Annotated in this window: 189 protein-coding genes and 4 pseudogenes (2 of these 193 only partly in view); 113 read left to right on the top strand and 80 right to left on the bottom strand. The window is 63.4% G+C overall.

Going from position 1 to position 230,686, the window contains the following annotated elements:
* The 3 genes from PCO31010_RS20270 to PCO31010_RS20260 form a co-directional block, all read right to left on the bottom strand.
* Positions 1–1,036 carry the 5' portion of a class I adenylate-forming enzyme family protein gene (locus PCO31010_RS20270; protein ID WP_150665854.1) on the bottom strand. 473 nt of this gene lie to the left of the window's left edge, so 1,036 of the gene's 1,509 nt are visible here — the first part of the coding sequence; the start codon lies at positions 1,034–1,036; its stop codon lies off the left edge, out of view.
* Entirely contained in the window at positions 1,033–2,421 is a 1,389-nt protein-coding gene (locus tag PCO31010_RS20265; RefSeq protein WP_150665853.1) for an MFS transporter, read from the bottom strand. The genes PCO31010_RS20270 and PCO31010_RS20265 overlap by 4 nt, the downstream gene beginning before the upstream one ends.
* Before the next feature lie 115 nt (positions 2,422–2,536).
* Positions 2,537–3,334: a class II aldolase/adducin family protein gene (locus PCO31010_RS20260; RefSeq protein WP_150665852.1), complete on the bottom strand. Its 798-nt coding sequence runs from the start codon at positions 3,332–3,334 to the stop codon at positions 2,537–2,539.
* A 112-nt stretch (positions 3,335–3,446) separates the two neighbouring features.
* On the opposite strand from PCO31010_RS20260, the gene PCO31010_RS20255 reads away from it, so the two are divergent.
* The 6 genes from PCO31010_RS20255 to PCO31010_RS20230 all read left to right on the top strand — a co-directional run bounded on the left by PCO31010_RS20255 (position 3,447) and on the right by PCO31010_RS20230 (position 9,899).
* Positions 3,447–4,145 carry a TetR/AcrR family transcriptional regulator gene (locus PCO31010_RS20255; protein WP_150665851.1) on the top strand — a complete coding sequence of 233 codons (699 nt, stop codon included), beginning with the start codon at positions 3,447–3,449 and terminating at the stop codon, positions 4,143–4,145.
* A gap of 81 nt (positions 4,146–4,226) precedes the next feature.
* Positions 4,227–5,060: an SDR family NAD(P)-dependent oxidoreductase gene (locus PCO31010_RS20250; protein WP_150665850.1), complete on the top strand. Its 834-nt coding sequence runs from the start codon at positions 4,227–4,229 to the stop codon at positions 5,058–5,060.
* Positions 5,061–5,660: 600 nt separating this feature from the next.
* Positions 5,661–7,286, top strand: a complete 1,626-nt coding sequence (locus PCO31010_RS20245) for a flavin monoamine oxidase family protein (RefSeq protein ID WP_246184696.1) — start codon at positions 5,661–5,663, stop codon at positions 7,284–7,286.
* A 61-nt stretch (positions 7,287–7,347) separates the two neighbouring features.
* Entirely contained in the window at positions 7,348–7,734 is a 387-nt protein-coding gene (locus PCO31010_RS20240) for a c-type cytochrome (RefSeq protein ID WP_150665849.1), read from the top strand.
* 149 nt (positions 7,735–7,883) lie between these two features.
* The gene (locus tag PCO31010_RS20235; protein WP_217426182.1) at positions 7,884–8,378 is read left to right on the top strand and encodes a RidA family protein; all 495 of its coding nucleotides are present in this window, start codon (positions 7,884–7,886) and stop codon (positions 8,376–8,378) included.
* Between the two features lie 450 nt (positions 8,379–8,828).
* Positions 8,829–9,899: a porin gene (locus PCO31010_RS20230; protein ID WP_150665848.1), complete on the top strand. Its 1,071-nt coding sequence runs from the start codon at positions 8,829–8,831 to the stop codon at positions 9,897–9,899.
* 174 nt (positions 9,900–10,073) lie between these two features.
* Here the strand turns inward: PCO31010_RS20230 and PCO31010_RS20225 are convergent, their stop codons facing one another.
* Positions 10,074–11,483 carry an MFS transporter gene (locus PCO31010_RS20225; RefSeq protein ID WP_150665847.1) on the bottom strand — a complete coding sequence of 470 codons (1,410 nt, stop codon included), beginning with the start codon at positions 11,481–11,483 and terminating at the stop codon, positions 10,074–10,076.
* Between the two features lie 228 nt (positions 11,484–11,711).
* Between PCO31010_RS20225 and PCO31010_RS20220 the strand changes: the two genes are divergently transcribed.
* From PCO31010_RS20220 to PCO31010_RS20205, 4 genes are all read left to right on the top strand, one after another.
* Positions 11,712–12,737 (top strand): DODA-type extradiol aromatic ring-opening family dioxygenase, encoded by a 1,026-nt coding sequence (locus PCO31010_RS20220; RefSeq protein WP_174984976.1) that lies wholly within the window; start codon positions 11,712–11,714, stop codon positions 12,735–12,737.
* Positions 12,738–12,805: 68 nt separating this feature from the next.
* Entirely contained in the window at positions 12,806–13,486 is a 681-nt protein-coding gene (locus PCO31010_RS20215) for an RraA family protein (RefSeq protein ID WP_150665845.1), read from the top strand.
* Positions 13,487–13,541: 55 nt separating this feature from the next.
* On the top strand, positions 13,542–14,201 hold the full coding sequence (locus PCO31010_RS20210) for an RraA family protein (RefSeq protein ID WP_150665844.1): 660 nt from the start codon (positions 13,542–13,544) through the stop codon (positions 14,199–14,201).
* Positions 14,202–14,212: 11 nt separating this feature from the next.
* Complete coding sequence (locus tag PCO31010_RS20205; protein ID WP_150665843.1) at positions 14,213–14,914, top strand: 4-carboxy-4-hydroxy-2-oxoadipate aldolase/oxaloacetate decarboxylase; 702 nt, start codon at positions 14,213–14,215, stop codon at positions 14,912–14,914.
* A gap of 159 nt (positions 14,915–15,073) precedes the next feature.
* On the opposite strand, the gene PCO31010_RS20200 is transcribed toward PCO31010_RS20205, so the two are convergent.
* Positions 15,074–15,823 carry a FadR/GntR family transcriptional regulator gene (locus PCO31010_RS20200; protein ID WP_150665842.1) on the bottom strand — a complete coding sequence of 250 codons (750 nt, stop codon included), beginning with the start codon at positions 15,821–15,823 and terminating at the stop codon, positions 15,074–15,076.
* A gap of 49 nt (positions 15,824–15,872) precedes the next feature.
* The gene (locus tag PCO31010_RS20195; protein ID WP_174984973.1) at positions 15,873–17,069 is read right to left on the bottom strand and encodes a CobW family GTP-binding protein; all 1,197 of its coding nucleotides are present in this window, start codon (positions 17,067–17,069) and stop codon (positions 15,873–15,875) included.
* A 309-nt stretch (positions 17,070–17,378) separates the two neighbouring features.
* Between PCO31010_RS20195 and PCO31010_RS20190 the strand changes: the two genes are divergently transcribed.
* The 7 genes from PCO31010_RS20190 to PCO31010_RS20160 all read left to right on the top strand — a co-directional run bounded on the left by PCO31010_RS20190 (position 17,379) and on the right by PCO31010_RS20160 (position 25,505).
* Positions 17,379–18,689, top strand: a complete 1,311-nt coding sequence (locus PCO31010_RS20190; protein WP_150665840.1) for an aromatic ring-hydroxylating oxygenase subunit alpha — start codon at positions 17,379–17,381, stop codon at positions 18,687–18,689.
* Positions 18,682–19,704 carry a DODA-type extradiol aromatic ring-opening family dioxygenase gene (locus PCO31010_RS20185; protein WP_174984970.1) on the top strand — a complete coding sequence of 341 codons (1,023 nt, stop codon included), beginning with the start codon at positions 18,682–18,684 and terminating at the stop codon, positions 19,702–19,704. The genes PCO31010_RS20190 and PCO31010_RS20185 overlap by 8 nt, the downstream gene beginning before the upstream one ends.
* A 63-nt stretch (positions 19,705–19,767) precedes the next feature.
* The gene (locus PCO31010_RS20180) at positions 19,768–21,045 is read left to right on the top strand and encodes a Rieske 2Fe-2S domain-containing protein (protein ID WP_150665838.1); all 1,278 of its coding nucleotides are present in this window, start codon (positions 19,768–19,770) and stop codon (positions 21,043–21,045) included.
* A 72-nt stretch (positions 21,046–21,117) separates the two neighbouring features.
* A complete protein-coding gene (locus PCO31010_RS20175; RefSeq protein ID WP_150665837.1) occupies positions 21,118–22,134 on the top strand; it encodes an amidohydrolase family protein in 1,017 nt (338 codons plus the stop codon).
* Positions 22,135–22,179: 45 nt separating this feature from the next.
* Entirely contained in the window at positions 22,180–23,157 is a 978-nt protein-coding gene (locus PCO31010_RS20170; RefSeq protein WP_150665836.1) for a PDR/VanB family oxidoreductase, read from the top strand.
* Between the two features lie 61 nt (positions 23,158–23,218).
* A complete protein-coding gene (locus PCO31010_RS20165; protein WP_150665835.1) occupies positions 23,219–24,670 on the top strand; it encodes an aldehyde dehydrogenase family protein in 1,452 nt (483 codons plus the stop codon).
* A 46-nt stretch (positions 24,671–24,716) separates the two neighbouring features.
* Complete coding sequence (locus tag PCO31010_RS20160) at positions 24,717–25,505, top strand: HD domain-containing protein (RefSeq protein ID WP_217426181.1); 789 nt, start codon at positions 24,717–24,719, stop codon at positions 25,503–25,505.
* Positions 25,506–25,545: 40 nt separating this feature from the next.
* Here PCO31010_RS20160 and PCO31010_RS20155 read toward each other — a convergent pair whose 3' ends face one another.
* Complete coding sequence (locus PCO31010_RS20155; RefSeq protein WP_150665834.1) at positions 25,546–26,211, bottom strand: helix-turn-helix domain-containing protein; 666 nt, start codon at positions 26,209–26,211, stop codon at positions 25,546–25,548.
* A gap of 188 nt (positions 26,212–26,399) precedes the next feature.
* On the opposite strand from PCO31010_RS20155, the gene PCO31010_RS20150 reads away from it, so the two are divergent.
* Together PCO31010_RS20150 and PCO31010_RS20145 are read left to right on the top strand one after the other, a co-directional pair.
* On the top strand, positions 26,400–26,753 hold the full coding sequence (locus PCO31010_RS20150) for a RidA family protein (RefSeq protein ID WP_150665833.1): 354 nt from the start codon (positions 26,400–26,402) through the stop codon (positions 26,751–26,753).
* A complete protein-coding gene (locus tag PCO31010_RS20145; protein WP_150665832.1) occupies positions 26,750–27,982 on the top strand; it encodes an NAD(P)/FAD-dependent oxidoreductase in 1,233 nt (410 codons plus the stop codon). Before PCO31010_RS20150 ends, PCO31010_RS20145 begins: the two co-directional genes overlap by 4 nt.
* A 133-nt stretch (positions 27,983–28,115) precedes the next feature.
* Here the strand turns inward: PCO31010_RS20145 and PCO31010_RS20140 are convergent, their stop codons facing one another.
* Positions 28,116–29,573, bottom strand: a complete 1,458-nt coding sequence (locus tag PCO31010_RS20140) for a M81 family metallopeptidase (protein WP_150665831.1) — start codon at positions 29,571–29,573, stop codon at positions 28,116–28,118.
* A gap of 126 nt (positions 29,574–29,699) precedes the next feature.
* Positions 29,700–30,731, bottom strand: coding sequence for an ATP-binding protein (locus PCO31010_RS20135; RefSeq protein WP_150665830.1), 1,032 nt, complete (start codon positions 30,729–30,731; stop codon positions 29,700–29,702).
* A 288-nt stretch (positions 30,732–31,019) separates the two neighbouring features.
* Here PCO31010_RS20135 and PCO31010_RS20130 point away from each other — a divergent pair, with 288 nt between their 5' ends.
* Together PCO31010_RS20130 and PCO31010_RS20125 are read left to right on the top strand one after the other, a co-directional pair.
* The gene (locus PCO31010_RS20130; RefSeq protein ID WP_246184695.1) at positions 31,020–33,413 is read left to right on the top strand and encodes a TonB-dependent receptor; all 2,394 of its coding nucleotides are present in this window, start codon (positions 31,020–31,022) and stop codon (positions 33,411–33,413) included.
* 17 nt (positions 33,414–33,430) lie between these two features.
* Positions 33,431–35,065, top strand: a complete 1,635-nt coding sequence (locus PCO31010_RS20125) for a serine hydrolase domain-containing protein (RefSeq protein ID WP_150665829.1) — start codon at positions 33,431–33,433, stop codon at positions 35,063–35,065.
* A gap of 40 nt (positions 35,066–35,105) precedes the next feature.
* Here PCO31010_RS20125 and PCO31010_RS20120 read toward each other — a convergent pair whose 3' ends face one another.
* The 7 genes from PCO31010_RS20120 to PCO31010_RS20090 form a co-directional block, all read right to left on the bottom strand.
* Positions 35,106–36,785: a serine hydrolase domain-containing protein gene (locus tag PCO31010_RS20120; RefSeq protein WP_174984967.1), complete on the bottom strand. Its 1,680-nt coding sequence runs from the start codon at positions 36,783–36,785 to the stop codon at positions 35,106–35,108.
* 15 nt (positions 36,786–36,800) lie between these two features.
* Positions 36,801–37,817 carry a dipeptide epimerase gene (locus PCO31010_RS20115; RefSeq protein ID WP_150665827.1) on the bottom strand — a complete coding sequence of 339 codons (1,017 nt, stop codon included), beginning with the start codon at positions 37,815–37,817 and terminating at the stop codon, positions 36,801–36,803.
* A gap of 28 nt (positions 37,818–37,845) precedes the next feature.
* The gene (locus PCO31010_RS20110) at positions 37,846–39,216 is read right to left on the bottom strand and encodes an MFS transporter (RefSeq protein WP_150665826.1); all 1,371 of its coding nucleotides are present in this window, start codon (positions 39,214–39,216) and stop codon (positions 37,846–37,848) included.
* 74 nt (positions 39,217–39,290) lie between these two features.
* Positions 39,291–39,719 carry an ExbD/TolR family protein gene (locus tag PCO31010_RS20105; RefSeq protein ID WP_150665825.1) on the bottom strand — a complete coding sequence of 143 codons (429 nt, stop codon included), beginning with the start codon at positions 39,717–39,719 and terminating at the stop codon, positions 39,291–39,293.
* Positions 39,720–39,750: 31 nt separating this feature from the next.
* Complete coding sequence (locus tag PCO31010_RS20100) at positions 39,751–40,185, bottom strand: ExbD/TolR family protein (RefSeq protein ID WP_150665824.1); 435 nt, start codon at positions 40,183–40,185, stop codon at positions 39,751–39,753.
* 4 nt (positions 40,186–40,189) lie between these two features.
* Positions 40,190–41,011, bottom strand: a complete 822-nt coding sequence (locus PCO31010_RS20095; protein WP_150665823.1) for a MotA/TolQ/ExbB proton channel family protein — start codon at positions 41,009–41,011, stop codon at positions 40,190–40,192.
* Between the two features lie 52 nt (positions 41,012–41,063).
* Positions 41,064–41,702 (bottom strand): energy transducer TonB, encoded by a 639-nt coding sequence (locus tag PCO31010_RS20090; RefSeq protein ID WP_150665822.1) that lies wholly within the window; start codon positions 41,700–41,702, stop codon positions 41,064–41,066.
* A gap of 296 nt (positions 41,703–41,998) precedes the next feature.
* Between PCO31010_RS20090 and PCO31010_RS20085 the strand changes: the two genes are divergently transcribed.
* Entirely contained in the window at positions 41,999–42,712 is a 714-nt protein-coding gene (locus PCO31010_RS20085) for a response regulator (RefSeq protein ID WP_150665821.1), read from the top strand.
* On the opposite strand, the gene PCO31010_RS20080 is transcribed toward PCO31010_RS20085, so the two are convergent.
* Both PCO31010_RS20080 and PCO31010_RS20075 read right to left on the bottom strand, forming a co-directional pair.
* Positions 42,709–44,199, bottom strand: a complete 1,491-nt coding sequence (locus PCO31010_RS20080; protein WP_217426180.1) for an MFS transporter — start codon at positions 44,197–44,199, stop codon at positions 42,709–42,711. The genes PCO31010_RS20085 and PCO31010_RS20080 overlap by 4 nt on opposite strands.
* A gap of 93 nt (positions 44,200–44,292) precedes the next feature.
* Entirely contained in the window at positions 44,293–45,690 is a 1,398-nt protein-coding gene (locus PCO31010_RS20075; protein ID WP_217426179.1) for a dihydroorotase, read from the bottom strand.
* Between the two features lie 116 nt (positions 45,691–45,806).
* Between PCO31010_RS20075 and PCO31010_RS20070 the strand changes: the two genes are divergently transcribed.
* From PCO31010_RS20070 to PCO31010_RS20060, 3 genes are read left to right on the top strand one after another with little or no spacing between them, the layout of a single operon-like run.
* Positions 45,807–46,580, top strand: coding sequence for a GntR family transcriptional regulator (locus tag PCO31010_RS20070; protein ID WP_150665819.1), 774 nt, complete (start codon positions 45,807–45,809; stop codon positions 46,578–46,580).
* A 1-nt stretch (position 46,581) separates the two neighbouring features.
* Positions 46,582–46,929, top strand: a complete 348-nt coding sequence (locus tag PCO31010_RS20065; RefSeq protein ID WP_150660264.1) for a hypothetical protein — start codon at positions 46,582–46,584, stop codon at positions 46,927–46,929.
* Positions 46,899–47,900, top strand: a complete 1,002-nt coding sequence (locus PCO31010_RS20060) for a CobW family GTP-binding protein (protein ID WP_150665818.1) — start codon at positions 46,899–46,901, stop codon at positions 47,898–47,900. The genes PCO31010_RS20065 and PCO31010_RS20060 overlap by 31 nt, the downstream gene beginning before the upstream one ends.
* Before the next feature lie 69 nt (positions 47,901–47,969).
* On the opposite strand, the gene PCO31010_RS20055 is transcribed toward PCO31010_RS20060, so the two are convergent.
* Positions 47,970–49,004, bottom strand: coding sequence for a LacI family DNA-binding transcriptional regulator (locus PCO31010_RS20055; protein ID WP_246184694.1), 1,035 nt, complete (start codon positions 49,002–49,004; stop codon positions 47,970–47,972).
* Positions 49,005–49,203: 199 nt separating this feature from the next.
* On the opposite strand from PCO31010_RS20055, the gene PCO31010_RS20050 reads away from it, so the two are divergent.
* The 8 genes from PCO31010_RS20050 to PCO31010_RS20015 all read left to right on the top strand — a co-directional run bounded on the left by PCO31010_RS20050 (position 49,204) and on the right by PCO31010_RS20015 (position 57,750).
* Positions 49,204–50,019 carry an SDR family NAD(P)-dependent oxidoreductase gene (locus tag PCO31010_RS20050; protein ID WP_150665816.1) on the top strand — a complete coding sequence of 272 codons (816 nt, stop codon included), beginning with the start codon at positions 49,204–49,206 and terminating at the stop codon, positions 50,017–50,019.
* A 58-nt stretch (positions 50,020–50,077) separates the two neighbouring features.
* Positions 50,078–51,130: a TRAP transporter substrate-binding protein gene (locus tag PCO31010_RS20045; protein WP_150665815.1), complete on the top strand. Its 1,053-nt coding sequence runs from the start codon at positions 50,078–50,080 to the stop codon at positions 51,128–51,130.
* Between the two features lies 1 nt (position 51,131).
* Positions 51,132–53,036 carry a TRAP transporter large permease gene (locus PCO31010_RS20040; RefSeq protein WP_150665814.1) on the top strand — a complete coding sequence of 635 codons (1,905 nt, stop codon included), beginning with the start codon at positions 51,132–51,134 and terminating at the stop codon, positions 53,034–53,036.
* Positions 53,037–53,183: 147 nt separating this feature from the next.
* The gene (locus PCO31010_RS20035; RefSeq protein ID WP_150665813.1) at positions 53,184–53,738 is read left to right on the top strand and encodes a VOC family protein; all 555 of its coding nucleotides are present in this window, start codon (positions 53,184–53,186) and stop codon (positions 53,736–53,738) included.
* Positions 53,735–55,009: a ribulose-bisphosphate carboxylase large subunit family protein gene (locus PCO31010_RS20030; RefSeq protein ID WP_150665812.1), complete on the top strand. Its 1,275-nt coding sequence runs from the start codon at positions 53,735–53,737 to the stop codon at positions 55,007–55,009. The genes PCO31010_RS20035 and PCO31010_RS20030 overlap by 4 nt, the downstream gene beginning before the upstream one ends.
* Before the next feature lie 13 nt (positions 55,010–55,022).
* Positions 55,023–56,357 carry a four-carbon acid sugar kinase family protein gene (locus PCO31010_RS20025; protein WP_150665811.1) on the top strand — a complete coding sequence of 445 codons (1,335 nt, stop codon included), beginning with the start codon at positions 55,023–55,025 and terminating at the stop codon, positions 56,355–56,357.
* 188 nt (positions 56,358–56,545) lie between these two features.
* Entirely contained in the window at positions 56,546–57,133 is a 588-nt protein-coding gene (locus PCO31010_RS20020) for a TetR/AcrR family transcriptional regulator (protein ID WP_150665810.1), read from the top strand.
* A gap of 122 nt (positions 57,134–57,255) precedes the next feature.
* Positions 57,256–57,750, top strand: coding sequence for a hypothetical protein (locus PCO31010_RS20015; protein ID WP_150665809.1), 495 nt, complete (start codon positions 57,256–57,258; stop codon positions 57,748–57,750).
* Between the two features lie 64 nt (positions 57,751–57,814).
* On the opposite strand, the gene PCO31010_RS20010 is transcribed toward PCO31010_RS20015, so the two are convergent.
* Positions 57,815–58,516 (bottom strand): aspartate/glutamate racemase family protein, encoded by a 702-nt coding sequence (locus tag PCO31010_RS20010; RefSeq protein WP_150665808.1) that lies wholly within the window; start codon positions 58,514–58,516, stop codon positions 57,815–57,817.
* 44 nt (positions 58,517–58,560) lie between these two features.
* Positions 58,561–59,127, bottom strand: a complete 567-nt coding sequence (locus PCO31010_RS20005; RefSeq protein ID WP_046291224.1) for a helix-turn-helix domain-containing protein — start codon at positions 59,125–59,127, stop codon at positions 58,561–58,563.
* Between the two features lie 185 nt (positions 59,128–59,312).
* Here PCO31010_RS20005 and PCO31010_RS20000 point away from each other — a divergent pair, with 185 nt between their 5' ends.
* From PCO31010_RS20000 to PCO31010_RS19950, 11 genes are all read left to right on the top strand, one after another.
* The gene (locus tag PCO31010_RS20000) at positions 59,313–60,677 is read left to right on the top strand and encodes an LLM class flavin-dependent oxidoreductase (RefSeq protein ID WP_150665807.1); all 1,365 of its coding nucleotides are present in this window, start codon (positions 59,313–59,315) and stop codon (positions 60,675–60,677) included.
* Between the two features lie 55 nt (positions 60,678–60,732).
* The gene (locus PCO31010_RS19995; RefSeq protein WP_150665806.1) at positions 60,733–61,248 is read left to right on the top strand and encodes a flavin reductase; all 516 of its coding nucleotides are present in this window, start codon (positions 60,733–60,735) and stop codon (positions 61,246–61,248) included.
* A gap of 13 nt (positions 61,249–61,261) precedes the next feature.
* Positions 61,262–62,509, top strand: coding sequence for an MFS transporter (locus PCO31010_RS19990; protein ID WP_150665805.1), 1,248 nt, complete (start codon positions 61,262–61,264; stop codon positions 62,507–62,509).
* A gap of 64 nt (positions 62,510–62,573) precedes the next feature.
* Entirely contained in the window at positions 62,574–64,007 is a 1,434-nt protein-coding gene (locus PCO31010_RS19985; protein WP_150665804.1) for an NAD-dependent succinate-semialdehyde dehydrogenase, read from the top strand.
* Between the two features lie 150 nt (positions 64,008–64,157).
* The gene (locus PCO31010_RS19980; protein ID WP_150577397.1) at positions 64,158–64,373 is read left to right on the top strand and encodes a DUF3311 domain-containing protein; all 216 of its coding nucleotides are present in this window, start codon (positions 64,158–64,160) and stop codon (positions 64,371–64,373) included.
* A gap of 2 nt (positions 64,374–64,375) precedes the next feature.
* Entirely contained in the window at positions 64,376–65,851 is a 1,476-nt protein-coding gene (locus PCO31010_RS19975; protein WP_150665803.1) for a sodium:solute symporter family protein, read from the top strand.
* Positions 65,852–65,927: 76 nt separating this feature from the next.
* A complete protein-coding gene (locus PCO31010_RS19970; protein ID WP_150665802.1) occupies positions 65,928–66,458 on the top strand; it encodes a 6,7-dimethyl-8-ribityllumazine synthase in 531 nt (176 codons plus the stop codon).
* Positions 66,455–67,648 carry a M20 aminoacylase family protein gene (locus PCO31010_RS19965; RefSeq protein WP_150665801.1) on the top strand — a complete coding sequence of 398 codons (1,194 nt, stop codon included), beginning with the start codon at positions 66,455–66,457 and terminating at the stop codon, positions 67,646–67,648. The genes PCO31010_RS19970 and PCO31010_RS19965 overlap by 4 nt, the downstream gene beginning before the upstream one ends.
* Before the next feature lie 354 nt (positions 67,649–68,002).
* Positions 68,003–68,182, top strand: coding sequence for a DUF3311 domain-containing protein (locus tag PCO31010_RS19960; RefSeq protein ID WP_039399840.1), 180 nt, complete (start codon positions 68,003–68,005; stop codon positions 68,180–68,182).
* Entirely contained in the window at positions 68,183–69,679 is a 1,497-nt protein-coding gene (gene mctP / locus PCO31010_RS19955) for a monocarboxylate uptake permease MctP (RefSeq protein WP_150665800.1), read from the top strand.
* A gap of 137 nt (positions 69,680–69,816) precedes the next feature.
* On the top strand, positions 69,817–70,653 hold the full coding sequence (locus tag PCO31010_RS19950) for an intradiol ring-cleavage dioxygenase (protein WP_150665799.1): 837 nt from the start codon (positions 69,817–69,819) through the stop codon (positions 70,651–70,653).
* A gap of 3 nt (positions 70,654–70,656) precedes the next feature.
* Here the strand turns inward: PCO31010_RS19950 and PCO31010_RS19945 are convergent, their stop codons facing one another.
* Positions 70,657–71,541 (bottom strand): LysR family transcriptional regulator, encoded by an 885-nt coding sequence (locus tag PCO31010_RS19945; RefSeq protein WP_150665798.1) that lies wholly within the window; start codon positions 71,539–71,541, stop codon positions 70,657–70,659.
* Positions 71,542–71,679: 138 nt separating this feature from the next.
* Here PCO31010_RS19945 and argC point away from each other — a divergent pair, with 138 nt between their 5' ends.
* Complete coding sequence (gene argC, locus PCO31010_RS19940) at positions 71,680–72,606, top strand: N-acetyl-gamma-glutamyl-phosphate reductase (RefSeq protein WP_150665797.1); 927 nt, start codon at positions 71,680–71,682, stop codon at positions 72,604–72,606.
* A 126-nt stretch (positions 72,607–72,732) separates the two neighbouring features.
* Positions 72,733–73,191, top strand: a complete 459-nt coding sequence (locus tag PCO31010_RS19935; RefSeq protein ID WP_150665796.1) for an MEKHLA domain-containing protein — start codon at positions 72,733–72,735, stop codon at positions 73,189–73,191.
* 53 nt (positions 73,192–73,244) lie between these two features.
* Here PCO31010_RS19935 and PCO31010_RS19930 read toward each other — a convergent pair whose 3' ends face one another.
* Complete coding sequence (locus tag PCO31010_RS19930; protein ID WP_150665795.1) at positions 73,245–74,012, bottom strand: DeoR/GlpR family DNA-binding transcription regulator; 768 nt, start codon at positions 74,010–74,012, stop codon at positions 73,245–73,247.
* Between PCO31010_RS19930 and PCO31010_RS19925 the strand changes: the two genes are divergently transcribed.
* The 4 genes from PCO31010_RS19925 to pdxA all read left to right on the top strand — a co-directional run bounded on the left by PCO31010_RS19925 (position 74,011) and on the right by pdxA (position 77,729).
* Positions 74,011–74,253: a hypothetical protein gene (locus PCO31010_RS19925; RefSeq protein ID WP_150665794.1), complete on the top strand. Its 243-nt coding sequence runs from the start codon at positions 74,011–74,013 to the stop codon at positions 74,251–74,253. The two genes, PCO31010_RS19930 and PCO31010_RS19925, sit on opposite strands and share 2 nt — an antisense overlap.
* A gap of 113 nt (positions 74,254–74,366) precedes the next feature.
* The gene (locus PCO31010_RS19920; RefSeq protein WP_150665793.1) at positions 74,367–75,365 is read left to right on the top strand and encodes a 2-keto-3-deoxygluconate permease; all 999 of its coding nucleotides are present in this window, start codon (positions 74,367–74,369) and stop codon (positions 75,363–75,365) included.
* Complete coding sequence (locus tag PCO31010_RS19915; RefSeq protein WP_150665792.1) at positions 75,362–76,633, top strand: four-carbon acid sugar kinase family protein; 1,272 nt, start codon at positions 75,362–75,364, stop codon at positions 76,631–76,633. Before PCO31010_RS19920 ends, PCO31010_RS19915 begins: the two co-directional genes overlap by 4 nt.
* 94 nt (positions 76,634–76,727) lie before the next feature.
* Positions 76,728–77,729, top strand: coding sequence for a 4-hydroxythreonine-4-phosphate dehydrogenase PdxA (gene pdxA, locus PCO31010_RS19910; protein WP_150665791.1), 1,002 nt, complete (start codon positions 76,728–76,730; stop codon positions 77,727–77,729).
* A gap of 52 nt (positions 77,730–77,781) precedes the next feature.
* On the opposite strand, the gene PCO31010_RS19905 is transcribed toward pdxA, so the two are convergent.
* Positions 77,782–78,708 carry a LysR family transcriptional regulator gene (locus PCO31010_RS19905; RefSeq protein WP_150665790.1) on the bottom strand — a complete coding sequence of 309 codons (927 nt, stop codon included), beginning with the start codon at positions 78,706–78,708 and terminating at the stop codon, positions 77,782–77,784.
* A gap of 99 nt (positions 78,709–78,807) precedes the next feature.
* Here PCO31010_RS19905 and PCO31010_RS19900 point away from each other — a divergent pair, with 99 nt between their 5' ends.
* The 3 genes from PCO31010_RS19900 to PCO31010_RS19890 all read left to right on the top strand — a co-directional run bounded on the left by PCO31010_RS19900 (position 78,808) and on the right by PCO31010_RS19890 (position 84,777).
* Positions 78,808–82,269: a molybdopterin-dependent oxidoreductase gene (locus PCO31010_RS19900; protein WP_150665789.1), complete on the top strand. Its 3,462-nt coding sequence runs from the start codon at positions 78,808–78,810 to the stop codon at positions 82,267–82,269.
* Positions 82,270–82,341: 72 nt separating this feature from the next.
* A complete protein-coding gene (gene lhpI, locus PCO31010_RS19895; RefSeq protein WP_150665788.1) occupies positions 82,342–83,286 on the top strand; it encodes a bifunctional Delta(1)-pyrroline-2-carboxylate/Delta(1)-piperideine-2-carboxylate reductase in 945 nt (314 codons plus the stop codon).
* 42 nt (positions 83,287–83,328) lie between these two features.
* Positions 83,329–84,777, top strand: coding sequence for a short-chain fatty acid transporter (locus tag PCO31010_RS19890; protein ID WP_150665787.1), 1,449 nt, complete (start codon positions 83,329–83,331; stop codon positions 84,775–84,777).
* Between the two features lie 93 nt (positions 84,778–84,870).
* Here PCO31010_RS19890 and PCO31010_RS19885 read toward each other — a convergent pair whose 3' ends face one another.
* A complete protein-coding gene (locus PCO31010_RS19885; protein ID WP_150665786.1) occupies positions 84,871–85,407 on the bottom strand; it encodes a carboxymuconolactone decarboxylase family protein in 537 nt (178 codons plus the stop codon).
* Positions 85,408–85,552: 145 nt separating this feature from the next.
* Here PCO31010_RS19885 and PCO31010_RS19880 point away from each other — a divergent pair, with 145 nt between their 5' ends.
* Positions 85,553–86,545: a cupin domain-containing protein gene (locus PCO31010_RS19880; RefSeq protein ID WP_150665785.1), complete on the top strand. Its 993-nt coding sequence runs from the start codon at positions 85,553–85,555 to the stop codon at positions 86,543–86,545.
* Here PCO31010_RS19880 and PCO31010_RS19875 read toward each other — a convergent pair.
* The 3 genes from PCO31010_RS19875 to PCO31010_RS19865 are packed head-to-tail and all read right to left on the bottom strand — an operon-like array spanning position 86,518 to position 89,713.
* On the bottom strand, positions 86,518–87,279 hold the full coding sequence (locus PCO31010_RS19875) for a class II aldolase/adducin family protein (RefSeq protein WP_150665784.1): 762 nt from the start codon (positions 87,277–87,279) through the stop codon (positions 86,518–86,520). The two genes, PCO31010_RS19880 and PCO31010_RS19875, sit on opposite strands and share 28 nt — an antisense overlap.
* A 59-nt stretch (positions 87,280–87,338) precedes the next feature.
* A complete protein-coding gene (locus PCO31010_RS19870; protein WP_150665783.1) occupies positions 87,339–88,328 on the bottom strand; it encodes a substrate-binding domain-containing protein in 990 nt (329 codons plus the stop codon).
* Between the two features lie 20 nt (positions 88,329–88,348).
* Positions 88,349–89,713, bottom strand: a complete 1,365-nt coding sequence (locus PCO31010_RS19865) for an MFS transporter (RefSeq protein WP_150665782.1) — start codon at positions 89,711–89,713, stop codon at positions 88,349–88,351.
* Between the two features lie 202 nt (positions 89,714–89,915).
* Here PCO31010_RS19865 and PCO31010_RS19860 point away from each other — a divergent pair, with 202 nt between their 5' ends.
* Both PCO31010_RS19860 and PCO31010_RS19855 read left to right on the top strand, forming a co-directional pair.
* Positions 89,916–91,229 carry a citrate synthase gene (locus tag PCO31010_RS19860; protein ID WP_246184693.1) on the top strand — a complete coding sequence of 438 codons (1,314 nt, stop codon included), beginning with the start codon at positions 89,916–89,918 and terminating at the stop codon, positions 91,227–91,229.
* Positions 91,230–91,392: 163 nt separating this feature from the next.
* Positions 91,393–92,031, top strand: coding sequence for an RNA polymerase sigma factor (locus PCO31010_RS19855; protein WP_150665781.1), 639 nt, complete (start codon positions 91,393–91,395; stop codon positions 92,029–92,031).
* Between the two features lie 48 nt (positions 92,032–92,079).
* On the opposite strand, the gene PCO31010_RS19850 is transcribed toward PCO31010_RS19855, so the two are convergent.
* Positions 92,080–92,715 carry a trimeric intracellular cation channel family protein gene (locus tag PCO31010_RS19850; protein ID WP_039399799.1) on the bottom strand — a complete coding sequence of 212 codons (636 nt, stop codon included), beginning with the start codon at positions 92,713–92,715 and terminating at the stop codon, positions 92,080–92,082.
* A 357-nt stretch (positions 92,716–93,072) separates the two neighbouring features.
* Here PCO31010_RS19850 and macA point away from each other — a divergent pair, with 357 nt between their 5' ends.
* The 5 genes and pseudogenes from macA (at position 93,073) to PCO31010_RS19830 (ending at position 98,781) form a co-directional block, all read left to right on the top strand.
* The gene (gene macA / locus PCO31010_RS19845; protein ID WP_150665780.1) at positions 93,073–94,278 is read left to right on the top strand and encodes a macrolide transporter subunit MacA; all 1,206 of its coding nucleotides are present in this window, start codon (positions 93,073–93,075) and stop codon (positions 94,276–94,278) included.
* Between the two features lie 96 nt (positions 94,279–94,374).
* A pseudogene (locus PCO31010_RS27220) lies at positions 94,375–95,047 on the top strand (ATP-binding cassette domain-containing protein); the annotation flags it as partial.
* A gap of 68 nt (positions 95,048–95,115) precedes the next feature.
* Positions 95,116–96,390 (top strand): annotated as a pseudogene (locus PCO31010_RS27215) (ABC transporter permease); the annotation flags it as partial.
* A gap of 68 nt (positions 96,391–96,458) precedes the next feature.
* Complete coding sequence (locus tag PCO31010_RS19835) at positions 96,459–97,880, top strand: efflux transporter outer membrane subunit (protein ID WP_484549328.1); 1,422 nt, start codon at positions 96,459–96,461, stop codon at positions 97,878–97,880.
* A gap of 73 nt (positions 97,881–97,953) precedes the next feature.
* A complete protein-coding gene (locus PCO31010_RS19830) occupies positions 97,954–98,781 on the top strand; it encodes an AraC family transcriptional regulator (protein ID WP_150665778.1) in 828 nt (275 codons plus the stop codon).
* Between the two features lie 265 nt (positions 98,782–99,046).
* On the opposite strand, the gene PCO31010_RS19820 is transcribed toward PCO31010_RS19830, so the two are convergent.
* Positions 99,047–99,976 carry a LysR family transcriptional regulator gene (locus PCO31010_RS19820; protein ID WP_150665777.1) on the bottom strand — a complete coding sequence of 310 codons (930 nt, stop codon included), beginning with the start codon at positions 99,974–99,976 and terminating at the stop codon, positions 99,047–99,049.
* 98 nt (positions 99,977–100,074) lie between these two features.
* Here PCO31010_RS19820 and PCO31010_RS19815 point away from each other — a divergent pair, with 98 nt between their 5' ends.
* The 3 genes from PCO31010_RS19815 to PCO31010_RS19805 all read left to right on the top strand — a co-directional run bounded on the left by PCO31010_RS19815 (position 100,075) and on the right by PCO31010_RS19805 (position 102,773).
* Positions 100,075–101,376: an MFS transporter gene (locus tag PCO31010_RS19815; RefSeq protein WP_150665776.1), complete on the top strand. Its 1,302-nt coding sequence runs from the start codon at positions 100,075–100,077 to the stop codon at positions 101,374–101,376.
* 305 nt (positions 101,377–101,681) lie between these two features.
* Positions 101,682–102,107: a cupin domain-containing protein gene (locus PCO31010_RS19810; RefSeq protein WP_150665775.1), complete on the top strand. Its 426-nt coding sequence runs from the start codon at positions 101,682–101,684 to the stop codon at positions 102,105–102,107.
* A 99-nt stretch (positions 102,108–102,206) separates the two neighbouring features.
* Positions 102,207–102,773: a YdeI/OmpD-associated family protein gene (locus PCO31010_RS19805; RefSeq protein ID WP_150665774.1), complete on the top strand. Its 567-nt coding sequence runs from the start codon at positions 102,207–102,209 to the stop codon at positions 102,771–102,773.
* Between the two features lie 121 nt (positions 102,774–102,894).
* Here PCO31010_RS19805 and PCO31010_RS19800 read toward each other — a convergent pair whose 3' ends face one another.
* Together PCO31010_RS19800 and PCO31010_RS19795 are read right to left on the bottom strand one after the other, a co-directional pair.
* Positions 102,895–103,785 carry a serine hydrolase domain-containing protein gene (locus PCO31010_RS19800; protein ID WP_150665773.1) on the bottom strand — a complete coding sequence of 297 codons (891 nt, stop codon included), beginning with the start codon at positions 103,783–103,785 and terminating at the stop codon, positions 102,895–102,897.
* A 143-nt stretch (positions 103,786–103,928) separates the two neighbouring features.
* Positions 103,929–104,555, bottom strand: a complete 627-nt coding sequence (locus PCO31010_RS19795; RefSeq protein ID WP_150665772.1) for a tyrosine-type recombinase/integrase — start codon at positions 104,553–104,555, stop codon at positions 103,929–103,931.
* Positions 104,556–104,821: 266 nt separating this feature from the next.
* On the opposite strand from PCO31010_RS19795, the gene PCO31010_RS19790 reads away from it, so the two are divergent.
* Entirely contained in the window at positions 104,822–104,935 is a 114-nt protein-coding gene (locus PCO31010_RS19790; protein WP_246184692.1) for a DUF2514 family protein, read from the top strand.
* Between the two features lie 116 nt (positions 104,936–105,051).
* Here the strand turns inward: PCO31010_RS19790 and PCO31010_RS19785 are convergent, their stop codons facing one another.
* From PCO31010_RS19785 to PCO31010_RS19765, 5 genes are all read right to left on the bottom strand, one after another.
* On the bottom strand, positions 105,052–105,249 hold the full coding sequence (locus PCO31010_RS19785; RefSeq protein ID WP_150665771.1) for a hypothetical protein: 198 nt from the start codon (positions 105,247–105,249) through the stop codon (positions 105,052–105,054).
* A 608-nt stretch (positions 105,250–105,857) separates the two neighbouring features.
* Positions 105,858–106,070: a cold-shock protein gene (locus tag PCO31010_RS19780; RefSeq protein WP_150665770.1), complete on the bottom strand. Its 213-nt coding sequence runs from the start codon at positions 106,068–106,070 to the stop codon at positions 105,858–105,860.
* A 463-nt stretch (positions 106,071–106,533) separates the two neighbouring features.
* Positions 106,534–106,764, bottom strand: coding sequence for a hypothetical protein (locus PCO31010_RS19775; RefSeq protein ID WP_150665769.1), 231 nt, complete (start codon positions 106,762–106,764; stop codon positions 106,534–106,536).
* Positions 106,765–106,958: 194 nt separating this feature from the next.
* The gene (locus PCO31010_RS19770; protein ID WP_107338538.1) at positions 106,959–107,162 is read right to left on the bottom strand and encodes a cold-shock protein; all 204 of its coding nucleotides are present in this window, start codon (positions 107,160–107,162) and stop codon (positions 106,959–106,961) included.
* 250 nt (positions 107,163–107,412) lie between these two features.
* Positions 107,413–107,685, bottom strand: coding sequence for a hypothetical protein (locus PCO31010_RS19765; RefSeq protein WP_150665768.1), 273 nt, complete (start codon positions 107,683–107,685; stop codon positions 107,413–107,415).
* 249 nt (positions 107,686–107,934) lie between these two features.
* On the opposite strand from PCO31010_RS19765, the gene PCO31010_RS19760 reads away from it, so the two are divergent.
* A complete protein-coding gene (locus PCO31010_RS19760; RefSeq protein ID WP_150665767.1) occupies positions 107,935–108,372 on the top strand; it encodes a GNAT family N-acetyltransferase in 438 nt (145 codons plus the stop codon).
* 58 nt (positions 108,373–108,430) lie between these two features.
* Here the strand turns inward: PCO31010_RS19760 and PCO31010_RS19755 are convergent, their stop codons facing one another.
* Positions 108,431–110,092: an ABC-F family ATP-binding cassette domain-containing protein gene (locus PCO31010_RS19755; protein WP_150665766.1), complete on the bottom strand. Its 1,662-nt coding sequence runs from the start codon at positions 110,090–110,092 to the stop codon at positions 108,431–108,433.
* Positions 110,093–110,363: 271 nt separating this feature from the next.
* On the opposite strand from PCO31010_RS19755, the gene PCO31010_RS19750 reads away from it, so the two are divergent.
* The 8 genes from PCO31010_RS19750 (at position 110,364) to PCO31010_RS19715 (ending at position 121,141) form a co-directional block, all read left to right on the top strand.
* Positions 110,364–113,096, top strand: coding sequence for an ATP-dependent Clp protease ATP-binding subunit (locus tag PCO31010_RS19750; RefSeq protein ID WP_150665765.1), 2,733 nt, complete (start codon positions 110,364–110,366; stop codon positions 113,094–113,096).
* Between the two features lie 146 nt (positions 113,097–113,242).
* Positions 113,243–115,537, top strand: a complete 2,295-nt coding sequence (locus PCO31010_RS19745; protein ID WP_150665764.1) for an FdhF/YdeP family oxidoreductase — start codon at positions 113,243–113,245, stop codon at positions 115,535–115,537.
* Between the two features lie 160 nt (positions 115,538–115,697).
* A complete protein-coding gene (locus PCO31010_RS19740) occupies positions 115,698–117,098 on the top strand; it encodes a cytochrome ubiquinol oxidase subunit I (RefSeq protein WP_150665763.1) in 1,401 nt (466 codons plus the stop codon).
* A gap of 4 nt (positions 117,099–117,102) precedes the next feature.
* Positions 117,103–118,110 carry a cytochrome d ubiquinol oxidase subunit II gene (gene cydB / locus PCO31010_RS19735; protein WP_150665762.1) on the top strand — a complete coding sequence of 336 codons (1,008 nt, stop codon included), beginning with the start codon at positions 117,103–117,105 and terminating at the stop codon, positions 118,108–118,110.
* Between the two features lie 15 nt (positions 118,111–118,125).
* A complete protein-coding gene (locus tag PCO31010_RS19730) occupies positions 118,126–119,037 on the top strand; it encodes a bestrophin family protein (protein WP_150665761.1) in 912 nt (303 codons plus the stop codon).
* Between the two features lie 85 nt (positions 119,038–119,122).
* Positions 119,123–120,271 (top strand): GTP 3',8-cyclase MoaA, encoded by a 1,149-nt coding sequence (gene moaA / locus PCO31010_RS19725; RefSeq protein ID WP_150665760.1) that lies wholly within the window; start codon positions 119,123–119,125, stop codon positions 120,269–120,271.
* A 61-nt stretch (positions 120,272–120,332) separates the two neighbouring features.
* Positions 120,333–120,854: a molybdenum cofactor biosynthesis protein MoaE gene (locus tag PCO31010_RS19720; protein WP_150665759.1), complete on the top strand. Its 522-nt coding sequence runs from the start codon at positions 120,333–120,335 to the stop codon at positions 120,852–120,854.
* Between the two features lie 29 nt (positions 120,855–120,883).
* Positions 120,884–121,141 (top strand): MoaD/ThiS family protein, encoded by a 258-nt coding sequence (locus tag PCO31010_RS19715; protein ID WP_150665758.1) that lies wholly within the window; start codon positions 120,884–120,886, stop codon positions 121,139–121,141.
* Positions 121,142–121,189: 48 nt separating this feature from the next.
* Here the strand turns inward: PCO31010_RS19715 and PCO31010_RS19710 are convergent, their stop codons facing one another.
* Positions 121,190–122,611 (bottom strand): aminotransferase-like domain-containing protein, encoded by a 1,422-nt coding sequence (locus PCO31010_RS19710; protein ID WP_150665757.1) that lies wholly within the window; start codon positions 122,609–122,611, stop codon positions 121,190–121,192.
* A 253-nt stretch (positions 122,612–122,864) separates the two neighbouring features.
* Here PCO31010_RS19710 and PCO31010_RS19705 point away from each other — a divergent pair, with 253 nt between their 5' ends.
* Positions 122,865–123,797 (top strand): LysR family transcriptional regulator, encoded by a 933-nt coding sequence (locus PCO31010_RS19705; RefSeq protein ID WP_150665756.1) that lies wholly within the window; start codon positions 122,865–122,867, stop codon positions 123,795–123,797.
* Positions 123,798–124,053: 256 nt separating this feature from the next.
* Positions 124,054–124,692 carry a LysE family translocator gene (locus PCO31010_RS19700; RefSeq protein WP_150665755.1) on the top strand — a complete coding sequence of 213 codons (639 nt, stop codon included), beginning with the start codon at positions 124,054–124,056 and terminating at the stop codon, positions 124,690–124,692.
* A gap of 16 nt (positions 124,693–124,708) precedes the next feature.
* On the opposite strand, the gene PCO31010_RS19695 is transcribed toward PCO31010_RS19700, so the two are convergent.
* Both PCO31010_RS19695 and PCO31010_RS19690 read right to left on the bottom strand, forming a co-directional pair.
* Positions 124,709–126,292 carry a sensor histidine kinase gene (locus PCO31010_RS19695; protein ID WP_150665754.1) on the bottom strand — a complete coding sequence of 528 codons (1,584 nt, stop codon included), beginning with the start codon at positions 126,290–126,292 and terminating at the stop codon, positions 124,709–124,711.
* 47 nt (positions 126,293–126,339) lie between these two features.
* A complete protein-coding gene (locus PCO31010_RS19690; protein WP_150665753.1) occupies positions 126,340–126,942 on the bottom strand; it encodes a response regulator transcription factor in 603 nt (200 codons plus the stop codon).
* A gap of 839 nt (positions 126,943–127,781) precedes the next feature.
* Between PCO31010_RS19690 and PCO31010_RS19685 the strand changes: the two genes are divergently transcribed.
* From PCO31010_RS19685 to PCO31010_RS19655, 7 genes are all read left to right on the top strand, one after another.
* Entirely contained in the window at positions 127,782–131,141 is a 3,360-nt protein-coding gene (locus tag PCO31010_RS19685; protein ID WP_150665752.1) for an autotransporter outer membrane beta-barrel domain-containing protein, read from the top strand.
* A 359-nt stretch (positions 131,142–131,500) separates the two neighbouring features.
* Entirely contained in the window at positions 131,501–132,460 is a 960-nt protein-coding gene (cyoA, locus tag PCO31010_RS19680; RefSeq protein ID WP_425495025.1) for a ubiquinol oxidase subunit II, read from the top strand.
* Positions 132,461–132,463: 3 nt separating this feature from the next.
* Complete coding sequence (gene cyoB, locus PCO31010_RS19675; protein WP_150577355.1) at positions 132,464–134,470, top strand: cytochrome o ubiquinol oxidase subunit I; 2,007 nt, start codon at positions 132,464–132,466, stop codon at positions 134,468–134,470.
* The gene (cyoC, locus tag PCO31010_RS19670) at positions 134,470–135,105 is read left to right on the top strand and encodes a cytochrome o ubiquinol oxidase subunit III (RefSeq protein WP_150660309.1); all 636 of its coding nucleotides are present in this window, start codon (positions 134,470–134,472) and stop codon (positions 135,103–135,105) included. The genes cyoB and cyoC overlap by 1 nt, the downstream gene beginning before the upstream one ends.
* Entirely contained in the window at positions 135,102–135,473 is a 372-nt protein-coding gene (cyoD, locus tag PCO31010_RS19665; protein WP_150665751.1) for a cytochrome o ubiquinol oxidase subunit IV, read from the top strand. The genes cyoC and cyoD overlap by 4 nt, the downstream gene beginning before the upstream one ends.
* A gap of 2 nt (positions 135,474–135,475) precedes the next feature.
* Positions 135,476–136,402, top strand: a complete 927-nt coding sequence (locus PCO31010_RS19660; protein WP_150665750.1) for a LysR family transcriptional regulator — start codon at positions 135,476–135,478, stop codon at positions 136,400–136,402.
* A gap of 152 nt (positions 136,403–136,554) precedes the next feature.
* Positions 136,555–137,136 (top strand): hypothetical protein, encoded by a 582-nt coding sequence (locus PCO31010_RS19655; RefSeq protein WP_150665749.1) that lies wholly within the window; start codon positions 136,555–136,557, stop codon positions 137,134–137,136.
* A 69-nt stretch (positions 137,137–137,205) separates the two neighbouring features.
* On the opposite strand, the gene PCO31010_RS19650 is transcribed toward PCO31010_RS19655, so the two are convergent.
* Both PCO31010_RS19650 and pdxR read right to left on the bottom strand, forming a co-directional pair.
* Positions 137,206–138,003: an IclR family transcriptional regulator gene (locus tag PCO31010_RS19650; protein ID WP_217426178.1), complete on the bottom strand. Its 798-nt coding sequence runs from the start codon at positions 138,001–138,003 to the stop codon at positions 137,206–137,208.
* Positions 138,004–138,057: 54 nt separating this feature from the next.
* The gene (gene pdxR / locus PCO31010_RS19645; protein ID WP_150665748.1) at positions 138,058–139,524 is read right to left on the bottom strand and encodes a MocR-like pyridoxine biosynthesis transcription factor PdxR; all 1,467 of its coding nucleotides are present in this window, start codon (positions 139,522–139,524) and stop codon (positions 138,058–138,060) included.
* A 302-nt stretch (positions 139,525–139,826) separates the two neighbouring features.
* On the opposite strand from pdxR, the gene PCO31010_RS19640 reads away from it, so the two are divergent.
* From PCO31010_RS19640 to PCO31010_RS19620, 5 genes are all read left to right on the top strand, one after another.
* Entirely contained in the window at positions 139,827–140,894 is a 1,068-nt protein-coding gene (locus PCO31010_RS19640) for an ABC transporter substrate-binding protein (RefSeq protein ID WP_150665747.1), read from the top strand.
* A 14-nt stretch (positions 140,895–140,908) separates the two neighbouring features.
* Complete coding sequence (locus PCO31010_RS19635) at positions 140,909–141,736, top strand: ABC transporter permease (RefSeq protein ID WP_150665746.1); 828 nt, start codon at positions 140,909–140,911, stop codon at positions 141,734–141,736.
* Positions 141,733–142,548 (top strand): ABC transporter permease, encoded by an 816-nt coding sequence (locus PCO31010_RS19630; protein ID WP_150665745.1) that lies wholly within the window; start codon positions 141,733–141,735, stop codon positions 142,546–142,548. Before PCO31010_RS19635 ends, PCO31010_RS19630 begins: the two co-directional genes overlap by 4 nt.
* Before the next feature lie 34 nt (positions 142,549–142,582).
* Complete coding sequence (locus PCO31010_RS19625) at positions 142,583–143,725, top strand: ABC transporter ATP-binding protein (protein WP_150665744.1); 1,143 nt, start codon at positions 142,583–142,585, stop codon at positions 143,723–143,725.
* 262 nt (positions 143,726–143,987) lie between these two features.
* On the top strand, positions 143,988–145,100 hold the full coding sequence (locus PCO31010_RS19620; RefSeq protein ID WP_150665743.1) for a porin: 1,113 nt from the start codon (positions 143,988–143,990) through the stop codon (positions 145,098–145,100).
* A 193-nt stretch (positions 145,101–145,293) separates the two neighbouring features.
* Here PCO31010_RS19620 and PCO31010_RS19615 read toward each other — a convergent pair whose 3' ends face one another.
* From PCO31010_RS19615 to PCO31010_RS19595, 5 genes are all read right to left on the bottom strand, one after another.
* The gene (locus PCO31010_RS19615; RefSeq protein ID WP_150665742.1) at positions 145,294–146,853 is read right to left on the bottom strand and encodes an acetolactate synthase large subunit; all 1,560 of its coding nucleotides are present in this window, start codon (positions 146,851–146,853) and stop codon (positions 145,294–145,296) included.
* Positions 146,854–147,039: 186 nt separating this feature from the next.
* Positions 147,040–148,008: a membrane dipeptidase gene (locus PCO31010_RS19610; protein ID WP_150665741.1), complete on the bottom strand. Its 969-nt coding sequence runs from the start codon at positions 148,006–148,008 to the stop codon at positions 147,040–147,042.
* A gap of 93 nt (positions 148,009–148,101) precedes the next feature.
* The gene (locus PCO31010_RS19605) at positions 148,102–148,902 is read right to left on the bottom strand and encodes a hypothetical protein (RefSeq protein WP_150665740.1); all 801 of its coding nucleotides are present in this window, start codon (positions 148,900–148,902) and stop codon (positions 148,102–148,104) included.
* Entirely contained in the window at positions 148,899–150,626 is a 1,728-nt protein-coding gene (locus PCO31010_RS19600) for a hypothetical protein (protein ID WP_217426177.1), read from the bottom strand. The genes PCO31010_RS19605 and PCO31010_RS19600 overlap by 4 nt, the downstream gene beginning before the upstream one ends.
* A 323-nt stretch (positions 150,627–150,949) precedes the next feature.
* Complete coding sequence (locus tag PCO31010_RS19595; RefSeq protein WP_217426176.1) at positions 150,950–151,663, bottom strand: helix-turn-helix domain-containing protein; 714 nt, start codon at positions 151,661–151,663, stop codon at positions 150,950–150,952.
* A 270-nt stretch (positions 151,664–151,933) separates the two neighbouring features.
* Between PCO31010_RS19595 and gabT the strand changes: the two genes are divergently transcribed.
* Together gabT and PCO31010_RS19585 are read left to right on the top strand one after the other, a co-directional pair.
* Positions 151,934–153,226: a 4-aminobutyrate--2-oxoglutarate transaminase gene (gene gabT, locus PCO31010_RS19590; protein WP_150665739.1), complete on the top strand. Its 1,293-nt coding sequence runs from the start codon at positions 151,934–151,936 to the stop codon at positions 153,224–153,226.
* 11 nt (positions 153,227–153,237) lie between these two features.
* On the top strand, positions 153,238–154,668 hold the full coding sequence (locus PCO31010_RS19585) for an aldehyde dehydrogenase family protein (RefSeq protein WP_150665738.1): 1,431 nt from the start codon (positions 153,238–153,240) through the stop codon (positions 154,666–154,668).
* Between the two features lie 49 nt (positions 154,669–154,717).
* On the opposite strand, the gene PCO31010_RS19580 is transcribed toward PCO31010_RS19585, so the two are convergent.
* From PCO31010_RS19580 to hpnC, 3 genes are all read right to left on the bottom strand, one after another.
* Positions 154,718–155,902, bottom strand: a complete 1,185-nt coding sequence (locus tag PCO31010_RS19580; RefSeq protein WP_150665737.1) for an NAD(P)H-dependent flavin oxidoreductase — start codon at positions 155,900–155,902, stop codon at positions 154,718–154,720.
* Between the two features lie 114 nt (positions 155,903–156,016).
* Positions 156,017–156,967, bottom strand: coding sequence for a DMT family transporter (locus PCO31010_RS19575; protein ID WP_246184691.1), 951 nt, complete (start codon positions 156,965–156,967; stop codon positions 156,017–156,019).
* 177 nt (positions 156,968–157,144) lie between these two features.
* Positions 157,145–157,999, bottom strand: coding sequence for a squalene synthase HpnC (gene hpnC, locus PCO31010_RS19570; protein ID WP_150665736.1), 855 nt, complete (start codon positions 157,997–157,999; stop codon positions 157,145–157,147).
* Positions 158,000–158,228: 229 nt separating this feature from the next.
* Between hpnC and hpnD the strand changes: the two genes are divergently transcribed.
* The 6 genes from hpnD to PCO31010_RS19540 all read left to right on the top strand — a co-directional run bounded on the left by hpnD (position 158,229) and on the right by PCO31010_RS19540 (position 164,306).
* Positions 158,229–159,077, top strand: coding sequence for a presqualene diphosphate synthase HpnD (hpnD, locus tag PCO31010_RS19565; RefSeq protein ID WP_150577348.1), 849 nt, complete (start codon positions 158,229–158,231; stop codon positions 159,075–159,077).
* Complete coding sequence (hpnE, locus tag PCO31010_RS19560) at positions 159,077–160,330, top strand: hydroxysqualene dehydroxylase HpnE (protein ID WP_150665735.1); 1,254 nt, start codon at positions 159,077–159,079, stop codon at positions 160,328–160,330. Before hpnD ends, hpnE begins: the two co-directional genes overlap by 1 nt.
* Before the next feature lie 205 nt (positions 160,331–160,535).
* Complete coding sequence (shc, locus tag PCO31010_RS19555) at positions 160,536–162,500, top strand: squalene--hopene cyclase (RefSeq protein ID WP_150665874.1); 1,965 nt, start codon at positions 160,536–160,538, stop codon at positions 162,498–162,500.
* A 115-nt stretch (positions 162,501–162,615) separates the two neighbouring features.
* Complete coding sequence (locus tag PCO31010_RS19550; RefSeq protein WP_150665734.1) at positions 162,616–163,311, top strand: phosphorylase; 696 nt, start codon at positions 162,616–162,618, stop codon at positions 163,309–163,311.
* A gap of 128 nt (positions 163,312–163,439) precedes the next feature.
* The gene (locus tag PCO31010_RS19545) at positions 163,440–163,760 is read left to right on the top strand and encodes an IPT/TIG domain-containing protein (protein WP_150665733.1); all 321 of its coding nucleotides are present in this window, start codon (positions 163,440–163,442) and stop codon (positions 163,758–163,760) included.
* A gap of 159 nt (positions 163,761–163,919) precedes the next feature.
* On the top strand, positions 163,920–164,306 hold the full coding sequence (locus PCO31010_RS19540) for an IPT/TIG domain-containing protein (RefSeq protein ID WP_150665732.1): 387 nt from the start codon (positions 163,920–163,922) through the stop codon (positions 164,304–164,306).
* Between the two features lie 106 nt (positions 164,307–164,412).
* Here PCO31010_RS19540 and PCO31010_RS19535 read toward each other — a convergent pair whose 3' ends face one another.
* From PCO31010_RS19535 to PCO31010_RS19515, 5 genes are all read right to left on the bottom strand, one after another.
* Complete coding sequence (locus PCO31010_RS19535; protein WP_150665731.1) at positions 164,413–165,615, bottom strand: glycosyltransferase; 1,203 nt, start codon at positions 165,613–165,615, stop codon at positions 164,413–164,415.
* The gene (gene hpnA / locus PCO31010_RS19530) at positions 165,612–166,607 is read right to left on the bottom strand and encodes a hopanoid-associated sugar epimerase (protein WP_150665730.1); all 996 of its coding nucleotides are present in this window, start codon (positions 166,605–166,607) and stop codon (positions 165,612–165,614) included. The genes PCO31010_RS19535 and hpnA overlap by 4 nt, the downstream gene beginning before the upstream one ends.
* Complete coding sequence (gene hpnH, locus PCO31010_RS19525) at positions 166,608–167,729, bottom strand: adenosyl-hopene transferase HpnH (protein ID WP_150665729.1); 1,122 nt, start codon at positions 167,727–167,729, stop codon at positions 166,608–166,610. It abuts the gene before it with no gap.
* A 23-nt stretch (positions 167,730–167,752) separates the two neighbouring features.
* Complete coding sequence (ispH, locus tag PCO31010_RS19520; protein WP_150665728.1) at positions 167,753–168,712, bottom strand: 4-hydroxy-3-methylbut-2-enyl diphosphate reductase; 960 nt, start codon at positions 168,710–168,712, stop codon at positions 167,753–167,755.
* A gap of 348 nt (positions 168,713–169,060) precedes the next feature.
* Positions 169,061–169,711, bottom strand: a complete 651-nt coding sequence (locus tag PCO31010_RS19515; protein WP_150665727.1) for an MlaC/ttg2D family ABC transporter substrate-binding protein — start codon at positions 169,709–169,711, stop codon at positions 169,061–169,063.
* Between the two features lie 257 nt (positions 169,712–169,968).
* On the opposite strand from PCO31010_RS19515, the gene hpnN reads away from it, so the two are divergent.
* Positions 169,969–172,605, top strand: a complete 2,637-nt coding sequence (gene hpnN / locus PCO31010_RS19510; RefSeq protein WP_150665726.1) for a hopanoid transporter HpnN — start codon at positions 169,969–169,971, stop codon at positions 172,603–172,605.
* A 105-nt stretch (positions 172,606–172,710) separates the two neighbouring features.
* On the opposite strand, the gene dxs is transcribed toward hpnN, so the two are convergent.
* From dxs to PCO31010_RS27135, 8 genes and pseudogenes are all read right to left on the bottom strand, one after another.
* Complete coding sequence (dxs, locus tag PCO31010_RS19505) at positions 172,711–174,615, bottom strand: 1-deoxy-D-xylulose-5-phosphate synthase (RefSeq protein WP_150665725.1); 1,905 nt, start codon at positions 174,613–174,615, stop codon at positions 172,711–172,713.
* A 21-nt stretch (positions 174,616–174,636) separates the two neighbouring features.
* Positions 174,637–175,710, bottom strand: a complete 1,074-nt coding sequence (locus tag PCO31010_RS19500) for a 2-aminoethylphosphonate aminotransferase (RefSeq protein WP_150665724.1) — start codon at positions 175,708–175,710, stop codon at positions 174,637–174,639.
* A gap of 39 nt (positions 175,711–175,749) precedes the next feature.
* Positions 175,750–176,937: a phosphonopyruvate decarboxylase gene (aepY, locus tag PCO31010_RS19495; RefSeq protein ID WP_039399731.1), complete on the bottom strand. Its 1,188-nt coding sequence runs from the start codon at positions 176,935–176,937 to the stop codon at positions 175,750–175,752.
* Positions 176,930–178,639, bottom strand: a complete 1,710-nt coding sequence (aepX, locus tag PCO31010_RS19490) for a phosphoenolpyruvate mutase (protein ID WP_150665723.1) — start codon at positions 178,637–178,639, stop codon at positions 176,930–176,932. The genes aepY and aepX overlap by 8 nt, the downstream gene beginning before the upstream one ends.
* Entirely contained in the window at positions 178,636–179,400 is a 765-nt protein-coding gene (locus tag PCO31010_RS19485; RefSeq protein WP_039399729.1) for a phosphocholine cytidylyltransferase family protein, read from the bottom strand. Before PCO31010_RS19485 ends, aepX begins: the two co-directional genes overlap by 4 nt.
* 15 nt (positions 179,401–179,415) lie before the next feature.
* Complete coding sequence (locus PCO31010_RS19480; RefSeq protein WP_150665722.1) at positions 179,416–180,438, bottom strand: flippase-like domain-containing protein; 1,023 nt, start codon at positions 180,436–180,438, stop codon at positions 179,416–179,418.
* On the bottom strand, positions 180,439–181,281 hold the full coding sequence (locus PCO31010_RS26990; RefSeq protein WP_425495024.1) for a HalD/BesD family halogenase: 843 nt from the start codon (positions 181,279–181,281) through the stop codon (positions 180,439–180,441).
* A pseudogene (locus PCO31010_RS27135) lies at positions 181,261–181,848 on the bottom strand (CDP-alcohol phosphatidyltransferase family protein); the annotation flags it as partial. The pseudogene PCO31010_RS27135 and the gene PCO31010_RS26990, both read right to left, overlap by 21 nt.
* Before the next feature lie 504 nt (positions 181,849–182,352).
* Here PCO31010_RS27135 and PCO31010_RS19470 point away from each other — a divergent pair.
* Entirely contained in the window at positions 182,353–183,108 is a 756-nt protein-coding gene (locus PCO31010_RS19470) for an SDR family oxidoreductase (RefSeq protein WP_150665721.1), read from the top strand.
* 89 nt (positions 183,109–183,197) lie between these two features.
* Here the strand turns inward: PCO31010_RS19470 and PCO31010_RS19465 are convergent, their stop codons facing one another.
* The 6 genes from PCO31010_RS19465 to PCO31010_RS19440 all read right to left on the bottom strand — a co-directional run bounded on the left by PCO31010_RS19465 (position 183,198) and on the right by PCO31010_RS19440 (position 188,672).
* Positions 183,198–183,545 carry a hypothetical protein gene (locus tag PCO31010_RS19465; RefSeq protein WP_150665720.1) on the bottom strand — a complete coding sequence of 116 codons (348 nt, stop codon included), beginning with the start codon at positions 183,543–183,545 and terminating at the stop codon, positions 183,198–183,200.
* A gap of 201 nt (positions 183,546–183,746) precedes the next feature.
* Positions 183,747–184,586 carry a siderophore-interacting protein gene (locus PCO31010_RS19460; protein ID WP_150665719.1) on the bottom strand — a complete coding sequence of 280 codons (840 nt, stop codon included), beginning with the start codon at positions 184,584–184,586 and terminating at the stop codon, positions 183,747–183,749.
* On the bottom strand, positions 184,586–185,191 hold the full coding sequence (locus PCO31010_RS19455) for a PadR family transcriptional regulator (RefSeq protein WP_246184690.1): 606 nt from the start codon (positions 185,189–185,191) through the stop codon (positions 184,586–184,588). The genes PCO31010_RS19460 and PCO31010_RS19455 overlap by 1 nt, the downstream gene beginning before the upstream one ends.
* 327 nt (positions 185,192–185,518) lie before the next feature.
* Positions 185,519–186,316: a transporter substrate-binding domain-containing protein gene (locus PCO31010_RS19450; RefSeq protein ID WP_150665872.1), complete on the bottom strand. Its 798-nt coding sequence runs from the start codon at positions 186,314–186,316 to the stop codon at positions 185,519–185,521.
* A gap of 465 nt (positions 186,317–186,781) precedes the next feature.
* The gene (locus PCO31010_RS19445; RefSeq protein WP_150577330.1) at positions 186,782–187,240 is read right to left on the bottom strand and encodes an HU family DNA-binding protein; all 459 of its coding nucleotides are present in this window, start codon (positions 187,238–187,240) and stop codon (positions 186,782–186,784) included.
* 346 nt (positions 187,241–187,586) lie between these two features.
* Positions 187,587–188,672, bottom strand: a complete 1,086-nt coding sequence (locus tag PCO31010_RS19440; RefSeq protein WP_150665717.1) for a hypothetical protein — start codon at positions 188,670–188,672, stop codon at positions 187,587–187,589.
* A 427-nt stretch (positions 188,673–189,099) separates the two neighbouring features.
* Between PCO31010_RS19440 and PCO31010_RS19435 the strand changes: the two genes are divergently transcribed.
* Entirely contained in the window at positions 189,100–190,356 is a 1,257-nt protein-coding gene (locus tag PCO31010_RS19435; RefSeq protein ID WP_150665716.1) for a sugar MFS transporter, read from the top strand.
* On the opposite strand, the gene pagP is transcribed toward PCO31010_RS19435, so the two are convergent.
* On the bottom strand, positions 190,332–190,898 hold the full coding sequence (gene pagP / locus PCO31010_RS19430) for a lipid IV(A) palmitoyltransferase PagP (protein ID WP_174984961.1): 567 nt from the start codon (positions 190,896–190,898) through the stop codon (positions 190,332–190,334). The genes PCO31010_RS19435 and pagP overlap by 25 nt on opposite strands.
* A gap of 956 nt (positions 190,899–191,854) precedes the next feature.
* Here pagP and PCO31010_RS19425 point away from each other — a divergent pair.
* Positions 191,855–192,799: an acetaldehyde dehydrogenase (acetylating) gene (locus tag PCO31010_RS19425; protein WP_039403844.1), complete on the top strand. Its 945-nt coding sequence runs from the start codon at positions 191,855–191,857 to the stop codon at positions 192,797–192,799.
* A gap of 34 nt (positions 192,800–192,833) precedes the next feature.
* Positions 192,834–193,853, top strand: a complete 1,020-nt coding sequence (dmpG, locus tag PCO31010_RS19420) for a 4-hydroxy-2-oxovalerate aldolase (RefSeq protein ID WP_150665714.1) — start codon at positions 192,834–192,836, stop codon at positions 193,851–193,853.
* Positions 193,854–193,934: 81 nt separating this feature from the next.
* On the opposite strand, the gene PCO31010_RS19415 is transcribed toward dmpG, so the two are convergent.
* Together PCO31010_RS19415 and PCO31010_RS19410 are read right to left on the bottom strand one after the other, a co-directional pair.
* A complete protein-coding gene (locus tag PCO31010_RS19415) occupies positions 193,935–194,729 on the bottom strand; it encodes an IclR family transcriptional regulator (protein WP_150665713.1) in 795 nt (264 codons plus the stop codon).
* Entirely contained in the window at positions 194,729–195,733 is a 1,005-nt protein-coding gene (locus PCO31010_RS19410; protein ID WP_150665712.1) for a flagellar brake protein, read from the bottom strand. The genes PCO31010_RS19415 and PCO31010_RS19410 overlap by 1 nt, the downstream gene beginning before the upstream one ends.
* 363 nt (positions 195,734–196,096) lie before the next feature.
* Between PCO31010_RS19410 and PCO31010_RS19405 the strand changes: the two genes are divergently transcribed.
* Positions 196,097–197,653, top strand: coding sequence for a hypothetical protein (locus PCO31010_RS19405; RefSeq protein WP_150665711.1), 1,557 nt, complete (start codon positions 196,097–196,099; stop codon positions 197,651–197,653).
* 59 nt (positions 197,654–197,712) lie between these two features.
* Here PCO31010_RS19405 and PCO31010_RS19400 read toward each other — a convergent pair whose 3' ends face one another.
* From PCO31010_RS19400 to PCO31010_RS19385, 4 genes are all read right to left on the bottom strand, one after another.
* Positions 197,713–198,675: a Csu type fimbrial protein gene (locus tag PCO31010_RS19400; RefSeq protein WP_174984958.1), complete on the bottom strand. Its 963-nt coding sequence runs from the start codon at positions 198,673–198,675 to the stop codon at positions 197,713–197,715.
* Positions 198,672–200,978 (bottom strand): fimbria/pilus outer membrane usher protein, encoded by a 2,307-nt coding sequence (locus PCO31010_RS19395; protein ID WP_174984955.1) that lies wholly within the window; start codon positions 200,976–200,978, stop codon positions 198,672–198,674. Before PCO31010_RS19395 ends, PCO31010_RS19400 begins: the two co-directional genes overlap by 4 nt.
* A gap of 127 nt (positions 200,979–201,105) precedes the next feature.
* Entirely contained in the window at positions 201,106–201,900 is a 795-nt protein-coding gene (locus PCO31010_RS19390; protein WP_246184689.1) for a fimbrial biogenesis chaperone, read from the bottom strand.
* 13 nt (positions 201,901–201,913) lie between these two features.
* The gene (locus PCO31010_RS19385) at positions 201,914–202,441 is read right to left on the bottom strand and encodes a Csu type fimbrial protein (protein ID WP_150665708.1); all 528 of its coding nucleotides are present in this window, start codon (positions 202,439–202,441) and stop codon (positions 201,914–201,916) included.
* A 366-nt stretch (positions 202,442–202,807) separates the two neighbouring features.
* On the opposite strand from PCO31010_RS19385, the gene PCO31010_RS19380 reads away from it, so the two are divergent.
* The 4 genes from PCO31010_RS19380 to PCO31010_RS19365 all read left to right on the top strand — a co-directional run bounded on the left by PCO31010_RS19380 (position 202,808) and on the right by PCO31010_RS19365 (position 219,240).
* Positions 202,808–203,509 (top strand): STN domain-containing protein, encoded by a 702-nt coding sequence (locus tag PCO31010_RS19380; RefSeq protein WP_150665707.1) that lies wholly within the window; start codon positions 202,808–202,810, stop codon positions 203,507–203,509.
* A 2-nt stretch (positions 203,510–203,511) separates the two neighbouring features.
* A complete protein-coding gene (locus tag PCO31010_RS19375) occupies positions 203,512–204,087 on the top strand; it encodes an RNA polymerase sigma factor (protein ID WP_150665706.1) in 576 nt (191 codons plus the stop codon).
* A 198-nt stretch (positions 204,088–204,285) separates the two neighbouring features.
* On the top strand, positions 204,286–205,293 hold the full coding sequence (locus tag PCO31010_RS19370) for a FecR family protein (protein WP_150665705.1): 1,008 nt from the start codon (positions 204,286–204,288) through the stop codon (positions 205,291–205,293).
* Positions 205,294–205,551: 258 nt separating this feature from the next.
* On the top strand, positions 205,552–219,240 hold the full coding sequence (locus tag PCO31010_RS19365) for a filamentous haemagglutinin family protein (protein ID WP_174984952.1): 13,689 nt from the start codon (positions 205,552–205,554) through the stop codon (positions 219,238–219,240).
* 89 nt (positions 219,241–219,329) lie between these two features.
* Here the strand turns inward: PCO31010_RS19365 and PCO31010_RS19360 are convergent, their stop codons facing one another.
* Positions 219,330–219,650: an ATP-binding protein gene (locus tag PCO31010_RS19360; protein WP_150665703.1), complete on the bottom strand. Its 321-nt coding sequence runs from the start codon at positions 219,648–219,650 to the stop codon at positions 219,330–219,332.
* Positions 219,557–220,159, bottom strand: coding sequence for a response regulator (locus tag PCO31010_RS19355; RefSeq protein WP_150665702.1), 603 nt, complete (start codon positions 220,157–220,159; stop codon positions 219,557–219,559). Before PCO31010_RS19355 ends, PCO31010_RS19360 begins: the two co-directional genes overlap by 94 nt.
* Positions 220,160–220,363: 204 nt before the next feature.
* Between PCO31010_RS19355 and PCO31010_RS19350 the strand changes: the two genes are divergently transcribed.
* The 3 genes and pseudogenes from PCO31010_RS19350 (at position 220,364) to PCO31010_RS19340 (ending at position 225,912) form a co-directional block, all read left to right on the top strand.
* Positions 220,364–221,767 (top strand): TolC family protein, encoded by a 1,404-nt coding sequence (locus tag PCO31010_RS19350; protein WP_246184688.1) that lies wholly within the window; start codon positions 220,364–220,366, stop codon positions 221,765–221,767.
* Positions 221,754–222,866 carry an efflux RND transporter periplasmic adaptor subunit gene (locus tag PCO31010_RS19345; protein WP_150665701.1) on the top strand — a complete coding sequence of 371 codons (1,113 nt, stop codon included), beginning with the start codon at positions 221,754–221,756 and terminating at the stop codon, positions 222,864–222,866. The genes PCO31010_RS19350 and PCO31010_RS19345 overlap by 14 nt, the downstream gene beginning before the upstream one ends.
* A pseudogene (locus PCO31010_RS19340) lies at positions 222,866–225,912 on the top strand (efflux RND transporter permease subunit). The gene PCO31010_RS19345 and the pseudogene PCO31010_RS19340 overlap by 1 nt, the downstream one beginning before the upstream one ends.
* 160 nt (positions 225,913–226,072) lie before the next feature.
* On the opposite strand, the gene PCO31010_RS19335 reads toward PCO31010_RS19340, so the two are convergent.
* A complete protein-coding gene (locus PCO31010_RS19335) occupies positions 226,073–227,275 on the bottom strand; it encodes an ammonium transporter (RefSeq protein WP_150665700.1) in 1,203 nt (400 codons plus the stop codon).
* A 294-nt stretch (positions 227,276–227,569) separates the two neighbouring features.
* Between PCO31010_RS19335 and PCO31010_RS19330 the strand changes: the two genes are divergently transcribed.
* The 4 genes from PCO31010_RS19330 to PCO31010_RS19315 all read left to right on the top strand — a co-directional run.
* Positions 227,570–227,869 carry an antibiotic biosynthesis monooxygenase family protein gene (locus PCO31010_RS19330; RefSeq protein WP_039399708.1) on the top strand — a complete coding sequence of 100 codons (300 nt, stop codon included), beginning with the start codon at positions 227,570–227,572 and terminating at the stop codon, positions 227,867–227,869.
* A 175-nt stretch (positions 227,870–228,044) separates the two neighbouring features.
* Positions 228,045–228,776 (top strand): FadR/GntR family transcriptional regulator, encoded by a 732-nt coding sequence (locus PCO31010_RS19325; protein ID WP_150665699.1) that lies wholly within the window; start codon positions 228,045–228,047, stop codon positions 228,774–228,776.
* A gap of 65 nt (positions 228,777–228,841) precedes the next feature.
* Positions 228,842–230,254, top strand: coding sequence for an FAD-binding oxidoreductase (locus PCO31010_RS19320; RefSeq protein WP_150665698.1), 1,413 nt, complete (start codon positions 228,842–228,844; stop codon positions 230,252–230,254).
* A 64-nt stretch (positions 230,255–230,318) separates the two neighbouring features.
* Positions 230,319–230,686: the start of an amidohydrolase family protein gene (locus tag PCO31010_RS19315; protein WP_150665697.1), read on the top strand. 523 nt of this gene lie beyond the right edge of the window; the window shows 368 of its 891 coding nt (coding positions 1–368); it begins with the start codon at positions 230,319–230,321; the stop codon falls past the right edge of the window.

Here is a 230,686-nt window from a genome sequence, read left to right as displayed (position 1 = left end):
CGCCGTCGTCATCGACCACCGCCACCTCCACCATGGCGTGGGCATGGCCGACCGATGCCAGTCGTTGCGACCATCGAGGGTGTGCCGTCGCCGCGATTTCGTCGCGTGGCAACACCGTGATCGTCATCGGTGACTCCCCCTGCCCGTAGATCTGCACGAACCGCGAACCCATTACCGACAACGCGCGCTCGATGTCGGCCGAATACATCGGCCCGCCGCCATAGACGAGGGTCTTGAATCCCGTGGAAGAAGCGCCTGAGGCCTGCGCATGCCGCACCAGACGATTGACCATCGTCGGCGCGGCGAAGCAGGAGACATTGCCAAGCGTCTCGGCCAGCGCAAACATTTCCTCCGCATCGAAGCCGCCCGACGCGGGGAAGATATGCCCCGCCGCCTGCATCATGAACACGACGCTGTAGAGTCCGGCGCCGTGCGACATGGGGGCGGCATATAGCGTGCGGTCGTCGCGCCCGACGGCGTCGACGTCAGTCATATAGCAGGCCGCCATCGACCAGAGATTGCGATGCGAGAGCATCACTCCCTTCGGACGTCCCGTCGTCCCCGACGTATAGAAGATCCACGCCAGATCGGTATTCTCGCGGGACGCCACCCCGCCGCTCGCATCGCTTGCCAGCCAACGGGCAATCTGCGCGTCCTCCGGCGCAAAGCCGGTCACCTGACTGCCGATATGGTCTCGAATCGCTAGCAGGTCTTCCGCCTCCGCAAGCAATACCGTAGCCTCGGCGTCATTGACGATGAAAGCGGCCTCGCGCGGATGCAGTTTCGCGTTGATGGGCACGGCCACCAGCCCGGCCCACCAGATCGCATAGAGCCATTCGAGATACTCGGGACGGTTGCGCATCCAGAGCGCGACGCGTGCGCCGTCGGGCAGACCCATCGAGCGGAACCCGGCCGCGATGGCCGCACACCGTCTCGCGAGTGTCGCGTAGTCGTGCTGCGGTGCGTCGCCTACATAGGTAGCAACATGCCCGGGGTGTCGCTGCGCCGCGCGGGCGAGCGTACTGGCAATATTCATGACGACCTCGCAATACCCGTGGTGCCCGCATCGACGCTATCTACACGCCGTGCGCTCACGGTAAGGAAAACGAACAGCAGTACGCCGTAGGCCAGCACCATCGCACCGAGCGTGGTCATGCTCGCGCCGTATCCGCCAAAGGTGTCCTTGGCCCAACCCGTCAGATACGGGCCGACGAAACCGCCGAGGTTGCCCACGGAGTTCACCAACCCGATCCCGGCGGCGGCGGCTGCACCCGTCAGGAACATCGGCACCATCGGCCAGAACAGAATGTTCGACGCCAGAATCCCAGCCGCCGCGATGCACAATCCGAGAATCCCGACGTAGGGCGACGCGGCATTCCCCGCCATCACCAACCCGATGGCGCCGATGGCCGCCGGTAGCAGAATGTGCCAGCGGCGCTCGCCCGTCTTGTCAGAGTGCCGCGCGTTCACGACCATCGCCACACCCGCACACACATACGGCACGGCGCTCAGCAAGCCGGCCCGCGTGTTGTCCAGTCCGCCAATGCCCTTGATGATCTGCGGCATCCACAGCGTGATACCGAACAGTGCCGTGATATTGCAGAAGATGGCGAATGCCAGCAGCAGCACCTTGCCCGAGAGCAGCGTCTCCATCACACCATACTGGCGCGCGCGTTCTTTGGCTGCTTTCTCCTGCGCCAGCGTGCGAACGAGCCACTCACGTTGCGACTCGTTGAGCCACGTCGCCTTGTCCGGGGCATTGCCCAGCACGAAGTAAGCCACAACGCCTACCACCACGGCGAGCCCGCCTTCGAGCAGGAACATCCATTGCCAGCCGCGCAGCCCGGCAAATTCATGGAACGATGTGAGAATCCACGTCGAGAGCGGGGCGCCAATCAGCACGGCCAGCGGCAACCCGAGAATGAAGATCGCCGTGGCGCGCGCCATCGCGCGTCCGGGGAACCAGAGGCTGAGATACAGCACGATGCCGGGGAAGAAACCCGCTTCGGCAACGCCGAGCAGGAAGCGCATGACATAGAAGGACATCTCGCCTGAGACGAACGCGAAGCCCGCCGAGACGACGCCCCACGTCACCATGATCCGCGCAATCCAGATGCGCGCGCCCACGCGGTGGAGGATCAGGTTGCTCGGCACCTCGAAGACGAAGTAGCCGATGGAGAAGATGCCCGCACCAAAGCCGTAGACGGTGGCGGTGAACCCGAGGTCGCCGTTCATGTGCAACGCCGCGAAGCCGACGTTTACACGATCGAGGAAGGCCACGATATAGCAGAGAATCAGGAAGGGCAGGATGCGGCGAAATAGCTGGCCGATGGTTTCCTGCGCGATGCGCGAGTCCAGTGCGGCAGCGTTATCGCTGCCCGCCACGGGTTGACTCGCCGTTGATGCGATGGTCGGGTTCAAGGGGTGTCTCCGTCATAGTTCTGTTTTTGAGTGCTGATGACTACCAACTGCCTGATACGTACTACTTGACGCCACTTCGCAAAGCTATCCCGCTGCTGTCGGTGCTACCGGGGAATCACTGTTTGTAATCGTGCCCGTCGCGGGCCAGTTGGCGCAGCAGCGACGGCCACTCACGATCGCCCGAGCCGCGCATATCCGTCACCCACTGCTGTGCGGTCAGCACAGCCACGTGATGCGGCGGAATCCGCAATCGCGCTCCGGTACTCTGCGCCAGCAATTGCGCGCGTGCGGCCTTCTCCAGATAGAACATCTCCACGAAGGCATGCCCCACCGAGCGGCCGACCGTCAGCGTGCCGTGATTGCGCAGGATAAGGGCCGCATGATTGCCAAGGTCGGCGAGCAGGCGATCCCTTTCGTCGATGGTGAGTGCGATGCCCTCGTAATCGTGGTATCCGAGCCGTCCGACGAAGCGCATGGCGTGCTGCGTGATCGGCAGCAGTCCGTCTTCGAGCGCGGACAACGCCATGCCCGCTTCAGTGTGCAAGTGCATCACGCAGGCGGCGTCTTCACGTGCCGCATGAATGCACCCGTGAATCACGAAGCCCGCCGCATTGGGGCGGTATGGTGATTGCCCCACGACACGCCCGTCCAGATCGATCTTCACCAGGTTCGACGCGGTGATCTCGTGAAACGACAGACCAAGCGGGTTGACGAGAAAGTGATGCGACGGGCCGGGCACCCTAGCCGACAGATGCGTGTAGACGAGATCGTCCCATCCGTTGATCGCACACAGTCGGTACGCCGCTGCGAGATCCTCGCGCACGCGTTGTTCGTCCGGCGTGATGCCGGTGTCGGCAATCGTCTCGCCGACAGGCAGGTCAAAGGAAGAAAAAACTGTGTCAGACTTCAGCATTCCGTTCTCCGATCCGACGCACCGTTGGCAGAGTCGTCTGCCAGTGTGTTTCAATACGGTGTCGTTATTTATAAACTAAACGTTCAGTTTAGTATTTGTCCGGACACAACGAATGTCAAGTCAGTCGAATCCCGAATCTCCCACGCCAGGCCGACGCGGTCGCAAGCGCAGTGTCGAGGCCGAGCGCGCCGTGCTCGACGCCGCCTACCGTCTTCTGCTCGAACAAGGACTGCACGCCACGACGATGGAATCCATCGCCACGGCGGCGGGGGTGAGCAAGGCCACGATCTACAAGTGGTGGCCGAATCGCGCCTCCGTGATCATGACGGCGTTCCTGCGCGAAGCGGGGCAAGCGCTGCCGTATCCGGAGGAGTTGCAGCTCGACAGCATCTTCTCGCGTCTGCTCAAAATGGCAGAGGAGTTCTGCGGCCCGATGGGCACGATGATCAGCGCGCTGATTGCCGAGGGGCAGTCCGACCCGGAGATCGCGCAAGCGTTTCGCGACGGCTATGTCTCCGCGCGACGCGAGCAGGGCGTCGAGATCGTACGCGATGCGATCGCTCGGGGCCTCATCAAGCCGGGCGATCCCGATGTCGTTCTCGACATACTCTACGCGCCGCTGTATTACCGATTGCTCGTCGGTCACAAGCCGCTGACCCGGGCGTTCGTGCGCGAGCACGTCGACCTGGTCATGCAAGGTCTGCTCGGCCCCAACGGAACGGTGCCCGCACTGACCCGATCGCGCTCGGGCGGTGTGACATCCGGTGCAAACAAAACGACACGCGCGAGGGCGTTGGCAAAAAAAGCTTGACGCTGCCGATAGGGTTGTGGATAAACTAAACGAATAGTTTAGAAAATAAAACGACAACACAATCCGACGGAGACGCCCTGAATGAACACATCCCTCCACCGCGCGAAGCGTCTCTCATTGAATGCGTTACGCGACGCAGGCAAGGCTGTCGTAGTGACCGGTGCTAGCGGTGGTATCGGATTGGCGGTGACCAATCGTCTTCATGACGACGGTTGGCATGTCGTGGCCACGGACCTGGACTTGACGCAACTGCGGAGTGTTTTCGGCGAGCGTGCGGACGATACGCGAATGCAGCTGGCAGCGCTCGACGTGACAGACCACGCGGCGGTGAATGCGTTGGCGGCATCGCTGCGCAATCCGGGTGTGGCTGGTCTGGTGAACGTGGCGGGCGTGTTGCAGGATGTGATGCCGATGCTCGACATGACCGACGACATGCAGCGTCGCGTTTGGGAAGTGAACTACTTTGGCGCGCAGCATTGCCTGCGCGCTTTCACACCGCTCATGACCGAGGCCGGCGCCGGTGCGGTCGTGAACATTACGTCGATCAATGAGCTGCGCCCATTGCCGCTGCACGCCTATTCCCCGGCGAAAGTGGCGTTGGGCGCGCTCACCCAACTCGCCGCCGGTGAACTCGGCGCGTCGGGCATTCGGGTGAATTCGGTCGCGCCCGGCTTTACGCTCACACCAATTTTCGAAGACAAACTCGCCACCGGAAAGCGCAGCGCGACGGCCATCGAATCGCACTCGGCGCTCGGGCGTCTCGTCGGGACGGACGAAATTGCGGCGGCCGTGAGCTTCCTGATGAGCGACGAATCGAGCGCGATCACCGGGGTGAGCCTGCCGGTCGATGCGGGCTGGCTCGTCAGTTCCCACTGGATGAATTTTCGCGAACTCGCGCACGCCAGCAACGCCTGAGTGATTCGCTCGCGGCGCAGCGTCATCGGCCCATTGGCCCATTCGCCGGTAGGCTGCTGTCTGAAAAGCGCCGCGCATGTCGCGGCGCTCACACCTGCGCACCCCCGCGCCTCTCCAACACCTCGTCAAATACGCACGCTAAGTAGTAACGCTAATACTCGAACCCATAACACGCATATAGTATGGTCGTTATGGTGGCGGGCAAACCTATCGGTACAGGCGAGCAAGCATACCCGATTCCCCTGAGCAGGATTTGGCTCCGCAGTGCAGTACCGGCGCGCTATGTATATGACCGGACGCACCTCCCCCCGGAGCACGTTGTCGGTCCGCTCGGAGGGTGACGTTTCACGAGAAGACAAGAACCCGGCATCACGACGGCGCAAGACTGTCGCACTGCCCCGGAATTCGCGCTTAAGGAGACATCATGCGGTCCTCTGGCCACTCGCCCTGAGCCTTCTCACATCCCCCGTATTCGTTCGCTGAAGCGCTACATGCGCTCAAGGGTTGCGCTCGTCCGCAAGGCCGGGTCACACCCTTGCACATTGCGCGCACGGCGTTGGCATTCGCGACACGTTTCATCATTCAAGAGTGAGGAGAGTCATGTCAGACGTGCAACACACCACGGGCAAGTCATTGGGTTCTTTGGATTCTGCGGGCGTCGGGGGCGGACTGCGCCGCCGCGATTTCCTGATGCGCACACTCGCCATCGGCGGTAGCGGTCTCATGTTGGCGACGATGAAGGCCTGGGGCGTGGATCTCGCCTCGGTGCGTACCTCGCCGCCGCGCCTCTCAGGCAGCGGCCGCGGTAAGCGTGTGGTCATTCTCGGCGCAGGGCTGGCTGGTATGACGGCAGCCTACGAGCTGTCGAAACTCGGCTACGCGTGCGAAATCATCGAGGCACGCAGTTTCGCGGGCGGCCGTTGTCAGACCGCGCGGCGCGGCTTCGAGCTGACTGAGTTGGGTGGCGAGCGCCAGGTCTGCAACTTCGACGAAGGCCAGTACATCAACCACGGCCCGTGGCGCATTCCGTTCTGCCAGCAGTCCACGCTGCATTACACGCGCGAATTCGGCGTGCCGCTCGAACTCTTCAACAACGATAACGACGCGGCCTACGTCTACAAGGAAAACATCGACGGTCCGCTCGCGGGCAAACGGCTGCGCCAGTTCGAGATCAAGGCCGACATGCGCGGCTACACCGACGAACTGTTCGCCAAGACACTGCGCGCGGGCAAGCTCAACGACCAACTGAGCGAAGGCGACCGGGCATTGTTGCTCGACTACCTCGTGCATGAGGGCTACCTGAACAAAAAGGACCTCGACTACAAGGGCACGACGGCGCGCGGCTACAAGACCTATCCCGGCGTGCAGTCGGGCGTGCAGACCGATCCGCTGCAATTCGGCGATCTGCTCAAGTCGAAGCTCGGCAACATCTATCGCTCGACGAACGACATCGAACAGCAGAAGACGATGTTGCAAGCCGTGGGCGGCATGGATCACGTGGCGAAGGCCTTCGAGCGTCGCACCAAGAAGATGATCCGCTACAACACCGAAGTCGTGAGCCTGCGCAATACCGATAGCGGTGTGGTGCTGCAATGCAAGGACACGCGCACCGGCGCCGGTCGCACGGTCAAGGGCGACTTCTGCCTGTGCACGATCCCGCTGTCGGTACTCAAGCAGATCGACACCGACTTCTCCGACGATTTCAAGGATGCGATGCAGGTCGCCTACGAGCCGGTCGGCAAGCTCGGTGTACAGATGAAGCGCCGCTTCTGGGAAGAAGATCATTTTATCTATGGCGGTCACATCCAGACCGATATCAAAGGCGCCACGCTGATCTCGCTGCCGTCGACCAACTGGCAAGGGCAGAAGGGCACGCTGCTGTCCTATTACAACTTCGGCGCGATGGCCGCGCAGGTAAGCGCGATGTCGCTCAAAGAGCGCACTGACTTCGGCCTCGCCGCTGGCGAAAAGGTGTTTCCGGGGCATTATCGCGATTCGGCCGAGTCGTCGTTCTCGGTGGCGTGGCACCGCGTGAAGTACAACCTCGGCGGTTGGGCCGACTGGAGCGAAGCGGGACGCCGCACGGCGTATCCGCGTCTGCTCAAGGGCGAGGGCCGCACGTTGCTCGCTGGTGAGCACATGAGCCATCTCAACGGCTGGCAGGCCGGAGCCATCGAATCGGCCTGGCATCAGATCGAGCAGCTTCATGCGCGCCTGAGTGCGTGAGCCCCACGAAATTCAGCACCATCGTCAGTCGCAGTCAGTAGAACGGTAGAGGAGTAAAGCAATGAAAAAGTTGTGGTCGATCGCGTTGCTCGGTTTGGTGGCCAGTGTCTCGCACGCGCAGACGCCTTCGGGCAAAACCATCTTTGGCAACAACTGCGCAGCGTGTCACCAGGCAGGCGGGCAGGGCATTCCCGGCGCGTTTCCTGCGCTCAAGGGCGACAAGTTCGTGCTGGGGGACGCCGCCAAGGTCGTTGAAACGGTGATCGGTGGGCGTGGCGGCATGCCAACGTTCAATTCATCACTCAACGACAAGCAGATCGCGGATGTCGTGACCTTCATTCGTGCTGAATGGGGTAACAACGCCGCGCCGGTGACGACCGAGCAGGTCGCGTCGATTCGCAAGACGATCGCCGCGAAGGAAAACGAGGGCGGCACCAAGGGCAACTGACCGCGACGGGCGCGTCGCTGCGGAGAAATGCCGCGCAGCGCGTCCGGTAGGGGCCGCCCCTCAAAGCAGAAACGACAGTCACGCGTCGGCAAGACCGGCGCGCGTGGGCACGCGCGCGCCTCGATTTCAACAACCTTCAGGAAAACGAGATGACGAAGTCAACGAAAGGATGGTGGAAACTCGCAGCCCTCAGCGCAGCCATGTGCTTCGCGCATGCCGCCGGGGCACAGGAAGTGGTGCGCCATCTGCCGAAGCAACCGGGTCCGCTGGCCCTTGCCGTCGAAGTGCCTGCCAGCGCCACGACCGTCTATCTGAGCGGGCAGGTGCCGGAGAAGCTCGAAGGCGGTGGCTACGGCAATACCGAGCAGCAGACGGTGAGCGTACTCAAGCGTATCCAGGCGCTGCTCGCCACGATGAATCTCACCATGAAGGACGTGGTGAAGATGCAGGTGTTTCTCGTAGGCGATCCGGCGAAAAACAACGTCATGGACTTCGGCGGCTTCATGAACGGCTACTACCAGTTCTTCGATAAGAACGGTCCGAACCTGCCCGCACGCTCGGTGCTGCAGGCGGCACGTCTGGTCGACCCGGGCTGGATGGTGGAAATCGAAGTGATTGCCGTCAAACCGGCGGGCGCCAAGTAAGCGCTCGAGTCTGCCAGGCAGCAAAGGTGAGAGGGATGCGTACTGCGCTTCTCACTTCGCGAGAGTTCGGGAAAATGCGGCGCTCCGTCCAGGGAGCGCCGCGCCTCCGGACAACTTCAACGGCGTGCGAGACGCTTTGCCATTCGGGAGGGGACTGCGACGAAAATAATACATCAAAATAGTTAGGTATACAAATTTCTAGTCGCGACACGGGAGACCGTCGGCGCGCTGTAGCGCCGCGTGGTTTGGAGAGCGTCATCGTCCGTCAGTGGCTTCGCCAACGCTTGGAGGCAGGGCGAGGAAGAGGTGTGTCCGCAAATTCATGTTAATTGATTAGTTATCCTAAATACATGATTAGAATTTGCGGAATGAGCGGCGGTGACGTGCGTCGCGGCGGTGCTATCATGGCCGGCCGCTGCAGGGCGGTTGGCGCATTGGGGAAGGCATTAAATGAAGACATGGGCATTTCCTCTGGCCGCCGGGGCGCTGATCGCCTCGCCGGCGTTCGCGCAATCGAGCGTGACGATGTTTGGCGTGGCGGATGCGAGCCTTCGCTATCTGTCCGGCGCTACCAGTGACAACAAGAGTTCCTTCGCACTCACCGACGGCGCCATTTCGCAGAGCCGTTGGGGCATCTACGGCAAGGAAGATCTCGGGCAGGGCATGAAGGCAATCTTCATGCTTGAAGGTGGTTATCACCTGAACAACGGCACGTCGCAGCGTAGCGGCAAGATCTTCAACCGCAAGGCCTACGTCGGTCTCGACGGCGATTACGGCAAGCTCACCATCGGCACGCAGGATAACCCCGCGTGGGAGCTGCTGATCGAAGGCTGGGATCCGCTCACTGTCGGCAACTACGACCAGAACGAGTGGATGCCGGTCGTGTTCGGCACCAACGGCCCGAACGGTGCCAACAACGCCGTGAAGTACATGAAGCGGTATCAGGACGTACAAGTCGGCCTCGAGTACATTGTTGGCGGCGTGGCAGGCAGCACGGCGCGCAACTCGGGGTATGTGCTGTCGGTGGCCTACGTGGGCAAGCCGTTCGGTGTGATGGCCAACGTGCTCCAGAACCGCGACATCAACGCCAATACCCAGATGATCTACAACCTGGGCGTCAAGTACGAGTGGGGTCCGGTGACGGCAACGCTCGGCTACTACAACAGCAACGACAAGACCGGTTTCGTGGACGGCTTCCTTTCAGGGCGCGGTGTGACGGGGGGCGCGAATCCGCGTAAGGACAATGCGTTCTATGGCGGTGTGGCGTATCAGGTGTCGAAACCGCTGACGATCACCGCAGCTGTGTACTACGACCGCGCGAGCAATGTGAACGGTGTGTCGGGCGATGCAGGCGACGGGTCGCGCGAGACCTATGTGCTGCTCGCTGAGTACGGTTTCTCACGCCGCACCACGCTTTACGGCACGGTCGATTACAGCGTCGGTCACGGCGCGCAACGTGCCGAGTTTCCGAACGGTCGCGACCAGACCGGTGTCGGTATCGGCTTGCGGCACAGGTTCTGACAGTATCCCCTGAAGGCTTCATGCGTCGTACTTTGACCACCGCGAACGTTGCGGTGGTTTTTTTATGGGCGCTCGGTGGGCGCTCGGTTGATGCCCGCGCAAAAGCAAACGCGCCGCGAGCCCGAAGGCTTACGGCGCGTGACGAAGCGGGGGAGACCGAATCGGGTGGGGCGCTTACTCGAAGTTGCGGCGTCGCACCTGTGCGGCGACCAGCCCGTACATGACGGCAGCAATGGCGGTGCAGACGCAGAACGTCGTCACGATGGCGTATCCCATCGCCATCGGGCCGCTATAGAACACGTGGGCGATCGTGGCTGCCACCGTGGGTCCAAGCGCCAGACCGAGCAGGTTTTGCACGAGGAAGAACAGCGACGAGAGCTTGCCCATCATGCGCCCCGGCGTGATCTGCGCCATCGTTGCGCCAGCGGACGACGGAATCGGACTCGCGAAGAACGTGTGGCAGACATACAGCACGACGGCCAGCGCGTGATTGTCCGTGAACGCCAGCAGGAACGTCGCCAGACAGGACACGAAGGTCGACACCATCGCCACTTCCAGCGGTGCCGCACGGCGTCCGCGACGCGAGAGCCGGTCCATGACCGCACCCAGAATCACGAGACCGGCGGGCACCGACGCCATCATCAATGGCCCGAGCATGCGGCCGATGCTCGGCAACGGCAGATCCCAGGCGCGTGAGATGACGGTCGGGAGCCACGCGTTGAAACCGGAGATCGCCATCGCGTAGAGGGTCGCGGCGATCCACAGCGGCACGTAGAGCTTCCATTCGCTACGGATGAAGCGCAGCGCGTCGCGATAGCCGGGCGCGTCGGCACTCTTCTGCTTGGCCGCGCGCTTCGGTTCGCGCAGCGTCAGCATCAGCAAGGCGAGTGGAATGCCGACGAGCCCCGGCACGACGATCACGAACTGCCAGGGCTTGAGCGTACCGAGAATCGGCCAGTGCGCGACATCGCCGCTCTGCGAGAGACTAAGCAGCGTGCCCCCGACGAACAGGGAGAAACCTACGCCGAGCATGGGTCCCATGTGATAGATGCCGAACGCCCGTCCGCGCCGGTCGGGCGGAAAGGTATCGCGGATCATCGAGTACGCGGCCGGTTGCAGCGCGCCTTCACCGATCCCGATGCCGGTCCGTCCGAGAAAGAGCTGGATGTAGTTGGTGGCGAAGCCGCAGAGCACCGTCATCGACGACCAGACGAACACGGCCCAGCCGATGATGCCGCGTCGGCTGAAGCGGTCGGCCAGATAACCGGCCGGAATGCTGAAGGTGCTGTAGAGCACCACGAACGAGAGACCGAGCAGCAGGCTCATCTGGAAGTCGCTGACGCCCAACTCCTTCTTGAGCGGCACGACCACGAGCGAGAGCGACGAGCGGTCGATGAACGACAACACGAAGATTGCCGTGAGCACGATCAACATGTACCAGTCGCGAAGGCCAACGCGACGCGTCTCGTTCGCGGCTGCGAGTGTCTCAGAGGCGGATGCCTCAGGTGAAGCAGCCGGACTGTCCGGTGCGGGGTTGTGCGGGGGCGCGTTCGCCGGTCGGGCGTCCATCGCGTGTTGGGTCATGCCTGCCTCCAGTATCGTTATCGTAAGAGTGTTACGCGCGACATGCGGCTCGTGAACTGGTGCCTGCCCGCAGAACAGCGCGTCATAACACGCATACTATATGTCTGTTATGACGAGTGTCAAACACGACGAAAAAAATGCGGCGAGTCGTTGACAACCGAAATGCATCGCGCCTATTCTTCGTCAAAACACGCATACAGTAATACTGAATATTCGGAGGAGACGCTGATGGCGCGAATCGTTTTCGCGATGGGCTGTTCGCACGGGCCGATGCTCGCGACGCCGCCCCAGATGTGGCATTTGCGCGCTGGCGCAGATCGCAAGAATCCGCAGCATTGGTTCCGTGGCGAGGCCATGGCCTTCGACGCGTTGCTGGCGGCACGTGCCGACGAGTCGCCGCGTTTCGCCGAGGCCATCGCGCCCGAGGCCATGCAGCAACGCTTTGACGCTTGCCAGCGTGCGCTCGACACGTTGGCCGAGCGCTTTAACGAGGCGCGTGCCGATGTGGTGATCCTGCTTGGCAACGATCAGCGCGAAGTCTTCAAGGAAGATCTCACGCCGTCGATCACCGTCTACACGGGCGAGCGCATCGAGAACATTCCGCTCACCGAAGCACAGGTCGCACGTCTTCCGCCCGGCGTCGCCATCGCGGAGGAAGGGCATTGCCCGCCCGACGGCGCGACGTATCCCGGCGCACCCGACGTGGCCGATGCGCTCGTCAGGTCTCTGTGCGACCGGCATTTCGATGTGGCGAGATCGGTCCGTCTGCCCGGTGGTGAAGACCGTCAGCACGGCATACCGCACGCCTTTGGCTTTCTGTATCGCCGGATCATGCGCGACGCACCGCCGCCGAGCGTTCCCATCTTCCTCAACGTTGGTGTGGCACCCAACCAGCCGCGAGCGGCGAGATGCCTGGCGTTCGGCCATGCCTTGCGCGCTGCGATCGAACAGTTGCCAAGCGATTTGCGCGTGGCGGTGCTGGCGTCCGGCGGCATGACGCATTTCGTCATCGACGAGGCGCTCGACCGGCACGTGCTGAATGCCTTCGCCGAACACGACGAGGCGGCACTGGCCGATATTCCGGAGCCGTACTTCAATGGGAACACTGCGGAGATCAAGAGCTGGTATCCGCTCGCCGCCGCGATGCACGACATCGACTGGCGCATGACGCTCGTGGACTACGTGCCGTGCTATCGCACCGAAGCAGGAACAGGTAACGCGATGGCGTTCGCCTACTGGACCCCCGCGAAATAACGCGCAATAGCGGGCATTCAACGACTCGCGCATTGCTGCATCACACATCACTCTGCAAGGGACTTGCTATGAACGCTTCTGCCGACGCCGTCTCCCGACTGCGAAAACTCGATGCCTGCGCCGTATCGGATGCCCTCGACAAACTCGGTCTGCCCAGTACCGTCTGTCATCTGCCGCAACGCTCGGGCGCACGCCGCATTGCCGGGCGCGCGGTGACGGTGAAGCTGGTGGCGGTTGCCGATGCACCGCCGACGACCGGCGCGCCGCGCCACCTGGGCACGACGGCGGTCATGCAGGCGGGCACGGACAACATCATCGTCGTGGAGCAACGCACCGGACTCGATGCGGGGAGTTGGGGCGGCATTCTCTCGCTGGCGGCCGTGCAGCGCGGCGTGGCCGGTGTGGTCGCCGATGGTCCGGTGCGCGACATCGACGAGGCGCGCGACTACGACCTGCCGGTGTTCTGTCGGGCACTGACGGCACGCACTGCGCGCGCTCGCGTTGCCGAGGCGGGGACCAATGTGCCCATTTGCGTGGATGGCGTGGATGTCCGTCCGGGCGACTACGTGATCGCCGACAACAGTGCCGTCGTCTTCGTGGCGGCGAGCGACATCGAGCGCGTGCTGGCGGCTGCCGAACAAATCGCCGCACGCGAGGCCGCGATGGCGAAAGCACTGCTCGCCGGGCAGCCCGTGACCGATGTCATGGGGGCGAGCTACGAACACATGTTGCACGACGGCGCGGCATAAGCGGCACAGGCGCGCCACGACGACCCTCAACAATCCATTCATCAGGAGACACGTCATGACACAACAAGATAAGAACGTCGAACGCGCGGCTGCGCTCGACACCGCCACACTCAGCGATGCCCTCGACCGTCTCGGCATCGCCGGGCAATGCCATCTCGTCAAGCCGCGCGACAGCGCATACCGCATGGCCGGACGTGCCTACACCTTGCAGTATGGGCCTGCAAGCACGCCGCCCGGCACGGTCGGCGACTACATCGACGACATTCCTCCGGGCACGGTACTCGTACTCGATAACGGTGGCCGCGAAGACTGCACGGTGTGGGGCGACATCCTTACGGAAATCGCTCATCGCCGAGGTATCGCAGGTACGGTGATCGACGGCATCTGCCGCGACGTTTCGCTAGCCCTCGAACTGGGCTATCCGCTCTTCAGCCGAGGTAACTGGATGCGCACCGGCAAGGACCGGGTGCAGGTCGAGTCGGTGGGCGTGCCGGTCAACATCGGCAATGCACGCGTGAATCCCGGCGACATTCTGCGCGGCGACGCCGACGGCGTGATCGTGATTCCCGCAGAACACGAAGCGGCGGTGCTCGATGCTGCCGAAGCGATCGATGCTGCCGAGCGCCACATCCGCGAGGCGGTGCGTGGTGGCAAACGCCTCGACGACGCGCGCAAGGATCTGGGCTATCACCAGTTGCAGACGCGCACGCGATAAGGAGCCGAGTCATGGACGCCACTTCCCGTAACGCATCGCTAGCAACGCAGTTTCCATTCGCCGGTTTGCCGACGGTCGACGTCGACTTCGCGCGGCCGGACCCTGCGCTCATCGCACGCGTAGCCGAACTGCCCGTGGCAACGCTGCACGAGGCTGCAGGCAAGATCGGCGCGCTACCCGCAGCGATCAAGCCTATGGCACCGTCCTTCCGCATCTGCGGGCCTGCGCTGACGGTCGACGCGCCCCCGGCCGATAACCTCTGGCTGCATCGGGCGCTGGCACTTGCGCGCCCGGGCGACGTGCTGGTGGTCCGCGTCGCAGAGCATTACGACGCCGGTTACTGGGGCGAAGTGATGTCGACGATGGGCCGCGCACGCAAGCTGGGCGGTCTGGTGATCGACGGCTGCGTGCGCGACGGCGCCATTCTGGAGCGCTTCGGCTTTCCGGTATTCGCGCGAGGGCTGTGCATTCGCGGCACCGGCAAGGACTTCGCGGCGCGCGGGTGGATCGGCTATCCGGTGCGCATCGAGGACATCGTCGTTCAACCGGGCGACGTGATCGTCGGCGATGCCGATGGCGTCGTGGCGCTGCCGCAGGCGTCGCTCGACGCGGTTGTGGGTGCCGCCCATGAACGTGAAGCCAAGGAGGCGGACATCATCCGTCGTCTGGAAGCGGGCGAAGCCTCGCTAGACATTTACGGCTGGAATCGCTGAGGGGATTGTGCGCGTCGTCAGGTTCGACGACGCGCTATCGAATCGGGTGCGCCGCCACCGCACCTGATGTAAGGCAGTGCCGGTCCGCTTGGGGGTGGGCTGGCTTTTGCGAACCGCGTCGGGGGACGCGGTTCTTTTTTTTGTGCGCCGCGTAGTGCCTTAACGCTTGGTGGCGGCCTTGGCGGCGGCGTCGCGTGCGGCCAGATACTTCTCGCGAAGCACATTGAGGTTTTGCGACACGACCTGGCGTGCGGCCTCGTCGTTGCGCGCGCGAATGGCGTTGAGCAGTTCGCGGTGACGCTTGATCACGCCCTTGGCGACGGTCTCCGTCGTGTACGGCGTGAGCGAGCGATACAACACGTGCACGATCGCTTGCATCATCGCTTCGAGGAAATGGTTGTGCGACGCGTGCGCCACGGCATTGCGGAACGCCATCGACGCCTGCGTGAATTCATGCTGCGTGCCGACCAGCGCCTGCGCGTTCTCGAGTGCGACTTCCAGCGTCTCGATGTCCTCGGCGGTCGCGGCTTGCGCGGCCAGTCCGGCGACGGCGACTTCTATCGTGTACTGCGCGTCGAAGATCTCTTCGGCGGACATCCCCACCAGCTTGAGCTGAATGGCGAGCGCCTCCGAGAAGAGCGAAGGATTGCCTTGGGCGATGCGCGCGCCGCCACCGGCGCCCGTGCGAATGTCGACGACCCCCAGCGCCTGCAGACGCCCCAACGCTTCGCGAATCGGCAGACGGCTCACGCCGAATTGCGTGGCGAGGTCGTTCTCCGAGCCGAGGAAATCACCCGGGGCGAAGTGCCCGTCGAGCAATGCCTCCTTGATCTGACGTTCGACGCGCATGGCGGTCGATTCGGCGCGGCCGAGTTTCCAGACGGGTGTTTCTGCTTTTTCGCGTGACATGGGAATCCTGGTCGTTTAATCGGCAACAAGATACTACATTGCGCATAGCCTATGTGGGTACGCGCTGCGCTTCATGAAGGTGCGCGAGCAAAGCGTCGCGGGGCACGTTGCGCATGATGAAGACGAAGCGTGAGCATCGTTCGGGATGGGCGTCGGCCGCTTGCGCAGGCCATGACGAAAGCGTCTCGGGCGGGTGCAGCCGGTGCTGCACGCCGTGAATGACCACCGGGCCGGATTCCCCGGTAACGTCCACCAGCGCCTTTAGTCGCAGCAGATCGTCGCCGTGATGGAACGTCACCGCGCCGAGCCAACTGCTCAGGACATCCCATTCGAGCGGCGCCTCTAAAGTGATGCAATGCGCGATGACATCGCTGCGGTGAGCGGCTTCATGGCCGGGCAGTAACGTGAGTGGTCCGCAGTCCACGCAACCTTGCGCCCCGTGCGTGGTGCAGATCGGTCGGTACTTGCGCGGTGTTCGCGTCGGGTGGTCCGGGGGCGGTGCATCGGCGTCGTGCCAGCGCAGCGTCACATCCGCGACGTTCTGTGCTGCGTGCATGCCGAGCCCGAACACTTCCGCTGGCGAGATGCGGCCGTGATCGCACGTGTGCTGCGTCGCCGCTGGGTTACGTGCGGCGAGCGCCACGCGCAAGCCGTCGAGGGCGGCCTCGTCCACAAGGTCAGCCTTGGTGATCAACAGCCGATCCGCCAGCATCACCTGACGCTGCGCCTCGGGCTGCTGTGCGAGCTGCAACGGCGCATGGGCGGCGTCGACCGTCACGATGACAGCGTCCAGTGTGAATCGCGCGCAGAGCGCCGGATCGCGCAGCAACGTCGCGACAACCGCACTCGGATCGGCTAGGCCACTGGTCTCGATCACCACGCGAGAGAACGGCGCGATCGTACCCGCGCGAAGCTGTGCTTGCAGCGACAGCAGGGTCTCGCTCAATTCGTCGCGCACCGCACAACACACGCAGCCACTTTCGAGCAGCACGGTGTGCGCATCGAGCGTCTGCACCAGCAGATGGTCGAGACCGACTTCCCCAAACTCATTGACGATCACTGCCGTATCGCTCATGCCCGGATGCGCGAGCAGCGCGCGCAACAGCGTGGTCTTGCCGCTCCCGAGAAATCCTGTGAGGAGCGTAATCGGTAGGCGATGGGGCAGGCGAGGCGGCGGCGCTGTCATGGCGGGCTGGTCGGATTCGGTACGCGAGGTGTCGGGAAGAAAGTCGGACGTTCGGAACATGGTCGTCGCAGCGTAGGGCACGCGCTGTCGGCCGACCTTGACGCTGATCAAGCGACGCACGCATCGTAGTAGAATGCGCATACAGTATGTTTGTAAGCGTGTCCCGTCAATAGGCGAAAGTGCTTAAATTTCCGCGATTCCCTTGGTGGGTGGGGCTTTGACGGTGATTTAAGAATGAGCGGGGTTGGGTGAATACACCATCGATTGCCCAATAAAGGGCGTTGACACGCAAAATAAACACGCATACAGTATGCGCAAATGCACTGTCGAATGCAGTGCGCATTCCACAAGAAACGGACGGAGACATCCATGCTCAGCGAGGCAAAGAACCAGTTGTTGACGCAGGTCGGACCAGGCACGCCGATGGGGGAATTGCTGCGGCGCTATTGGCATCCGATCGGTGCCGAGAGCGAGTTCGACGAGATCTCGGTGCGACCGGCGCGCCTGTTCGGCGAAGACCTGGTGCTTTACAAGGATCTGTCCGGCAACTACGGGTTGGTGGATCGTCAATGTCCGCACCGTCGTGCCGATCTCGCGTATGGCTTCGTGGAGAAGTGCGGACTGCGCTGCAACTATCACGGCTGGCTCTACGACGAGAAAGGGCAATGCACCGAGCAGCCGTATGAGGACATCGCGAACCCGCAGGTACGCCTGAAGGACCGGATCAAGATCAAGTCGTATCCGGTACAGGCCAAGGCGGGCATGCTCTGGGCCTACATGGGTCCGTTGCCTGCGCCGCTCGTGCCGACATGGGAGCCGTTCACGTGGGCGAACGGTTTCCGTCAGGTCGTCATCTCGGAAGTACCGTGCAACTGGTTCCAGTGTCAGGAGAATTCCATCGATCCGGTGCACTTCGAGTGGATGCACTCGAACTGGAGTGTGCGCTTGCGCGGCGACACCGGCCCCTACGCGCCCACGCATACGAAGCTCGGCTTCGAGGAATTCGAGTACGGGCTGATCTACAAGCGCGTGCGTGAAGACACCGACGAGAAGCATCCGCTGTGGGCCGTCGGCCGTCTCGCCCTGTGGCCGAACGTGTTCTGTCTCGGCGATCACTTCGAATGGCGCGTGCCTATCGACGACGAGAACACGCTCTCGATCACGTGGGCATTCAACCGTGTTCCGCGCGAGCGCGAGCCGTACGTGCAGGAGACGATTCCTGCCTGGTATGGCCCGGTCAAGGACGAGGCGACTGGGCAATGGATCTCCAGCCACGTGATGAATCAGGACTTCGTCGCGTGGGTTGGGCAGGGGCGCATCGCCGATCGCACCCAGGAGAATCTGGGCGCGAGCGATCGCGGTATTGCCATGCTACGTCGTCATTTCTTCGACGAACTCGATGCCGTTGCACAGGGCCGCGATCCGAAGGGGCTTGTGCGTGAAGAAGCCAAGAACGACTGCATCGATTTGCCTGTCGCCGCCCGGCGTCTCTTTGTCGACGGTTTGACGCGAGAGGAACTCAAAGCGCATCCGATCATCGGGAAGCATCTCAAGGAATACGCGTTCCAGTACGGGCAACCGGAAGCGGTGAAGCGTGCGTTCCACGACGCGATGGGGGTGCAGATCGACGAGCACGGCAACGTGGTAGATGCGCCGCTCGGGAGCACACAGCATGGCTGAGATCGTGCTGTGCATGGGAACCTCACACGGGCCGATGCTCTCGACGCCGCCCGCCGACTGGGATCTGCGCGTACGCGCGGACCGTGCCGAACCGGCGCATCCGTATCGCGGTGCGACTTACAGTTTCGACGAACTGATGACGTTGCGCGCCGCCGAAGACATCGAAGCGAAAGTGACGTTGCCCGCGCGTGAGGCGCATGCCGCGCGCTGTGCGGCGGCGCTCGGCGTGATGTCGAAGGCGCTCGCCGACGCGGCGCCGGACGTCGTCGTGATCGTCGGCAACGATCAGCGCGAAGTGTTCGGCCCTGCAATCACACCGGCCCTGTGGCTGTTCGGCGGCGAGACAGTGTTCGACGAACCGGTCAGCGCCGCGCGACTCGCGAAGATGCCGCCTGGTATCTCGATCTCGTCGGCCGCGATCAAGCCGGGGGCGCGCACGGAGTACCCGGCGCACGCGCCGCTTGCACGCCATCTGGCGACGGCGTTCACCGGCAGCGGGCACGACATCACGATCTCGACGGAAGTCCCGCAGCGCGGCAACGACGGTCCGACCGGCATGCCGCACGCGTTCGGCTTCGTCTACCAGCGGCTCATGCACGGCAACGTGCCGCCGCATGTGCCGATCATGCTCAACACGTTCTATCCGCCCAACCAGCCACGTGCGACGCGTTGCGTCGATCTCGGGCTGGCGCTGCGCGACGCCCTCGTGGCTTGGCCAGACGACGTGCGCGTCGCCGTGATCGCCTCGGGCGGATTGAGCCACTTCGTCATCGACGAGGCGTTCGACCATGCGCTGCTCGACGCCATGACGCGTCGCGACACCGCGTACCTGCGCGAGATCGACGAAGCGCTGCTGCAATCGGGCACCTCGGAAGTGAAGAACTGGCTGCCCGTCATTGCGGCGGCCAACGCCGGACAGATGACCATGCAGTTGGTCGATTACGTGCCGTGCTACCGCTCGGCGGCGGGCACGGGCAACGCCATGGGCTTCGTACTCTGGCATCCGGCGAATTAAGGCCACCGGCCGCGCAAGTCTCGTAGAGGACGACGCGCCGGCCCCACCTGCAAGGAGGCAGGCATGCTTTCCAGGCAAGACAACGAAACACTCACGCGCGTTGGACCGGGCACGCCCATGGGCGACCTGTTCCGTCGCTTCTGGTTGCCCGCGCTGCTCTCGGAGGAGATCGCCGAGCGTGACGGTGCACCGGTCAGGCTGCGCTTGCTATGCGAAGACCTCGTCGCGTTTCGCGATACGCAAGGACGCGTCGGCATCGTGGACGCCTACTGCGCGCATCGTCGGGCCGGGCTCTTCTTCGGACGCAATGAGGAATGCGGCTTGCGCTGCGTCTATCACGGCTGGAAGTTCGACGTGAACGGCCAGTGTGTGGAGATGCCGTCCGAGCCGCACGAGAATCCGCAGACGCATAACGTGCGCATCAAGGCCTATCTCACCGCCGAGCGCAACGGCGTCGTGTGGGTCTACATGGGGCCGCGCGAATCGGTGCCCGCGTTGCCCGACTTCGAATGGTCGCGGCTGCCCGAGCGTCAGCACACGGCGACCAAGCGACTGCAATCGTGCAACTGGGCGCAGGCGGTCGAGGGCGGCATCGATTCGAGCCACATCTCATTTCTTCACAGCCGCACGGAGCCGGTCGCCGGTGCGCCGAGCAATCCGTATCACGCGTCAGATCGTCATCCCGTATTCGAGGTGAGTGATGCGGATTACGGTCTGGTGATCGCCGCGCGGCGTCATGCCAGACCGGGCACGTATTACTGGCGTGTCACGCAGTTTCTGCTGCCGTGCTACACGATGATTCCGCCCGTTGGAAATTTCGACGAATCGAGTCAGGAGCCCTACGACGGTCACGCGTGGGTGCCTATCGACGACGAGACCACGTGGACATGGTCTTTCAGCGCGAGTCCTGCGCGCACGTATCGCGACGAAGAGATCGCGTTCCGTGGCGGACGCAAGGGCTTCTGGGGGCCGGTGGACGAGGGCTATCAGCCGCTGCTGCATCGTGACAACGACTACGGCATCGACCGCGCACGTCAGCGCACCTCCAACTTCACAGGCATCGAAGGCATTCCGAATCAGGACGCCGCCGTGCAGGAAAGCATGGGGCCGCTCGTCGACCGCTCGCAGGAGCGTCTGGGCGCTTCGGATCGCGGCATCGTGCGCTTTCGTCGGCTGATGCTCAAGCTCGCCCGCGATCTGGCGCAGGGGCAGGCGCCTGCCTGTGCGAACGATGCGGCGCTCTACAACGTGCGTCCCGTCTCGATGCTGCTGCCGCAAGACACGCCGGTGCTCGACGGCGCGGCGGCGCTGCTACGCGGCGCATCGGCACCCAGACACTGATACCGCAGCAAAGCCACACATGTCTTCATCTCATTTCATCAAACCCGAATCAACCTGAAACCGGAGTCCAGCATGATCATCGATTGCCATGCCCACGTGAGTGCACCGACCGAACTGTGGGCCTATAAGGCCAGCCTGCTGGCCAGCCGTGGCTCGCACGGGCGCGGACGCATCAACGTGTCCGACGACGAAATCCGCGCCGCCGCCAATCGCGCCGAAACGTGGCCCAAGGGGCACCTCGACTACATTCGCGACCACGGCACCGACCTGCAACTGGTCTCGCCGCGTCCTTTCCAACTGATGCAGTCGGAAAAGCCGTCGAAACTGGTGCATTGGTTCACGGAAGAGTGCAACAACATCATCTATCGCCAGACGCAGCTTTTCCCCGAGACGTTCGCGGGTGTCGCGGGTCTGCCGCAAACCGCTGGCGACCCGATCGAGCAGGCGCTGCCGGAACTTGAGCGCTGCATTAACGAGCTGGGCTTCTCGGGCTGCCTGCTCAACCCGGACCCGTTCGAGAACGGTGTGGCCGAGGCGCCGCCGCTGGGCGATCGCTACTGGTATCCGCTCTACGAAAAGCTGTGCGAGCTCGACGTGCCAGCGCACATTCACGGCACGGGTTCGCGCTCGGAGCGCGTGCCGTACTCGCTGCACTTTATCAACGAAGAAACCATCGCCGTGTTCGGCCTCGTGAACTCGGACGTCTTCAAGGACTTCCCGGACCTGAAGATCGTGGTGAGCCACGGCGGTGGGGCAATTCCGTATCAGATCGGCCGCTTCGACGCCCCGTCGCTGCGTCGTCCGAACGGCCAGCGCTTCTCCGATCGCCTGCGCAATCTGTACTTCGATACGGTGCTCTACACCGAAGAGGCGCTGTCGCTGCTCATTAAGACGGTCGGCGTGGATCGCTGCCTGTTCGGCACCGAGTGCCCGGGCGTGGGCTCGGCGGTGAATCCGAAGACGGGGCGCTCGATGGATGATGTACGTTCGCTCATCGACAACCTCGACTGGCTGAGCGCGCAGGACCGCCAGAAGATCTTCGAAGACAACGCGCGTCATGTCTTCCGTCTGCCCGCCAAGGCGGCATAAGTGACGGCCCGGCCGGTCCACCTGACTGTGTGACGACTCATGAACATGTCCGATTTCACCGATACGCTGCTCGTCAACGTTGCGCGGCGTGAGCAGCAGACCGAGACGATTGCCGTCTTCGAGCTGCGCGCGCCCGACGACAGCCCGTTGCCGCCCTTCACCGCGGGTGCCCACGTCGAGCTGTATCTGCGCGACGGCCTGTCACGCTGCTATTCGTTGCTCAACGATCCGGCCGAGCGGCATCGCTATGTCGTCGGCGTGCAACGCGATGCGGCGAGTCGCGGCGGATCGGCCTTCGTTCACGAGCATCTCACCGAGGGCTCGGCGCTTAAGATCAGCGCGCCGCGCAATCACTTCGCGCTCGACGAGGGCGCGGCGCGCACCGGACACACGGTGCTCGTCGCGGGCGGTATCGGCATCACGCCGTTACTGTCGATGGCGGCGCGCCTCGAAACGCTGGGCTGCCCGTGGACGCTGCACTACTGCGCCCGCAGCGCCCAGACGGCGGCGTTCGCCAATCGCCTCGATGCGGCGACTTTCTCGCACGGCCGCGTGCAGTGGCATTTCGACAGCGCGCCGGGGCGTGGCTCGCTCGACCTCATGCGCCTCATCGATGACGCCGCGCCCGGCACGCACCTCTATTGCTGCGGACCGGCGCCGATGTTGCAGGCGTTCGAAGCGGCGGTGGCGCGCCGCGTCGATTGCCACGGACATGTGGAGTATTTCAGCGGGGCGGGCACGCACCAGAGTTCCACGGGGCAATACGACGTGGTCCTCGCACGCAGTGGCAAGACGGTCCATGTGGCGGCCGGGCAGACGATGCTCGACGCATTGCTCGACGTTGGCGTGGACGCCCCGTATTCTTGTCGCGAAGGTGTGTGCGGCACGTGCGAAGTCGCAGTACTCGACGGCACGCCGGAGCATCGCGACCTCGTGTTGAGTCAGGACGAGCGGGCCAGTGGCCGCACCGTCATGATCTGCTGCTCCGGCTGTCGCGGCGACCGGCTGGTGCTCGATCTCTAGTCACGTGCATCACGCCCAAACACTATCAATGCGCTCGGCACAGAGCGCTGGAGGAGACGACATGCAACAAAGCGGTTTCACCCACACCATCGACGGTCGCGGCGAGTCCAGCGATGCCTCGTTCGACGTCATCAACCCGGGCACGGGCGCACCGTTCGCCGTTTGCCCGGACGCCTCGCAAGATCAGCTCGATCGCGCCGTGGCGGCTGCCCGTCGTGCATTCGCGGTCTGGCGCGAGACGACCCCGGCGCATCGCCGCGAGCGGCTGCGCAGCTTTGCAGAAGCACTGAAAGCGCGCAGCAAGGAAATCGCCACGCTGCTCACGCGTGAGCAGGGCAAGCCGTTCGCCCGCGCACAGGACGAACTCAACCGGGCGTTCGCCAACCTCGAAGGCCTGCTGGCCATCGAGCTGAAGCCTGAACTCCTGCGCGATAACGAGCGCGGGTACGTCGAGCTGCAATATCACCCGCTGGGCGTCGTGGGCGCGATTACGCCCTGGAACGTGCCGGTACTGCTCGCGCTGCCGAAGATCACCCAGTCGCTGTACACGGGCAATACCATCGTGCTCAAGCCGTCGCCCTATACGCCGCTGACGACGCTGCTCATCGGCGAAATCGCACGCGAGCACTTCCCGCCCGGCGTGGTGAACGTCGTCGCAGGCGGCAACGATCTCGGTGCGTGGATGACCAACCATCCCGGCATCGACAAGATCTCGTTTACCGGCTCGGTCGCCACGGGCAAGCGGGTGATGGCCAGTGCGGCCAGCACGCTCAAGCGTGTGACGCTCGAACTCGGCGGCAACGATGCGGCCATCGTGCTCGACGACATCGACGTGAAGGCCCTCGCGCCGCGTCTGTTCTGGGCGTGCTTCGGCAACAGCGGTCAGATCTGCATGGCGATCAAGCGTCTGTATGTGCATGAGAAGGTCTACGACGCGCTGTGCGATGCGCTTGTCGAGATCGCGAACAAGGTCAAGGTCGGCGAGGGCTTCGAGGAGGGCGTACTGATGGGGCCGGTGCAGAACCGCATGCAATACGAGCGGGTGCTGGAACTCATCGAGGATACGCGTGGCCAGAACGCACGCATTCTGTGTGGCGGCGAAGCACTCCCGCGTCCGGGATATTTCATCGCGCCGACCATCGTGGCCGATATCGCGGAAGGGACGCGTCTCGTCGACGAAGAGCCGTTCGGGCCGGTGCTGCCGGTAATTCGCTTCAGCGATGTGGACGACGCGGTGCGTCGCGCTAACGACAGCCGCTTCGGACTGTCGGGATCGGTGTGGAGCGCCGACCCGGTGCGGGCCCGCGAGATCGCACAGCGGCTCGAAGTCGGCACCGCCTGGATCAATCATCACGTGGGCGTGGAGTACGACGTGCCGTTTGGCGGCACGAAGGAGTCCGGTATCGGACGCGAGTATGGCGCGCAGGGGCTGAAGCACTACACGGAGATTCGCGCCGTGAGCGTGCCGGTGTTGCCACCGATGGCACCACCGACCGGTGCGGCGAAGCGCTGAGTCGCACGTCGCTTCCAATCCCTACGAATCGTTTCGGAGAGACGCCATGTCCACCACGAAAACACAGGAAATGCCGGGGCACGCCGGTATGAGTCTGTCGGCGCGCGCCGACGCGCTCGAACATCAGATGATCGAGGCGCTTGACCGCAAGATCGTGCGTTCGGTGCTGTTCACGTCGGGCGATCGCGACCCGACGGCGCCGATCATGCCGCCGCCGGGCGGCAAGCCCGATCCGCGTCACTTCCTCATGGGCGACGATCCGCGCCTGCAGAAGATGCCGGAGCGCCCGACGCTGCTCGACTTTTTCAAGCACCGGTTCGCGCCCGCGAACCATTTGCTGCAAAGCGCCACGCATGCGCTCAAGGCGGGCCATGACGAGAAGACGATTCTTGCGTGCCTGTTGCACGACATCAGCGTGTCGGGCTTCATTCGCGCCGATCATGGCTACTGGGGTGCGCAACTGCTTGCCCCATACGTCGACGAAGAGGTGAGCTGGGCCATTCGCTACCACCAGGCGCTGCGCTTCTTCCCGGATGCCTCCGTTGGTTACGACTATCCCGAAGCGTACATCCGCTACTTCGGTGGAGATTACGAGCCTGAGCCTTACGTCAAGGCCGATTGGGAATACGCACGTAATCACAAGTGGTACATGACGAGCCGTCTCATCACGCTCAACGACATCTACTCGTTCGATCCGAACGCGCAGGTGAGCTGGGATCCCTTCATCGACATCATCGGACGCCATTTCAAACAGCCGAAGGAGGGCCTGGGTTTCGACGGTTCACCCTCGGCGCATATGTGGCGCACCATCATCTGGCCGACGAAGTTTCTGTAAGTCAGGCGGCGGGCGATCGCCGCAAGGCGGTCGCCTGCTGTTACAACACCGGATGCGCTACGTTCATGTCCACACAGCAGACGACAGCGTCGACGCCGTCCTCGTGCTCACTCAGATACACATGCCCCACGCCGCTGTCGAAGTAGAGGCTGTCGCCAGGTGCCAGCCGGAACGCCGTCCCGTTCTCGAACTGCAACAGCAAGTTGCCCGATAAGACAAAAACAAACTCCTCACCGGCGTGACGGATGTAGTCGGGAAAATCCTCCAGCTTTCGCGCGCGGATGTGCGCGCGCATCGGCACCATGCGCTTGTCGTGCAGATCGGAGGCGATCATGCCGTAGCGATAGTTCGGCGTCTCGTAGATCGCCTGCTGTCCGGCTGCGGTGAACGACGGAGCCATCGCGCCGCCGGGTGCTGCCTCTTCGTCGCCGAAGATCGCCGAGTAGTCCAGATTCAGCGCGCGCGCCAGCGCACCGAATTTGTCGTACGTCAGCGCGATATCGCCGCGCTCCGCCTTCGAGATGGTTGAGACCGCCACGCCTGAGCGCTCGCTCAGTGCCTTGAGCGTCAGTCCAAGGGCGCTGCGTGCATTGCGCAGCCGTGCGCCCACTGTCTGATGGCTGATCTGGCTGACCTGTCCGCTCTCGCTCCGGACCTGCTTCCGCTTAGCCGACGTCGGCGTCTTCTTTCGTGTAGGTGGCGTCATAGCACTTCACTGACCATGTCCCGTTCATATCCTCCGAACAAAACACGGCGTCGTTGATCTCGTTACGGCGTCGGTGTTTTCTCGTATACGAGAATAATAATTCTCATATATGATAATTCACTCCGCCGCGAATCCGTCGAGTCTACGTTAGCGGCCGTTCATTCACTTCTCTTTTTCGAGTTCGCACCATGAAGAAAGACATCACGCGCATGCAAACCAACGGCCGCATGAGTCAGGTAGTCGTAGCCAACGGGGTTGTATATCTTGCCGGCCAGGTACCGGACACGGCGGGCGCGACGATTACCGATCAGACCATCGAAGTGCTCAAGCATATCGACGCGCTGCTGGCCGAGGCAGGGATCGAAAAGACGCGTCTTCTGACCGCGAACATCTGGCTGTCCGACGCGCGTCATTTCGACGAATTCAATCGCGTGTGGGACGTCTGGGTGCCGGATGGGCACGCCCCCACGCGCGCGTGCGTTCAATCGCTGCTGATGCGCGCCGGTTTCGACGTGGAAATTGCCGTGACGGCGCTGGCATGACAGTCGACGTACTTGTGCTCGGTGCTGGCATTGTCGGCACCTCCACCGCGATCCATCTCCAGCGCCGGGGCCTCAACACGGTGCTCGTCGATCGTGCCGCGCCCGGACGCGAGACGTCCTACGGGAACGCCGGACTGATACAGCGCGAAGGCGTGTATCCGTATGCGTTCGCCAGAGACATCGGAACGCTGCTTCGTTATGCGCGCAATCGATCCACCGACGTGCGCTATCACCTGACGGCACTGCCGGGCATCGCGCCATTTCTCGCGCGCTACTGGCACCACTCCGCGCCGCAGCGTCACGCGCAGATCGCCCGTCATTACAGCACCCTCATCGAGCATTGTCTGACGGAACATAACGCGCTGATCGAACGTGCGGGCGCGCAGGATCTGCTGCGTGAAGGCGGCTGGCTGAAGATCTTCCACACCGCAGACGCGTTCGACGCCGCATACCGCGAAGCCGAGCGCTGGCGAAGCGAGTACGACGTACCGTTCGAACCGCTCGACGCCGCGCAGCTTCAACGCGACGAACCGTCGCTCGCGACAACGCTGGCAGGCGCGATTCGCTACACGGCCTCCGGCTCGGTACGCGATCCCGGCGAACTGGTGAGTCGCTATGCGCAACACTTCGCGTCGCTCGGCGGACGCATCGTCCGGGGAGACGCCACCACGCTGCAGCCTCACTGGCGCGTGCAAACGGAAGACGGCGAGATCGAAGGTCGGCACGCGGTCGTTGCGATGGGGCCGTGGTCCGGTACCGTCACGAACGCGCTGGGCTACCGGCTGCCGTTAATCGCCAAGCGCGGCTATCACAGGCATTTCCGCCCCGAGAACGGTGCAACGTTGAACCAAACCGTGTTGGATGCGGAGCGTGGTTTCGTGATGGCGCCGATGAATCAGGGTATTCGTCTGACGACTGGCGTTGAACTTGCGTTGCGCGACGCCCCTCGCACACCGGTCCAACTCGCGGCGGTGGAGCCGTTGGCCAGAAGCGTGTTCCCACTCGGCACGCCCGTCGAAGCGCAACCGTGGATGGGCAGCCGTCCTTGCACGCCCGATATGTTGCCGATCATCGGCCCGGCGCTGCGGCATCGCGATCTATGGTTCGCGTTCGGTCACGCGCATCACGGTCTGACGCTCGGACCGGTTACGGGCCGTCTGATCGCGGAAATGATCTCGGGTGAGCGGACGCTGGTCGACCCCACGCCATTTCGTGCCGACAGGTTCTAAAAAAATGCCCTTCGCGAGGAAGGGCAAAAATTTGCCGGAGTTTTGGCGAAGCCCGGCAAATCGTCAGACTGGCCCGCCGATGGCGGGCGAAATTCCGATCAAGCGCGTTCGGTCGAGCGCGAGATGCCGAGAATCAAACAAACGGATTCTCGACGCGAGGCCAGTATTTGAGGCTGCGGTGTCGATAGGGAAGTGCCGCGAAGTCAGGCGTCAGTGCGCCCGGTGCCGCAAGATGCACGACGGCCTTCGCGCGAGGCGCAAATTCCGCCTGAAAGTGCTGCGTCGATTTCACGATGACCAGACGCTTGGCGTCCAACGCGATACCGAGACCGGTGAACGCGTCGACGCCAATGACTTGTGTTCGTATGGAAACGAGCACGATGTCCAGACCGTTCGCGCCTTCCACCCAGACCGAACGTCCCAAGGGAATCGACATGCCGCGAATGCTCTGCGAGTGCGTATCGTGCACGGCGCGTACTGTGACCCGCAGATCGATGGGATCGCCCGAGGCGGTGCCGCACTTCCCGCCGATCCGAAGATCTAGCGTGGCACCGACACCGGCGTCTGCACAGATCTGAATGGCGCCAAGATCCCAGAAGCAACCCAGTGCGACGTTGGGGATGTCCCGCTCGACAATCCGTCGAAGGATGAAGGTGCTGTCACCCGGTGCGCCCCCGCCCGGGTTGTCCGCCACATCCGCCACGACCACCGGACCGGTGCCGACGCCGAGTGCCACGTCGAGTCCATGATCGAGATCGAGCCATTTGGGCTGCACCTCGTGGCGCAACGCCCAGAACTCGTTGCCCAACTGATGTGCGAGTGCGGCGGCACGCTGCGGGTCGCCGTCAGCAACGACCCAGAGCTTCGCACCGGCTTCTGGCACATCGCCCCACGGAAAACCATGACCCAACGAGACGGACAGAATGCCGTCGTGTCCCTCGAACGACTTCATCCGGCGAACGAAGCCCGCCATCGGTTCCGTCGTGGTGTGCCACGCACCGACCATCCGGCAATCGTGCACGGCGGTGACCGGCGCGACTTTTCGCTCGGCGGCCTGCGTCACGAGTCGATAGACTTCATGCAGCCGGTCGATGCCGTCAGTGTGCGGATACTCTTTGTAGGCGATGAGAATATTGGACGCGTACTGCATCAGCTCAGTGAAGTGGCAGTGCGGGTCGAGTGTCGCGGCAATGGGGACATTCGGTCCGACCACTTCGCGAATGCAAGCGAACAGATCGCCTTCGCAATCGTCGTAGTTTTGCGCGACCATTGCGCCGTGCAGCATGAGGACGACAGCGTCGAGCGGCAAGGCGGCGCGCACGCCAGCGACGATTTCGTCGCGCAACGTTTCGTAGACTTCCCGAATCACCGGGCCGGACGGTTGCGCCTCTGCGCTCAGCCCTTCGGCCAGTTCGTGACCGTCCGCTTCGGCGAGACGACGAAGCTCGGCCATCATGTAGCCCACGCTATCGGACGCGCGGATGCTGGCGTCGCCCCGGTAGATCCCGTTCTCCTGAAATCCACCCCATCCCGTGGGGCACGGCGCGAATGTGTTTGTTTCGGTAGAAAGGTTTGCCGCGAAAATCTTCATTGCGAGTCCAGAGGTGTGAAGAAGGTCGTTTCACACACTCTATGAGGACCGCGTTGCCGGATTGTGAGCAGTGTGTATCGACATTGACACACACGCCGGATCACGCGCTCGCGCGACCGACGACAGCTAGCGTCTGGGCAACACCACGCGGGCGATCAGCCCGCCATCTCTGGCGTTGAGCAACGTCAGAGATCCTGCGTGACGTTTCACCACATCGCTGGCTATGGCCAGCCCGAGGCCGGTGCCCCCGGTGTCGCGATTGCGGGAGCGCTCAAGCCGGAAGAACGGTTCCAGCACCCGTTCGAGTTCTGGCTCCGGGATACCCGGCCCGCGATCCACGATATCGATCTGCACTTCCTCTTCGCCGTCGATCAGCTCGATGCGCGCCTCGCCGCCATAGCGAATGGCATTCGCGACCAGATTGGTCAGGCAACGTTTCAACGCCAGCGGTTGCGCGAGGAGTGGCGCGATGGCGCCGTGCACCGAGACTTTCTGACCGCTTTCCAGCGCATCTTCCGCAATGGCGTCCATCAGCGCATCGATATCGATAGGGCTGAATTCTTCGGTGACGGCCTCGTTACGAAGAAACGACAGCGTCGCGTCGAGCAGCTGCGTCATCTCGTCGATGTCGGCAATCATCCGGTCGTTGAACTCCGAGCCTTCGAGCGTGCGCACTCGCAGACGCATACGCGTGAGCGGTGTGCGCAAGTCGTGCGACACCGCCGCCAGAAAGCGATTGCGGTCGTTGACCTGACGACGGATGGCGGCCTGCATCGAGTTGAAGACGCGCGCCGCCTGACGCGCTTCGATCGGCCCCGCTTCGGGAATCGGCGGCGCGTCCATATTGCGCGACAACTCTGCTGCGCCGGCCGCGAGCGACCGGAACGGCACCGACAGCATGCGTGCACCGACCCAGGAGGAGAAAAGCAGCGGCACGATCTGAACCGTGGCGGCCAGCCCCAATTGGAGTCCGGTCGACATGCCGGGAGGCGCTCTGAAGGCGGCAGACGAATAGAACGTGTAAAGCAGCAACGCGGTACCGGCTTGCGTCAACGCCACCATCACGAGCATGACGAACAGCAGCCGATAGAACGCGGAATCGAACGATGGCTTTTGCATGAGCGGTGTGGCCGACGCGGTAGATGAGGATTCGAACATGCGCGCCATTATCCCGCGCGCATGTAGCGGCTTCGTCAACAGATTGTTTCAGGACGGAAACATCCGGGAGCACGCACCGTCCGTCTGAATCCCGCATGGGCGGGGCGCTGCACTCAGGGGATCTATGTTTCACGCGCGATACAAAGTCCACATGAACCAGAAATATCGCACAAATAACGTTCATGCCAGAGCTAAGACTCTGATGAGCGTGGGCACACCGCGCAACACGATCCATACCGCGAAGGCATCGGCGATGACCGAAGCGCGGAAATCCCGGAGGAGACGACAGTGGCAAGCAGACAGCATCGCAGGCAGACCGCAGGCACTTTGCACCGATTCAGACTTCGACCCAACGGCGGCACCTGGCTGGTCGGTTCACTGCTGGGGCTGGCATCGGCCTGTGGCCATGCGCAGTCCGTGACGCCACCCGGTGCTGCGTCGGCGGTCAGTGCTGAAGCGGAGAGCGCGACCGTTGCGGCCAACCCATCGGCCAACCCGTCGGCCAACCCGTCGGCCGACGCGAATGCCGTGGCGCCTGGCGCAGCGCAAACCGTGACCCCGGCCACGGCAAAGGACGGCGCGACGCTCAATACCGTCGTGGTGACGGCAACGCGTCGCCGCGAACCGGCACGCGAAGTGCCGATGCAGATCAACGTCATCTCCGCCGAAGAGTTGCAAAAGAGCGGTGCAAAGACGATGTCGGATTACCTCTCGTCGGAGCCGGGTGTCGACCTCAATACGCAGGGCGGCAGCGGTTCGGGACAGATCAGCATGCGCGGCGTGACGACCGGAGAGCAAACGGGTCCGACCGTCGGCGTCTATGTCGATGACGTCGCCTTCGGCGGTAGCACGCTGTTCTCGCAAGGCGCGACGTTCGCGCTGGACATGAGTCTGCTGGACCTGAACCACATCGAAGTGTTGCGCGGGCCGCAGGGCACGCTCTACGGCGCGGGCGCGATGGGCGGGTTGCTGAAGTACGTCACCAACGAGCCGGATACCAACACGTTCTCGGGGCAGGCGAGCGCGGGTTTGTCGACGACCAAGCACGGCGGCATCGGCAATACCGCCAGCGCAGTCCTCAACATCCCCATCAAGAACGATGTGGCGGCAGTACGCGTGTCGGCGTTCAGTCAGCACGATGCCGGTTATATCGACGCCGTCGGGCCGCAGGCAGGCACGCGGGTCGACCGGGGAGACACGTACGGCGCGCGCGCCTCGCTGCTCCTCACACCCACGAGCCAGTTCACCGTGCGTCTGAGCGCGATTACCCAGAACATCAACCGAAATGCGCCGAACTACGTCGCCTACGACAACAGCGGCAAACCTGTCGATGGCGATCTGACCACGCGCATCTATGCGCCCGAGCCGTTCCATCAGAACGTGCAGCTTTACTCGCTCGGCCTGGAGTATGACTTCGGATGGTCGCGCTTGAACTCGATCACGTCGTATCAGTCGGTGAAGACGAATGCGCCGCAGGATCTGTCGGTCGTCTACGTGCCTGCGCTGGCCGCACAGGGCCTGAATCTGAATTCGGTCGTGGCGGCGAACATCGCGTCGACGAACAAGGTGACGCAAGAGTTTCGTCTGACGTCGCCTGGGAACCGCCAACTTGAATGGATCGCCGGACTCTTCTTCACGCGTGAGCGTAGCGAGTCGGATCAGGGGATTGTTGGGGCGTTTCCCGACGGATCTTCCGGATACCTTTCATCGCTCACGGCACCGAGCACCTACACCGAATACGCGGCGTATGGCGATCTGACGTACCACGTGACGTCGCGACTGGCGCTCACAGGCGGCATGCGGATTGCTCACAACAACCAGAACTTCAGCCAGACGACCGGCGGTCTGCTGGGTGGACCGGTACAAACGATTTCCGCCCCCTCGTCGGACACCAGCAAGACCTACATGCTGACGGCGAGCTACGGTCTCACCGAGAACAGCAACGTCTACGTTCGTGCGGCCAGCGGTTATCGCCCGGGCGGACCGAACGCGCAACTCGTCAGCCCGATCACGGGGTTGCCCGGTAACGGCAATGCCACGTTCCAGCCCGACACGCTCTGGACGTACGAAGCTGGCTACAAGGCCGACCTGTTCGATAAGCGTCTGTCGCTGTCGGCCACGGTCTACGACATCGAGTGGAAGAACATCCAGCAGCTCGGCGCTATCGAGGGTGTCAATCAGGTGCTCAATGCCGGTAACGCGCGCGTCAAGGGCTTTGAGCTGGCGAGCAGCTTCCGTCCCGACCGGCACTGGAATTTCGGCGTCGGCTTCTCGTACATCGACGCCAAGCTGACACAGGGCAACGCGTCGACCGGCACCCAGTCGGGTGACCCGCTGCCGAACTCGGCGAAGTTCTCCGCGACGCTGACAGGGACGTATCACTTCTCGCTCGGCTCGTATGCCTCGTATGTCGGTATTGCGGAACGCTTCGTCGGCCGTCGCCATTCGGGCTTCAGCAATAGCAGTGGCCGCCCCGATTACCAGCTTCCGGGCTACGCCGTTACCGACCTGCTGGCGGGGATCGACTTCGGCAAGGCGAGCCTGAACTTCTATTTGCGCAACCTGTTCGACCGTCGCGCGTTGCTGGCCGCAGGCACTGCACTGATGCCGATGGGTGGCCCGGCGCTGGTCAGCGTGGAGCGTCCGCGCACGTTCGGCGCCGTGCTGACGGTGCCGTTCTAATCTTTGGAGGTTTTCCAATGACTTTGCAACAACAAGACCTGCACGCCAGGCTCGACGCGCATTTCGCGCGATTCAACCGAAGCGATGCGCCGGGGCTCGTAGTCGGCGTCGCCCGTGACGGACGCACGCTCTACCGCAAGGGGTTCGGCATGACGAGCCTCGAACACGGTGTGGCCAACACGCCGGCCACACGCATGCGAATCGGCTCGACCAGCAAACACTTTGCCTGTCTTGCCGCGCTGCTGCTCGCGCAGGAGGGCAAGCTGGATATCGACGCGGGCGTTCGCACCTATCTGCCGGAAGTCCCTGTGCCCGCAGGCGAACCGACGCTGCGTCAACTGATGACGCACACCAGCGGCTATCGCTGCTATCTGGATTTGTCCGTCATTACGCAGGGCATATCACCGATCGGGCGAGGCATGCCGCTGGAAATCGAGCTGCGTCAGCAAGACGTCAATTTCCCGCCCGGCGAGCGCATGATGTATTGCAACGGCGGATACCACTTACTGTCGCAGATCATCGCGCGCGTCGGTGGCATGCCGTTCGAGCAATTTCTCGATGAACGCATCTTCCGCGTGATGGGGATGAGCGACACGGAGTCCGTCAGCGACGACCTGCGCATTCGCCCTCGCATGGCCACGCAGCATGTGCCCGATGGCGAAGGTGGATATTTGCGCGGGCTGTTCCCGAGTCTCGATGTGCTGGGGGAGGGTGGCATCGTCTCGACCATCGACGACATGTTGAGATGGGCTGCGCATTTGCGTCATCCGAGCCGACTGGGAAGCGCCGATACGTGGCGCGAAATGCTGACCATGCCGACTTATTCGAGCGGCGAGACCGGCATATACGCGCTGGGCTTGATGCGCACGAAGTATCGCAATGTCGAAACCGTTCATCATGCGGGCGGCGTCTTCGGCGGCACGTGCCAGATGCTCACGGTGCCGTCGCACGCACTGGATATCGTTCTGATGAGCAACGGGGCGCCCATCGATCCCGCCGCGCTGGCGACCGAGATCGTGGATATCGTTTTAGGCGACGAAGTGCTTGGGCCACCGCGACAGGCGGCGGAGCCGACGTCGGAAAATCCGGGGCTTCTCGGTAAGTACCTGAGCGCCGATCCGGTTCAGCTCTTGGAGATCGTGGAACGGGACGGCGGATTTTACGCGGCGACGAACAACGCGATACACCCTGCGCAACCGCTGATCGCAGACGAGCGCGGGTACCGCATCGAAGATGGCGCGGGCGCACGGATACGCGTCATACCGCAGGAGCGTGCAGCGTCGGGTGACGTGCCTGCCATCGATTTCATCGAAAACGGCCACGTCGTCACGCTCCGGCGTTACGAAGGCACGCCATCGGCCGAGGTGTTGCAGCAGGAGGGGGTCTGCGGTCGATACTTCAGCCACGATGCCGACGCCCACGCGCTGATTTCTAAGGAAGACGGCGTTCTGGTGCTGTCTATTCGTGGCGCGACGGGTAGCGCACGTTATCACCTCGACGCGCTCACCCGTGACGTCTGGACGTTCCGTCCTGCCGATGCATCGGCGCTTAGCGCCGGTGTCGTGCTTGTCGAGCGTGGTGAGGACAAGGCCACGCGGTTTTCGCTGTACACGTCCCGCACGCGAGGGCTGGCGTTCTCCCGGATCGGGTGATGAAGAAGCCGGGAGGGGACTTAGGTTCCCTCCCTTCCCGTCAGGACTTTGCGAACCGGAGGTTTCGGGTCCGGGTAGTGTTGACAGAAATGCCCTCCACAAGCCCGGTGTCCGGGTGCCTGACGATAGCCAGCGTTCCCGTAAGCATTGCGCCCGGACCGTCCGGTGAAAAGCGAAACAGATCGCTTTCGACCTGAAAGACGTCGTAGCAGCATTCCCCTGCGTTGCCCGCCATCACCAGCGACATGACGGGGCGGCCGTCGCCCTGCGGCTGTGCCTGCCCGAGCGGGCGCAACGAGGCGCGAGCGTCCGCTTCTTCGCTGAAATAATCGCCGCTCAGGCTGTCGATGGTTTCTTCGTCTGGCGATGCCAGCGGCACCGTGCGGCGAAAGTTTGCCGGGTGACCGCAATGCACGATGCGCAGATGTCCGGTGTCGTCCGGATCAATGTCGGTTCCCCATTGCAATCGGAATGTGCCGTCGCCGCTCGACTCTGACGCAAATTCGCGTGTGCCGCCTTCGGGCGCATCGCGTTCATAGAGCGTTGGGATACCGGGTTCGAGCGGCCCGCTAAGCGTCATACCTCCATCGCGCCCGACGACGTCGTAGACGACATCGCCGTTTACGTCGCGATAGGTGCCGGTGTAGGCAGAGGAGGAGGGCGTTGGCGCGGGCGTTGGCATCGGATATGCCTGCATCCGGTCCGCAAGCAGGATGTCGAGCATGCGCAGCGAAAGTGCGGCGGGTGCCGGGATGGCACCGTTACTCAACAGCACGATGTCGACGCCGTGCGCCGGGACGCACAACATCTGACACGTCCCTCCCACGACACCCCCCGCATGGTGAATCAGCTCACACCCGCGATAGTGAGTGCGCTTCAGACCCATCATGTAATCGCTGCGCATTCCGCTGGAGAATGTCGGCGACGAGAACATCGCATCCCACGTGGCGCGACTGCCGACGGTCTTCTCGCCGCGTAGATGGGCGCACCATTGCAGCATATCGTCCACGCAGGAGACGACGCAGCCTTCACCGAGTATTTCGCGCGAAGGGAACAGACCTCGCTCGTAAGCCCCGTCGCTACGCTTCACATGGCATGCGGCCATGCGGTTTCGAATCTGGAAATCGTCGGACATGCAGAACGTGTCGCTCATCCCCAACGGTTCGAAGATTTCGGACGTCAGGAACGACGCGAACGATTGTCCACTGACACGTTCGATGGCGAGCGACACCAGGTGATAGCCGCCGTTGCAGTACATCATCCGCTCCCCGGCCGGGAAGTTGACATGCAGTTGTCGGCGTTGAATGTCGAGCAAATATCCCGCCTGCGGGACCGCCAATCCGTTGGTAAGTAGCGAGATGTCGAGCGCGCAGCGCTGGCCGCTGGTGTGGTGCATGAGCGAGCGCAGCGTCGGCTCACCCGCGACGCCTGTCAGTTCTGGCAAATACCGACGGATGGGCGCATCGATATCCAGCGCGCCTGCCTCCTGAAGCAGCAGGGCGGCAAGACAGGCCATGTGCTTCGTCGTCGAACCGATGCGCAGTCGGGTCCGCGCATCGAGGGCGATGCCGGGTCCGACGTTCGCCATCCCGAAGGCGCGACGCAGTACGACCTTCCCGTCGATCGCTGCGCCGACGACGACACCGGGCGCGTCGCTTCGATTGAAGGGATCAAAAAGCGCAATGAGCGCATCGTCGTCAAATGGTACCGGTGCTGACACGACAATCCTCCTGAGTCACGTTGCGATTCGTTCGGCATCGTCTACGCCCCACAGGCTGTCAGGCCCGAGTACATAACCGTTCCGATATTGGAACGAGGGAGACCGATCCTCGGCCAGAAAGCAGGGGCCGTCGAGATCGACGCGGTCGCACACCTGTCCGAGGAGATAGGCCGGTGCCAGACCGAGCGAGGTGCAGGGCATGCATCCGACCATGACCGACAGACCGAGATCGCGAATCGGCGCGACGAGCGACAGCGCTCGGGTCAGGCCGCCGCATTTGTCGAGCTTGATGTTGACGACGTCGTACCGGCGGGCGACGTCGGTGAGGTCGTCCAGATCTTGAAACGATTCGTCGGCCGCGAGGCGAATCGGGTACGACATCGATTCGAGGCATGTGTCCTCGCCCACGGGCAAGGGCTGTTCGAGCAGATCGACGCCGACTTGTTGCAAGACCGGTAGCATCCGGTGCATGTGGTCCTGCGTCCAGCCCTGATTGGCGTCCACAGCCAGTGCGACGCCGGGGCAAGCCTTGCGAATCGCAACGAGGCGCTCAGCGTCGAGTGCGTTCCCGTCCAGCTTGATCTTCAACGTCGTCGCGCCCACATAGCGGCGGGCCGCATCGGCCATCGCTTCAGCCGTGTCGACACCGACCGTGAGCGAGGTGCGCAGCGGGCGCAGGCGTGCGCGTCCGGACAGTCGTGCGACGGTCATGCCGCACCGCTGGGCGGCCAGCGACCACAGCGCGGCATCGACGGCATTTCTCGCGCCACCGGCAGGTAATAACGAGATGAGGTCTTCGCGAGAGATACCGCGCTCGATGTCGGCACGCACGGTGGCAATCTGTTCGGCCATGCTCTCCGGCGTCTCGCGCCGGTAGTAGACGCCAGCGGCTTCGCCCCGGCCACGGCACTGTCCCGACCTCAGTGAGACGACCAGGACTTCGGCCGCATCGACCGTGTGACCCGAGATGTGAAAGGGCGTGGCCAGCGGCCACCGTTCGATGCGAACCGAGAGGGTGCAGGGAATCGTCATAGGCGTTCGGGCTCAACGCATGAATAGCTCATGCATAACGTTCGATGGCGAGGCGCACGGCGTTGGCCGCGTTGCGCATCAGAAGACAGGCGACGATGAAACCGGATAGCGACACGGCAACAATGGCCCAGATCAGACCGGTGGCGGTGCCATGCAGGTGATCCGACATCAGGCCGATAGCGACGGGACTGCCGGACTGCATCAGCACCGTCGTCAGCACGCCGATGGCCGCCACGCGGGAGCGCAGATACGGCGGACAGATGCTCTGCATCAGACCCGGGAACATGATCATCCCGGCCACGACGCACATGAACTGCGCGCCGAAGAGGAGGTAGACGTACGACACGGACGGCGCAATCAGATAGCCGAGGCTGACGACGCAGGCCCCGAGCGCGCCCCATTCACACACGCGCAGCGGCGCGAGCACACCGAGTCGGGCGGTGAGTCGGCGTGCCACGAGCCAGCCGAGCACGCACCCGATCACGCTGCCCACCATCGCTGCGCTGCCGAGGCCGGCACCGGCGGTCGCGGGTGTGTCACCGAAGAAGCGCACGGCGACGACCGGCATCCAGCTCGTCACACCGGCGAACGCCATATTGATCAGCGCGATGGCCCCGAAGAAGCGAAGCATCATCGGCATTTCGCGGCGGAAGTAATCACCGGCGGCGAACCCGGGCGCTGCTGCTTCTCCTGTCGGGGACGGGACGTCCGAATGCGCGTAGCGCGGACGAATCATCGCGACGATCAGCACCAGCAGCGGCGCAGGCACAGCAACGGCGAAGAACGCAATCCGCCACGCGGATGTGGCCGCCAGCCCGAAGGGCAGCGCGCCATGCAGCGTATCGATCCCCTGAATTAGGAGCCCACCGAGCGCCATACCCGCGCCTGCGCTCAACAGGTTGACCATCGCAAAGACGGAGTTGGCGAGGATGCGCTGGCGCGCAGGGAACAGGTCGGGCAGCAGGCCGTAGATGATCGGCATAAGTCCCGCTTCGCCGATGCCCAGACCGATGGAGGCGATGAAGAGCGTCCAGAAGCCGGTCGCCAGACCGCACGCGGCGGTTGCCGCGCTCCAGAGCAGGATGCAAAGCGCCAGCACGACACGTCGGTCCATGCGGTCCGCCAGCCACCCGATGGGGATGGCGGCTGCACCGGCGAAGAGCGCGATACCGGCCCCTTGCAGCAGCCCGACCTGAATGTCGGCAAGGCCGAATTCGGCGCGGATGAGTTCGGCCAGAAGCACCAGCATCTGGCGGTCCACGTTGGCGAAGAAGGTCACGACGACGAGGGCGAGAAGCCCGAGCCACGCGCCGACCCCCGCGTAGTGCGCGCGGCGCGCGCGGGCGGCATACCCCGCCTTCCCCGGCTTCCCCGGTGTATCGGTGTTCGTTTCCAGCATGTGTAGTCCAGTAGTAGGGCGAGTGGGGCGTCTGACGCGTCAGCGCGCGAGGCGGCTGGCTGACGGTCGTGCGGTCATTGTGCGAACCGCTCGTTGCCGACGAGGCCGATGCGTGTCACGCCCAGCTTTTGCGCGGACGCCATGACCATCGCAACCGCCCGGTAGGGGGCCTGTGCGTCCGCCCGCAAGTGGAGTTCGGTAGGCGGTGTGGACGTTGCAGCTTCGATGAGGTGGGTTTCCAGTTGCGCGCGATCGGCAAGCGGTGAGCCGTCCCACGCCACTACACCGCTTGCGTCGACGTCGACCTGCACGACGACCGGCGGCGCTGGCGGCGCGGCGTTGGATGGCGTGGGCATGTCGAGTTTGACGGCATGCGTCTGGATCGGGATGGTGAGGATCAGCATGATCAGCAGCACCAACATGACGTCGATGAGCGGCGTCGTGTTGATCTCCACCATGATGTCGCTGTTCTCGCCAGCGCCCGATGGCATGGTCATGGCCATGGCAGTCTCCTGAGGTGGTGCGCGCGGCGCGCTATTGACGCGGCGGCGCTTCGGTAATGAAGTCGACCTTGGCGATGCCTGCGCGCTGGCACGCCAGGACAACGCGTCCGATCGCGGCGTAACGCGCATCGAGGTCGCCGCGAATATGGACTTCGGGCTGTGGGGTCAGCACGGCGACCGCCTTGAGTTTGTCCAGCAGCGTCGCGGCGTCGGGAATACGTCGCTCGTCCCAGTACACCTCGCCATCGTGGGTGACGGCGAGGACAACGTTCTGGGGCGTGGTCTGCAGCGGTTGAACCGCTTCCTTCGGCAGCGTCACGGGTACGGTGTGCGACACCACGGGAATGGTGATGAGGAAGATGATGAGCAACACCAGCATCACGTCGACGAGGGGCGTCGTGTTGATCGTCGCCATGACCTCGTCGTGCTCTGCGCCACCCTCCCCACTGGATACGGTCATCGCCATGGCATCACCCCACGCGAGCGACTTGCGAGGTGCGCGTCGCCACGATGGCCGACGCGGTCGTCTTGCCCGTGAGCAGCACGTTGTGCAGTTCGCTGCCGAACTCGCGCACGCGCTCCATCACGGCCTTGTTGCGACGCACGAGCCAGTTGTAGCCGAGCACCGCAGGCACAGCCACGGCCAGACCGATGGCCGTCATGATCAGCGCTTCGCCGACCGGCCCCGCCACCTTGTCGATGGATGCCTGACCGGCAATGCCGATGGCGGTGAGCGCGTGATAGATGCCCCACACCGTGCCGAAGAGGCCGACGAACGGTGCGGTCGAGCCGACCGTGCCCAGGAACGACAGCCCGTCCTGGAGGCGATTCGAGACGCCTGTCATCGAACGTTCGATGGCGGTGGCGACCCAGGTATTCAGATCGACCTGTTCGAGCAGCGCGCCGTGGTGATGGTCGCGGGCCGACAAGCCGGTCTCGGCGATGAAGCGGAACGGGCTGCCCTCATCGAGCGAGCGCACGCCTTCGGAGAGCGACGACGCACTCCAGAACTTCTGCTCCGCCGCACGCGCCCGGCGCAGCACCTTGGCCTGTTCGAGCAGCTTGGCAACGATGATGTACCAGCTCCCCATCGACATGATCACGAGGATCAGCAGGGTCCCGCGAGCGATCATGTCGCCGCCTTCCCAGAGGGCCTCCAGACCGTAGGGGTTCGTCACCGTCGTGGCGGCATGGGCGCTGAGCGACGCAAACGCCGTCGTCATCGATACCAGGGCCATCGGGACCGCGAGACCGCGTGCACGGGCCGTGACGCGAGATTGGAACTGAAACATGGTTGTCTCCTCGACGTAAATCAGGGTGGAAGATGGGCTGTTGAGCACAGCCTCAATTGAGTTGGAAATCGAACGGGACTTGCACGCGGACCTCCTGTCCTTGTGCAACGCACTGGAACTGGCGCACGGCGTTCTCGGCAGCGCGGTCCAGCACAGGCGCTGCGGAACGGGCGACGCGAAGCTGTTTGATCTGTCCATCGGTGCCGACCACGAACTCGACGAGCACGCTGCCCGTGATGTTGTCGCGCTGGGCTTCTCGCGGATAACGGATAGCGGCGCGCACTTGGGCCGAGTTCGGGCAGACGACGCCAACGTTGGCAGGCACGGGCTTGCTTACGGGCGGTGCGGGCGGCGCAACCGGGGCGGTGTCGACGGGCTTGTCGGCCTGCGCCGCGATAGCGTTCGGTTGCGGCGCGCTCTGCACCGGCACTTCGGGCGGCGGCACGTAAGCCTTGGGCTGGACGACGGGGCGTGGCGCGGGTGCGATCTTCTTCACCGGCGGTGGCGGGGGCGGCGGAGGAGGCGGTTTGATCTCCTCGATGATTCGTGTCTCAATGGGCGCCTGGATGATCGTCGCGACCCGGGTGGCGAGGCCACTGAGCAAGGCGTACAGAATCAGGGCGTGCAGCAGCAGTGCAACACCGATACCGAGCAGTCTCCGGGCGGGCGGTTTGGGTTGGGCGTAATTCATGGACTACGTGTCTCCTGCCTGCTTATGTCTTGTGTGGAGTCACGTTACGGCGCGGGTATTTCTGGTTCATCTCGACTTTGTATCGGGTTTGATACATAGCGCGGACGAGGCGAAGGCGACGCGTAGTCGATGAATGGGCCTGCCCACCAAATGTTTCAGGACTGCAACAATGCCGCAAGAATGCCTGCACGTTCCTCGCGGATAATCGGGGACGTGAGGGCATAAAGACGCCGGGCGTGGGGAAGGGACGCAGAAGAACGCCCCGACGTGTCGGAGACTAGAAAAGGAAAATCATCATGGCAACGCACGTACTTGTCGTCGACGACGATGCGCAAATCCGCAGTCTGCTTTGCGATTGCCTTGCCGACTTCGGCATGACCTGCATGCAGGCGGCCAACGGCGAGGAGATGCACCGGGTGCTGGAGCACAGCGACATCGACATCGTCGTGCTCGACCTGATGCTGCCGGACAGCGATGGGCTCACGCTATGCAGGGAGCTGCGCACGACGTCGGACATCCCGATCATCATGCTCACGGCGCGCGGCGAGATGACCGACCGGATCGTGGGGCTTGAACTCGGCGCAGACGACTATGTCGTGAAGCCTTTCGAGCCGCGCGAACTGGTGGCGCGAATCCAGACGATTCTGCGTCGCACGAAAGCGCAGGCGAAATCGGTGACCGAGCAGAAGGACGAGCGGAAATTTGCGGGATGGCGTCTGAGTCTGATCGGCCGCCATCTCATTGCCCCGGACAACACCGTCATCCCGCTCTCGAATGCGGAGTTCCGGCTGCTCAATGCGTTTCTTTCCGCACCGGGGCGTGTGCTCAGCCGCGAGTACCTGATGGATACGGCACGGGGGAAGTCCATCGATGCGTTCGACCGCAGCATCGATGTCCAGATATCGAGGCTGCGGCACAAACTGCGCGAAGACATCAAGGAGCCGCGCTTGCTGCGCACGATTCGCGGCGAAGGTTATATGCTCGACGTGCGCGCACAAACGGAGAGTTAGTCCGACCCGCCCGTGGAGGCGTCTTCGAGCGACCTGCCTTTGGTCGACGGGCCGAAAAGCGCGATGCAAATCGCAGCGACCAGCAGAATTACGTCGCTGATCACGAACACGAACAGCTTGCCTTTGAGCACGGCGAAGACGCCGAAGACCAGAAGCAACAGGATCGCGCCTGCGCGCCCCCATGCCGATGCGAGGCCCATCCCCGTCGCGCGAATCTCCGTCGGATACAGTTCGGGCGTGTAGCTGTAAATGGCGGTGGAGCCGAGCGCCAGACAGAACGACGTCAGTCCGCCGAACGCCATGAGCGTGGTGGATGTTGTCGACATGCCGAACAACGTGCCGAAAATGGCGGTGCCGATGAAGGCGAGGATGGCCGTCGGCTTGCGGTCGAGCCAGTCGACCACGTAGCCGCCGAACACATACCCCGGAATGACCGACGCGTAAATCGCAATCGAGAACTCGAACGACTTGACGATGCTGAAGCCCTCCATCGCAAGCAGCGTCGGCACGAACGTCATGAATGTGTAGAGCACGCCGTACTCGGCAAACCAAGTGGCCCACAGCATCAGCGTCACCTTGCGAAAGCGCGGGCTGAGCAGGTCGCGTGCGGTCCAAGTCTTCGCGGGCTTGGCATCGACTACGGAGGCTGTCGTCGCAGCGCCAGGCACAACGGCCTCGTCCGGCAGGCGACGTCCCACGCGCTGTTCGATCGACGCCAGCACGGCTTCCGCTTCGGCCGCACGCCCGCGACGCAGCAGCCAGCGCGGCGACTCGGGCAGGCCCGAACGCATCAGTCCGACGACGATGGCGAAAGGCAACGTCAGGAAGAGCGCGGCACGCCAGCCCCAGTGCGGGATGATGTTCAGCGCCCAGATCGGCGACACGGCAATCCCCAGCGCGAAGAAGCCCATCATCCAGCCCCCCAGCTTGCCACGTACGCGCGTCGGCCAGAGTTCTGCCAGGTAGGGCGGAACAATCGAGCTCTCCGCGCCCACGAACAGCCACGTGAAGAAGTTCAATGCGGCAAACGACCATACGTCACTGACCAGTCCGCGCGACGCGGAAAACAGCGAATACAGCACCAGCGTGAGCATGATCATTTTCTTGCGGCCGTATCGGTCGGCGGCAAATCCGGCGAGCGCGGACCCTACAAGATAGCCGCCCAGACCGATGGCCGAGATCACACCGATGGTGGCCGCATCGAATCCCCATAGCGGTCGCAAGGTCGCCAGGACGAAGCCGGTAATGACCGTGTCGAGCGTATCGAAGAACAGCGAGAGCGCCGCGACGACCAGCACCGTCAGGTGAAAGCGCGAAACCGGCAGACGGTCGAGCCGCCGGGCAATGTCCTGCTGGGTGAGCGTCGAAGTCCGCAGGGCGTCACGGGCGCCGGACGCCGAGGCTGTCGAGGTCGCGGACGTCGCGTTGCCACCGGACATCCGGCCAGCATCGCCGCCCGGGCGAGAGTCGAATCGAGAGGTCGTCATGTTCTGGTCTGTCAGTGAGGGCCGGACGCAGTGCCGGCACCGGTGTCATGAGAAATCGTTGCGTTTCGCTTTGTTTCGTTGCGTCGGTGCGTGTCAGGCGGAAGCGCCGATGCCCGGATGGAACTGGCCGTGTCCCGGTGTGCCGACGATCTTGCCGTGGTCCATGACCGTCTCACCGCGCACGATGGTGTAGACCGGCATACCCGTCGTATGGATGCCTTCCCAGGCGGTGTAGCCCGCCTTCGTATGCATGTCGGCAACGGTAAAGGTCTGTTCCTGCAACATGTCGACGATGGTGAAGTCGGCGTCGGCGCCACACTGGATGCGCCCCTTCTTCGGATATTGGCCGAAGCGTTTGGCAGGGGCCTCCGCGCAAAGGCGTGCAACGTCCTGAAGTGTCAACTTTCCCGCATTCACGGCGTTGAGCACCAGCGGAATAAATTCCTGTGCGCCCGTAATGCCCAACGGCACGGAGAAGTTGTCTTTCCAACCCGGCGTGATTTCTTCAAGCGTATGCGGTGCATGTTCCCCCACCAGCATGTCGGCCGTGCCGTCGTGTACCGCCTCCCAATGGCGCTCCGGGGCATACGCCCACGCATAGGCACCGGGTCCGACCTTCTCCGCCTGAGCGCGCGTCATGAACAAAGTCGCGGATTCCATCTCGCCGGAGATGTCCTGTCCTTGCGCCTTGGCTTGTCGCACCAGCTCGTTGGCACCCGGCGGCATGACGCCCATGTGCAGGACATGCAGGCGCACACCCGTCAGTCGCGCGTAGTAAATCGACGCCGCCAGCCCCGCCGCCATCCCGTGGCCGTACATGTAACCGCGCTCGTACGCCTCCATGTAGTCGCGATTGCTGGTCTTGCCCGGGTTGATGTAATCGCGAAACGTCAGTCGTTTGCACCATTCGCTATCGTCGTGGTGCACCGCGCAGAGCAGCCCCTTGTCGGCGACCGCTTCGTATAGCTCGTGCAGGATGCCGTGGTCGACCACGCCCAATTCGGAGATGTACGGATACACCTCCTTCACGTGCCGCGTGTTGAACACTTTGATGCCGATGGCGCCCGCTTCGGCGAGCGCTTCCACGGTTTTCGGGTATAGCCCACCGCCGTAAAGCGCATAGTCGACCAGCGCTTTCGGCGCGATGGTTTCCCGCTTGAGCATGAACGATTCGAGGGTCGTCGGATGGGGATCGTTGTTCGTCATGTCGATGCAGAACGTAATGCCCCCAGCAGCGGCGGCCGTGGTGCCCGACGTGAAATCCTCCTTGTAGGTGTGTCCCGGCTCGCGGAAGTGACAGTGCACGTGCCAAAGCCCCGGCAGTACGTCCAGACCGCCAGCGTCGATGGTCCGCAGCGCCGGCGGCGTGTTCGCGTCGTCCGTCAGCGCCACGATTTTTCCGCCTCGTACGCCGATGTTCAGCGTCGAAAACCCTTCAGGGGTATGCACCCGACCGCGCGTTATCAAGAGATCCAGCGGTTCCTGATTCATCTTATTCTCCAAAAATACACAATAAATACACGACAAATTGTTTGTGTATAAAATTATTGTGTCAAGTGGGGAATGTTCGCTACACTGGCTGCCAATCGATCACTTCACGTCTCACCATGCGCAAGAAAGCAGAGGTCGCTCAGGACGCGGCGACCAAACACGTCAAGGGTTCCGGGGCTTCGAAGGCCTACCAGTTGTTGCGCGATCGCATCGTCTCGCTGGAGATGCACCCGGGCGACGACATCGACGAGCAGGCGCTTGTCGACGAACTGGGCATTTCGCGCACGCCGCTACGCGAAGCCATGATTCGTCTGGCCGCGGAAGGGCTGATTTCGATCCTGCCGAACCGGGGCGCGCGGGTGTCGTCGATGGATATCCCGCAGTTGCAGGAGCATCTGGAGGCATTCGAGTTGACACAGCGCGCGACGACGCGTCTGGCGGCGCTGCGACGCACGCAGGCGGATCTGGCGCGCATCGAGACGCTGGTGGTGGCCTTCGAGACGGCGCATGAGAAGGAGGACGTCAACGGCATGATCGACGGCAACTGGGAACTGCATCTGGCCATCGGCAATGCCTGCGGCAATCGCGTGCTCGCCAAGATCTACGCGAATCTGCTGACGGAAAACCTGCGGATCGCGCGATTGGCGATGAGCTACGAAACCTTCCCGACGCAGGCGGCGCGACAGGCACATCTGAACAACATCCTGCGCGAGCACCGCGAAATTCTGGAGGCCATTCGCACGCGCGACGCCGAGCGCGCAGACGAGCTGGCGGCCTCGCATACCAATCTCGCACGCAAACGCGTGACCGAGTACATCTCGCTCAGTGCGCTCGGCAGCATGACCGTCGGCGCGCAGGCGAACGTGCCGGGGTTTTCCGGAGGATCTTGAGATGTGTGAAGTCTGTGCCGTCTTTGGCGTGAGTGAACACTGGACGGACGCCGCCGACCCGATGGGTCAGCATTCCGTGGCCGCTGGCATTCTGGAGAATCGCAGCGAACGCGCACGTCGGCTGCGGCTCATCAACCGCATTCTGCGCCCGCACGGTCTGACAGCCGAAGACTGGGACGGCGAATCGTACAGCGTGGAAGACACGAGCGGGCGTCGTCAACTCGCGTCCGATCTGTCGTCGCTCTGGCGCGTTGCCGAGCATCTTGGTCACACCTTTATCGATCCGCTGGAGAGCGACTTCACGGTCGCGCAATCGCTATGGTCAGACTCGTACCGCGTCTCGAACTGAATATCGTCACCGGCTTTCTCGGCAGCGGTAAAACTACGCTGCTCAAGCGTTATCTGGCGCAGCGGCCGCCAGCGTCGACACTGGTCATCATCAACGAGTTCGGGCGCGAATCGATTGACGATCGCCTGACGTTGCACCTGAATTCGGAGATTGCGACCATCGCCAATGGGTGCCTGTGCTGCACGGTACTCGATGATCTGCGTGAGACATTGCTGGACATCCTGACCCGTCGCGCGCGCGGTGAGTTGCCGGAACTGGAGCGCATCATCATCGAGACCAGCGGTCTGGCCGACCCCGGTCCGATACTGGGCACCGTGCTGTCCGACGAAAATCTCGACGAATACCTTCGCGTGGGCGCATGTGTCACGACGTTCGACGCGCTGGAAGGCATCGCGTCGCTCGCGCGCTATCCGGAGGCGGCAGCACAACTCGCGGCGGCCGATCGTGTGGCCATCACCAAGACCGATCTGTTGGACGAGAGTCGTCTGAGCGCACTCGTCGATGCGGTTCGCGCCGTGAATCCTGCGTGCGCCATCATGACCAGCGAAGTGCCCGAGGCGCTCTTCGCACCGGGCGAGGCTTCGGTCATCGGTGACGTCTCGTCACGTCAGACAGGCGCGCATGTCCATACGAGTTCGGTGCAGAGCTTTTCCACCGCGCTCGACACGTCGCTCGACTGGGCGACGTTCTCCGTCTGGCTCACCGCGCTGCTCAATCGTCACGGCGACCGCATTCTGCGCTTCAAGTCGGTTCTGTCGATACGCTCGACGCCGGGGCAACTCGTGGTGCAGGGCGTGCGTCACCGCGTCTATCCGCCCAGCCATCTGCCGCAAATCGAAGGGGAGGCGTCGACGTCGCGGCTGGTGTTCATTACCGACGGGCTGGAGAAATCGCGCATTCTCGAATCTCTTCACCGGTTCGCCAATGCCGGGATGATCGACGCCGGTTTCAGTCGACTGACGATGCAGTAACGACAACGATATCGAGTGCGCAAGGCCGACAACCCGTCGAATTGCGCGCTCGACATCGTCGCGCGACTTCTACGGCAAGTTCTCTCGAAAGATCACCTGACTGCGGCTGGCTTCCACGCCGGCGGACAGGTCGCGCTTTTCGCGCAGGTTCGCGAAGATGCGCACGCAGTTCATGATGGCGCTCTGCGGGCTTTGGGTGATGACGGCGTCCATCGTGCCGTCGATCAGCATGGCCCGGGTATCCGGCGTGAGACCGTGGCCGATGAACACCACCTTGTGTTCCTTGCTCACTTCCTTGAGCGCGCGTCCCACGCCTTCCGATCCGCCGCCGATGTTGTAGATGGCGGAGAGATCGGGATGTTGTTCGAGTAGCGCGCGCGTCTGGCGGTAGTTGACCAGCTCGTCGTCGTAGCCCTCGCGCAGCCCGACGACCTGCATCTGCGGGTACTGCTCGGAAAACAACTGCAAGAACCCGGCCTCGCGCTCCACGTGTGCCTTGTAGCTGAGCGACCCGGCAATCAGCGCCACTTTTGCGTGTCGCTTCTGACCGACGAACCGGGCAATCAGATACGCCGCGGTGCGTCCCGCCGAACCGTTATCGAGTCCCACATACGCGATGCGCCGCGAATGCGACAGATCGGAGACCAGCGTGACGGCCGCGACGCCTTCGTCAGCCAGCGTGTCGACGGCTTCGCGCACCTTCGGGTGTTCGAGCGGCATGAACGCCACGCCGTCGCAGCCGCGTCCACGCCCCAGCAATGCTGATGCCATCGCATCCGGATCGAACCCCTGAATGAACTGCACCCGGCAGTTGACGTTGTACGGTGCCCATTGCGTTTGCGAGCATTGCACCCACTCGCCGAGCATGCGCAGAAACTTGCTGCTCCGGTCGGGCAGCACGAACAGCAACTGCGTCGGCGGAGACAGGCGTACTGCCTCCAGATCCTGCTCGGGCAAATACTTCAGTTCGCTCGCGGCGAGCAATACGCGCTGAACCGTCGTCTGACGCACGCCTTCCCGGCGATGCAGCACCCGGTCGACCGTGGCGGTCGAGACGCCCGCCATTCGGGCGATGTCCGCGAGATTGGGCATGTTTCGTCGCATGGAAGTGAGTCCGCTGAGTGTTTCGATGATCGTGACAAACGCAGCATACTTCATCAAAGCACATCAAATCGCATCATGAAATCGGGTTGGTCGATTGCCGGTTTGCCCCCTATCGTACGACTTCATAGCGCATTGAAACGCATCGAAACGCATCGCAGGATCGGTGCGAAAAGAACAGGAAAGGAACAGGAGACGAGTGATGGCAGGAGCAGAGGTGTCGACGTCGCGTCGGCTGGAGGGCCGCGTGGCGTTGGTATTCGGTGCCGGTTCGGTCGGCGACGGCTGGGGCAACGGCAAGGCCGCCGCAGTGGCTTATGCGCGACAGGGCGCGAGGGTGGTCGCCATCGATCGCGAGGCGCAGGCGGCCGATATCACGCGCGACGTCATCGCCGGTGAAGGCCACGACGCCATCGCCGTGGCCGCCGACGTCACTCGCTGGACCGACGTCCAGCAAGCGGTCGCCGCCGCCATCGAAACCTACGGACGCATCGACATTCTTCACAACAACGTGGGCATCACGTCGCAGGGCGGCCCGGTGGAAACCACCGAAGAGGTCTGGGACCGCGTGATGGCGGTCAACGTCAAGAGCATGTTCCTGACGTGCAAGGCCGTGCTGCCGACGATGGAAGCGCAGGGGAGCGGCGCCATCGTCAACATCGGTGCGCTCGGTGGCGTCCGCTGGACGGGGTATGCCTATTGCGCCTATGCGGCGTCTAAAGGCGCGGTCAATTCGCTCACGCAGAGCGTGGCGCTGCAATACGCCGCTCGCGGTATTCGCGCCAACTGCATCCTGCCCGGCGTGATGGACACGCCGCACATTTATCAGCAGATTTCCGGCTTCTACGACAACACGCAGGCGATGGTCGAGGCGCGCAATCGCCTCTCGCCGACCGGGCGCATGGGCGACGGCTGGGATGTCGCGAACGCCGCCGTGTTCCTGGCGTCGGACGAGGCGCGCTACATCAACGGCGTAGAGCTGCTGGTCGACGGCGGCATGCACGTACGATGCAATTGACTGCGGTGCAATCGACAATAGTGACGAGACGAAAACCACAATATCAGGAGACAACCGGATGACCAGTTCAACTTCACAAGGCCGTCGCAACGTACTGCGCGCGCTGTCTGCGCTGCCCGCATTGGGCGTGGCCGGTGTTGCCGGTGTGACGGGTGTGCTCCCGCGCACCGCACGCGCTGCTACGCCGCAATACGTGTTCAAGTACGGCAACAATCTGCCCGTCAGCCATCCGCTGAACGTGCGCGCGCAGGAAGTCGCGGCGCGCATCGCCGCTGAGAGCAAGGGACGGATGGAACTGCGCGTGTTTCCCAACAACCAGTTGGGCGGCGACACGGACATGCTCGCTCAGGTGCGCAACGGCGGGATCGACATCTTCAACGCGGGCACGATGGTGATTGCAACGCTCGCGCCGATCAGCGCGATCACGGCCGTCGGCTTTGCGTTCTCCAACTACGACCAGGTGTGGCATGCCGTTGACGGCAAGCTCGGCGACACCATCCGCGCGGCCTTTGCGAAGACCGGTCTCTACACCTTCGAGAAGATGTGGGACAACGGCTTCCGTCAGATCACGAGCGGCAACAAGCCGATCACGAAAGCCAACGACCTTTCCGGCATGAAGATCCGTGTGCCGGTCAGCCCGATGGGCATCTCGCTGTTCAAATCGCTGCAAGCCTCGCCGACGAGTCTGCAATTCAGCGAGGTCTACTCCGCGCTGCAAACGCGCGTGGTGGACGCACAGGAAAATCCGCTCGCCATCGTCCAGACGGCGAAGCTCTATGAGGTGCAGAAGTTCTGCTCCATCACGAATCACAGCTGGGACGGCTATCACCTCGTCGTCAACGGCCGGTCTTGGAAAAACCTGCCTGACGATCTGAAGACCATCGTCGCACGCGCGTTCAACGAAGCCGCCATCAAGCAGCGCGAAGATGTCTACGCGCTCAACACCGGCCTGCAAAACGAACTGGCGAGCAAGGGGCTGGCTTTCAATTCGGCGTCTCCGGAAACGTTCCGCGCGCAGTTGCAGAAGTCGGGGTACTACGCCGAATGGCAGAAGAAGTTCGGCGCAGAAGCCTGGGCGTTGCTCGAAGCGACCGCAGGCAAGGTGGCCTGATATGACGCCGCGTCCTGCGCATCCGTCTGCCGCGTCAGGGCTCCATGCCGCTGACGTCGATACCCCAGCACACGGCTGGCGCGCGTTTGTGTCGGGTCTCGATCGCGCCATCGGCTGGCTGACGGAGATCCCAGCGGCATTGCTCGTGCTGGCGGACATCGTCGTCATGCTCGCGGGGGTGATCGCGCGCTACGTGTTCCATGCACCGCTCGTCTGGGGCGACGAACTCGCAGGCATCCTTTTTCTCTGGATGTCGATGCTCGGCGCGGTTGTGGCGTTGCGGCGCGGCGAACACATGCGCATGACGGCGTTCGTCGGCAAGGCGTCGCCGGGGACGCGCGCGTTTCTCGACATGCTGGCGGTTGCCGCCGCGATGGCTTTCCTGCTGCTGATCGTGCATCCGGCGTACGAATACGCGTCGGAGGAAGCGTTCGTCGTTACACCGGCCATGGAAATCAGCAACGCGTGGCGCGCCGCCGCCTTGCCAGTGGGCATGGCGCTGATGTTGCTCGTGAGCGTGCTGCGACTGCTGCGCGCAGCGCCTGCGTGGCGCACGGTGCAGGCGATGGTGGTCGTCGCTGTCGTGTGTGCGGGCTTCTGGCTGCTGGGGCCATCGCTCGAACCGCTCGGTCGCTGGAATCTGGTGATCTTCTTCGCGGGCGTCGTCGGGGCATGCGTATTTGCTGGCGTGCCGATTGCCTTCTCCTTCGCACTGGCGACGTTCGGGTTCCTTGCACTCACCACGACCACGCCTCTGGTCGTGCTCGTCGGTCGCATGGACGAGGGGATGTCGCATCTGATCCTGCTGGCCGTGCCGCTCTTCGTCTTCCTCGGGCTGTTGATCGAGATGACCGGCATGGCGCGTGCGATGGTGCAGTTCCTCGCGAGCATGCTCGGCCACGTGCGCGGCGGGCTGAGCTATGTGCTGATCGGCGGGATGTATCTGGTCTCGGGCATCTCCGGGTCGAAGGCTGCCGACATGGCCGCCATCGCGCCGGTGTTGTTCCCGGAGATGAAAAAACGTGGCGCAGATCCGGGCGATCTCGTGGCGTTGCTCTCGACCACGGGCGCACAGACCGAAACCATTCCGCCGTCGATTGTGCTGATTACCATCGGTTCGGTGACGGGCGTGTCGATCTCGGCGTTGTTCACGGGCGGCCTGTTGCCGGGTGTCGTACTGGGCGTGGCGCTGTGCTGCGTGGTCTGGTGGCGCTATCGCCATGAGGATCTGTCCGGTGTCGAGAAGGCGAAGAAGGGTGCGGTGATGAAGGCCTTCGTCTACGCACTGCCTGCCGTGGCGTTGCCGTTCGTGATTCGAGCGGCGGTGGTCGAAGGCGTGGCGACGGCCACCGAAGTGTCGACCATCGGCATTGCCTACTCGGTGCTGGCGGGATTGTTCGTCTACCGACAGTTCGACGCGCGGCGTCTGTTGCCGATGCTGATCGAAACGGCGGCGCTCTCGGGGGCCATCATCTTCATCATCGGGGCGGCGACGGGCATGGCGTGGGGGCTGACGCAATCGGGCTTCGCGCAGGATCTCGCGTCGGCGATGGAGCGCATGCCGGGTGGCGCAGCAGGCTTTATCGCCGTGTCGGTGGTCGCGTTCATCGTGCTGGGCAGCGTGCTCGAAGGGATTCCGGCCATCGTGTTGTTCGGGCCGCTGATGTTCCCGATTGCGCGCGCCGTCGGCGTGCACGAGGTGCACTACGCCATGGTGGTCGTGCTGTCGATGGGCCTGGGGCTGTTCGCACCGCCGTTCGGTGTCGGGTACTACGCGGCGTGTGCCATCGGCAAGGTCGATCCGGCAAAGGGCATGCGCGCGATCTGGGGCTACCTCGTCGCGCTCGTCATCGGGTTGATCTGCGTCGCAGCGATTCCGTGGATCTCGACGGGCTTCCTGCGCTGAGCAGCAGCACACAAAGGAACGCAGCCCACTCGGCTGTCACACAAAAACACATTCAACACAATCGCGAATCCGGTGAGCGAGGAAGGTCCTCGCACGCGCGGTGACGCACGCAACACGAACGTCACAGCAAAGAACAAGGGACGACCCATGAGCAGATTCTTCGGCGAGATTCGTCAGGTGGCATACCTCGTGCCCGATATCGAGGCGGCAATGACCTACTGGTCCGACGTTCTCGGTGTCGGCCCCTGGTACTACAACCCCAAGGTGCCGATCCGTAACTACACCTATCGCGGCGAGTCGTTCGAACCACACAATTCGGTCGCGCTCGCCAATGCGGGCGGCCTCCAGATCGAGCTGCTGCAAATTCGCAACGACGTACCGTCGATGTATCGCGACTTCCTCAGCGCCGGGCGCACCGGCGCGCAGCACGTGGCGTACTGGACGGACAACTTCGACGAGGATCTGGCGCGCGCGCAGGCGGCAGGCTTCAAGGTCTGCATGAGCGGCGAAGTGGGCGAGAACGGACGCTTCGTCTACTTCGAAGATCGCGACGCGGACCCGGGGTGTCATCCGGGAACGACCATCGAGCTGTCGGAAGTGGCTGGCCCGAAGGGCACACTCTTTCGCATGATTCGCGAGGCGGCTGCCGATTGGGATGGCCGTGACCCGGTGCGTGTCTTTCCTGATCTGTCGAAGCTATGAGTCCGATGCTGAATGCGACCTATCTGATTGAGACGCCACTCGATCCGCGCGCGGTTGCCGAAGTGATGGCAGGCGAGCAGTCGTGCGGCACGTTCACGCGAGTGGAGGGCGAGACCGATGCGCTGCGCGAGCGCGCGCGCGCCATCGTCGAGTCGGTCGAGACGGTGGGCGAGGTCGCGACGGCGTCGCTGCCCAACGCCTATCTCGAACGCAAGGGCATTCGCGGCCCGTGGCACCGTGCGCGTGTGCGCATCGCATTCCCGACGGATAACGTCGGCGCGAACCTGCCGACGCTGGCGGCCACGCTCGCGGGTAATCTTTACGATTTGGGCGAAGTCACCGGCATGCGGCTGGAGCGCGTTTCGCTGCCTGCAGCGTATCGCGAGCAGTTCGAATACCCGCGCTATGGCATCGCAGGCACGCGTGCGGCAACGGGCGTGTCGAGCGGCGCGCTGGTCGGCACGATTCTCAAGCCGAACGTCGGCATGAGCGCCGAGGATACGGCCGCGCTGGTGGCGCGCCTGTGCGCGGCAGGCGTCGATTTCATCAAGGACGACGAGGTCTGCGCCGACCCGGTGCATGCGCCGCTCGCCAAGCGCGTACCGGCGGTAATGGCTGCTGTGCGCGAACATCGTGAGCGCACCGGCAAACAGGTCATGGTGGCGTTCAACATCACCGACGAGACGGATGCGATGCGTCGCCACGCCGATCTCGTGAAGCGAGAGGGCGGCAACTGCGTGATGGTGAGCCTGAACTGGTGCGGCTTTTCCGCGGTGCAGACGTTGCGGCGTCACACCGACCTCGCGATCCACGCACATCGCAACGGCTACGGCGCGATGTCGCGCGACCCGCTGCTCGGCATCGGCTTTCAGGCGTACCAGACGCTCTGGCGACTCGCGGGCGTCGATCACATGCACGTGCACGGTCTGCAAGGCAAGTTTGCGCAAGCCGACGAGGAGGTCATCGAGTCGGCGCACGACTGCTACCGGCCGTTGGCCGAGGGCAACGCCGCTGGTGAGGCGGACATCGTTATGCCCGCGTTTTCCTCGGGGCAGTGGGCGGGCACCGTCCCGGCGACCTGGCGCGCGGTGGGGCGCGACGATCTGTTGTTCATGGCGGGCGGCGGCATTCTGGCGCACCCGGAAGGTCCTGCGGCGGGCGTGCAAAGCCTGCGCGATGCATGGCGAGCCGTTCGCGAGGGGCACAGCCTTGAGGACGCCGCGAAGCAGTCGTCGCCGCTCGCGTCGGCGTTGCGCTTCTTCGGTCGCTGATCGGTAGGACGACATGGTCATCGAATCGAAAGCGACCGAACGGCATCGTCCGCATCTGCTCTATTACGGCGACGATTTCACCGGTGCGACGGACACGCTCGCGACCGCTGCGCAAGCGGGATTGCGCAGCATGTTGTTGCTCGCGCCGCCGACCGAGGCGCGTCTGGCCTCGCTGGGCGAGATCGACTGTCTGGGCATCGCGGGCATCGCACGCTCGCTGGCGCCGATGCAAATGCGCGACGAACTCGCGCCGGTGGCCGACCTCGCGCGACGCCTTCAACCGCGCGTGCTGCACTACAAGACCTGTTCGACGTTCGACAGCGCGCCGGACGTCGGCAGCATTGGAGAGGCCGTGCGGCTGCTGTCTGCGGCAATGCCCAGCCCGTGGGTGGCGATCGTCGGCGGTCAGCCGAACCTGCAACGCTTCTGTCTGTTCGGCAATCTCTTTGCAGCGGCTGGCGCGGGTGGCGACGTATTCCGCATCGACCGGCATCCGACGATGAGTCGCCACCCGGTCACCCCGATGAGCGAAGCGGATTTGCGGCGGCATCTTGCGGGGCAGGGACTGGAAGGCATCGGGCTGATTCCGTGGACGAGCTATGACGCCGATGCCACGCACGCGTCGTCCGCGCGCTTGCTCGCGTTGCGCGAAGCAGGCGTGAGACACGTGCTGTGGGATGTCGCGCGACAAAGCGACTTGGGTGAAATCGGGGCGCAGCTTTGGACGGCGGCCGAACACGCGCCGCTACTGGCCGTCGGCCCGAGCAGCGTAACGCAGGCGCTAGCGAGCGCCATGCCGCAACGCGCGACGGTGACGTCGACGGGTGTCGCGGCGGCTTGCGGGCCGGTGCTGGTGTTGGCGGGGAGTCTTTCGCCCGTGACCGCAGCACAAGTGGCCGCAGCAAAGTCGTTCGAGATCGTGCGTCTCGATGCCGTGCGATTGACGCAAGCGGATGGGCAATACTGCGCGTCGGCGGCCTCAGCGCTCGTGAAACATCTCCGAGCTGGGCGTCATACGCTGGCGTGCACCGTCCCTTCTCAGGGGGCGACGGCGAACGAGGGCACGATCAACGCGCTACGGCTCGCGCAAGCCGGAGGACGATTGCTCGCACAAGTGCTGCGCGAAGTGCCGGTGTCGCGCATGGGCATTGCGGGAGGAGATACGTCCAGCCACGGCATGCGGGCGCTCGATGCCTGGGGACTGACGCATGCCGGGGCACTCGCGCCGGGTGCGCCGCTGTGTCGTCTGAAAAGCGATGTGCCGTCGTTCGACGGCATGGAGATTCTGCTCAAGGGCGGGCAGATGGGCGGGGAGGATCTCTTCGAGCGGCTGGTATATGGCGCGTGAGTTTAGCCGCATGATTCAGGCACCATGAGTCAAGCAAGCCGCACAACGTATGGCGACGCACGATCGGGGGGGCACTTGACGCGCAACCAACCAACTAGTAGATTGGCTGCCATTGGACGCCGTCACCGGCGTCAAACCCGCGCGTGAGGCACGGCTTCACGCCATTTCGTCTAATCGAGTTAAGGACTATGAGCGTCGAGCTGTCTCCCCGGGCGACCGAAATCGCAGAGCACACGAAGCAACTGCTGGCGGCGGGCGGTTATCACGGGTTTAGCTACGCCGATCTGTCCGAGCGGGTGAATATCGGCAAGGCCAGCATTCACCACCACTTCCCCAGCAAAGCAGATCTGGTGCTGACGGTGGTCAAGCGGCATCGCGAGCAGGCGCGCGACGGGCTGGCGGCGCTCGATCGGCATGTGGCCGATCCGACGGCGCGTCTCACTGCCTACACGAATTACTGGGCGGAGTGCATTCGCGACGGTTCGATGCCCATGTGCATCTGCGCCATGCTGGCGGCGGAATTGCCGATGATCCCGACGGAGATCGCCGACGAGGTGCGTCGCTATTTCGACGATCTGACGGCATGGCTTGCATCGGTGCTTGAAGCCGGTGTGGAGAAGGGGCAGTTCCGGTTGAACGGCAGCGCGCTGGTCGAGGCGCAGGCGTTCATGTCCACGGTGCACGGCGCGATGTTGACGGCGCGGGCATTGGGAAGCGCGGATTCGTTTCAGGCGATTGCACAAGTGGCGATCAGTCGCTTGAGTTCGAAGAAGTGAGTTTGAAGAAATGACGCCGACCGACTGAACATCGTTCGGACGAGCATGCAGATAAGGGCGCAATTGCGCCCACTTTTTGAAGTGTCAAACCAACCAACTAGTCGGTCGAAGGAGTCCCCTCCATGCCTCATCCTATTTCCACCTTGGGCGCGGTGCATACCGCCATCAGTGTCGTGACGTTCGCAGCGGGCATCTCCAGCTTCGTTCGCTATCGAAAGATCGATCCGGCCAATCGCTCCGGCCAGCTTTATCTCGTCGGAATGTTGATCTCGGTGCTCACGTCGTTCGGGCTATCGAGCACGGGTGGATTCAACGTCGGCCATGCGCTGGGCATTCTGGCGTTGCTCGCGACGCTGGGTGGTTTGCTCATCCCGAAGATCGATTTTCTGGGACGTGTGCGCCCGTACTTCTCCCAGTTCGCTTTCGGGTTCAGCTTCTTTTTGCTGCTGGTGCCGGGGATCAATGAGACGCTGACGAGACTGCCTGCGAGCCATCCGCTCGCGAGCGGTCCGGAGTCGCCGCTCGTGCGCGGCGCACTCGGCGCTTGGCTGGGCATCTTCGTGCTCGGCTCGATCGTGCAATTCCTGTGGCTTCGTTCGCAACGTAGCCGCGCGTAAGCGACAACGTGACGGAACGCGTGGGAGGGCGTCGACATCGATTCGACGCTCTCCCGTTGCAATGTCAGGCGACGGCGTCGAGCGCGAAGTCGACCGCTGCCATCGCGTGTAATTCGGTGGTGTCGAACAGCAGCAGGTCGGTGTGTTCCGGCTTCACTAGCAGCGAAATCTCGGTGCAGCCGAGGATGATGGCTTGTGCGCCGCGTGCGGCGAGCCGTTGCATCACGTCCAGATAGACGGCGCGCGACGCGTCGCTGACGATGCCCACGCAAAGTTCGTCGTAGATCACACGATGCACGGCGGCGCGGTCGTCGCTGTCCGGCACCAGCACGTCGAGTCCGAACTTCTGCTGCAGCCGTGACTTGATGAAATCCTGCTCCATCGTGAACGCGGTCCCTAGCAGGCCGACGCAGGTAATCTCACGTGCCTTTGCGGCATGTCCGACTGGATCGGCCACGTGGATGAGCGGGATCGAGACCGCGTCTTCGATGTAGTTCGCCAGCTTGTGCATCGTGTTCGTGCACAGCACCACACAGTCCGCGCCGCCTGCTTCCAGACGCATCGCCGCGTCGCGCAACATCACACCGGCGTCATCCCAGCGTCCCTCATGCTGGGCACGCTCAATCGGACCGAAATCCACGCTGAACATCAGTGTCTGCGCTGAGCGCAGCGGGCCGAGCCTCGCCTGCACCGCCTCGTTGACGATGCGGTAGTACTCCACGCTGGATTGCCAGCTCATGCCGCCGATCAAGCCGATAGTGCGCATGAATATTCCTTGTTCGGTTAAGACGATGTCCGCTGAGTGTGGGCTTAACGACGCACCAGTGCCACAACGTAGACGCAAGGTTGTTTGCCTGCGTTGAGGAACGTGCACGGTGCGGGCGGCCCGAGCTGAAGGCAGTCGCCTTCCTTGAGTTCATACGTCAACTCGCCTTCCTCGAACGTGAGCGTTCCCTTGCGCACCCAGATCTGCTGATGCTGAAACGTGAAGGCCGACGACGGATACGACACGTTCACGCCCGGCGGCAACGTCACTTCCAGCAACTCCAGCATGCCGCCATTGCGCGGTGACACGGCGCGGCGCAGATAGCCCGTCTCCGGGTCCTGCCAGACCAGTTGCTCGGCTTCGCGGCTCAAACGCTCTCCGGATTGTTCGGCGAGCGAAAGCAGCATCGACAGTTGCAGACCGAATGCGCCCGAGAGACGACCGAGCAGTGCAGCCGTCGGGCTGGCAGCGCCACGTTCGATCTTGCTGATCATCGCCTTCGAGACACCGGAGCGCTCAGCCAGATCGCCTAACGACCAGCCGCGGGATTCGCGCTCGATACGAATGCGATGCGAAATCGCGGGCGTCGGGTCCACCATCGGGGGAGTCATGCAGAGATTCCAAGGGTTTCGGGTTGCGAAATTATACAAGTCACCTCTATCACGACCCGGAAATTTAGCGTTTACCCCCATCTGAAATATTTTTGATCGTAGTCAAACGTCTACTATAGTAAACGGCAACAACGGATCGAACCGCATTGGTCCCGCCCCTAATTTGTTGCAGACAAGGAGTCAACATGCCCCGTGAAATTCGACTGAACGCCTTCGAGATGAACTGCGTGGGTCATATCCAGCAAGGTCTGTGGACGCATCCCCGCGATCAATCCACGCGCTACAGCGAGTTGCAATACTGGGTCGACTACGCGAAGAAGCTGGAGAAGGGGCTCTTCGACGGGATGTTCTTCGCCGACGTGGTCGGCGTGTATGACGTCTATGGCGGCAACGCTGACGCCGCGCTGCGCAACGCCGTGCAAGTCCCGGTCAACGATCCGCTCATGTTGATTCCGGCCATGGCTGCCGCCACGCAACACCTCGGCTTCGGTGTCACGGCCAACCTGACCTACGAGCAGCCGTTCCTGTTCGCGCGCCGCATGTCGACGCTCGATCACCTGACGGGCGGGCGTATCGGCTGGAACATCGTGACGGGCTATCTCGATAGCGCTGCGCGCGCCATCGGCATCGAAGGACAGATCGCGCACGACGACCGCTACGACCTGGCAGACGAGTACATGTCGCTCGTCTACAAGCTGTGGGAAGGCAGTTGGGACGACGACGCCGTGCTGGCCGACCGCGCAGGGGGCGTCTACGCCGATCCGTCGAAGGTGCGCGTGATCCATCACCACGGCAAGCAATACAAGGTCGACGCGATGCACCTGAGCGCCCCGTCGCCGCAACGCACGCCAGTGCTGTATCAGGCCGGTTCGTCGCCGCGCGGTTGCCAGTTCGCGGCCACTCACGCCGAGTGCGTCTTCGTGAACGGCCAGAAGATGGACGGCGTGAAGGAGATCGTCGACACGATCCGCGCCGAGGCTGTGAAGTACGGCCGCCAAGCGAGCGACGTCAAGGTCTTCATGGGCGCGACGCCCATCGTCGGCCGCACCGACGCTGAGGCAAAAGAGAAGTTCGAGGAGTATCGTCGTTACGTCAGCTCGGAAGGCGCTCTCGCACATGCAGCTGCGTCGCTGGGCATCGACTTCGCCAAGTACGACATCGACGAGCCGATCGATACCGGCAAGAGCCAGGCCATCGTGTCGAACGTCACGGCCATGACGCGCGCCGCCGGTCCGCAATGGACGCGTCGCAAGCTGCTCGAACAGATGGTGCTCGGCAGTCGCCAGACGCCGTGGATCGGCTCGGCTCAGACCATTGCCGACCAGATGATGGCGTGGAGCGAGGCAACGGGTATCGACGGCTTCAACCTCTCGCGCACCGTCGTGCCGGAGTGCTTCGAAGACGTGATCGACCTCGTGGTGCCGCTGTTGCAGGAGCGTGGCGCGTACAAGACCTCGTACGGCGACGGCACGTACCGCAAGAAGCTCTTCGGTCATGACCGTCTGCCGCAGACGCACAGCGCTGCGCAGTACCGCTCGGGCGCGAAGTAAGCGTCCCCGTGAAAGCGAACCGTCACGTAGGCACGTATTGAACGAGGTGAAGGAAATGGACAAGAGCACGGTGGACAAATCGATCTTCCGCGAAGCGATGGCTGGCCTGGGTGCGGCCGTCAACGTCATCACCACCGACGGCCCTGGCGGGCTGGCCGGATGCACCGCCTCTGCCGTGTGCGCCGTCACCGACGATCCGCCCACGCTGCTCGTCTGCATCAACCGGGCGAGCCGCAACAACGCCGTGATGCGCGAGAACGCACGCCTGTGCGTGAACGTGCTGTCGGCCGACCAGCGCGACATCGCCATGCAGTTTGCGACGAAGGATCTGTCGATCGAAACGCGTTTCGCCAGCGGCGACTGGGACACCCTGCACACCGGCGCGCCGGCGCTGCAAGGTGCGGTGAGCGTGCTCGACTGCGAAGTGTCGTCGATCACCGAAGTTGGCACGCACACGGTCTTCTTCTGTGAAGTGAAGGCGGCGCGCTCGGCTGCGGCGCTCGACGGCCTGATCTATTTCGCACGCGGTTTCCACCGCGTCGGCATGGTCGCGCAAGCGGTCTCCGCCTGAGGACGCACTGCCCATGAAGTCTACGTCCACCCTGCGCACCCTGCGCGAACACGGCGCACCCGACGGCAAGGTCGCCTCACTGGCGATCGTGCTGCTGGCGCAAGTGGCGGCGATGGGCGTCTGGTTTTCGTCGACGACCGCCGTCGCGCTGATCAAGCGCACGCAGGCAATTGCCTCGGGGGACGAGGCGATGCTCACCGGTGCGGTGCAGCTCGGGTTCGTGATCGGCACGGTCGTGTCGGCCACGCTCGCGCTGCCTGACCGGTACGATCTGCGTCGGATCTTCGCGGCGTCGGCGCTGATGGCGGCGCTCTCGACCGGTGCACTGGCCGTGCTGCCGCCGACCGGGCCGTTGGTGATTCTGCTGCGCCTGATCACGGGCATTTGCATGGCCGGTGTCTATCCGGTCGGCATCCGCCTTGTGGCAACGTGGGCCAAAGCCGACCTCGGTTTGCTGATCGGCTTGCTGGTCGCGGCGCTCACGCTGGGCTCCGCGAGTCCGCATCTGGTGGGCGGCCTACAAGATCTCGACTGGCGCTGGGTCTATCTCGCGGCGGCCACGCTGGCCGTGGCGTCGGGCGTAGCCATCGGTTTCGCTGAGATCGGCCCGAACATCAAGCGGGCGGCGCGCGTCGACTTCACGAAGGTCACGCAGGCGTGGCGCGACCCGGCGGTGCGGCTGGCGAATCTGGGCTATCTCGGTCACATGTGGGAGCTGTATGCCATGTGGGCGTGGCTCGGCCTGTTCCTGCAATACACGTTGCAACTGCATGGCGTGGCGGAGTTCCACGAAAAGGCCGAGATGCTGACGTTTGCGGTGATCGCGTTCGGCGCGGTCGGTGCGTGGGCGGGCGGCATGCTCGCGGATCGTCTGGGACGAACGCTCGTCACGATGGGGGCGATGGCGCTCAGCGCGACGTGCGCCGCTGTGATCGGCTGGATGCCTGCTGCACCGCTTGCACTTGTTGTGGGTGTCGCATTCGTGTGGGGCTTCTCCGTCATTGCAGACTCGGCGCAGTTTTCGGCGGCCGTTGCGGAGCTGGCAGACCCGACGTCGGTTGGCACGCTGCTCACCGCACAGACGTGTGCCGGGTTCTTGCTCACGCTCGCCAGCATCCGGCTGGTGCCGGTGATCGTGGCGCACCTCGGCTGGCAGGGCGGCATGGGGGTGCTCGCTATCGGACCGGCCCTCGGCTGCGTGGCGATGTGGCGATTGCGTCAGCACCCGGCGTCGCTGCGCATGGCCGGTGGCAAGCGATAGCCCGATATCCCGATAGCGCACGAAGTTCTTTTCTTCCGTACCTCAAGTAACCCGAGACGTTGAAATGTATTCCTATCCCGACATCAAGATGCTGATCGGCGGTCAGTGGCGCGCTGCGCCCGGCCAGCCGGTGACGAACCCCTCGGAAGGCACGACCATCGGCACGGTGCCGACGGCGACGCTCACCGACCTCGACGACGCTTTGGCTGCGGCCGAGCATGGTTTGCGCGTCTGGCGACGCACGTCGCCGGCACAGCGCACCGAGATCATGCTGCGTGCTATCGCGTTGCTCAAGGAGCGTGTCGAGAGCATCGCGTTCGCTATTTCGCTGGAGCAGGGCAAGACGCTGGCGCAGGCCCGCGCAGAAGTGTTGCGCGGCTGCGATCTGATGACGTGGGATGCCAACGAAGGCAAGCGTCTTTACGGTCGGGTCATTCCCGCCGAGCCGGGCATGCGTCACACCGTGGTGCGTGAGCCGGTCGGCGTAATCGCCGCCTTCACGCCGTGGAACTTCCCGATGAGTTCGCCCGCCCGCAAGGTCGGCGGCGCGCTTGCAGCGGGTTGCTCAATCATCCTCAAGGCGGCCGAAGAAACGCCGGCCGGTGCCGTGCTGATGGCGCAGGCATTCCAGGACGCAGGCTTGCCCGACGGTGTGTTCAACCTCGTGTTCGGCGACCCCGCGACGATTTCGTCACATCTGATTGCAAGCCCTGTGGTGCGCGGCATCACGTTCACGGGCTCCACGCCGGTCGGCAAGCATCTTGCCGGGTTGACGGCGAAGTACATGAAGCCCGCCATTCTGGAACTGGGCGGTCACGCACCGGTCATCGTGTGCGACGACGCTGACCCCGAAGCGGCGGCGCTTGCGTGCGTCAAGGGCAAGCTCAACAACGCCGGTCAGGTGTGTGTGGCGCCCACGCGCTTCTTCGTCCACCGCAAGGTCTACGACGCCTTCACAGCGGCGTTCGCGCGTCACGGCGCGGCGATCCGCGCGGGTCACGCCCTCGAGTCGTCGAGCGACATTGGCCCGGTGGTGAACCAGCGGCGTCTGGACGCACTGCATTCGCTGGTCGACGACGCCGTAGCGCGCGGCGCACGCGTACTGTGCGGCGGCGTTCGCGCCGAAGGCCCTGGCTACGTGTTCCCGTTCACCGCGCTGGCCGACGTGCCGTCGGATGCGCGCGCAATGCTCGAAGAACCGTTCGGCCCGCTGTCGCTGATCGTGCCCGTCGATAGTCTCGACGAAGCCATCGAGCGCGCCAACAGCGTGCCTTATGGGCTGGCAGGTTATGCGTTCACCCGCTCTGCGGCGAATGCCTACCGCCTTGGCGACGAACTCGAAGTCGGCAACCTCGCGATCAACCATCTGGTCTCGGCAGTCTCCGAGACTCCGTTCGGTGGCGTGAAGGACAGCGGCTACGGCAGGGAAGGGGGCACCGAGGGGCTTGAGTGCTACACGCACGTCAAGAGCATCTCGCACCTGATGGAGACGGCGTAACCCGACGACGGATCTGTCGCGGTGAACGTACGGGACACGCTTCACCGCATACACGACGTGCCGGACGGCGGTTATCGCACATTCAAGCACTTTGAATTTGCGATGCCCTGACCGGCCCGACAAGGCAACGGGAAAAACCAGGAGACGCTCATGCGGTCCATACATCTTTTAGCACTCCTACCAGTATTGGCGGTTCTGGTAGGTCCGTTTTTCGTCAACCGCGTCACGCCGTATGTGCTCGGCATGCCGTTTCTGCTGGCGTGGCTGGCGGGGGCGCTCGTGCTGACCTCTATTGTGATGGCGATCATCTATTACGCGGATCGGGCGCGATTCGAGGCGGCCGACCACGGCCAGGAAGGAGTCTGAGCATGAATAGCGCACTGATCTTCATCTTTCTGGCCATCGCACTGGCATTGTTCCTCGGCATCCGCGCGCGACGCGGCAAGGACATGAGCCTTGAGCAGTGGGCCGTCGGGGGTCGCGGTTTTGGCGCGGCCATCGTCTTCCTGCTGATGGCGGGCGAGATCTACACGACGTTCGTGTTCCTCGGCGGCAGCGGTTATGCGTATGGCCACGGTGCGGGCGCGTATTACCTGCTCGGCTACGGCAGCCTGCCGTTCATCCTGTCGTACTTCCTGTTGCCGCCGATCTGGCGCTATGCGAAGGAACGCAACCTGATCTCGCAGCCGGATTTCTTCGCCTCGAAGTACAACAGTCCGGTGCTCGGCGTGCTGGTGGCCATCGTCGGCTTTGCGGCGCTGGTGCCGTACCTCGTGTTGCAACTCAAGGGTCTTGGGATCATCGTGAGCGTGTCGTCGTATTCCGCGCTCTCGGCGAATCAGGGCGTGCTGATCGGCGCGGTCGTGGTCGCGGTGTATGTGGCGCTGTCCGGCGTGCACGGCTCGGCATGGACGTCGGTCGTCAAGGACGCGCTCGTCATGTTCGTGGCTGTGTTCCTTGGCCTTTATCTGCCGTATCACTACTACGGTGGCGTGGGTGAAATGTTCGCGGCCATCGAAAAGGCCAAGCCGGGCTTCCTGGCGCTCAAGGACGTGGGCGAAAGCCCGGTGTGGATGGTCTCCACGGTGATCCTGTCGACGCTAGGCTTCTACATGTGGCCGCACATGTTCATGGCGACGTACACGGCCAAGCGTGAGGAAGTGCTGCGCCGCAACGCCTTCGTGCTGCCGATCTACCAGCTCATGCTGCTGTTCATCCTCTTCGTCGGCTTTTCGGCGGTGCTCGCCGTGCCGGGCCTCACCGGCGGTGACATCGATCTGGCGCTGTTCAAGGTATCGCTCGCGACGTTCGATCCGTGGTTCGTCGGCGTAATCGGCGCGGCCGGGATTCTGACGGCGCTCGTGCCGGGTTCGATGATCCTGATGACGTCGGCCACGCTGCTTGCGAACAACGTATATCGCCCGATGCGTCCGCAGTCGAGCGATGCGCACGTCGCTCGCGTCGCCAAGTGGCTCGCCCCGGCGGTTATGGCGGTGGCGGTGCTGTTCACGCTCAACGGCGGTCAGACCATTGTGGCGCTGCTGCTCATGGCCTATGCGCTCGTGACGCAGTTGTTCCCGGTGTTGCTGGCGAGCCTGATCGGCAAGAACCTCGTGACCCGCCCGGCGGCGTTCGCCAGCATCATCGTCGGTGAAGCGACGGTGGCGTGGGTGTCGCTCACGAAGAAGTCGGTCGCTGCACTCTTCCCGTTCCTGCCGGACGCGCTCAAGGACCTCAACGTCGGCATCGTCGCGCTGGTGTTCAACGTGGCGACGCTGGTGGTCGTGACGCTGCTCACGCGCCGCACGGCGGCGACGGCGCAGCTCTCGGCAGACGCATCGTAATCCAGTCACAAGAGAAGTAACGAGGGCCCGTGGCCGCCTGGCAAGGGGCGGCGGGCTTTCGTGCAACAGACTAGCTATGACGACTTCCCTCGATATTCATCGCATCGCGTTCGTGCAGGCTGGCTGGCATGCCGACTTGCTCGACGGTGCGCGCGACGCCTTCCGGACGCGCATGACCGAACTGGGCGTGCCCGCCGACCGTATCCATCACTTCGATGTGCCCGGTGCGTTCGAAATTCCGTTGTTCGCGAGGCGCCTCGCGAAAAGCGGCCAGTACGACGCCATTGTCGGTGCAGCACTCGTCGTCAACGGTGGGATCTATCGTCACGAGTTCGTGGCGCAGGCCGTGGTCGATGGCCTGATGCGCGTGCAGCTTGACACCGATGTGCCGGTGTTCTCGATGTCGCTCACGCCGCACCACTTCCATTCGCACGACGAGCACTACGGCTTTTTCGACGAACATCTGCGCCACAAGGGCCGCGAAGTGGCCGATGCCTGTGTCGGCATGCTGCTCGCACTGACAAATCTCGACAACCCCGTCGACCGGACACACATCGCATCACCGACGCTCGCATCATCCCCACTGACCAAGGAATCTCTGACATGACGCCTCCGAGCGATCTGGACGTATTGCTCGCTGAGGGCGACGCCGACTTGCGCACCTTGCGCCGCGACCTGCATGCCCATCCCGAACTGCGCTTCGAAGAGCGCCGCACGGCGGATGTGGTCGCCGAGTATCTGACGTCGCTCGGCTACACGGTCGACCGTGGCATGGCGGGCACCGGTGTGGTGGCTAGCCTGCCGGGGGCAGACCCGTCGCGAGGCATTGTGTTGCGTGCCGACATGGATGCGCTGCCGATTCAGGAAGCGAACACGTTCTCGCATGCATCGTGTCATCACGGCGTGATGCACGCCTGCGGCCATGACGGCCACACGACGATGCTGCTCGGTGCGGCCCGCGTGCTGCGTCAGTTGCCGCAGTTGCCGGGTTCGGTGCATTTCGTCTTCCAGCCGGGCGAGGAGGGCGGCGCGGGCGCGCAGAAGATGATCGACGACGGCCTGTTCGAGCGCTTCCCGACGCAGGCCGTGTTTGGCATGCACAACTGGCCGACGCTGCCTGCGGGCGAGTTCGGCCTGCGCACCGGCCCGATCATGGCAGCGGGCGTTCGCTTCCGGATCACGATTCGCGGGAAGGGCGCGCATGCCGCGCAGCCGCATCTCGGCCTCGATCCGATTCCGCTCGCCTGCTCGATGGTGCTGCAATGCCAGACGCTGGCCGCCCGTCACAAGGATCCGGTCGCACCGGCGGTCGTCTCCGTGTGCATGATGCACGCGGGCGACACGGACAACGTCATCCCCGACACGGCGGAGTTGCGTGGCACGATCCGCACGCTGTCGTCGGCCGTGCTGAACCAGTTGCAGGACGGTATCCGCCGCATTGGCGACGGCTTGGCAGCGGCCTATGGTGCGACGATCGAGACCGAGTTCTTCCAGTACTACCCGGCGACCGTCAATACGGCGAACGAAGCTGCGCTATGCGAGCAAGTCATGCGCGAAACGTTCGGGGACGACGCCACGCATGCCGACGTGCCGCCCAACATGACGTCCGAGGACTTCGGTTTCATGCTCGAAGCGAAGCCGGGCGCTTATGTGCTGATCGGCAACGCACCACGTGGCGAAACCGGCGTCGGTTTGCATCATCCGGCCTACGACTTTAACGACGACATTATTCGCGACGGCGTGCGGTATTGGGTTGCACTTGCGCAGGCTTACTACGTAGGACCACGTAGACGATAATCGCCCGAAGTCAAGATTTTTTAATGCGACAAATTCAACGCACCTGCGTATTTTTATCCACGATGCAGGTGCGTTGTGCTTTCTGCTCCGAGCATTATTCGTGCCTGATATTTCAACCTAAGTCCCGATGAAATCAATGTAAAAACACGTCGATTTCATCGAATAAAACGGACATAAAACTTGCGCATCGGGACAAAATGTTTCGATACGCGCAACGTCTCCTTTTCTCCCTGAAACCCCACTGTTCATGGGGCCTTGCGGCGCAGCGGCAAAAGCACATTCCATCGGCTAGAGTGTATTTAAGCGTGTCTTACATGCGCTTTTATCCAACTAGAACAAGAGGAGACTGCTGAGATGCGGTTATTGCTATTGCTGCCGTTCATCGGCTTGTTGTGGGTGCCTTTCTACAACAAAGAACTGCCGGCCCTTTGGGGATTCCCCTTCTTTTACTGGTACCAGTTCGCCTGGGTGCCGCTGACCTCGCTGCTGATCTGGATCGTGTTTCGCGATGGTCTGAAGAAAGGGGAAGAGTAAATGGACGCCGGTATCAACTGGACTGCGCTCGCGGTCTTCGTATTTTTCTTCATCCTCGTCACTGTCATGGGGTTCTGGGCGTCGCGCTGGATGGCGGGGCCGTCCAACAAAGGCGCGCATCTGGACGAGTGGGGCCTCGGTGGTCGTAACTTCGGGGCGTGGATTACGTGGTTCCTCGTCGGCGGAGACTTCTACACCGCTTACACCGTGATCGCTGTTCCGGCGCTGGTCTATGCCGTCGGTGCCTACGGCTTCTTTGCGTTGCCGTACACGATTCTCGTCTACCCGATCGTCTTCCTGATCATGCCCAAGCTGTGGCACGCCGCGCACAAGGCGGGTCACGTGACGGCGGCCGACGTGGTCTACGGTCGCTATCAGTCGCGTCCGCTGGAGTTCGCGATTGCACTCACCGGCGTGGTGGCGACGATGCCGTACATCGCGCTGCAACTGATCGGTATGGAAGTCGTGATCAAGGCGCTGGGACTGACGGGCGAGCTGCCGCTGCTCGCTGCGTTCGTGATTCTCGCGTTGTACACGTACTCGGCAGGGCTGCGCGCTCCGGCGCTGATCGCCTTCGTCAAGGACCTGATGATCTACATCGTGGTGCTCGTGGCGGTAGTCGTCGTGCCCGCGAAGCTGGGCGGCTACGGTGTCGTGTTCGACTCGGCGCGTGAGGTGTTCGCGAACAAGGGCGGGGCGACCGGCCTGACGCTCAAGCCGTCGCAGTTCCTGCCGTTCGCCACGCTGGCGCTCGGCTCGGCGATGGCTGCGTTCATGTATCCGCACACGCTCACGGGCATTTTCGCCGCGAAGGATGCGAACACGATTCGCAAGAACGCTGTCTTCCTGCCCGCCTACACTGTGTTGCTCGGCCTGATCGCGCTGCTTGGCTTCATGGCTTACGCGGCCGGCGTGAAGGTGCAGACCAACAACGACGTCGTACCGGCGTTGTTCAACGGTTTGTTCCCGAGCTGGTTCGCAGGCTTTGCGTTCGCCGCGATTGCCATCGGTGCGTTGGTGCCTGCGGCCGTGATGTCCATCGGTGCATCGAACCTGTTCACGCGCAACTTCTGGAAGCCGTACGTCAACCCGGGGATTTCGAACGAGGGTGAAGCGAAGGTGGCCAAGGTGGTGTCGCTGGTCGTGAAGCTGGGCGCGCTGGTGTTCATCCTGTTCCTGCCGACGAAGTTCGCACTCGACCTGCAATTGCTGGGCGGTGTGTGGATTCTGCAAACATTCCCGGCGCTCGTGTTCGGCCTGTTCGTGGGCTGGTTCGGCGCGCGTGCGTTGCTGTGCGGCTGGGCCGTCGGGATCGTGTGCGGGAGCTGGATGGCGTTTGCCGACGGTATCAAGCCTGTGCACTCGTTCACGGTGGGCGGTGATCAGTACGCGATGTACACCGGCCTGATCGCGCTGGCGCTGAACGTCGTCGTGGCCGTGGTCGCCAATCTGGTGCTGGGCAAGGGTTCGCGCCCGGCATTGCGTAGTGCGGCGTAATTGACGCAATGACTGAGTGGTTGCCACGCGCTGTCTGCGTGGCGTAGCGCATCATATGAGGGCGCCACATGCCGGGATACTCCCCAGGCATGTGGTGCCTTTTTCGTTTCATCACACCTGATCGTCAAGGACACGCGATGCGCAATCTGGATCAACACACGATCACGCAGGAAGCGATCGATCGCCTGACGGGCACGCCGGACCCGCGCGTGCGCGAAGTGCTCACCAGCCTCATCCGCCATCTGCACGACTTCGCCCGCGACGTGAATCTGACGGAAGACGAATGGGCCAGGGGCATCGCCTTTCTGACGGCGACCGGGCAGAAGTGCGACGACAAGCGTCAGGAATTCATCCTGTTAAGCGATGTGCTGGGGCTGTCGATGCTCACTGTCGCGATGAATAACGCGAAGCCGCCGGAATGCACCGAGGCGACGGTGTTCGGGCCGTTCTTTGTCGATGGCGCACCGCATTACGAAAACGGCGACGACGTGGCGAACGGCGCATCGGGTGAGCCGTGCGAAGTCAGCGGCAGCATTCGCGGGCTGGACGGCCGTCCCGTTGCAGGCGCACGCATCGACGTGTGGCAGGCGGACGCGCAGGGCCTGTACGACGTGCAGCGCGACGACCTCGACACCGCGCAAGGACGCGGCGTACTCCATGCCGACGACGCGGGCACGTATCGTTTCCACACGGTGTTGGCCGAAGCGTATCCGATCCCCACCGACGGCCCTGTCGGCGAGTTGCTGGCGGCCACCGCGCGGCATCCGTGGCGTCCCGCGCATCTGCACTTCCGTATTGAAGCGCCGGGATACGAGACGCTGGTCACGCATGTCTTCCGCGAGGACGACAAATGGCTCGATTCGGACGCGGTGTTCGGCGTGCGTCAGTCACTGATCGCACCGTGGGTCCGCCGCGACGATGGCAGCTACGCGTTGCATTACGACTTCGTTCTCAATCCTGTCGCCAAGGATTGAGCGCTATCGCAGCCGCAGTCCCCACAGTGCATCGAGCACATGCTGCGTTGAGCGCTCCAGCGGCCCCATGTGATGCGCGATGCCCAGATCGCGCCACACCGCGGGACGCAGCGGCCGCATGGCGATGCGCTCGTCCGTGTGGGGCGTCGTAGCTTCGTGCGGCAGAAGCGCCGCACCGTACCCGGCGGCGACGAGGCTCTTGATGGCGTCGTTGTAGTTGAGCTCGATGCGTGGCGTCGGATGATGTCCGGCGGCGGCGAACCATTCGGCCGTCTGGCGCGACAAGCGTGTCGTGCTGTCGTTCAGGATGAGCGGCTGGGCGGCGAGCCAGTCCGGCGTCACGCGTTTGGGCATCTCCCAGTGCGCAGGTAGGAACGCCATCACCGGATCGCGACGCCATTGCCGCAGCGTCAACCCTTTGACCTGCGATTGCGGCAACGCCACCAGCCCGAGATCGAGTGCGCCGCGATGCAGGCGGCTGAGCGTCTCCTGAGACGTGAGGATGGCGACCTGCACGTCGATGTCCGGATGATCCAGACGCAACGTTTCAAGCGCCTGCGGCAGCAAATGCGCGATGGCCCCCGTCGACGCGCCGATCCTCACCCGGCCCGCCAGTCCCTGTGCGTGCCGCTCGATGTCCTCCAGCGTGCGCTCCGCGTCGGCCAGCAGCCGCCGGGCGCGCTCGACCAGCGCCTCGCCGACCGACGTCGGTCGCACGTGCCCGCGCTTGCGCGACAATAGTTGTGCGCCCACGCGCGCTTCCAGATCCGAGATATGCAGGCTGACGGTCGGTGGCGAGAGGTGCAGCGCCTGCGCCGCATCGGCAAACGAGCCGCTGTCGGCGACGGCCACCAGCGTCTTCAATCGGTCGAGACTGATCTCTCTCATATCGTCACTGTCATATCGTGAGGTGTGATTCAGAAAATTAGAATTTCAGATTCACGAAATTCAACTTTTTTTATTTCACTCGTGGCGAGAAGATACCACTTCGACGAGGTTTACGTTTCCACTGATGGGGTATCCGATATGTCTTCTCCGCTTGTCTTTATCGATGGTGACCAGGGCACCACGGGATTGCAGATCCACGAGCAACTGCGTGGACGCACCGATATTCAGCTGCTGACGTTGCCGGACACCCATCGCAAGGATCCTCAACATCGCGCCGAGGCGATCAACAGCTGCGACATCGCGATTCTCTGTCTGCCGGACCCCGCCGCGCGTGAGGCCGCCGCGTCTATCGTCAATCCGCATGTCCGGGTGATCGACGCGAGTTCGGCGCATCGCACGCACGCCGACTGGGTGTACGGTTTCCCCGAAATGGCGAAAGGGCAGGCCGAGCGCGTGGCGAGCGCCAAACGCGTGTCGAACCCCGGCTGCTATCCCACAGGTGCGGTGGGCCTGCTGCGGCCGTTGGTCGACGCCGGGCTGATCCCGCGCGACTATCCGATCAGCGTCAACGCCGTGTCGGGGTATTCCGGTCGCGGACGTGCCGGGGTCGAGGAGCACGAAGGGCCGAATGCGACACCCCGGTCGACGCATCGCGTGTATGGGCTGGAGTTGTCGCACAAGCACGCGCCGGAGATCGAACAACGCTCGGGTCTCGCGTTCCGCCCCCTGTTCCTGCCGTCGTATGGCTCGTACCGGCAAGGCATCGTGCTGACGATTCCGCTTCAGGCGCGTTTGCTGGCGCCGGGCGTCGACGGCCGCGCGTTGCACGACGCGTTGTCGGCTCACTACGCCGATGAAAAATTCGTCCAGGTGATGCCGATGGAAGCGCCGGGCGTTGTGAAACAGCTCGATCCGGAGGCGATGAACGGCACGAACGTCATGCAATTGAGCGTGTTCGCGCACCCGGAAAACGGCCAGATCCTGCTTGCAGCGGTGCTCGACAACCTTGGCAAGGGCGCGTCGGGGGCAGCGATTCAGAATCTGGATCTGATGCTTCCTCAGTAAAACAGGCGACATTGGCAAAACAACGGCGTCCTCGGACGCCATTGTTTTGCCTGGGACCTGCCCCCGGAAAACTGCGCGGATGTTGTATCGTCAGGGCTCCCGTAATTTGTTGTCGAAGTCCCCGCGATGATGCCGCTTCACTCCGATCCAGCGTTTTTTCAACTTCTGGCGGATAGCCACGCAAGACTGCTTGGCCGCCCGCTCGTCCCGCAAGACATCCCCTCCGAAGACGCCGTCGAATGGCTCTACGAGCACGCACCCTTTGCCGTGCTCGCGCACAACACGGCCGCCGATCCGGTGTTCATGTACGGCAACAAGATGGCGCAGCGCCGCTTTGGTTACGACTGGGAGGAAATCACCCGTTTGCCGTCGCGCCTGTCGGCCGAAGCGCCGAACCGTGAGGAGCGTCAGCAGTTCCTCGAACGCGTTCAGCGTCTGGGCTATGAGTCGGGCTACAAGGGCGTGCGCATCACCAAGACCGGTGAGCGTTTCATGATCGAAGAGGCCACGCTATGGCAGTTGATCGACGCCGACGGCAAGCTGCATGGGCAGGCCGTCGTCATTCCGCGCACTCGCGATATGTGAGCGGTTGGCGCAGATCGGGGCACGCGAGGCGAACGACGCCTCGCGTCATCCCTTTAGCCGTTCACCGATTCGATGGCGATTTCCGGATGCTTGTGGAATTCAGTGAGCGCGCCGTCGTCCGGGCGCGCGTCGGTGACGAGCGTCCATGCGCGCTCAAGCGGCGTCCAGTGCTGCTGACTTGCGCGGTCGAGTTTGTTCGCCGTCACTAATACATAGACGCTCGCGGACTGGCGGATGATGCACTCCTTGAGCCACGCCTGTTCGGCCGACGCTTCGCACAGTCCGCGTCCGGCGACGACACCGTCCGCGCCGAGAAACGCCTTGTCGACGGAAACCCGCGAGAGCGCGAGCTGCGCCAGCGGTCCGAGCACGCTCATGCTCGACGGACGCACGTCGCCGCCGATGAGCGTCACCGGCACCTTGTTGGCGGCCAGCGCACCGACGGCGAGCAAATTGTTCGTGACGACCTGCACGCTCTCGCGCCCCGCGAGGAAACGCGCCATTGCTTCGGTCGTCGTACCGCCATCGAGAAAGATCGTGTCGCCGTCGGCGACATGCGCCACCGCAGCGCGGGCGATGGCGTCTTTCTGTTCGCGAAAACTCTCGCGACGCAATTCCAGAGATTCTTCCGGTTCGTGCATACGTACGGGCGCCGCGGCACCACCGTACGTGCGCACGATGCGGCGTTCATCGGCCAGCGCGCGCAGGTCGCGCCGCACGGTCGCCTCCGACATGCCGAAGTGCGCGCACAGCGCAGCCACATCGGTCATGCCCGACAGGACAGCTTTGAAAATCGCCTCGCGGCGGTTAGCAACTTTCATGGAGGGATCGCTCAGTGATACGAATGACGAAGTCTTACGGGCGAGCGCAACGCCGTCATGGCTGACAGCAGGTTCGCCGCACGGCGCGCATAGTGTAGCTTGCGGTGCCCGCAAACCGGTGACGTCGCTGGCAAACGAGCGGGTGAGGGGCGCATCCAGCGTGCTGCTCAGTAAAAATGATCGATTCAATCATTTTGACGATCCGGATGCCGTCGTTTTGACCGATTTCACCCAAGGATAAACCCCTAGTCACAAAGTTTGCACATTTTTCTGGCAGCGATTAGACTTCCGTCTGCTCAAATCGATCAAAATAATGATCGATTAATCAATATCGATATCAGTCGGGAGACAACAATGGCTCAAATTCGTATCAAGCGCGGCATCGAACGCGTACCGGGCGGGATGATGATTGTCCCCCTGCTGATCGGCTCGTTGATTGCCACGTTCATGCCGGGCATGCCGAAGTTCTTCGGCTCGTTCACGAACGCGCTGTTCACCGGCGCGCTGCCGATTCTCGCGGTGTTCTACGTCTGCATGGGCGCGAGCATCGACGTGAAGGCCACGCCGTACCTCATCAAGAAGGGCGGTGCGCTGTTCGCCGCCAAGGTGGGCGCGGCGATTGTCGTGGGCATTGTGCTGGGTCACTTCCTGGGCGAAGCGCCGGTGACGTCGGGCATGTTCGCGGGCATCTCCACGCTGGCCGTGGTCGCCGCGATGAATGACACCAACGGCGGCCTGTACATGGCGCTGATGGGCCAGTACGGTCGTTCGGAAGACGTGGGCGCGTACACGATCATGTCGCTCGAATCGGGTCCGTTCCTGACGATGGTCACGCTGGGCGTGGCCGGTCTGTCGGCGTTCCCGTGGCCGACGCTGGTCGGCAGCATTCTGCCGCTGGCCGTGGGCATGCTGCTCGGCAACCTCGACCGCGAAATGCGCGACTTCCTGGGCCGTGCCGTCCCCGTCATGATTCCGTTCTTCGCGCTGGCACTCGGCGCGGGCCTCGATCTGCACAAGGTCTGGCAAGCGGGTCTGCTGGGCATCCTGCTCGGCTTCGCCGTCGTCGTCGTGACGGGCATTCCGCTGTACATCGTCGACCGTTTGACGGGCGGCACGGGCGTGGCCGGTACGGCTGCTGCCAACACGGCAGGGAATGCTGCGGCGGTGCCTGCGCTGATCGCAGCGGCTAACCCCGTTTATGAAGAAGCCGCCAAGAGCGCGACGCTGCTCGTGGCAGCGTGCGTGGTGGTGACCGCCATCGTCTCGCCGATCCTGACGGCGGCCGTCGCCAAGCGTGCGATGGCGCGCAACACGGCAAAGGCAGCGGGCTCGGGTAAGGGAGCGGTGCAGTGAGTGTTCTGATTGTCGCCGACGATCTGTCCGGCGCTGCCGACTGTGCCATTGGCTTTACCAATGCCGGACGGCGCAGTGTGGTGTCGCTCGACGTCGACGGCTTCAACGCCTCGGCACAAGTCGTCGCCATCGACACCGACACGCGGCGTCTCGCACCGGGTGAAGCGGCTGCACGCGCGGTCGCGGCCTGGCAGCGACTGGCGGCACCGGGCCGTCGTCTGTACAAGAAAATCGACTCGACGTTGCGCGGCAACTGGGTGGCCGAAGTGGCGGCCTTGCAGCCGCTCGCGGGACTGGCGGTTGTCGCGCCCGCGTTTCCTGCGACGGGACGCACCGTGCGCGACGGCGAAGTCTTCGTGCGCGGTGTGCCGCTGGCCGAGACGGACACGTGGCAGTTGGAGCATGAAGGGCAGGAAGCGCGTCTCGCACCCATGCTGAGCGCGGCCGGGATGGTCACGCAGACGGTGTCTGTCGAGACGCTGCGCGACGAACTCGCGCAGGTGACATCGGCGTTGGCTGGCATCGTCGCGCAAGCTCGCGCAGCGGGCGTGACGGCGCTGATCGTCGACGCGCAGACCGACGACGATCTCGCCATGCTCGCGCGCGCCAGCACGTCGCTCACGGAAATCTTCTGGGTCGGTTCGGGCGGTCTCGCTCGTGAACTGGCCGAACTGCCGGAATTGTTCGAGGTGCCGGAAGGCGCAACGCAGTCGGCAGTAGCGGCAAGCAACGTTGACACCGATAACGGCAAGGGCCGCGTGTTGACGCTCGTCGGCAGCTTGTCGGCAGTCTCACGGCAGCAATGTGCGCGACTGTGCGAAGACAATGCGGTCGTGGAGTGGGTCGTGCCGCCTGCCGTATTGCGTGCAGGTGCTGCGCATCCGCAGAGCGCCGTGTGGTGCGAACGCATCGGCGAAGCCATCGAGGAAGGCACCGACCTGCTCGTGCGCATCGGACGCGACGATGCGTTCGATCCCGCCGAAGGCGCACAACTCTCGGCCGCATTGGCGGCATTGATTGCGCCGCACTTCGCGAAGCTGTCGGGACTGATCGTCACGGGCGGAGAAACGGCCCGCGCCATGTTGAGCGCTGCGAACATCGGCGCACTGGAACTGCTGTCGGAAGTGGAGCCGGGCGTGGCCGTCGGACGTCCCGCCAACGGTGCGCCCATGCGCATCGTCACGAAGGCTGGCGCATTCGGTGGTGAGGCGGCGCTGCACAGCGCCTATCGTCACCTGCGCGCGGCGGCGGATGCTAGCGTCGGTTGACGCAAGACGTGACGCCGTCCGCAAACGAACACCTGGAAATCGCCCCGGCCTGTGCGCCGGGCAACCCAACAAAACGGATATGAACGCAAACGCCATGAACCCTTACCTCCCTGTTATCGGCATCACCATGGGTGATGCGGCGGGCGTTGGCCCCGAAATCATCGTCAAGAGTCTGGCGCACGAGAGCGTTTATCAGCAGTGCCGCCCGGTCGTGATCGGCGACGCGCGCCGTCTCGAGCAAGCCATTGCCATCGTGAAGCAGCCGCTCACCGTACGTCGCATCAAGACGGTCGCGGAAGCCACTTTCGCGCGCGGCGTGATCGAGTGCATCGACCTCGATCTGATCCCCGAAGACTTGCCGTTCGGCGAGCTGTCGGCGATTGCGGGCGACGCGGCGTATCAGTACATCGCGCATGCCGCGAAGCTGGCCGAAGCCGGAGAGATCGACGCGATCTGCACCGCACCGCTGAACAAGGAAGCGCTGCACGCGGGCGGTCACAAGTTCCCGGGTCACACCGAGATGCTGGCGCATCTGACGGGTGTGGAAGAGGTGTCGATGATGCTGGTCGCGCCGCAACTGCGCGTGATCCACGTGACGACCCACATCGGCATCATCGACGCGATTCGCAAGATCGAGCCGGGGCTGGTGCAGCGCACGATCGAGCGCGGCCACGCCACGCTGGTGAAGGCGGGCATTGCGAACCCGCGCATTGCCGTGTGTGGCATCAACCCGCATGCAGGCGAGAACGGGCTGTTCGGTTACGGCGAAGAGGAAGAGAAGATTGTGCCCGCCGTGCAACTGCTGCGCGAGCGCGGTTGGGACATCGAAGGCCCGCTCCCGGCCGACACGCTGTTCTTCCGCGCCGGTCGTGGCGACTTCGATCTGGTCGTCGCCATGTACCACGATCAGGGCCACGGCCCGGTCAAGGTGCTGGGTCTGGAGGCGGGCGTGAACGTGACCGTCGGTCTGCAAGTGGTGCGCACGTCGGTCGATCACGGCACGGCGTTCGACATCGCAGGCAAGGGCATTGCCGACGAAGGCAGCCTGCTCGAAGCGCTGCGCCAGGGTGCCGAACTGGCGACGCGTCGCGGCTGATGCATCAAGAGGACGTGGGACGTTGACGACTGTCAGCGGCCCACGTCTTCGATCACTCCACGCCCATATGGCCGCGATCGTTGATTTCGCGGATGAGCGTGCGTAGCGCGCCGACGATCCGCTCGGTCAGCCCTTGCGGTGGACGTCGTTCCGCCCACACCAGTCCCACATCCATCGACGGCACACCCGTGCCGAGATCCCGTCGCAGAATCCGTCCACCATCGATCGACCACGGCCGATAGACGAGGTCCGACAGAATCGACACCCCGTACCCCTGCGCCACCATGCTGCGAATCGATTCGATCGAGCGCGTTCGGAAATGCACGACCGGCTCGACGTGCGCCGCATGCCAGTAACGCTCGACCGTCTGCACATGCTCGTCCATGTCCAGCAGCAGGAAGCGCTGCCCGCGCACGTCGTCCAGCGTGACGGTCGGCTTGTCGAGCAGCGGATGCCCGGGGTTCGTCCAGAGCCGTCGTGTGGAGCGCAGCAACGTGTGCGAGACGAGACCGTCGGCGACGACGTTGGACACTAGCAGCAACGCGAGATCGACGTCGCCTGCAAGCACGGCCATTTCCAGCTCGCGACGGTCGCCCTCGATCAGCGTGAGTTCGACGTTGGGAAAGCGCTTGGACAACGTGCTCGCCACCGACGGCAGCAGATAGGCGGAGATCGTCTCCGTGACGGCCAGCCGCAACCGCCCGCCCGCGTCGTCGGGCAGCGTGCGCGCTTCGTGCAGGGCGTCGTCCGTCGCGTTGAGGATGCGATAGGCGTGCCGCAGGAACCGTTCTCCCGCTTCCGTCGGGCGCAGTCCCTTCGCGTGCCGCACGAACAGCGGCGTGCCGACAATCACCTCCAGATTCTGCAAGGCAATCGTCAGCGACGACTGCGACGCACTGCACCGCTCGGCGGCCCGCATCACTTGCCCGGTCTCGGCGACGGCCACGAAATACTCGATCTGACGCAGGGTTGGTTTCATTTAAAAAATCAATATTGCAAACTATATTTTTTATATTAGTAATAAAACTGTCCGCTGTATAGCATCGGAACATCGCTTCATATATGAGATGCACGGGACATGGTTCAGGAGGTCAAGCCCGGGTTCTGCACGTTATGCAGATCCCGCTGCGGCACACTCAATCGCGTGGAAAACGATGCGCTGATCGCGGTCGAGCCCGATCCGTCGCACCCGAACGGTGCTGCCATGTGCCGCAAGGGCAAGGCCGCACCGGAGCTGGTGCATCACCCGGATCGCCTGACCACGCCGTTGCGCCGCACCGCGCCCAAAGGGGCCGACGATCCGCGCTGGGAACGCATTTCGTGGGACGAAGCGCTGACCGAGATCGCCACGCGTCTGGGCGACATCCGTCGCGAGAGCGGAGCGCACGCTGTGGCCTTCGGTGTCACCACACCGAGCGGCACGCCGCTGTCGGACAGCATCGACTGGATCGAGCGCTTCATCCGGGTCTTCGGCAGCCCCAACACCGTCTACGCGACGGAAATCTGCAACTGGCACAAGGACTTCGCGCACGCCTTCACATTCGGCTGCGGCATGCCGACGGCCGACTATTCGCAGGCGGACGTCATCATGCTCTGGGGGCATAACCCGACGAGCACGTGGCTGAGTCAGGCCAACGCCATCGGACGCGGTCGCACACGCGGTGCGCGTCTGCTCGTGGTCGATCCGCGCGAGACGCCGCTGGCCGCTGCGGCCGATGCGTGGCTGCCGGTGCGTCCCGGCACGGACGCGGCGCTGGCGCTGGGGCTCGCTCGGCGTCTGATCGACGACAACCGGTTCGACGACACCTTCGTGCGTCGCTGGACCAACGCGCCCTTGCTCGTGCGCAACGACAACGGGCACTTTCTGCGAGCGCAGGATTTGGTGACGTTTGAGGCGAGCGCGTCACCCGACGCCTTCGTCATCTGGGACGAAGCGGCCGCCGCACCGCAAAACTACGACACGACGCACGCACTGACGCGCGACGCCGCCAACCGCGCGGCCCTGCGCGGCGAATTCACCGTCGATGGTCGCGGCGGCGCGCGCATCGTCTGCCGCCCGGCCTTCGATCTGCTCTGCGAAGGCCTCGCCCCGTATGACCCGGCAACCGTCAGCGAACTGTGCGGCGTGTCGCCCGAACAACTCGACGCGGCCGCTGCGCTTTTCGACGGCACGCAACGCGTCGCGTATCACGCGTGGTCGGGCGTCGCCCAGCACGCGAACGCCACGCAGATCGAGCGCGCCATTGCCGTGCTGTATGCACTCACAGGAAGCTTCGACCGACGTGGCGGCAACCGGGTGATGACGCGTCAGCCGGTGAACGCGGTGGCACAACACGAGTTGCTGAGCCCCGAGCAACAGGCGAAGGCGCTGGGTATCGACGAGCGTCCGCTGGGGCCGCCTGCACGTGGTTGGGTTACCGCACGCGACACCTATCGCGCCATCCTCGAAGGCGAGCCGTATCGTGTGCGTGCCCTGTTTTGTTTCGGCACCAACGTGCTGGCGTCGCAGGCCGATTACGAGATGGCGCGTGCCGCGCTCGAAACGCTCGAATTCCACGTCCATTGCGATTTGTTCGAAACGCCGTCGTCGCGCTACGCCGACATCGTGTTGCCGGTGAATACGCCGTGGGAGCGCGAAGGTCTTCGTCCCGGCTTTGAGATCGACGATCAGGCCGATGCCCTGATTCAGTTGCGTCAGCGCATGGTGTCGCCGCGTGCCGAGTCGCGCAGCGACAACGACATCGTGTTTGATCTCGCCGTGCGGCTGGGTATGGGCGACGCGTTTTTCGGCGGCAGCCTGGAAGCGGGATGGAATCATCAACTCGCGCCGACGGGGCTGGATGTGCAGACGCTGCGCGCGCACCCCGAGGGCATCTCGCGCCCGCAACCGCAATACGAACGCAAGTACGCGCGCAGTGAATCCGGCGGCGCACGCGGCTTCGCGACCGAGACGCGACGCGTAGAACTGTATTCCGAGCGTCTGCTGCGCCACGGCTATCCGCCGGTGCCAGTGCACGTCGCTTCGCATGCACTCACCGACGAAGAAGCGCGTCGTTTCCCCCTGGTGCTCGGCTCGACGAAGAACGGCTACTACTGTCATAGCCAGCATCGCGGACTGGCCAGTCTGCGCATGCGCGCGCCGGACCCGTTGGTGCATCTGCATCCCGCGCTGGCGCAGCGCAAGCAGATCGCAGAAGGCGACTGGGTGCGCGTGACGACGCCCGCGGGCGTTGCGCGTTTTCGTGCGGCATTCGACGCGGGTGTCGGCGAAGACGTGCTGCTCGCCGAGCACGGCTGGTGGCAGGCGTGCGACAGCGTCGGACGTCGCGGCTTCACGATGGCGGGCGAGCAGTCGAGCAACTACAACGCGTTGGTGACGACGCAGGACATCGACCCGATCAGCGGTTCGTCGCCGTTGCGCTCGTTCCGCTGCGACGTGGCGCGCGATCCGGCCAGCGATCCCGCACGTCGCCCGTGGGAAGGACTGGCGCGCTTTCGCATCAGCGAACTCGATGCAGCTGCCGACGGCGTGCGCGCCATCGCGTTCGAACCGCTGGACGACGTCGGCCTGCCGGACTATCTCGCCGGACAGCACGTCACCGTGCGCGTCCCCATCCCCGGTCACGCGAAGCCGGTCACACGCGCTTACTCGCTGACCGGCCCCGCCAATGAGTCCGCGCGACGCGGCTATCGCATTGCCGTGCGACATCAGCAGGGACGCACCGTCAGCGGCGAGCCCTTTGCGGGCATCGTCTCCAGTTGGCTGAACACCGGCGCGCGCGTGGGCGACGTGATCGAGCTTGGCGCACCGTCGGGGTGCTTCGTCATGCCATTGCAAAGCCGTCAGCCGGTGATCTGCTTCGCCGGTGGCATCGGCATCACGCCGTTCCTCTGCTATCTGGAATCGCTGGCCGAACAAGTCGAGCACGGACTGACGCAGACGCCGGAAGTCTGGCTGCACTACGCCAACCGCAACGGCGCGACGCATGCGTTTCGCGATCGCCTGGCGGCGCTCGCGCAGCGGTTGCCCGACGTGAATATCGTCAACTACTACGACGCCCCGCGCGACGTCGACGTGCTCGGGCGCGACTACGCGTCGGCAGAACGATTGTCGGCGGCGGTGGTGTCCGACGATCTGATCGCCCGTCGCGCCCGCGCTTATCTCTGCGGTCCTGAGCCGATGATGGCGGCGGTGATGGGCGGGCTGGCCGCGCGTGGCGTCCCGGCGTTCGACATGTTCAAGGAAGCGTTCCGCTCACCGGCCGCACCGCGCGTCGATGCCGACGCGGCGTGGCCCGTCACGTTCGCCCGCTCAGGTCGTCAGGCGGTGTGGACACCGTCGCACGGCAGCCTGCTGTCGTTCGCCGAGTCGCTGGGTCTTTCGCTGCCAAGCGGGTGTCGCGTCGGACAGTGCGAAAGCTGCGCCGTGCGTGTGCTGGAAGGCGAGGTCGATCACATGGGCGACGTTGCGCTCGACGAGCCGGGCATGTGTCTGGCTTGTCAGGCCATACCGCGCGAAGCGGTCGTGATCGACGCTTGACGCCCGCGACGCCTGACATCGAGTGCAGATTTATCCGAATTTCATCCCCCAATTCTGAAGAGGACGCAATCCATGAAAATCATCGACGCCGCCGCCACCCGCAACGCCCTCGCGTTTGGCCCGCTGCTCGACGCGCTGAACGCCATGTTCGTGCAAGGATGCGAAGTGCCGCTGCGCCATACACACGTGATTCCCGATCCGGCGACGGGCGCGTCGGTGACTGTGCTGATCATGCCCGCTTGGCAGCCGGGTGGTTTCCTTGGCATCAAGACGGTCAACATCGCACCCGCCAATGCCCAGCGAAACGTGCCGGGACTGCATTCGACGTATCTGCTGTACGACGCCGCGACCGGGGTGCCGCTCGCGCAGATGGACGGCAACGAGATCACGTCGCGCCGCACGGCGGCGGCTTCGGCGCTGGGGGCGGCCTATCTGGCACGCGAAGACGCGTCGCATCTCGCGCTGCTGGGTGCAGGGCGCGTCGGCTCGCTGGTGCCGCCCGCGCATCGTACGGTGCGCCCGATTACACACGTGAGCGTGTGGGACCGTGATGCACAGGCCGCTGCCCGCGTGGTCGACGGCCTGCGCGAGCAGGGCTTCGAGGCGCAGGTGAGCGTGACCGCCAAAGACGCCGTGGCGAATGCCGACGTCGTGACGTGCGCCACGCTCGCGACCGAGCCGGTTGTGCAGGCTGAATGGCTCAAGCCGGGCGTGCATCTGGATCTGATCGGCAGCTTCACGCCGCAGATGCGCGAGGCGGACGATGCCTGCTTCGCCGGTGCGACGCTGTTCGTCGACACGGAGGAAGCGCTGGCGAAGTCCGGCGAGCTGCTCGGACCGATGTCGCGCGGCGTATTCACGAAAGAGGACGTGCGCGGCACGCTGGCCGATCTGTGCCGCGAGGGACGTATTCGTCGCAGCACGCAAGACGAGCGCACGGTGTTCAAGGCCGTGGGCACCGCACTAGAAGACCTTGCTGCCGCCATGCTGGTCTGGCGAGCGACGCAGGGCACCTGACCCATCCAATTCAAGCCACATCAAGCAAGGGGAACGCAGGAAATGAAACCGGGAACTTCACTATCGAGCACGACGGAGGCGCCGCAAGACGGCGGGCTCCTAGAACGTCTGGCGGCATCGGTCACACGCTGGTCCGAGCGCTGGTTTCCTGACGCCTATCTGTTCGCCGCACTCGCCGTCATCGTGTGTGCGGGCGGGGCGCTCGCCATCGGGGTGCCAGCCGTCAAGGTCGGTGTTGCGTTCGGCGACGGCTTCTGGAGCCTGATCCCGTTCACGATGCAGATGGCCATCGTCGCCATCTCGGGCTATGTGGTGGCGGTCTCGCCGCCGGCGGCCGTGCTGATCCGCAAGATGGCCGCCGTGCCGCGCAGCGGTCGCAGCGCTGTCGCGTATGTGGCGTTCGTGAGTATCGTGCTCTCCCTGTTCAACTGGGCCATCAGTCTCGTGTTCAGCGGTCTGCTGGTGCGCGCGATTGCGCGGCGCGACGACATCCGCATGGATTACCGTGCGGGTGGCGCAGCGGCGTATCTGGGCATGGGCGCAACGTGGGCGCTGGGCCTGAGTTCGTCGGCCGCGCAGTTGCAGGCGAATCCGGCGAGTCTGCCCAAGGCGCTCATCGAGATCACCGGCGTCATTCCGTTCTCGGACACGATTTTCCTGCCGCAGTCGATGGCGATTGCCGCCGTGCTGACGGTCGTCTCGGTGATCCTCGCGTACTACTCCGCGCCTCGCGATGCGCGTGCGAAGGTGGCCGCCGATCTCGGCGTGTCGCTCGACGACGCGTCGAAGCCATACGTGCGTGCGCAGCGTCCCGGCGACTGGCTTGAATACAGCCCGCTCGTGACGGTGCTGATCGTGGCGCTCGGTGCGTTGTGGATCGGGCATGAGTTCACCACCAAGGACCCGCTGCTCGCCATCTCGAACCTGAACACGTACAACTTCCTGTTCCTGATGTTGGGGATGTTGCTGAACTGGCGTCCGCGCCGGTTCCTCGACGCCATCGCCAAGTCGGTGCCGTCGGTGGCGGGCGTGCTGATTCAGTTTCCGCTGTATGGTGGCATCGCCTACTTGCTGACGAAGGCCCCGGGGCTGGACGGGCAGACGCTCTCGCACCATCTGTCGAGTTTCTTCGTGGCGATCTCGTCGCAGGAGTCGTTCCCGGGCGTGATGGGCGTGTACTCGGCCGTGCTGGGCTTCTTCGTGCCGTCGGGCGGCGGCAAGTGGATCATCGAAGCGCCGTACGTCATGCAAGCCGCTAACGATTTGCACGTGCACCTCGGCTGGGCCGTGACGGTGTATAACGCGGCCGAAGCGTTGCCGAACCTGATCAACCCGTTCTGGATGTTGCCGCTGCTGGGCGTGCTCGGATTGCGTGCCCGCGACGTGGTGGGCTACACGTTCACGCAATTGCTCGTGCACTTCCCGGTGGTCATCGTCATGCTCTGGTTGCTGGCGCAGACGCTGACGTATCACCCGCCGGTCATGCCGTAACGATCTGCGGTCACGCGTTCACGCGCAAAAGCGCCTCTCCGGGAGACCGGGAGGCGCTTTGTCTTTTCACCGTTCGTGGCGGGTTATCGCGAGTCAGTCGGCACGCGGGAAATCGAGATCCGTGTCGTTGATGCGATTGACCAGATTCGTGAACGTGATGCCCGACATCACCAGCGCGATCTCGATGACCTGACGCTCCGTGAAGCCAGCGTCGCGAATGCGCTGATATTCGTTCGTGTCGATGGTGCCGTTCGTGGTGACCAGATTGCGCACGAAGTGAGCGAGCGCGTCACGACGGTCGTCGCCCGAGACGACTCCCGCACGCACTGCACGCATGGCTTCCGGTGCGAGTCCCGACATCTTGCCGATCAGCGTGTGGGCTGCCACGCAGTAGTCGCAGCCGCCGACTTCGCTCACGACGAGACGGATCGTCTCGATGTCCTTCTTCGCGAGGCTGGTCTTGCCGATGACGGCGTCGAGCGCGAGGACGTTGGCGAGCACGTCGGGGGCGTGAGCGCCGATGGTGGCGTACAGGTTCGGCACCTTGCCCGCGCCCGCCTTGATCTTGGCGAACAGTTCGGCAGTTTGACCGGTGGCGTTTTGCGGCGAGATGGCAGAGATACGGCTCATGACTTGCTCCTTAAGTGTTTGAGATACCGCGTCACAGTGGCGACGGCATGGATCACATCTTAGGGAGGATTGGTGATATCTTTAATGCCTGATTTTGACGATATCATGCTCAATCGTCTCAACATCGCTTCGTGCCCGAGGTCATATGAATTTGCTGGATCGTCTGCTGACGCTGATTCCCGTGACCGGGCAGCTCGATTTCCGTTGCCACTTCGGCGCGCCCTGGCGTATCGACGAAGGGCGCTCGGCCGACAGTCAGATCGCCTGGCACCTGTTGCTGAGCGGCACCGCGACGGTTGCGTCTGGCGACGGGCCGCCGGTCGTCATGACGGCGGGCGACATCGTCATGTTTCCGACGGGGGATGCGCACTCGTTGAGCGAGGGGGAGGGCGGCCCGACCGAGCCACCACGCTTCGAGCCGGGCGCGGGCTTCACCATCGTGCGGCAGGGGGACGACGAAGCGGCCGATGCCGCCGATGTGCTGTGCGGCCGCTTCTTCTTCGGGACGGTGCCTTACGGCCTGCTTCAGACGTATCTGCCCGCACGCATGGTCGTGCGTGGCGGGCGTCAGGGGGCGAACGGGGATGAAGCCCCCGCGCCCGGAAGCATCGGGGATCGGCTGGCGCGTCTGATTGCGCTCATGCGGGACGAGACGATGGCACAGGAGCCGGGCTGCGAAGCACTCGTGGGTAATCTCTCCGGCGCATTGTTCGCGATGACGCTGCGCGCGGCGAGCGAGGGGGAGGGTTCGTCGCGCGGGCTGCTGGCGCTCGCGCGCGAGCCGCGCTTGCAGCCCGCGCTTGCGGCGATGTTCGATGCCCCGGCGCAGCCGTGGTCGCTACCCGATCTGGCGGCGCTGTGTCATATGTCGCGCGCCACGTTTTCCCGTCGGTTCGACGAGGCTGCGGGCTGTTCGGCGCACGACTTCCTTGCCGAGATTCGCATGGCCATCGCGGGGCGAAAGCTCGCGAACACGACGGCGTCGGTGGCGGACATCGGCGAGTCGGTCGGCTACCAGTCCGACGCTGCGTTCCAGCGGGTATTCAAGAAGGTCGTCGGTGTGACACCCGCGCAATGGCGCACGCGGGCGCGTCAAGCTCATGAGGCCGATCAGTCGCGGCGCAAGGCCGCCGCCTGACGTTTCCACAACGTCCACGGACGCTCCATCACGCCGAGGTTGGTTTCCGTGGAGCGTTTGCCTTCCTCTTCGCTGAGATAGGTCACCTCGCCGCCGAGCGCGATGGCGGTCGATTGCATACCGGCGTTCAACTCGGTGTAGATGGCGCGATAGACGGCGGCGGGCAGCGTCGGCGCGGTCGCCACGAAGCCGTGTCCGCGCATGAGCGCGACGTCCGCATCGCCCAGCGTGTCGGCCAGCGCTTTGCCTTGCTCGCCGTTGCGCACGAGCATGTCCGTGCAACCGAAGCAGTGACGGATATCGAACACCGGCGCGCCGCTGCCGAGAAAACCGGCCATGTGATAGACGGGGCGCAGTCGCACCGACGACGCGGCAAACGGAATCACCGACGGCGAATGACTGTGCACGATGGCCTTGACGTCCGGGCGCGCGCGATAGATTTCGCTGTGAATCCACGTCTCCAGATAGCGCTTGCGCGTGTCGCCGTCGACCGGCTGGCAATCGAGGTCGAGCGTAAGAATGTCGTCCGGCGTGACGAGTTCCGGGGCCATCGATTGCGCGATCAGAAAGTGCGCCGCGTTGCGCGGGTCGCGCACGCTCACGTGCCCAAAGCCGTCGAGCACTTCGTGATGCGCAAGGATGTGGTTGGCGGCGGCAAGGTCTTCGCGCAGTTGCGCAATGGAGGCGGCGTCGTGTTCGGTAATCGCCGGTGTGTAGGGGGTGGTGGCTTGCATAGGGGTGTTTTGCAATGAGTGTCGATAGTCGGACGGTGACGCGATGTGCAGGACGGGCGTCAAACCCGAACGGCGGCGCTCACCTCGGGAGGAAACAGATCGTCGGCCTGCATCGGGCGATGACAGACGCCTTGTTCGAAGGCGAAGCGCAGGAAGGCGTCGAGCGTGACGCGATTGGGCGCGACGCCATAGGGCCACGGATCGCCCCCGAACATCGCTTTAGCTTCGGCGGCACGCTGGCTCATCCACGGCAGCGGGAAGTGCGAGCAGGTGATGTCTTCGAGACGGGCGATGCTCGCGTCCTTCGCCTGCGTGAACGCTTTGATTAGGTTGTTGGCGATCCAGCGATTGGCATTGAAGACGTCGCGTCGCATGACGATCAGATGCATGATCGGGAAGATGCCGCTGCGCTCGAAATAGTCGCGCTCGACCGTCTCGAAGTCAGCGAGCAGACGCACGATCTCGTATTCGCGTCCGGCGGGCGGTGCAGGCGGACGTGCGCTGAGAATGGCGTCGATCTCGCCGTCGAGCAGCATGGCGGTGAGCGACTTGTCGGGCGAGGGACGGTAGCGCACGCCTTCCGGCACGCGCACCGCGACTTTCTCGCGGCGTCCCGCCTGATTCACGCCGCCCTGCACCCACTCGACCTCCGTGAGCGCGACGCCCTGATCGTGGGCGAGCCAGCCGCGCGAATAGACCGAGGCCGTCTGCGCCCACTCCGGCACACCGATGCGCTTGCCGCGCAAGTCGCCGGGCGACGCTACGCCACCGCCTGCCTTCACATAGAGCGAGGACAAGCGAAAGACGCGCGACGGAAACACCGGCAAGCCGATCAGCCGGTCGTCGCCCTGTGAGCGCAGCGACGCGTACTTCGCAAGCGACATTTCCGAGAGATCCCACTCCTGATAATGCGTGGTGCGATAGAAGATCTCTTCCACCGGCAGGACCGACGGCACGAGATCGATGCCGGTGACGGCGATGCGAGCGTCGAGCAGATCGCGCACGTGGTCGTAATCGTTGATGGCGAGGGACAGCGAGAGTCTGGACATGGAATGTTCTGAAGCGGCTGTCAGTGACCGAAGGCCGGTGCTTTCGGCAGGTTTTCAGGGCGTGCGACGAGGAACACGAGTGCAGCGGCCGTCACGAGCGCTGCGCCGAGTACGAAGAACATCGTGCCTGCGCCGCCCGTCGCCTGTTGCAGCACACCGGCGATGGCCGGTCCGCACATAGCGCCCACGCGGGCGATACCCAGATACAGCCCGACGCCGGTGCTGCGAATCTCGGTCGGATAGCTCACGGCGACGAGGTTGTTGAGCACCGTCTGCGTGCCGATGACGAACATGCCTGCCACCACGATGCCGATGAACGTCACCGAACCGCCAGTGATCGTCGCGAGCACGCCGATGGCCGCAGCACCACACAGCCACGCGAGCGACATGGCGAGACGGCGATTGCCGATGCGGTCCGCGACCACGCCTGTCAGCAGGCTGCCGAACGCCGACGCGAACACCAGCAGCGATCCGTAGGCGAAGCTCGTCGAGAGATTTTCGCCGCGCTTGAGCATGATTGTCGGCAGCCAGCCCGACAGACCGTACGACGAGAACAGCGACAGCGCCCCCATCGACCAGAGGCAGATGGTCTGACGGCGGAATTCCGGAGAGAAAAGCGCGGCGACAGAACCGGCTTTCACACCGGCATCGGGAGACGTGAACGTCGCCGTCGCAAACTCCGCGGCACGCGCGGGCCACAGGCGGGTCAGTTGCGCGCGCACTTCGTCCTGACGGCCACGACTCGCGAGGAACGACACCGATTCGGGCAGCACGAATTGCAGCGCGAGCGCCAACACGACGGACAGCGCACCGACGTAGTACATGCTCTGCCAGCCGTACTGCGGAATCAGCCACGCCGCGATGAAGCCGGAGGCCGTTGCGCCACCGATCCAGCCGCACGAGAAGAACACGATGGTGAAAACGTTGGCGCTGCGCTTGGGTGCGATTTCGTTGATGTACGTGACGGCCACCGGCATGAGCAAGCCCAGCGAGATCCCCATCACGAAACGCAGAGCAATGAACGTGCGCAGGTCGTGAGCGAAGAGCGCGATGGCGAGGCTCATCACACCCGACAACCAGATGCCGGTGAGCAGCACGCGGCGGCGTCCGATGCGGTCGCTGAACGGTCCCGAGACGGCCGAACCGGCAGCAAAACCGGCCAGCCCGCACGAGAGCAGCACACCAATCTGGCTCGGCGACAAAAGCCACAGCTTGGTGACGTCGTGAACGATGTACGCGGCGTTGTAGAGATCGAAGCCGTCGAACAGCAGGATCAGCGCCAGCAGGGTGGCGAGCCGATAGTGAAAGGCCCCTAGCGGGGCGGATTGCAGCGCTTCGCGAACGTCGATGCGCTCGGCGTGTCGCGGCGGAAGGTCATGGGCCATGCGTTGTCTCCGGATGGGCGACCTGTCGAATACCGGCGAGCGCCGGTTCGCAGTGTCTTTGTCTGTGTTCCGGAGACGACTTTACTGAGCGATTTTTTGTTTATCAATATTGATTTTTAAAGTCAATATGAATGTGGCATGATGAGCCGCAAACGCGTTGCCACGGGGCGACGCAGTGCTACCGAGGGAGCCGCAGACACCGATGACGCCGCAAACCGACCTGATGACGCGCGAAGAAGTCCTGGCGCTACTCGATATCAAACCGGCCACGTTGTACGCCTACGTGAGCCGGGGATTGATTCGGGCGCGTCCGCATGAGGACGGTCGCAAGAGCCTGTATCTGCGTCGCGACGTCGAGCGTCTGGCCACGCGCAAGCGCGGGCGCGCGCCGACCGGTGCGGTGGCCGAATCCACCATGCGCTTCGGCGATCCCGTGCTGCATTCGGCCATCACCCAGATCACGCCGCACGGTCCGCGCTATCGCAACCGTCTGGCGATCGATCTGGCGAGCGGCGGGGCGTCGTTCGAGTCGGTGGTGCATTTGCTGATGACGGGAATCTGGCAGGACGGCATTGCCGAATGGCCGATGCAGGAAACGCCGTCCGACGTGCTGCGCTTTCTGGCGACGTACGACGGCGAAGTGGCGAGCGCTGACATCGGCAATCTGCTCGGCATGGTGCCGTTCGCGCTCGCGATGCACGGACGCGGCGCACGCGAGCTGGCCGACGGCACCGCCGTGCAGGCGGCCCGCGCGATGCTGCATTGCATGGTCGGATGTGTGGGGTTTCTCGGGCCGAAGCAATGCTTCGTCGCACGCGAGACCGGGGAGGGCGTCGCATCGCATGTGCTGCGTGCGGCGGGCAGCGCGGTGACACCCGCACGACTGCGGGCGATGAATGCCGCACTGGTCGTGCTGGCCGACAACGAACTCGCACCGGCGACGTTTTCGGCGCGGGTCGCGGCGTCCACCAATGCGGATCTGTTCGGCTGCGTCGCGGCGGCCATCGGTTCGCATATCGGCTTCACCACCGGCACCAGCACCGAAAAGATCGAGACGATGCTGCTGTGCGAGCCGTTCGATGCGCTCGACTCGCGCGTCGGCCGAGTGCGCGAATACGGCGCGAGCCTGCTCGGGTTCAATCATCCGTTGTATCCGGGCGGCGATGCACGTGCCGATCTTATGATGCAGATGGCAGGCGAACTGATGCGCGAGACGGACGACGTCACCATCGACGATGCAATGCGCACCAACACTCGTCTGACGCTCGACTTTCTCGAGCGTATGCGCACCGAAGTAAACGCGCATGCCGGGTTGGCGACGGGACTGGTCGCGCTCGCCCGTGCGCTGGGACTGCCGGACGGTACGTCGACGGCGATGTGGATCATCGGCCGTTCGGCGGGCTGGGTGGCGCACGTCATGGAGCAGCGCACGCAGGCGTTCATGCTGCGACCGCGTGCGAAGTACGGCTTCGGCGGGCCGGTGACTGCGGAAACCTTCGAGTCGTTCGAAAAATAGTCTGCGGTTTTGTCCTCTGAAATCCGTCATGTCAATGAGGCCCGCGATTGCAGCGATGGCCGACGCAAGCGTTCATGGGTATCGGGGGGCACACAATGTTCGCGCAGTGGCATGACGGGGAAGGCAGGAAAGGGGCGGACGGCAAGGCACCGGGAGCGGCGACGTGGATCTGACCAATGTCAGCGTCGAAGCTGCGGTGCGTGCGGCGCAGGCGCAGGAAAGCAGCGTGGGCACTGCCACGCAGGTATTGCGGGAATGTCTGGAGGCGAATTACGACCGTTTGCTGCGCCGTCTGTCGCGCAGCATCGGCTGCCACGATACGGCCAGCGACAGCCTGCACGAAGCGTGGGTGAGGCTCGGCAGCGCCACCTTGCCCGAGGCCGTGCACAAGGGCGAGACGTATGTATTTCGGATGGCTTACAACCTCGCCGTCGATCAGATGCGGGGACGCCGGATGTGGGCGTCGCTGGCGGACGAGAACGAAGTGTTCGACGTGTTGCCCGACCGCAGCCCCGGACCCGAGGCGGTGGCGGGCGCACGCTCGGAGCTGGCGGCGCTTGCACGTGCCCTCGGCGAGATGTCGGGACACCATCGCCGCGTGCTGGTCGAGTTGCGCATCGACGATCTGACGCGCGAGGAAGTCGCGGCCCGTCATGGTCTGTCACTGCGTAAGGTGGACACGCTGCTGCGTCAGACGCTCGACTACTGTGCCGAGCAGACTGGCCGTCAGGCTGCTGGCGGGATCACGGAGTCGCGTCGTCCGGCGCGGCTACCCGACGCGTCGGAAGCGATCAAGCCCTGAGCGTCCCATGATGGATGTCCGGTGCGCGCTGCTGCACCGGGTAAGGCCTTAGTGCAACGGCTCGGACGGCGCTTCGTCCTCGAACGTGCGAAAGCGCCAGCCAAACCACACGGCCAGCATGCGGATGACGAAGCCCGCGACGAAGCCCACGCCCGTCGCCACGCCGTTGGGCACGCCGAAATGCAGCATCGCCACGTACATCGCACCCGCGATGCACGCCACGCTCGCGTACATCTCGCGGCGCAGCACCAGCGGCACCTGTCCGCACAGCAGGTCGCGCAGCATACCGCCGCCAATCCCCGTTAGCACCCCGGCAAGCACCACGATGACCGGGCTCGTACTCACGGTCATGCCGATATCGCACCCCAGAATCGTGAACGCGGCGAGGCCGATGGCGTCGACCGTGATGAACGTCATGCGCAGCCGGTGAATGTGGCGCGCGACGATGGACGCGAGCGTCGCCGCGCCGAGGGTGAGCAGCAGGTACTCCGGATGCGCGATCCAGACGAGCGGATGGCGGCCGAACAGCACGTCGCGAATGGTGCCGCCGCCGAGCGCCGTCACCATACCGACGAAGGCGAGCCCGAAGCGGTCCATGCCGCGCTGCATCCCCATGATGGCCCCCGACATCGCTTCCGTGACGATGGCGATGAGGTACAGGGCGTAGAAGATTTCTGTTTTCATGATGTCCCTTGCAGTGCCGGGCGAATATATCACTTCAGGTGCTTTTGCCCGTGTTTTGCCGCGCCAGCGGGCCTGAAACTGTGATTTGTACAGGTTTTCAGCGTCTATCGCGGGTGCGACACTGCCTGCAACGAAACGACAGACGCGGGAAAGCCGCCCCACCCGTCATGCAAACCCCTTAAAATCTCATCCTTTTGTGCTCCGAAGCGTGCCCGTCGCGCCCGGCGCGGCTTACTGGCCGGTAGATCGACCGATCTGCCGGTCGGCGGACCGACCGGCCCACCGGCCCGAATGCGCTACGAGTGAAGCCCTTTTGACGTGTCCCGGACGTGTCTTTTTGATCGCCAACTTCGTTCCATGATCCAGTTCATTCGCCGTCGGCCCTATCTGGTTACCAGCCTCGTTGTGCTTATCGTTCTCGTGGCACTCGGTCTGCGCAGTCTCGCGGCCCCGAAGGTGCCGCAGTACCTCAGCGCCAAGGTGGAGCGCACCGACCTTGAAAACACCGTACTCGCCACGGGTACGCTGGGCGCGTTCCAGCAGGTGGACGTCGGCGCACAGGTCAGCGGGCAGTTGAAGTCGCTCAAGGTCAAGCTGGGCGACAAGGTGACGAAGGGGCAATGGCTCGCGCAGATCGATCCGGTGCTCGCACAGAACAGCCTGCGTCAGGCCGAGGCCGAGGAGCAGAACCTTCAGGCGCAAAAGCGCTCGACGGCGGCGCAACTCAAGCAGGCCGAACTGGCGTTTGCCCGTCAGCGTCAGATGCTGCCGGACGACGCGACGTCCCGTCAGGACTTCGAATCGGCGCAAGCCAATCTGGACGTGCAGCGCGCCTCGCTCAACGGACTCGACGCTCAGATTCGTAAGGCCAGCGTCGCCATCGAATCGGCGAAGGCTAACGTGGGCTATACGCGCATCGACGCGCCCATCGACGGGCAGGTGGTCGCCATCGTCACACAGGAAGGCCAGACCGTGATCGCGCAGCAGCAGGCGCCGGTGATTCTGAAGCTCGCCGATCTGGACACCATTACCGTGAAGGCTCAGGTCTCGGAGGCTGACGTCATCCGCATTTCGCCGGGACAGACCGCCTACTTCACGATCCTGGGCGACCCCGACAAGCGTTACTACGGCAAGCTGCGCGCCATCGAGCCGGCGCCGCAGAACTTCCTCGATACCCAAAGCACGCTGGGCGGGGGCGCGACGCGCAACAACACGGCGGTCTTCTACAACGCGCTGTTCGAAGTGCCGAACCCCGACCATCGCCTGCGCATTTCGATGACGGCGCAGGTCAACGTGCTGCTCGGCACGGCCAAACAGGCGCTGAGCGTGCCGGTGGCGGCGCTGGGCAAGAAGGTCGGCCCGGACCGTTACGAAGTGCGTGTTCTGCCTGCGGAGGGCAAGGGCGATGGCAAGGCTGTGACGCGTCAGATCGTCACCGGACTGAACAACAACGTGCGGGTCGAGGTGAAAGAAGGTCTCACGGCCGACGATCGCGTCGTGATCGGCGAGGCGGGCGACAGCACGCAGGCCTCGACGGACGCCTCGCCCGGTGCGTCCCAATAAAGGAAGGCGAGCGCCATGACTCAAGCCGCCGGTACGTCTTCTGTGTCACAAGCGTCGCAAGCCGCTGAGCGGGCTTCCGACGTCCGTCCCCACCCGATGCTCGAACTCACGGGCATCACCCGACGCTTTCCGGCCGGTGAGCGTGACGTGACCGTGTTGCGCGACGTCAATCTCACCATCGAAGAAGGCGAGATCGTCGCGATCATGGGGGCGTCCGGCTCGGGCAAGTCGACGCTGATGAACATTCTCGGCTGTCTCGACCATCCGAGCGACGGCAGCTACCGCGTTGCGGGGCGCGAGACGCGCGATCTCGATGCGGACGCGCTCGCGCAACTGCGTCGCGAGCACTTCGGCTTCATCTTCCAGCGCTACCATCTGCTGCCGCACCTCGACGCGGCGTCGAACGTGGAGATGCCGTCGGTGTACACCGGCACGCCGCATGCGGCGCGTCGTGCGCGCTCCGTGATGCTGCTGGAGCGGCTCGGACTGGCCGATCGCACGGAACATCGGCCGAGCCAGTTGTCGGGCGGTCAGCAGCAGCGTGTGAGTATTGCGCGCGCGCTGATGAATGGCGGCGATGTGATTCTGGCCGACGAGCCGACCGGCGCACTCGATACGCGCAGCGGACGCGAAGTCATCCGCATTCTCAAGGAACTCAACGCGCTGGGGCACACGGTCATTATCGTGACCCACGACGAGAAGGTCGCCGCGCATGCGCGCCGCATCATCGAGATTCGCGACGGCGAGATCGTGGCCGACCGTGAGAACACGCCGGTGGAGATCGAGCCGGATGTCCCGTCGCCGGAGGAGGCCGCCGAGGAGGCCGTGGTTGCCTCGACAGCTCCGGCCGCCGATCCCGCTTCGGTGAGTGCCAGCCACGGCGGGGCGATTCCGCCGCGTCGCTGGACCGGGGGCATCGACCGCTTTGCGGAGGCCTTCCGCATGGCGTGGATCGCGCTGATCTCGCACCGGCTGCGCACGTTTCTGACGATGCTCGGGATCATCATCGGTATTACGTCGGTCGTCTCCATCGTCGCCATTGGCGAAGGGGCGAAGCGCTACATGCTGGCCGAGATCGGCAGCATCGGCACGAACACGATCAACATCTATCCGGGCAAAGACTGGGGCGACAACCGCGCGACGGCGATTCAGACGCTCGTGCCCGAGGACGTGCACGCGCTCTCGGAGCAGATTTACGTGGACAGCGCGACGCCCGAAACGGCGCGCAGTCTGCTGCTGCGCTACCGCAATGTCGACGCGAGCGCGATGGTGACGGGCGTGGGCGAGCACTTCTTCCAGGTGCGCGGCATGAAGATCGGGCAGGGCATTGCGTTCGGTGCGGACGAGGTGCGGCGCCAGGCGCAGGTTGCCGTGATCGACCAGAATACGCGTCGCAAGCTGTTCGGTGCGAACCCGAATCCGCTGGGCGAGGTGATCTTCGTGGGCAATCTGCCGTGCGTGGTGATCGGTGTGACGGTGGAGAAGAAGAGCGCATTCGGCGACACCAAGAGCCTGAACATCTGGGTGCCGTACACCACGGCGGCGGGGCGTCTGTTCGGTCAGCGCAACGTCGACAGCATTACGGTGCGCGTGCGTGACGGTCAGCCGAGCAAGGCCGCTGAGAAGAGTCTGGAGACGCTCATGACGCAGCGTCACGGCCGCAAGGACTTCTTCACGTACAACATGGACAGCGTGGTGAAGACCGTCGAGAAGACGAGTCAGTCGCTCACGCTGCTGCTGTCGCTTATCGCCGTGATTTCGCTGGTCGTGGGCGGTATCGGCGTGATGAACATCATGATCGTGTCGGTGACGGAGCGCACGAGGGAGATCGGTATCCGCATGGCGGTCGGGGCGCGTCAGAGCGACATCATGCAGCAGTTCCTGGTGGAGGCCGTCATGGTGTGTCTGATGGGCGGCGCGATCGGGATTGCGCTTTCGTTCGGGGCGAGCTTCCTGTTCTCGCTGTTCGTCGAGAAGTGGAAGATGGTGTTCTCGATGGGCTCGGTCGTCACGGCATTCCTGTGTTCGACGCTCATCGGCGTGGTGTTCGGGTTCATGCCAGCGCGCAATGCCGCGCGGCTGGATCCGGTCGAAGCGCTTGCACGCGATTGAGGTATTGCCAGATGACCAGAATGAAATCTACTACTTGCCACTCGTTCGCTTCGTTAGTTTCGGCCGATCTGTCCGGCACGTCGACGGTGCTGCGTCGTACGGTCCTCGCGCTGGCGAGCGCAGCAGTGCTGCTCACTGGCTGCGCTGGTGTACATCACGATCCGCTGCCGGCGGTGCCGGTGCCCGCGCAGTGGGCGGGGGCTTCCGCGACGTCGCCTGCCGTCGCTGGCAACACCGCAACGATTGCCCCCGACTTCTGGCGTGCGTTCGGCGACCCGGTGTTGGATCGTCTGATTACCGATGTGCTGGCCGTCAACAACGACCTGGCGGCGGCGGGGATTCGCGTGTATCGCGCGCAATTGCAGGCGGGGTTGGCGGATACGAACCTCACGCCGTCCGTCACCGTTGGTGGGAACGCGACCGTGCAACGCACGCTGGATACCCATGCAACGGGGCGTAAGAGCACCCTGTCGGCGCAGGCATCGTACGAGCTGGACCTGTGGGGCAAGCTGGCCGCGCAACGCGATGCGGCGCGCTGGGAGTATGAGGCGACCGACGCCGACCGCGAGTCCGCGCGTCTGTCGATCATCGGTACGACGGCGCAGTTGTACTGGACGATCGGCTTCCTGAATCAGCAGATCGCCAACACCGAGGGCAATATCGCTTATAGCGAACGGATTCTGGCGCTGGTGCGCTCGCGCTATGCGGCGGGGGCGGTGTCGGGGCTGGATGTGGCGCAGACGGAGGGCAATCTGGCCGATCAGCGCGCGGCGCTCACGCAGTTGTTGCAGCAGCGCACGGAAAACCGCAATGCGCTGGCGATTCTGTTCGACCGTCCGCCGGAGCAGGCGGCGGCCGAACCGTCGACGCTGCCGACGCAGGCGTTGCCTGTCGTACCGGCGGGCTTGCCTGCGGAGCTGCTGGGCCGTCGTCCGGACTTGCGCGCGGCGGAATTGCGTTTGCGTGGGACGCTCGCTAACGTCGACATCACCCGCACGAGCTTTTACCCGACGTTCACGCTGACGGGGCAGGTAGGGACGACGAGTACGTCGCTGGAGCGCGTGTTGCAGAACCCGATCGGTTCACTGGGGGTGGGGCTGGCGTTGCCGTTCATCCAGTGGAATACGATGCAGTTGCAGATCAAGGTGTCGCAGACGCAGTACGAGGAAGCGGTGGTGAATTTCCGCAAGAGCCTCTTTACGGCGCTGAGCGAAGTCGAGAACGCACTGTCGGCGCGTGAGCAACTGACGCGGGAGGGCGAGCAACGTGCGCTGTCGCTGGTGCAGGCGCAGCGTGCCGAGACCTTGCTGCGTTCGCGCTATCAGGCGGGCGCTATCGGAGTGCAGCAGTGGCTGGAGCAGTTGCAGTTGCTGCGCAACGCGCAAACGGCCGATGCGCAAGTGCGCCTGAACCGTTTGAACAATCGCATGGTGCTGTACAAGGCGCTGGGCGGGGCAGGGAATGCGTCGGATGTGAATCCGCCTGCTTGAGTGAGTAATATCGAGCGTGGTTTGAACCTGCGAACTGCACCGTGACGCGTGAGGTCATCCGAGGCCGTACATCATGAATCGACGGACATCCGCTTTAACACCCGACTGGGTCAAGCATGCACAGCCGATTGAGGGCGTGGAGCGCTTCGAGGCGTGGTTTCGCGGTAACGCTTACTCGATGCATCGCCACGACACCTACGCGATTGGCCGCACGCTCGCGGGTGTTCAGAGTTTCAGCTATCGGCGGGGGCAGCGAAATAGTCTGCCCGGCAACACAATGGTGCTGCATCCCGACGAACCGCACGATGGGCAGGCGGGCACCGACGAAGGCTTCCGGTATCGCATGATTTACGTGCATCCGTCGCTATTTCAGGATGTACTTGGCGGGCAGGCGTTGCCGTTCGTCGAAGGCGGCGTGACGACGGATCCGCGTCTGGCGGCGGCGACCGAGACGTTGCTGCAACACGTCAGCCACACGCTGGAGCCGCTGGAACAGAGCGACGCGCTGACGGAACTGGCCCACGCGCTCGCGGCAGTCTCCGGTGCGCCTGCGCGGAAGACGAAGGGCGACTATCTGGCGGCACAGCGCGCGCGGGACTTTCTGCATACCCACAGCGCGCGGGTCGTCACACTGGACGAACTCGAAGCGGCGACAGGGCGGGATAGGTGGAGTCTGTCGCGCGACTTTCGCACGTTCTACGGCACGAGTCCGTACCGGTATCTGACGATGCGGCGTCTGGATGATGTACGTCACCAGTTGCTTGCGGGTACATCTCTCGTGGATGCGGCTGCTACGGCAGGCTTTGCCGATCAGAGCCATATGACGCGCCATTTCTCGAAGACCTTCGGACTGACGCCGGGCCGCTGGCTTCAGGTCGTGAGCGGCATTCTGCCGGGCTAGAACGGCCAGGGGGAAGAAGAAAAGCGACGAGCACTGGTTGCAGCGTTTCACCCCACGCTTGGCTAACAGCATCTGGGCCAAGTTGAATGCAGAACGAGCATAAGCCTTGATCGCCGAAGGCAGAATGCGCCCGTCAGGAATGCGAGAAATCGAAAAAGCCAAAGCGGATGGACGGTGGCAAGCGGCTTCGACGTGCGAATCTCCCCGGCTTTTGCGCCGAGGCCGGTGGTGGGGAAATCTCCTGCAACTCAGCTTCTGTTCGGGCTTATGCGACGGAATCGGCGAGGGGCAAACATACCGCATCCCTTTCCAGCGTTTCGATCAGTGCGTCGCGCATCACCGCGACGGGTCGCACGAGACGGCCAGGCAGCACGCCATGCACGAGCCACACGTTCAGCCCGCTATTGAACTCAGGCACATCGACGATCTGCAGCGCATTGCGATGCGGGCTGCGCGCCAGCACTTCAGGCGCAGCGAGCCCGACGCCCAAAGCGCGCGCGACCAGCGACAACTGTAGTTCCGAACCGAACGCTTCGACAGCGACGTTGAACGGCAAGCCCGCCGCAGACATGGCGCGACTCAGTGCTGAACGCATTCCGCAACCGTCCTGGTTCAGCACCCACGGATAAGCCGCCAGATCGGCGAGCGAGACGGGTTTGTCGGGCAGACTGAACGAGCGCGGCGCGACGACGACCGTGGGCTTATAGGCGAGAAGCGTCGACGTCAGGCCTGCCGGCAATGGCACGCCTTCAGGCAAAAGCACGACGACCGCGTCCGCCTTCGCCTTTTCGATGCCCTCCAGCAGTCCCGGCGACCAGCCCGCTGTCACGCGCAGCGTCAGATTCGGAAACGCGGCACGCAGACGGTCGATGGGTTGCTCCAACGCCATCTCAGACAAAAACGGCGGTACCCCGATCCTAAACTCGCCTGCCGGCTCGCTATCAGGCGACGCGACGGCCAGCAGGTCGTCGACCGCGCGTAGCACCGCGCGCGCAAGGCCATAGACGTCGCTTCCGGCCGCCGTCGGTTTGAGCGGCTTGCTCTGCCGGTCGAGCAGCTCGATGCCGAGCATCGTTTCCAGATTCTGGACACGGCGCGTGAGTCCCGGCTGAGTCAAAAACAGTCTCTCTGCGGCCCGCACCATTGAGCCGCTTTCGACCACAGCCACGAAAGCCTGCAAGTCTCGCGTGTTCATCAAACAATCTCGCATAAACATTATCAAGATAATTCAATTGTCGCATAACGTTCTCGTCCTTAGGATAAGCCACACTCGTACACCGGAAGCCCAAACCCATGAGTCAACCTTCTGACACTTGCGCGCGCAAACTGCCCTCCGCTTCGCTGCCCTCACTGCAAGCGGATGCGTCCCCAGGCGGTGGCCTGACCACGCCATTGACGATATTTTTTGCCGCAGCCGTCGGTGTCATCGTCGTGAACCTGACCGCCGCACAACCTCTGACAGGGCCTGTCAGCCGAGCATTGACTCTGCCGCCCGAGCTTGCCGGCATGATCGCAATGCTCCCGCAACTCGGCTACGCCGCGGGTCTGCTATTGCTCGTACCGCTATGCGACCTCCTTGAAAATCGCCGCCTGATCGTCTGGACGCTCGCCTGCTGCGCGATGTTCCTCGGATTCGCGTCGCTCGCACGATCGGGCTGGCTGTTTCTGGCATCGGTGTTCATGGCCGGGGCGACATCGAGCGTGATCCAGATGCTCGTGCCGATGGCGGCGTCGATGGCGCCTGAAAGCCGGCGCGGACGCGCAGTCGGCAACGTGATGAGCGGCTTGATGCTGGGCATTTTGTTGTCGCGACCGCTCGCGAGCCTGATCGGCGGAGCGTTTGGCTGGCGTGCGTTCTATGGCTTCGCGGCGTTGGCCGACTCGCTGCTTGCTGTCGTGCTGCTGACGCGGTTGCCGAGTCACAAGCCGAAGACGGCTGCTCGCTACTTGGACTTGCTGCGTTCGCTGTGGACCTTGCTGCGCACCGAACGCGTCTTACAGCGTCGCGCGACGCTTGCCGCGCTCGCACTCGGTGCGTTCAGCGCGTTCTGGACAGCCATTGCACTGCTTCTTGCCCAGCCGCCGTTTTCGCTGGGTACACAAGGCATTGCTGCCTTCGCGCTGGCGGGTGCAACGGGCGCGATGGTGACGCCGCTCGCGGGCTACCTCGGCGATCGCGGGGCGGGGCGCGCGACACAAATCACTGCGCATCTGGTGATGATCGCGGCGGTACTCGTGCTCGCGATTGCCGGGGCGGGCTGGGGCGGGTTCTCCGCGGCCACGCACCCCGTCCTTGCACTCGCATTGCTGGTAGTCGGGGCGGCGGCGCTCGACGCCGGTGTGATCGCGGATCAAACGCTCGGTCGACGCGCGATCAACCTGATCAATCCGGCGGCTCGTGGCCGATTGAACGCGCTCTTTGTCGGCATCTTTTTCGTCGGCGGCGCAATTGGTGCTGCGCTGTCAGGCGCGGCGTGGGCATGGGCGGGGTGGAATGGCGTGTGCGTCGTCACACTGGGGTTCGCGGTTGCCGTGTTTTTGTTCGGCTGCTTCGATCGTGCCTCGCAGTCAAGCAAGCGATCTCGGAATGCCTGAGCTCCGGCGCGATGTTCTACATCTGAGTCGCGTTGATGGAATTGGAATTCAATACTACATCCGCGAAATTTCACGACATCAATACGGAACGGCGTCGCCGAGCATTCGATTGGAACGAGACATGGCAGTAGCCGGCTTTTATCAAAGGAAGGCGTTCTCGAAGACCTTCGGGCTGATGCCCGGCCGCTGGCTTCAGGTCGCGAGCGGCATTCTGCCCGGCTAGAACCGCCACGCACAATCGTTCAATACGGCCGTGAAGGGGCATGCGTATCCTCGACGCATTACCCCCAAGAACGGAGAGAACGATGTCGCAATTCCCTACTCATCCCAACGCCCCGTCGGATCGCGGCCAGTGCAAGGCCATCGATCCGATCCGCAAGATCGCGCTGATCGACGGTCACTGGCAACCCCGCGTCGTCGCCGAGATGAACGACTACCAGTTCAAGGTCGTCAAGGTCATCGGCGAGTTCCAATGGCATCAGCACGCCGATACCGACGAAACGTTCATCGTCCTGGAAGGCGAGCTGCGGATCGATTTCCGCGATGCGACGACCGGCGACGGTGCCATCGTGCTGCGCGCTGGTGAAATGGCCGTGGTGCCGAAGGGCGTCGAACACAAGCCGTTCGCAGAGAGCGAAGCCAAGTTGCTGCTGATCGAGCCGCGAGGCGTAGTGAATACGGGCGACGGCGAGGCAGGGGATCGGACGGTGGCGAACGATCAGTGGATTTAAGTTGAATATTCGCAGGGGCGTTTCGCACGCGCTACGATATGTCGACATCGTAGCGGCGCAAAAGCGCCGCTACCCGGATATCACAATCTAAATCGCGCTATGACAGAGCCTTGTCTGACACTTCCTGACCAGAATGAATGGGAAAACTGGTTGACGCAAAACGGTGGAACATCCGCCGGGGTATGGCTGCGTCTGGCAAAGAAAGGGGCGGCACAGCCGACGCTGAGCTACGCACAGGCGGTGGAAAGCGCGCTTTGTCACGGCTGGATCGACGGGCACAAGAAGAAGGAAAGCGACGAACACTGGTTGCAGCGCTTCACGCCCCGTACAGCCAAGAGCATCTGGGCCAAGCTGAATACAGAACGAGCGGAAGCTTTGATCGCCTCAGGCAGAATGCGCCCGTCGGGGATGCGAGAAATCGAAAAGGCCAAAGCGGATGGGCGATGGCAAGCAGCTTATGACTCGCCTAAGAACTCGGTAGTCCCCGACGACCTGCAAACCGCGTTAGATGCGAACCCCAAAGCCCGCGAGTTCTTTGCGACACTGAGCAGCCGGAACCGCTACGCCATCTTGTTTCGGATTCAGAACGTTAAAAAGGCTGAGACGCGGGCGCGGAAGATTGAGGAGTTTGTGGGGATGTTGGGGCGTGGGGAGACCATTCATTAGAAAAAGAATAATCCGAGAGTGTGGATGAAGTTGGGGATTGCGCTAAGGGGAACGGCTGATTTCGACACGAAGCGGACATTGAAGCGTGCGGACGCGTGATGCTGGTCGAGCGCTGCGAACTTCAGAGCGTTGTTCCGAGTGCCTCGCGTATTGCTTTTACGGCCACCGCCTCGACACCGCCCTCATCCGCGCCCGTTGAAAAAACAGCGCTGCACGCTGCCGCCCCGTCAACCGTACATCGATAGACAGCCACAACGCTGCCTGGGCCACATCCGGTATGCCCCGCCAGCGTTGAACCGTCTTCGACTGTGCCCCGCATAAGACCCAGCGCATATCCTGGCGTCACCCACGGTCGGCCGATCATCGGGCCACCCAATACCTTCGTCGCCAGCATTTCATCAAGCAGGTTGGATGGCAGAAGTTTTCCGGCCAACAAGCGATCCAACAGAAGAGCAGCCTGCAAAACTGGGCCGATAAGGAGGCCGTGATAAACCCAGCCGGGGTCGTAATTCAACGCATTGCCGAGATACTCGCCACAGAGTTCTGAACGTTCCGTTGCGAAGCGAACCGTCGAGATGCCAAGCGGCGTCAAGACTTGCTGCTTGATGGCGGCTTCAAGTGGCATATCTGCTGCCCGCTCAATTAGCCTGGCGACAAACATGAAACCAACATTCGAGTAACGCCAAGCGGCGCCAGGGGTGTAGCGAAGCCGGGAACCATCCAGACGCCGCATCATTTCGTCCGCGTGCCATGCCTGTTCCTGATTGGCGACAGCAGCGTGATATTCGGGAAGCTCGCCATAGTCAGCGAGGCCAGCCTCATGGCGCAAGAGCTGACGCAACGTGAACGCCTTTTCAGCGAGCGGAGCATCCAGAACGAGTCGACCGTCGCGTACCAACGTCAGCGCGGTCGCGGCTAACACCGCTTTAGTGAAGCTCCACCAAGGCACAATGGGTTCGGATTGCTGGGACGGCCCTACTGATTGACCGTTGAGGAGCGTTGAAATCAACATTGAAGACTCGACTGGTAACAACGGGCAGGAGCATATCCCACAACAGGTGCGACTGCCCCCGATCAGCTTTTTACCAAGTGGCCGTTGGGTTCGCGAACGTCCACTGATGGCCAGCAAGCGACCGCTCGCCAGCCACCGCGTCATTAGACCTCTGTCTGCTCCGCCATCTCAAGGGCATCGTCAACCTCGATGCCAAGATAGCGGACCGTGCTTTCGAGCTTCGTATGTCCGAGCAGCAACTGCACCGCTCGAAGATTTTTCGTTCGCCGGTAGATCAGCGAGGCTTTTGTGCGCCGCATAGTGTGGGTGCCGTATGCGGTATCGTCGAGACCAATCGACGCGACCCAGCGATGTACCATCCGGGCGTATTGCCGGGTCGATAGATGCGGCGACGTATGCAGCCGACTCGGAAACAGAAAATCCGCCGCCTTCAGTCTTCGCGCGTCGATGCATGCTTCGAGGCTCTCACGGGTCTGTTCCGTGATCTCGAATTGGACCGGTCGCTGTGTCTTCTGCTGCATGACGGTGGCCCTCGCTGCCACGTGGCTTCCGTGTCGGACGTCCCGCACCTGCAATCGTGTGAGATCGCACGTTCGAAGCTTGCTATCGATTGCGAGATTGAACATCGCAAGCTCACGGACATTCGACGTCATCTGAAGCCTCGTTCGGATCGCCCAAATCTCTCTGAGCTTTAGCGGCGGCTTCTGCCCGGTGAGTTTGCCCTTACTCCATGGCTCACGATGGCTAACCACGACATTCTCGGATTTCATGACAATCTCCTTTCTGGCAAAGGGAGATTGAGCGTGCGCCTACGGAAGGTCGCTATCCGACCCGAAGCGAACGTTAAGTGGTTCTGGCTAGATATCCACCGAAGATACTGTTTGCAACATTCCAACGATGTCGGAGTTCGAAAACGTATTGGGCCGAAGTGCTGGCTTTGTCCAAAACGACACGCAATCTCGCGAAGATAATACGGCGCTTGTGAAAGCCGTGGCTACGTGAAGCCTGAAAGCGCCCTTGGTAAGGCATCCTCCGGTTGCTCAGTCAGCCTGACCAGGCTGCGGAAGAACTTGCTCGATACGCTGATGCAGCGCACATCGAAGAACTTGCCTGCGAGCGCACTTATGACGCATTGACGATACGCGATTAACGTGAGCTAGAGGTTCGACGGCATCATTTTCCGCCCACCTCGACGACTTTCGCCACTAGTTCAGATGGATTTTTGCGAGACCAGTTCGTACAGCTACGAACGGTGTCCGACGAGGTCTACCATCCTGGACGGATGGTATAGGCCTGGCGGAAATATGAGCGACCGAATTGGGTCGGCTCAAAGTGCTTGCCCACCCGATGTATCAACTCGCGTGCGAGCAACGCATTGATAACCGCGTCTGAAGGTTGCTTCGGGTTTTTTTCCGCAATGCGTTGAAGCGCCGCAGTTATGGCTTGTGCTGAAAGGGCGAGCATGTTCGCTCCTGTAAAAGTTTTATGACCCTGTGCGCCGCGCTTCGATAAAGCCGCTCAGTTGGGCAATTTGCGTTCAGCGGCCCGCCAACGTAGCCACTTAACGACGGGGCCGTGCTGCGCATGCGCAGACGCTTCCGTCCGATTGCTCAGACAAATCGCGCGTGCGATCGATCCGAAAGAAAGCAGGCGTGCCGCGTCAACTGGCACGTAGCCGGAATACAAGAACCAGTTAGGAGAAGCGCCCATGGGGTTATGCCTCCAACGAAGCCTTGTTAATAAAGCCGTCTATCAGTGTGCGGCCGAACTCATCCCCAGCGCGCCGTGCATTGCCGATTGAATCGAACAGGACTGTCTCAAGTCGAAACACTCGCGATTCTGGCGACGGAACTGAACCGACGGCCGCACTCGGGGTGATGCGAACGGATACAGCCAGCAATCTTTCGTGTTTACGGCTCGCTTGGGTTGTATCCGGGTCTAAGAACACCAGAGTTTCCAAGCTGAATCCTCTGTATGAGGGCGACGTGTGTGACATATTTCCTCCGACATGGCGAGCAATGCCGCATCGCAGTATTGGCACGGCGATGCTAACGAGTGATTCAGGGAAGACGCTACGCGGGCTTGATGTTGGATGCCTGCAAACCTTTCGGGCCGCGCGTGAGGTCGAAGGAAATGTGTTGGTTCTCTTGCAGGGTGCGAAACTCCGTGCGCCCTTGAGGTTGAATTTCTGAGAAGTGGGCGAACAAGTCGTCCCCGCCATCATCCGGCGTGATAAAACCAAAGCCCTTGCTGCCGTTGAACCACTTTACAATTCCGGTGCTCATGTGAACCCCAGGTTTTCCCTGCGAATAGTCATCGCGGAACGCGAAACTGGGCGCAAGTGGCGGACAACCAAGAAATTCAGAGATCGGAAGTGTCTCGCAATGAACGATGAGATCGACGCTTGATCGATTAACGTCAGACTTGATGTTCGATATATTGCTTATACGCCCATTGCATCGAGGACTCAATGCATATTGTGTAAGCGTTTCCCAGCCTGTTCTGCCTTGGCATTGCGCTAGATTCCCAAGTTTCACCGTATCTTGACCAGCACACATCTCTTTACTTAGCGCGGCATCCGTTTTCGGGTAGGTGTGTCAATTGCGTGGAGACGACATGGGTGCAGAATTCACTCAATGGGGCGCGGGATTGACGCGATTTTATGTCGACGGGTCACCGCAATTCTGATGACGAAGCGCAGACGGACGACGATCGCGCATCTTGCGATGTGGCCGGATGCTACGACGATTAACCGCGATTGTCGATCCAGTCGCGTGCCCATGCACTGGCGTGCCCCAGGGCTTGCAGTTCGGTGTCGAAATAGTCCAGCGCATGGAATGTGTAGGCGGCGGGCGCCGCGTGGGCGGCATCGCCCCGCTCGAGCAGGAGGTTGGCCGCAAACCAGCCGTCCGGAAGCTGGTACGCGGAGGGGGAAACCAGATACCCGTTGTAATGGTGGTTATGGTTATTATTTTTCATAGATGGAATGCGAGTGACGCTTGCATGGCATTCGGGCCAGACAAGTCGAAAAACTTCGAAAATGGGAGCGAGACAGATCGTGTCGGAAAGACAAATGATGCACACCTCGAAATGGTGCGATCAAGTCGGGAGCGCAATGGCTCCGCGCGGATGCTATACAAGCAAAGGGCCGGTGAGCCGGCCCTTGAACTACGTTACTGCGGGGTGATATTCGATGCCTGCAGGCCCTTAGGGCCGCGCTTGGTCTCGTAGCTAACCTTTTGATTCTCTGCGAGCGACTTGAAGCCTTCGCCCCGCACTTCGGAGAAGTGGGCGAACAGGTCGTCGCCGCCAGCATCCGGTGTAATGAAGCCGAAGCCCTTGCTATCGTTGAACCACTTAACGGTACCAGTTTCCATGATGAATCCTTGAAATAATCAAATTAGCTCCGTTGCGGAGCGAGAAAAACTTCAAGGAGGGAGAGAGGATAGCGAGTACCGCGCGGAAAACGCAGAAAAATGATGATCAGCAATCGAGCTTCTTGAATGTTTCTCTGTACACACTACCTTGACAGTCCGGCACCGTCAAGGTATTTCGAGCGGCAGCCCCGCCGTACGCCAAATGACTCCTTCCGACCCGAAGCGGACACCTGACCGAGTCAAGCACAAACTAATCTTTGGGTGTAATTGGCAATAGTCTGATGTCGGCATTTGGGTAGCCGTCGGATGTCTGTTCACTTTGAAGGACTCGTCGGGCGCACTCAATCCACTCAGGGAATATCGCGGCATCCATCGGAACGCCTTTACCATTTGGTTCGGCCCACAGAGAAAGGCTGCTGAGGAGCGCGCCGAGTTCATCCGAGCGGCCAAGCCGCTCCCATTCCCGTTCGAGAAAGTCGAACATGATGAGGTATGCCTGGCGTAACGTGACAGGCGTTTCCATTGACGGACTGTCCATTTTCTTTATTGCTCTCAATCAAAACATACAGCCTAGCCTGAACGACTGCTGATGGCCGATTGCGGTCATCTGTCGGCCACCATTTCCGACACTAAGCGGCCCTTCGGGCACCACTGGCGCGTTGTTCGCTCAGCTCTCGTCGCCTGGTGGTCTGCAATTGCTGCGCAAGCCTCGATGGAACGTCAGTCGCTCCGTGCAACAATCTGAGCTCTTAAAGGGCTATCGACTTAACACATGACCGAACATCGAAGCAGCACGTTGGAAATCAGAAGACTGGCGCCACCGGAATGGATGCTGGCATACCCGGTCATCGCTCAACTGCGGACCCTTGACGGTCCCGACTTCCTGGAGCGGGTCCGTCGGCAATCGCATTCGGGCTACGAACTCGTAGCGGCGTTCGACAGGGGATCGATTCTCGGAGTGATGGGGATGAGACCCGTCCACACTCTGGCGCGCGGGGCGCACCTTCATATTGATGACCTTGTGGTCGATGCGGCGGGTCGGGGAACAGGTGTTGGTAGATTTTTGATGGCGTATGCCGAAGCCGACGCACGCGCTCGCGGCATGTCCGCGATATTTCTCGACGCGCGGCCGGACGCGATCCCGTTCTATGAGCGAGAGAGCTATGTACTGCACCCCGCGCCGTCCATGAAGAAGGCCCTGTCGACCTAAGGCCGGTCGAGGCAAGCCGACGACGGTCGACGTGTAACGCCGACCGTCAGAAAGCCACTCAGGCCGCAGCCTGCTCGCGCAGTCGACGTGCTTCGTCGCGCAGGAACTGCTGGTAGTCGTCCAGATCGCCGTCGAAGGGCTCGACGCCGCCGTTGGTGACCAGCCAGAACTCGTCACAGACAGCACGCAGCAGCGCGCGGTCGTGGCTGACGAGCATCACTGTTCCTTCAAACTCGTTGAGCGCCACCGCCAGTGCCTCACGCGTGGCCAAATCGAGGTGGTTGGTCGGTTCGTCAAGCAGCAGCAGGTTAGGACGCTGCCACACGATCATGCACAACACGAGCCGCGCCTTTTCGCCGCCGCTCATGGTGCCCACCGCCTGATGGACCATGTCGCCACTAAAGTTGAACGTCCCCAGGAAGGTCCGCAGCGATTGCTCGGTGCCGCTCTGGCCGGGCGCGCGCATCTGGGGCGGCGTGTCCCGCGCGAGGCGGATCATGTGTTCCATCGGCGTGTCGAGCGGACGCAGCACATCAAGCTCCTGCTGGGCGAAGTAGCCGATGTTCAGCCCCTTGCCTTCGCTGATTTCGCCATCAATCGGCGCGAGCGCATGCGCGACCGTCTTCACCAGCGTCGACTTGCCCTGACCGTTGGCACCGAGAATGCCGATGCGCTGCCCGGCCAACACGGAACGGCTGATGCCGCGCACGATGACGGTGGGCGGGGTGTCCGGCGGTGCATCGGCGGGGGCAGGGTAGCCGAAACTCGCGTCCAGCATGGACAGCAGCGGGTTCGGAACGCTGAGCGGTTCCTTGAACTCGAAGTTGAATTCCGCTTCGGCAAGCACCGGCGCCACTTTCTCCATGCGTTCAAGCGCCTTGACCCGGCTCTGCGCTTGCTTCGCCTTCGATGCCTGCGCCTTGAACCGGTCGATGAATTTCTGCAAGTGGGCGATCTTTTCCACTTGCTTGGCCATCGCAGCCTGCTGCAAGACGAGCTGTTCGGCGCGCATGTCTTCGAACTTGCTGTAGTTGCCGCCGTAACGCACGAGCTTGGCATTGTCGACGTGCACGGTGACCTGCGTCACCGCATCGAGAAACTCGCGGTCGTGGCTGATCACGACCAGCGTTCCCTGATAGCGCTTGAGCCACGCTTCCAGCCAGACCAGTGCGTCGATATCCAAGTGGTTCGTCGGTTCGTCAAGCAGCAGCAGGTCGGACGGGCACATCAGCGCGCGCGCCAGTTGCAGTCGCATGCGCCAGCCACCCGAGAAGCTGTTGACCGGCTGATTCAACTGCTCAGCGCTGAAGCCGAGACCCTGAATCAGGGCCTGCGCGCGGGCGGGGGCATCGTGCGCCCCGGCGTCGTGCAGGTTCATGTAAGCGTGCGCCATGCGCATGCCGTCATCGCTGGCTTCGGCTGCGGCGACTTCCGCATGCGCGGCCATCAGCACGGTGTCGCCCTCGACCACGAAGTCGGTCGCTCCCTGCTCGGTCTCCGGCATATCCTGCGCGACCTGGCCCATCTTCCATGCAGCAGGAATCGAGAATTCGCCGCTATCTTCGTGCAGCGTGCCGTTAAGAAGGGCAAAAAAGGACGACTTGCCAGCGCCATTGCGGCCGACAAGGCCAATCTTTTCGCCTGGGGTGAAGGTGACGGATGCGCTGTCGAGCACGACGTTGACGCCGCGACGCAGCGTGAGATTACGGACGGAAATCATAAGGAGCTACCGCTAAGAAGACTGGCATGATAGCCGACCGGACGCGGGGGGCTGTCATTTTCCTATCCGCTCGCGATTTTCGGCAGGCACGGTACGTTCGCGACCGTCACGCATTCCAATGATCCGGGCGATGCCGATAAGTGTTATCGGATGGCCCCAGGTTCTGCCGACACGCCATCAAAAATACAATACATCGGAACGGCGAGCCGCGTCCGAGACTCCAGCGTGCTCAGGCCATAAACGAATGCGCCACCGACGGAGGATTTCCACCATGCCTGCTATGTGCGATATCTGTAACGCGCGTCCCGCCATCGCGCGCGTGACCGTGGTCGAGAATGGCGAGCCCAAGTCGATCTCGATCTGCGATTTCCACTACCGCCAGTTGATGCGCCATCAAAGCGCGCTCAATCCGTTCGATTCCCTGCTCGGCATGGGCAGCGGCATGTCGCGGCTGTTCGGCATGGGGACGGACCCCGGCGATAGCGCATCGGTCAACGATTCCGGTGTCTCCGTACCGCCCATCGTGCCGAGGGAGTCGGTCGATCTGACCGACGCGTTCAGCGACCAGACCGTTGACCTGCTGCAGCGGGCAGCCGAAAAGGCGCACGAACTGCGCCGTCACGAACTCGACACGGAGCATCTTCTCTACGTTCTGGCGGACACCGACGTTTGCGCGGCGTTGTTGAAGGCACTCAAACTCTCGCCGCAGGATATCAAGACATACATCGACGAGCATGCCAAAAGGGGCGACGCGCAGGACGATGACGGTATCGACAAGATGACGGTCTCGCCTCGATTGAAGAAGGCCTTTCAGTTTGCGTTTCAGGCCTCGCACGACCTGGGGCATTCCTATATCGGCCCGGAACACCTGCTGATCGGGCTGACCGCTGTGCCCGACAGTCTCGCGGGCACCCTGCTCAGGAAGTACGGCATCACACCGGAGGCGCTGCGCCAGAAGGTCGTCAAGATTGTGGGCAAAGGCGCGGAGGACGGGCGCGTCGACACCCCATCGGGGACGCCAAATCTCGACAAGTTCGGCCGGGATCTCACGGCACTCGCCCGTCAGGGCAAGCTTGACCCGGTGCTCGGTCGCGCGCAGGAAATCGAAAATACCGTGGAAGTCCTCGCGCGTCGCAAGAAAAACAACCCGGTGCTCATTGGCGAGCCGGGTGTCGGCAAGACTGCCATCGTGGAAGGGCTGGCGCAGCGAATCGTCAACGGCGACGTCCCGGAAGTGCTTCGGGGCAAGCGTCTGGTCGAAGTCAACATCAACTCGATGGTGGCAGGCGCAAAGTATCGCGGTGAGTTCGAGGAACGTGCCAAGCAGATGATCGATGAAGTCACGGCCAAGAAGGACGAACTGATCCTGTTTATCGACGAGCTGCACACGATTGTTGGGGCGGGACAGGGCGGCGGCGAGGGCGGACTCGACATTGCCAACGTGCTCAAACCCGCACTCGCACGCGGCGAACTGAGTCTCATCGGCGCCACCACGCTTAACGAATACCAGAAGCACATCGAGAAAGACGCGGCGCTGGAGCGCCGCTTTCAACCGGTACTGGTGGCCGAACCGACGGTGGCGCAAACGATCGTCATCCTGCGTGGCCTACGCGACAGTCTCGAAGCGCATCATCAGGTGACCTTCGCCGACAGTGCCTTCGTCGCGGCTGCCGAGCTGGCGGACCGCTATATCACGACGCGCTTCTTGCCCGATAAGGCCATCGACCTGATCGACCAGGCGGCGGCGCGAGTCCGTATCGGTGCGACCTCGCGACCGGCGGAGATCCACGAGACCGAAGCCGAACTGTTGCAACTACGTCGCGAGCAGGACTACGCGTCCTCGCGCAAACGCTTCGACGAAGCCAAGGCGTTCGAGGCACGCATTGCCGATAAACAGAAGACGCTCGACGAAATGCTCGAAGCCTGGCAACGCAAGACCGGCTCGGAAACCCTGGAAGTGACCGTGACATCGGTGGCAGACGTGTTATCGCGCCTCACCGGCATTCCTGTGGCTGAGCTGACTCAGGAGGAGCGACAGAAACTGCTCCGCATGGAGGAGGTGCTGCGCCAGCGCGTCGTTGGACAGGACGAGGCCGTCGTGGCCGTGAGCGACGCCGTGCGGCTCTCGCGCGCAGGGCTGGGGCAAGCGCACCGGCCCATCGCCACCTTCCTCTTTCTCGGCCCGACCGGCGTCGGTAAGACCGAGCTTGCAAAGGCGCTGGCAGAGACGGTCTTCGGCGACGAGCAGTCGATCATCCGCATCGATATGTCCGAGTACATGGAGCGGCATGCCGTGGCGCGTCTCATTGGGGCGCCGCCGGGGTACGTCGGCTACGACGAGGGCGGCCAACTCACCGAACGCGTGCGTCGCCGCCCGTACAGCGTGATTCTGCTCGACGAGATCGAGAAGGCGCACCCGGACGTCTACAACGTGCTCCTGCAAGTCTTCGACGATGGGCGTCTGACCGATGGCAAGGGCCGCGTGGTGGACTTCAGTAACACGATTCTGATCGCCACGAGCAATCTGGGCAGTCGCGTGATTATGGACAACGCCGGGCTACCAGAGACCGAGCGCAAGTCCGAAAAGGACGTTCGCGAGGCGCTCATGCAAGTGCTCAAAGGACATTTCCGTCCGGAGTTTCTCAACCGGATCGATGAGATCGTCGTTTTTCATTCGCTCGACAAGCAGAACATTCGCGCCATCGTGGCTATCCAGCTCGATCGCGTCAAACGTACCGCTGCCGCGCAGGACATCACGCTTAACTTCGACGCCGCGCTTGTCGAGCATCTCGTGGACGTGGGCTATCAACCAGAGTTCGGCGCACGCGAACTAAAACGGCAGATTCGCCAGATGGTCGAGACGAAGCTCGCCAGGGAGATCCTCAACGATGCGCTGTGCGAAGGCGACGTGGCCGATGTGAAGTACGACGCCGCGAACGACGCCGTGACGTTCGTCAGAACCACGGGACGGCCGACCGTAGAGAAGGCTGGGGACTCGAACTAGGGAAACTGTACTCTTTTGCCGGACGCCGAACTGCACGTCTCGGGGCGCCGGTAAAACTCTATAGTCGAATGACAGTTTCAAACCCGGTCGCCCAGCGGCCATAGCCCCCAAGCAGACGCATCCCCACAGATGCACGGAGTGATGAAATGAGCAAACGACGCGAAGTGCCGGGCATTCGCCCCTACGATGGTCCCGCGGGCGGATGGGGCGCATTGCGCGCCACCGCCACTGCCGTTCGGCAGCAGATGGAGAGCTTTGAGGCGCCCATCGTCCTGATGCGTACCAACCAGCCGACGGGCTTTGATTGCCCGGGGTGTGCGTGGCCTGACAAGGAGCACCGCTCCACGTTCCAGTTTTGTGAGAACGGTGCGAAGGCCGTGACATGGGAGGCGACCACCAAACGCGTCACACCGGCGTTCTTCGAGCAGCATACCGTCTCGTCGCTGCTCGCGATGTCCGATTACGCGCTGGAAGACTTCGGTCGACTCACGCATCCCATGGCGTACGATGCAGCAACGGATAAGTTCAAGCCCGTCGAGTGGGACGCCGCGTTCGCGCGCATTGGCGAAATCATGCGTAGCTACGATTCGCCCGACAAGGTGGAGTTCTACACCTCCGGGCGCGCGTCGAACGAAGCGGCGTACGTGTTCCAGTTGTTCGCCCGCGAATACGGCACGAACAATTTTCCCGACTGTTCGAACATGTGCCACGAGCCGACCAGCGTGGGTCTTCCGATGTCGATCGGCATAGGCAAGGGCACCGTCTCGCTCGACGATTTCGATGAGACGGAACTGATCATTTCCATCGGTCATAACCCTGGCACGAACCATCCGCGCATGATGGGCACGCTCCACGAAGTCGCGCGCCGCAAGGTGCCGATCATCGTCTTCAATCCGCTGCGCGAACGTGCCCTGGAGCGATTCGCCGATCCGCAGAACATCATCGAGATGGCGACGTATAGCTCGACGAAGATTGCGTCGACCTATTTCCAGGTGAAGGCCGGCGGCGACGCGGCGGCGCTCAAGGGGATTATGAAGGCGCTGCTCGCGCTCGAAGCGACGCAAGGCAATGTCCTCGACCGGGATTTCATCGCGACGCACACCGAGGGATTCGACGCACTCGCCGCCGACCTCGAAGCGACCTTGTGGGCGGACATCGAGAAGGAAAGCGGACTGACTCGCGACGAGCTTGAGCAGGTGGCCGTCGCCTACGCAAAGTCTAACGCGACCATCGTGACGTACGGCATGGGCATCACGCAGCACAACACGGGAACGGCCAACGTGCGTCTGATCGCCGACCTGCTGCTCATGCGTGGCAACTTCGGCAAGCCGGGCGCAGGTATCTGTCCGTTGCGCGGACATTCAAACGTGCAGGGCAACCGCACCGTAGGTATCACCGAAAAGCCGTCGGCGGACTTTCTCGAACGCATCGAGGACGTGTTCGGCTTCACGCCCCCGAAGGGCCATGGTCACGACGCGGTCAAGGCCATGCAGGCCATGGTCGACGGCTCGTCAAAGGCCCTCATCTGCCTTGGGGGCAACTTCGCCGTAGCGTTGCCCGATCCGGATCTCTGTTTTCCGGCGATGAAGACGCTCGATCTGAGCGTGCATCTGGGCACAAAGCTCAACCGCACCCACCTGCTGGTCGCGAAGGAGACGTTCATTCTGCCCGTGCTCGGTCGCACCGAACTGGACGTGCAGGCCGGTGGCCCGCAGTCGGTGACCGTCGAAGATTCGATGTCGATGGTTCACGCCTCGGCCGGTAAGCTCAAGCCCGCATCCGAGCACTTGCGCTCGGAGCCGGCCATCGTGGCCGGGATGGCGCGCGCCGCGTTGCCCGCAAGCAAGGTCGACTGGTTTTCGCTGATCGAGGACTACGATCGCATTCGCGACCTGATCGAGCGCACCGTGCCGGGCTTCGACGATTACAACGCGCGTATCCGTGTCCCGGGCGGCTTCCGCATGCCGCTGCCACCGACGGAGCGTCAATGGAATACGCCCTCGGGCAAGGCGATCTTCTCCGTGTTCAAGGGCGTGCGCGAGAACTACGAGCCGTGGGCGGACGACGTGCTGCGGCTCATTACGATTCGCAGCCACGATCAGTACAACACGACGATCTACGCGATGGACGACCGCTATCGTGGCGTGTTCGGGCGTCGCGATGTGCTGTTCATGCACCCAAACGATCTGGCTTCGCACGGGCTGGAGCACGGTGATCTCGTCGATATCCAAACGATCTCGTCCGGCCGTGCGCTGCGCCTGTCGGGCATCACGGTGATCGAGTACAACATCGCGCCGGGGTCGGTGGCCGCCTATTACCCGGAGGCCAACGTATTGGTGCCGCTCGACTACATCGACGAAGACAGCGGGACGCCCTCATACAAGTCGATACCGGTACGGGTTTTGCGATCGACGTCCGACGAGACCGCCGCCGCGTCATGACCTGCTGACGCCTTCGTGTCGCGTGCTGCCCTGAGGCTCACGTGACAAGGCGCTCACCCCACCGCCCCGCGCCGCCGAGCCTTCGCAACGCCCGTCTGTCCTGACGGGCGCGGCGAGGTGCTGCCCGCGTTCGGTCGTCGCTTCATTACAGAGAACGCTTATGGACATGTTAGATGCCCTCCATCTCGCCCGATTGCAGTTCGCATTTACGGTGTCATTCCACATCGTGTTCCCCGCGATCAGCATCGGCCTGGCCAGCTTCCTCGCCGTCCTCGAATGGCGCTGGCTGGCAACCGGCGACGAAACGTACAAGGACATGTTTCTTTTCTGGTCGAAGATCTTCGCTATCGGCTTCGGCATGGGGGTCGTGTCAGGCGTTGTTATGGCCTACGAGTTCGGTACCAATTGGGCCGGCTTCTCGCACGTTGCCGGCAACATCACCGGACCGCTCCTGACTTACGAGGTGCTCACCGCCTTCTTTCTCGAAGCGGGTTTCCTCGGCATCATGCTCTTTGGCTGGGAGCGTGTGAGCGCGCGCGCTCACTTCTTCGCCACGCTGATGGTGGCCGTCGGCACGCTCATCTCGACGTTCTGGATTCTGTCGTCGAATAGCTTCATGCAAACGCCGCAGGGGTATGCGATCGAGGCCGGACGCATCGTTCCGGTGGACTGGTTCAAGGTGGTGTTCAACCCGTCGTTTCCGTATCGACTGGCGCATATGACGATTGCGGCATTCATCGTCGCAGCGTTCATCGTGGCGGCGTGCGGGGCCTGGCACCTGCTCAAAGGCCGTCGCGACAAGCCGGTCAAGCGTAGCTTTTCGATGGCGCTCTGGATCTTGTTGGCGCTCGCCCCGATCCAGATCGTAGTGGGCGACGCCCATGGGCTGAACACGCGCGAATACCAACCGGCAAAGATCGCCGCTATCGAAGGGTTATGGGAGACGGAGAAGGGCGGTACCGCGCTCAATCTCTTCGGCCTGCCCGACATGAAGGATGAGGTGACGCGTTATGCCGTCAAAGTCCCGCATCTGGGGAGTCTGATCCTCACGCACTCATGGGACGGCGAGATTCGCGGCCTCAAGGAATTCGCGCCGCAAGACCGCCCGTACTCGCCTGTCATCTTCTGGACGTTCCGCATCATGGCCGGCCTCGGCATGCTCATGCTGCTCACCGCGCTCATCGGTGTCTGGCTGCGTCTGCGTGGGAAGTTCTACGAGACGCGCTGGTATCAGTGGATGGTGCTTTGCATGGGGCCGTCGGGTTTGATTGCTTTGCTTGCAGGCTGGATCACGACGGAAGTCGGACGTCAGCCATGGACGGTCTACGGCGTGCTTCGCACCACTGAATCCGTCTCACCGGTCAGTGCGCAACAAGTCGGTGTCTCGCTGCTGATCCTCGTGGTCGTGTATTTCCTCGTGTTCGGCATGGGCGTGTACTACATGCTCAAGCTCATGAAGCAGGGGCCGAGCGAGAGGACTGAGTTCTTCGTGCGCCTGAAGCATCCGGGGCTGAACAATCGGGCCCTGTCGGAACCGTTCGAAGCCGTTCAAGGGGAGTAATGCCATGCATATCGATCTGCCTGTCGTCTGGGCGGCCATTATCGGCCTGGGCGTATTTATCTATGTGGTGCTCGACGGTTTCGACCTTGGCATTGGACTGCTGTTTCCGTTCTTCGACAGCAAGACCGACCGTCAGGTCATGCTCAACACTGTCGCCCCGGTCTGGGATGGCAATGAAACGTTCCTCGTGCTTGGCGGCGCCGGGCTTTACGGTGCATTCCCCGTGGTGTACGCGACGTTACTGCCAGCCAACTACCTGCCGTTGATTCTGATGGTCATCGGCCTGATCTTTCGGGGCGCGGCGTTCGAGCTTCGTAACAAGGCAAGGCGAACGCAGCATGTCTGGGACCTCGCCTTTATCGGGGGCTCCGCGCTCGCAGCTTTCTGTCAGGGCGTTGTGCTGGGATCGCTGCTGCAAGGTATTCGTGTGGTGAACGGCCAGTTCGCGGGCGGTCCGTTCGATTGGCTCTCACCGTTCAGCGTGTTCTGCGGTATGGGAGTGCTCGTGACTTATGCCACGCTGGGCTGCGGCTGGCTGATCATGAAGACGGACGGTGAATTGCAGCGAAAAATGCGGCTGCTCATGCGACCGTTGGTCAGCGTTTTGCTCGGTGTCGTCGGGCTGGTCAGTCTCTGGACGGTGCTGGGCCTGCCGGGCGTCGCGCAGCGCTGGTTCGGCAGCGGCCTGCTGATGTGGTTCCTGCCGGTGCCCGTGCTGGTGCTGGCATGCGTGGCGGCCATCTATCGCTCGGTTCGCCTGCGACATGAGGCCATGCCGTTCGTGCTCACGCTGGCGCTGTGCTTTCTCGGCTATAGCGGGCTGATCATCAGCATCTGGCCGAATATCCTGCCGCCGTCGCTCACGATCTGGGAGGCGTCGTCAAGCCCGCAGAGTCAGGCGTTCGCGCTGGTCGGAACGGTCATCGTGCTGCCGATCATCCTCGTCTACAACGCGATGCAGTACCGTGTTTTTCGCGGCAAGGTTCGCGAGCATGACGCCGGCTATCACTAACCCTTATTGTCATTCATGATCGTCCGGCCGAAACAAAGCTGGTTCCGTCTCCTGTTCGTCTGGAACGGCTCAGTGCTGCAGTCCATCATTCCGCAGTTGCTGTTCATGGCGGCGGTCAGCAGCCTGGCCGTCTTCACGCATGGGCGGATTTTCGGCGAGAAGATTCCGCTGAATACGACGTTGCTCACACTCTTCGGTCTGACGCTCGCCATCTTCCTCGCGTTTCGCAACAACGCGAGTTACGAGCGGTTTAACGAAGCGCGGCACCTGTGGGGCAATGCCCTGATCGCCACGCGCACCCTCGTCTCGCAGGTACTCAGTTACGTGCCTGAAGCGGGGGAGACGCTGCGCATCGCCGATTTGAGCGTCGCGGTCATCTACGCGCTCAAGCACCAACTGCGCGGCACCGATCCATACGACGACCTGAGCCAGTTGCTCGGCCCCGGTCAGGCGGCGTGGTTCGGCGCTAAGCAATACCGGCCCGTGGCGATCCTGCATGTCTTGCGCGAACGTCTCACACGTGCACACAGTCAAGGCCGTGTGACGGATGCTCAGTTCTGGACGCTGGACGCCCAACTGGTCGAGCTGGGTAAAACCATCGGCGGGTGCGAACGTATTGCGTCGACGCCGATCCCTTTCGCTTACAGCGTATTGCTCCATCGCACGGTCTATACCTACTGCGTGCTGCTGCCGTTCGGGTTGGTGGATTCGACGGAGTTCTTCACCCCGCTACTGTGCGTGTTCATTTCGTACACGCTCATCGCGCTCGAAGCGATTGCGAACGAAGTCGCAGAACCGTTCAGCGTGGCACCCAACGCACTGGCGCTCGATGCGATGACCCGAACGATCGAACGCTCGGTATTCGAGCTTTGCGGGCGCGAACTGCCCGAGCCGGTCGCACCGAAATATCCCTATCAACTGACCTGAGCAGGTGCGGCGCACAGAACTGTACTCTTCGACGCGGCCCCGAATTGTGATCTTCGTCGACCGGCTGCGCGCCTATGCTGTGGACATGACTTACGCTTTGGCGCCCGCGCCGGAATCTTACGTGAACGCTATCGCCGACACTTCGCCCGACCTGACGTGCGCCTCCGCACCGGCGGTGGCTGGCGGGCCAGTGCCCGACCTGCGCGGGCGCTGGCTTCGCGATCTTCGCCTGTCGGTCATCGATCGGTGCAATTTCCGCTGCACCTATTGCATGCCGCGTGGGACGTTCGGCGCGGACTATCCGTTCCTTGCTTCGTCCGAGCGTCTGTCGTTCGATCAGATGGAGACGTTGGCGCGCAGCTTTGCGCTGCTTGGCGTCGACAAGATCCGCATAACGGGCGGCGAGCCATTGCTGCGGCGTGGCGTTGAGTCGCTCATCGAACGCCTTGCGGCGATCCCCACGCTCGGTGGCACGCCAATGGAAATTGCGCTGACGACCAACGGTACGCTGCTCGCAGCCAAGGCGAAAGCACTGCACGCTGCTGGCCTGACGCGGGTGACGGTCAGTCTCGATGCGCTGGACGACGGCGTTTTCCGGCGCATGACCGACACGGACGTGCCGGTGGCCCGTGTGCTGGAGGGCATCGCGGCGGCGAGCGCTGCCGGTCTGGCGCCGGTAAAGGTGAACACGGTCATTGAGCGCGGGGCGAATGACGATCAGATCCTGCCGCTCGTACGCCACTTCAAAGGCACGGGCGTGGCACTGCGCTTCATCGAGTACATGGACGTCGGTGGCGCCGATGGCTGGGCGATGGACCGTGTGGTCACGGCAGACGACGTACGTCGCCACGTCGAATCCGTCTATCCGCTTGTTCCGCTCGAAGATGCGCGCGCGGGAAGCACGTCGGTAAATTTCGGGCATGCCGACGACGTGTCGTCCGAAGTCGGATTCATCGCCAGCGTGTCGAAGCCGTTCTGCGGTGACTGCACGCGTGCGCGTGTCTCCTCGGACGGTCGGTTATACACCTGTCTGTTCGCGACGCAGGGGTTGGATATTCGCCCCTGGCTAGGAGACGGGATCGGAAACGGGGCGTCGCCCGAGGCGCTCGCCGACGTGGTTCGGGCGCATTGGGTGCGACGTGGCGACAACTACTCCGAGCGCCGGGCCCAGCGCTCTGCGGCGGGCGGGAAACGTCGATATCCGACGATCCGCATGTCGCTGGTCGGCGGTTGAGCCCGCCGTTGTGTCGTCGGCCCCGAGGGCACCGACGGTGTGAGAATCATAGGGGTTCACGATGACGGCTTCTTTCCCGTACATGCAGGCCATGCTGCCCACGCCGGGTGTTTCAAGCGGCATTTCGTCAGGCGTGGAAGTTCGACTGCAGGTGCAGAACATCGCTATCGAAGCGGAACTCGCACAGGTCATGCGTCACCCGAAGACCGGCGCCATCGTCAATTTTCTCGGCGTGGTGCGGCAAAGCGGCGACATCGACGACGTCATGGCGCTCGAAATCGAGCACTACCCAGGCATGACCGAGCGCACGCTCTGGACCATTGTCGAGGAAGCGCAGGCACGCTGGCCGCTCGATACCGTAAAGATCGTCCACCGTATCGGCCGGGTTCCGCTGGGACAGGCGATGGTGATGGTGATCGTGGCAGCGCAGCAGCGGTCTTCGGCGTTCAGCGCGTGCGAATTCCTGATGGACGTTCTGAAGCACAACGCGCCATTCTGGAAAAAGGAAGTGCGGCGCGACGGCGCGACCGAGTGGGTTGTGCCTCACTCAACGAACGAACATGCGACGATTCGGTGGGGGTAAGTCCCACAACGTCGCTCCCGGCTCTAATCATGAAACTGACCATTAAGTATTTCGCGAGTCTTCGCGACGCGCTCGGGCTGGACGAGGAGATCGTCTACGTCGACACACCGGACATCAGCATCGAACGATTGCGCGCCGTGCTGGCCTCGCGCGACGCCCGCTCGCACGACGTGTTCAATGGCGAGCGCCCGGTGCGTGTGGCCGTAAATTTCGACCTTGTAGACACGGCTTTTGTGGTGCGCGGCGACAGCGAGGTCGCCTTCTTCCCGCCCGTCACCGGCGGCTAATCGGCAGATCGCGCGGCTTACATCGCACAGGCGTGCGCAGATGGCTGCCTACTTCGCACAGGTGGTGGCGAGTTTGCCCACGGTGATGACGGCTTGCTCGATTTCGGGGGACCACGGGGTGCTGTAGTTAAGGCGGATGAAATTCCGATAGCTGCCCGAGGCCGAGAACATATAGCCAGGACCGACTGTGATGCCGCGCTCGAGCGCGAGCTGATACAGCTTCATGCCGTCGACCTTATCCGGCAATTCCACCCAGAGTACATAGCCGCCCGCCGGGTTTGACAGACGTGTGCCCGCCGGGAAGAAGCGCGTCACGATGGCCTTCATCAGGTTGGCTTGCTGTGCGTAAGTCTTGCGCAACCGGCGCAGATGATGCTCATATCCTTCACGCTCCAGAAATTCGGCGATGGCCAGTTGGGGTATCGACGCGGTGGTAAGCGTGTTGAGAAACTTCAGTTTCTCGACCTGGTCCCGGTATCGGCCAGGCAGCGCCCAGCCGATTCGGTACGCCGAGGCAAGTGTCTTCGAAAACGACGAGCAGTGCAGCACGAGCCCTTCGCGGTCGTATTGCTTGAGCGTGGTGGGGTAAGTGTCGCCGTAGTACAGCTCGTTGTACACGCCGTTCTCGATGAGCGGCATGTTCAGTTCGGCCGAGAGCGACACGAGTGCGCGTTTGGCTTCGTCCGGCATCTCGAACCCGAGCGGGTTCTGGAAATTCGGCATCACCATGCAAGCACCGATGCGCTGGTCGCGGGCAATGCTTGCCAGCGCATCGACGTCGATGCCGCGCGCCGCATGCGTCGGGATTTCGATGGCCTTCATACCCATGCGCTCAATGGCGTGAAGCATGGCGTAAAAGGTTGGCGATTCCACTGCGATGACATCGCCGGGCTTGGCGACGGCTTGCAGGCACAGGTTAATGGCTTCCGTCGCGCCGACCGTCACGATGATCTCGGCGGGATCGATCGTCACCCCCTTTTCGGAGTAGCGCTTGGCGATCTGACGGATCAGTTTCGGATGCCCGGGCGGCAAGGCGTCTCTCATGCCTCGCAGCGAGTCGTCGCGCGCTGCGGCGTAGGCGTACCGGTTCAACTTCTCGAAGGGAAACGCGCCGGGGTCGGGGTAAGGCGAGCCGAGCGGCACGGCGTCGTCGGTGGCAATGGAGCGCAGCGTCGAGAGCACCAGCCGACTCACGTCGACGGAAGCCGAAATCGCGATCGGTTTTGGCTTCGCAGTAGTCAGGGCCGGTGCTGCGTAGGCCTCCAGGGTACTCACGAAGTATCCGGATTGCGGGCGACTGACGATCAGTCCGCGGCTCTCCAGCAGCAGATAGGCGCGAATGACGGTCGTAATGCTGATCTGGCGCTGCTGGCTCGTCTGACGCACCGACGGGAGGCGCTCCCCCGGCTGATAGACACCGTTGGCGATCTGGCTCTGGATGTCGTCCGCCAGCGTCTCGTAAAGTCTCATCGCGTGCTCCCTGCCTGCCAACTGTGTTCTTCACACCGCCGATTTTGTTCGTTGTGACGATGTCTGCGTCACTCTATCAGAACTGTACTCTTCGCTACCTCCTGTTTTTGTGCACTCACACATCGCTTTTCGAGGACTACGCTTGAGTCATTCGGAATAGAGGGATCACTATCATGGCAAAAACAGCGAGAAGTAAGGCAGATAATCCGCGCGAACGATGTTGTCCGTGTCGATCGGCAAAGGGAGGTGTTCGATGAATCTCCTCGAAGCCATGCGCGTTTATGTGCGAGTGGTCGAGCGCACCAGCATTTCGAGCGCTGCGCGCGATTTGGGAATCGGGCAGTCCGCAGTCAGCGAGCGCATCGAGCGACTGGAGCAATTTCTCGGATGCCGCTTGCTGCAACGCAATACGCGCGCAGTTAAGTGCACGTCCGAGGGTGAGGTGTTTTACACAAGCAGCAAGCAAGTCCTTGAGGCCGCAACGCGCGCCGTTTTTGAGGTCTCGCAGGACAACACCCAGATGGCTGGCCAGATTCGCATTGCTGCCCCGCATTGTCTGGGGGAGGGCGTCGTGCCTGAGGCCATTCGGCATCTTCGGGCTGTATGTCCTTCCATGTCGATCGATCTGGTGCTCGAAGACCGTCCGCTGGATCTGATTTCAGAGGGCGTGGATCTGTCGTTTCGATTCGGCCGACCCGCCGATGGCAGCTTTATCGCCTGCCAGTTGGGGCAAGTTCAGCGAATGCTGGTGGCCGCGCCGTCCTATCTGGCGCGCGCACCGGTGATTCGGCAAACGGACGACATTGCCGCGCATCCGTTTATCCGCATCAAGGGCGACTTCGATAACGAGGCGCTGCCATTGATCGATGCGCAGGCTCGGGAGAGCACGACGCCGATTCAGACAGCGATGACGATGAGTCATTGGCGCCCCATGTATGACATGCTGTGCGGTGCTGCGGGCATTGGGGTCGTCAAGGTGCCCGCCTGCATAGAGGCGCTCAAGGGCGGCAGCCTTGTTCCGGTGCTGCCGGGACACAAGGTGCCTCCTTTGGACCTGCATTTGTTGATTCAGGCAAAACACCCTTTCCCATCGCGCGTTCGCCTGGCCGTCGATGAGATCAGACGATGCGTTCCGGAAATCCTTCGGGCCCGGGAAATGCGAGGAGAAGCATATGGCTCACCATGACAGGCCGCGTCGTGGCGATCGGCGACGGCAGCTTCTGTGGTTCATCGCGTTATGGTGCCTCGGCGTGGGCGTAACCGCCGCGCTGACACTTCCGTTGCACCTGCTGGTCGTTTGGGCGAAGTAGTGCGATCGCCGGAACGCAAGCGGGCCTGAGCTCCTGCGCAACGCAATGCCCGGAATCTCCCGTCACTCGCGCATGGCCCGCATGTGCGAGAATCCTCGCTTACGAGGCAAATTCGTTGCCGAGGAGTGTCCGATGACTGCTACATCTGCCGTTTTCGCCGTTCTGGTCGCGCTGTGGTTGGGCGCCATGATTCCCGGGCCGAGCTTCGTATTGGTCGCGCGCAACGCGATCGGTCTGTCTCGTCGCGATGGGCTGGCGACAGCCTTCGGCATGGGCGTCGGCGGCATTTTCTTCGGCGGCGTTGCGCTCGCCGGGCTTTACACGCTTTTACAGACCGTCGAATGGCTCTATATCGGCCTGAAGGTCGCAGGCGGCGTTTATCTGATCTACGTCGCGTGGAAGATATGGCGCGGTGCCGGGCATCCGATTACGGTCGATGCCACGCTGACGGCGTCCCGCGGCAGCGTACGCAAATCGTTCTGGATTGGCCTCAGCACGCAATTGAGCAATCCCAAGACGGCCATCTGGTACGGCAGTATCTTTGCCGCGCTGTTGCCGCAGCATCCGCCGCTGTGGTGTTACTTCGTGCTGCCGCCACTCGTCTTTGCCATCGAATTCGGTTGGTACACCATTGTCGCCCTGTGTTTTTCGAGCAAAGGGCCGCGCGAGGTGTACCTGCGCGCGAAGAAGTGGATCGACAGAATTGCCGCCGCGGCCATTGCAGCGCTTGGTCTGCGCTTGATTCTTAACGCTTCCAAGGCGGGTATCTGACATATACGCCAGCCGCTCAGGCTGGCGTAGCTTCCACCGCCGGTGCCTTCGGCAACGTGATCGTAAACGTCGTCCCAACCCCAACTTGACTGGCGACGTCGATAGTCCCCTTGTGGAACTCAATAGCGGCGTAGACCACCGCCAGTCCCACGCCGGAGCCATCTTCCAGTACCGCATTACTGCGCGAGCGGAAGGACATCTGGAAGATCTCCTTCAACTCGTCCGCCGGGATGCCGGTGCCGTTGTCTCGCAGCACCACCTGGAAAGCCTCACCTATATCCGTCACGCTCATATCGATGGCGGGTTGCGCCATCGTGTACTTCGTTGCGTTGCTGATGAGGTTGATGAATGCGTGGAACAGCACGTTGCTGTCGCCGATCATCTTGCTGTCCATGCCGGACGGTGCTTGCACCGTAATCGTCGCGTTCGGGAACATGTCCGAGCCGACGCCGCGCACATCCTCCAGCAACGCTACCAGAGACAACTCCGCGCGCTTGCCGAATTTCGGATCGTCCAGCGATGCGCTTTGCGCCGCATCCAACCAGTTCTGAATCAGGTTATTCAGCTTCGCCACCGCTTCGCGAATCTTCGTGTAACGCGGCGTCGAATCCGTTTCCTCGTTACGCGGGTTTAAGAGCCGCTGCGCGTGCCCGTCGATCACGCTGAGCAACGTACGGAACTCGTGCGTGGCCATCGAGCGGAACGTCTTCTGGAAGTTATTCAGACGCTCTTCATTCGCCAGCGCCCGCTGCAAAATCGTGTTCTTCGCCGTCGCGAGTTTCTGGTTACGCACCAGCGACGCCGTGCTTTCCTGAATCTTCGACAGCGTGCGCGACAGCGTGCCGATTTCGTCACCGCGCGAGAGCCACGGCAGACGCAGCTTGTCCTTGCCCGACATCGTGTTGCCCGCCATCCGGATCAGACGCGTCAGCGGGCTGAGAATCACGGTGTCCACGTAAATCAGGCAGAGCAGGGTGACGACGATCATCGCGGCAATCAGCGCATCGATTTGCAGCAGATGCTTGCGTGCCGCGCTGTTCTTCACCTCGACTTCCTTGATCAGCGACTCGGTGCTGCGAAACACCAGCGAGCCGAAGGTGCTGTTCGCCTGCGTGTACTTATTGTTCGAGTCGCCGCGATAGAGCTTGGCGGCATCGCTCAGCTTGCCGGTCTGCGCAAGCTGAAACACCTGATTCGACGCGCGACGGTACTGCGCCCATTGCGACTGAAACTTCGAGAATGCGAGACGGAATTCGTCGTGGGCCAGCACCTTCTGATAACGGTCCGACGCCGACTTGATCTTGTCGTCGAACTCGCTTGCCGCCGTGCGGATGTCCGCAAGGGCCTTGGGCGACATCGGCGCGAGGGCTTCGGACTCCACCGTGCGGAAGTCGGAGATGTAGTCGTTCAGCTCTTCGAGCAGGCTCAGATTCTCGATCTGGGTGCGCTCGGCAGCGATGGCGCGCTGCTGGGACGAGTCGACCTGATGGTGCACGGCGACGCCCACGGCGATCATCGCCACGAGACACAGTGCGAGCAGGAGATACATCCGCCCCCGGATCGGGAGCGACTTGGGCGGTGTGGAAGACGCTTTCGACATGCGATGTCAGCAGTAATCAGCAGGTGTGGCCCGGCGCGGCGACGCGCTCAGAGCTGGATGATATTGAGCAGGGCGGCACGCACCACGGCTTCGGTGCGGGTGGCGACGTTCAGCTTCTCGCGGGCATTGTCGATGTGGAAGTCGACCGTGCGTTTGCCCAGATCGAGAATGATCGCGATTTCGGCCGACGTCTTGCCCTTTGCCGACCATTGCAGCACTTCCACTTCTCGCTTCGACAGACCGAAGGGCAACGGCGTGCCTTCCTCCGGCTCGTCATGCTCGGTGTACTTGCGGATGACGGTGTCGAGCACGTCGAAATCCACCGGCTTGAGCATGTACTCGTCCGCACCGGTGCTGTGCCCGCGCATGATCGATTCCTTGTCGGCGTTGCCGGTCAGGAAGATGAACGGGATCTTGCGCTCGCCCTGAATGATGCCGCGAGCGCTTTCCAGAAACTCGAAGCCGGTCATGCCTGGCACGTTGACGTCGCACACGATGATGTCCGGCATGAACGCGGCGAGCGTTGCCAGCGCGGCCGAAAAATCGTGCGCGACTTTGACGACATAACCGCGATCCGTCAGATCTTCTCGAATCAGATCTGCCGAATCTACGTCGTCCTCAATGCAGAAAACTTTGGTGGGAGATGACATCCCGCTGGCCCCGGTTTTTTATGGAATAGACAAATCGTACTAAAAAATCACCGGACGACGAAATTTCGCAGAAATACACGCGCATGACACGTCTCGCGTTATCCGGTCATCACTTGTTCTCGCCCAATAAGAAAAGGACCGCGAGCGCGGTCCTTTCTGGGCGGGAGATTTTGCATGAGTGCCCGATCAGGCGAAGAGTGCCGGGCAAATCTCAAATGCGAGCCGCATGCCGATCAATGCCATGTTTTGGAGGTTTTCGATCATGACGTGTTCTCCGTCGTGCGTGAGGTTGGGGCGGCTGAGGGGCCGGTGAAGTGGCTCAGTAGCCGAACACATGCCCGACGTGGATGGCGCATTGCATGCCGGTTTCGATGCAGGTTTCGTTGTAGAAGAGGCTGTCGACGAGGTTGAGGATGAGGCTCATGGTGGTTTCTCCGGTGTTGGGTGCGATTTAAGCGAGTCGGTGACGATCAGCCGAGGGCCGAGACGATGGTGCCGACGAGGCCGAGGATCGAGGCGAAGCCGTAGGTGACGAGTGCGGGCATGGTGTTTCTCCTTAAGTCGGTTTGTTGGGTTTGGCGGCTGTCGTTGTGTTGCGTTAGCCGGTGAGTGAAGTATCGTCATCGCCCCCTCGCCGCGAAACTGTGATTAATACAGGTCGGCCCGATTTCAGAGGGGTTCGCGATTGTCTGAGGGAAAAAGTGCTTATTTCATAGGGGGTTACGGGCGCTCGCCGTAAAACCCCGTATAAATCGCAGTGACGTCGTTCAGAGTGCTCCGTACCATTCGCTTCGCATTACAAAGCCTTACAGAAGCGAAATAGAACAATGGAGTACTGAATGAGGACGATTCGGATGACCTGCGTCGCATTTGCGGCGCTTTGCACAATCACGTCGGCCGCGCAGGCCTACACGACGATCGACATCGCCGACCGCTACGGCACGCCGTTCATACAAGCGCGGTTGTTTTCCCCGACGGATGGCGCTTATGCCACCGACCCCAACAATCGAGACCAGTTTTCGACGGGCACGCTCTCGCCGTTGCAAACCGATCAGATTCGCAGCGCCCTGAACTACTGGGCCGAGGTCATCAAGGTGAAACCCGGTCGCTCGCCCGCGATCATCAATGTGGGGATGAGCACAGAGAACGGCGCGCACGCGTACAGCCCTTACGCGTTCGAGGCGGGCGACCCGACGGCCACGGGCGGGCAGAACCCGACGCTCGTGCAGGCCGCGCTGCAGAACAACCCGCTCGCGCGTGATAGTTATCACAACGCGAACGGCGAGATCACACTGGGCCAGATGGCGTTTTCGACGGCAGCGCCTGCGGCGTCGCAAATCCCACTCAATAGCAACGCCGACCTTCCGGCGGTCATGTTGCACGAAGTGGCGCACGCGCTGGGTGTGGGGACGAATATCGCCGAGATCGAGTTGCCGTCGGGCAAGCATACGAACCAGTTTGCGACGGTTCTGGACTCGTGGTCCGCGCACCTGTATGACGACAACGGTCGTCAGGCGAAGGCCGGACAAATGATTCTCACGCCGGAGGATGCGGGCACGGTGGCCGACCCCAACGCGTTCGACGCCCGCAACGACACGGCGTATTTCACCGGCGATCACGTCAGGGAAGTGCTCGGGGACTCGATGAAGGGCATTCCCGTGAAGGCGATGTTCGACGAGACGACCTACGATTCGCCGATCTTCTCGCACATCGAGCTCAAGAACAGTCTGATGAGCCACCAGACCTACCGTAACTACACGGCGTTCATGGAGGCGGAGCTGGCCGCGCTGCAAGACCTCGGCTACGACATCGACCGGCGCAACTTCTTCGGTCGTTCGATCTACAACGACGGCCTGACGCTGACCAACGACAACCCGTTCTTCGGCCGCAATGCCGATGGCACGGCCTACATCCCGAACACGTACAACACGGCGACGCTCGGGCTTGGCCTGCACATCTACGGCAGCGGCAACACGGTCGCGCAGCGCGCCGACCTCCTGACCATTGGCGCGGGCGGGGCGGGCATTCGGGTGGACGGTGTGGGCAACAACGTGACCGTGCTGCCGGGCACGCGCATCTATGCGGACGGCAGCAACGGACGCGGCGTGATGTTCACGTACGGCAAGAACCATTCGTTCGTGCAGCGTGGCGACGTTCAGGCACTCGGCGCCAACGGCATCGCGGCGAGTTTCGATTTCGGCCACAACGCGCTGGGTGACGCTGGCGACTACCGTGGGTCTTACATCTCGACGAAAGTCGATCCCGTCACCAAGCTGACCTTGCCGCTGCCCGACGAACTCGACGGTCCGCTCGTGACCCGCGCAGACATTACCGGACGCCTCGCGGGCACCTACGCGTCGCTGTACATGTCGGAGAACGGCTACGTCGGGGAGATCAACATCATGCGCGGGGCGGCGCTGTACGGCGACATCATCTCCAGGTACGCCGAGCGGGACGCCCAAGGGGCGCTGCGTCTCACGCAACTGAACTTCGGTCTGGCGCCCGATGCGAACGGCCTCGCGACGACCGCAGCAGACCCCACGTTCAATTTGCGCTACGACGGCAATATCGTCGGTAGCAATCTGGCGCTGACGATGGCGGGCGGCACCACGCAGATCAACGGCGACCACACGGTGCACGACGTGGCTGTGCTCAGCGGCGCGACGCTCACCGGCAACAGCCGTTACACGCTCGACTCAGCGGGCGCTTTCGTGAACGCGGGCACGGTAGCGCCGTCGGTGGCGGGCAGCTTCATCAGCATCGGTGGCGACTACTCGCAGACAAGCACGGGCCGGTTCGTCTCCTCGCTGTCGGACAACGGCACGTTTACCAAGCTGGTGGTGACCGGCCACGCGGCGCTCGACGGCACGCTCGCCATTGCGCCGCAGCGCGGCTGGTACGCAAGCGGCATGACGGTGACGTCGGATCAATGGCTGAACGCGTCGAGCATCGGTGGTGCGTTCGCCAACGTGACGACCCTGCTGTCGTCGCCGACGTTGCTCGCCACTGCGAGTTCGCTCGGCAACAACACGTATCGGGTGCAGATCGCCCGCGCAGGCAACGCCTATTCGCAATACGGCATCGATGGTAATAGCCGTCGCGTAGGCGCCGCGCTCGACCGCATCGCGGGCAGCGTCGGCCGCGACTTGCAACCGCTCGTCACAGCGCTCGACTTCTCGGCCGCAGACGGCAGCGACATCGCTCGTGCATTGCCGCAACTGACGCCCGCCGCCTACGGCGCGATGTTCACCGGCGGGCTGCTGCGGGAGCGTCAGTTGACGGACATGGTGGCCACCGCCGTCGGTGCGGACGGCAGCCAGAACACCAGCAACGGTGCGCTCACGGGTAACTGGCGCGGGTTCGCCATGCCGTTCGGTAGCGGTTACTGGCGTGGGCGCAGCGGTGACATGGCGGGTGCGAGCGGCAACACGTACGGCGTGGTGTTCGGCGTCGAGAAGGTGGCAGGAGAGGGGCGCGACTGGACCATCGGCGCGCACGGCGCGGTCAGTGGCCAGTCGACGCGTCTGGACGGCCAGACGCCCGGGTCGGGCAAGACGACGGCGTTCGACATTGGTGTGCACGCGCGCTATGCACCGTCGGCGAGTGCCGGTCCGCACGCGTTTGCCCTGGCGCGTTTCGGTGTCGAGGACGGTCGTGTCGACCGGACCATCGCGGTGAACGGGTACTCGGCCACGCCGCGCGGCACATGGACCGGCGCGACAGCATCCGCGAGCATCGGCGGCGGCTGGCGCTGGCAGTTGAGCAGCACGACGAGTGCAGGCCCGGTGGCGGCGCTCGACTACACCGCGCTGTATCGTCCGAGCCTCACGGAAGACGGCGCTGCAAGCCTGCATCTCGACGGCAAGACGTTCAACTCGCTGCGCACCCGCGTGGGCGGTGAGTTGCGCTTCGATCTGCCGATGGTCTCCGGCAACGCGCTGACGGCCAATCTGCAAGCGACTTGGAACCACGAGCTGACGAGTGGGGCGATCAACCAGACGGCCAGCTTCGCGGGCTATCCGGGGGCATCGTTCACGACGCGCAGCGAGGTCGTCGGTCGTGACAGCCTCGGCCTGCAAGCCGGTGTGTCGTATCGCATGGCCCGCAAGATCGTGCTCGGCGCGGCCGTATCCAGCAACGTCTATAAGGCTGGAAATGCCGACATAGCAGGTTCCGTGTCGGCAACATGGAGGTTTTGATGTATGTAATTAAGGTTGCATCAAAGCGATAAACAAAGACGTTACCAGAAAGACCAAAGAACGCCAGGAATTAGCACTTCCTGGCGTTTTTTCATTTGGCATGGCATGACGCAATTTCGGTTTCAATGCGCGAACCATCAGTTCCCGAGTGCGTCATTATGTCGCGATGTATGGAATATGTGCATGCGTAGCATTCGTCACGCAAATAGTGTATCCATACATAGAGGCTTAAGATGTCCATGCATAACGTCTCGCTCCCCCGCAGAGGAAGGGCAGACACGACACCCGGCACGCATTGGCGCACGTGGTGTGCGCGCGTCGCCGCTGCGATGGCGATGGTGCCCATGAGCGGCTGCACGATGGAGCTGTTTGACCCCAAAGGCAGTGTCGGCGAGCAGGAGAAACACCTGATCCTGATCGCGCTGGGCGTCATGCTGCTTGTCGTGATCCCGGTCATCGTGCTCACGCTCGTGTTCTTCTGGCGCTACCGCGAGACCAACACCGCGGCGACCTATTCGCCGAAGTGGTCCCACTCCACCAGGATCGAAGTCGTCGTGTGGACGATTCCCGTGATCATCGTCGTGGCGCTCGCCGTGATGATTTGGGAGACGACGCACAAACTCGATCCCTATCAGCCCATCGAACCCATCGCCGCCGACAAGCCGCCGGTGCGTGTGGAAGTCGTGGCGCTGAACTGGAAGTGGCTATTCATTTACCCGGATTACAAGGTGGCAACCGTCAACAAGCTGGTGCTGCCGGTCGACACGCCCGTGGAGTTCAAGATCACAGCCGAGTCGCTGATGAATGCGTTCTTCATCCCGCAACTGGGCAGCATGGTCTACGCGATGTCGGGCATGCAGACCAAGCTGCACCTGATCGCCAGCGAGACCGGCACTTATGCGGGGATGTCGTCCGCTTATAGCGGCCCGGGCTTCTCGGACATGCACTTCAAGGCGCACGTCACGTCGCAGGGCGACTTCGACAAGTGGGTGAAGGAAGCGCAGGCCGTGCCCGACACGCTCGACGCACCGACCTACGTGAAGCTCGAACAGCCGGGTACCGCTGCGCCGGTCGCCGTCTACGCCAACGTCATGCCGGGCCTGTTCGACGCCGTCGTCGGCAAGTACATGGGGCCGATGGATGGTGGCGCACAAGGTACGCAGGGCATGCGTGTCTCGGGCAACAGCGCCATCGACGACATCATCGCCGCCGCCAATTGCCGCGTGGACGGCCAACTGGACAGCCGCGCGCTCCTCGCGCAGCGTCCCGAGCGCGAGGCCGGTGCGCAACCCGCATCGCAGCGCGCGCTCACGGAGTAAGTCATGTTCGGAAAACTCGATCTCGACGCCATCCCACTACACGAGCCCATCATCATGGGCACGCTCGTCGTCGTGCTGCTGGGCGGCGCGGCGCTGCTCGGCGCCATCACGTACTTTAAGAAGTGGGGCTATCTCTGGACGGAGTGGATCACTTCCGTCGACCACAAGCGCATTGGTGTGATGTACATCATCCTTGCGCTCGTCATGATGCTGCGCGGCTTTGCCGACGCGATCATGATGCGCGCGCAGCAAGCCATCGCCGCCGGTGGTGAAGCGGGCTATCTGCCGCCGCATCACTACGATCAGATCTTCACGGCGCACGGCGTCATCATGATCTTCTTCGTGGCCACGCCGCTGGTGCTGGGCCTGATGAACGTGATCGTGCCGTTGCAGATCGGTGCGCGCGACGTGGCGTTCCCGTTCGTCAACTCGCTGTCGTTCTGGCTGTCGGCCATGGGCGCGGTGCTCGTCATGATGTCGATGTTCGTCGGCGATTTCGCCGCGACGGGGTGGGTCGCGTATCCGCCGCTCTCGGAGCTGGGGTATAGCCCGACGGTCGGGGTGGATTACTACATCTGGTCGCTACAGATATCGGGGCTGGGCACTACGCTCACGGGCATCAACTTCATCGTCACTATCCTGCGCATGCGCGCGCCGGGCATGAACCTGATGAAGATGCCGGTGTTCACGTGGACCGCGCTGATCACCAACATCCTGATCGTTGCCGTGTTCCCGGTGCTGACCGCCACGCTCGCGTTGCTCACCGCCGACCGTTACCTCGGCATGCACTTCTTCACGAACGAACTCGGCGGCAACGCCATGATGTACGTGAACCTGATCTGGATCTGGGGACACCCGGAGGTGTACATCCTGATCCTGCCCGCGTTCGGTGCGTTCTCGGAAATCATCGCCACGTTCTCGCGCAAACCGCTGTTCGGCTACAAATCGATGGTCTACGCCACGTCGTCGATCGGCATTCTGTCGTTCTTCGTCTGGCTGCACCACTTCTTCACGATGGGTTCGGGCGCGAACGTCAATGCCTTCTTCGGCATCATGACGACGATCATTTCGATCCCGACCGGCGTGAAGCTGTTCAACTGGCTGTTCACGATGTACCAGGGCCGTATCCGTTATCACTCGGCCACGCTCTGGACCATCGGCTTCATGGTGACGTTCGCCATCGGGGGCATGACCGGCGTGCTGCTGGCCGTGCCGGGCGCGGACTTCGTGCTGCACAACTCGCTGTTTCTCGTGGCGCACTTCCACAACGTGATCATCGGCGGCGTGGTGTTCGGCTGCCTCGCGGGCATTACGTTCTGGTTCCCGAAGGTCTTCGGCTTCACGCTCAACGAACGTTGGGGCAAGTTCTCGTTCGCCTGCTGGCTGATCGGCTTTTACCTCGCGTTCATGCCGCTGTACGTGCTCGGCTTCAAGGGCATGACGCGCCGCATGAACCACTACGTGCAGGCCGACTGGCAGCCGTACCTCATCGTGGCGGCCGTCGGTGCTGCAGTGATCGGTCTGGGCATTCTGTCCTTTGGCGTGCAACTCGTCGTGAGCATTCGCGACCGCAACGCCAACCGCGACCTCACGGGCGATCCCTGGGATGCGCGCAGCCTGGAGTGGGCGACGTCTTCGCCCGCGCCGTTCTACAACTTCGCGCACGTGCCGCACATCGACTCGCTGGAGCAGCACTGGGATGACAAGGAGCGCGGTCTGGCCTACGTGCAGCCGACGCACTACGAAGATATCCACATGCCACGTAATACCGGCACCGGTTTCATCGTCTCGGCGTTCAGCTTCGTGATGTGCTTCGCGCTGATCTGGCACATCTGGTGGCTGGCCGGTGCGAGCCTGATCGCGACGATTGCCACGTTCCTGTGGCGCACCTACGACCGCGACGTCGATTACTACGTGCCGGCGGCCGAAGTGGAGCGTATCGAAAACGCCCGCTTTGCCGACCTGCGTGCCGCGCATCGCGCGCATCAATCCCTGCAAAAGGCCGCCTGATGTCCTCGGCATCCCTTCATACCTCACACGGTCACGGCGCTGCTGCCGGAGCCGACGCCCACGCTCACGGGCACCACGACGCAGGCGCGACGACGACGCTCGGCTTCTGGATCTACCTGATGAGCGACTGCCTCATCTTCTGCGTGCTGTTCGCGACGTTCGGCGTGCTCGCTGCAAATACGGCCGGTGGGCCGACCGGCCGTGAACTGTTCGAGCTGCCGTTCGTGCTCGGCGAGACGATGCTGCTGTTGCTCTCGAGCTTCACGTTCGGGCTGGCATCGCTGTCGATGCGTCCGGGCAACGAGGGCGTCGTCCAGCGCTGGCTCTGGATCACGTTCGCACTCGGTGCAGCGTTCGTGTCGATGGAAATCTATGAGTTCTCGGCACTGCTGCACGAAGGCGCAGGCCCGGGACGCAGCGCGTTCCTCTCGGCGTTCTTCACGCTGGTGGGCACGCACGGTCTGCACGTGACGTGCGGTCTGCTGTGGCTCGTCGTGATGATCCATCAGATCGGACGCTTCGGCTTCGATCCGGTCGTGCGTCGCCGTCTGCAATGCCTGAGCCTGTTCTGGCACTTTCTGGACCTCGTCTGGATCTGTGTCTTCACCTTCGTTTATCTGCGGGAGTTCGTATGACGAGCGCGCAAGTTCACGACCACGGCGCTTACGCCTCGCAGAGCCATCTGCGCGATTACATCATCGGGTTCTTCCTGTCGCTGGTGCTGACGTTCGCGTCGTTCGGCGCAGTCATGCTCAAGCTCGTGCCGAGCGGCTGGGGGCTTGCGACCATCGTCGTGCTATGTGTGGCGCAACTGGTGGTGCAATTGGTGTACTTCCTGCACATCGGTGCGAAGCGCAGCCAGCGTCAGAACTCGGCCATCTTCCTGTGCACGGCCGGGCTGATTGCGATCATCGTCGCGGGTTCGTTGTGGGTGATGCACAACGCCAACGAGAACATGATGCCCACGCACATGTCCATCGACCGGGCGAAGCTGCGCGACTGACCATGGACCGCCTCAAATGCATGGAGGTGTTTGTGCAAGTGGTGCGCGCCGGCAGCCTGTCTGCCGGTGCGGCCGCCTGTGGGATGTCGGCCGTCACGGCCACGCGCCACGTGCAAGCGCTCGAAGCCCGACTCGGCCAGCCGTTGCTGCGCCGTAGCGGACGGCGTCAGGTGCCCACCGATCTCGGCGAGCGTTACTACACCGAGTGTGCCGAAGTGCTCGCGCGCGTCGAGACGGCTGACGCGTTGGGCGACGGGAGTCCTGCGCGTGCACTGCTCGCGTCGGCGATCTCGCGGCCTGTCGGCCAGATTCGTGTGAGCGCGCCCACTACGGTCGGCTCGCATCTGCTCATGCCGATCTTTGCGGAGTACTTGCAGACGCATCCGGACGTGGCGCTCGACCTTGCACTCAAGGACCGGGCCGTCGATCTGGAGGAAGAGGGCATTCACGCTGCCTTTCAAGCGGGCGGCAATCCCGAACCGGGGCTGGTCGCGCACACGTTGCGCGGTGTGACGCGCGTGGCGTGCGCGTCGCCCGGCTATCTTGCGCGACGCGGCGTACCCCGTCAGCCCGCCGATCTGGCCGGGCACGACTGCCTCGGCTTTCGCTACGACGAGGTGCTGGGACGCTGGGAGTTTGCGCCTGCCGGGGCGTCGGGCGATGCCCGTCTCATCGCGCACAATCCGCTCGCGCAGCTTCAGGCGGCGGTGCATGGCATGGGTATTGCGCTGCTGCCTGAGTATTTGCTTGCGCCTGAGGTGGAAGCGGGGCGTCTGGTGCGTGTGCTCGAAGCGCAGGCGCAATTGAGCGAGCCGATGCATCTCGTGCATCTGGCGGGGCGCTACGTGTCGTCCAAGCTTGACGACTTCGTGCGCTACATGGTGGCGAAGCTCGGGCCGGAAGCTTGTCCGGTGGCCTCATCGGCTTGATGGCGGCTTGATGGCGGTTTGATGGTGGCCTGATCCCGGACTGATCCGGCAGTCACAAACTTCGGCTAAGATGCAGCCATCGACGTCGTGGCCGATGCGATATCTCCAAGAGCGGGGCCTGCCGAGCCCGCCATCCCTTAGATCCGGCAATCATGCTATCTGGCAAAGCATTGCGACGCCTGCTCGCCTGCACCTTTGCGGGCACGGCGCTTGTCTGGACGACGGCGGCGCTCGCGCAACCGCCGCAATACAAGAACGACGCGGAGTTGATGGGCGCGGCGATCGCGTCGCCCGAGGGCGTCGGTCAGGTGCTCGACCGGCTCGTGCAGAAGTGCGGGCTGTATAGCGAGGCGACCAAGGCGCATGGGAATGCCGTGCTGCGTGCATGGCAGGCGCGGCATCGCGACTATCTCACTGAGGGCCAGCGCGTGCGCGACGAACTGCGCGCCGTCTACACCGACCCCGAGGCGCGTCAGCGCTTCGACGATCTCCTCACCAACCAGTTTCCGAAGCTCGTCGAACGCCAGTTCGTCGTGTATTCGAACACCATTGACGATCAGCCAACGCAAACCGCGAAAGCCGAAATATGCGACGGCTATTTCAATGCGGTGGACGAACGTCAGTTCGATCTCAAGGTAAACGACCCGGCACTTGCGGCGTTTTTCGACCGGCGGATGGCGGCGCGCGAGGCAGCCGACGCGCCTGCCGCCGCGAGCATGCCCGGTGTGAAGTAGGCGACTTGTCGCGCGTCATGCTCGCATCACGGTGGCATCGCGGCGGCTTGACGGTAGCTTAACCGTGGCTTAACGGCGAATGTCGATGTGCTGGCGGCGGTGCATCGCGGCGAGTTCGGCGGCGGCGTCTCGCAGAGGGCCAAGCAGGGCTTGTGCGTCGAAGCGCGAGACGGGGCCGACGAGTGAGAGGGCCGCATAACACTGTTGCTGCGCATCCTCGACGGGTACGGCCACCGCCATGACGTCCGGCATATCGCGTTGGCTCGACGTCGCGTAACCGGTCTCCCGTGCCGCTTCGATGACATGCGAGTCGGCCAGTATTCCTCCCGCACGCAGCAATTCGTCAAGCGTGCCCTGCGGCAGGAACGCTGCGAGAATCCGGCCGGATGCGCTGCCGTCGAGCGTGAGGACGGCGCCGATGCGCAGCTCCGCTTTGAGCACACCATGCGGTTCGGCACGGCGCGCAATTCGAATGCGTCCGTCATCCACCACCGCCAGCGACGCCGTTTCGCCGGTCGTGTCGGCAAGCTCCCGCAATACGGCTTCCGCACGGTCGCCGAGGCTTGCGTGGGCGAGCGCCGCATCCCCCACACGCGCCGCGTGCAGACTCAGCCGATACAACCCGTCATATGTGGGCTCGACCCAGCCTGCCCGAACGAGTGTGAGAAGGCGCTGATAGACCGTTGCGCGGCTCCCACCGACGATACGCGCCAGGTCCACAAGGCGCATGGGACTGACGGATTCACCCAATGCGTCGAGAACTTCGAGCGTCTTGAGGGCGGACGACAGCGGCCGCACGCCGCCTTCGTCGTCAGGCTTTGCGTCTGTGGCGTTGTTGGCACTGCCGGGGTCAGGCTTCTTGTTCACGCAACATCCATCGGAGTCGAAAGGTTTTCGGGGCGATCTTCGTGCTGCTGCGGCTCACGTCAGCAACGAGGCGAGTCTTGCCAGCGATGGTTCGATCTCGTCGTCCGGCACGCATCCATAGCCGAGCACAAGTCCGTGCAGTGGCGGTTGTTCCAAATAATAGCGGGAGAGCGGCAACGCGATCAGGCCGAGTTCCTGGGCACGCGCCGACAGCGAGACATCGTCGACTTCGGGCGCAAGCCGGACGGTCAGATGCAGCCCCGCATTACTGTCGGCGGAAATCAATCGGGCCTCTCCCATGTGACGCCGGATCGCTTCTTGCAGCAGCGCGCGACGCCGACCATAGATCAGCCGCATACGTCGAATGTGCGCGGAATAATACCCTTCGCCAATGAAGTCGGCCAGCACCGCCTGCTCCATCCACCGCCCCTCGCGGTAAAGCTCGGCGATGCCCAACTGCAATGGCTCGACCATTGCCTTGGGCACGACGAGATAACCGATGCGAAGTCCGGGAAACAGCGTCTTGCTGAAGGTCCCGGCATAAAGCACGCGTGCGCCCGACTCCAGTCCCTGCAACGACGCGATCGGGCGCCCCGCATACCGGAACTCGCTGTCGTAATCGTCCTCGACGATCCAGGCATCGTGCTTTCGCGCGTATTGAAGCAACTGCCTGCGACGCGCGAGCGACATCACGTGTCCCAGGGGATATTGGTGCGAGGGCGTGACAAAGATGAGCCTTGGCGGTTTGCGCCAGTCGGCAGGCGATGGGTTCAGCCCTTCCGCGTCGACGGGAATGGAGATCGTCTCCACGCCATACGCCTGCAGCACCTTGTGAATGCCCCAATAACCGGGGTCTTCCACCCAGGCGCGATGGCGCACGTCGGTGAGCATTTGCACGCACAGATGGATCGCCTGATGGATCCCCTCGGTGATGATGATCTGCTCAGGTTCACATACCACCGAACGTGCCGAGCGAAGGTGTTGGGCCAGTGCCCTTTTAAGCGCAGGATGACCGCCCCCGTAACCGTAGGTCAGATTCTCCGGCGTGCGCCGACGCCAGTGACGCTCCACGAGGCGCGTCCATTGTTTGAGCGGAAACGCGTCGAGGTCGGGAACGCCCGGCATGAACGCGCCGGCCTGACGTCGGGACGCACGGGCATTGAGAATGAGACCGCGTCCGCGTTGTGACAGCGTGACATCGGCATCGGGCGGCATGTCAGGTGCCTGCCTGGCCCGGGTCGCCATGGACTCCTCGGGAATTGCATCGGTCACGAAGGTGCCGTCGCCCGTGCGTGAGCGCACGTAGCCCTCCGCGCGAAGTTGCTCGTACGCGTACAGCACCGTATTGCGAGAGATGCCCAACTCGCGTGCGAGGTCGCGTGAGGCGGGCAGTCGTGTGCCGCCCGGCAAACGCCCGTCGAGAATCGAGGCTCTTACGATGTTGTACAGCTGCCGGTTGCGCGGGATATCCACACCCGGTTCGAGATGCTGAAGGATCAGATCGGACAGCAGAATCTGCATGGAGGCGGCACCTTGGGGCGAGATTGGCCCCACAATGAAATTGATTGCACTGAAATGGTGCAATTTGTCGACGTCACGGCAATGCCATCGATGGATAATACTGCACGATAGTGCCAAAACATTGGAAAAATAAGGCGCAAGCAGGGATTACCCGAACTTGTTGTTCGGTAATTGGTTCCATCAAACATTCATTGATCGGCACTATTTGATGTGACCAATTTAAATTCTAATACATGCAAAGCGCCAGATTGGTACCACCCCGATCGCTCCTGCGGGAGCGTTGAGTCGATTGCGAGGAATACGTGAAGAACGAAACATCGAATCCGTCGGCAGGCCGCCGTTCCGTCATCAAGCTGCTGGGGGCGGCAGCGGGTGCTGCGGTATCCGCACCCTTTATCCAAACGGCACGCGCTGCCGATCCGCTATTCGTCAACACGTGGGGCGGTGACTGGGAAAAGGCCGCAGCAGCGCATCTGTTTGAGCCGTTCACCAAAGAGACCGGTATTCCGATCCGTACGGTGTCGCCCGTGTCATACGCCAAGCTCGCGGCGCAGGCCCGCACCGGAGTCTATGAATTCGATGTGACGACGCTCGGCGGCGGCGAACTGATTCGCGCGGTCGAGGCCGGTCTCGTGGAGAAAATCGACACGAGCGTCATCGACATGAAGCAACTGCCGCCGGGGCAGGCATACATGAGTGGAATCGCCACGCATGCGTTCGCAACGGTCATCGCGTCGCGCAAAGACAAATTCCCGCATGGCGGCCCGCAGAACTGGGCGGAATTCTGGGACACGCAACGCTTTCCCGGACCACGCAGCCTGCAGCGCTATGCCGCGCGAGTGGTGCCGCTGGCGCTGCTGGCCGACGGCGTGCCGACTAACAAGGTCTATCCGATGGACCTCGATCGCGCGTTCAAATCGTTTGACCGCATCAAGAAGGATGTGCGTGTCTGGTGGACGCAGGGCCAACAGTCCCAACAGTTGCTGCGCGACGGCGAAGTCAACGCCGTGGCGATCTGGCACGGCCGCGCGCTCTCGCTGATTCGTCAGAATGCGCCGGTGGATCTGGTGTGGAACCAGGGGGAAATCGATCGCGCCTATTGGGTCGTGTCGAAGGGCACGCCACGTGCCAGGCAAGCATGGCAATTCATTGCATCGGCGCTCAAGGCGGAACGGCTGGCGAAATTTTGCATGCAGGCCGACTACAGCCCGGTCGATCAGCGTGTGTTCCAGTACATTCCCGACGCGCAGGCCAAGGGAATGCCGACTTACCCCGCGAACTACCGTCTGACCTTTGAGCAGGATCTGGCCAAGATGGGGCCGCAACTGAATGAACTGGCGCGTCGCTTCGATCAGTTCGTGGTTCGGTAACCGGTCGCCGCGTCATGCATAAGTTTCGCCCGTATCTCTTACTCGCGCCGCTGGCAATATTTTTGACGGCGTTCTTTCTGGTGCCGCTCGCGCAAGTGCTTTGGTTGAGTTTCACGGAGCCGACGCCTGGCTTGGCCAACTACGTGCACTTCTTTGCGGATCCGTTCTACCTTCGCGTACTCGGCATGACGTTCCTGACGTCGCTGCTCGTGACCGCGTGCTGTCTGACGCTGGGCTATCCGCTCGCTTACTGCCTCGCGCAGGCCACAGCGCGGTTCGGCGCGGGCATTCTGCTGGTCGTGGGCATGAGCTACTGGACAAGTTTCCTCGTCCGGAGCTACGCGTGGATGATCATTCTCGGCAATAGCGGTCCGGTCATCGGCCTGTTGCGGGCAATGGGCGTGCAGACGCCACCCGAGTTGCTCTTCACGCGCTTCTCGTCGACGCTGGGCATGGTGCACGCGCTGCTGCCGCTCATGACCATCACGCTGTACTCGGTCATGAAGAAGATCGATCCGGCGCTGGTCAAGGCGGCTGCCAATCTCGGTGCCAATCGATTCGCGGCTTTCCGGGCCGTGTTTCTACCGCTTTCGCTGCCGGGCATCGTCAACGGCTGCACGATGGTGTTCATCGTTTCGCTGGGCTTTTACGTGATGCCTGTGCTGCTCGGCAGTCCAAGCGAGCAGATGATGGCCGGACTCATCGGTCAACAGATGGAGGAGTTCGGCAATTTCGGCGACGCTTCCGCCATGGCGGTAGTACTCGCGTGCACGACGCTCAGTCTGTACGCGCTCTATAACCGGTTCTTCGGTCTCGACAAACTCTGGAGCAAAGGCAAATGAAGGCGCTCAAGTGCTTTGCCGTCGTCATGGCAATTCTGATCGGCGCGCCGCTGCTGGTCGTCATTCCAATGTCGTTCTCGGCGTCGGAGTCGTTTCAGTTCCCGCCGCCTGCCTGGTCGGTGCATTACTACGCCGCATTTTTCGCCGATCCGACCTGGACGGGACCGGCGATCAACAGCTTGCTGATCGGATTGGGCACGGCGGCGCTCACGCTGGCACTGGTCATTCCGGCATCGTTCGCGCTGGTGCGCTACGAGTTTCGCGGGCGGACCTTTGGCAGTCTGCTCATCCTGCTGCCGCTGACCGTACCGAACATTGTGGTGGCGCTGGGGTACTTCTATTACTTCGGATCGCTGCGTCTCACTCAGACCTACCTGGGGGTGATTCTGGCGCACACGTGCCTGTCGACGCCCATCGCCTATCTGATTCTGTCTGCGAGTTTGCGCGGCTACGACCGCACGCTGGAGCGCGCTGCGGCCAACTGCGGCGCGACACCCTTGCAGGCGTTCTGGCTGGTCACATTCCCAGTGTTGCGTCCGGGATTTCTCGCCGCAGGCATGTTCGCGTTCATTCACTCGTTCGACGAAGCGATTGTTTCGTTGTTCATCTCGGGGCGCGACGTGTCGACGCTCCCGCGCAAGATGTTCGACAGCTTGCGCACGCAGGCCGACCCCGTGATTTCGGTGGTTTCGACACTCCTGCTTGCGCTGGTGGTGATCGGCTCGCTGACGCCGATTGTGGTGCGACGTGTGAAGGCACGCCGTGAGGCAGCGCAGCAGCGCTCGGCCATGCAGGCTGTCGCCGTTGTTTGACGACGCTGTCCCGCTCTATGTCACAGAGGTATTCATGTTTATGAAGTCGATGTATTCCGCCGGTGTCATGGCCAGTGCCAGCGCGGCGTCGCCCGCGCTGATGGATGCCTACCTGCACGTTAGCCGGTTGTGCAAGTCGTATGACGGTGTTCATCGCGTGGTGGACGATGTGGACCTGGAAATCCGCCGCGGCGAGTTCATCACGTTTCTTGGGCCGAGCGGCTCGGGTAAGACGACCACGCTGTCGATGATTGCCGGTTTCGAAACGCCGAGCGCGGGCGATATTCGCGTCAATCGCCGCTCGCTGGTGCAGATTCCCGTGCATCAACGCAATATCGGCCTGGTCTTCCAGAGCTACGCCCTGTTTCCGCATATGACGGCAGCGCAGAACGTGGCGTTTCCACTGCGTATGCGCAAGGTGAACGCGACGGATCAGGCCAAGCGTGCCCAACGAGCACTGGAGATCGTCGGGCTTGGGCAGCATGGCGGGCGTATGCCGTCGCAGCTCTCCGGCGGTCAGCAGCAACGCGTGGCGCTCGCTCGTGCGCTGGTGTTCGAGCCGGACGTGCTCTTGCTCGACGAACCGCTTTCCGCGCTCGACAAGAACCTGCGCGTGCAAATGCAGATCGAGATCAAGCGCCTGCATACGGAGCTTGGCATGACGACGGTCTTCGTCACGCACGATCAGGGCGAAGCGATGACGATGTCCGATCGCATCGCAGTGTTCAACGCGGGTCGGGTGGAGCAGTTCGCCGCGCCGCTCGACCTTTACGGCGCGCCGCGCACGCGGTTCGTGGGCGAGTTTATCGGCGAGAGCAATTTCCTCGACGTCAGCGTGGTGGACGCCGCAAAGGGCGAATATGCCTCGGCGGCGCTTGGCCGAGTACGGGCGGCGGCATGTGCGCACGTCACGGGCACGAAGGTCTCGCTGTTGTTGCGCCCCGAGTGGATTCGTCTCGGCGCCGGTGGCGGCACCGCCTGTTCGGCGGGGGTAAAGGATGCGCAGCTCGACGTGAAAAATGTCATTCACTACGGCGATAGCGCGTTGGTGATCGGGGAGAGCGCGGGGCTGGCACTGCGCGTGAAGGTCCCGAACATCGATATGCAGGGCGTGACGGTCGGCAGCCGTCACCCGATTCACTGGGATCCGGTCCACACGCACGTGTTGAGCGACTGACCGCACGGATCCCGGCCGGACGCGGACTTGCGGCCTCGTCCGGCCTTCGTTCCTGAGCAATGAAGCATTGGAGATGACGCCCCCGATTCGAGGGGCGATGGGAACGCTTTTGCCCGTGCAAGAGCGTTGGGCGGCGCTCGTTCTGCAGACGATGTAGCAGGCGGGACGCAAAACACAAGACCAGCCCTCCCGGTTGCCGTGCCCTGAGAGCAAGCCTCGCGTGAGCGAGTTACCAGAGCACACTTCAGCAAGGAGCAGGACCATGAAAACGACGGGAGTCCCGAACGGCCTGACCGCCCGCACGGCATCGATTTTTCTCGCGGCCGGCATATCGGCGTTTGCCGGCGCGGCCCAGGCGCAAAGCAATATTCAGTTGTATGGCGTGATCGATACGTATGTCACTGGCATTTTCAGTAGCGGACGTTCGGCTTACGGTGCCGACAGCGGCGGTCTGCAGGTCTCGCGCTGGGGCATGCGCGGTTCCGAGGGACTGGGCGGCGGGGTGAAGGCTAATTTCCAGTTGGAGAACGGCTTCAACATGAACAATGGCACCGGCTCTGTGGCGGGAGGCATGTTCAATCGTCAGGCATGGGTGGGGCTGAGTCATGAGCACTATGGTGAGTTCCGCATCGGGCAGCAGAACAGCGTCTTCTTCATGTTTCTGGGCAACATCGCCGCGTTCTACGGCGGGACGTACGGTGCCGGGCTGGGAACCGAGTCGGGCTACAACTTTCGCAATTCGAACGACATCATGATCGCGTCACCGCGTGTGGCGGGGTGGCGCGCAGAATTGCATCACTCGCTGGGCAATGATCCGCAGAACAAGGCGAACGGTACGTCGTCGCAGGTGGCCATCGAATATCGCGGGAACGGCGCTTACTTCCTGGCCGGATATGTGGAGGCGCGTCCGCTGGTGAGCGCGCCCAACACTTACAAGGGCGTGGTCGATCGTCAGTTTGCGATCGGTGGCAGCTACGACATCCAGCCGTTCCGTCTTTACCTCGGGTACTTCAAGAACAAGCAGTCGGACGACACGATCAACAAAGATCTGTACTCGGTGAGCGCGGCATGGTTCATCACACCGGCGGATCAGTTGAGCCTGGGATATACGTACATCGATGTGAAGGCCGATGCGGCAAACAGCGATACAGCCGTGTTTCCCGGCAAAGGCCATGCGAACCACTTCGGACTGATGTATCTGCATTCGCTCTCCAAGCGTACGACGCTCTACGCGTCGGCGGCCTACATCACGAACTCTAAAGGTCTGCGCTATGCGCTGGGCGCGGCACAGGCACCGAGCGGCACGCTGCTCAACCGTCCGGACGCTGGCGACAGCACGACCGGTGTGCAGTTCGGTGTGCGTCATACGTTCTGAGGTTCTGAGGCCGCTCGCGCTGCCGTCCCAGCCATTTCCCCTAACATTTGCATGCGCCTTCGGGCGCATTTTTTTCCTTCCTTTTCGAGACGCTAAGGACCAGGCAAAAAGAGAGCCGCTTGCGGCGGCTCGGAAGGTTGCAGTGCTCTTTCTGCGGCGTGCGGACCGCACCGCCGGTGTCATTCGGTAAAGATCAAATGCTGGCTTCGATCAGGAACGGGCCGCGCTGGCGCATGGCCATTGCGAACACATCGTCGAAGGCTTCGAGGGTGTTCACACATGCGGCTTCCACGCCCATGCCGGCCGCCAGGTGTACCCAATCGAGCGTCGGGTCGACCACGTCGAGCATTCGTCGTGCGTTATGCCCGGCCACCCCTGCGCCAACCTGTTTCAATTCGTTGTGCAGAATCGCGTAGCCACGATTGGCGAAGATGATGGTGACGACATCCAGTCGCTCGCGTGCCTGCGTCCAGAGCGACTGAAGCGTGAACATGCCGCTGCCATCCGCTTGCAGGCAGACGACCTTCCGGTCGGGGCAGGCGACCGCCGCGCCCGTGCCCATCGGCAGGCCAGAGCCGATCGCACCGCCGGTCAGGGCCAGAAAATCGTGCGGCGCAGCACCTGTCGTGTGCTTGAAGAAGGCATGTCCGGACGTGATCGCTTCGTCGCAAACGATGGCGCCTTCCGGCAGGTGGCGTCCGACAGCGGCGGCGATGCTCGCCGGGGTCAGCGCACCAGATGGACGGTCGAACTTCAAGAGCGTGCTCGGCGCCGCAAGTGTCACCGACGCGTCGCGACGCACGCCAAGCCTGTCGGCCAGCGCTTGCAGTGACGCGAGCGCATCGTGTCCGCGCTCAGTGAAGCGAGTCACTTCGCACCTCGCAGGTAGCATGGCGCTCGGCTTGCCGGGATACGCGAAGAACCCGACAGGCTCGCGGGCGCCGACCAGCACAAGTTGGTCGATGTCCGCCAGGTCGGCCACGCAGGCGTCGATGTTGTACAGCACGCGTTCGATGGGAACACGCCCCGCGCCGCGCTCGATGCGCGCATTCGATTGCTGCGCGAGCATACGTGCCCCGGTGGCCTGAGCGATGCGTCCCGCCACGGCCAGTGCATCGGCACGCAGCCCTTTACCCGAGATCAGCAGCAACGTCCGGCGTCCGTTGCGCAAACGTGCAGCGACGTGGTCTATCACGGTGTCGTCCGGAATTCCCGCTTGCACAATGTCCGGCGCGATGGGCGCGGTGCGCATCGTCTCGCCCCACGCCGCGTCGGCCGGCAGAATCAGTGTCGCGACACTGCCGCCATTGACGCGTGAGGCGGCAATCGCTTGCGCGGCGCGTTCGCCGACCTCGTCGCTGTGACCGATGCGCCCGACCCACGCCGACATTGGCCGCGCCAGCGATTCGATGTCACTGGTCAACGGTGCGTCGTAGGGCAGGTGGTCGGTGGCGTGCTCGCCGATGATGTTGACGACCGGTGTACCCGCACGTCTGGCGTTATGCAGATTCGCCAGGCCGTTCGCCAATCCCGGCCCGAGATGCAGTAAGGTCGCGGCTGGCTTGTCCGCCATACGGGCATATCCATCGGCGGCGCCCGTTACCACTCCCTCGAACAGCCCGAGGACACAACGCATGGCCGGTTTGCGGTCGAGCGCGGCAACGAAATGCATCTCGGACGTCCCCGGATTCGCGAAACAGACATCGACATCGCCCGCCAGCAGCGTGTCGCACAAGACATCGGCACCGTTCATTTCACGCCACTCCTTACGACTTTTCTCGTCACTTCACTCATTGCATCGTCCATCGCTTGACTACTACGTCGCCACACCTGTGCGCTCCGCCCTGCGAGGTGCCGGGCGGCGTCCCCACGACACCACACGCCCGGATCTTTCCCGCAGTCCGTTGCTCGCTTACGCTGATGACCGGGAAAGGTGCGCTCAGCCTCCGAAGACCTCGCGATACACGCGTAGCCAGTTGCCGTGCGTGATCTTGTCGACTTCGGCCTCGGTGAAACCGACTTCGCGCAGACCGCCGTGCACGTCACCCAATTGATGCACTTCCTGGAACCATTCGGGGCGAGCCGCCTTCCCGGGGCGCGCAGCCGATCCCGCACCATAGTCCACACCGCGAGTCCAGTGTCCCATGCGCATCCAGTCGAGGTCGGTCTGCGTCGTATTGTGGCTGCGGTCGGTACCGATGGCCACGTGATCGATGCCTGCGATGTCCACGGTACGTGCGACCAGTTCACACCAATTCCGCACGGTCAGGCAGAAATAGTCGCCTGCAATATTGCGATAAGCCGCGCAGCCGATGACGCCGCCGTTATCGCGCAGCGCGTGCAACACATCGTCGGTTTTGTTTCGTTTGTGCGGGAACACGGAGTCCGGATTGGCGTGCGTAATCGCGACCGGTTTTTCCGAATACCGGATCGCCTCGAGGGATGTCTTGTTGCCCACGTGGGAGACGTCGATCAGCACGCCCGCGCGGTTCATCTCGCGAATGACTTCCTTGCCGAAGCGCGCGAGTCCCGAGTCGTGCTCCTCATAGCAACTGCCGCCGAGACTGTTCTGATTGTTGTAGGTGAGTTGCATGACTCGCACCCCCATGTCGGCGAAAAGCTCGACATAGCCGATGCGTCCTTCCAGATGGTCGGTGTTCTGGAAGCCCATGAGGACTGCGACCTTGCCGCTTTCGATGAGCGCCTCGATCTGCGCGGCGGTCGTGGCGATGCCGAAGACGTCCGCGTTTGCCATTGCCATGTTGCGCCATTTGACGATGGCGTCCATCGACGCGACCGCGCCCTCCCAGAATCCGAGTGTGTTGGTCACGCACCCGATGTTGCCCTTCCTGAGGCTTTCGAACACTTCACGGTCGAAGTGACCGCATTGCAGACCGTCGATAATCATTGTCATGCTCCTGAGGAACGCGCCAGCGACCCATTGCCTCCGCGCGCGTTGTTTGATTCGAATGTCGTATTGCTGCTTGGGCCCACCTGCTGCTCAGGCAGGGGCCTTGCCTGTCGCGTCTTCCTTCCGTTCGATGCGTGTGAGCAGCGAGAAGTCGGTGTCGTCGTCTGTCGGGCGGCCGATCACCGCCCCCGTTTCATCAACGATGTTCGCGCCGGCGTGGCGGCGTGAAACGACGTTGTCTGGCGCGAGGGCGCCCAGTGAGAGGTGGTACATCGACCACCAGAGCGCCGCGTCGACCGGCAAGCCGCGATGGATGATGGCGCGCAGGGCGTCGTCGGCGGCATCCTTTGGCGGCAGACGCCGGGCGTGCAAAGTGAGCGTCGCCCGTGCACCGGTTTCGTCGGTGGTTGCCGGGAACGTCTGCACACCGACGCGCGCGCCGTGTCGCTGGGCGAGCCACTCGATCACCTTCAGTTCGTGCGGCTCGCGCACGCCGGTCGCTTCGAGCGAAGTTGCCTCGCGCTCGGCATGTTCGGCGAGCAGCAGGTCGAGGAGCATTTGTGCGACGACCCAGGCGTGTTGCTCAGCGCATTCGACTGTCAATGGATCGGTCGATGCCACCACCGGTGCAATCTGCAAAGCGTCCGGTCTGGCCTGCGCCAGGGCGTCGTGGATGTCCATGAAGTGCCGGAAACCGCCCATGCCGGAATCCGAATCCGCCGCGCCTGCCGGTACGGTGCGGCACGCCTCCGAAATCAGGACGCATTCGCGCACGGCATTGTTGAAGCCATACGGCATGCCTGTTTCCAGCAATGCGCGATCGAGGGTCAGCCGCGCTTCGCGCAGGCTGATTTGCAGCGTGCCCGTCATGGTGGTGCAGGTCGAACTCATTGCTTAGGCTCCAGAGGGCAGAACCAGTCGTGATCCGCACCCGCGCGAATCGCGTCTGGGGTGGGGGCGCCGAGGAACAACACGCCGCGCAAGTTGCGCCCGAGATAGTCGCGGGGACGATCCACGCCGTGGATCGCAACGTTGAGCAGACGCACGATGTGAATCGGAATGAAGTCCTCGCCCATGATGTTCATCTGCGGCGAGTGATAGGGCAGCCCGCGTAGCGACTGGATTCGCGCCACGATCGCGCGCAAATGCGGATGGCGCAGCAGCACATGCGCCATGCGGGTCTTTGGCTGCACACCGGCAAGCACGTGTTCGAGTTGTTGAACGAAGCGCGGCAGGTCCAGACCCAACTGATGCACGTCGCCAACTTCCTCGCGCGGACCGCGCCTCGGCTCTTCCGCCGTGGCGGACTTGTACCAGATGTAGCGGCGCGAGGCCTCCGTTGTCAGGTCCATGGCCAGAGCCCACGCATATTCGGTGTGCAGGATGTCGCGCAGATAGCCGGCCGTCATCTCCGGCTGCACCGGCATTTCTTCTTCGGCGTCGAGCGCGTCTGCGACCAGACGATCCGCCAGTTCCGGCACCAGCTCGATGTACATGGCAAGCAGTGTTTCGTGCGCTTCGATGTGGATTTCACCTTCGAGCGCGTCGGCCAGCGCATTCAGAGGATAGGTGGTGCGTCGACCGCGCACGAGACCGGTGCGGTACAGCGTGTCAACATCTTCACGCGCTTTGGCCAATTCGGTGGCGACCAGTGCGCTCGGCGCGAAGTGTTCGTACTCCATCCGGTCTTCGCGACGAAACGCGATCGCGCGGTCGAGCAGATTGCGCAGATGCAATACAGCGGGATGGCCCGCGTCGACCTTGAGCGATTTGGCGGCAACGATCGCTTGCTCGCGTGCCGTGAGCCAGCGATTGATCAGGTGCGGATGGTTGTGCAAGAAGAAGATCAGGCCCAGCGCGGATCCATTGCCGATGCCAAGGAACTGCTGATATTCGGGCGAGAGTTCGGCCGCATTCGGCGAGCGAGCGTGCGCGAGACGATTGACGAGGTCAACCGCGAAGACTCGCATCATGTAGGCCGATGCCATCTGCGCAGCCAACGTCTTGCGCAAGGGGTGACGACGTTCGAGCGCCTTGTACGAGCGCGTACCGAACGTGCCGTTGCCGTCGATGCCCGTGTTGCGCATCAAATAGCACACTTGCGCCACCGTCTCGATATCGGGTTGGCGGCCGGCGGCCAACGCGTCGACCGCGTGGGCGAACACACGTGAGCTGCGATTCGCACGCGCCCAGGTGAGTGTGTTGGGTGTGGCGCGGCCCTCGTAAAGCTTGGGTAGTTCGGCGCGCGTCTGCATGATCTGCGCGTCGGTGGCCGGCCCATCGAGCAGCCCTCCCATCATGTCCCACGCGCGTCCGATGATGCGGCCGGTGCGTCCGGCCTCCTGATACGCGAAAGAACTCAACACGAAGTCGAGCGGTACGCCGTTTGCATCGATGCGGTAGTGCGCGGTGCCGCGTGATTGCGCATCGATGTCGAAGGCGAGCCGCTGGATATCCCAACGCTCGTCGACTGCCTGACGCATGAAGCTGCGTGTCATCGACAGACGGCTGGGCTGCAATGCGGCCAAACGCTCGGGGCGCATCAGAACGTCGGGATGTCGCGCACGTGGCGGCGCATCGCGATGATCGGAAATTTCGGTAGGCACGGCGGCCATGACTGACGTCTCCAGAATCGGCCTTCAACTGGCCGGTAGGGTCCGCATTCATTCGGCACATTCGCCGAATGAATGTATTCTATATGAATACTTATGATTCACATGAAATCATCGTAATGGAAAAGCGCGATGCAGGGAAAGCCATTTTTTTGAGTGGCGAGCGGTGATCGACCGCAGACCCGCACGGGGCGGCGTCTTGCGACCGTTGCGAGGTGTGCGTTCGTCGCGTGTGAAATCGGGGGTCGGAAAAAAATAAAGCCCACCGAATGGCAGGCTTTTTATACGAGGGCGCGAGGCTGTGAGGGCGCCCCGGGGGAGGTGGGTTAGTACGACGGCGGCGTGATGACCCAGACGATTTCCGCCGGTGTGCTGCCGGGGTTCCGGTAGCGATGCGGCGTATGACTCTCGAACGTGAAACTGTCGCCCGCTTCGAGTACGAAGTGCTGTTCGCCGACCCAGAGCTCGAGCGTGCCCTTGATGACGACGCCACCTTCTTCGCCACGATGCTGGTAGGCGTCGCCGCTATCGGACCCGGGGGCCATGACCGACCACAGTATTTCCAGTTGGCCGCTGAGATTCGGCGAGAGGAGGTAGTCGGCGATGCCGGAATCGAACGTCAACTGGCGGCGGCGCTCGCGTCGCACGACAACGCCCCCATCCGACGGTTCGGCGCTTTCGCCGTGCGGGAAAAACCAACTAACCTGAACACCGAGCGCTGCGGCGACATCGTGCAGGGCGCCGATGGTGGGTTTGCTCTTACCGCGCTCCAATTGGCTCAGAAAGCCGATCGATTTACCGCAAAGCGCGGACAGATCCTGTAGCGACAAGCCCCGCGCTTTACGCAGGCTCTTGATTTCGGGGCCGATCCAGTCGAGCGGCGCGGCGTCGTCGGCGTTGCCCGCACACGCGATGTCCGGCATGGGCGGCTTCGCTCCAATCTGTCGCGTAGCCTTCGTCGGCACCCGCTTCGTGCGCGTGCCCACCGGCGCGGCAGATTCGCCTTGCGGTGCAGTCCCCGATTTCTTGTGTACTGGCATCCCGATCCCCAACGTGTTGCAAGAACGACGCGCTCGCGCATCGCGTCCCGAATTCTAGCCGACGGGCTGGCGTCGCTGGCAGAAGGTCGCCAATGACGGCGGTGATGGGGCCTTACCTGACGCAGCGGTGGAAAAAATAATTATGCAAATTTTCACATTAATGAAAATTAATTGCAAAAATTTCACGTCAAATCTACACTGGCTCGGCCATCTTCGGCACACCGAACCGCCGGCGCTGACCGGCTAAGCATTCTTGACGAGATCTACTTCATGTTGAATTCAGCCCGCAGCAACGCATCGCTCCAGGCGCGCAAGGACGCCGCCTGCGCCAAAGGCATCGGCGTCATGACGCAGCACTTTACGGCCCGCGCTCAGAACGCCGAGATCTGGGACGTGCAAGGTAATCGTTTCATCGATTTCGCGGGCGGCATTGCCGTGCTGGCGACCGGACATCGGCATCCGCGCATCGTCGCCGCGGTGCAAGCGCAGCTCGAACATTTCCATCACACGTGTTTCCATGTCACACCGTATGAAGGCTATGTGGCGTTGTGCGAGCGGCTGAACGACATCACGCCGGGTCGGTTTGCCAAGAAGACTGCGCTTTTCACGACAGGCGCCGAAGCCGTTGAAAATGCGATTAAGGTGGCGCGTGCAGCGACGGGACGCAGCGCAATCATCGCGTTTTCCGGCGCGTTCCACGGCCGTACGATGATGGGCATGGCGCTCACGGGCAAGGTGGCGCCTTATAAGCTCGGGTTCGGACCGATGCCTGCCGAGGTGTTCCACGCCCCGTATCCCGTGGCGCTGCACGGGGTGAGCGTGGATGACAGCATGGCTGCGCTCGAATCGTTGTTCAAGACGGATGTCGATCCGCGTCGTGTTGCGGCCATCTTCATCGAACTCGTGCAAGGTGAGGGTGGGTTCTACGTGGCGCCCCCCGAGTTCGTGAAGCGTCTGCGCGCACTGTGCGACACGCACGGCATTCTGCTCGTCGTGGACGAGGTGCAGACCGGCTTCGCACGCACTGGCAAGCGCTTTGCGCTGGAGCATCACACCGTGGACGCCGACCTCATCACGATGGCGAAGAGTCTGGCAGGTGGTTTCCCGCTGTCGGCGCTGACCGGGCGTGCCGAACTGATGGACGCCGCGGGCTCCGGTGGTATCGGCGGCACGTATGCGGGCAACCCGCTTGCGTGCGCAGCTGCGCTCGCCGCCATCGACGTCATCGAGGAAGAGGGGTTGACCGAGCGGGCGTCGGTGCTGGGAGACCAACTGACCTGCATGCTGGCGGGATTGCGTGACGATGTGCCGGAGATCGTCGACGTGCGCGGGCTTGGCGCCATGATTGCGGTGGAATTCGGCGCCGCGCTTACCGGCGCACCCGACGCCGAGATGACGCGTCGCGTGCAGGCCGAGGCGCTCAAGTGTGGATTGCTGTTGCTGATCTGTGGTGTGCACGGCAATGTCATCCGATTCCTCTTCCCGCTGACGATCGAGGACACAGTCTTCGAAGAAGGTTTGACGGTCCTTGCCGAATCGATTCGTGCGGCGCGCGCTGCCTGAGATCCCCGCCGATGAAACCTAATTACATCAACGGAGCGTGGGTGCCCGGCGTGGCGGCCACGCCGAACGTCAATCCGTCAGACACGAATGACATCGTCGACGCATACGCGCGCGGCGATGCGGCCGCCACACGCGATGCCATCGGTGCGGCTTGCGCGGCCGGTGAGGCATGGGCACACGCTACACCCCAGGTGCGGGCGGACGCGCTCGATGCGATCGGCACGGAACTCATCGCTCGCAAACAAGCGCTCGGCGAGTTGCTGGCACGTGAAGAGGGCAAGTCGCTGCCCGAGGCCGTTGGCGAAGCCGCACGCGCCGGACAGATCTTCAAGTTCTTCGCCGGTGAGGCTTTGCGTCCCGGGGGCGAGCATCTTGCGTCGCTGCGTCCCGACGTTACAGTGGACATCACGCGCGAGCCGCTCGGCGTGGTCGGCATCATCACGCCCTGGAATTTTCCGTTGGGCATTCCCGCGTGGAAGATTGCGCCGGCCCTTGCTCACGGCAATACGGTAGTGTTCAAGCCGGCCGATCTTGTCCCGGCGTCGGCATGGGCGCTGACTGAAATCATCAGCCGGGCGGGCTTGCCTGCCGGCGCGTTCAATCTGGTCATGGGGCGTGGGCGCGAAGTTGGGCAGGCGCTGCTCGAATCGCGCGATGTGAGCGGCATCAGCTTCACGGGCTCGGTCGCGACAGGTAAGAGCGTGCTCATGAGCGCTGCGTCGCGTCTTGCGAAGGTGCAAATGGAGATGGGCGGCAAGAATCCGTTGATCGTGCTCGAGGACGCCGACCTCGACGTTGCCGTTGAATGTGCCGTACAAGGCGCATATTTTTCCACCGGGCAGCGATGTACCGCATCGAGTCGGTTGATCGTCGACAAGCGCATACATCGACGCTTCGTCGATGCGCTGACGGTACGCCTCGCGACGCTGCGTATCGGTGACGCGCGGGACCCGTCGACACAGATCGGTCCGGTCGTGAGCGAGGCGCAGTTGCAGACGGACCTCGACTACATCGCCATCGGCCGCGAGGAGGGCGCAACGCTGGCGTTTGGCGGCGAGCGGTTGTCGCGCGACACGCCGGGTCACTACCTGTCTCCGGCACTATTCGTCGACGCGCACAACGACATGCGAATTGCCCGCGAGGAGATTTTCGGGCCGGTGGCTTGCGTGATTGCGGCCGACGGCTACGAGCATGCGCTTGCATTGGCCAACGACATCGAATTCGGCTTGTCGGCCGGCATCTGTACGACGTCGCTGAAGTATGCGAATCACTTCAAGCGGCACGCGCAAGCCGGTATGACGATGACAAACGTGTCGACGGCCGGTGGCGATTATCACGTGCCGTTCGGCGGGCGTAAGGCATCGAGCTATGGCGCGCGCGAACAAGGGCGCTATGCGGCTGAGTTCTATACGACGGTGAAGACTTCGTACGTCGCCGCGTAGCTCGTCTCGCTGTGCTGTCGGTGTTGCCGGGGCGTTTGCCCCGGCGCGCTTATGCAGGCGCTGCCGAAGCGGCTGATGACGTCGGTGCGGCGGCGTCCGGCAGATCGCCCGTCAGCAAGTAGCGCATCAGGTCCGCCACGGGACGAATGCGCTCGCCGAACGGCAGTGGGTCGCGGCCACGGAAGAAGAGACCGCGCGCCACGTCGCCACGCACAGCCTGGGCGAGCTTGAGGTCGATGCAGAACTGACCAATGCGCGAGACGCCATCGCGTAAGCCGCACGCTTGCAAGCAATCGAAGCCCTCCAGACACTGACGCACTTTCGCCTTCGCCTGCAGGGCCGTCTCGCGTGAGAGGTACTTCTTCAGCCACGGCGTGAGCACTGCCCGCGCGGGCAGCCCTGCGACGCTGGTGAACTCGACAATGTCCTCCGGACGCGCACTCGCCAACACGTGCTTGAAGTCGGGATGCGCATCGGATTCTTCGGTGACGGCGAAGGCCGTCCCCAACTGAACGCCTGCCGCACCCTGCGCGAGCCAATGCCTGACCTGTTCGTGACGATGGATGCCGCCCGCCACGATCAGCGGCACCTGCGTCCATTCGATGCCGAGCGTTGCGTAGATCTCGCGGCATTCCGTCAGTACGCGGTCGAACGAAAAGCGCGCATCGCCCAGATCCTCGATACGCGACGCCCCGAGGTGGCCACCCGCGTGCGCCGGGTGTTCGATGACGATGGCGTCCGGCAGTCGGCCCTTCTTCATCCACTTGCGCAGCACAAGGCTGACGCCGCGCGAGTCCGACAGAATCGGGATCAGCGCGACGTGCGGATGCGCTGCGGTGAGTTCCGGAAGATCGAGCGGGAGACCGGCGCCCATGACGATGGCGTCCGCGCCGCTCTCGCATGCCTGACGCACGAGCGACGCATGCGCGCTCACCGCCTTCATGACGTTGACCGCTACGAGACCGTTGCCGTCGGCAATCGCCTTAGCCGCGCGAATCTCGCGGTCGAGCGCGATCAGGTTGACGGCTTCGATGGCGGCTTTGTCACGCGTGCCGTCCACCTGAGCAAGCAGATCGGGGTGATGGTGGCGCAGGTCGATGCTCGCAATCGTCCCCATGCCGTTGTGTTTCGCCACCGTGCCCGCCAGTCGGTGTGCGGAGATGCCGATACCCATGCCGCCTTGCACCACCGGCACCAGCCGGCGGCCGGCCAGCGTCAGCCATTGCTCGTTCATGTCAGATCCATTCGTCGAAAAATGCTGGCCCACGAAGACATGCGGCGCAGCAGTTCCGGCAGTCTGGCATTCGCTTTGCGAACGGTTCTTGCGATGGGTCAAGCGCGGGTGCGCTCAGGCAGGGTCTTCGGTGCGGCATGGCGTCGCAGCACGCGGCACCGTGCCCAGCGCGATACCGCCGACGATCAGGGCGAGCGCGATCCAGACGTCCAGCCCGAGCGACTCGCGCAGGATCAGTGCCGACGCCAGCGTGCCAACCACGGGCACGCCAAGCAAGCCGAGCGACGTGACGCCAGCAGGCAACTGACGCGTGACCACACCCGCCAACCAGTACGCGATGCCGCCGCCGACCACACCGCCATACGTCAGCAAGGCCGAGAATCCGGCCCAGCCGGTCACGCGCGGTGCCCCGTCGACGACGAACGCCAGCGTGCACAGCATGACGCTCGCCAGCAGCAATTGCCACGGGCTCAGTTCAAACGGACCGTTGACCCATCGGTGCGCACGCATATGCACGATGGCGATTGCCCACACGAACGCGGACAGCAACACGAGGGCGTTGCCGAAGATGGCGTTGTGGTCGTGCCAGTCGAACGCGATGGGGTTGAACATGACCAGCAGACCGAGCAGGCCGCACGCCAGCCCGAGCAGGCGTCGCGGGGTCAGTGCCTCGCCCAGCCACAGGCGCGCGGCGGGCATTACCCAGAGTGGCGTGGTGTAGGCGAGCACGGCGGAGCGTCCGGCGCTGACGTATTGCAGGCTCAGCGCGACGAGCAGCGAGAACGCTGTCATGTGCAACAGACCGACGCTCAGGATCACCGGCAAATCACCGCGACGCGGTAGCACGAGACGACGGCTCAGCGCGCAGATGACGAACAGCGTCGCCATGCCGATGGCCGAGCGAAGCGCAGTGCTCCACCACGGCGAGACGTGGGCGAGGAGTGCCTTGCTGACCGGCCAGTTCACGCCCCAGGTCACGATGACGATGGCGAACAGCACCCCGGCGTGCGAACGCACGGGCGAACGGTTCGAGGCGAGACGTTGCAGACTGGCAGGCAGGTTCACGTGCCCGGACTCCGTGAGGGATGGACGGGCGCTCTGCGGCCGGGGATCTGAACGAGACCTTGCGGGTGTCCGGCAGGCAGAACGCGCTATCCCATCACGTTAAGGTAGGCGTGGAGGGTAGAGAAGCGCCAGCGCCGAGGTATTCGTTGGTGCCACGGCGCTGAAATGCCTGCGCGCTCAAGCCTTCGGCGCCTTGCCGCTCAGCTTCATGCCAAGGCCGCGCAGGAAGACGCGGATGCCGTCGCTCTTGCCCAGTTGGGGGCGATGACGGAAGACGTCGTAGTCGACGGCTTCGATCATGTCGAGAATGCGCAGACCGCCATGCACCACGCAGCACAGTTCCAACCCGAAGCGACCCGGCACGCGGTTCGCCAGCGGTGCGCCACGCAACATCATCTTGCGGGCGAAGTCGACTTCGTAACGCATCAGCGCGCGGAACTTGTCATCGTACTTGTGCGCGCCGATGTCGGCGTCGGTTACGCCAAAGCGGGCCATGTCGTCCTGCGGCAGATACACGCGCGCTTTGCGCCAGTCGACTTCCACGTCCTGCCAGAAGTTGATCAGTTGCAGCGCCGAGCAGATGTCGTCGGAGCAGGCGATGTTTTCCGGCGTGTCGAGCTTGAACAGGCCGAGCATGATGCGACCGACGGGATCGGCCGAGCGGCGCGTGTAATCGCGCAGGTCGGCAAACGTGGCGTAGCGCTTGGTCTCGATGTCCTGATCGAAGGCGGAAAGCAGATCGGAGAACGGTTGCACCGAAAGGCGGTGCTCGGCGATCACCCGGGCCAGAGCAGCGAACAGCGGCATGTCGGGCGACGTCGGCTGTCCGGCGGCGATCTTGTCGAGTTCGGCCTGATAGGCGGCCAGCCCGGCGTGGCGCTCGGCGTTGGTGGCGTCGCCCTCGTCGGCAATATCGTCGGCCGTCCGGGCGAAGTTGTAGATCACGCCTACGGGCGCGCGCATTTCGCGCGGCAGCAGGACACTGGCGACCGGGAAGTTCTCGTAATGCTCGATCTTGGCGTCGGAAGTCATCGGGTGATGCGTGTGAGGCGAATATGAAGCGAATGAGGGCCATGCCGCATCGATGTTTGGTTTCGAAGGCCAAAACCCCGGGGCGGCGCGCAATGCCCCGAGATTCTATGTCATCGCTCCTCATCCTGTCGGGAAAGTCGTGCCAATCCCCGGTATACTTCACCCTTTGCCAGAATTCTCTGGGTCTTATAGCAGTGTCACCCTGTTCCCCTGTACGACGAGGAGCCTCGTGAGCGTCGCCGAACCGATCGAAATTTCGCCTGAGCAAAGCAGTGCACGCGTGGCGTCGGGCAGCAGTTTTTACGCTGCCATGCGCATTTTGCCGCCCGCGCAACGCGAAGGCATGTTCGAGATCTACGCCTTTTGCCGTGCCGTGGACGATATCGCCGACGATGGCGACGATACGTCGGCGAACCGCATGGCGCGTCTGGCCGTGTGGCGGCGCGATCTGGCCGATCTTTACGACGGTCGTCCGACGCCTTCGCTGGGCAACCTCGCGCGCGCCGTCAAGCAATTCGGTCTGAAGCACGAAGACTTCCTCGCGGTCATCGACGGCATGGAAATGGATGCCTGCGGTCCCATCGTCGCCCCCGATCTGCCTACGCTCGACCTGTATTGCGACCGTGTGGCGAGCGCCGTCGGCCGTCTGTCGGTCAAGGTGTTCGGCATGCCCGAGCAGGACGGCATCGATCTGTCGTATCACCTCGGTCGTGCGCTCCAGTTGACGAACATTCTGCGCGATATCGACGAAGATGCGGGCATTGGCCGCGTCTATCTGCCGCGCGAAACGCTGGCGGACGCCGGTATCGTCGGTGCGACACCCGACATGGTCGTCGCCGCCCGTCTCGATAAGGCGTGTGCGCCGCTCGTGGCGCAGGCGCGTGAGCATTACGCCCGTGCACGCACGATCATGGCGCGCCACCCGCGACGTGTCGTGGTAGCTCCGGCCGTCATGGCTAAGGCGTACGGCGCGATTCTCGACAAACTCATTGCGCGCGGCTTCGCCGTGCCCCGCGAGCGCGTGCGTGTGCCGCGCTGGCGTCTGATTCTGATGCTCGTGCGGCAGATGGTTTTCTGATGGCGGGGACCGTTCACGTCATTGGCGCTGGCCTGGCTGGGCTGGCCGCCGCCGTCAGACTCGCCACGCGCGGTGTTGCCGTGGTGCTGCACGAAGCCGCACCGCAGGCCGGCGGACGTTGCCGTTCGTACTTCGACAAGCAACTCAACGCCGTGATCGACAACGGCAACCATCTGGTGCTCTCGGGCAACACGACGATGCGCGAGTTCACGCGCACCATCGGCTCCGAGCACACGCTGACCGGCCCGGATCGCGCCGAGTTCGCGTTCGTCGATCTCGAAAGCGACGAACGCTGGACGGTGCGGCTCTCCGAAGGGCGTCTGCCGTGGTGGATCTTCGACAAGCACGCCCGTGTGCCCGGCACGAAGTGGTCGGACTATCTGTCGCTCGCGCCGCTGCTGCGCGCGGGGCCGGACGCCACCATGACCGACGCCATGAATTGCCCGCCGATGCTGTACAAGCGGCTGATTCATCCGCTGTTCCTCGCGGTGCTCAACGCCGATCCGGCGGAGGGTTCGGCGCAGATGGCCGGGGCGGTGCTGCGCGAGACGCTGGTGCCGGGAGGCAAGTCCTGCCATCCGCTGATTGCCACGGAAGGGTTGGACGTTTCGTTCGTGACGCCTGCGCTGGCGTATCTGGAAGCGAAGGGCGCGCGCGTGATGATGCAGCACCGTGTGCGCGAATTGCACTTTGCCGCCGACGGCAGCCGCGTCGAAGCGATCGATTTCGGCGACGGGCCAGAGCCGCTGGCCGCCGACGATGCCGTGGTGCTGGCGGTGCCGCCGAACGTGGCGGCGTCGTTGGTGCCGTCGCTGACGACGCCGGACGAGTACCGTGCCATCGTCAATGCGCACTACCAGGTGCCACCGCCGCCGGACTGCCCGCCGATGATTGGCGTGGTGAACGGTGTGAGCGACTGGATTTTCGCGTTCGATGGCCGTCTCTCGGTCACGATCAGCGGAGCCGACCATCTGCTCGACGAGTCGCGCGAATCGCTTGCGCTTCGCATCTGGGAAGAGGTCGCCAAAGCTTGCAAGATTCCGTCCACGCCGATGCCGGTGTGGCAACTGGTGCGCGAGAAGCGCGCCACGTTTGCGGCGACGCCCGCACAGGACAAGCGTCGCCCCGGGGCGAAGACGCGCTGGCGCAATCTGCTGCTGGCGGGCGACTGGACGGCTACGGGGCTGCCCGCGACCATCGAGGGCGCACTGCGCAGCGGGAATCTGGCGGCCGATCTGCTGCACCGCGCCTGACCGGTTGCAATCGTCACTGCGACCGTCAATGCGCATGTAACTGTTAACCGGCGCCTAACGCGCGCCGCTCTATCGCCTTTGAATAGGCAAGAACGTCATGGATACGATACGCGATGCTTCCGAAAAGGAAGCGCGACGCACGGCCGCTGCCACGGCTGTGGACCTCAAACTGCACACCGAACTCGCTCAAAAGGTGAGTACGGCGATGGCGACGCAGACGCTGGAAACCGGTATCGACCGCTCGATCACGGCGCTGCTCGATCTGCAACAGGACGACGGTCACTGGCTGTTCGAACTGGAAGCCGATGCGACGATTCCGGCCGAGTACGTGCTGCTGCGTCACCATCTGGGCGAGAAGGTCGACGCCGACCTCGAAGCGAAGGTCGCCGCGTATCTGCGTCGCATTCAGGGCGAGCACGGCGGCTGGCCGCTGTTCCACAACGGCAAGTTCGACATGAGCGCGAGCGTGAAGGCGTATTTCGCGCTCAAGATGATCGGCGAGCCGATCGATGCGCCGCACATGGTGCGCGCGCGCGAAGCCATCATTTCGCGTGGCGGCGCGCAGAATTCGAACGTCTTCACACGCATTTTGCTGGCGCTTTACGGCGTGCTCGAATGGAAGGCGGTGCCGATGATGCCCGTCGAAATCATGCTGCTGCCGCAGTGGTTCCCGTTCCATCTCTCGAAGGTTTCGTACTGGGCGCGCACGGTGATCGTGCCGTTGCTCGTGTTGCAGGCCAAGCGTCCGCTCGCGCGCAATCCGAAGGGCGTGACCATCGACGAACTGTTCATCGGCAGCCCTAAGGATGTCGGTCCGCCCAAACGCGCCCCGCATCAGAGCCGCTTCTGGTTCACGTTCTTCTCGGGTGTCGATCATGTGCTGCGTGCGCTCGATCCGTTCTTCCCGAAGAAGCTTCGCGAGAAGTCGGTCAAGCGCGCGGTCGAGTTTGTGGAAGAGCGTCTGAACGGTGAAGACGGCCTCGGCGCGATTTATCCGGCGATGGCCAACGCCGTCATGATGTACGACGTGCTTGGTTACCCGGAAGACCATCCGAGTCGTGCGATTGCCCGCAAGTCGGTCGAGAAGCTGGTAACGCCGGCCGATCACGAGACGTACGTGCAGCCGTGTCTGTCGCCAGTGTGGGACACCGCGCTGTCGGCCCACGCGCTGCTGGAAACCGGCGACAAGCGCGCTATCGAACTGGCGGGCAAGGGGCTGGAATGGCTCATCCCGTTGCAGATTCTCGACGTGCGCGGCGACTGGATCTCGCGCCGTCCGAACGTGCGTCCCGGCGGCTGGGCCTTCCAGTTCGCGAACCCGCACTATCCGGACGTGGACGATACGGCCGTGGTCGCGATGGCCATGGATCGTTACGAGAAGCTCGCTGGCACCTTCGAGAACGACAAGGTCGATGCGAGCGCGCGTCCGATGCGTCATGCGATCGATCGCGGCACGGAGTGGGTCATCGGCATGCAGAGCAGCAACGGCGGCTGGGGTGCATTCGAGCCGGAAAACACGCATCTGTACCTGAACAACATTCCGTTCTCGGACCACGGTGCGCTGCTCGATCCGCCGACGGTGGACGTCTCCGCACGCTGTCTGTCGATGCTCGCGCAGCTGCCGCAGTCGCCTGAGCGTCGTGCGTCAGCCGATCTGGCGCTGAAGTACATTCTTGACGATCAGGAAGCCGACGGTAGCTGGTACGGCCGCTGGGGCATGAATTTCGTGTACGGCACGTGGTCGGCGATGTGCGGTCTTGCGGCGGCAGGCATTCTGCCGGAGCATCCGGCGATGGCTCGTGCTGCGCAGTGGCTCCTCTCGATCCAGAACGCCGATGGCGGCTGGGGCGAGGACGGCGACAGCTACAAGCTCGAATACAAGGGCTACGAGGCCGCGCCGAGCACGTCGTCGCAAACCGCTTGGGCGCTGCTCGGTCTGATGGCGGCAGGCAAGGCCGATCATCCGGCGGTCAAGCGCGGCGTCGATTACCTGCTGAACACGCAGAACGACGAAGGGCTGTGGGACGAAGACATCTACACGGCGACGGGCTTCCCGCGCGTGTTCTATCTCCGCTACCACGGCTATCGCAAGTTCTTCCCGCTGTGGGCGCTCGCGCGTTTCCGGAATCTGACGGTGCGTAACGACTGTCCGGTGCCTTGCGGGATGTAACGCCCGTCGCTCGTCGTCGTAATCAGACCCTCGTCGCCCCGGCATCGACCGTTTTCGTGTTGATCGCCGGGGCGATTCGTTTTACCGTTCGCTGTCGATTTCGTTCAAGGTATTCATGAATCAGCCCATCATCGTCGTGACCGGTATGCCGTTCGAGGCTCGCATTGCCAAGGGTGAAGGCGTGCGTGTGGTCTGCGCACAGAATGACACGCTGGCGGCGGAAGTGGAGGCTGTCATTGCCACCGAAGGCGCGCGCGGGCTGGTGAGCTTCGGCACGGCGGGCGGCCTGATTCCCGGCGTGAAGCCAGGGCAGTGGGTCATCGCGCACAAGGTGCTCGACATGCCGCAGCAGGCGCGTGAGTCCGTCACGTCGATCCCATGGGCCGATGCGTTGCGTCGTGCGTTGCCCGCCGCACTACGGGCCGATTTAGCAGGGGTGACGGCACCGGTGGTGACGGCGGAAGACAAGGCGGCGCTGTTTCGCGAGAGCGGGGCGGCGGCGGCCGACATGGAGTCGCATATCGTCGCGCGCGTGGCGCAGGCGCATGGGTTGCCATTCGTTGTCGCGCGCGTGGTGATCGATCCCGCCGAGCGCTCGTTGCCTCCGGCGGCGCTCGCCGGTATGCGGCCCGATGGCTCGGTCAATTTGCTTGGCGTGCTGGGATCGCTCGCGAAAAACCCGCTGCAATTGCCAGCGTTGCTTCGCGTGGGGAAGGATGCGGGACACGCGAAGGATGCGATGCGCCACGGGCGTCAGATCGTCGCGCTGCGACTTGGCGAAGGGTTCGGCGCGGTGGCGGCGGGGATTTGACGATCCCAGCGACATCTGCCCGTCAATCTGTCCAAAGACCTGTCAGCCTTGACAGGTGCGTGAACGGGATTCGTTGCCTAAATTGCAGTTAGCTTCCCGTGTCGGGGGCGCTCCCGCAGGAGTCAAACATGGCATCCATCCACCGTGTTGTCCCTCAAGAGTTGGCGGACATGAACAACGCCAGTATCTCGATTATGGGCGACGGGTTCTCGAAGGCTACGGCAGTCTATTTCGTGGACTCGACATCATCGACGAAAATCTTCGAGCGCACGTTCAAGATCGTCAGCGATGGACAGATCAACACGGTACTTCCGTCTCTGACGCCCGGGCAGCTACAAGTATTTGTCATCACCGGTGGCACTGAGGCTGAGGCGGGGCAGGGAGGATTCTTGGGATCTGAAGGGCCCGTTAACTACATCTACTACGTTCCGCGGAAGACGCAGCTCTGACTCGAAAGTCGTTCGATACAAACGGACGTCTGCTGGCCGTACGCCTGTGCGCACACTCTCGTCAGGATACCTGTCAGCGTTGACAGGTGCGCGAACGGGATTCGTTGCCTAGATTGTAGTTAGCGTCTCGTCTCGGAGGCGTTTCCGCCAGAGTCGATCATGGCAGCTATAAAAGGCGTCAGCCCCAGACATACACCGACCATTGAAAACATTTGGCTCAGGATTACCGGAGACGGGTTCCTGAACGCCACGTGCGTCTATTTCGAAGACTCGACAAACACGAAAGTTACTGTAAGCAAATTCGATAGAATCAATGACAGTCGGATTGACGTAGTGATACCGGCACTTGCCCCCGGCCCGGTATATGTATCCGTAATTGTTGATGGCGAGACGGCCACTGTAGAGATGGCGAACGTCGATAGAATTTACGGGCCCACCAACATGACTCTTTTCGGTATGGTTCGGGTTGAGGAGCCCCCGGATCCTGTTAAGGCGGGGACCACAGGTTACACCTGGAAGATCACGCCCGGGTTAGAGCAAAAGTAACATCATGGGTCAATCTTGAGATTCGCTTTCGCACACGCCGCAATCATTAAAAAACCCCACAAGTGCAAGCACCTTGTGGGGTTTTGAATTTTGCGAAACGTTGAACTCAAACGTCCGACGACTGTTGCCCGCGTGCCTGCGCACGGCCCTTCCACATGCCGCCACGACCGCGCCAGTGTTGCAGCGCCGAGTCGAACGTGAAGACGGTATAGAGTGCGGCCACGAGCGGCAGCATCGGACCGAAGCTCGACGGCTGACGGTAGAAGCGCAGCATCGGCAGATACGAAATCGTCATCGCGATCCAAGCAAAGAGCCCCAGCCACTGGCCGATGCCCGAGCCGAAGATCGTCATGACCGGTGGCACGATGAACGTCAGCAGCAACGACACGATCGTGCCTGCCAGCAGCACCGGTGAGTACTGCAACTGCGCGTAAGCCGTGCGCGACACCATCTTGCGAATCTCGCCGAGGTTGTCGTATGGACGCACGCTTACCGCGCGCTCCGTCAACCCCAGCCAGATCGAACCTTGCTTCTTGAGCATGCGTCCCATCGCGCAGTCGTCGATGATCTCGTCGCGAATCGCTTCGATACCGCCACCGGCTTCGAGCGACGGCCGATGGATCAGCATGCAGCCGCCAGCAGCGGCCGCCATCTTCTTCTTCGGATCGTTGACCCAGGCGAACGGATACAGCATCTGGAAGAACAGCACGAATGCCGGAATCAGCGTGCGCTCGAACCATGCCGTGCAACGCAGCTTCGCCATGAGTGAGACGAGTACGCGGTTATCGCCCGTCGCGCGCGTCACCAGACGGCGCACGTTGTCGGGCGAATGCGCGATGTCGGCGTCGGTGTGCAGCAGGTATTCGGGGCGGATGCCGTCGTCGTTGGTCGCCGGATCGCTCGCGAACGCTACGCCCTGACGCACCGCCCACATCTTGCCGGTCCATCCGCCGGGCAGTGGTTGACCCGAGAGGACATCCACGCGTCGCGTCAGGCCGTCGGCGGCAGCGCGGGCGGCAGCTTCGCGGGCGAGGTCCGCCGTGCCGTCGCTGCTCTGATCGTCGACGACGACGATGCGCAGGCGTCCCGCGTAATCCTGACGGCAAAGCGACTCGACCACCTGACCGATCGATTCGGCTTCGTTGCGCGCAGGAATCACGACAGCAACGGCAGGCCATACGACCGGAGCGGGCAGACGGTCTTCGTTCAGATCGTCGCGCTCACGCGCACGCCAGAAATCGCCTTGCGAGATCAGCAGGTAGATCCAGATGGCCAGCGACAACGCGGCGATCCAGGCCAAAACAGTCATGAGAGATATCCGGCAGAACCAAACCAGGCGAGCGCGTCGCGCAGACCTTCGGGATAGGCGCGGGCAGTGTAGCCCAGCTCGCGTTTGGCCTTCTCTGAGGAGAAGAACATGTGATAGCGCGACATCTTCAGGCCGTCGACCGTCACGAACGGCTCTTTGCCGGTGAAGCGCGCTACGCCCTGCGCCGCCATCGCGAGCGGATACAGCGGCCAGCGGGGCAGGGCAATCTTCGGCGCTTTGCGTCCGACCATGCCAGCGATGCTGGCGAGCATGTCGCGCAGCAGCACGTCGTCGCCACCGAGGATGTAGCGCTCGCCGATACGCCCACGCTCAAGCGCCAGCAAATGGCCTTCGGCGCAGTCGTCGACGTGCACGAGATTGAGCCCCGTATCGACGAACGCAGGAATCTTGCCTTGAGCGGCTTCGACGATGATGCGCCCGGTGGGCGTGGGCTTGATGTCGCGCGGCCCGATGGGCGTGGACGGATTGACGATCACGGCGGGCAGGCCGTCGTTCGCAATCATGCGCTCGACCAGACGTTCGGCCGCGACCTTGCTGCGCTTGTACACGCCGATAGTCGTGGCTTCTTCGTTCGGGGAGGTTTCATCGACAGGGCCGGTGGCATCGTGCACACGCAGCGTAGCCACGCTGCTGGTGTACACCACACGTTCGACGCCCGCACGCAGCGCGGCTTCCATCACCGTGCGCGTGCCGTCGATGTTGGCCCGCATGATGTCGTTGGGATCTTTCGCCCAGAGGCGGTAGTCGGCGGCCACGTGGAGCAGGGCGTCCACGCCGGTCAGCGCGCGCTGCATCGATGCCGCGTCGCGCATGTCGCCTTCCACGACCTCGACAGGCAGGTCGGCGAGGTTCGCCCGGGGGCTGGTGCCACGCACCAGCAGGCGAACCTCATGACCGCGCGCGAGCGCCGTACGTGCTACCGCAGAACCGACGAACCCGGAGGCGCCGGTGACCAGCACTCGCGACGGCATTTACGCCTTAGCCCGGCGCAGTTCGTCGAGCTTGATCTCGACGTGCTTCGAGAACACGAACTCAGCCGGACGCTGCTTGGCGAACGAGATGTCGTCCGCCATCTTGCCTTCGGTACGCACGCCCTTGAGCGCCACACCCAGAGCACGCAGCGGGTGCGAGATGGTTTCGTTCACGGCCGTCGCTTCGAAGCCGCTGTGCACCATGCAGTCCGCGCACTTCTCGTAGTTGCCCACACCGTACTTGTCCCAGTCGGTGGTGTCCATCAGTTCCGTGTACGTCTTGGCATAGCCTTCGCCGAGCAGGTAGCACGGACGCTGCCAGCCGAACACCGTACGCGTCGGGTTGCCCCACGGCGTGCAGTGGTACGAACGGTTGCCGGCGAGGAAGTCCAGGAACAGGCTCGACTGGCTGAACGTCCAGTTCTTGCCGCCGTTGCCGCGCTTGAGAATGTCGCGGAACAGTTGCTTGGTCTTCGAACGGTTCAGGAAGTGCTGCTGGTCCGGGGCGCGCTCGTAAGCGTAGCCCGGCGACACGGTGATGCCGTCGAGGCCCAGATCCTTCGTCGAATCGAAGAACTTGGCGACCTTTTCCGGATCGGCGTTGTTGAACAGCGTGCAGTTGATGTTCACACGGAAGCCGCGCGACTTCGCCAGCTTGATGGCGGACACGGCGCGGTCGTACACACCTTCCTGCGACACGGCGGCGTCGTGCATTTCACGGTCGCCGTCGAGGTGGATCGACCACACGAAGAACGGGCTCGGCTCGTAGTCGTCGATCTTCTTTTCGAGCAGCAGGGCGTTCGTGCACAGATACACGAACTTTTTGCGCGCGATGATGCCCTTGACGATCTCCGGCATCTCTTTGTGCAGCAGCGGCTCGCCGCCAGCGATCGAGACGACCGGTGCGCCGCATTCGTCCACGGCGTCAAGGGAGTCCTTGAGCGAGACGCGCTGGTTCAGGATGGGATCCGGATAGTCGATCTTGCCGCAGCCCGAGCAGGCCAGATTGCAGCGGAAGAGCGGTTCGAGCATCAGCACCAGCGGGTAGCGCTTGACGCCCTTGAAGCGTTGCTTCATCAGATAGGCGCCAACATACGCCTGTTGCAGAAAGGGGATGGCCAAGTTCGGCTCCTGTTCGTATAGCGTTAGCCAGCGACCGCGTGGCGTGCGGCGACCGGCTCGTCTTTGGTCAATTCCGACGGCAAGCGGAACTGGATAGTTTCCTCGATGCCGTCCATGAGAGTCACTTCGACCGTGTCGATGCGACGCAGCGCATCGATCACGTCTTCGACCATGCGCTCGGGCGCGGACGCCCCTGCGGTAATGCCGATGCGGGCTTTGCCGCGCACCCATTCCGGATTTACCTCGGAGCCGTCGGCCACGAGATAGCTCGGCAGCCCCATTTCGGAGCCGATTTCGCGCAGGCGGTTCGAGTTCGAGCTATTCGTCGCCCCGACCACGAGCAGTACGTCCACACGCTCGCACAGCTCGCGCACGGCGGTCTGGCGATTCTGCGTGGCGTAGCAGATGTCTTTGGTGTTCGGGCCGACGATATTGGTAAAGCGACGTTGCAGCGCAGCAATGATACCGCGAGTCTCGTCGACCGACAGCGTGGTCTGCGTGACGTACGAGACCGGCGTGTCGATGGCGAGCGGCAGGGCATCGACATCGGCCTCGGTCTGCACGAGGTGAACCGGGCCGTCGATCTGGCCCATCGTCCCCTCGACTTCCGGGTGTCCGGCGTGACCGATCAGAATGACTTCACGACCGGCAGACACGTAGTTCTTGCCTTGAATGTGCACCTTGGTGACGAGCGGGCAGGTGGCATTGAGCACCTTCAGACCGCGAATCTCCGCTTCCTGCTCGACGACGCGTGCGACGCCATGGGCGCTGAAAATAGTGACAGCGCCCGCAGGGGCTTCGGACAACTCGGCGATAAAGCGCGCACCCTTCGCCTTGAGCGAATCGACCACGTGCTTGTTATGGACGATCTCATGGCGAACGTAGACCGGCGCGCCGTATTTTTCCAGCGCACGCTCTACGATCTCGATGGCACGTATGACACCCGCACAAAACCCGCGGGGTTGGGCAAGTAAGACTTGCATTCAGCTCTCCGGCTCAGGTCGGCCGGGATGGCGGTTTCTATCGGGTTTCCATGCACCTGGAAGCCAGGCGCGATGGAGCGTACAAGGCCAGTTGCGATGGCAAATCGTACACACCCGTGGGGGGACCGCCGTCCGGTCGTTTGACAAGCAGCGATTGTAACCGTGGCTGCCAAATATTGCTGACGACCCCCGGTAGGAGAGCGCCCGCAAGTGTTGCATAAATGTTGACGAATCGGTGCCGATCTGGGTGAGTTCTGCGCCGATCCTGCTGCCATTCCCCGCAAATTTCGGTGAACGGTCATTCAATCTGCCTGGCCGGAAGCGAACGGCTTCTCTAAGTCGTTGATTTTATTTGCCGAAACGGTCGTTCTTCTCGCGCAGGTAGGCGATCAGGCTGTCGATGCCACCCTGGGCGATGCGCGCCTTGAACTGCGGCTGATACAACTGGATGAGCCAGGCGTTGGCCACGTTCTCGCCCATCATGTTGATGTCGTAGATCTTCCAGCCCTTGTCGGTCTTCGTGAGACGGTAAGCGACCGACAGGTTGTCGCCTGTGCCGCTGACGGTTGCGCCCACCACCACATCGCTGCTGTTTGCAGTGAGTTTCGCCGGATCGAACTTGAACGTCAGGTCGTTGCCGCGCACTTGCGAGAGTTGCAGCGCAAAGGTGTTCACGAGCAGTTGCTGGAACTGTTCGAAGACCTGCTGTTGCTGAGTGGGCGTCGCGGCATCGAAGGCTTTGGGGCCGACGGCAAAGCGCGTGGTGCGCAGGAAATCGGCATACGGCAGGAAGTCGCGGGCGACGACGCGCGCCGTGGCGGAGACATCACCGGTCTTGGCCACCGGATCGGCCTTCACGGCCTTGACGACCGTCTCGACGGCCGTCTTCACCATGTCGTTCGGATTGGCGCTTGCCTGCGCCCAGGCACTGGATACGGTCACTACGCTGCCGATACCGCTCAAAGCGACGGCAGCCACCGTCATCAGGAATTTATTCATGCCAGCTTGTCTGAATAGGTTGGATTCGGGGGTAGGCCGTAGTGTAGTGCACGTGACGCACACCCGGCCCCTGTATACTGCTGCGATTTTGTAAATTCACTGTTCACTGCGCATTCTCTGGGCTGATCGACGGACTTTCTCCGCAATTGGTTCCTGATTCCCGCCAATGTTTAACCTTTCGTTACGTGTTGATGGGGGGCAGCGGGCTATGCGTCGGACGTCACAGTGAGACTTCCACTTTCTTCCGGAACCGCTTCATGCTGACTTCGCTCGTCGTGCGCATCGTCCGTTTTTCGGCGAAGCACGCGTACCCGGTCATCTTCGCTTCGCTGCTGCTTGTGGTGGCCAGTTGTGTGTACGTCGCCAAGCATTTCGCGATCAACACCGACGTCTCCAGCCTGATCGACCTGAATACCCCGGCCGCCGAACGCGGTCGCGAAATCGACCGTGCGTTCCCGCAGAAGACCGATCTGACGCTGGCCGTCGTGCAGGCACCCGCCGCCGAGTTCGCCGACAAGGCTGCGGCTGAGCTGGCGGCCAAGCTGGAAAGCGAGACGGACGTGTTCCGCGCGGTGAGTCGTCCCGGCGCGGGCGACTTCTTCGCGCACAACGCATTGCTATTCGCGTCGACGGACGACGTTAAGTCGCTCACCGGCAAGCTTGAAGACGCCAAACCGTTGCTCAACCGTCTCGCGCAAGATCCGAGCCTCGCCGGTCTGTCGAACCTGCTGTCGGTGACGTTGCAGACGCCGTTGCTAACCGGTCAGGTGAAGCTCTCCGATATGTCGCGCCTGCTGGGCAACGCGGCAGATGCCTCGGAGGCTGTGCTCGCGAATCGTCCGGCCGCAATGTCGTGGCGTGCGCTGGTCGCGCCCGATACCGTCGCACGCAGCTACGTGCAGGTGCAGCCCGTGCTGGATTACGGCGCGCTCGAAGCAGGTGCCAACGCGGCCACGCGTATTCGCGACGCTGTAGCCGACCTGAAGCTTGCGCAGCGCTACGGCGCGACGGTGCGCCTCACCGGCCCGCGTCCGCTGTCGGACGAGGAGTTCGCGTCTGTGCGTCAGGACGCAGGGCCGAACGCCGTCATCACGCTGCTCGCCGTGCTCGTGGTGCTGTGGCTGGCCGTGCGCTCGGGCAAGATGATTCTTGCGGTCTTCATCACTTTGCTCGCGGGGCTGGCCGTCACGTTTGCGCTCGGTCTGATGATGGTCGGCGCGCTCAACATGATTTCCGTGGCGTTCGCGGTGCTGTTCGTCGGCATCGGTGTGGACTTCGGCATTCAGTTCGGCGTGCGTTATCGGGAAGAGCGACATCGTCTGGAGCATGACGATGGCAAATCGGGCGACGACGTACTGCGCGGCGCTCTGGCGGGCGCAGGCAAGCAGATTGCGATGCCGCTCACGCTGGCCGCAGCAGCTACGGCGGCCAGCTTCTTCTCGTTCCTGCCGACCGATTATCGCGGCGTGTCCGAACTGGGCCTGATCGCGGGTGTCGGCATTCTGTGCGTCGCCTTCCCGTCGGCGATTACGCTGCTGCCTGCGCTCATCAGCGTATTCAAGCCCAAGGGAGAACCGAGCCCGCCCGGGTTCCGCAGCCTCGGGCCGGTCGACGATTTCACCGAGAAGCACCGCAAGCCGTTGCTGTACGGCACGCTCGCGCTGGTCATTGCCGGGCTGCCGTTGCTCGCGCATCTGCACTTCGATTTCAACCCGCTGCATCTGAAAGACCCGCATACGGAGTCGATGGCGACGCTCATCGATCTGTCGAATTCGCCGGAAGCGGGGGTCAACGATGTGCAGTTGCTCGCGCTGAATCTCGCGGATGCCGATGCCGAAGCCGCGAAGCTGCGCGCCGTGCCGGAGATCGGCCGCGTGGTGACGCTGACCACGTTCTTGCCGTCCGACCAACCCGCCAAGCTGGCGATGATCGGAACGGCTGCGACATCGCTGCTGCCGGTACTCACGCAAACGCCGCTGGCCGCTGTGCCGGATGCAACGCGCGTCTCGGCGCTCAAGACGGCCGCTGGCCAGCTTGAAGACGCCGCGCTCGATTACCCGGGCGAGGGCGCGAAGCAAGCGCAGCGTCTGGCGGCGGCGTTGCGCAAGCTCGCAGCGGCCGATCCTGCCACGCGTGACCGTACCGACCGTGCGATTGCCGACCCGCTGAAACTGGCGCTCGGTCAACTGCGAGACGCGTTGCAGCCCCATTCTGTGACGCGTGAATCGTTGCCGAAGGACATCGCGTCGCAGTGGGTGGCCGCTGACGGGCGTGCCCTCGTCAACATCTCGCCGCGCGTGGAGAAGGGCGCGGACCCGAGCGACGACGTGATGCTGCGCAAATTCACCGAGGCCGTGCTGCGCACGACGCCGGACGCCGTCGGCGGTCCGATCTCGATTCTGCGCTCGGCCAACACGATCATTCGTGCGTTCATCGAGGCGGGAGCGTGGGCCTTGCTGTCGATCACGATTCTGCTGTGGCTGGCGCTGCGCAACTTCGGCGACGTGCTGCGCACGCTGGTCCCGCTGCTGGTCTCGGCGGCCGTGACGCTTGAAGTGACGGTGCTGATCGGGTTGCCGCTGAACTTCGCGAACATCATTGCGCTGCCGTTGCTGCTGGGCGTGGGGGTAGCGTTCAAGATCTACTACGTGATCGCGTGGCGTCACGGACAGTACCGCTTGCTGGCGTCGGGTCTGACGCAGGCGATCGTGCTGTCTGCGGCGACCACGGGCATCGCGTTCGGCAGTCTCTGGCTGTCGCATCACCCCGGCACGTCGAGTATGGGCAAGCTCCTGGCGCTGTCGCTCGTGTGTACGCTCATCGGCGCGGTGTTCTTCCAGCCGGTGCTGATGGGCAAGCCACGCGGGAAGGCTGTACCGCCGAAGCAGTCCTGACCACACGGAAGCTGCAAGGCAATGAAAAACGGCGCCGAGAGGTGCCGTTTTTTCTTAGGTGCGACGAATGCGCGGTCGATGCTCGTGTACGCCGTCAAATGCGCACTACACCGCCTCGACCGACCCACCGAGGCGCTCAGCCATTGCGCGGCGAATCGAGGCCGTGATGCCCGGCACATCGAGGCCGACGGAGGCCAGTTGTTGCGCAGGCGTGCCCTGATCGATGTACGTGTCGGGCAGCCCCAGTTGAAGCACAGGGACTAACACACCGTTAGCGCCCAGCGCTTCCACACAGGCCGTGCCTGCACCGCCCATCACCGATGCTTCTTCGAGCGTCACCACGAGGTCGTGCGTGCGCGCCATCTCAAGTACCGTCGCTTCGTCCAGCGGTTTGACGAAGCGCATGTTGACCACGCTCGCGTCGAAGGCTTCCGCCACTTGTTCGGCCAGCGCGACCATCGACCCAAAGGCCAGAATCGCAACCCGCTTGCCTGCGGGGGCAGCGCTTTGACGACGCACCTGTGCACGGCCGACTGGCAGCGTCGACAAACCCGCTTCGGTCTTCACACCGGGGCCGGTGCCGCGCGGATAGCGCACCGCGCTCGGTCCATCGATTCCAAGTGCCGTGTGCAACATCTGACGGCATTCGTTCTCGTCGGCCGGGGCCATCACGACCATATTCGGAATGCAGCGCAGATAGGCGATGTCGTACGCACCCGCGTGGGTCGCCCCGTCCGCACCGACCAGACCGCCACGGTCGATTGCGAAAAGGACCGGCAGATTCTGCAAGGCGACGTCGTGGATCAACTGGTCGTAGCCGCGCTGCAGGAACGTCGAGTAGATCGCGACGACCGGCCGCAGACCTTCCGTCGCCAGCCCGCCCGCGAACGTGACGGCGTGCTGCTCGGCAATGCCGACGTCGTAATAGCGCTCGGGAAAGCGCTTCTCGAACTCCACAAGGCCGGAGCCTTCGCGCATGGCCGGTGTCACGCCGACAACGCGCTTGTCTGCCGCAGCCGCATCGCACAGCCATTCCCCGAACACCTGCGTGTAGGTCTTGGCCGAAACGGAGCCCGGTGCGGCCGGACGAATGCCTTCGCTCGGATTGAACTTGCCCGGTCCGTGGTATAGCACGGGATCGGCCTCGGCCAGCTTGTAGCCACGGCCCTTGCGCGTGACCACATGCAGGAACTGCGGCCCCTTGAGGGCTTTGATGTTCTCGAGCGCCGGGATCAGCGCGTCGAGATCGTGGCCGTCGATGGGACCGAGATAGTTGAAGCCGAATTCCTCGAACATCGTGCCCGTGGGCGAGACGATGGCCTTGGCATGTTCTTCGAGCTTGTGCGCGAGTTCGCGCATCGGCGCGGGCGCGTTGCGCAGCAGATTGCGCACGCTTTCCTTGCCCGCCGAGTAAAACTGACCGGACATCAGACGCGTGAGGTACTGATTGAGCGCGCCGACAGGTGGCGAGATCGACATATCGTTGTCGTTGAGTACGACGAGAAACGGCAGATCGTCGTAGACACCGGCATTGTTCAGCGCTTCGAACGCCTCGCCCGCCGTCATCGCGCCATCGCCGATCACGGCAATGGCGTGACGCTTTTCACCCTTGACCTTGCTGGCCAGCGCCATGCCCAGCGCTGCCGAAATCGACGTGCTCGAATGCGCCGTACCGAACGTGTCGTACGGCGATTCGTCGCGTTTCGGAAAGCCCGACAGCCCTTGCCACTGACGCAGCGTCGGCATGGCTTCGCGCCGACCCGTCAGGATCTTGTGCGGGTAGGTCTGATGACCCACGTCCCACACAATCCGGTCGTTCGGCGTGTCGAAGACATAGTGCAGGGCGATCGTCAGCTCGACGGTGCCCAGATTCGACGATAAGTGCCCGCCGGTGCGTGAGACGTTCTCGAGCACGCAGGCGCGCAGTTCGTCGGCCACGCGGCGCAATTCGGGACGCGAGAGCGCGCGCAGTTCGGCAGGGGAGTGGAGGCTGGCTAGCAAATCTGTCATGGCTGAACGTCCGTCCCCGGCTTACTTCACCAGTCGGGCGAAGGAGGCCAGCAGGCGATCGATGTCGGCCGTTGTAAGGTTGCCCATCGTCGAGATACGGAACAGTTCCTTCGACAGACCGCCCTGACCAGCGTAGATGACGAAGCCGTCGGCCTTGAGCCAGTCGTGCAGACGCGGATAGTCGACGCCGGCAGGCAGCTTGTAGGCACGCAGCACCACCGACGATTCGCCCGGCGGCAGTACGCTGTCGATCCCCAGCGCGGCCAGACCGGCGCGCGCTTGCTCGGCGAGCGCACCGTAGTGCGCGTGACGCTTTTCCCAGCCGCCCGCATCGTCCAGTTCGCGCAGTGCTTCGACGAGCGCGTAGTAAGCCTGCACGGACGGCGTGAACGGCGTGTTGCGCTCGGCTTGCAGCTTAGCGAGGCGCGCGATGTCCAGATAGTAGGTGCGGGCGAACGCCTTCGCGAGGGCTGTCTTGCGCACGAGCACGAACGACACGCCCGGCACGCCGTGCACGCACTTGTTGGCGGTTGCGGCTACAGCCACGATGGCCGAGTCGTTGAAGTCGATGGCTTCGGCGGCGAAGCTGCTCACGCCATCGACCAGCAGGTCGATACCGCGCTCACGGCACACACGCGAGATGCCCGTCAGATCGTTCAGACGGCCGGTGGTCGTTTCGTGGTGAATGATCGCCACATTCGTGTACGGACGCTCGCCTGCGGCGTCCAGCTTGGCGACGATCTGCGCCAGATCCGGCGCCTGCATCCATTCGAAATGGATGACGTCGTGATCGATGCGATATTGCTTCGCGATCTGCGAGATGCGCTCGCCGTACACGCCGTTCTCGACGATCAGCAGGCGACCGCCTTCCGGCACGAGGCCAGCCGTCATGCTCTCGACGGCAGCCGTGCCCGAACCGGTCATCAGCACCGGCGTCCACACGGCTGGGTCGAGGCCGTACACGGCCGTCAGACGCGCGCGGGCTTCGTCCTGCAAGTCGAAGAATTCAGGCTCGCGGTGGCACAGATCGGGTTGCAGAAGACTTTTGCGAACACGCTCGGTCAGGGTAACGGGGCCCGGATTCAGTAACAGCATGGCGAAGCTTCCTCGGCAGATATCGTAAAGGGGGATCGCTCAGGCCGAAGCCTGTGCGCGTTGTGCAATATGGTCCATCAGTCGCGACTTCACGGCTTCCGGCGTCACCTTCGGGCGCGGCAGACCGTCCGGCGTGCCGGGGCGCGTCGTCAGACACGCGAAGCGCGGGCCGTCGTTCAGGCTGTGGCTGCGACCGTCGAACAACTGCTCGATGACGTCGAGCGTATCGCCTTCGAGCGCCAGCGCGTAGCCGCTGGCGGCGGCGACACCGGCGAACGACACCGTCGGCGAGACCGTCGCCTGCGCGCCGGTCGAGTCGTGGGAGGCGTTATCGAGCAGCAAATGGATGAGGTTCGACGGGCCGTAAGCGCCCAGCGTCGCAAACGCGCCCATGCGCATAAGCGCCGCGCCGTCGCCATCGAGCGCGACCACGCGCAGGTCCGGACGCGCGAGCGCAAGACCCAGCGCCAGCGTCGTCACGCATCCCATCGAACCGACCATGTAGAGCTGGTTGGCACGGTCGTCGAGGGCGTAGAGTTCGCGTCCGCAGAAGCCGGTCGACGCCAGCACCACAGTGCCTTCGAGCGGCGTATGCGCGATGACACGGGCGAGGGCGTCGCGACGCGTCGGCATGTCCGACGGCGCAACACCGCGCATGACCGACACCGGTGCCGGTTGTGCCGGACGTGCGGGACGCTCCGACGGTTGCAGCGGGAACGGCGCCACGCTGCCCTTTTGCATCACCAGTGCGTAGGGGCGGCCGGTCTCGTCCATATGACGCACCGCGCGCTCCAGCGCCGGTGCAATCGCATCGGGCTCGGTCGGGAACAACTCCCAGGGCACTTCCATCAGGTCGAGCATGGCGGGCGTGATCGGACCCATGAGCGCGTGTTGCGGCTCGTCGGTAATGCCCGGCTGGCCACGCCACGTCACGATCAGCAACTGCGGCAGACGGAACGTCCACGTGAGCGACGTGAGCGGGCTGACCGCGTTGCCGAGGCCCGAGTTTTGCATCATGGTGACGGAGCGCGCGCCACGGCCTTCACCGAGCGTCGCGCCTGCCGCGATGGCGACTGCGTCGCCCTCGTTGGCTGCCGACAGATAGTGCAATGTCGGGTCTTGCAGCACGTAGTTGATGAACGGCGTGAGGAACGAACACGGCACGCCGGTGTACCACGTGAAGCCGTGCTTGCGCGCAGCTTCGACGAACTGACCTGCCTCAATCACCTTGCGTCTCCGGAGCGGTGCCGCTGAACGGCGTCTGACCATGGGCGAAATCGGCCGCGCGGCGGAATTCTTCCATGTCGTTCACACCGCGCCAGTGGCCGTGCACGTATTGCACTTCGATCCTGGCACCATCGGCGGCCAGCGCGTTGATCAGTTCGGGCATGCCGAGCTGGTCGAAGTCGGCACGCGCCTGAAGCGCGGCGAAAACGCGTTGGAGTTGCGTGCGGCCTTCGTCGCCACGCACACCGAGCAGACCGATCCAGCGGCCGTTTGGCGTGCGGCCCGCGTCCGAGGCGTCGCCGCTGATCTTTTCGAGCAGCGCTTGCTGACCGAACAGACCACGGTCGTCGCCTGCCGAGCAATACGCGAAGTCGCTCACGCTGGCGTTCGCCGCGTTGGCGGTGACCGCCGCCGTGGAGTCGACCACGACGGTAAAGTCGGCGTCGCTCTCGACCAGATCGCGCACGATATAGCTGCGGAACAGCAGGTCGCCGTACGACACTACGGTGTCTTGCGTGAAGGCATTGGCAACGCGTGCGAGCGAGGCCAGTTCGCCCGTTTCGGCGTGACGTTCGTTGACGGCGAGCGTGATCCCGGCGGTGTCGATCGCGTCGGCACGATAGCCGCCCACGACCGTAATGTCGTTCACGTTCTGCTTCTTGAAGCCGTCGACCAGCCAGCGCAGCAGCGGCTTGCCCGCGACCGGCAGCATGACCTTCGGACGGTCGGTCGTCACGCTCTCCAGGTTCTTGCCACGGCTGGCGGCCAGCACGATGGCCGAGCGCGGTGCATTGGCGGCGGACAGGTAGCGGTCTTCGGCCTGCGTGTACTCGTCGGCGTCTTGCAGACGGAAGATCTCGTCCACGGTGGCTACGCGGTCTTCCACGTTGATGAGCGTTTCGTTGCGATGGATCTCGGCGGCCACCGACTGCATGGCCGAGGTGGCGGCGCGCAGCAGATGGTTCGCCCAGATCACGAGGCTGATCCCGGCTTCGCGGAACACGTCGGTGGGCGTGCTGTAGTACTTCGTCGGCACGATCACCAGCGGGCAGCGGTTGCCCCACTCACGCGCGAATTGCACGATTTCATCGGCACGCTTGAGCTTGCTGTGGATCAGGATGGCGTCCGCTCCGGCCTGATGATAGGCCTCGGCACGACGCAGGGCTTCTTCCATACCCCAGCCGGCGATCAGCGCTTCGACACGGGCGACGATGGAGAAATCGTCATCGGCCTGCGAGTCCTTACCGGCCTTGATCTTGCCGCAGAACTCGTCGATGTCGGCCAGCGGTTGACGTTCGCCACCGATGAAGCTGTTGGTCTTCGGGAAGACCTTGTCTTCGATGCACACGCCAGCGATGCCACGTTGTTCGAGCTTGCGCACGAGACGTCGCATGTTGTTGAAGTTGCCGTAGCCGGTGTCGCCGTCGAGCAGGATCGGCAAGTCGCTGGCGTCGGCCATGAATTCGAGGTTGTCGACAACCTGGGTCCAGCTGGCTTCGTTGTTGTCGCGAACGCCGAACTGCGCCGAAATGGTCAGCCCGGACGCCCAGATGCCCTTGAAACCGGCTTCGCGCACGATACGCGCGGAAATGCCGTTGTGGGCTTCCATCAGGAATTCGAGCTGATTGCTGAGCAGCATGGCGCGCAGTTGCGCTGCACGCGTAGCCGTCGGCGGGAGGGTAAATGCGTCGGGAGCGTTCATTCGGACACCATCGTGAGCGGTTCGAGTTGCGGCAGCACCTGATCGGCGGCGCGCTTCACATCTTCAGGGTAGTCGATTTCGATCCACGGGAAGCCCGTGACGTCGGCGGTTTCGAATTGCGCGCCGCGCTCGAGCAGCAGATCGCGCACGGCTTCTTCGTGCGGCATCTTGGCGCGGCCCGATTCGACGTAATCGCGCGTGATTTCCGCCAGACGCGTTGCCGTCGCTTCGTTGAAACGGAAGAAACCGACGGACTCGCCGACGGTGTCGTATTCGAGGCCGACCATGACCTGCTTGCGCAGCTCGACGGGCACGCCGTCGCGCAGGCACAGCTTGACCGGCTCGTCGCCGACTTCGAAGTCACGGTCGATGAGCAGACGGTTGGCGGTCTTGCCCGCCACGAGGGCGTTGAAAATGCGCTGGTCGTAGAGCACGTCTGCATCCATGACGAGCACGTCGCCACCGGCGGTCATGGCTTCAGCCGTGGTATGCAGCGTGAGCACGCTACCCAGATTGAATTCCGGGTTGAGGTAAATCTTGGGACGCGGCGTCCAGTTCAGACGCTCCAGTTCCTCGCTCACTTGCTCGTGATGGAACCCGAGCGCGAGCACGACGTCCGTGATGCCGGCCGCTGCCAGCATGCGAAGGTGGCGCTCCAGCAGCGACATGCCGTCGAACTTCAGCAGGCACTTGGGCGACTGCTTGTCTTCGGGCTGGAGCAAACGCAGGCCCATGCCTGCTGCGAGAATGATGGCCCGCATGGTCGATATCCTTCTTTAGAGCGGTGCAGTATCCGTGGCAGTGGGCAGCGGCACGCTTTGTTGCGCAGCGCGCTGACGGCGCCAGCCACGTTCGGAGAAATGCAGATAGACGAGGCCCGGTACGCCGAGCAGTAGCTCGCGCGTCCGTTTGGCCAGCGACAGGGCCAGCGCGGCGTCGGCCGGCAGACCCACGAGCGGGGCGAGCAGCAGGTAACCGCCTTCCTGCACGCCGAGCGAACCCGGCACGAAGAAGGCAGCACCGCGAATCGCCTGCCCGAGACTTTCAAGCAACAGCGCGTCGACCCAGCTCACCGGATGCCCGATGAATTGCAGGATCAGCCAGACTTCGACGGTGCCGACGATCCAGCCCACGAGGCTGAGCAGAAAACTGGCGAGCACCTGACGGCGATGGCCGTACATGCGCTGCACGATTTCGTCGACGGCATCCGCACGGTCGAGCAACGACGACCAGTCGCGCTTGGACGACATCTTCGAGAGCATGCGGAACGCCCAGCCGAAGATGCCACGACGCTGCGCGACATAGAACGCGTAGAGGAGGGCGGAGACGAGCGCCGTGGCGAGCAACATCGGCAGCCATAGGCTGTCGCTGGTGCCCTGCGTCGCGCTGATGCCGAACACGGCCAGTCCCAGCAGGGCGAACACGATTTGCGCCACGGCTTGCAGCGTGGTGCTGACGGTAATGGCGGCGGCCGCTTCGCGACCGGCCATGCCGCGTTGTTTCATTTGACGCACCATCGCGATCGGGCCACCGATCTGCCCGGCGGGCAGCAGGCTGTTCACCGATTCGCCAACCCAGCGCGTGAGCGTGGCGCGGCCGAGCGTGCACGACTTCGACACCAGCACCTGAATGGCGGCGGCGTCGAGCACCAGCGGCACGAGGTGGAAGGCGGCGATGGGCAGCAGGCCCCAACCGGCGGCGCCCAGCGTGGACATCACCGATCCCGTACCCTGCCAGATCAGCAGGGCGACGAAAAGGGCGAAACCGAGGGTGAGTGAGACGATGGCGGTCCGGTTCATTTAGCGTTTCGTCCGTCCAAAAATCTGACGAAACACTTGCCGGAAACCGAAGTAGGCAACAGCGTCCTTCATATTGGAGATGAAGCGCTGCCAGGTGCCCATGCGCGGGTCGGTCACATACTCGAACGTGAGCGAAATGCGCTCCTCGTTATCGCCGAGCGGCGTGATCCGGTGATGCAGCTTGTCCCCGTCGAAGAACACCAGCGCGCCCGGCGGATACGCCACAGCGCCGTCGACTTGCGTCGCGCCGGGATTACGCGTGTGCAGCCGGTATTCGAGCTTGCAGCTCGATTGGTCGACCACGCCGAGCAGCAGCGTGTACCGGCGCCCCTTGTAGTACGAGGTGTCATAGTGCCAGCCGATGTGGTCGCCCGGACGCGTGTAGTAATACAGCGCATACGCATGCGGATCTTCCTGCGGCGACGGCAGCAGCTTCTCACCGGCCAGACGCTCAAGGAAACCGATCAGCGCAGGCGAGCGGTACAGCTCGGCCACGAACGGGGCCAGCTCGTCGAGCGTATGACGGCTCACGCTGCCCCCCTGCTTGTGACCGGGCAGATAGTTACGATTCACGCTCGGCGTGACGGCGCGCGCGGCGGCGATCAACTGCTCCGTGACCGACTGCGGCAGGAACTTCTCCATATAGACGAAGGCGTCCTGCGACTTGAACTCACGCGTGACGCCGTCGAAGTCCACGGCATCGAGGGCGCGTTCGATCTCGGCGTCTGCGGCGAACGCGGCGGGCGCCATCGGAGCGACCGGTGCGACCGGTGCCATCGGTGCGGCCGGGGCGGCTGCTGCGTTGACTGATTCGTCAGCCTTCACCGGCAGCGGACGGCGCATCACGCGCACGTAATCGGCCACGACCAGCAGTGCGAAGAGCGGTGCGCCGATGGCGGCGGCGATCAGGAAGCCGCGCGTGCCATCGAACAGCGTGACGAGTGGCATCAGATACAGCACGTCTTCGGTTTCGAAGCCTCCGACGGAGGCCTGCTTGGTCCCCGCCTTGCCCACACGCTCCTCAATGCGCATGCGCAGGAAGAAGATCAGGGCGACGGCGAAGCCAGCGATCCAGCCGAGCGCAGAGGCCGACAGCGGGACGGGCAGCGGGAAGTGACCCGGGGCCATCGCGTCGACACCCATGCCGATGCCACCGAACAACAGCACCGTGACGAAAGCGTCCGAAGCGAGGTCGTAAAAGTGACCGATCCGGCTCGTCTTGCCGCTGATACGGGCAAGCTCACCATCCGTGTGGTCGATGAAGTTCGAGAGCACAAGCAGCAGTGCGCCGAGATTGGCCATCGCATAGCCGCCCTTGGCGAACGCCCAGGCACAAGCGAGCCCCACGATCAGGCGAACCGTCGTGAGGTGATTCGGCGTCACGGCTGTATCCGCGAGCGGCGTGACCATCCAGCGTGCGAGGCGGGCGTCGTATTGACGCGGGCGCGGCGGCACGGGACGTGCGGTTTTACTTGTGGCCGACGCAGCAGCAGGCGCCGAAATGATTTTCGGTATCGTTTCCATGAGGGGGGAATATATACCCATAAAGCGGTAATGTGCAGTGCACTTAAAACACCTGTACTTACCGCGACAACCTTGGCGATTCAGGGCATTGACGCGCGATAACCGTTGCGCTGCACTGCGGGCTGAGTGTTCCGAAGGGTCTGCAAATACCCCTAATTACTACGTTAGGCGATAGGCGTTCCGAGTTCGCGATTATATTCCGCAATACTCTATTTCGCTTTAGAGCCACCCGGCGTCTATTTGACGCACCAGATTGCGCCGGATCGCCGTAATCCCGACCGTTTTGCCTTGAAAAACGACTTTTGGTCGGTATAGCGGCATTCAGGCGATACGCGGATAATGGCAATCCCGTCGCTTTTTTTGCGGTGTCTTCCGACCGCACTTCTCCCAATGTCCCAAACGATTGCCATTCTTACCGGTGCTTCCCGTGGTCTCGGCGCGTCGCTTGCGCGCGGTTTGCTCGCGCCCGGCACCCAACTTGTGACGCTGGCACGTCGCACGGACGACGAACTCGCCGCGCTGGCCAGCGAAAAGGGCGTCAAGCTCGAACAGATCGCTGTCGATCTCGCCGACACCACCGCTGCAACCCAGACGGCCGAGCGCGTCTTCGCCTCGCTGCCGCGCGACGCCGGACGGTATCTGCTAATTAATAACGCCGGTACGGTGCACCCCGTCGCCAACTCGGCGGCGCTGAACGATCCGGCGGCCATCGGCGCGGCGTTCGCGCTGAACGTGACGTCGGTCATGTTGCTGACGTCGCGCTTTCTCGCGACCACGCAAGGGCTGACGGCTAAGCGCCAGATCGTGAACATCTCGTCGGGCGCGGGCCGCAATCCGAATGCCGGGTGGGCCGTCTACTGTTCGACGAAGGCCGCGCTAGATATGTATACGCGCGTGGTCAATGCCGAGCATCGCGAGCACGGCGTCCAGGCGATTTCGCTGGCGCCGGGTGTGGTCGACACCGGTATGCAGGAGACGATTCGCAGCAGCAGCATCGAAAGCTTCCCGGCGTTGGCACGTTTTCAGGATCTCAAGGTGAGCGGCAAGCTGTCGTCGCCGGAAGACGTCGCCCGTCGCATTCTGGCGCTGACCGAGCGCGACGACTTCGGTCAGACGGAAATCGACGACATCCGCAACTACGCTTAAAAAAAAACACCGGTCAGCGATTCAGCTGGCCGGTGTCGTTTCGGCGCGCGATGCGCACGATGCATTACGCCGATTACGCCGGGGGCAGGCTATTGCTCCGTACTGGTGATGAAGACGCTGCCGTTGCGCTCAGGCGCATAGAGAATCAGCGTGGGCGCGTGAATGTCGAAGGCGCGCTCGCAGGCTTCGCTGAACGAATCGAACTGCACGGCCCACGCGCCATTGCGCACATAGCAGTGCGTGACGGTATCGGTGCGCCGGTCGAATTCCTGCCCGAGAAACACGCCCTGCGTGTAGCACCAGACGACGAACCCGTGAAAGTCCGCCTGCTCCGGCGCGCGAAAGACACGCCAGCGGGCGTCGTCCCGTCCGGCCTGACGCGCCGTCGCGCCCGCCGCCCAACGTTCGAAACCGTCGTGTCGTTTGCGTTGCTCCATGTCGTCGTACCCCCTATGGGTGAACCGCCCTCCGGGTGCCGACATTCGACATCCCCGGGCGCGTTTTCATAGTCGGAATTTGTTCCCGGCATTTCTATCAGGCAATTCCGAAAGACGGCAGGGAATTTCTCCAAAGGGACGAACAGAGCTACGCAACTAACGTTTGTCATGTGGGCTTAGGGCCGCGCAACCGGCGCGATCTCAGTCGTCCAGATTTTCGTGGACGGCCGCGTCGCCGCGCCGCCAGTAGGCCGCTGCCTTCACCCATTTCGGGTTGAGCCCGCGCGCTTCGACCAGATGACGGCGTACCGCTTTCGCCACGCCTGCTTCGGCCGCCACCCACACATGCAGATCGCCTGGGGGCAGGCTGGCGACCTCAAGGGCGTCGATCAGTGCCGTGCTCTGACCGGCAGCGGCACCCTCGCGATAGATCCATTCCACGACCACGTCGGCTTCGCTCGTGAAGCGCAGGCGGTCGGCCGGGCCGTCGATTTCCGCGAAGACGAAAACCATAGCGCCAGCGGGCAACTCGGCCAGACGCCGCGAGATCGCGGGCAGCGCCGTGTCGTCGCCAATCAGCACGTAACCGTCGAAGTTCATCGGAATGACGAACGAGCCACGCGGGCCGCCGACACCGAGCTTGTCGCCCGGTTTGGCGGAGCGCGCCCATTGCGTGGCCGGGCCCGATTCGTGCATCGCAAAATCGATCACGAGCGTTTTCGACGCTGCGTCGTACTGACGCGGCGTGTAATCGCGCATGAGACGCGGGGCGTCGCCCGGCGCGGGCTTCGCCATGCCTTCGGGGCCGATCTGCGGCACGGCCAGTTCGCCGGTTTCCGGGTTCGGGAAGAATAGTTTGACGTGATCGTCGAAGCCGGGGCTGTTGAAGCCTTCCAGATCGTCGCCACCGAGCGTCACGCGCACCATGTGCGGCGTGAGTGCTTCTACGCTGCGCACTTCCAGCAGACGGAATCGGAGTTCATGGCGCACGCGCTGCGGCGTGCGATCAAGGGTGACGTTCGGTGCAGCGTTGTCTTGCATCAGAGTCGCTCCAGTTGTTGTGCAGCCGCGTCGAGAATCGCGGCAAACGCGTTGGCCTGCTCGGTCGTGAGCGGCTCGGCGCCCAGACGCAAATGCACGGCATATTTGAAGTTGTGCAGCGCGCGCATGACTTGCGGGGGCATGTCCTCAGAGCGCTCGCGACGGGTGGCCAGGCGTGCCAGCAGTTCGGTGACGGAGTCCTCGTTCTCGGCCAGATATTCGCGGCCGGTGTCGGTGATCTCATATGACTTGCGCTGACTGTCGCCGGTGTTTTCCTGCACCCGGATGTAGCCCATTTCCTCGAGCAGCGTGAGCGTCGGGTAGACCACGCCAGCGCTCGGGCTGTAGGTGCCGTTCACGCTTTCTTCGATGGCTTTGATCAGCTCGTAGCCGTGACGCGGTTGCTGCGAAATCAGGTGTAGCAGCACGAGACGCAGACCGCCGTGGCTGAAGAGACGACCACCGCCACGCCCCCCACGACCGCCGCGCTCCGAGCGCTCGCCACGACCTTCGCCCTCGCGACCGCCAAATCCGTCACCACCGCCGCGCCGTCCATGACGCCCACCGCGTCGTTCGTCGCCAAAATCCATTCTGTCCAGGTCCATTGGGCCTCGGCCCATGAAATCGCCACGTGATCCACGCATGGTGCGACTCCTTATCGATGTAGTTAAGACATGTTTACGATATATCTAAATTGCATCTAAAGCAAAACTATTTTTGCGGAGATGGGCTGGTGAATGCTCGAAAGCCTTGTGGAGTAATGGTTCTGGAGGTTTTTCGTCAGTGCGTTGCAAGACGGCACTGTCCGAAAACTATATCGAAATACCTATTTCGATAGTGGGGGCGGGCGGCGGAGGCGCATCGCCCGTCGCCGGGGAGATCCCGGACGATGGGCGATGAAAGCAGTGGCGGTGGAGTGTGCGGAGGGGGACTTACTGCAAGGGCGGCAGATCCGTCTGAAGCCACTTTCGATAGAGCTTGTTCAGTTCGCCGTTGGCGGTGTTGCGCGTGACGAAGTCGTTGACGCTGGCGAGCAGTTCCGGCTGATTCGGACGCAGTGCGATGCCCATCGCCTGTTGCAGCAAATTAAACTTCGGCTCGAACTGGTCCGGCGCACGCGTATTGATAACGTTTGCGACCGTCACCGAACAGCCGATGGCATCGACCTGACCGGAGAGCAGGGCTTGCATGGCAGCAGCGTCATCGTCGAAGCGACGGATCTCGGTGCCCGGCGGCGCTGTCTTCGTGACGGCAGTGTCTTGCGTACTCGCGCGCGCCACGCTCACTCGCAGCCCTTTCAGATCGGCGGCGGACTTGATCGACGTGCCTTTCTTGCCCAGCAGCAGGATCGTCGCGGCCGCGTACGGCTTCGAGAACTGCACCTGTTTGGCGCGCTCGGGCGTGATCGCGAGCGATGCGACGAGCACGTCCACTTTTCCCGAGAGCAGATACGGAATCCGGTTGGGCCCGGTCACCGGCACGATGTTCACCTTCACGCCGAGATCGTGGGCGAGCAACTTGGCGACGTCGGCGTCGTAGCCATCGGGCTGCGCCTGCGCGTTGGTCGTGCCATAAGGCGGAAAGTCGATCAGCATGCCGACGTTGATCGAGCCTTTCTTCTTGATGTCGGCCACGGTTTGCGCGTGCGCAGGTGTCACGAAAAACGAGGCGGTGCCCGTGAGCAGACTGCCGAGCGTGCCGCCCAGCGAGCCGACAAAACCGGCAGGCATTGCAGCAACGCCGAGTGTGGTGAGGAAATTGCGGCGCGACGTAACACCCGGAGAGTCGGGAGCATTGTAAGAATTCGGGTGATCGGCCGGATGCGATGAACGCGATACCGACGGCCTGGGACTTGTCGGGTGACGCGAAAACTTGCGGGTCATAAACGGATCTCCTGAGTTCGCGAAGACGTTGTCAGCGAGCGAGGGGCGTGCAGTGCCGTGCCATGTCGCGACGCGTCGTGTCCCGAGCGATGTTAGCGGTCGGTTCCGGATGCGTCCACTCAGCAAAAACCCCAGAGAAAACCCTTCGTGCGAGAGGGCCGATGCATGCCGCGCGCATTGTTGAGGATGACGAAGTCAGTCGTCGGGGGAAAAAAAAAACGGTGCCGAAGTATCGGCACCGTCTTCCGGGACTACTGTCAGATCCTGTCGATTCGCGCGGCCGTGAAGCTCATGGCAACGCGATGGCAAGATTTACTGAGCGGCGTCCTTCACCTTCTTCAGCGGGCGAACCTTCACGCGCACCGAAGCCGGCTTTGCCGGGAACCAACGCTCTTCACCCGTGAACGGGTCCTTGCCGAAACGCTTCGCCTTGGCAGCGATTTGTTGCGACGTGACCTTGAACAGGCCGTGCAGCGTGAATTCGCCTGCGCCCTTCTTGTGCAGAGCGCTGACGATCGTGGTTTCGAGAGCGGCGAGCACAGCCTTGACGTCCTTGACGGCGACAGCCGAGGTTTCGGCGATGTGTGCTGCGAGCTGGGTCTTGTTGAGTGCTTCCTTGATCGGCGAAACCTTAGCGGCTGCCTTCGGAGCAGCCTTCGGGGCTGCCTTCGGTGCTGCTGCCTTTTTCGCTGCCGGAGCCTTCTTTGCTACCGGAGCAGCTTTCTTCGCCACAGGGGCCTTCTTTGCTGCTGCTTTCTTTGCCGTTGCCATATCGATCCAATCGATGAGAATAAGAAAGTGCCGTCGGAGAACGGCCACCCGAATGATACGTCTTGCTGCGCCGACGATTCTACCTAAGAAATCGCTTTGTGCGAGTAGTGCGCGCATTATGTTGCGCGCTTGCCGCACAAGGCTGAGCGGCGAAAATCGCGACTTTTCGATTCGCTGCTTTCACGTGCCGGGAATTTCTTCTCGCGACGGCGAATCGGTTGTCCGGTTTTCACCCGTCTTTCAGCGCATTTTTCGACGCGAATTTTTACGTGATTTTTGCGCGGCGTCTGCCGGGCGATTCGATGCAAACGCCGCTTCGCGCGAAGTCTCAATCGTCCCGAAACCCTCAGAAACGCTGCATTTCGCAGGTCTCGCAACGTCCGTCGTCGTTGCACCAGGCGTCGGTGAGTGTGTTGCCGTCGGGGCCGAAAGTGATGTCGTGCTTCGCGCCGTAACTGCCTGCGAGTTGAAGACGATCGCCCGCGAGCGTGCCCTGCACCGTGGTGTGAACATTGGGTTCGACGTCGTCGACGCTGCCGGTCACTTGCGAACCGTTAAGTGCAAGCGCCATCAGTCGCGTCATCGGCTTGCCGAAAAGTCCCCACCACGGCGGCGCGTTCGTGCACAGACCGCGCCAGCGTCCCGAGGGATTTACCAGGCGCAACGGCGCTGGTGCACTGGTTTGCACGATGGCGGTGCCTGGCGACATTGGTGGAATGGGTGGCGTCACGAGCGTCGTGCCCGCAGGTGCGGGGGCGTTGATCGCTGCCACATCGCGGGCGACTTCCGGAGATTCGGACGCGCCTCCAGCGTTCACGGCGTTCAGTCCTGCGGTGTCGCCGATGGTGCTCGGCAGCGGCGTGTCCTTCGGTGCCGTCGCCGCGATGCTCGCGTTTTGCGCTGCGGTCGCCGGCGGCGCATAGGTGCTCACTGCCGGTGCTGCGGGGGCCGAAGTTGCCGGGGCGGCTGGCGCGGGCGCAACACTGAAGGTGCCCGATGCACCGTCGACGCGTGCCATGTCGGCGCTCAGGCCGTCGTTCGGCACGGGCGCTGCGGCGGCCGCACACACGTGGCACGACATGTGCGAAAGACTGTTGCGGGTCAGCGGACGCGTGCCGTACAGACGCTGACTTCCTTGCGTGCCGTCACGCAGGATCGTGACGTAAGGCGTGTCGTCGAGCTGGTAATCGACCTTGGCGCAGGAGGGGGCATCCGTCATCAGCGTGACGTCGGCGGAAAACACGCCGTTGAGGGCACGTGTCGGAAGTACCGATACCGACGCCGAACAGTCGGCGATGATCTGCGCGCAGTTACACGCGGCGACCGGCGCACGCGCGGTGCCAGCGGTCTGTGCCTGAGCGTGACCGGCCGCGCCGAGTGCGCCCGCAACGAGCCAACCCGTCGCTAATCCCAAAAACTTGAAACCCCGCATGTTGTTTCCCCAATGTCGCGGCATATCCTATGCTGCGGATAGTCAATCAAAAGACGTCGGCTGACAATAGCCGAAAGCGGCGAAAAACAAGGAAGAAATGGCCCTGTTCGACGGATGACGAGGGGCCGCGCAACATTGTGGCGTCACGCAAAATTCGGATTCCTCTCGTATCGCGGCATCGATAGTGCGGTCTACACTGCGCAGACCGGCCCCCTTCATGGCGTTTTCAACGTGCTCTGCCGTTGTCCACTGGAGACCCTGCATGCCTGTCGACCGCACGCGCGACCCCGGCGATTCCGCTCACGCTTCTGAGCCCGCTTCTGAGTCCGCTTCTGAGCCCGCCTCTGAGTCTGCTTCCGTTCCCGCTCCCTGCACGTCTTCACCTACTTCCGGTTCTGCTTTCTCTGTTTCTTCCTCTGCGTCCCCCATGCCTTCCGCGAATCGTGTGCTCGCGATGCTCGCAGCGCTCTTCTTCGCAATGGGGCTCATTACGTCGCTGAACGATATTCTGGTGCCGCATTTCAAGGCGGCCTTCGATCTGACGTACCGCGATGCGGCGCTCATCCAATCGAGCTTCTTTGCTGCGTACTTCGTGGTGTCTTACCCGGCAGGGCAATACACCGCCCGCGTGGGCTACCGGCGCGCATTGGCTACGTCGCTCTGGCTGGCGGGCCTCGGCTGCGCCCTGTTTTTCCCGGCGACGGCGCTCGTCTCTTACCCGTGCTTTCTCGCGGCGCTCTTCGTGCTCGCGAGCGGCATCACGTTGCTTCAGGTCGCCGTGAACGCCTACGTCGAGACACTCGGCTCGCGTGGCGAAGCGGCCAGCCGTCTCACACTGGTACAGGCGTTCAACTCGCTCGGTACGACCGTCGGCCCCCCGCTTGCGGCGCTCTGGATACTCGCGCCACAGGCTTCCGGGATGACCGGTCACGCGGTAGGCAGCGTACGCGGCCCGTATGGCTTGCTCGCGACAGTGCTGGCGCTCGGCGGCGTTGTGCTGTGGCGTCTGACGTTGCCGGAGCAGCGCGCGGACACCGCGGCATCGCCCGGTTTGCTCGGTAACGTTCGCAGCCTGTTATCGCACCGTCCTTTGCGTTACGGCATCGTGGCGCTATTTCTTTATGTCGGCGCGGAAGTGAGTATCGGAAGTTTTCTGATCGTCTATCTGACGCACACGGGCACGGGCATCGACGATCACGCGCATGCGAGCCGCTATCTGGCTTTCTATTGGGGCGGGGCGATGGTGGGCCGCTTCGCAGGTGCGTGGCTGCTGCGCAAGGTGTCGCCGGGCAAGCTGCTCGGTCTGTGCGCGCTCTACAACCTGATGTTGATCCTCGCGTCGCTGACGTTGCCCGGCGCGATTGCCATGTGGTTGCTGCTGGCATGCGGTCTGGGCAACGCCATCATGTTCCCGACGATCTTCTCGTTATCGGTTGGCGGGCTTGGCGCGCGTGTGAGCGAAGGCGGTGGCCTGATTTGTATGGCCATTGTGGGCGGCGCGATCCTGCCTTATCTGCAAGGAGCGCTGGCCGATGGCATTGGGATCGTGCTGTCGTTTCTGGTGCCTGCGCTGGCGTACTGCTACATCGCAGGCTTCGGGGCATGGTGCGCACGCACCATGCCGGAGATGGACGCATCGGGAGATGAGGCGACTGAAAATCAGCCTGGCTTGCCGAACGTGTAGCGTCCGAAAATGAACAGCACGTTGCCGTTGCCCTTACCGCCGGGAACGTAGGCGGTGGCGACGGCGGCGCGTCCGATGCCCACTTCGGCCAACGGCAGCGCAGCCGGGAAGGGGACGCCGCCGAGCGTGTCGGAGCGCGACATCAGGAAGACGGTGTAGCCCAGACCGAATCGCACAGGCCCCGCGTTCGCGACGTTCCAGATCCGGCCATAGCCTGCCATCGGCGACCAGTCGTTGTGCGAGTCCTTGAAGGCCATCGCATACAGCATGCGCGAGCCGTTCTTGCCGTCGGAGAGTACGCGTCCGTAGCCCAGACCCCACGGATTCTCGTTGTACTGCGCGATCTTTTCGCTCGTGTACGCGAACCGCAGATGATGGGTGTGCAGCGGCACGTAAAGCTCGCTCGCCCCTTCGGTGGCGATTTCCCGAAACTCATCGGCAATGGCGCCCGTCCACGTCGAGACGACGCCGGGGGAATCATCGGCATGCGCGACAAGCGGTGTGAACGACGTAACGGCGCAGGCGATGCTGAGCGACGTCATCGAAAAGACGCGGGCACAACGAGACGCCTGCGACGCATGCGACGGCTGCGAGCCGGGCGAACCAAGCAGTGATCGAAGACGCGAACTCAGGCTGAGTGCGCGGCGGTGAAACGTCCGGGGAAGTGGGGCAAGCGGTGCGAGTGAAATCGATGGCGCGAGCCGCCCGGTGACTTGGGGGGTCGTAGTCATGGTTGAGTGAGCGTGTTGCGAAAAAACGTGCCGGTCGCGAGCGTCGGCGTCGAGCGAGAGTCTGGGGCGGCCGCGAATCTAAGTTGGAAGTCGCGTGCTTAACCGGAGCGCGGAGCGCGAATCCGGTGTTCCCTGGAAACTGTTCTCTAGACCGGGCTGAAAACGCGAAAGTTCGTCCTCTCACACTTTTTCATTCAATCTCACACGACTGCCCGTTGCGGGAGCAAGTGTTGACCGAACCTGCTGCGCGACAAAGAAGTCCTTTTACGTCAACGAGATACTGCGGATATCGACGCGTTATTCACCGGGTTGTGAACATTTTCTGTGGATAACGCGACGACGCAAGCGTGTGACCCGAAGACATCGTACTCGGCATGGGAAATTTCCCGGTGTGCTCTCGTCATGGCGCAGCAATTGCGCGCGACATTTTTCTCCCTTCCGATCAAGCACTTGAGCGAGCTATCCGCGAGTTGTCCACTGGCTTGCAAACAGATTCTGTGGATAACGAAGTGCGTCTGAAACCCGCGCCACGCCTCGTTTTACAGCAAGTGGCACAACTTTCGCGCGCGGGAAATCTTCCCTTTCGGATCAGTCACTTGCGATGCTTTTCCGCAAGTTATCAACGGGCTTGTGAACAAAAAGTGTGGATAAGCCATCGATTTAGATAATCTCAAAATATGAGATGGATGTTTACATATTGACATTTAAGTTCGGGCGGAATTACGATGCGGCTCATACCGGTGGACGGACACGTTCAGGAGACGACAGTGACGGAACGACGCAAACAGAAAGTAGCGATCATTGGCTCGGGCAATATCGGCACCGACCTGATGATCAAGGTGATGCGCAACAGCGAGCATCTGGAAATGGGCGCGATGGTCGGTATCGACCCGGCGTCGGACGGCCTGGCGCGTGCTGAGCGCCTCGGCGTACCCGTGACCGCAGGCGGCATCGACGGGCTGCTGGCCATGCCCGGCTTCGAAGACATCCGCATCGCATTCGACGCGACGTCGGCGAAGGCGCACGCGCATCACAACGAGTTGCTGCAAGCGCGCGGCGTGCAGGTGATCGATCTGACGCCGGCGGCGATTGGCCCGTACGTGATTCCGTCGATCAACCTCGACGCACATCTCGACGCCCGCAACATCAACATGGTGACGTGCGGCGGTCAGGCCACGATCCCGATGGTCGCGGCGATCTCGCAGGTGGCGAAGGTCCACTACGCGGAAATCGTTGCTTCGATCTCCAGCAAGTCAGCCGGGCCGGGCACGCGTGCCAATATCGACGAGTTCACGGAAACGACGTCCAAGGCGATTGAAGTGTTGGGCGGCGCGTCGCGCGGCAAGGCGATCATCGTGTTGAATCCGGCCGAGCCGCCGCTCATCATGCGCGACACGGTATTTGTGCTGTCGGAGCCGGGCGATCAGGCGGCCATCGAAGCCAGCATTCAGGCGATGGTCGACAAGGTGCACGCCTACGTGCCGGGCTACCGTCTCAAGCAGAAGGTGCAGTTCGAGCTATTCGACGCCTCGCGTCCGCTCAACGTGCCGGGTCTGGGCAAGCTCACGGGTCTGAAGACCTCGGTATTCCTCGAAGTGGAAGGCGCCGCGCACTACCTGCCGGCCTACGCGGGCAACCTCGACATCATGACCAGCGCCGCGCTGGCCTGTGCCGATCGCATCGCCGCCACCCGCCTGGCGCTCGCGGCCTGAACGTCGCACGCGCTATCAGGAGACACACCTCATCATGACCCAGAAAAAGCTCTATATCTCCGACGTGACGCTGCGCGATGGCAGCCACGCGATTCGTCACCAGTACAGCATTGCCAACGTGAAGGCGATTGCCGCCGCGCTCGACCGCGCCAAGGTCGATTCCATCGAAGTGGCCCACGGCGACGGCCTCGCCGGGTCGAGCTTCAACTACGGCTTCGGCGCGCATACCGATCTCGAATGGATTGCCGCCGTGGCCGAGACGGTCACGCACGCCAAGGTCGCAACGCTGTTGCTGCCGGGCGTGGGCACCGTGCACGACCTGCGCGAAGCCTATGACGCCGGTGCGCGCGTGGTGCGTATCGCCACGCACTGCACGGAGGCTGACGTCTCCCGACAGCACATCGCCTATGCGCGCGAGCTGGGCATGGACACCGTCGGCTTCCTGATGATGAGCCACATGACCACGCCGCAGCATCTGGCCGAGCAGGCCAAGCTGATGGAGTCGTACGGCGCGCAGTGCATCTACGTGGTGGACTCGGGCGGTGCGCTGGGCATGAACGATGTGCGCGATCGCTTTCGCGCGTTCAAGGACGTGCTCAAGCCCGAAACGCTGACCGGCATGCACGCGCACCACAACCTGAGCCTCGGCGTGGCGAACTCCATCGTTGCGGTGGAAGAGGGTTGCGACCGTATCGACGCGAGTCTGGCGGGCATGGGTGCAGGGGCAGGGAATGCGCCGCTGGAAGTGTTCATCGCGGCGGCGTCGCGTCTGGGCTGGAACCACGGCTGCGATCTGTACACGCTGATGGATGCAGCCGACGATATCGTGCGTCCGTTGCAGGACCGCGCAGTGCGCGTGGATCGCGAGACGCTGGCACTCGGCTACGCCGGCGTGTATTCGAGCTTCCTGCGCCACGCAGAAGCCGCTGCGTCGCGTTATGACCTGAAGACCGTCGACATTCTGGTGGAACTGGGCCAGCGTCGTATGGTAGGCGGTCAGGAGGACATGATCGTCGACGTTGCGCTCGACTTGATCAAGCGACGCGCTGCGTAAATAGTTCGTGGCATCTCCGTGCCAATGCCGGCCCCTCGTCAGACGGGGCCGGTTTTTTTATGGCCGCGCCTATCCCTTCGCCTATCCTCGCGTATTGCCCGACCAGCCCAACTGACGGCTGATCTGCGCCGCAGCGTTCTTCACGCTGGGCACGAGTTCCTGCATGCGCTCGCGGCTCATGTACTTGGTCGTACTCGACACGCTGATGGCCGCAACGATGCGCTGGCTCGCGTCATAGACGGGGGCGGCGACACAGCGGATCTGCGGCGTGTCGTCTTCGAGATCGAAGGCGTAGCCCAGACGTGCATAGTCGTGCATGCGCGCGAGCCATGCCGCCGTATCGATCGGATGCGACGGCACCTTCGATTGATAGTGCTCAAGCTGTGCCTGCCACTCGGCCTCGTCCTGATCGAGCAACAACGCCTTACCGACACCCGTGACGCAAATCGGCTTGCGTCCGCCGATGCGCGAGCTGATTTCTACAGCGCGCTGGCCGGGCAGCTTGTCGAGGTACATGACTTCCCAGCCGTCGGCGACCGCGAGGTGCACCGTGTCTTGCGTCTCGCTCGCGAGTCCTTCAAGCGTCGGTCGTGCAACACGCGGCAGGTCGATCTGCCGATAGGCGAGAAAGCCCAGTTCGATGAGCTTATTGCCGAGCCGATAACCGCGACGTGGCTCGAAACGCAAATACCCCGCGTGCACCAGCGCCGACGCAATGCGATGCGTGGTCGACGGCGTGATGCCGGTGTGCGCCGAGAGCGCGGGCACGGTGTCGATGCCTGCGGCGACCGCTTCCACGATATCGAGGCCGCGAAAGAGTGTCTGACTGGCGAGCGTGCGAGGGCGTTCGGCCTCCGGTGCCTTCGGCTTGGCCATCAGGCACCTCCGAGCGCCAGCAGGCGCTCGTACACGTAGCACTTGAGCGCCACGTAATGCGACGGTTCGAGTACAGGTAGTTCGATACCGTGCAGATGACCGTCGTCGCCCTGTTGCACGCCGCGAATCGTTCCCGTCGCTTCGATGGGCATATCGATGTCGCCAACGCGCACGCGAAACGCCAGTTGTACGCTGTCGCCGGGCGCGCCCAGCGGCGTGTCGGCGAGCAGCGAAACGCCTTCGGCGCTCACGTCCTGAAGCAATGCCAGATGCCGTGCTTCGGCAGCGCTCACGGAGACGACCAGTTTGGCGGGCACGCGTTGCGAGCGGCGCAGCACCTTGCGACGGATTTGTGCCGGTGCCGACAACACCACGTAATCAAACGGCGTGCGCTCGACGCGCTCGACCGTGCAAACGAAGTGATAGATGTCTTCGCCGGAGAAAGTCCACAGTTCGAGGCGCTCGCTGGCTTGTAGCGTCGGCGGGGCGGCGCGGCCCGTGGGGGCCGTGACGAACAGCATCTGATTCGGCGCATGGCCAATCACGCGCGTGCGCACACGCTGCGATCCGGCACCGGGCGGCAACTGAATTTGCAGCCAGTCGCCGGGACGCAGATTGAGGTCGGCGAGTCCGTACTGCGGCGACGTAGCACCGCTGGCCGTGGCCGCGTTGTCAGTGGGTGCTTGCGTCACTGGCGCCGCATCGGTGGGCGCGACGGCTGCCGCGTCGTCTTCCCCGAGCGTGGCCACGCGATGCGGCGCGAACGACGAGAACAGCCAGTCGCGGCCCGCTTGCGACGGCACGATATCGCCCTCGGCCAGCAGCGGCTCGCCATTGCGGTCGACGATGGCCCAGGGCAGGGCTTCGCCCAGCGGGATCTCGTCGGGCGTCAGCGCAACAAGCGGGAGCCCCTGCGCCACGGAAGCAGGCGAGGCAGGCACGGAAGACGAGACAGGCACCGACGTCGAAGCGACGGACGGTTGAGCAGGTGTGTTGGTAGACATATCGATTCAGCGAAGTGGGCGCTCGCCGGAGTGCCCGGGACGACCGCAGACGTCAGTGTGGCGAAAGTCTACCGCGACGCATTGGCACTTGGCGAGAGGGGACGCGATTCGCTTGTCCCGCCTGACATGCACAAACTGCGTAAGTGGGTGCTCGCTGGGGTGCCGATGGAGGGCATCGTACGACGCGTGACGTCGCCGGTATTCCGGGGCTTTCCCGCGTATCCGCCCGACAGGACGCCGCGCGTTCGTTGTCGTCTGCCTATAGTCGGCGGTTTGCCGGGATGACCGGCGACGTTCTGGCAGGGGGATGCGATGTGGTACCAGCAGAGTTCCAGGGCTAGCGGCTGGGGGCCGGGGTGGGGAATGAGCGAGCGCGCCGAAGCGGGGATCGCGCCGGCGGGCATGCGCGAGGAGGCGGCGTGCCGTCGTGCCGAACGGGCCGACTTCGGCACGCGCCTCACGCAGGCGTCGAATGCGGCGCGTCATGAACGGCTGAACGCGCAAATGCATGGACACGTAAGTGGGCACGCCGCAACGCGTCGCGTCGATCCTCACCTGTCAAAGGCGTTTGCGCACGCGTGGGCTGGACTCTGGCTGAGCTCCGGGCCGTGTCAGCACTTCTATCGCAAGGAGTTCGATCTGGCGCATGCACGCGACGCGCGTCTCGCACAGAGCACGCAACAGGTCGATGCGATGTTGGCGCCCACTCACGATGGTGATGTTTCAGATGGGGCTGACGCGAGCATTGAGCGCATCGGTGCGGACATCACCGCCTGGCTGGACACCGTTGCCGCGACCGGCCGCAGAGGATGGCACTTTCGTGCGGCACGTGATGCCATGTCGCTCGTGGGCAATCTGTCGTTGCTCGCCGTGATTGCCGCGTGCCTGTACCGGGAGCGAGATGTCGACGATGAGGCGTCGCAGCCCACCGCTCGCGGCATCACGACCGCCAACACGCCATTCGGCGTACCGTGGGCCGACTGGTCGTTGCTCGCCTTCGAAGGGGTGAAGGGGGTACTCACACAGTCGCTCGGTTCGCCGACGCTGATCCGTCATCACGCGGTGGACGAAATCCTCAAACGCATGGATGCCGGTTGTCGTTTGCTCGAAGCGTGCGTGCTGCTACCGGCGAAGCCGCAGACATCGTGGCGTGGCACGCTGAGCAACCTGACGCGTGCGCGCGACGTCGCAACACTCTTCACATTCGCCAACTCGGCGGTGCCTCCCGCGCGACTGGGGCTGTGGGTGCCATCATGGTTCTCCGGGTCATCGTCCACGACCGACGAGTATCGCGGCATCCTGCGCGTGGCCGGGCTGATGCTCGACTCCTGCCGCGCGGTGACGAGTCTGCTTGGCACGTGGGCACGTAACGAAGCGTTCACGATCGACACGCAAACGCTTACGCAACGTTGGGAGGCGCTGTCCACCCGATTGGCAGACGTCGCAACGGACGATGTGGCAACGGTACAGCGCCGCGCCGCGCACGTGACACAACTGGCCCGACATTGCGACACGCCATTGCTGGCGAAGATTGCGTCACATCCGACTTTATGCGAGTGCTTACTCGCCTCTGCGCGCGACTTGTCGGCCAGCCAGATCACGGTGGCGTGCAGCGAGTTCGACGTGCCGTGCCATGCGTCGTGCGTCGATGGCCTGAACTACCTGAGCCTGAGTCCCGCGGAGAATCCGTGGGGCCAACGCTGGACCGGCGACGCCTGGGAAAGCGTCGCTGCGACACCGGCGCGCGCTACGTATCGCTTGTTGCTGCTGTATCAGCATTGGAGCGCAGCGCTGCTGGAGCGGGTCGTGGGTGCGTCGCCGTGTCATGGCGACGAGGAGACGGCCGTCAGGGAGCGGAGGTCAAGTGCGTCGCCACATGCGGGCGCGATACGCGTCGACATGGAGTCGACATGGCTCTGAGCGTTTGACGTGATGGCGATGCGCGCAATGCCATCGCCATCGTCGCACGCTCACCGACCTTAGAACTGAATCGTTGCCGTGATGGAGTCCTTATAGGTGTCCGGCGCCGGGGTGGAGGGTTGCGCAAGAATGCGGCCGTAGATCGTGATCGGTACCACGAGCCCGGTGCCGGTGCCGACATAGGTCGACGTGCCGCCCGTGCCGTCGCCCCACGCGGTGGCATAAGTCGAGTTGGTATAGAGCTGATACGGAATCGTCGCGCCAAAGTTCTGGCCTTTCAGCGTGCGCGCACCGACTTGCCCGCTCACACCGCTGCTCAGGAGAATCTGATACGCGTCGTTGTTCGTGCATTGCACGGCAAGCGAGCCTTGTGCCGTCAGCGTATTGCTTAGCGTGGTCGACGGTCCGAACGTGAGGCCCGTCGCGTTGATCGTGCACCGGTTGATCACCGTGACGTTCACGGTAAACCCGTTCGTCGTACCGTTCGAAAAGCCCGACGTGCCGCACGCGGGGGCGACCAGCAAATAGAACTGATAGGACAGCGTGACGGTGCTTCCCGCGTACGTCGCGGAGTAGACGGTGTCGCCGTTGTTGGTACTCGGCACGGTGGTCTGGTTCGCCGCGATCTGTGTGTAGATGTCGATGTTCTTACTGTCCGTGCCGCCAAGAATCGAATTGCTGAACGTGGTGGACAGCGCGGTGGCCGCTGTGGACCCCCAAGGCGTTGCGTGTCCGCTGTCGGTGTACATGTTGTACGCAATTGTGTTGCTGCCATTCACCAGCGTGCGCGGCGACGTCCCCGAAAAGGTCACGCAGATCTTCACATTCGGCACCAGATTGATCGCGCCCCAGGTGCAAGTGACCTTGACCGTGCCAGTCGTCGTCAGTGCGGTGCCTGTGATCGGGCTGAAGGCGGGCAGGGCAATCGTCGGCGCTCCCAGCGAGCAGGTCTGAGCCTGTGCAGTGGGGGCGGCGAACAAGCCCATCACAAAAAGGATCGAGAGCAGGACGAAGCGTTTCATCGATCTCTCCCCGACGGTCTTGCTGAGGCGGGTTTGCCCTGCGGCGTGCAAACTAGCGGCCCGATCCGTGCCATCGCGCCCTGAACGGCCGGATCGTAGGCAAACGTCACGACACATGTGCCGTTGTTCTGCGAAATCACTAGCGAGTTGTCGGGCAGCAAGGCGTCCACGAACGTCTGGCCGTCGTAGCCGACAACCGTTTGCGCGCCCGTCTCACGATGCGTGACGCGTCCACCGACCTGCAACGGCGCGCCGTCCGGCGTGACCAGCGTGATGAGCGCGGCGCGGTAGCGATGCACGGGGAATGCGACGAGCACCCCGGCCCCGGACTCGGGAATGACGGTGCGCGCGGCGGGCGAGATGCGCATGTCGGCGGGCAGGTCCGTCGGGTCGACGCTGAGACGGTTGATCTGATACCCGTTGAGATCGGGGATGACGAGATTGCCCATGCCGTTGGTGCGTCCGACCGGGAGTTGTTCGCGCAGCACGGGCACGCTGGCGTCGTCGTCCGTCTTGACCAGCGCGAAGCTGTCGTAGATGCGCCGTGCCGGATACAGGCCGCCATCCATGGCGACGACCGCCCCCGACAGTCCGAGACCGACACGTGTCTGTCCGTCGTACGTCTGTGCCTGTGCCGACGCCTGTCCGTAGCGCCCCAGATACTGCGCCTGCGCCTGACCGATGCGCACGCTGTCGTTTACGCCGCCCAGCACATTCCATCCCCATCCGCCGCCATAGTCGGGCGTGCGCGTCGCCCCGGCGAGGGCCTGCGTCGAGCCTTGCTGTCGGGCCAGAGACACCGACCCGACGGTATTCGGACCGAGGGTAAAGCTGAGCATCGCGAACACACCGTAGCTGCGGCGATTCGCAAAATCCTGAAACGCCCCGAGGTTGAGCGAGCCCAAGACCCGCACCGGCCAGGAGACGTTGGCCGACAGCACGCGCGACGTTGGGAAATCGGGGCCGCGCATGCCGATGTAGCTCAACGACAGCGTCCGGTTTTCCCAGAACGGCGTGGAGATGGTGACACGGTCCATGGCCGTCGGCACGCCCGAGCCGCCGAGCGTGGCGAGATCGCGGAAGTCGCCGATGGTCCGCTGAAACAGTGAATCGAACGAGAAGCCGCGCGACAGATATTGGTAGCCCACGCCGATCTGCGCGCCATTGCGCTTTCCCGTGGAGCCGGACAGCGAGCCGCTCAGAACCCCATAGCCTGACATCGACACCAGCGCACCCACGCCTGCATTCACCAGTCCCGACGAGCCCTCTGCGTGATATTCGGTCGTCAGCCGGTCGGACACGCCGTAGCGGTACGCCGCCGACGCGGCCACACGATGCTCATAGCCCCACGATCGGAAACCGTAGTCGGTGCGCGGCACGCCTGCTTCGAACGAATAGCTCGACAGTCCCGCCGCCAGCATGCGGGTGTCGATATATAACGGCACGTTAAGGACGCTCTCGCGCCCGAGCGCATCGCGTGTGACGACCGTTGCCTGAAGATTGCCGATCAGCCCCGGCGTCTCGCGAATCACGAACGGACCGGCGGGCACGCTGCCGCCAAAGCGCCGGATACCGTCGAGATAGACGTCGACGGACGAAGGGACCGCCGCCGAGCCGCCGAGTGTGGGCACGGGGAACGTGACGAGGTCGGGCCGCAGGGCGAAGTTCTTGCGCCACTGCACACCCGCCATGCGAATCGAGCGCGACCACGCCAGCGAACCCGAGATCGTGTCGCCCAGTTGCAGGCTGCTCATCTCCACGGGATTGTCATGACGCCAGAACGTGTCGTAGCGCAGATAGGCCTGACTCCCCGAGTACGTGTCGAACACGCCCGTCTGGCTGAACACGCCGCCCGGATGAAAGTACCGGAACTCGGTCCAGCTGGAGGCGCGCGTAGTCCGGTCCCGCTCAAGCAGCGCGTCGTAATTGAACACGAAGCCGCGCGACGTCATGGCGTTCGCCGCGCGCGGTGCGACACGGCCGATCTGGAACGGCACGCGCAGCGCATCGGGCACGTCGATGTCGATGCTCTGTCGCGCAGCGTCGTAGCGATATTGCACGCCACCGATCCTGTCGAGCGGCACTTGTGCGTCGCCGGAGACGCTGAGCTGACTGACGTCGATACCGAGCGATTGCAGGTCATCGGCTGCGGCGCTGAAACGCCCGTCACGCAGGATGAAGTGGGCGATGGCCCCGGTCGCCGCACCGTTGACGGAGACGTCGAGATAGTAATCGGCGGGCATGGCGTCGGCGGCGGTTGCGTCCGGCACAGGCGTGAGCGCGCCCGCGAACACGCTCGCCATCCTCGCCAACCATATGACCACCTGTCGTTGCCGAGGCGGGCGTTTTTTCCGCGTGCAGCACGGGATGGGCGGCGCGACGGATAAGGCGAGAGCAGGGGTGAGGGCGTTCGCACGGATACGCGCGCGCTCACCCGCCGCCATCGATATTGACGACGAAGCGCGTGGGCACCGTGTTGATCGCCGCGTCGAGGGCGAGCGGCGACGCAGGCGGTTTCCCGACCGGCCACGACACCTTGAACACACGCCGTTGCCCGGCAAGCGCATAGCCGAGCAGACCGCTGGTCAGCGGGTGCGACTTCCCTGCTGCGTCGACGAGACTGGACGCCCCGATCTGCGCGCGGGTGCCGCCGTGGTTTTCGGCTTCGAGGTGCCACACGCCGTCGATGGTCTTGAGCTTGAATCGCAGATCTGGCTTCGCGGGCACGGTCGGCGGCGCGACGAACACGGGAATCGAATAGCGCATATGAATGGTGATGCCGCTCTGCACGGGCTGACCGGGTTCGGGCAGTTCGTCGACGAGCAGGCGGAAACTTTGTTCGGTGGCGGGCGGCGTGTTCGCCATCCGCACAAGCCGGATGATCTGAGAACTGCCGGGTTCGATGCGCAGGATCGGCGGGCTGGCCGCAATGGCGTCGGTCGGCGTGAGCTTGTCTTCGCCATCCGCCTGCGTCCATGTGTAGATCCGGACCTGCCCGTAGACGGTCGTGTCGCCCGGATTGCTCAACGTCATGCCGATGGCGTTCTGTTTGGCTGCGAATTCGGCATTGACGGGGGAAATCTGAAGCGTGGCGGCTGCGGCGGGCAGACTGACGAGCGTCGCGGCAAGCACAAGGAGAAGAGGGGAGCACAACGCAATGTGGCGAACAAATCCCGCCGCGCCGGTCATGGCGCGTCGCTCCGCCCCGAGGCGGAAAACTGTCATCGTTGGCGCCCCGCTAGAAGTAAACGGTCGCGGTGATCGTCGTCGAATACGTATCGGGCCGGGGAATCGCGCCAGCCGATGTCGGGACCTGACCGTAGACGGTCACGGTCTGCGCTGAGCCGTTACCGGTGCCGCTGACCGTATCGGTGCCCTGAGACGTGCCCCAGTTGGTCGTGTGCTGTGAGTCCTGAAAGAGCCCGAACCCGACCGTCGCCGTGTTGCCGCTGGTGCCCCCTGCCAGCAAGCGTGCGGTGGTCGTCGAGCCTGTGGTGGTGCCTGCGCTCAGACCGACGTTGTAGGGCGTGGTATTCGTACACGTCACCGACAGGGTCGTCGTCGTCGTGAGTGGCGTCGTCAGGCTGGACACCGTCCCGAAGTTCATCGGTGTGGACGTGATCGAACAACCGGCCTGAATGATCAGCGTGACAGTGAAGGTGCTGGTGGCAGTGCCGTTGCTGTAGACCGCAGCGACCGCAGGCAGCGGCGGAACAAGCAAGAGGCTTGCCAGGAGGACGGTAATGCGCGCAACTGGTTTATTCATCGTCGGTTTCTCGAAAAAACGTCGGAGGGACCTAGCGGGCAAAAGGCGATTCAACTGCCGTTGCCGCATACCACGTTGATACGTAAAGTACGTCGCACTACTTAAGACATAGTGTATATCGGAGGCTTGCCTTTGTGTCATGCGAGTGACGAACGGCCACGGCTTAGCTCTTTTATTTCAAATGACCGTTTAATTCCGGATCAGCGGGCATTGCGTGCTACCCACAGCACTGCTAACTGTCATGCGTCTGTCATGAGCGAACGGTAACTTTCAAGCCGATTCAGGTTCTGTGCTCACCCGAAGGCGACGCGCGCCAACTCAGGCCCCGCACGTCCGGCCTTCTCAGCCAACGCCACTCTCGACGACATGACAGGCAGCTTCGCGCCGCTGCGCGCGTTCGCGCTTGCCGGCTTCGTGTTTTGCGGCGGCACGCTCGCCATCGCACAGCCTGCGTTACGCAGCGGCGACGCCTTTCTGTCCTTCGATATCCCCGCACAACCCCTGTCCGACGCCTTGCGCGAGTTCGCCCGCGTCACCCGCTTGCCCACGCTCTATAGAAGCGAACTGGTCGACGGGCTGGAGTCGTCGCCTGTTCATGGATTTCTGACGGCGCAAACGGCGCTCGCACAATTGCTTGAAAGCACGGGGCTCGTGGCGCAACGCATTGCCAGCGATACGGGACCGGCGTTCGTATTGCGCACAGCGGAGGGTGCGGCCTCGGGCGCGGCCGCGCGCGGTGGACTTGGCAACCTTGCGGGTTATCCGGCATTCGTTCAGGCGCGCGTGATGTCGGCCCTGTGCGCGGGCGGCGACAGCGCGCCGGGCGCGTATCGGGCGCTGCTGCGCTTTGGTGTCAGGCAGAGCGGTGCGCTTGAAAACGTTGAGCTGTTGAGCAGCACGGGCGACGCACGGCGCGACCGAGCCATCCTCGCCAGCTTGCAGCGTGTCGTATTGGACATCGCACCGCCCGCCGACCTGCATCAACCGCTCACGCTGCTGATCGTGCCGAGCGCGGCGCGCGCGACCGACGCGACGCCCCCATGCATGTCTGAGCGCCGGGAACGCTAGGCATGGCGCACGATTCCCAACCGGCCCTCTCCGAATACCTGATCCGCCATTACGGTGCGCTCAAGCGCCGGGTGACGCATCTGCTCGGCAGCAGCGATCTGGCCAGCGACGCCTTGCACGACGCATGGCTGCGCGTGAACGCCGAACCGGCGCCGCCGTCGGACGACGCGAGCGACCCCGGCGAACCCGGTGACGCCAGCGAAGCGGCCCATGCCTTACCAGCGTCGGTGCGCAGCCCCGGCAGCTATCTGGTGCGCATGGCGATCAACATTGCAGTGGACGCCTTGCGTCGCAACAGCCGCGCCTTGCCGCTCGACGAGGTGGACGCGCTCATCGAGCTGGCCGACCCCGCACCCGGTCCGGCACAGACGGTGCAGGCGCGCATCGAGATGCAGACGATGATGCAGTGGCTGGAGCGCATGCCCGAACGCCGTCGCGAGATCTTCGTACTCGTTCACTTCGAGAACCTGCTTCAGTCTGACGTCGCGCAGCGTTTGGGGTGCTCCAAACGTACCGTGGAGTATGAGCTCAAGCATGCACACGATTATCTGGCGCGAAAAATGGAGCGGGACACGTGATGGCACTCACAACGGCGCACACCAAAGCTCGCGTAATGCCGCGTAAGAATTCGATCAGCGAAAAGTTTGCGGATTTCGCGCTTGCCATCCGTCTACCTACTGGCGGACGTGGCAAAACCGCGTGCGAGCCTCGTCGGTGGGGCTCCGGCATGACGATGAGTGCCCCGGCGCTGTGCACCATCGAATAACAAGACAGACATGACTTCCATTCCTGACGACCACGCCAACACCCCGGACGAGCTGCATCGGCAAGCCTGGGTCTGGTTGCGCCTGCTTAAGTCGGACACCGTCAGGCAATGGGATGCAGAGCGATTCAGACACTGGCTCGACGCCAGTCCGGCGCACAAGGCGGCGTTCAATGCCGCCCGAGCGCAGTGGGACAGCTACACCCCCGCTGCGGCGGCGCTCGGTCAGACACTCGGACGACGCACGCCGCCGGTGCGCGTCGCCGTTCGCACTGGCCGCCGCGCCTTTCTCGGCACGATGGTCGCGGGCGGCGCTGCGTTGGCGGTGGCCGCCATCGTCCATCCGCCTGCCGGGTTGTGGCCGTCCCCCGATCAATGGGGCGCGGACTACAGCACTGCAACCGGCGAACAGCGTGCTATCCGGTTGGCTGGTTCGGCTGGACAGGTCGACGTCACGCTCAACACCCAGACCCGCATTCGTACGGATGTGTCCGCCAGCGTGCCGGGCATCGAACTGCTGAGCGGGGAAGCGGCCGTCGATCTGCCCGGTGGCCGTGGGAACGGTATGGGTACGGCGTTTGTTGTGGCGGCCGCAGGTGGCACGAGTTCGTCGACCTCTGGGCGATTCGAGGTGCGGTATCTCGACGGCCGCGTGTGTGTGACTTGCCTGTCCGGTGCGGTGCGTGTCGATCATCCGATGGGGCAGCGCGTGCTGCACGCGGCGCAGCAGACGGCGTACGACCGTCACCAACTCGCCGGTGTGACGCTGGCCGACGCCGCCAATGTGTCCGCATGGCGCAATGGCGAACTGGTGTTTCGTCAGACGCGTCTGGCGGTCGTGCTCGACGAGATCAACCGGTATCGTCCGGGGCGCATCGTCCTGATGAACGACAAGGTGCGCAACCAGCCTGTGAGCGGCAGCTTTTACATCGCATCGCTCGATCGCGCCATCGCCCAGTTGCAATACAGCTTCGATCTGCACGCTCGCCAGTTGCCGGGCGGTCTGCTCGTTCTCACCTGATCCGGTTGGTTCCCTTGAAGTGAAGCGCGCGTCGGCTGAGTGGCCGATGCGCTTCGCATGCCTTCAAAAACGCATTGCCACAGCCGTCTGCAAAAAATTTTGCGGACTCCATTCGCCGGGTTCGTCTTAGCTCGTCACGACGTTTCTGCGACACCGTCACTCGGGTCGTAGTGCGCACAAATCTACGGGAAAAGCCGATTCGCACGCATGGGGAATGTCGCGTTGCGGGGCCGGCGCAGAATGAGGCGAGAGTTCCAGATGGTCACACGCGGACAGACGGGCAAGACGGTTCAGTCACGACATTCGACGCCAGGCGCACGACGTTTGCGCCTCTCGCCAATGACGCACGCCGTCGCACTGGTGCTCGCCACCGGCAGCTTCTGGAGCGAGGCCCACGCGCAGCAGGCGTTCAGCAACGCATGGTTCGCCTCACGCGGTGCTGCGCAGACCACGGCGGCGCAAACGGGACGTCTGCCGAACGGTATGCCCGTCTCGTCGCTGCAGAACCCAGGCGAACAGCAGCAACGTGCCAATCAGGCGTTGCAGAACTCCATCGCCAATCTCGCAACCGCAGCGCAAGGCATCGCGGCGATGCAGGCCGCACAGACGGCGGCGCGTCAGGCGGCCGCTGCGTCTCCGGAAGCGATTCCCGACGGTCTCGCCGAAGGCGGCCTGAAGGTCGACACGAACAGTCTCACTGCGGGCTGGATCAACGCGAAGAAGGACATCGCGCAATCGCGCGACGCCGCTGGCAACACCAACGTCAAGATCGAGCAAACGGGCGAGAAAGCCATTCTGAACTGGGAGACGTTCAACGTCGGGCGTCGCACGACGGTCGAATTCGCGCAGCAGCCGGGCTGGGCGGTGCTTAACCGCGTGAACGATCCGAACGCGCGTCCCAGCCAGATTCAGGGGCAGATCAAGGCGGATGGCACGGTCGTGATCGTCAACCGCAACGGCATTCAGTTCACGGGCACGGCGCAGGTCGATACGCGCAATCTGGTGGCGGCTGCCGTGGGCATGACGAACGACCAATTCAATCGCGGCATCTACGGCACGGCCCTCGCCAGTGTGACGGTGCCGACGTTCGCCAATGACCTGACCGTCACCGGCTCAGGGTTCACGCACACCGGCGCGACGGCCAATGTGGTCGTCGATGCGGGTGCGCGCATCAACACGCGCAAGCCGCAGTCGGTGACCGAAGGCGGCGGCTACGTGCTGCTGCTCGGTCGCGAAGCGCATAACCGAGGCACGATCGTCACCCCCTCAGGCCAGACGGTGATCGCGGGTGGCGACGCGTTCGTCATCCGTCGCGGTATGGGTACGGACGGCAATCCAAATTCGAGCACGCGCGGCAACGAAGTCACGCCGAGCCTCCTCGCGGGATCGACGGCCGGACGCGTCAGCAACAGCGGTCTGATTCAGGCGCCGCTGGGTGACATCTCGCTGGTGGGGCGTCAGGTCGAGCAAAGCGGCGTGCTGGTTACCTCGACCTCCGTCAACACGCGCGGCACGATTCACCTGACGGCGAGTGGCGACACGAACGCGCTGGTGCACGTGGCACCGGGCGCACTGAATGCCATCGTGCTCGATACTTCCGGCGATACCGCGCTCGACGTGCAACGCGCTACGTTGCTTGCCGACACGGCAAAGGTCGCGGAATCCGGACTGTACAACCGTCGCGATCAGTCGCTGGTGCAGATCGTCTCGTCGGGCGATGTGCTGCTCGACAGCGACACGCTCACGCTCGCGACCGGCGGACAGATCAACGTCGCCGCAACGCGACGCATGATTGCCATGGAACGCGCCAAACTTGATGTGTCGGGCGCGGTCGGTGTGCAAGTGGCGATGGCGTCCAACAATCTCGAAGTCAACATTCAGGGCAACGAGCAGCGCGACGCACCCACCAATCGCGACACCCAACGACTGAACAGTCTGACGGTCTTCATCGACCGTCGTTATCTGGTGCGCGTGCCGGCGGGCACGCAAGGCTACTCGACCGATCGCTGGTACACGTCGGGCGGCTTGCTGGAAGTCAGCGGTTATCTCAACACCGCGCAGCACGGCGTTGGCGAATGGGCCGCGCAGGGGGGCACGGTGCAATTGGGCGGCGCGCAAGTCGTCACGCGCGCTGGTTCGCTCATCAATCTGGCCGGTGGCACGCTCGACGTGCAGACGGGCATGATCCGGCAAAGCTGGTTGCGCGCAGAAGACGGCCAGTTCTATCGCGTCGACAACGCACCGGGCGACCTGCGCTACCTCGGCGTGTATCGCGGCTTCGAAGTTGCCCACGCGCGCTGGGGCAAGAACACGACCGAGGCGTATGCCACGCCGTTCATCGCGCCGGGCGAGCGGCTTGAGAACGGCTACACCGTGGGGCGCGACGCCGGACGTCTGATCGTCTCCGGACAGTCGGCGGTGCTCGAAGGCGACGTCGATACCACCGTCTACCAAGGCTCGCGTCAGACGCAAGCAGCGGATCGGGGGCTGTATGACGGTTACCTGCAATCGCAACTCGCCGCGCCGCGTGGCGGGCAGTTGATCGTCGGCAAGCTCACGCCGTATTACGACGACACGTCGCTCACCTTGCGCGACAGTCCGAACGCCGTCGTGCGTACGATCGATGTCGGCGATATTCAGGCGTTGGCGGCGTCCATTGCGCTGGATGCCGACATCGATGCGCAACGCGCGGGGAAGATTTCGCTCGACGCCGGCTGGCTCAATCGGCAGCACTTCGGCGGCGTGAAATTGCTCGCGACCGAGCGCGTTGGCCTCTCCCGCGATCTGCGTGTGGCGGATGGCGGCGACATCGGCCTGCATGCGACGCGCGTAGACATCGACGCGAACCTCACCGCGCGAAGCGGCGCGATCAACGTCGGCAACATGCTGCGTCGCGTGAACGAGAATCAGGGCGGCGGGTTATGGCAAGACCTGCCGGTCGTCGACACCACCAGAGTCGCGGGGACGCAATACGTAAAGGTCGCGAGCGGCGCAACGCTCGACGCGCGCGGGGTGTGGAGCCGGGCCATCGACGGTGATGCGGGCGTTCACGGCATGCCGTATCTCGATGGCGGGTCCGTCGCGCTATCGAGCACGGGCGACGTGATTCTGTCCAAGGGCAGTGCTATCGACGTCTCATCCGGGGCCGCGCTGCTGGCCAACGGCACGGTACGCGGCGGCAAGGGCGGCAGCGTGTCGTTGCTCGCGAGCCAGTACGACACGAACGGCACCCGCGTGGGCGCGTTGCATGTCGACGGCGACCTGCGCGCCTTCGGCGTGAACGGCGGCGGCACGCTCAAGATCGACACCGGTAACGGCGTGATCATCGGTGCCCCGGGGCTGGTCAAAGACGGTTGGCTCGGCGTTGGCGAAACGTCGCCGGTCGCGCTCACTCTCTTGCAGGAGTACGTGATCAAAGCCGGCACGGTCATGTCGACGGACTTCGTGCAGACCGTCTCCACCGTGCGCGCCGGCGAAGTGCTGACGACGCAGCCGGTCTTCACCACGGCAGCCCCCGGCGTGCTGTCGGCCCCCTGGACGGTGCCCGCTGGCGTGAACGGCACGGCTTACGTCGTCTACGATCAGTACGGGAACGCGTTCCGCTCAGGCGACGTCGTGCCCGTCGATCGCAAAATCTCTCGCGGCGAGGGGATGATTGCCAGCGGTTATGTCGTGCCCGCGAACGTGTTTCCGGCCGGTTGGACGATAGTGGCTTACGACGTCGTCGCGAAGGCCGGGCAACCGCTTCCTGCGGACGTTCGATTGGAAAAAGGCGCGACGATTCCGGCCGGTCTCTCGCTGGTCGATGCCGTGCGTGTGGCTTCCCCTACGTCGCTCGGCACCGGTCTCTTCTCCAGCGGCTTCGCCCGCTACGACGTAAAGGGACAACTCGGCTTGGTGGTTGCGGACAACGTGCGACTTGACGTCGCGATGCCGGTCTTCAACGTCGACGTACAAGCTGCGCGCGACGCCCAAAGCGGCACCGATCCGCGACAGATGCTGTCCGTCTGGCTGCCGCCCGAATGGCAGGCCGACGCCGCGAAGGGCACTGTGTCGCAACGCGGCGGCGCGGACATTGCGCTGTCGGCGGGCGCGTCGTACAAACGCGCGGACTTGCGTCTGGGCAGCGGCTCGCAAATCTCGGTGGACGCCGGTCGCAGCATCACGCTTACTGGCAATCGTCAGATGACGTTGCTCGGCGGCCTGCATGCGGCGTCGGGCACCCTGAGCGTGCTGGCGGGCGAATTCCTCACCGAAGGCTCGAATCTGCCCGAAGGTCGTCTCACACCGACCTCCATGTGGATCGGCGAGAACGCCGTACTCGACGTGGCGGCGCGTCCGTTCGTGGCGCGCTCGACTGCCGGCACCTACACCGGCAAGGTGGCCGATGGCGGCACGATCCAGATTGGCGCGAAGTATGTGCCCGGTGCGACGAAGTTGGTCGGGGCCGACGCGTTCATCGTCGTGCGTTCGGGGGCGACACTTGACGCTTCCGGCGCCGTCGCCGACATCGACCTGCCGGGGCTGGGCCGCACACGCGTCGCCAGCAACGGTGGCGTGATCTCGCTGGCGTCCGGTCGCGGCCTGTATCTGGACGGCGACATGAAGGCCGAGGCTGGTGGCGCGGGTGCGGCGGGCGGCACGCTGAACGTGGCGCTGGACACGCCGCTCTACGGCCGCGTGGATCGCACCAGCCTCAAGGGTGCCAACGTCGACGATGCGGTACGCGTCGCGCGGGAAATGATCCTCGCGCAAACGCAAGGCCCGAGCGAATTGTCGGACGCACTGCTGCCCGGTCAGATGGGCGGGGCCGGAGGGCTGGTGCTCGGACGGGCGCGTATCGGCGTCGACCGCATCAAGGCCGGTGGCTTCGACAACCTGTCGCTGATGGCCAACGGCATGCTCGATTTCGCGGGGGACGTGAGCCTGTCGATGGGCCAGAGTCTGCGCATCGCGGCAAGCTCGCTGGGGCTGGCGAGCGGCGCGGCACCTGCCACGCGCGTGAAACTCGCTGCGCCATATGTGCAAGTCGCGTCGGCGGGGGGCGGTCAGGACGACAACTTCATCCTGCCCAATCCGGTCAACGGTTCGAAGAACGGCGGGCGGGGCATCGGCGTGCTTGGTGTGCCCAACTTCGCCCCTGACGCTCGATTCGACATCGACGCGTCGCTCATCGATCTCACGGGCATGGTTCAGTTCGGCACCGCCGGGACCATCGAGACGAACAGCGGGACACCGGTCAAGGTCGAGCGTCTGGCGTTCGGCGACGTTGTGCTGCGCAGCGCCGGGGACATACGTCTGCTCGACAGGCAGGAACTCTACGTGCCGGGCGACCTGACACTGGCCGCCGCGCAGATCTATCCGGCGGCGAACGCGAGCGGCAAGTTCGTGGTGGGCCAGTACAAGGCGTCGAACGGCGCTATCGAACTCGACCCGAAGCGCGTACTGACGATCGCTCGCACGACCGAGGTGCTGCCCGAGCAGCCCTATTCTCTCTTCGGCAGTCTCATGCTGGTCGCGCCGACGATCCGTCAGGGCGGCGTGTTGCGCGCGCCGATGGGCACGATCACGGTCGGTAGTCAGTTTGGCGGGGAGGGCGTCGGCATGTTTCATCTGCTGCCCGGCAGCGTGACGTCGGTGAGCGCGAACGGTCTCGTGATGCCTTACGGCGGCTCGCTCGACGGGCTCAGCTACATGTACGCGGGCAACGACGTGCAGACCTTCTGGCCGGGCGGTGGCCCGTCCGTCATCGTCACCAGTCACGCCATCGCGGTGGAAAAGGGGGCCGTGATCGATCTGTCGGGCGGCGGCGAGATTCGCGGTGCGGCGTTCCTGGCCGGACGTGGCGGCTCCGTCGACGTTCGCCTCTCGCCGCTCATGCAAGTCGTGCAGACCGGCAACAAGGGAAGTTTCCGTTTGCCCGCGCTGTCGACCAATCCGGTCTACGCCATCGTGCCGGGGACGCAACCGGCCTACGCCCCGGTGCTCGGCGAGCGCGGTGCAGGCGACCCGCTCATCGGCCAGCGGATCACGATCGGCGCCGGTGTGCCCGGACTGCCTGCGGGCACCTACACATTGCTGCCGTCGACGTTTGCCCTGCTGCCGGGCGCGTTCCGCGTCGAATTGCAGACGCAGGCCACCGTCGACGCTTCGCTCGGTCCGGTCGCCATGCGCAACGGTTCGCTCACCGCACCGGTGACCCTGAGCGTGAACAACACCGGCATTCGCAATGCCGCGCCGACGCAGGCCTTGCTGAGCCCGGCGAGCGTGCTGCGCACATATGCGCAGTACAACGAAATGAGCTACGCGGGCTATGTCCGTGCGAGTTCGGCGCGCAATGGCGTGTCTCGCTCGCTTGTCGAAGCCGATGCCAAGCGTCTGGATCTGAAATTCCTGAGCGACAGAGAGGCGGGCAAGGTGGTCGATGTGCCCGCGTTGCGCTTCGACGGACTGATGGCGGGCGCCGCGGCCAAGGACGGTTACGGCAGCAGTCTGCTGATTTCCTCGCTAGGTGAGCGCGTGGAGATACTCGGGCCACGCGCGACGCCGACCGTGGGCGACCGGACGCTCATCTCACTCAACGCCGCCGATCTGAACGCCGTCGGTGCGGCGCGTATCGGGATCGGCGGGTTGCCGGAGGTGACGACGAGTACCAGCAGCCTGCTGGCGTCGGCCATGAGGGCGTCGATTAACGGTGCGCTCAAGTATGTGGTGCTACGCGGCGGCGCGATGCTGCGCGCCAGCGAAGTCTTCATTTCGTCGAACTCGCCGCAGGACGGCATTCGTATCGAGCAGGGCAGCGGCATCAGCACGCTCGGCTACGGCAAGCCGATGTGGGATTCCACGCTCGGCTATGTCTACGCGCCCGGCTCGAAGGCCGTACTGGCCGTCTCCAATGGTCGATTGACGATGTTGGCACCCGAGGCGGGCAGTCCGACCGAGGGGGCAGGCGCCATCGATCTGGGCGTGTGCGCGCCGGGCGCGACCTGTTCGGGCGAGACGCTGCTGCTCTCCGAAGGCAGCATCGCCGTGTCGACGGACAAACGTTTCACGATCACCGATGCGGTGCGCTACGGCGCGCGTCAGTTGGCGCTGACGGTCGGCCGGGTGAACGTCGGCAGTCAGGCGTCGCTCGACGCACTCGCCGCCAAGGGACGACTGGCCGACGGGCTGACGCTCGACCAATCCATGCTGAGCCGCCTGCTGCGTGGCGATACCGCGTACGGCACGCCCGCGCTTGAGAGTCTGTCGCTCGTCGCGCGAGACTCGATCAACTTCTTCGATTCCGTCGAACTCTCGACCCTCGACCCGGCGACGGGCAAGTCGCGCATCGACACGCTCGTGCTCGGCACACCGGCCATCTTCGGCTATGGCTCGGCCGACGCACTCGCGCGCATCCGTACCGATCGCCTCGTATGGAGCGGTTCGAAGTCGCCGGCCGGTGCGGTGACGGCCGACGGCGCCGGCACCGGCAGCGGGCGCTTCGTCATCGACGCGAAGGAGATTGTGCTCGGCTACGGGCCCGCCACGCAGCCGGACAGCAACAACGACCAGAACCGGATGGCGCTCGGGTTCTCCACGGTGAATCTGAACGCCAGCGAGCGCGTGAGCGCCAATTACAAGGGCGGTCTGTCCGTCTACCGGTCGCAGCAAGGCTGGAATGCGCAGACGAAGGATTACGACTACAGCGGCGGCGACCTCGTCATCGATACGCCGCTGCTCACAGGCGCTGCCGGTTCGACGAGCAGCTACACGACCGGGGGCAACCTGACGGTGACCAACGCCCGTGCCCGTGCCAAACCTGTGCTGACCAATGCCGACTTCGTGGGGGCTCTGGGCGCGGACGTCTCCCTCAAGGCCGGTGGCACGGTGAACCTCGACACCGGTGTGGTGCTGCCGAGCGGTCGACTGAGCGTGGCGGCGCAGGGCGAGGTGACGCTGGGCGATAACGCGCAACTGGATCTCGCAGGTCGCAAGCTCGATTTCTTCGACGTGAGCAAGTACAGCTGGGGCGGCGACGTCCTGCTGTCGAGCGCCAACGGCAACGTGCGTCAGGCGGCCGGATCGCGCATCGATCTGTCGGCAATGGAAAACCGTGCGGGCAAGCTGTCGGTGGTGGCGCTGGGTGCCTCGGGTGGCAACGTTTCGTTGCTGGGCAAACTGTTGGGCAGCGCGACCGGCCAGTACGATGCGGGCGGCACGCTCGTTCCGTTCTCCGCCGGGGGGATCGATGTGCGCGCGCAACGCATCGACGATTTCACAGCACTCAATGCGCGCCTGACCGACGGCGGTGTGTTCGGCAGCCGCAGCTTCCAGATCAAACAGGGCGATCTCGTCGTCGGCGACGAACTCAGGGCGCGCGAGATCACGCTTTCGGTCGACGGCGGACATCTCGAAGTCCGGGGCCGTGTGGACGCCAGCGGCGATCAGGTGGGGACGATTCGCCTGTCGGCGCGCGATGGCGTGAGCGTGAGCGGCGCAGCCGTGCTGGATGCGCACGGCAAGGTCGCTCGTCGCGACAGCTATGGTCAGATCATCGAAGCGGCGAATCGCGCCGTCATCGAAATCAACGGCAGCGAAGGGCGCGTGGTGCTCGCAGACGGCGCACGTCTCGATGTGCGGGGGGGGACGGACGGTACGTCGCTCAACGTTGGAACGCTGGAGATCAGCGCCAAACGTCTCGGTGCCGGAGGTGGCGCGACGGGCAACGATATTGCCATCGACGCGGGCGGCAATGTGGTGATCGACGGCGCGCGCGCCATCACCGTCAATGGGATGTATCGCGATCTGGATGCCCCGACGGGCACCGATACGGCGGTCGATGGCCGCCCCTATCAAGTCGTCAATCGGGCATACCTCGACGCACTCCACGCGAAGAACGAAACGTTCATGACGAACGCGCTCGCCAACGGGGCAATGCTCGCACGGCTGGCGGGGCTGCGTCGCTATACGGACGCGTTTCATCTGCGTCCGGGCGTTGAGATCATGAGCAAGACGCCGGACGGCGACATCCATCTCGACGGCGACATCGACCTGTCTCGCTATCGCTACGCGAGTCTGAACCCGCATACGCAGAAGACAGGCGTGTATGGCAGCGGGGAGGCGGGCGCGTTGACGATTCGGGCGGGGGGCGACCTGAAGGTTTATGGCAGCGTAAGCGACGGCTTCGACACCACCCGTCTCACGCCGGGCACGGACAGCAAGGGCTGGGTGCTCACGAGCGGCGTGGCCGGTTGGGGCGGAGATGCGGTCGTGCCGGTGGGCGGGCAGGTGAAGCTGGTCGCAGGGACGGCATTCCCGGTCGGACGCGCACTCAACTACGACATCCCCGTACAGGCGACGACGCTGCCGCTCGGCCTGCGCTTGCCGACACGCGTCTCGCTCACGGGCACGCTGACGTTGCCGGCCGGCACGGTCCTTGGCGGCGCGGTGCGCGACGCCGCAGGCAACGTGATCTACGCCGCAGGTGCCGTGTTGCCGTCTGCCGTGACGCTGCGCAGCGCAACGCAACTCGACGCCGGTAACGTGCTGCCTGCTGCGACTGCCGTGGCGGCGCTCACGTGGCCTGCCGGTGCCGTCGTGCCGGTAAAGCTGGTGCTCGCGAACGCCGTGGATCTGCGCAAGGGCGCGATCATTCCTGCGGAAACGGATGTGAAGTTGCCGGGCGGCGCGACGGTCGTCAAACTGCGCCCGGCGGACGCGGACGGCGTGCAGGGCAACTTGCTCGCGATCGCGCCGATGCTCGCGCCGGGTTCGGCGTCATGGTCGATGCGATTCGTGGCCGGGGCCGACACGACAGCGGCCGATCCGCGCGCATTGCAGCCCGACAGCAAGCGCGGGCATCTGGTGCTTTCCGACACGCACTACGGCATGGGAGAAGAGCGGGTCAAGGTGCCGGGCAGCGGGTCGCCGGGCGTCTTCAGATGGGGCGATTACGGCGACTGGTACGGCGGCATTCCCGGCGAGATCGTGACGCAAGCCGAGCTGGAAATGCTGGGCATTGTGGAAGACGGCGACATCGACGGCATCAACGGCGGCTACGACGTGATTCGTCTCGTCACGCCAGGCACGCCGCCGACGTACACCTTCAATTCGCTGCCGGCACGCGAACCGGCGTTCAGCGTGTTGCGTACCGGGACCGGCGATCTCGATATGCTTGCGGCGGGCAACTTCACGATGAATTCGCCGTTCGGCGTCTACACCGCAGGCACGCAAGCCGCCGACGTCACGGGGGCGTACAACCTCGCTCGCGGCAAAGTGAAGGGCGCGAACGTGCTCGGTGCCGACGGCGCGACGTTCGAGAAATACGTCGACGGCAAGACAGACAGTCTTTACGGCGCGTGGTATCCGGAGCATGGCGGTAACCTGTTCGTTCGCGCGGGCGGCGACATTCGCGGCGACATCGCGGCGGACGGCTCGGGCTTTCGTCGCACGACGAGCTTCGGGATGCCGCGCGCAGCGGCCGACATGTCGAACGTGGGCAATTGGCTCTGGCGACAGGGCTCCGGTTCGGCGATTGCCGACGGCGGCGTGCCGGGTGCGTGGTGGATCAACTTCGGGACCTACACCGTGGGTCCGCCCGAAGGTTATGACGCATTCGCCAAGATGCCGTATCTGGTCGGCTTCACTGGGCTGGGTACGCTCGGCGGCGGCAATCTCGTCATGGAGGCCGGCGGCAACGCGGGGATGCTTGAGTCACGCATGGGCCCGAGCAATTCGGATGCGACGAAAGTCTTTGCACGTAGTCAGGGCGTGAACGTCGCGGTGGCCAGTACGGGACGTGTGTCTGCCGACGGATCGCAGATCGTGCTGACAGGCGGCGGCGATCTGGACATTCGCATCGGCGGCGGACTCAACCCGGTGCGAGACGTGCGCGCGATCGCACCCGCCAACAACGAGATCAGCGAGTCGACGGCGTGGCGCAATGCCAATCTGTCCCTCTATGGCACCTTTACGAATCTGCGCGGCGCAACGCGCGTAGAAGCCGGCGCACTGGGTGGCAGCGGCGCGGTTGCAGGCGGAGCCGATCTGCGTGAGTCGCGTGCGACGAGCCCGTTCGTGGTGTCGGGCGGCATGGCCAGCGGTGGCCCGACGCTTGTGCTCGGGGATTCGGGTGCGCGCGTCGAAACCCGTGGCGATCTCGTCATCGGCGGCTATGGCGACGCGACCCGCACGAAGCAGCGCAACAACGGCACACCGTTCTCGGTGGGCGGCGTGGATTACAGCGGCGAGGGTTTCAGTTGGTTCACGCTGTGGACCCCTTCGACCGCCATCGATCTCTTCAGCGCCGGGGGCAGCGTGGCACCGCTCACCGCCATCGCCGATCGCACCCGTGTGGGGGGCAACCATTCACCGACCGACGGCCGCTTCGTTCTGCCCGCCACGTTGCGTGTGACGGCGGGCGCGGGCAACATCTTCAACGGTCCCGCCGCGACTGACAGCTTCTTCGCGAACGGCGCACAGACAACGGCAGATACACCGATGCTGCTCGCGCCCGAGCCGGTCAGCAGTTTGTTCAAGGTGAGCAGCGACGGTGGGGCGCTCGAAATGCTCGCGGGGCAATCGATGTTCGGCGGCGGGTTCCCGATCAGCCGCTCGGCGGCCGATCCGCGCGCGTTGCCCACGCCGCAATCGCCTGCGTTTGCCGGGGGGGTGGCCGATATCCCGGGCAATCGTTCGTATCTCACGAACGTGCGGCAGGACGCGCTCGCGCCCGATCTTTTCTACTACTACGGTGCCTCTGGTGCCAACGTGTTCCCCATGTTCAGCCTGACGCCGGCCACCGTTTCGGGCTATGACGTTGGCCATGTGTCGCCGGCACGCTTCTACGCGGTAGCAGGCGACATCGTGGGCCTTCAGACGGGCGGCATCAACTACCGGGCGTCGTTGTCCCCGAAGCAGGGGCTGGAGGCCACGTGGTACGAGGGCAACGGGGCGGTAGCGATTCGTGCGGGACGCGACATCGTGAATTCCGGCACGCCGCTCGGCACGTATCTGGTCTCCAACAGCGACTTTGCTGGCTGGTCGATGACGCGCGACGCGCTCGATCCGTCCAAGCCGGGCACGCCGAGCCGGCGCACCGGTGTGGCGACGCAAGGCAACGTGATCGTTCACAACCGCGCCGACGACGTCTCCGTGGTCTCCGCCGGACGCGACGTGCGCTACAGCACGTTCTACGTCATCGGGCCGGGCGCGCTGGAGGTGACGGCGGGACGCGACGTGTTCATGGGCGACACTGCGGAGTTGCGCAGCCTCGGTGGGGTCGTCAACGTTAAACCCGGCGACCGAAGCAATGGCGCTGCGATTGCGGTCGCGGCGGGCGTCGGTCCGAAGGGGCTCGACGGTGTCGACTTCAAGGCCTTCGCCGCACGCTATCTCGACGCGGCCAATCAGGCCGATCCCGGCCGCACGCTGTCGGATCAACCGGGCAAGGCCGTGGTCGTCTACGGTGGCGAACTCACACTCGTGGGGTGGCTGCAACAGGAGTTCGGTTATCGCGGCGACGCAGCCGGTGCCGACGCCTTCCTCGTGAGCAAGCAGGCCGAGCTGAACGCTGCCAACGCGGCGAGTCAGGCGGGCAGTGGCGCGGCAAAGCGCGACCTGCGCAATGAGTACGCGCAGCAGAGCCAGTTGCATCTCGTGAACTGGCTGACGACGCGCTACGGTGGGCCAAACAACGCAGGGTTGCATTTCGATGCGACGTCCATGAACGCGCGTCAGTTCTTCGACGCGCTCGCGCCGGAGCAACAACGCACGTATCTGCGCGACGTGTACTTTGCGGAGCTGCGGGCGTCTGGGCGCGAGTACAACGAGACTGGCGGCGCGCGTGCGGGCAGTTATCTGCGCGGACGCGAAGCCATCGCCACGCTGTTCCCAACGCACGACGCCGCCGGAAACCCGCTGACATACGAGGGCAGCGTCACGATGTACAGCAGCGCGAAGTATTACCTGCAAAACCTGAATCGCGAGGCGACAGTGCGTCCGCTGCCGGGCGTTCAGTATCTGACGCAGGCGCAATGGATTGCCCGTGGCAGCCCGCAATACGACGTGCCGCATTACGAAGTGCAGGACGCTGGGATTCACACGGACTTCGGTGGCGGGATCAGCATCGTCACGCCGGGCGGACGAACGCTGATCGGCGTAGACGGCGGCTTCGTCCCCGGCGAAGGATCGGGTGTCCTCACGCAGGGTCGCGGCAACGTGGATCTGTATTCGCGAGACAGCATCCTGTTGGGCCAGAGCCGTATCTTCACGACGTTCGGCGGCAATGTACTGGCGTGGTCGGCGCAGGGAGACATCAACGCCGGGCGCGGTTCGAAGTCGACGGTGGTCTACACGCCGCAGCGTCGGGTGTACGACGAGATGGGCATGGTTTCGCTGTCGCCGACGACACCGAACACCGGGGCCGGTATCGCAACGCTCAATCCGATTCCGGAGATTCCGCCGGGCGACATCGACCTGATCGCGCCGCTCGGCACGATCGATGCGGGCGAAGCGGGCATTCGCGTGTCCGGCAACGTCAACATCGCGGCGCTACGCGTGCTAAATGCCGACAACATTCAGGTGCAGGGCAAGTCGGTGGGCATTCCGACCATCGCAGCGGTGAATGTGGGGGCGTTGACGAACGCAAGCGCGACGGCCGCGCAGGCGGCTGCCGCAGCGCAGGATGCTGTGTCACGCGACCGGGCTAGCCAACGCGCAGGACAGTCGTCGATCTTCACGGTGCGGATGCTGGGCGCGTCGGTGCAGGGTTCGCAGGGCGAGGCGGACGGCAAGCCGTCGGCAGCCAACGGCGACGCGGCACGCTACGGGGCAGGCTATCGGTACGATGCATCAAGCCCCGTGCAGATTCTCGGCATGGGCGGCAAGGTCGATCCCGCACTCTGGCGTAGCTTGAGCGACGCCGAGCGTAAGCGGATGCAACCGGCTGCGGCGCAGAGTCATTGAGGCGAGATGCAGTTCGATGGGAAGGGGCCGGTGGCGATTGCCGTCGGCGCCGTCTGAGAATTCATTTGGGACGTCGACCGGCCATCCGCTCAGGCGCTAGCTGACAACAACGGTGCCACACGCGCGATCAGGCCCGTCCGGTCTGTTCGATTCTCCAGCACCAGTCGCGCGCGATGGCGCTCGGCGACCCGACCGACAATCGACAAGCCCAGGCCGCTGCCTTGCCCGACCGCCTCGTCACCGCGATAGAACCGCGTGGTGACCTTCTCAAGTTCATTCGGCGCGACACCGGGTCCGGTATCGATCACTTCCAGTGTCACGCCGCTGCTACCGCTCGACAGCCGCACATCGACGGCACCGCCCCGCGGCGTATGACGAAGCGCGTTGTCGACAAGATTCGCCAACAGCATGGTGAGGCCGGTGCTGGCGTTTCCATCAATGCAGACAGCAACGCGAATTCGCGGGGGAGAAGGTCGACCGCCTGCCCATCGAGCGAAACCGTGTGGGCGGAAGGGTCCAGCATCAGCGTGCCGTGCACGTAGAGCGGTGCAGCCTGTCCGACTCGGCGACGGCCCAGTGCTCTGACCCGGGCGGCCAGCTCGTCCAGTTCGAACGGTTTGACCAGATAGTCGTCGGCTCCGGCATCCAGCCCCTGCACGCGATCCGTCAGGGCGTCGCGGGCCGTGAGAATCAGGACGGGAGACGTGCCACCGGCCTTGCGATAGCGTTTCAGGACTTCGATACCGTCCTGTTTCGGCAAACCCAGATCGAGAAGCACCAGCTCGTAGACGGCGTTGCCCAACGACAATTCCGCCGCCCGACCATCGGACGCCCAGTCCACGGCATGTCCTTCGCTACGCATGGCGTCCTGCACCGTTTCGGCGATCATCGGGTCGTCTTCGACCAGCAGTAGTCTCATCCCGTAGCTCCCCCAAACGCCAACAAGCCGCGAATCGATAAACAGGCATTCTGCCACCGCTTTCCTTAGGGGATGCTTAACCGGCAGCCGTCGTGTCGCACACGGTCAATGCGCCCGCTTGTATGGCTTGCTTAAGCAGTTCTTAAGGCACCGCTTTTTAGAATCGGCCCCAACGTCACCACTCCTTGCCGTTGGAGGCCCAGATTGCTATCCAGACCCAGTCGTATCGTCGTTGGTTCGACGCTATTGAGCGCTGTATTGCTCGGCGGCTGCACGATGTATCGTGCGGTGCCTCTGCCGACGCAGCCGGATGCCCCGTCGAGCGTCAGCCGCATTCCCATCGATGCCGCTACGTTGCGCTCATTGCATTTCCCCGCGCTGGCGGCGCACCACTTCGATCCGTCGGACGGTCTGGACAGTGTCGAGGTGGCCATGCTCGCCGTCTCGAACAATCCCGACCTGAAGCTGGCACGCGACGACCTGGGGATTGCCCACGCGCAGTCCTACGCCGCTGGGCTACTGCCCGATCCGCAAGTGGGGATATCGAGCGATTACGTGACCCCGGGGGGCAGTAATGCGACGCGCGCGTTCAACTACGGCATCACGATGGATCTGATGGCGATTGCCTCGATTCCCGGGGCGAAAGCCGTGGCGGAACACAACGTCGGTAAGCTCGATCTCGGACTGCTCTGGCAAGAGCAGCAAATCATCGCTCAGGCCCGCCGCCTGTTCGCGAAGGTCTGCATTCAGGACGAACTGCTGCCGTTGGCGCGTCAGGCGAGTGAGCTGGCGCAGGCACGCTATGAGACCTATCGGGAGGCAGTCAGCGCAGGCAATCTGACATCGGATAACGTCAGCGCAGCGCTGACTTCCGCGCAGGATACCCACAAGCAATACACCGACTTGCAGCATGCGGATCTTCAGGCGCATGCCGATCTCAACGCATTGCTAGGTTTGTCGCCGGAGACGGAACTCACGCTCATTGGCGGTGCGCGGGATGTTGCGGCGTCCGACGTCGCACTGGATGAGGCCGTCGGCCATCTCGCACAACGTCGCGCCGATTTGCTGGCGCTGGCACAAGGTTATGCAGCGCAGGACGCACAGTACCGCCAGGCCATTCTCAAACAGTTCCCGAGTCTGACGGTGGGTTTTGTCCGAGCGCGTGACACCTCAAACGTCTACACCTCAGGCTTTCAGATCAATCTGAGCCTGCCCATCTTCAATCGAAATCAGGGCAACGTCGCCATCGAATCCGCGACGCGCACCCGGCTGCATGACGAGTACCAGATTCGTCTGAATCAGGCCTATGCCGATATCGCCCGGTTGCGCGCGGATCGCACGATTTCGCGCACGCAGCTACGCGACGTCGAAGGCGTGCTTCCCGGTCTGTCGCAAGTGAGCGCCGACGCAACCCGCGAGTTTCAAGCCCGCAATCTCACGCTCACCGCCTATACCGACAGCCGTCTGGCGTGGTTGGCAAAGTCCATCGAGGCGTTGTCACTGCGTGAGGCCGTCGAAGAGCAGGACATCACCATCGAAACACTGGCCGGACTGGCCATGGTGTCCGACAGCACTCCGTCCAAGGAATCCAATCATGAACAGAAATAAACAAGCGGCCGCGCGTCGCTGGGCCAGCGCACGCCCGCAAATTCTCTCGCTGGGGCAGGCCGGCGTACTCGGTCTGGGTTGTCTGCTCGCCTCGTTTAGCGGCAGCGCAGCGGCAGATGCGGCCACCGTCTCGGTGACGGCGTTACCGGTCAGGCAAGCGGTGATTGCGCAACCGGTCAGCGCGTACGGTGCCGTGTCGGCGTCCGGCGCGGCGGTTCAGTCCGTCACGCTGCCCTATACGGTGCGGATTGCGGCGCTTCGCGTCGCGCCCGGTCAGCGGGTTGCCAAGGGAACGCCGCTGATGGACGTAGTAGCGGACGCTGCCGCGACCCTCGCTCGCGATCAGGCCAGTACGGCGCTGGCAGCGGCCCGTCGAGACCTGGCGCATACGCGCGCGCTTTACGACACCCATCTGGCGACGCAATCGCAACTCGACGCGGCGCAAAAATCGCTGGACGACGCCGTGCAGGCCGAGGCGGTTCAACAGCGTGTCGGCGCGACGAACGGAACGCAAACGCTGCGCGCGCCCTTTGACGGCGTGGTCGTCCAACTGAGTGCGGGGCAGGGCGATCAGGTTGCAAGCGGAGCACCGCTCGGCCTGCTGGCCCGCGACGCACAGCACGCTCAAGTGCCGAACCTTGTCCTGAACGTCGAGCCATCGCTCGCGGCCAGTATTCACCCAGGGGACGTGGTCGAGGTCCGGCCGGTCTCCGCCAATCTGACGGGCGGTGTCGTCACCGGACGCGTCGCCACCATCGGTGCCGCCATCGATCCGGTCACGCAAGCCGTGGTTGTGACGGCGCATGCGCCTGCGAGCCCGGGCCTGATTCCTGGAACGCGCGTAAGCGCATCGATCCAGACGCGACCGGCGCAACACTGGGTTGTGCCGCGTAGCGCCGTGCTTCGCGACAAGGACGGCGCGTATCTCTTCCAGATCGACGGCTTGCACCGTGCGCACCGAATCGCGGTGCGTCCGGAAGTCGACGCCGGGGAGAAATACGGTGTCGACGGCGATCTGCTCAAAGGGGCACCGGTCGTCGTGGCAGGCAACTACGAGTTGACCGAAGGCATGACGGTGACCGTCGCAGGAGACCACTGATGAGTTTCGTGCAATGGATGCAGGCGCACCGGCGCTCGTTGCTGTTCGTCGTGTCGATGATCGCGATTGCGGGCGCACTCATGTCGACGCAGTTGCCGATTTCGCTGTTTCCGGACGTTGCGTTCCCGCGCGTCGTCGTGTCACTGGACGCCGGTGATCGCCCCGCCGAGCAAATGGCGACGCTCGTCACCATGCCGGTCGAAGAGGCGCTGCATCGTGCGCCGAACGTGCGCGGCGTGACGTCCCGAACGAGTCGCGGCAGCGCCGAGATTGCGGTGAACTTCGACTGGGGCACCGACATGGCGTTGGCCACGCTTCAGATTCAGTCGGCCATCGCAGAGACGTTGCCCTCGCTACCGGCTGGGACGTCGACGCGGGTGCGGCGAATGGACCCGACGGTGTTTCCCGTCATCGCCTATAGCCTGACGAGCGCGAAACGCTCGCCTTCGGAGCTGTACAACCTTGCCCAGTATCAGTTGCGCCCGCTGCTGTCGGCCGTAGCCGGGGTGGCGAGAGTCGAGGCCGCAGGCGGTGCGCAGGACGAGCTTGAAGTCACTGTCGACCCCCTTCGGCTCGCCGCCTACAAGCTTGCGATCGGTGATGTAGTCAAGGCGGTCGGGGCAAGCAACGTGTTGCTCGCGAGCGGTCGGCTCGAAGATCACGACAAGCTGTATCTGGCTATCGCACACGCGTCGCTGACGTCGCCGCAGACGCTTGCCGGGGTGGTCGTGGCGAACACGCCGGGCGGACCGGTCCATTTGTCGGACGTCGCGAACATCTCGCAGGGGACCGTTCCGCAATGGCTGCGTGTCACCGCCAATGGCCGCGACGCCGTGCTGCTCAACATCTACCAGCAGCCGGGCGCCAACAGTGTGGCGATTGCGCGCGACGTTCAGGCAAAGCTGGTGGACTTCAAGGCGCAGTTGCCGTCGGACGTGAAGCTCTCCAACTGGTACGACCAAAGTGAGCTTGTCATCGCGTCTGCGGCCAGCGTTCGCGACGCCATGCTCATCGGCGTCGTGCTGGCCGCCTTTACGTTGCTGCTGTTTCTGCGGAACTGGAAAATCACTGCCATCGCTGTGGCGCAAGTGCCTGTCGTGATGGCGGCAACGTTTCTGGTGCTCCATCTATTCGGCATGGGACTCAACATCATGACGCTGGGCGGCATGGCGGCGGCCGTCGGTCTGATCATCGACGACGCCATCGTGATGATCGAGCACATCGTGCGGCGCATGCATGAGCATGGCGCAGAGAAGTTTCACGGCCGGGTCATGGCGGCGGCGCTTGAGTTCACGCGACCGCTTGCCGGTTCGTCGGCAGCCACGCTGATCATCTTTGTGCCGCTGGCCTTCTGACAGGCGTCACCGGTGCGTTCTTCAAGGCGCTTTCCGTCACGATGGCAAGCGCGCTCTTTGTGTCGTTCTGTGTGACGTGGCTGGCGATTCCGCTGCTTTGCGATCACTGGCTGACGGCAAAAGACGCCCATGCGGACAGCAGCGGCAAGATTGCGCGATGGGTCGACGCCCGCTACACACGTGTGGTGAGAGGGCTCACACTGCGCCCGTCACGCATGCTGCTCGGGATTGTCCCGCTCGCGGCGGCTGCCGCATTCGCGTTCACGCAGGTTGGCAGCGGCTTCATGCCGAGCATGGACGAGGGCGGCTTCGTGCTGGACTATCACACGGCCCCGGGCACATCGGTGACGGAGAGCGATCGACTGGTGCGCCAGATCGAGCAGATCGTTCAGTCCAACCCGAATGTGCAGACGTACTCGCGACGCACCGGGACAGGGCTGGGCGATGGTCTGGGTGAGCCGAATCGAGGGGACTTCTTCGTGCGGTTGAAGTCCGGCGGCAGGCAACCGATCGATACCGTGATGAACGACATTCGCACACAGGTGGAAGCGAGGGTGCCCGGCGTGAGCGTTGAGTTTGCTCAACTGATGGAGGATCTCATCGGCGATCTGACGGCGGTGCCTCAACCCGTGCAAATCAAGATTTACGGCGACGATCAGGCGGTGCTGGAGGCTACGGCCCGCAAGGTCGCGGGGGCCCTCGCGCACGTGTCGGGCGTCGTCGATGTGAATGACGGGATCAATCCGGCCGGTGACGCGCTCGACATCCAGATCCAGCCCGACGCGGCGGCCGCGCAGGGTGTCGATCCGCAGTGGGTGGCCCAACAGGTTTCTGATCTGCTGGCAGGCAATGTGGCGACGACCTATCAGGTCGGCGTCAAAGCCATGGGGATTCGCGTTCAGCTGACCGGTGCGAAGGCGCTGACCGATACTGGGCTTGCCCAATTGCTCCTGCGCGCACCCGACGGTCATCTGTTTCCGTTAGACCGCGTGGCCAAACTTGTCCCGGTCACCGGACAACCCGAAATCGAACGGGACAACCTGAAGCCGATGGTGGCGGTCACGGCGCGGATCAGCGGGCGCGATCTCGGCTCGGTAATCGGCGATGTGAAGCAGATGCTCGGCACGCAGCCGTTGCTTCCCAAGGGCACCTACTACGCGCTGGGCGGGCTCTACGAGCAGCAGCAAATCGCGTTCCACGGTCTGATGGTCGTGTTCGGGGCGGCCGTCGCACTGGTCTTTGCGCTGTTGCTGTTCCTTTACGAGCGATTTCGTGTGGCGGCCGCCGTGCTGGCCATGCCGATGCTGGCCGCTGGTGCGGTATTCGTCGGCTTGTGGGTGACCGGCATCGAGTTGAACATCACGGCGATGATGGGGATGACGATGATCATCGGCATCGTGACGGAGGTGGCGATCTTCTATGTATCGGAGCTTCAGAGCCTGACGCGGGAGGGCATGCCGCTGGAAGAAGCGCTGATTGTCGCCGGGCAGAATCGACTTCGTCCGATTGCAATGACGACGTTGGCCGCGATCCTTGCGCTGCTGCCGCTGGCGTTTGCCATCGGACAAGGCTCCGCGATGCAGCAGCCATTGGCGGTGGCCATCATCGCGGGCCTTATCGTCCAGATGCCGCTGGTCCTTCTGGCGCTGCCCGCATTGCTTAAGGCTGTTCTTCGTCCCAAATCGCAATGACGACCGTCCAGGCTTGAGTGTGCAGTCCCGGAGGAAATTGCCTCGTGGGTTTGCCGCAATGGATGGCGTTCAGTGCGGGACCTGCAAACGGTGCGCTGTGATCGGCATGAGTCGCGTCACTGCGCACCGTTTGATGATTCAGCGGTTCAGATTCTCCCGCTCACCAATTCGTTTCCCGCTCCGGCGTCGCCGTGATCTTGTGGATTGAGAGGTCGGCGCCGTAGTACTCCTGTTCGTCGTCGAGTCGTAATCCTGAGACGCGTTTGATGACCCCATACACGAGGTAGCCACCGGCGAAGGCGATCGCCACGCCCATCACCGTGCCGACGATCTGTGCGACGAAGCTCACACCGCCGAGTCCACCGAGCGCCTTCTGTCCGAAGATGCCAGCCGCCAGCCCACCCCAGATGCCGCACACGCCATGCAGCGGCCACACGCCAAGCACGTCGTCGATGCGCAGACGGTTCTGCGTCACCGTGAACAGCCACACGAACAGACCGCCAGCGACCGCACCCACGACCAGCGCACCGAGCGGGTGCATGACGTCCGACCCCGCACACACGGCAACGAGTCCCGCAAGCGGCCCGTTATGGATGAAGCCCGGGTCGTCGCGTCCCACCCACATGGCAACCAGCGTGCCGCCGACCATCGCCATGAGCGAGTTCACGGCAACGAGCCCCGAGATGCCACCGACGCGCTGGGCGCTCATCACGTTAAAGCCGAACCAGCCGACGATCAGAATCCATGCGCCAAGGGCCAGGAACGGAATCGACGACGGCGGATGCGCGGCGACCTGCCCCTGACCGTTGTAGCGCCCGCGTCGCGCGCCGAGATGCAACACCGCCGCAAGACCAATCCATCCCCCCACCGCATGCACGACGACCGAACCTGCGAAATCGTGGAAGGGCGCGCCGAGCGTTTGGGTGAGCCAGTCCTGAATGCCGAGATGCCCGTTCCACGCGATGCCTTCGAAGAAGGGGTAGATCACGCCAACGAGGAAGAACGTGGCCACCGACTGCGGATGAAACTTGGCGCGCTCGGCAATGCCGCCAGACACGATGGCCGGGATGGCAGCCGCGAACGTCAGCAGGAAGAAGAACTTGATCAGCGCGTAGCCATTGTGCTCGGACAGCACCGTGGCGCTCGACCAGAAGTCCACGCCATAGGCGAGCGGATAACCGATGAAGAAATACGCGAGTCCCGAGACGGCGAAGTCCGTGAGGATCTTGACCAGCGCGTTGACCTGATTCTTCTTGCGGACAGTGCCAAGCTCGAGAAACGCGAAACCGGCGTGCATGGCAAGCACCAGGATCGCGCCGAGCAGCAGGAACAGCACGTCGCCGGGTGTATTGGAATTGGGCATGAATGTGCTCTTTTGGTGCAAACGTGAGAAGAAACGAAGATATGCAAGAGCGATGCCAGGAATCGCTAGCGCATTGATATCTATGTGAGTTTTATCTGGTGATGTGACATTCGGTGCTTCATGGTGCACGGTCGTGGTGCCGCAAACCGACGCCGCGGGCGTTCTTCGTGCATGCGGACATTGCGGATTGTGGAAAAGCGGTGAAAGGCTAGGGGACGTCACACGCGATGCGTGTCACCGGCACGCGGTATAGAATCCATCAGCAAAACCACGGACCCATCTCTGAGGAACCCCATGATTTTTGAAATCGCCCAGATCGAAGTGAAGCCCGGCAAGGAAGCCGAGTTCGAACAAGGTGTCGCCAAGGCCGCGCCGCTGTTCAAGGGATCGAAAGGCTGCCACGGCATGCGCCTGCTCAAGTCCATCGAGCAACCGACGCATTACAGCCTCGTCGTGACCTGGGAAACGCTCGAAGACCACACCGTTCACTTTCGCAACTCGGAAGCCTTCCAACAATGGCGCGCGCTCGTGAGCGATTGCTTCGCCGCGCCGCCGAACGTCGGCCACGTGACGGAAGCGCTGATCGGTTTCTAAGGCAGGAGCGGTTCTGCGTCCGATCCAATCGGAGCGCAGCCGATGAAGCGGTGATGGAGCCAGTCTCCACCACCGCTTTTTCTTTTTAGCGGGACGACTAGGGTTAACGCGATATGAGGCAATAAAAGTTTTCAGATAACATGCAAACCAGAAAAGAATTGAGCGACAGGAACGGATGACCACCAAGCCCAGAACCCTGACCGAGCAGGTCGCGCAGCAACTACAGGAAGCGATCCGGCAGGGCGTCTATCCCGTCGGCACCCGGCTGCCGACCGGCAAGCAACTCTCCGAATCGTATGGCGTGAGTCCGGCGGTGATCCGCGAGGTGACGGAGCGTCTGCGTGCGCAGGGGCTGATCGACAGCCGTCAGGGCGCAGGCGTGACCGTGAAGGCGCGTACGCCGCAAAGCGGTTTTCAGGTGCCCGTCGGGCAGGATGCGGCCGATCTCGCGAGCGTCTACGAATTGCGTCTGGATCTGGAGAGCACGGCCGCTGCGCTCGCCGCCGTTCGTCATACCGACGACGACATCCGTCAGCTCGAAACGATCCTCGGCAAACTCGAAACACATCTGTATCACCCGGAGAACGGCGTCGAGTTCGATACCGCTTTTCATGCCGCCATCGCGCGCGCGACGCACAACCGCTATTACGCCGACCTGTTGCAGTACCTGAATCTGCAAATCCGGCAGGTCGTGCAGGCCGCACGCACGAATACGTTGCGCCACGAGGGCCTCGCGGCGCAGGTGCATCAGGAGCACGTCGCCGTGTTCGATGCCATTAAGGCGCGCGATCCGATGCGCGCGCGTGAGGCGTCGCTCTCGCATCTGTTGAGTGCCTCGGGGCGTCTTGGCCTGACGCTTCCCGGGCGCGACATCATTACCGGCGCGGTTGCGCCGAAGCGCCATTGATCTGCGAGCCGCCGAGCTATCGTCAGATGCCATCCCCTACACCGTAACCCCCGACGCGTGACCTTATGACCATCACCGCTTTCGCTCAACGTCTGATCGACGCCGTCGGCGCCGACAGCGTTTTCACTTCCACTGAGGACGTCGCACCGTGGCTCGCCGACTGGCGTGGCATGTATCGCGGGCACGCGCAGGCCGTCGTGCGTCCGCGCTCGACGCAGGACGTCGCCAAGATTCTTGCGCTGTGCCAGAGCACGGGCACCCCGGTCGTCCCGCGCGGCGGCAACACCGGACTGTGCGGCGGCGCCACCCCGGACAAGTCCGAGCAGAACGTGGTGCTGAGCCTCGACCGCATGAACGCGGTGCGCAGCCTCGACACCATCGCCAATACCCTCGTAGCCGAAGCGGGATGCATTCTCGAAGACCTGCAACGCACGGCGCGCGACGCGAATCGTCTGCTACCACTGAGTCTCGCGGCCGAAGGGTCGTGCCAGTTGGGCGGCAATCTCGCGACGAACGCGGGTGGCGTGAACGTGGTGCGCTATGGCATGACGCGCGATCTGGTGCTCGGTGTGGAAGCCGTGTTGCCGAATGGCGAGATCCTTCACGGCCTGCGCACGCTGCGTAAGGACAACACCGGTTACGACCTCAAGCAGTTGCTCATCGGCTCGGAAGGCACGCTCGGTGTGATTACGGCGGCGGCGCTGCGTCTGTACGCCCCCACGCCGGTGCGTCAGGTGGTCATCGCCGCCGTCACGTCGCCGCGTCAGGCGCTCGAACTTTATGAGCTGCTGTTCGCCGAATGTGGCCCGCGCATGCAGGCGTTCGAGTTCTTCACCGGCGAGTGCGTCGATCTGGTGATGGCGCATGTGCCGGGCGTGCGTGCGCCGTTTGGTGAGCGTCACCCGGGCTACGTGCTGGTCGAGCTGGCCGATACGGCAGACGAACAGGCCCTCGGGGCATTGCTCGAACGGGTGATCGAGGCCGCTATCGAGCGAGATCTGTGTGCCGACGCCGTGGTGTCGTCCACGCTGGGTCAGGTCGAAGAGATGTGGAAGTTGCGCGAGGAAATCTCCGAAGCGCAACGTGCCGACGGCCCGCACCTGAAGCACGACGTCTCGCTGCCCATCGAATCGATTCCCGAGTTCATGACGAGCGCTGAGGCGCGGGTGCGACGTGTTTGTCCGCAGGTGCGTCCGTTCATCTTCGGCCACTTCGGCGACGGCAATTTGCACTACAACCTGTCGCGTCCGGCAGGTGAGGCGACGGATTTCATGGCAAAGCACGGTGAGGCGATCACGGCCGAAGTGCTCGACGAAGTCGCGCGCTTCGGCGGCAGCATCAGCGCCGAACACGGTATCGGACAGCTCAAGCGCGACTATTTCGCCAAGTACAAATCGCCGCTCGAACTGCGCCTGATGCGCGAGATCAAGGCCGTGTTCGATCCGGCCGGGATCATGAATCCGGGCAAGCTGCTGTAACGATTTTTCGCATCGCGGACGCCGGACATCGGCGTCCGATGACGTTTTCCCCTGAGGAGTCGACATGACCGCAACTTCCGCCGCCGGTGCGCCGCTGTGTCTGGGCCCGCTGCCGGAGATCGATCCGCCCACGTTCGAAGTGCCCTTTGGCGCTGTCGACACGCACGCACACGTGGTCGCCGCGAGCGACGCGTATCCAATGGTGCCCGAGCGCAGCTACACGCCGCCGCCCGCGCCCGAGGACAAGTACCTCGCGATGCTCGACGCGACGGGCATGACCTATGGCGTGCTGGTGCAGATCAGCGTCTACGGCACCGACAACCGGTACATGCTCGAAACGCTACGCCGTCACCCGGATCGCCTTCGTGGCATTGCGGTGGTGTCGCCGGCCGTCACCGATGCCGAGCTGGAAGCGATGCACGCAGCGGGGGT

The sequence above is a fragment of the Pandoraea commovens genome, assembly GCF_902459615.1.
GTDB classification, from domain to species: Bacteria; Pseudomonadota; Gammaproteobacteria; order Burkholderiales; family Burkholderiaceae; genus Pandoraea; species Pandoraea commovens.
The sequence above is the reverse complement of the archived record's forward strand: the minus strand, read 5'-3'. Positions and strand labels throughout refer to the sequence as shown.

Coding starts and splice junctions, on each gene's coding strand:
- PCO31010_RS19450 (WP_150665872.1), bottom strand. CDS start 186,316: ATGCCTGCCGGTTTTGTCGGCTCGCTGGGCGGCACGCTCGGCAGTCTG.
- PCO31010_RS19860 (WP_246184693.1), top strand. CDS start 89,916: ATGACGCCGCAAACCGACCTGATGACGCGCGAAGAAGTCCTGGCGCTA.
- pdxA (WP_150665791.1), top strand. CDS start 76,728: ATGAACCCTTACCTCCCTGTTATCGGCATCACCATGGGTGATGCGGCG.
- PCO31010_RS19950 (WP_150665799.1), top strand. CDS start 69,817: ATGCGCAATCTGGATCAACACACGATCACGCAGGAAGCGATCGATCGC.
- PCO31010_RS19935 (WP_150665796.1), top strand. CDS start 72,733: ATGATGCCGCTTCACTCCGATCCAGCGTTTTTTCAACTTCTGGCGGAT.
- PCO31010_RS19380 (WP_150665707.1), top strand. CDS start 202,808: ATGACAGGCAGCTTCGCGCCGCTGCGCGCGTTCGCGCTTGCCGGCTTC.
- PCO31010_RS19615 (WP_150665742.1), bottom strand. CDS start 146,853: ATGAACGGTGCCGATGTCTTGTGCGACACGCTGCTGGCGGGCGATGTC.
- PCO31010_RS19375 (WP_150665706.1), top strand. CDS start 203,512: ATGGCGCACGATTCCCAACCGGCCCTCTCCGAATACCTGATCCGCCAT.
- PCO31010_RS20150 (WP_150665833.1), top strand. CDS start 26,400: ATGAAGAAAGACATCACGCGCATGCAAACCAACGGCCGCATGAGTCAG.
- PCO31010_RS20260 (WP_150665852.1), bottom strand. CDS start 3,334: ATGCTGAAGTCTGACACAGTTTTTTCTTCCTTTGACCTGCCTGTCGGC.
- PCO31010_RS19455 (WP_246184690.1), bottom strand. CDS start 185,191: ATGGACCTGGACAGAATGGATTTTGGCGACGAACGACGCGGTGGGCGT.
- PCO31010_RS20235 (WP_217426182.1), top strand. CDS start 7,884: ATGACGAAGTCAACGAAAGGATGGTGGAAACTCGCAGCCCTCAGCGCA.
- PCO31010_RS19875 (WP_150665784.1), bottom strand. CDS start 87,279: ATGCAAGCCACCACCCCCTACACACCGGCGATTACCGAACACGACGCC.
- PCO31010_RS19660 (WP_150665750.1), top strand. CDS start 135,476: ATGGACCGCCTCAAATGCATGGAGGTGTTTGTGCAAGTGGTGCGCGCC.
- PCO31010_RS19460 (WP_150665719.1), bottom strand. CDS start 184,586: ATGCAAGACAACGCTGCACCGAACGTCACCCTTGATCGCACGCCGCAG.
- PCO31010_RS19965 (WP_150665801.1), top strand. CDS start 66,455: ATGACGCCTCCGAGCGATCTGGACGTATTGCTCGCTGAGGGCGACGCC.
- PCO31010_RS20110 (WP_150665826.1), bottom strand. CDS start 39,216: ATGCTGGAAACGAACACCGATACACCGGGGAAGCCGGGGAAGGCGGGG.
- aepX (WP_150665723.1), bottom strand. CDS start 178,639: ATGAACGCTCCCGACGCATTTACCCTCCCGCCGACGGCTACGCGTGCA.
- PCO31010_RS19585 (WP_150665738.1), top strand. CDS start 153,238: ATGAAACCTAATTACATCAACGGAGCGTGGGTGCCCGGCGTGGCGGCC.
- PCO31010_RS19385 (WP_150665708.1), bottom strand. CDS start 202,441: ATGAATAAACCAGTTGCGCGCATTACCGTCCTCCTGGCAAGCCTCTTG.
- PCO31010_RS19770 (WP_107338538.1), bottom strand. CDS start 107,162: ATGGAAACTGGTACCGTTAAGTGGTTCAACGATAGCAAGGGCTTCGGC.
- PCO31010_RS20220 (WP_174984976.1), top strand. CDS start 11,712: ATGGCGCGAATCGTTTTCGCGATGGGCTGTTCGCACGGGCCGATGCTC.
- PCO31010_RS19780 (WP_150665770.1), bottom strand. CDS start 106,070: ATGAGCACCGGAATTGTAAAGTGGTTCAACGGCAGCAAGGGCTTTGGT.
- gabT (WP_150665739.1), top strand. CDS start 151,934: ATGTTGAATTCAGCCCGCAGCAACGCATCGCTCCAGGCGCGCAAGGAC.
- PCO31010_RS19710 (WP_150665757.1), bottom strand. CDS start 122,611: ATGAGACTTTACGAGACGCTGGCGGACGACATCCAGAGCCAGATCGCC.
- PCO31010_RS19610 (WP_150665741.1), bottom strand. CDS start 148,008: ATGATTATCGACGGTCTGCAATGCGGTCACTTCGACCGTGAAGTGTTC.
- PCO31010_RS19830 (WP_150665778.1), top strand. CDS start 97,954: ATGAATCGACGGACATCCGCTTTAACACCCGACTGGGTCAAGCATGCA.
- PCO31010_RS19785 (WP_150665771.1), bottom strand. CDS start 105,249: ATGCTCGCCCTTTCAGCACAAGCCATAACTGCGGCGCTTCAACGCATT.
- PCO31010_RS20085 (WP_150665821.1), top strand. CDS start 41,999: ATGGCAACGCACGTACTTGTCGTCGACGACGATGCGCAAATCCGCAGT.
- dxs (WP_150665725.1), bottom strand. CDS start 174,615: ATGACAGATTTGCTAGCCAGCCTCCACTCCCCTGCCGAACTGCGCGCG.
- PCO31010_RS19985 (WP_150665804.1), top strand. CDS start 62,574: ATGTATTCCTATCCCGACATCAAGATGCTGATCGGCGGTCAGTGGCGC.
- PCO31010_RS20000 (WP_150665807.1), top strand. CDS start 59,313: ATGCCCCGTGAAATTCGACTGAACGCCTTCGAGATGAACTGCGTGGGT.
- PCO31010_RS19635 (WP_150665746.1), top strand. CDS start 140,909: ATGCATAAGTTTCGCCCGTATCTCTTACTCGCGCCGCTGGCAATATTT.
- PCO31010_RS19920 (WP_150665793.1), top strand. CDS start 74,367: ATGGCTCAAATTCGTATCAAGCGCGGCATCGAACGCGTACCGGGCGGG.
- PCO31010_RS19865 (WP_150665782.1), bottom strand. CDS start 89,713: ATGGCCCATGACCTTCCGCCGCGACACGCCGAGCGCATCGACGTTCGC.
- PCO31010_RS19880 (WP_150665785.1), top strand. CDS start 85,553: ATGAATTTGCTGGATCGTCTGCTGACGCTGATTCCCGTGACCGGGCAG.
- shc (WP_150665874.1), top strand. CDS start 160,536: ATGGCGACGCAGACGCTGGAAACCGGTATCGACCGCTCGATCACGGCG.
- ispH (WP_150665728.1), bottom strand. CDS start 168,712: ATGCAAGTCTTACTTGCCCAACCCCGCGGGTTTTGTGCGGGTGTCATA.
- mctP (WP_150665800.1), top strand. CDS start 68,183: ATGGACGCCGGTATCAACTGGACTGCGCTCGCGGTCTTCGTATTTTTC.
- argC (WP_150665797.1), top strand. CDS start 71,680: ATGTCTTCTCCGCTTGTCTTTATCGATGGTGACCAGGGCACCACGGGA.
- PCO31010_RS19320 (WP_150665698.1), top strand. CDS start 228,842: ATGACCATCACCGCTTTCGCTCAACGTCTGATCGACGCCGTCGGCGCC.
- PCO31010_RS19960 (WP_039399840.1), top strand. CDS start 68,003: ATGCGGTTATTGCTATTGCTGCCGTTCATCGGCTTGTTGTGGGTGCCT.
- PCO31010_RS20140 (WP_150665831.1), bottom strand. CDS start 29,573: ATGAAGATTTTCGCGGCAAACCTTTCTACCGAAACAAACACATTCGCG.
- pagP (WP_174984961.1), bottom strand. CDS start 190,898: ATGACGTCGCTCAGCATCGCCTGCGCCGTTACGTCGTTCACACCGCTT.
- PCO31010_RS19695 (WP_150665754.1), bottom strand. CDS start 126,292: ATGTCGAAAGCGTCTTCCACACCGCCCAAGTCGCTCCCGATCCGGGGG.
- PCO31010_RS19730 (WP_150665761.1), top strand. CDS start 118,126: ATGATCGTCCGGCCGAAACAAAGCTGGTTCCGTCTCCTGTTCGTCTGG.
- PCO31010_RS19445 (WP_150577330.1), bottom strand. CDS start 187,240: ATGGCAACGGCAAAGAAAGCAGCAGCAAAGAAGGCCCCTGTGGCGAAG.
- PCO31010_RS20190 (WP_150665840.1), top strand. CDS start 17,379: ATGCTCAGCGAGGCAAAGAACCAGTTGTTGACGCAGGTCGGACCAGGC.
- PCO31010_RS20005 (WP_046291224.1), bottom strand. CDS start 59,127: ATGACTCCCCCGATGGTGGACCCGACGCCCGCGATTTCGCATCGCATT.
- PCO31010_RS19975 (WP_150665803.1), top strand. CDS start 64,376: ATGAATAGCGCACTGATCTTCATCTTTCTGGCCATCGCACTGGCATTG.
- PCO31010_RS19720 (WP_150665759.1), top strand. CDS start 120,333: ATGACGGCTTCTTTCCCGTACATGCAGGCCATGCTGCCCACGCCGGGT.
- PCO31010_RS20155 (WP_150665834.1), bottom strand. CDS start 26,211: ATGACGCCACCTACACGAAAGAAGACGCCGACGTCGGCTAAGCGGAAG.
- PCO31010_RS19595 (WP_217426176.1), bottom strand. CDS start 151,663: ATGCCAGTACACAAGAAATCGGGGACTGCACCGCAAGGCGAATCTGCC.
- PCO31010_RS19630 (WP_150665745.1), top strand. CDS start 141,733: ATGAAGGCGCTCAAGTGCTTTGCCGTCGTCATGGCAATTCTGATCGGC.
- PCO31010_RS19820 (WP_150665777.1), bottom strand. CDS start 99,976: ATGAACACGCGAGACTTGCAGGCTTTCGTGGCTGTGGTCGAAAGCGGC.
- cyoA (WP_425495025.1), top strand. CDS start 131,501: ATGGAGCTGTTTGACCCCAAAGGCAGTGTCGGCGAGCAGGAGAAACAC.
- hpnC (WP_150665736.1), bottom strand. CDS start 157,999: ATGACTTCCGACGCCAAGATCGAGCATTACGAGAACTTCCCGGTCGCC.
- PCO31010_RS20225 (WP_150665847.1), bottom strand. CDS start 11,483: ATGACCCAACACGCGATGGACGCCCGACCGGCGAACGCGCCCCCGCAC.
- PCO31010_RS19535 (WP_150665731.1), bottom strand. CDS start 165,615: ATGACTGTTTTGGCCTGGATCGCCGCGTTGTCGCTGGCCATCTGGATC.
- moaA (WP_150665760.1), top strand. CDS start 119,123: ATGACTTACGCTTTGGCGCCCGCGCCGGAATCTTACGTGAACGCTATC.
- hpnA (WP_150665730.1), bottom strand. CDS start 166,607: ATGCCGTCGCGAGTGCTGGTCACCGGCGCCTCCGGGTTCGTCGGTTCT.
- PCO31010_RS19600 (WP_217426177.1), bottom strand. CDS start 150,626: ATGGCCGCCGTGCCTACCGAAATTTCCGATCATCGCGATGCGCCGCCA.
- PCO31010_RS19750 (WP_150665765.1), top strand. CDS start 110,364: ATGCCTGCTATGTGCGATATCTGTAACGCGCGTCCCGCCATCGCGCGC.
- PCO31010_RS19470 (WP_150665721.1), top strand. CDS start 182,353: ATGTCCCAAACGATTGCCATTCTTACCGGTGCTTCCCGTGGTCTCGGC.
- PCO31010_RS19945 (WP_150665798.1), bottom strand. CDS start 71,541: ATGAGAGAGATCAGTCTCGACCGATTGAAGACGCTGGTGGCCGTCGCC.
- PCO31010_RS20200 (WP_150665842.1), bottom strand. CDS start 15,823: ATGTCACGCGAAAAAGCAGAAACACCCGTCTGGAAACTCGGCCGCGCC.
- PCO31010_RS26990 (WP_425495024.1), bottom strand. CDS start 181,281: ATGCGCCGTCCGCTGCCGGTGAAGGCTGACGAATCAGTCAACGCAGCA.
- PCO31010_RS19890 (WP_150665787.1), top strand. CDS start 83,329: ATGAAACCGGGAACTTCACTATCGAGCACGACGGAGGCGCCGCAAGAC.
- PCO31010_RS19465 (WP_150665720.1), bottom strand. CDS start 183,545: ATGGAGCAACGCAAACGACACGACGGTTTCGAACGTTGGGCGGCGGGC.
- PCO31010_RS19365 (WP_174984952.1), top strand. CDS start 205,552: ATGGTCACACGCGGACAGACGGGCAAGACGGTTCAGTCACGACATTCG.
- PCO31010_RS20055 (WP_246184694.1), bottom strand. CDS start 49,004: ATGCGACGAAACATGCCCAATCTCGCGGACATCGCCCGAATGGCGGGC.
- PCO31010_RS19705 (WP_150665756.1), top strand. CDS start 122,865: ATGAATCTCCTCGAAGCCATGCGCGTTTATGTGCGAGTGGTCGAGCGC.
- PCO31010_RS20090 (WP_150665822.1), bottom strand. CDS start 41,702: ATGAATTACGCCCAACCCAAACCGCCCGCCCGGAGACTGCTCGGTATC.
- PCO31010_RS20125 (WP_150665829.1), top strand. CDS start 33,431: ATGACTTTGCAACAACAAGACCTGCACGCCAGGCTCGACGCGCATTTC.
- PCO31010_RS20160 (WP_217426181.1), top strand. CDS start 24,717: ATGTCCACCACGAAAACACAGGAAATGCCGGGGCACGCCGGTATGAGT.
- PCO31010_RS20070 (WP_150665819.1), top strand. CDS start 45,807: ATGCGCAAGAAAGCAGAGGTCGCTCAGGACGCGGCGACCAAACACGTC.
- PCO31010_RS19885 (WP_150665786.1), bottom strand. CDS start 85,407: ATGAGCCGTATCTCTGCCATCTCGCCGCAAAACGCCACCGGTCAAACT.
- PCO31010_RS19655 (WP_150665749.1), top strand. CDS start 136,555: ATGCTATCTGGCAAAGCATTGCGACGCCTGCTCGCCTGCACCTTTGCG.
- PCO31010_RS19540 (WP_150665732.1), top strand. CDS start 163,920: ATGGCAGCTATAAAAGGCGTCAGCCCCAGACATACACCGACCATTGAA.
- PCO31010_RS19500 (WP_150665724.1), bottom strand. CDS start 175,710: ATGCTGTTACTGAATCCGGGCCCCGTTACCCTGACCGAGCGTGTTCGC.
- PCO31010_RS19970 (WP_150665802.1), top strand. CDS start 65,928: ATGACGACTTCCCTCGATATTCATCGCATCGCGTTCGTGCAGGCTGGC.
- PCO31010_RS20015 (WP_150665809.1), top strand. CDS start 57,256: ATGCCTCATCCTATTTCCACCTTGGGCGCGGTGCATACCGCCATCAGT.
- PCO31010_RS20250 (WP_150665850.1), top strand. CDS start 4,227: ATGAACACATCCCTCCACCGCGCGAAGCGTCTCTCATTGAATGCGTTA.
- PCO31010_RS19930 (WP_150665795.1), bottom strand. CDS start 74,012: ATGAAAGTTGCTAACCGCCGCGAGGCGATTTTCAAAGCTGTCCTGTCG.
- cyoB (WP_150577355.1), top strand. CDS start 132,464: ATGTTCGGAAAACTCGATCTCGACGCCATCCCACTACACGAGCCCATC.
- PCO31010_RS19850 (WP_039399799.1), bottom strand. CDS start 92,715: ATGAAAACAGAAATCTTCTACGCCCTGTACCTCATCGCCATCGTCACG.
- cydB (WP_150665762.1), top strand. CDS start 117,103: ATGCATATCGATCTGCCTGTCGTCTGGGCGGCCATTATCGGCCTGGGC.
- PCO31010_RS20195 (WP_174984973.1), bottom strand. CDS start 17,069: ATGTTCCGAACGTCCGACTTTCTTCCCGACACCTCGCGTACCGAATCC.
- PCO31010_RS19625 (WP_150665744.1), top strand. CDS start 142,583: ATGTTTATGAAGTCGATGTATTCCGCCGGTGTCATGGCCAGTGCCAGC.
- PCO31010_RS19775 (WP_150665769.1), bottom strand. CDS start 106,764: ATGAAAAATAATAACCATAACCACCATTACAACGGGTATCTGGTTTCC.
- PCO31010_RS20215 (WP_150665845.1), top strand. CDS start 12,806: ATGAACGCTTCTGCCGACGCCGTCTCCCGACTGCGAAAACTCGATGCC.
- PCO31010_RS19545 (WP_150665733.1), top strand. CDS start 163,440: ATGGCATCCATCCACCGTGTTGTCCCTCAAGAGTTGGCGGACATGAAC.
- hpnN (WP_150665726.1), top strand. CDS start 169,969: ATGCTGACTTCGCTCGTCGTGCGCATCGTCCGTTTTTCGGCGAAGCAC.
- PCO31010_RS19370 (WP_150665705.1), top strand. CDS start 204,286: ATGACTTCCATTCCTGACGACCACGCCAACACCCCGGACGAGCTGCAT.
- PCO31010_RS20255 (WP_150665851.1), top strand. CDS start 3,447: ATGTCAAGTCAGTCGAATCCCGAATCTCCCACGCCAGGCCGACGCGGT.
- PCO31010_RS19390 (WP_246184689.1), bottom strand. CDS start 201,900: ATGACAGTTTTCCGCCTCGGGGCGGAGCGACGCGCCATGACCGGCGCG.
- PCO31010_RS19440 (WP_150665717.1), bottom strand. CDS start 188,672: ATGCGGGGTTTCAAGTTTTTGGGATTAGCGACGGGTTGGCTCGTTGCG.
- PCO31010_RS20045 (WP_150665815.1), top strand. CDS start 50,078: ATGACCAGTTCAACTTCACAAGGCCGTCGCAACGTACTGCGCGCGCTG.
- PCO31010_RS19345 (WP_150665701.1), top strand. CDS start 221,754: ATGAACAGAAATAAACAAGCGGCCGCGCGTCGCTGGGCCAGCGCACGC.
- PCO31010_RS19990 (WP_150665805.1), top strand. CDS start 61,262: ATGAAGTCTACGTCCACCCTGCGCACCCTGCGCGAACACGGCGCACCC.
- PCO31010_RS20210 (WP_150665844.1), top strand. CDS start 13,542: ATGACACAACAAGATAAGAACGTCGAACGCGCGGCTGCGCTCGACACC.
- PCO31010_RS19620 (WP_150665743.1), top strand. CDS start 143,988: ATGAAAACGACGGGAGTCCCGAACGGCCTGACCGCCCGCACGGCATCG.
- PCO31010_RS19900 (WP_150665789.1), top strand. CDS start 78,808: ATGGTTCAGGAGGTCAAGCCCGGGTTCTGCACGTTATGCAGATCCCGC.
- PCO31010_RS19815 (WP_150665776.1), top strand. CDS start 100,075: ATGAGTCAACCTTCTGACACTTGCGCGCGCAAACTGCCCTCCGCTTCG.
- PCO31010_RS20080 (WP_217426180.1), bottom strand. CDS start 44,199: ATGACGACCTCTCGATTCGACTCTCGCCCGGGCGGCGATGCTGGCCGG.
- pdxR (WP_150665748.1), bottom strand. CDS start 139,524: ATGCAGATTCTGCTGTCCGATCTGATCCTTCAGCATCTCGAACCGGGT.
- PCO31010_RS20115 (WP_150665827.1), bottom strand. CDS start 37,817: ATGACGATTCCCTGCACCCTCTCGGTTCGCATCGAACGGTGGCCGCTG.
- PCO31010_RS19765 (WP_150665768.1), bottom strand. CDS start 107,685: ATGGAAACGCCTGTCACGTTACGCCAGGCATACCTCATCATGTTCGAC.
- PCO31010_RS20205 (WP_150665843.1), top strand. CDS start 14,213: ATGGACGCCACTTCCCGTAACGCATCGCTAGCAACGCAGTTTCCATTC.
- PCO31010_RS20075 (WP_217426179.1), bottom strand. CDS start 45,690: ATGAATCAGGAACCGCTGGATCTCTTGATAACGCGCGGTCGGGTGCAT.
- PCO31010_RS19355 (WP_150665702.1), bottom strand. CDS start 220,159: ATGAGACTACTGCTGGTCGAAGACGACCCGATGATCGCCGAAACGGTG.
- cyoD (WP_150665751.1), top strand. CDS start 135,102: ATGACGAGCGCGCAAGTTCACGACCACGGCGCTTACGCCTCGCAGAGC.
- PCO31010_RS20025 (WP_150665811.1), top strand. CDS start 55,023: ATGGTCATCGAATCGAAAGCGACCGAACGGCATCGTCCGCATCTGCTC.
- PCO31010_RS19800 (WP_150665773.1), bottom strand. CDS start 103,785: ATGTTGATTTCAACGCTCCTCAACGGTCAATCAGTAGGGCCGTCCCAG.
- PCO31010_RS20135 (WP_150665830.1), bottom strand. CDS start 30,731: ATGTTCGAATCCTCATCTACCGCGTCGGCCACACCGCTCATGCAAAAG.
- PCO31010_RS20170 (WP_150665836.1), top strand. CDS start 22,180: ATGTCCGATTTCACCGATACGCTGCTCGTCAACGTTGCGCGGCGTGAG.
- PCO31010_RS19905 (WP_150665790.1), bottom strand. CDS start 78,708: ATGAAACCAACCCTGCGTCAGATCGAGTATTTCGTGGCCGTCGCCGAG.
- macA (WP_150665780.1), top strand. CDS start 93,073: ATGATCCAGTTCATTCGCCGTCGGCCCTATCTGGTTACCAGCCTCGTT.
- PCO31010_RS20035 (WP_150665813.1), top strand. CDS start 53,184: ATGAGCAGATTCTTCGGCGAGATTCGTCAGGTGGCATACCTCGTGCCC.
- PCO31010_RS19925 (WP_150665794.1), top strand. CDS start 74,011: ATGGAGGGATCGCTCAGTGATACGAATGACGAAGTCTTACGGGCGAGC.
- PCO31010_RS20245 (WP_246184696.1), top strand. CDS start 5,661: ATGTCAGACGTGCAACACACCACGGGCAAGTCATTGGGTTCTTTGGAT.
- PCO31010_RS19485 (WP_039399729.1), bottom strand. CDS start 179,400: ATGCGGGCCATCATTCTCGCAGCAGGCATGGGCCTGCGTTTGCTCCAG.
- PCO31010_RS19335 (WP_150665700.1), bottom strand. CDS start 227,275: ATGCCCAATTCCAATACACCCGGCGACGTGCTGTTCCTGCTGCTCGGC.
- hpnE (WP_150665735.1), top strand. CDS start 159,077: ATGGCGGGGACCGTTCACGTCATTGGCGCTGGCCTGGCTGGGCTGGCC.
- PCO31010_RS19395 (WP_174984955.1), bottom strand. CDS start 200,978: ATGGCGAGCGTGTTCGCGGGCGCGCTCACGCCTGTGCCGGACGCAACC.
- PCO31010_RS20065 (WP_150660264.1), top strand. CDS start 46,582: ATGTGTGAAGTCTGTGCCGTCTTTGGCGTGAGTGAACACTGGACGGAC.
- PCO31010_RS20060 (WP_150665818.1), top strand. CDS start 46,899: ATGGTCAGACTCGTACCGCGTCTCGAACTGAATATCGTCACCGGCTTT.
- PCO31010_RS20165 (WP_150665835.1), top strand. CDS start 23,219: ATGCAACAAAGCGGTTTCACCCACACCATCGACGGTCGCGGCGAGTCC.
- PCO31010_RS19405 (WP_150665711.1), top strand. CDS start 196,097: ATGAGCGAGCGCGCCGAAGCGGGGATCGCGCCGGCGGGCATGCGCGAG.
- PCO31010_RS20180 (WP_150665838.1), top strand. CDS start 19,768: ATGCTTTCCAGGCAAGACAACGAAACACTCACGCGCGTTGGACCGGGC.
- cyoC (WP_150660309.1), top strand. CDS start 134,470: ATGTCCTCGGCATCCCTTCATACCTCACACGGTCACGGCGCTGCTGCC.
- PCO31010_RS19995 (WP_150665806.1), top strand. CDS start 60,733: ATGGACAAGAGCACGGTGGACAAATCGATCTTCCGCGAAGCGATGGCT.
- PCO31010_RS19740 (WP_150665763.1), top strand. CDS start 115,698: ATGGACATGTTAGATGCCCTCCATCTCGCCCGATTGCAGTTCGCATTT.
- PCO31010_RS19550 (WP_150665734.1), top strand. CDS start 162,616: ATGAATCAGCCCATCATCGTCGTGACCGGTATGCCGTTCGAGGCTCGC.
- PCO31010_RS20175 (WP_150665837.1), top strand. CDS start 21,118: ATGATCATCGATTGCCATGCCCACGTGAGTGCACCGACCGAACTGTGG.
- PCO31010_RS20100 (WP_150665824.1), bottom strand. CDS start 40,185: ATGGCGATGACCGTATCCAGTGGGGAGGGTGGCGCAGAGCACGACGAG.
- PCO31010_RS19325 (WP_150665699.1), top strand. CDS start 228,045: ATGACCACCAAGCCCAGAACCCTGACCGAGCAGGTCGCGCAGCAACTA.
- PCO31010_RS19415 (WP_150665713.1), bottom strand. CDS start 194,729: ATGGCCAAGCCGAAGGCACCGGAGGCCGAACGCCCTCGCACGCTCGCC.
- PCO31010_RS20240 (WP_150665849.1), top strand. CDS start 7,348: ATGAAAAAGTTGTGGTCGATCGCGTTGCTCGGTTTGGTGGCCAGTGTC.
- PCO31010_RS20230 (WP_150665848.1), top strand. CDS start 8,829: ATGAAGACATGGGCATTTCCTCTGGCCGCCGGGGCGCTGATCGCCTCG.
- PCO31010_RS19700 (WP_150665755.1), top strand. CDS start 124,054: ATGACTGCTACATCTGCCGTTTTCGCCGTTCTGGTCGCGCTGTGGTTG.
- lhpI (WP_150665788.1), top strand. CDS start 82,342: ATGAAAATCATCGACGCCGCCGCCACCCGCAACGCCCTCGCGTTTGGC.
- PCO31010_RS20105 (WP_150665825.1), bottom strand. CDS start 39,719: ATGGCCATGACCATGCCATCGGGCGCTGGCGAGAACAGCGACATCATG.
- PCO31010_RS19580 (WP_150665737.1), bottom strand. CDS start 155,902: ATGAACGAGCAATGGCTGACGCTGGCCGGCCGCCGGCTGGTGCCGGTG.
- PCO31010_RS20050 (WP_150665816.1), top strand. CDS start 49,204: ATGGCAGGAGCAGAGGTGTCGACGTCGCGTCGGCTGGAGGGCCGCGTG.
- PCO31010_RS20030 (WP_150665812.1), top strand. CDS start 53,735: ATGAGTCCGATGCTGAATGCGACCTATCTGATTGAGACGCCACTCGAT.
- PCO31010_RS19805 (WP_150665774.1), top strand. CDS start 102,207: ATGACAGAGCCTTGTCTGACACTTCCTGACCAGAATGAATGGGAAAAC.
- PCO31010_RS19480 (WP_150665722.1), bottom strand. CDS start 180,438: ATGAACCGGACCGCCATCGTCTCACTCACCCTCGGTTTCGCCCTTTTC.
- PCO31010_RS20020 (WP_150665810.1), top strand. CDS start 56,546: ATGAGCGTCGAGCTGTCTCCCCGGGCGACCGAAATCGCAGAGCACACG.
- PCO31010_RS19515 (WP_150665727.1), bottom strand. CDS start 169,711: ATGAATAAATTCCTGATGACGGTGGCTGCCGTCGCTTTGAGCGGTATC.
- PCO31010_RS19795 (WP_150665772.1), bottom strand. CDS start 104,555: ATGAAATCCGAGAATGTCGTGGTTAGCCATCGTGAGCCATGGAGTAAG.
- PCO31010_RS19870 (WP_150665783.1), bottom strand. CDS start 88,328: ATGTCCAGACTCTCGCTGTCCCTCGCCATCAACGATTACGACCACGTG.
- PCO31010_RS19435 (WP_150665716.1), top strand. CDS start 189,100: ATGCCTTCCGCGAATCGTGTGCTCGCGATGCTCGCAGCGCTCTTCTTC.
- PCO31010_RS20040 (WP_150665814.1), top strand. CDS start 51,132: ATGACGCCGCGTCCTGCGCATCCGTCTGCCGCGTCAGGGCTCCATGCC.
- PCO31010_RS19360 (WP_150665703.1), bottom strand. CDS start 219,650: ATGCTGTTGGCGAATCTTGTCGACAACGCGCTTCGTCATACGCCGCGG.
- PCO31010_RS19605 (WP_150665740.1), bottom strand. CDS start 148,902: ATGAGTTCGACCTGCACCACCATGACGGGCACGCTGCAAATCAGCCTG.
- PCO31010_RS19715 (WP_150665758.1), top strand. CDS start 120,884: ATGAAACTGACCATTAAGTATTTCGCGAGTCTTCGCGACGCGCTCGGG.
- PCO31010_RS19330 (WP_039399708.1), top strand. CDS start 227,570: ATGATTTTTGAAATCGCCCAGATCGAAGTGAAGCCCGGCAAGGAAGCC.
- PCO31010_RS19400 (WP_174984958.1), bottom strand. CDS start 198,675: ATGAAACGCTTCGTCCTGCTCTCGATCCTTTTTGTGATGGGCTTGTTC.
- PCO31010_RS19810 (WP_150665775.1), top strand. CDS start 101,682: ATGTCGCAATTCCCTACTCATCCCAACGCCCCGTCGGATCGCGGCCAG.
- PCO31010_RS20010 (WP_150665808.1), bottom strand. CDS start 58,516: ATGCGCACTATCGGCTTGATCGGCGGCATGAGCTGGCAATCCAGCGTG.
- PCO31010_RS19745 (WP_150665764.1), top strand. CDS start 113,243: ATGAGCAAACGACGCGAAGTGCCGGGCATTCGCCCCTACGATGGTCCC.
- PCO31010_RS19760 (WP_150665767.1), top strand. CDS start 107,935: ATGACCGAACATCGAAGCAGCACGTTGGAAATCAGAAGACTGGCGCCA.
- PCO31010_RS20185 (WP_174984970.1), top strand. CDS start 18,682: ATGGCTGAGATCGTGCTGTGCATGGGAACCTCACACGGGCCGATGCTC.
- PCO31010_RS19980 (WP_150577397.1), top strand. CDS start 64,158: ATGCGGTCCATACATCTTTTAGCACTCCTACCAGTATTGGCGGTTCTG.
- PCO31010_RS20095 (WP_150665823.1), bottom strand. CDS start 41,011: ATGTTTCAGTTCCAATCTCGCGTCACGGCCCGTGCACGCGGTCTCGCG.
- PCO31010_RS19755 (WP_150665766.1), bottom strand. CDS start 110,092: ATGATTTCCGTCCGTAATCTCACGCTGCGTCGCGGCGTCAACGTCGTG.
- PCO31010_RS19690 (WP_150665753.1), bottom strand. CDS start 126,942: ATGTCATCTCCCACCAAAGTTTTCTGCATTGAGGACGACGTAGATTCG.
- PCO31010_RS19410 (WP_150665712.1), bottom strand. CDS start 195,733: ATGTCTACCAACACACCTGCTCAACCGTCCGTCGCTTCGACGTCGGTG.
- PCO31010_RS20145 (WP_150665832.1), top strand. CDS start 26,750: ATGACAGTCGACGTACTTGTGCTCGGTGCTGGCATTGTCGGCACCTCC.
- dmpG (WP_150665714.1), top strand. CDS start 192,834: ATGACCCAGAAAAAGCTCTATATCTCCGACGTGACGCTGCGCGATGGC.
- PCO31010_RS19685 (WP_150665752.1), top strand. CDS start 127,782: ATGAGGACGATTCGGATGACCTGCGTCGCATTTGCGGCGCTTTGCACA.